This window comes from Cellulomonas sp. P4_D11 (assembly GCF_056401915.1).
The window spans coordinates 1-208,111 of record NZ_JBFUIK010000003.1; the positions used below are offsets into that span (position 1 = coordinate 1).

General features: G+C 72.8%; 191 protein-coding genes, 3 tRNA genes, 3 pseudogenes and 2 riboswitches. Of the genes and pseudogenes, 110 read left to right on the top strand and 87 right to left on the bottom strand.

Translation table 11 applies throughout. The features are described 5' to 3' along the window. The 5 genes and pseudogenes from AC1DT4_RS02580 to AC1DT4_RS02600 all read left to right on the top strand — a co-directional run. Window positions 1-905 (top strand): annotated as a pseudogene (locus AC1DT4_RS02580) (hypothetical protein); the annotation flags it as partial. 102 nt (window positions 906-1,007) lie between these two features. Continuing rightward, entirely contained in the window at window positions 1,008-2,003 is a 996-nt protein-coding gene (gene trxB / locus AC1DT4_RS02585) for a thioredoxin-disulfide reductase (protein WP_477088204.1), read from the top strand. After that, window positions 2,000-2,332: a thioredoxin gene (gene trxA, locus AC1DT4_RS02590; RefSeq protein WP_477088205.1), complete on the top strand. Its 333-nt coding sequence runs from the start codon at window positions 2,000-2,002 to the stop codon at window positions 2,330-2,332. Before trxB ends, trxA begins: the two co-directional genes overlap by 4 nt. 96 nt (window positions 2,333-2,428) lie before the next feature. Next, window positions 2,429-3,775 (top strand): aminotransferase-like domain-containing protein, encoded by a 1,347-nt coding sequence (locus tag AC1DT4_RS02595; protein WP_477088206.1) that lies wholly within the window; start codon window positions 2,429-2,431, stop codon window positions 3,773-3,775. A gap of 45 nt (window positions 3,776-3,820) precedes the next feature. Beyond that, on the top strand, window positions 3,821-4,771 hold the full coding sequence (locus AC1DT4_RS02600) for a D-alanine--D-alanine ligase family protein (protein ID WP_477088207.1): 951 nt from the start codon (window positions 3,821-3,823) through the stop codon (window positions 4,769-4,771). A gap of 262 nt (window positions 4,772-5,033) precedes the next feature. Here the strand turns inward: AC1DT4_RS02600 and AC1DT4_RS02605 are convergent, their stop codons facing one another. The 8 genes from AC1DT4_RS02605 to rpmH form a co-directional block, all read right to left on the bottom strand. Beyond that, window positions 5,034-6,194 carry a ParB/RepB/Spo0J family partition protein gene (locus AC1DT4_RS02605; RefSeq protein ID WP_477088208.1) on the bottom strand — a complete coding sequence of 387 codons (1,161 nt, stop codon included), beginning with the start codon at window positions 6,192-6,194 and terminating at the stop codon, window positions 5,034-5,036. Beyond that, complete coding sequence (locus tag AC1DT4_RS02610) at window positions 6,191-7,261, bottom strand: ParA family protein (RefSeq protein ID WP_477088209.1); 1,071 nt, start codon at window positions 7,259-7,261, stop codon at window positions 6,191-6,193. The genes AC1DT4_RS02605 and AC1DT4_RS02610 overlap by 4 nt, the downstream gene beginning before the upstream one ends. An 862-nt stretch (window positions 7,262-8,123) precedes the next feature. Then, window positions 8,124-8,801, bottom strand: coding sequence for a 16S rRNA (guanine(527)-N(7))-methyltransferase RsmG (gene rsmG, locus AC1DT4_RS02615; RefSeq protein WP_477088210.1), 678 nt, complete (start codon window positions 8,799-8,801; stop codon window positions 8,124-8,126). A gap of 2,203 nt (window positions 8,802-11,004) precedes the next feature. Next, entirely contained in the window at window positions 11,005-11,517 is a 513-nt protein-coding gene (locus AC1DT4_RS02620) for a Jag family protein (RefSeq protein WP_477088211.1), read from the bottom strand. A 33-nt stretch (window positions 11,518-11,550) separates the two neighbouring features. After that, window positions 11,551-12,612 carry a membrane protein insertase YidC gene (gene yidC, locus AC1DT4_RS02625; RefSeq protein ID WP_477088212.1) on the bottom strand — a complete coding sequence of 354 codons (1,062 nt, stop codon included), beginning with the start codon at window positions 12,610-12,612 and terminating at the stop codon, window positions 11,551-11,553. A 21-nt stretch (window positions 12,613-12,633) separates the two neighbouring features. Continuing rightward, entirely contained in the window at window positions 12,634-12,930 is a 297-nt protein-coding gene (gene yidD / locus AC1DT4_RS02630) for a membrane protein insertion efficiency factor YidD (protein ID WP_477088213.1), read from the bottom strand. A gap of 7 nt (window positions 12,931-12,937) precedes the next feature. Beyond that, on the bottom strand, window positions 12,938-13,303 hold the full coding sequence (rnpA, locus tag AC1DT4_RS02635) for a ribonuclease P protein component (protein WP_477088214.1): 366 nt from the start codon (window positions 13,301-13,303) through the stop codon (window positions 12,938-12,940). Between the two features lie 11 nt (window positions 13,304-13,314). After that, on the bottom strand, window positions 13,315-13,452 hold the full coding sequence (gene rpmH / locus AC1DT4_RS02640; RefSeq protein ID WP_043601468.1) for a 50S ribosomal protein L34: 138 nt from the start codon (window positions 13,450-13,452) through the stop codon (window positions 13,315-13,317). A 543-nt stretch (window positions 13,453-13,995) separates the two neighbouring features. On the opposite strand from rpmH, the gene dnaA reads away from it, so the two are divergent. The 12 genes and pseudogenes from dnaA to AC1DT4_RS02700 all read left to right on the top strand — a co-directional run bounded on the left by dnaA (window position 13,996) and on the right by AC1DT4_RS02700 (window position 27,218). Further along, window positions 13,996-15,531 carry a chromosomal replication initiator protein DnaA gene (dnaA, locus tag AC1DT4_RS02645; protein WP_477088215.1) on the top strand — a complete coding sequence of 512 codons (1,536 nt, stop codon included), beginning with the start codon at window positions 13,996-13,998 and terminating at the stop codon, window positions 15,529-15,531. Window positions 15,532-16,269: 738 nt separating this feature from the next. Then, window positions 16,270-17,400, top strand: a complete 1,131-nt coding sequence (gene dnaN / locus AC1DT4_RS02650) for a DNA polymerase III subunit beta (RefSeq protein ID WP_477088216.1) — start codon at window positions 16,270-16,272, stop codon at window positions 17,398-17,400. A 130-nt stretch (window positions 17,401-17,530) separates the two neighbouring features. Continuing rightward, window positions 17,531-18,463: pseudogene (gene gnd / locus AC1DT4_RS02655) on the top strand (phosphogluconate dehydrogenase (NAD(+)-dependent, decarboxylating)); the annotation flags it as partial. Between the two features lie 10 nt (window positions 18,464-18,473). Further along, window positions 18,474-19,664, top strand: a complete 1,191-nt coding sequence (gene recF / locus AC1DT4_RS02660; protein ID WP_477088217.1) for a DNA replication/repair protein RecF — start codon at window positions 18,474-18,476, stop codon at window positions 19,662-19,664. Continuing rightward, a complete protein-coding gene (locus AC1DT4_RS02665) occupies window positions 19,654-20,232 on the top strand; it encodes a DciA family protein (protein ID WP_477088218.1) in 579 nt (192 codons plus the stop codon). Before recF ends, AC1DT4_RS02665 begins: the two co-directional genes overlap by 11 nt. A gap of 193 nt (window positions 20,233-20,425) precedes the next feature. Beyond that, window positions 20,426-22,474 carry a DNA topoisomerase (ATP-hydrolyzing) subunit B gene (gene gyrB, locus AC1DT4_RS02670; protein ID WP_477088219.1) on the top strand — a complete coding sequence of 683 codons (2,049 nt, stop codon included), beginning with the start codon at window positions 20,426-20,428 and terminating at the stop codon, window positions 22,472-22,474. 49 nt (window positions 22,475-22,523) lie between these two features. Continuing rightward, window positions 22,524-25,139 carry a DNA gyrase subunit A gene (gene gyrA / locus AC1DT4_RS02675; RefSeq protein WP_477088220.1) on the top strand — a complete coding sequence of 872 codons (2,616 nt, stop codon included), beginning with the start codon at window positions 22,524-22,526 and terminating at the stop codon, window positions 25,137-25,139. Beyond that, the gene (locus AC1DT4_RS02680) at window positions 25,136-26,137 is read left to right on the top strand and encodes a DUF3566 domain-containing protein (protein ID WP_477088221.1); all 1,002 of its coding nucleotides are present in this window, start codon (window positions 25,136-25,138) and stop codon (window positions 26,135-26,137) included. The genes gyrA and AC1DT4_RS02680 overlap by 4 nt, the downstream gene beginning before the upstream one ends. Before the next feature lie 84 nt (window positions 26,138-26,221). Next, window positions 26,222-26,295: transfer RNA gene (locus AC1DT4_RS02685), tRNA-Ile, on the top strand. Between the two features lie 22 nt (window positions 26,296-26,317). Beyond that, window positions 26,318-26,437 (top strand): DLW-39 family protein, encoded by a 120-nt coding sequence (locus tag AC1DT4_RS02690; RefSeq protein WP_456825014.1) that lies wholly within the window; start codon window positions 26,318-26,320, stop codon window positions 26,435-26,437. Between the two features lie 19 nt (window positions 26,438-26,456). Next, window positions 26,457-26,529, top strand: a tRNA-Ala gene (locus AC1DT4_RS02695). Between the two features lie 68 nt (window positions 26,530-26,597). After that, window positions 26,598-27,218, top strand: coding sequence for a GyrI-like domain-containing protein (locus AC1DT4_RS02700; RefSeq protein ID WP_477088222.1), 621 nt, complete (start codon window positions 26,598-26,600; stop codon window positions 27,216-27,218). Here the strand turns inward: AC1DT4_RS02700 and AC1DT4_RS02705 are convergent. Continuing rightward, window positions 27,215-27,877 carry a GNAT family N-acetyltransferase gene (locus AC1DT4_RS02705; protein ID WP_477088223.1) on the bottom strand — a complete coding sequence of 221 codons (663 nt, stop codon included), beginning with the start codon at window positions 27,875-27,877 and terminating at the stop codon, window positions 27,215-27,217. The two genes, AC1DT4_RS02700 and AC1DT4_RS02705, sit on opposite strands and share 4 nt — an antisense overlap. Window positions 27,878-27,961: 84 nt before the next feature. Here AC1DT4_RS02705 and AC1DT4_RS02710 point away from each other — a divergent pair, with 84 nt between their 5' ends. Genes AC1DT4_RS02710 through hisF form a run of 5 tightly spaced genes read left to right on the top strand, consistent with a single transcriptional unit; the run spans window position 27,962 to window position 31,998 of the window. Next, window positions 27,962-28,888 carry an ABC transporter ATP-binding protein gene (locus tag AC1DT4_RS02710; RefSeq protein ID WP_477088224.1) on the top strand — a complete coding sequence of 309 codons (927 nt, stop codon included), beginning with the start codon at window positions 27,962-27,964 and terminating at the stop codon, window positions 28,886-28,888. Further along, complete coding sequence (locus AC1DT4_RS02715) at window positions 28,885-29,718, top strand: ABC transporter permease (RefSeq protein ID WP_477088225.1); 834 nt, start codon at window positions 28,885-28,887, stop codon at window positions 29,716-29,718. Before AC1DT4_RS02710 ends, AC1DT4_RS02715 begins: the two co-directional genes overlap by 4 nt. Then, window positions 29,715-30,533, top strand: a complete 819-nt coding sequence (locus tag AC1DT4_RS02720) for an ABC transporter permease (RefSeq protein WP_477088226.1) — start codon at window positions 29,715-29,717, stop codon at window positions 30,531-30,533. The genes AC1DT4_RS02715 and AC1DT4_RS02720 overlap by 4 nt, the downstream gene beginning before the upstream one ends. A gap of 42 nt (window positions 30,534-30,575) precedes the next feature. Then, the gene (hisH, locus tag AC1DT4_RS02725) at window positions 30,576-31,211 is read left to right on the top strand and encodes an imidazole glycerol phosphate synthase subunit HisH (protein ID WP_477088227.1); all 636 of its coding nucleotides are present in this window, start codon (window positions 30,576-30,578) and stop codon (window positions 31,209-31,211) included. Next, a complete protein-coding gene (gene hisF, locus AC1DT4_RS02730) occupies window positions 31,201-31,998 on the top strand; it encodes an imidazole glycerol phosphate synthase subunit HisF (RefSeq protein ID WP_477088228.1) in 798 nt (265 codons plus the stop codon). The genes hisH and hisF overlap by 11 nt, the downstream gene beginning before the upstream one ends. A gap of 94 nt (window positions 31,999-32,092) precedes the next feature. Here the strand turns inward: hisF and AC1DT4_RS02735 are convergent, their stop codons facing one another. Beyond that, window positions 32,093-35,251, bottom strand: coding sequence for a glycoside hydrolase family 9 protein (locus tag AC1DT4_RS02735; protein ID WP_477088229.1), 3,159 nt, complete (start codon window positions 35,249-35,251; stop codon window positions 32,093-32,095). A gap of 194 nt (window positions 35,252-35,445) precedes the next feature. After that, a complete protein-coding gene (locus AC1DT4_RS02740; RefSeq protein ID WP_477088230.1) occupies window positions 35,446-36,393 on the bottom strand; it encodes a hypothetical protein in 948 nt (315 codons plus the stop codon). Between the two features lie 151 nt (window positions 36,394-36,544). Here AC1DT4_RS02740 and AC1DT4_RS02745 point away from each other — a divergent pair, with 151 nt between their 5' ends. Both AC1DT4_RS02745 and AC1DT4_RS02750 read left to right on the top strand, forming a co-directional pair. Then, window positions 36,545-37,084 carry a peptidylprolyl isomerase gene (locus AC1DT4_RS02745; protein WP_477088231.1) on the top strand — a complete coding sequence of 180 codons (540 nt, stop codon included), beginning with the start codon at window positions 36,545-36,547 and terminating at the stop codon, window positions 37,082-37,084. Between the two features lie 82 nt (window positions 37,085-37,166). After that, window positions 37,167-37,961, top strand: coding sequence for a rhomboid family intramembrane serine protease (locus tag AC1DT4_RS02750; protein ID WP_477088232.1), 795 nt, complete (start codon window positions 37,167-37,169; stop codon window positions 37,959-37,961). A 242-nt stretch (window positions 37,962-38,203) separates the two neighbouring features. On the opposite strand, the gene AC1DT4_RS02755 is transcribed toward AC1DT4_RS02750, so the two are convergent. Further along, on the bottom strand, window positions 38,204-38,452 hold the full coding sequence (locus tag AC1DT4_RS02755) for a cell division protein CrgA (protein ID WP_477088233.1): 249 nt from the start codon (window positions 38,450-38,452) through the stop codon (window positions 38,204-38,206). Between the two features lie 189 nt (window positions 38,453-38,641). Here AC1DT4_RS02755 and AC1DT4_RS02760 point away from each other — a divergent pair, with 189 nt between their 5' ends. Genes AC1DT4_RS02760 through AC1DT4_RS02775 form a run of 4 tightly spaced genes read left to right on the top strand, consistent with a single transcriptional unit; the run spans window position 38,642 to window position 41,063 of the window. Next, entirely contained in the window at window positions 38,642-39,472 is an 831-nt protein-coding gene (locus tag AC1DT4_RS02760; RefSeq protein ID WP_477088234.1) for a DUF881 domain-containing protein, read from the top strand. Then, entirely contained in the window at window positions 39,469-40,248 is a 780-nt protein-coding gene (locus AC1DT4_RS02765; protein WP_477088235.1) for a class E sortase, read from the top strand. Before AC1DT4_RS02760 ends, AC1DT4_RS02765 begins: the two co-directional genes overlap by 4 nt. A gap of 31 nt (window positions 40,249-40,279) precedes the next feature. Continuing rightward, window positions 40,280-40,438: a hypothetical protein gene (locus AC1DT4_RS02770; protein WP_477088236.1), complete on the top strand. Its 159-nt coding sequence runs from the start codon at window positions 40,280-40,282 to the stop codon at window positions 40,436-40,438. A gap of 1 nt (window position 40,439) precedes the next feature. Further along, window positions 40,440-41,063: an aminodeoxychorismate/anthranilate synthase component II gene (locus tag AC1DT4_RS02775; RefSeq protein ID WP_477088237.1), complete on the top strand. Its 624-nt coding sequence runs from the start codon at window positions 40,440-40,442 to the stop codon at window positions 41,061-41,063. 53 nt (window positions 41,064-41,116) lie between these two features. Here AC1DT4_RS02775 and pknB read toward each other — a convergent pair whose 3' ends face one another. The 7 genes from pknB to AC1DT4_RS02810 are packed head-to-tail and all read right to left on the bottom strand — an operon-like array spanning window position 41,117 to window position 49,814. Continuing rightward, window positions 41,117-43,111 carry a Stk1 family PASTA domain-containing Ser/Thr kinase gene (gene pknB / locus AC1DT4_RS02780; protein WP_477088238.1) on the bottom strand — a complete coding sequence of 665 codons (1,995 nt, stop codon included), beginning with the start codon at window positions 43,109-43,111 and terminating at the stop codon, window positions 41,117-41,119. Continuing rightward, window positions 43,111-44,361, bottom strand: a complete 1,251-nt coding sequence (locus AC1DT4_RS02785) for a serine/threonine-protein kinase (RefSeq protein ID WP_477088239.1) — start codon at window positions 44,359-44,361, stop codon at window positions 43,111-43,113. Before AC1DT4_RS02785 ends, pknB begins: the two co-directional genes overlap by 1 nt. Continuing rightward, window positions 44,358-45,809, bottom strand: a complete 1,452-nt coding sequence (locus AC1DT4_RS02790; protein ID WP_477088240.1) for a peptidoglycan D,D-transpeptidase FtsI family protein — start codon at window positions 45,807-45,809, stop codon at window positions 44,358-44,360. Before AC1DT4_RS02790 ends, AC1DT4_RS02785 begins: the two co-directional genes overlap by 4 nt. Continuing rightward, complete coding sequence (locus AC1DT4_RS02795) at window positions 45,806-47,245, bottom strand: FtsW/RodA/SpoVE family cell cycle protein (RefSeq protein ID WP_477088241.1); 1,440 nt, start codon at window positions 47,243-47,245, stop codon at window positions 45,806-45,808. Before AC1DT4_RS02795 ends, AC1DT4_RS02790 begins: the two co-directional genes overlap by 4 nt. Before the next feature lie 10 nt (window positions 47,246-47,255). Continuing rightward, window positions 47,256-48,572 (bottom strand): Stp1/IreP family PP2C-type Ser/Thr phosphatase, encoded by a 1,317-nt coding sequence (locus AC1DT4_RS02800; RefSeq protein WP_477088242.1) that lies wholly within the window; start codon window positions 48,570-48,572, stop codon window positions 47,256-47,258. A 3-nt stretch (window positions 48,573-48,575) separates the two neighbouring features. Beyond that, window positions 48,576-49,094, bottom strand: coding sequence for an FHA domain-containing protein FhaB/FipA (locus tag AC1DT4_RS02805; protein WP_477088243.1), 519 nt, complete (start codon window positions 49,092-49,094; stop codon window positions 48,576-48,578). 9 nt (window positions 49,095-49,103) lie between these two features. Continuing rightward, the gene (locus tag AC1DT4_RS02810; protein WP_477049531.1) at window positions 49,104-49,814 is read right to left on the bottom strand and encodes an FhaA domain-containing protein; all 711 of its coding nucleotides are present in this window, start codon (window positions 49,812-49,814) and stop codon (window positions 49,104-49,106) included. A gap of 182 nt (window positions 49,815-49,996) precedes the next feature. On the opposite strand from AC1DT4_RS02810, the gene AC1DT4_RS02815 reads away from it, so the two are divergent. The 3 genes from AC1DT4_RS02815 (at window position 49,997) to AC1DT4_RS02825 (ending at window position 51,352) form a co-directional block, all read left to right on the top strand. After that, window positions 49,997-50,079: transfer RNA gene (locus tag AC1DT4_RS02815), tRNA-Leu, on the top strand. A 108-nt stretch (window positions 50,080-50,187) separates the two neighbouring features. Next, complete coding sequence (locus tag AC1DT4_RS02820; protein WP_477088244.1) at window positions 50,188-50,802, top strand: NUDIX hydrolase; 615 nt, start codon at window positions 50,188-50,190, stop codon at window positions 50,800-50,802. Next, a complete protein-coding gene (locus tag AC1DT4_RS02825; RefSeq protein WP_477088245.1) occupies window positions 50,786-51,352 on the top strand; it encodes a uridine kinase family protein in 567 nt (188 codons plus the stop codon). Before AC1DT4_RS02820 ends, AC1DT4_RS02825 begins: the two co-directional genes overlap by 17 nt. A 94-nt stretch (window positions 51,353-51,446) precedes the next feature. Here AC1DT4_RS02825 and AC1DT4_RS02830 read toward each other — a convergent pair whose 3' ends face one another. The 5 genes from AC1DT4_RS02830 to AC1DT4_RS02850 form a co-directional block, all read right to left on the bottom strand. After that, window positions 51,447-52,157: a response regulator transcription factor gene (locus tag AC1DT4_RS02830; protein ID WP_477088246.1), complete on the bottom strand. Its 711-nt coding sequence runs from the start codon at window positions 52,155-52,157 to the stop codon at window positions 51,447-51,449. 91 nt (window positions 52,158-52,248) lie between these two features. Further along, on the bottom strand, window positions 52,249-53,346 hold the full coding sequence (locus AC1DT4_RS02835; protein WP_477088247.1) for a vanadium-dependent haloperoxidase: 1,098 nt from the start codon (window positions 53,344-53,346) through the stop codon (window positions 52,249-52,251). 245 nt (window positions 53,347-53,591) lie between these two features. Beyond that, a complete protein-coding gene (locus AC1DT4_RS02840; RefSeq protein WP_477088248.1) occupies window positions 53,592-54,308 on the bottom strand; it encodes a hypothetical protein in 717 nt (238 codons plus the stop codon). A 93-nt stretch (window positions 54,309-54,401) separates the two neighbouring features. Next, entirely contained in the window at window positions 54,402-55,214 is an 813-nt protein-coding gene (locus AC1DT4_RS02845) for a hypothetical protein (RefSeq protein ID WP_477088249.1), read from the bottom strand. Between the two features lies 1 nt (window position 55,215). Continuing rightward, window positions 55,216-55,740 carry an RNA polymerase sigma factor gene (locus AC1DT4_RS02850; RefSeq protein WP_477088250.1) on the bottom strand — a complete coding sequence of 175 codons (525 nt, stop codon included), beginning with the start codon at window positions 55,738-55,740 and terminating at the stop codon, window positions 55,216-55,218. A 271-nt stretch (window positions 55,741-56,011) separates the two neighbouring features. Here AC1DT4_RS02850 and AC1DT4_RS02855 point away from each other — a divergent pair, with 271 nt between their 5' ends. From AC1DT4_RS02855 to AC1DT4_RS02875, 5 genes are read left to right on the top strand one after another with little or no spacing between them, the layout of a single operon-like run. Next, window positions 56,012-56,587 (top strand): hypothetical protein, encoded by a 576-nt coding sequence (locus tag AC1DT4_RS02855; RefSeq protein WP_477088251.1) that lies wholly within the window; start codon window positions 56,012-56,014, stop codon window positions 56,585-56,587. A 49-nt stretch (window positions 56,588-56,636) separates the two neighbouring features. After that, window positions 56,637-56,951, top strand: a complete 315-nt coding sequence (locus AC1DT4_RS02860) for a hypothetical protein (RefSeq protein WP_477088252.1) — start codon at window positions 56,637-56,639, stop codon at window positions 56,949-56,951. Window positions 56,952-56,953: 2 nt separating this feature from the next. After that, window positions 56,954-57,625, top strand: coding sequence for a Type 1 glutamine amidotransferase-like domain-containing protein (locus AC1DT4_RS02865; RefSeq protein WP_477088253.1), 672 nt, complete (start codon window positions 56,954-56,956; stop codon window positions 57,623-57,625). After that, a complete protein-coding gene (locus AC1DT4_RS02870) occupies window positions 57,622-59,229 on the top strand; it encodes an FAD-dependent oxidoreductase (RefSeq protein WP_477088254.1) in 1,608 nt (535 codons plus the stop codon). Before AC1DT4_RS02865 ends, AC1DT4_RS02870 begins: the two co-directional genes overlap by 4 nt. A gap of 53 nt (window positions 59,230-59,282) precedes the next feature. Beyond that, window positions 59,283-59,843 carry a hypothetical protein gene (locus AC1DT4_RS02875; protein ID WP_477088255.1) on the top strand — a complete coding sequence of 187 codons (561 nt, stop codon included), beginning with the start codon at window positions 59,283-59,285 and terminating at the stop codon, window positions 59,841-59,843. A gap of 4 nt (window positions 59,844-59,847) precedes the next feature. On the opposite strand, the gene AC1DT4_RS02880 is transcribed toward AC1DT4_RS02875, so the two are convergent. From AC1DT4_RS02880 to AC1DT4_RS02890, 3 genes are read right to left on the bottom strand one after another with little or no spacing between them, the layout of a single operon-like run. Continuing rightward, window positions 59,848-60,282, bottom strand: a complete 435-nt coding sequence (locus AC1DT4_RS02880; protein WP_477088256.1) for a contact-dependent growth inhibition system immunity protein — start codon at window positions 60,280-60,282, stop codon at window positions 59,848-59,850. 13 nt (window positions 60,283-60,295) lie between these two features. After that, the gene (locus tag AC1DT4_RS02885) at window positions 60,296-61,537 is read right to left on the bottom strand and encodes a putative T7SS-secreted protein (protein WP_477088257.1); all 1,242 of its coding nucleotides are present in this window, start codon (window positions 61,535-61,537) and stop codon (window positions 60,296-60,298) included. Further along, window positions 61,537-61,857: a hypothetical protein gene (locus AC1DT4_RS02890; RefSeq protein WP_477088258.1), complete on the bottom strand. Its 321-nt coding sequence runs from the start codon at window positions 61,855-61,857 to the stop codon at window positions 61,537-61,539. The genes AC1DT4_RS02885 and AC1DT4_RS02890 overlap by 1 nt, the downstream gene beginning before the upstream one ends. Window positions 61,858-61,949: 92 nt before the next feature. Between AC1DT4_RS02890 and AC1DT4_RS02895 the strand changes: the two genes are divergently transcribed. Continuing rightward, window positions 61,950-63,071: an FAD-dependent monooxygenase gene (locus AC1DT4_RS02895; RefSeq protein WP_477088259.1), complete on the top strand. Its 1,122-nt coding sequence runs from the start codon at window positions 61,950-61,952 to the stop codon at window positions 63,069-63,071. Between the two features lie 156 nt (window positions 63,072-63,227). After that, a complete protein-coding gene (locus AC1DT4_RS02900) occupies window positions 63,228-64,256 on the top strand; it encodes an excalibur calcium-binding domain-containing protein (RefSeq protein ID WP_477088260.1) in 1,029 nt (342 codons plus the stop codon). 3 nt (window positions 64,257-64,259) lie between these two features. Here AC1DT4_RS02900 and AC1DT4_RS02905 read toward each other — a convergent pair whose 3' ends face one another. Next, the gene (locus tag AC1DT4_RS02905) at window positions 64,260-65,711 is read right to left on the bottom strand and encodes a helix-turn-helix domain-containing protein (RefSeq protein ID WP_477088261.1); all 1,452 of its coding nucleotides are present in this window, start codon (window positions 65,709-65,711) and stop codon (window positions 64,260-64,262) included. A gap of 151 nt (window positions 65,712-65,862) precedes the next feature. Between AC1DT4_RS02905 and aceA the strand changes: the two genes are divergently transcribed. From aceA to AC1DT4_RS02920, 3 genes are read left to right on the top strand one after another with little or no spacing between them, the layout of a single operon-like run. After that, window positions 65,863-67,161 (top strand): isocitrate lyase, encoded by a 1,299-nt coding sequence (gene aceA / locus AC1DT4_RS02910; RefSeq protein WP_477088262.1) that lies wholly within the window; start codon window positions 65,863-65,865, stop codon window positions 67,159-67,161. Window positions 67,162-67,178: 17 nt separating this feature from the next. After that, window positions 67,179-68,822: a malate synthase A gene (gene aceB, locus AC1DT4_RS02915; protein WP_477088263.1), complete on the top strand. Its 1,644-nt coding sequence runs from the start codon at window positions 67,179-67,181 to the stop codon at window positions 68,820-68,822. Window positions 68,823-68,880: 58 nt separating this feature from the next. Next, a complete protein-coding gene (locus tag AC1DT4_RS02920) occupies window positions 68,881-69,657 on the top strand; it encodes an SDR family oxidoreductase (RefSeq protein WP_477088264.1) in 777 nt (258 codons plus the stop codon). Between the two features lie 41 nt (window positions 69,658-69,698). Here the strand turns inward: AC1DT4_RS02920 and AC1DT4_RS02925 are convergent, their stop codons facing one another. Beyond that, a complete protein-coding gene (locus AC1DT4_RS02925) occupies window positions 69,699-70,544 on the bottom strand; it encodes a DUF2510 domain-containing protein (RefSeq protein WP_477088265.1) in 846 nt (281 codons plus the stop codon). Between the two features lie 71 nt (window positions 70,545-70,615). Beyond that, window positions 70,616-71,383 (bottom strand): VOC family protein, encoded by a 768-nt coding sequence (locus tag AC1DT4_RS02930; RefSeq protein WP_477088266.1) that lies wholly within the window; start codon window positions 71,381-71,383, stop codon window positions 70,616-70,618. Between the two features lie 342 nt (window positions 71,384-71,725). On the opposite strand from AC1DT4_RS02930, the gene map reads away from it, so the two are divergent. Both map and AC1DT4_RS02940 read left to right on the top strand, forming a co-directional pair. Continuing rightward, window positions 71,726-72,490 carry a type I methionyl aminopeptidase gene (map, locus tag AC1DT4_RS02935; RefSeq protein WP_477088267.1) on the top strand — a complete coding sequence of 255 codons (765 nt, stop codon included), beginning with the start codon at window positions 71,726-71,728 and terminating at the stop codon, window positions 72,488-72,490. Window positions 72,491-72,693: 203 nt separating this feature from the next. Further along, window positions 72,694-74,211, top strand: a complete 1,518-nt coding sequence (locus tag AC1DT4_RS02940) for a CoA-acylating methylmalonate-semialdehyde dehydrogenase (RefSeq protein WP_477088268.1) — start codon at window positions 72,694-72,696, stop codon at window positions 74,209-74,211. 60 nt (window positions 74,212-74,271) lie between these two features. On the opposite strand, the gene AC1DT4_RS02945 is transcribed toward AC1DT4_RS02940, so the two are convergent. The 4 genes from AC1DT4_RS02945 to AC1DT4_RS02960 all read right to left on the bottom strand — a co-directional run bounded on the left by AC1DT4_RS02945 (window position 74,272) and on the right by AC1DT4_RS02960 (window position 77,984). Continuing rightward, entirely contained in the window at window positions 74,272-75,090 is an 819-nt protein-coding gene (locus AC1DT4_RS02945; RefSeq protein WP_477088269.1) for an ABC transporter permease, read from the bottom strand. After that, window positions 75,087-76,094 (bottom strand): ABC transporter ATP-binding protein, encoded by a 1,008-nt coding sequence (locus AC1DT4_RS02950; protein WP_477088270.1) that lies wholly within the window; start codon window positions 76,092-76,094, stop codon window positions 75,087-75,089. The genes AC1DT4_RS02945 and AC1DT4_RS02950 overlap by 4 nt, the downstream gene beginning before the upstream one ends. Window positions 76,095-76,266: 172 nt before the next feature. Next, window positions 76,267-76,929 (bottom strand): PadR family transcriptional regulator, encoded by a 663-nt coding sequence (locus tag AC1DT4_RS02955; RefSeq protein ID WP_477088271.1) that lies wholly within the window; start codon window positions 76,927-76,929, stop codon window positions 76,267-76,269. 128 nt (window positions 76,930-77,057) lie between these two features. Continuing rightward, window positions 77,058-77,984 (bottom strand): NADP-dependent oxidoreductase, encoded by a 927-nt coding sequence (locus tag AC1DT4_RS02960; RefSeq protein ID WP_477088272.1) that lies wholly within the window; start codon window positions 77,982-77,984, stop codon window positions 77,058-77,060. 146 nt (window positions 77,985-78,130) lie between these two features. On the opposite strand from AC1DT4_RS02960, the gene AC1DT4_RS02965 reads away from it, so the two are divergent. The 3 genes from AC1DT4_RS02965 to AC1DT4_RS02975 are packed head-to-tail and all read left to right on the top strand — an operon-like array spanning window position 78,131 to window position 81,595. Continuing rightward, on the top strand, window positions 78,131-80,581 hold the full coding sequence (locus AC1DT4_RS02965) for an esterase-like activity of phytase family protein (RefSeq protein ID WP_477088273.1): 2,451 nt from the start codon (window positions 78,131-78,133) through the stop codon (window positions 80,579-80,581). Between the two features lie 53 nt (window positions 80,582-80,634). After that, window positions 80,635-81,105, top strand: a complete 471-nt coding sequence (locus AC1DT4_RS02970; RefSeq protein WP_477088387.1) for a low molecular weight protein-tyrosine-phosphatase — start codon at window positions 80,635-80,637, stop codon at window positions 81,103-81,105. A gap of 7 nt (window positions 81,106-81,112) precedes the next feature. Beyond that, on the top strand, window positions 81,113-81,595 hold the full coding sequence (locus tag AC1DT4_RS02975; RefSeq protein WP_477088274.1) for a glutathione peroxidase: 483 nt from the start codon (window positions 81,113-81,115) through the stop codon (window positions 81,593-81,595). Here AC1DT4_RS02975 and AC1DT4_RS02980 read toward each other — a convergent pair. After that, window positions 81,592-82,587 (bottom strand): magnesium and cobalt transport protein CorA, encoded by a 996-nt coding sequence (locus AC1DT4_RS02980; RefSeq protein ID WP_477088275.1) that lies wholly within the window; start codon window positions 82,585-82,587, stop codon window positions 81,592-81,594. The genes AC1DT4_RS02975 and AC1DT4_RS02980 overlap by 4 nt on opposite strands. A gap of 102 nt (window positions 82,588-82,689) precedes the next feature. Between AC1DT4_RS02980 and AC1DT4_RS02985 the strand changes: the two genes are divergently transcribed. From AC1DT4_RS02985 to AC1DT4_RS03020, 8 genes are read left to right on the top strand one after another with little or no spacing between them, the layout of a single operon-like run. Then, window positions 82,690-82,863: a YegP family protein gene (locus AC1DT4_RS02985; RefSeq protein ID WP_477088276.1), complete on the top strand. Its 174-nt coding sequence runs from the start codon at window positions 82,690-82,692 to the stop codon at window positions 82,861-82,863. 57 nt (window positions 82,864-82,920) lie between these two features. Then, complete coding sequence (locus tag AC1DT4_RS02990; protein ID WP_477088277.1) at window positions 82,921-84,102, top strand: aminotransferase class I/II-fold pyridoxal phosphate-dependent enzyme; 1,182 nt, start codon at window positions 82,921-82,923, stop codon at window positions 84,100-84,102. Between the two features lie 9 nt (window positions 84,103-84,111). Further along, entirely contained in the window at window positions 84,112-85,233 is a 1,122-nt protein-coding gene (gene moeB / locus AC1DT4_RS02995; RefSeq protein WP_477088278.1) for a molybdopterin-synthase adenylyltransferase MoeB, read from the top strand. Then, window positions 85,215-86,438: a molybdopterin molybdotransferase MoeA gene (locus tag AC1DT4_RS03000; RefSeq protein WP_477088279.1), complete on the top strand. Its 1,224-nt coding sequence runs from the start codon at window positions 85,215-85,217 to the stop codon at window positions 86,436-86,438. Before moeB ends, AC1DT4_RS03000 begins: the two co-directional genes overlap by 19 nt. Then, window positions 86,435-86,911: a cyclic pyranopterin monophosphate synthase MoaC gene (gene moaC, locus AC1DT4_RS03005; protein ID WP_477088280.1), complete on the top strand. Its 477-nt coding sequence runs from the start codon at window positions 86,435-86,437 to the stop codon at window positions 86,909-86,911. The genes AC1DT4_RS03000 and moaC overlap by 4 nt, the downstream gene beginning before the upstream one ends. After that, window positions 86,908-87,585 (top strand): NTP transferase domain-containing protein, encoded by a 678-nt coding sequence (locus tag AC1DT4_RS03010; protein WP_477088281.1) that lies wholly within the window; start codon window positions 86,908-86,910, stop codon window positions 87,583-87,585. Before moaC ends, AC1DT4_RS03010 begins: the two co-directional genes overlap by 4 nt. Further along, on the top strand, window positions 87,582-87,842 hold the full coding sequence (locus tag AC1DT4_RS03015) for a DUF6457 domain-containing protein (protein WP_477088282.1): 261 nt from the start codon (window positions 87,582-87,584) through the stop codon (window positions 87,840-87,842). The genes AC1DT4_RS03010 and AC1DT4_RS03015 overlap by 4 nt, the downstream gene beginning before the upstream one ends. Next, window positions 87,839-88,075, top strand: coding sequence for a MoaD/ThiS family protein (locus AC1DT4_RS03020; RefSeq protein ID WP_477088283.1), 237 nt, complete (start codon window positions 87,839-87,841; stop codon window positions 88,073-88,075). The genes AC1DT4_RS03015 and AC1DT4_RS03020 overlap by 4 nt, the downstream gene beginning before the upstream one ends. 45 nt (window positions 88,076-88,120) lie before the next feature. On the opposite strand, the gene moaA is transcribed toward AC1DT4_RS03020, so the two are convergent. The 3 genes from moaA to AC1DT4_RS03035 are packed head-to-tail and all read right to left on the bottom strand — an operon-like array spanning window position 88,121 to window position 90,122. Then, a complete protein-coding gene (gene moaA, locus AC1DT4_RS03025; RefSeq protein WP_477088284.1) occupies window positions 88,121-89,215 on the bottom strand; it encodes a GTP 3',8-cyclase MoaA in 1,095 nt (364 codons plus the stop codon). Beyond that, the gene (locus AC1DT4_RS03030) at window positions 89,212-89,625 is read right to left on the bottom strand and encodes a molybdenum cofactor biosynthesis protein MoaE (RefSeq protein ID WP_477088285.1); all 414 of its coding nucleotides are present in this window, start codon (window positions 89,623-89,625) and stop codon (window positions 89,212-89,214) included. Before AC1DT4_RS03030 ends, moaA begins: the two co-directional genes overlap by 4 nt. Beyond that, a complete protein-coding gene (locus tag AC1DT4_RS03035) occupies window positions 89,625-90,122 on the bottom strand; it encodes a MogA/MoaB family molybdenum cofactor biosynthesis protein (RefSeq protein ID WP_477088286.1) in 498 nt (165 codons plus the stop codon). The genes AC1DT4_RS03030 and AC1DT4_RS03035 overlap by 1 nt, the downstream gene beginning before the upstream one ends. Window positions 90,123-90,216: 94 nt before the next feature. After that, window positions 90,217-90,311: riboswitch (glycine riboswitch) on the top strand. A gap of 241 nt (window positions 90,312-90,552) precedes the next feature. Between AC1DT4_RS03035 and gcvP the strand changes: the two genes are divergently transcribed. From gcvP to AC1DT4_RS03060, 5 genes are all read left to right on the top strand, one after another. Further along, window positions 90,553-93,474 carry an aminomethyl-transferring glycine dehydrogenase gene (gene gcvP, locus AC1DT4_RS03040; protein WP_477088388.1) on the top strand — a complete coding sequence of 974 codons (2,922 nt, stop codon included), beginning with the start codon at window positions 90,553-90,555 and terminating at the stop codon, window positions 93,472-93,474. Next, complete coding sequence (gcvT, locus tag AC1DT4_RS03045) at window positions 93,471-94,628, top strand: glycine cleavage system aminomethyltransferase GcvT (protein WP_477088287.1); 1,158 nt, start codon at window positions 93,471-93,473, stop codon at window positions 94,626-94,628. The genes gcvP and gcvT overlap by 4 nt, the downstream gene beginning before the upstream one ends. Before the next feature lie 35 nt (window positions 94,629-94,663). Then, window positions 94,664-95,038, top strand: coding sequence for a glycine cleavage system protein GcvH (gene gcvH, locus AC1DT4_RS03050; protein WP_477088288.1), 375 nt, complete (start codon window positions 94,664-94,666; stop codon window positions 95,036-95,038). A gap of 302 nt (window positions 95,039-95,340) precedes the next feature. Beyond that, window positions 95,341-95,574: a LuxR C-terminal-related transcriptional regulator gene (locus tag AC1DT4_RS03055; protein ID WP_477088289.1), complete on the top strand. Its 234-nt coding sequence runs from the start codon at window positions 95,341-95,343 to the stop codon at window positions 95,572-95,574. Between the two features lie 90 nt (window positions 95,575-95,664). Next, window positions 95,665-96,099 carry a (deoxy)nucleoside triphosphate pyrophosphohydrolase gene (locus AC1DT4_RS03060; protein ID WP_477088290.1) on the top strand — a complete coding sequence of 145 codons (435 nt, stop codon included), beginning with the start codon at window positions 95,665-95,667 and terminating at the stop codon, window positions 96,097-96,099. Between the two features lie 319 nt (window positions 96,100-96,418). On the opposite strand, the gene AC1DT4_RS03065 is transcribed toward AC1DT4_RS03060, so the two are convergent. From AC1DT4_RS03065 to AC1DT4_RS03090, 6 genes are all read right to left on the bottom strand, one after another. After that, complete coding sequence (locus AC1DT4_RS03065) at window positions 96,419-97,582, bottom strand: MalY/PatB family protein (RefSeq protein WP_477088291.1); 1,164 nt, start codon at window positions 97,580-97,582, stop codon at window positions 96,419-96,421. 66 nt (window positions 97,583-97,648) lie between these two features. Continuing rightward, a complete protein-coding gene (gene metE, locus AC1DT4_RS03070) occupies window positions 97,649-99,976 on the bottom strand; it encodes a 5-methyltetrahydropteroyltriglutamate--homocysteine S-methyltransferase (protein ID WP_477088292.1) in 2,328 nt (775 codons plus the stop codon). A gap of 7 nt (window positions 99,977-99,983) precedes the next feature. Further along, window positions 99,984-101,021, bottom strand: coding sequence for a methylenetetrahydrofolate reductase (locus AC1DT4_RS03075; protein WP_477088389.1), 1,038 nt, complete (start codon window positions 101,019-101,021; stop codon window positions 99,984-99,986). 76 nt (window positions 101,022-101,097) lie between these two features. Beyond that, window positions 101,098-101,194, bottom strand: a riboswitch (SAM riboswitch). Between the two features lie 167 nt (window positions 101,195-101,361). Beyond that, complete coding sequence (locus AC1DT4_RS03080) at window positions 101,362-101,577, bottom strand: hypothetical protein (RefSeq protein WP_477088293.1); 216 nt, start codon at window positions 101,575-101,577, stop codon at window positions 101,362-101,364. A gap of 72 nt (window positions 101,578-101,649) precedes the next feature. After that, window positions 101,650-102,240 carry a DNA-3-methyladenine glycosylase I gene (locus tag AC1DT4_RS03085; RefSeq protein WP_477088294.1) on the bottom strand — a complete coding sequence of 197 codons (591 nt, stop codon included), beginning with the start codon at window positions 102,238-102,240 and terminating at the stop codon, window positions 101,650-101,652. Window positions 102,241-102,309: 69 nt separating this feature from the next. Beyond that, window positions 102,310-103,491: a TetR/AcrR family transcriptional regulator gene (locus AC1DT4_RS03090; protein ID WP_477088295.1), complete on the bottom strand. Its 1,182-nt coding sequence runs from the start codon at window positions 103,489-103,491 to the stop codon at window positions 102,310-102,312. Window positions 103,492-103,572: 81 nt separating this feature from the next. Between AC1DT4_RS03090 and AC1DT4_RS03095 the strand changes: the two genes are divergently transcribed. From AC1DT4_RS03095 to AC1DT4_RS03105, 3 genes are all read left to right on the top strand, one after another. Next, window positions 103,573-104,496 (top strand): ATP-binding cassette domain-containing protein, encoded by a 924-nt coding sequence (locus AC1DT4_RS03095; RefSeq protein WP_477088296.1) that lies wholly within the window; start codon window positions 103,573-103,575, stop codon window positions 104,494-104,496. Then, window positions 104,496-105,293 (top strand): ABC transporter permease, encoded by a 798-nt coding sequence (locus AC1DT4_RS03100; RefSeq protein ID WP_477088297.1) that lies wholly within the window; start codon window positions 104,496-104,498, stop codon window positions 105,291-105,293. The genes AC1DT4_RS03095 and AC1DT4_RS03100 overlap by 1 nt, the downstream gene beginning before the upstream one ends. A gap of 65 nt (window positions 105,294-105,358) precedes the next feature. Next, the gene (locus AC1DT4_RS03105; RefSeq protein WP_477088298.1) at window positions 105,359-106,213 is read left to right on the top strand and encodes a hypothetical protein; all 855 of its coding nucleotides are present in this window, start codon (window positions 105,359-105,361) and stop codon (window positions 106,211-106,213) included. Here AC1DT4_RS03105 and hrpA read toward each other — a convergent pair. Then, a complete protein-coding gene (gene hrpA / locus AC1DT4_RS03110) occupies window positions 106,207-110,367 on the bottom strand; it encodes an ATP-dependent RNA helicase HrpA (RefSeq protein ID WP_477088299.1) in 4,161 nt (1,386 codons plus the stop codon). The genes AC1DT4_RS03105 and hrpA overlap by 7 nt on opposite strands. 128 nt (window positions 110,368-110,495) lie before the next feature. Between hrpA and AC1DT4_RS03115 the strand changes: the two genes are divergently transcribed. Continuing rightward, window positions 110,496-110,987 (top strand): aminoacyl-tRNA deacylase, encoded by a 492-nt coding sequence (locus AC1DT4_RS03115; RefSeq protein ID WP_477088300.1) that lies wholly within the window; start codon window positions 110,496-110,498, stop codon window positions 110,985-110,987. Window positions 110,988-110,990: 3 nt separating this feature from the next. Here the strand turns inward: AC1DT4_RS03115 and AC1DT4_RS03120 are convergent, their stop codons facing one another. Continuing rightward, window positions 110,991-111,383 (bottom strand): PPOX class F420-dependent oxidoreductase, encoded by a 393-nt coding sequence (locus AC1DT4_RS03120; RefSeq protein WP_477088301.1) that lies wholly within the window; start codon window positions 111,381-111,383, stop codon window positions 110,991-110,993. A gap of 157 nt (window positions 111,384-111,540) precedes the next feature. On the opposite strand from AC1DT4_RS03120, the gene AC1DT4_RS03125 reads away from it, so the two are divergent. The 3 genes from AC1DT4_RS03125 to AC1DT4_RS03135 are packed head-to-tail and all read left to right on the top strand — an operon-like array spanning window position 111,541 to window position 116,148. Beyond that, the gene (locus AC1DT4_RS03125; RefSeq protein ID WP_477088302.1) at window positions 111,541-111,873 is read left to right on the top strand and encodes an STAS domain-containing protein; all 333 of its coding nucleotides are present in this window, start codon (window positions 111,541-111,543) and stop codon (window positions 111,871-111,873) included. 55 nt (window positions 111,874-111,928) lie between these two features. After that, window positions 111,929-113,092, top strand: coding sequence for an exonuclease SbcCD subunit D (locus tag AC1DT4_RS03130; protein WP_477088303.1), 1,164 nt, complete (start codon window positions 111,929-111,931; stop codon window positions 113,090-113,092). Then, window positions 113,092-116,148 (top strand): AAA family ATPase, encoded by a 3,057-nt coding sequence (locus AC1DT4_RS03135; RefSeq protein WP_477088304.1) that lies wholly within the window; start codon window positions 113,092-113,094, stop codon window positions 116,146-116,148. Before AC1DT4_RS03130 ends, AC1DT4_RS03135 begins: the two co-directional genes overlap by 1 nt. A 17-nt stretch (window positions 116,149-116,165) precedes the next feature. Here AC1DT4_RS03135 and AC1DT4_RS03140 read toward each other — a convergent pair whose 3' ends face one another. Both AC1DT4_RS03140 and AC1DT4_RS03145 read right to left on the bottom strand, forming a co-directional pair. Then, complete coding sequence (locus tag AC1DT4_RS03140; protein WP_477088305.1) at window positions 116,166-116,582, bottom strand: hypothetical protein; 417 nt, start codon at window positions 116,580-116,582, stop codon at window positions 116,166-116,168. Window positions 116,583-116,717: 135 nt separating this feature from the next. Further along, window positions 116,718-118,121: a multidrug effflux MFS transporter gene (locus tag AC1DT4_RS03145; RefSeq protein ID WP_477088306.1), complete on the bottom strand. Its 1,404-nt coding sequence runs from the start codon at window positions 118,119-118,121 to the stop codon at window positions 116,718-116,720. A 122-nt stretch (window positions 118,122-118,243) separates the two neighbouring features. Here AC1DT4_RS03145 and AC1DT4_RS03150 point away from each other — a divergent pair, with 122 nt between their 5' ends. From AC1DT4_RS03150 to AC1DT4_RS03160, 3 genes are read left to right on the top strand one after another with little or no spacing between them, the layout of a single operon-like run. Beyond that, window positions 118,244-119,533 (top strand): GmrSD restriction endonuclease domain-containing protein, encoded by a 1,290-nt coding sequence (locus tag AC1DT4_RS03150; protein WP_477088307.1) that lies wholly within the window; start codon window positions 118,244-118,246, stop codon window positions 119,531-119,533. Between the two features lie 37 nt (window positions 119,534-119,570). Next, on the top strand, window positions 119,571-120,275 hold the full coding sequence (locus tag AC1DT4_RS03155; protein WP_477088308.1) for an LmeA family phospholipid-binding protein: 705 nt from the start codon (window positions 119,571-119,573) through the stop codon (window positions 120,273-120,275). Window positions 120,276-120,329: 54 nt separating this feature from the next. Beyond that, on the top strand, window positions 120,330-121,055 hold the full coding sequence (locus AC1DT4_RS03160; protein ID WP_477088309.1) for a M50 family metallopeptidase: 726 nt from the start codon (window positions 120,330-120,332) through the stop codon (window positions 121,053-121,055). On the opposite strand, the gene AC1DT4_RS03165 is transcribed toward AC1DT4_RS03160, so the two are convergent. After that, window positions 121,052-121,606 (bottom strand): GNAT family N-acetyltransferase, encoded by a 555-nt coding sequence (locus AC1DT4_RS03165; protein WP_477088310.1) that lies wholly within the window; start codon window positions 121,604-121,606, stop codon window positions 121,052-121,054. The two genes, AC1DT4_RS03160 and AC1DT4_RS03165, sit on opposite strands and share 4 nt — an antisense overlap. A 68-nt stretch (window positions 121,607-121,674) precedes the next feature. Here AC1DT4_RS03165 and AC1DT4_RS03170 point away from each other — a divergent pair, with 68 nt between their 5' ends. Next, the gene (locus AC1DT4_RS03170; protein ID WP_477088311.1) at window positions 121,675-123,192 is read left to right on the top strand and encodes an N-acyl-D-amino-acid deacylase family protein; all 1,518 of its coding nucleotides are present in this window, start codon (window positions 121,675-121,677) and stop codon (window positions 123,190-123,192) included. Window positions 123,193-123,234: 42 nt separating this feature from the next. Next, the gene (locus AC1DT4_RS03175; RefSeq protein WP_477088312.1) at window positions 123,235-123,624 is read left to right on the top strand and encodes a RidA family protein; all 390 of its coding nucleotides are present in this window, start codon (window positions 123,235-123,237) and stop codon (window positions 123,622-123,624) included. Between the two features lie 9 nt (window positions 123,625-123,633). Here AC1DT4_RS03175 and AC1DT4_RS03180 read toward each other — a convergent pair whose 3' ends face one another. Further along, entirely contained in the window at window positions 123,634-124,845 is a 1,212-nt protein-coding gene (locus tag AC1DT4_RS03180) for an alanine racemase (RefSeq protein ID WP_477088313.1), read from the bottom strand. Further along, a complete protein-coding gene (locus tag AC1DT4_RS03185; protein ID WP_477088314.1) occupies window positions 124,842-125,528 on the bottom strand; it encodes an HNH endonuclease family protein in 687 nt (228 codons plus the stop codon). Before AC1DT4_RS03185 ends, AC1DT4_RS03180 begins: the two co-directional genes overlap by 4 nt. A 111-nt stretch (window positions 125,529-125,639) precedes the next feature. Here AC1DT4_RS03185 and AC1DT4_RS03190 point away from each other — a divergent pair, with 111 nt between their 5' ends. The 4 genes from AC1DT4_RS03190 to AC1DT4_RS03205 are packed head-to-tail and all read left to right on the top strand — an operon-like array spanning window position 125,640 to window position 128,841. Further along, window positions 125,640-126,062, top strand: coding sequence for a MerR family transcriptional regulator (locus tag AC1DT4_RS03190; RefSeq protein ID WP_477088315.1), 423 nt, complete (start codon window positions 125,640-125,642; stop codon window positions 126,060-126,062). A gap of 36 nt (window positions 126,063-126,098) precedes the next feature. Beyond that, window positions 126,099-126,536, top strand: coding sequence for a ribosomal maturation YjgA family protein (locus AC1DT4_RS03195; protein ID WP_477088316.1), 438 nt, complete (start codon window positions 126,099-126,101; stop codon window positions 126,534-126,536). Between the two features lie 30 nt (window positions 126,537-126,566). Further along, window positions 126,567-127,304 (top strand): MIP/aquaporin family protein, encoded by a 738-nt coding sequence (locus AC1DT4_RS03200; RefSeq protein WP_477088317.1) that lies wholly within the window; start codon window positions 126,567-126,569, stop codon window positions 127,302-127,304. Between the two features lie 28 nt (window positions 127,305-127,332). After that, window positions 127,333-128,841, top strand: a complete 1,509-nt coding sequence (locus tag AC1DT4_RS03205; protein WP_477088318.1) for an amino acid permease — start codon at window positions 127,333-127,335, stop codon at window positions 128,839-128,841. On the opposite strand, the gene AC1DT4_RS03210 is transcribed toward AC1DT4_RS03205, so the two are convergent. Further along, a complete protein-coding gene (locus AC1DT4_RS03210; protein ID WP_477088319.1) occupies window positions 128,804-129,244 on the bottom strand; it encodes a nitroreductase family deazaflavin-dependent oxidoreductase in 441 nt (146 codons plus the stop codon). The two genes, AC1DT4_RS03205 and AC1DT4_RS03210, sit on opposite strands and share 38 nt — an antisense overlap. A 122-nt stretch (window positions 129,245-129,366) precedes the next feature. On the opposite strand from AC1DT4_RS03210, the gene AC1DT4_RS03215 reads away from it, so the two are divergent. Then, window positions 129,367-129,993, top strand: a complete 627-nt coding sequence (locus AC1DT4_RS03215) for a hypothetical protein (protein ID WP_477088320.1) — start codon at window positions 129,367-129,369, stop codon at window positions 129,991-129,993. Between the two features lie 42 nt (window positions 129,994-130,035). On the opposite strand, the gene AC1DT4_RS03220 is transcribed toward AC1DT4_RS03215, so the two are convergent. Together AC1DT4_RS03220 and AC1DT4_RS03225 are read right to left on the bottom strand one after the other, a co-directional pair. Further along, window positions 130,036-130,218, bottom strand: coding sequence for an antitoxin (locus AC1DT4_RS03220; protein ID WP_477088321.1), 183 nt, complete (start codon window positions 130,216-130,218; stop codon window positions 130,036-130,038). Window positions 130,219-130,243: 25 nt separating this feature from the next. Next, window positions 130,244-131,623, bottom strand: a complete 1,380-nt coding sequence (locus AC1DT4_RS03225) for an MFS transporter (protein ID WP_477088390.1) — start codon at window positions 131,621-131,623, stop codon at window positions 130,244-130,246. 167 nt (window positions 131,624-131,790) lie between these two features. Between AC1DT4_RS03225 and AC1DT4_RS03230 the strand changes: the two genes are divergently transcribed. Then, window positions 131,791-133,065, top strand: coding sequence for an alpha/beta fold hydrolase (locus AC1DT4_RS03230; RefSeq protein ID WP_477088322.1), 1,275 nt, complete (start codon window positions 131,791-131,793; stop codon window positions 133,063-133,065). Here AC1DT4_RS03230 and AC1DT4_RS03235 read toward each other — a convergent pair. From AC1DT4_RS03235 to AC1DT4_RS03255, 5 genes are all read right to left on the bottom strand, one after another. Next, the gene (locus AC1DT4_RS03235; RefSeq protein ID WP_477088323.1) at window positions 133,062-133,499 is read right to left on the bottom strand and encodes a hypothetical protein; all 438 of its coding nucleotides are present in this window, start codon (window positions 133,497-133,499) and stop codon (window positions 133,062-133,064) included. The genes AC1DT4_RS03230 and AC1DT4_RS03235 overlap by 4 nt on opposite strands. Beyond that, window positions 133,492-133,647: a hypothetical protein gene (locus tag AC1DT4_RS03240; RefSeq protein WP_477088324.1), complete on the bottom strand. Its 156-nt coding sequence runs from the start codon at window positions 133,645-133,647 to the stop codon at window positions 133,492-133,494. The genes AC1DT4_RS03235 and AC1DT4_RS03240 overlap by 8 nt, the downstream gene beginning before the upstream one ends. A gap of 119 nt (window positions 133,648-133,766) precedes the next feature. Next, window positions 133,767-134,798, bottom strand: coding sequence for an LLM class flavin-dependent oxidoreductase (locus AC1DT4_RS03245; protein WP_477088325.1), 1,032 nt, complete (start codon window positions 134,796-134,798; stop codon window positions 133,767-133,769). 54 nt (window positions 134,799-134,852) lie between these two features. Then, window positions 134,853-136,148 (bottom strand): glycosyltransferase, encoded by a 1,296-nt coding sequence (locus tag AC1DT4_RS03250; protein ID WP_477088326.1) that lies wholly within the window; start codon window positions 136,146-136,148, stop codon window positions 134,853-134,855. A gap of 21 nt (window positions 136,149-136,169) precedes the next feature. Then, window positions 136,170-138,389: a glycoside hydrolase domain-containing protein gene (locus tag AC1DT4_RS03255; RefSeq protein WP_477088327.1), complete on the bottom strand. Its 2,220-nt coding sequence runs from the start codon at window positions 138,387-138,389 to the stop codon at window positions 136,170-136,172. Window positions 138,390-138,629: 240 nt separating this feature from the next. Here AC1DT4_RS03255 and AC1DT4_RS03260 point away from each other — a divergent pair, with 240 nt between their 5' ends. From AC1DT4_RS03260 to AC1DT4_RS03270, 3 genes are all read left to right on the top strand, one after another. After that, a complete protein-coding gene (locus AC1DT4_RS03260; protein WP_477088328.1) occupies window positions 138,630-140,102 on the top strand; it encodes an MFS transporter in 1,473 nt (490 codons plus the stop codon). A gap of 90 nt (window positions 140,103-140,192) precedes the next feature. Beyond that, window positions 140,193-140,516: a hypothetical protein gene (locus AC1DT4_RS03265; RefSeq protein ID WP_477088329.1), complete on the top strand. Its 324-nt coding sequence runs from the start codon at window positions 140,193-140,195 to the stop codon at window positions 140,514-140,516. A 47-nt stretch (window positions 140,517-140,563) separates the two neighbouring features. Then, the gene (locus AC1DT4_RS03270; RefSeq protein WP_477088330.1) at window positions 140,564-140,941 is read left to right on the top strand and encodes an SseB family protein; all 378 of its coding nucleotides are present in this window, start codon (window positions 140,564-140,566) and stop codon (window positions 140,939-140,941) included. Here AC1DT4_RS03270 and AC1DT4_RS03275 read toward each other — a convergent pair whose 3' ends face one another. The 3 genes from AC1DT4_RS03275 to AC1DT4_RS03285 all read right to left on the bottom strand — a co-directional run bounded on the left by AC1DT4_RS03275 (window position 140,942) and on the right by AC1DT4_RS03285 (window position 143,408). Continuing rightward, the gene (locus AC1DT4_RS03275) at window positions 140,942-141,733 is read right to left on the bottom strand and encodes a zinc ribbon domain-containing protein (protein ID WP_477088331.1); all 792 of its coding nucleotides are present in this window, start codon (window positions 141,731-141,733) and stop codon (window positions 140,942-140,944) included. A gap of 167 nt (window positions 141,734-141,900) precedes the next feature. Then, a complete protein-coding gene (locus tag AC1DT4_RS03280) occupies window positions 141,901-142,587 on the bottom strand; it encodes a GNAT family N-acetyltransferase (protein WP_477088332.1) in 687 nt (228 codons plus the stop codon). Continuing rightward, window positions 142,584-143,408: an LLM class flavin-dependent oxidoreductase gene (locus tag AC1DT4_RS03285; protein ID WP_477088333.1), complete on the bottom strand. Its 825-nt coding sequence runs from the start codon at window positions 143,406-143,408 to the stop codon at window positions 142,584-142,586. Before AC1DT4_RS03285 ends, AC1DT4_RS03280 begins: the two co-directional genes overlap by 4 nt. 134 nt (window positions 143,409-143,542) lie before the next feature. Between AC1DT4_RS03285 and AC1DT4_RS03290 the strand changes: the two genes are divergently transcribed. Continuing rightward, window positions 143,543-144,355 carry an RDD family protein gene (locus AC1DT4_RS03290; protein ID WP_477088334.1) on the top strand — a complete coding sequence of 271 codons (813 nt, stop codon included), beginning with the start codon at window positions 143,543-143,545 and terminating at the stop codon, window positions 144,353-144,355. Window positions 144,356-144,387: 32 nt separating this feature from the next. Here AC1DT4_RS03290 and AC1DT4_RS03295 read toward each other — a convergent pair whose 3' ends face one another. Then, entirely contained in the window at window positions 144,388-145,326 is a 939-nt protein-coding gene (locus AC1DT4_RS03295) for an NAD-dependent epimerase/dehydratase family protein (protein WP_477088335.1), read from the bottom strand. Between the two features lie 140 nt (window positions 145,327-145,466). Here AC1DT4_RS03295 and AC1DT4_RS03300 point away from each other — a divergent pair, with 140 nt between their 5' ends. Both AC1DT4_RS03300 and AC1DT4_RS03305 read left to right on the top strand, forming a co-directional pair. Then, window positions 145,467-146,219: a TetR/AcrR family transcriptional regulator gene (locus AC1DT4_RS03300; RefSeq protein WP_477088336.1), complete on the top strand. Its 753-nt coding sequence runs from the start codon at window positions 145,467-145,469 to the stop codon at window positions 146,217-146,219. Window positions 146,220-146,335: 116 nt separating this feature from the next. Further along, window positions 146,336-146,986: an RDD family protein gene (locus tag AC1DT4_RS03305; protein WP_477088337.1), complete on the top strand. Its 651-nt coding sequence runs from the start codon at window positions 146,336-146,338 to the stop codon at window positions 146,984-146,986. Here the strand turns inward: AC1DT4_RS03305 and AC1DT4_RS03310 are convergent. After that, a complete protein-coding gene (locus tag AC1DT4_RS03310; protein WP_477088338.1) occupies window positions 146,979-147,926 on the bottom strand; it encodes a glycoside hydrolase family 113 in 948 nt (315 codons plus the stop codon). The two genes, AC1DT4_RS03305 and AC1DT4_RS03310, sit on opposite strands and share 8 nt — an antisense overlap. An 83-nt stretch (window positions 147,927-148,009) precedes the next feature. Between AC1DT4_RS03310 and AC1DT4_RS03315 the strand changes: the two genes are divergently transcribed. Next, complete coding sequence (locus tag AC1DT4_RS03315; protein ID WP_477088339.1) at window positions 148,010-148,876, top strand: DUF2510 domain-containing protein; 867 nt, start codon at window positions 148,010-148,012, stop codon at window positions 148,874-148,876. Between the two features lie 3 nt (window positions 148,877-148,879). Here AC1DT4_RS03315 and AC1DT4_RS03320 read toward each other — a convergent pair whose 3' ends face one another. The 10 genes from AC1DT4_RS03320 to AC1DT4_RS03365 all read right to left on the bottom strand — a co-directional run bounded on the left by AC1DT4_RS03320 (window position 148,880) and on the right by AC1DT4_RS03365 (window position 158,674). Continuing rightward, complete coding sequence (locus tag AC1DT4_RS03320) at window positions 148,880-149,659, bottom strand: SDR family NAD(P)-dependent oxidoreductase (protein WP_477088340.1); 780 nt, start codon at window positions 149,657-149,659, stop codon at window positions 148,880-148,882. Window positions 149,660-149,813: 154 nt separating this feature from the next. Beyond that, window positions 149,814-150,230 carry a VOC family protein gene (locus AC1DT4_RS03325; RefSeq protein WP_477088341.1) on the bottom strand — a complete coding sequence of 139 codons (417 nt, stop codon included), beginning with the start codon at window positions 150,228-150,230 and terminating at the stop codon, window positions 149,814-149,816. A 37-nt stretch (window positions 150,231-150,267) separates the two neighbouring features. Next, the gene (locus AC1DT4_RS03330; protein ID WP_477088342.1) at window positions 150,268-151,035 is read right to left on the bottom strand and encodes a uracil-DNA glycosylase; all 768 of its coding nucleotides are present in this window, start codon (window positions 151,033-151,035) and stop codon (window positions 150,268-150,270) included. Between the two features lie 93 nt (window positions 151,036-151,128). Further along, on the bottom strand, window positions 151,129-151,578 hold the full coding sequence (locus AC1DT4_RS03335; RefSeq protein WP_477088343.1) for a TIGR00725 family protein: 450 nt from the start codon (window positions 151,576-151,578) through the stop codon (window positions 151,129-151,131). A 102-nt stretch (window positions 151,579-151,680) separates the two neighbouring features. Next, a complete protein-coding gene (locus tag AC1DT4_RS03340; protein ID WP_477088344.1) occupies window positions 151,681-152,298 on the bottom strand; it encodes an L-threonylcarbamoyladenylate synthase in 618 nt (205 codons plus the stop codon). A gap of 18 nt (window positions 152,299-152,316) precedes the next feature. Then, a complete protein-coding gene (locus AC1DT4_RS03345; RefSeq protein WP_477088345.1) occupies window positions 152,317-152,673 on the bottom strand; it encodes a nucleotide pyrophosphohydrolase in 357 nt (118 codons plus the stop codon). Next, window positions 152,670-154,727, bottom strand: coding sequence for an elongation factor G (locus AC1DT4_RS03350; protein WP_477088346.1), 2,058 nt, complete (start codon window positions 154,725-154,727; stop codon window positions 152,670-152,672). Before AC1DT4_RS03350 ends, AC1DT4_RS03345 begins: the two co-directional genes overlap by 4 nt. Window positions 154,728-154,832: 105 nt before the next feature. Beyond that, the gene (locus AC1DT4_RS03355; protein ID WP_477088347.1) at window positions 154,833-155,804 is read right to left on the bottom strand and encodes an FKBP-type peptidyl-prolyl cis-trans isomerase; all 972 of its coding nucleotides are present in this window, start codon (window positions 155,802-155,804) and stop codon (window positions 154,833-154,835) included. Window positions 155,805-155,917: 113 nt separating this feature from the next. After that, on the bottom strand, window positions 155,918-157,600 hold the full coding sequence (locus AC1DT4_RS03360) for an alpha-amylase family protein (RefSeq protein ID WP_477088348.1): 1,683 nt from the start codon (window positions 157,598-157,600) through the stop codon (window positions 155,918-155,920). A 51-nt stretch (window positions 157,601-157,651) separates the two neighbouring features. After that, a complete protein-coding gene (locus AC1DT4_RS03365; RefSeq protein ID WP_477088349.1) occupies window positions 157,652-158,674 on the bottom strand; it encodes a TIGR03885 family FMN-dependent LLM class oxidoreductase in 1,023 nt (340 codons plus the stop codon). Window positions 158,675-158,995: 321 nt separating this feature from the next. On the opposite strand from AC1DT4_RS03365, the gene AC1DT4_RS03370 reads away from it, so the two are divergent. The 4 genes from AC1DT4_RS03370 to AC1DT4_RS03385 are packed head-to-tail and all read left to right on the top strand — an operon-like array spanning window position 158,996 to window position 168,414. After that, a complete protein-coding gene (locus AC1DT4_RS03370) occupies window positions 158,996-159,334 on the top strand; it encodes a hypothetical protein (RefSeq protein WP_477088350.1) in 339 nt (112 codons plus the stop codon). Then, window positions 159,331-162,114, top strand: coding sequence for a VWA domain-containing protein (locus tag AC1DT4_RS03375; RefSeq protein ID WP_477088351.1), 2,784 nt, complete (start codon window positions 159,331-159,333; stop codon window positions 162,112-162,114). The genes AC1DT4_RS03370 and AC1DT4_RS03375 overlap by 4 nt, the downstream gene beginning before the upstream one ends. Window positions 162,115-162,146: 32 nt before the next feature. Then, complete coding sequence (locus AC1DT4_RS03380; RefSeq protein WP_477088352.1) at window positions 162,147-165,470, top strand: tubulin-like doman-containing protein; 3,324 nt, start codon at window positions 162,147-162,149, stop codon at window positions 165,468-165,470. 1 nt (window position 165,471) lies between these two features. Further along, window positions 165,472-168,414, top strand: coding sequence for a hypothetical protein (locus AC1DT4_RS03385; RefSeq protein ID WP_477088353.1), 2,943 nt, complete (start codon window positions 165,472-165,474; stop codon window positions 168,412-168,414). A gap of 13 nt (window positions 168,415-168,427) precedes the next feature. Here AC1DT4_RS03385 and AC1DT4_RS03390 read toward each other — a convergent pair whose 3' ends face one another. The 4 genes from AC1DT4_RS03390 to AC1DT4_RS03405 all read right to left on the bottom strand — a co-directional run bounded on the left by AC1DT4_RS03390 (window position 168,428) and on the right by AC1DT4_RS03405 (window position 175,970). Next, window positions 168,428-171,913 carry a TM0106 family RecB-like putative nuclease gene (locus AC1DT4_RS03390; protein WP_477088354.1) on the bottom strand — a complete coding sequence of 1,162 codons (3,486 nt, stop codon included), beginning with the start codon at window positions 171,911-171,913 and terminating at the stop codon, window positions 168,428-168,430. 137 nt (window positions 171,914-172,050) lie between these two features. Further along, the gene (locus AC1DT4_RS03395) at window positions 172,051-174,795 is read right to left on the bottom strand and encodes a helicase-related protein (RefSeq protein WP_477088355.1); all 2,745 of its coding nucleotides are present in this window, start codon (window positions 174,793-174,795) and stop codon (window positions 172,051-172,053) included. An 83-nt stretch (window positions 174,796-174,878) separates the two neighbouring features. Continuing rightward, on the bottom strand, window positions 174,879-175,517 hold the full coding sequence (locus tag AC1DT4_RS03400; protein WP_477088356.1) for a Pr6Pr family membrane protein: 639 nt from the start codon (window positions 175,515-175,517) through the stop codon (window positions 174,879-174,881). A 72-nt stretch (window positions 175,518-175,589) separates the two neighbouring features. After that, window positions 175,590-175,970, bottom strand: coding sequence for a winged helix-turn-helix transcriptional regulator (locus AC1DT4_RS03405; protein WP_477088357.1), 381 nt, complete (start codon window positions 175,968-175,970; stop codon window positions 175,590-175,592). A gap of 106 nt (window positions 175,971-176,076) precedes the next feature. Between AC1DT4_RS03405 and AC1DT4_RS03410 the strand changes: the two genes are divergently transcribed. Next, window positions 176,077-176,928: an SDR family oxidoreductase gene (locus tag AC1DT4_RS03410; protein ID WP_477088358.1), complete on the top strand. Its 852-nt coding sequence runs from the start codon at window positions 176,077-176,079 to the stop codon at window positions 176,926-176,928. Window positions 176,929-177,020: 92 nt separating this feature from the next. Continuing rightward, complete coding sequence (locus tag AC1DT4_RS03415) at window positions 177,021-178,667, top strand: ABC-F family ATP-binding cassette domain-containing protein (RefSeq protein WP_477088359.1); 1,647 nt, start codon at window positions 177,021-177,023, stop codon at window positions 178,665-178,667. Here the strand turns inward: AC1DT4_RS03415 and AC1DT4_RS03420 are convergent. Further along, the gene (locus tag AC1DT4_RS03420; protein ID WP_477088360.1) at window positions 178,654-179,193 is read right to left on the bottom strand and encodes a GNAT family N-acetyltransferase; all 540 of its coding nucleotides are present in this window, start codon (window positions 179,191-179,193) and stop codon (window positions 178,654-178,656) included. The two genes, AC1DT4_RS03415 and AC1DT4_RS03420, sit on opposite strands and share 14 nt — an antisense overlap. A gap of 86 nt (window positions 179,194-179,279) precedes the next feature. On the opposite strand from AC1DT4_RS03420, the gene AC1DT4_RS03425 reads away from it, so the two are divergent. From AC1DT4_RS03425 to AC1DT4_RS03435, 3 genes are read left to right on the top strand one after another with little or no spacing between them, the layout of a single operon-like run. Further along, entirely contained in the window at window positions 179,280-180,392 is a 1,113-nt protein-coding gene (locus AC1DT4_RS03425; protein ID WP_477088361.1) for a Gfo/Idh/MocA family protein, read from the top strand. A 38-nt stretch (window positions 180,393-180,430) separates the two neighbouring features. Further along, window positions 180,431-181,417 carry a TIGR03557 family F420-dependent LLM class oxidoreductase gene (locus AC1DT4_RS03430; RefSeq protein WP_477088362.1) on the top strand — a complete coding sequence of 329 codons (987 nt, stop codon included), beginning with the start codon at window positions 180,431-180,433 and terminating at the stop codon, window positions 181,415-181,417. A gap of 11 nt (window positions 181,418-181,428) precedes the next feature. Continuing rightward, entirely contained in the window at window positions 181,429-181,794 is a 366-nt protein-coding gene (locus AC1DT4_RS03435) for a hypothetical protein (RefSeq protein WP_477088363.1), read from the top strand. Window positions 181,795-181,824: 30 nt separating this feature from the next. Here AC1DT4_RS03435 and AC1DT4_RS03440 read toward each other — a convergent pair whose 3' ends face one another. Continuing rightward, entirely contained in the window at window positions 181,825-182,232 is a 408-nt protein-coding gene (locus AC1DT4_RS03440; protein WP_477088364.1) for an ATP-binding protein, read from the bottom strand. A 147-nt stretch (window positions 182,233-182,379) separates the two neighbouring features. Between AC1DT4_RS03440 and AC1DT4_RS03445 the strand changes: the two genes are divergently transcribed. The 6 genes from AC1DT4_RS03445 to AC1DT4_RS03470 all read left to right on the top strand — a co-directional run bounded on the left by AC1DT4_RS03445 (window position 182,380) and on the right by AC1DT4_RS03470 (window position 189,398). Further along, window positions 182,380-183,495, top strand: coding sequence for a VIT1/CCC1 transporter family protein (locus AC1DT4_RS03445; RefSeq protein ID WP_477088365.1), 1,116 nt, complete (start codon window positions 182,380-182,382; stop codon window positions 183,493-183,495). An 89-nt stretch (window positions 183,496-183,584) separates the two neighbouring features. Beyond that, window positions 183,585-184,406, top strand: a complete 822-nt coding sequence (locus AC1DT4_RS03450) for an ABC transporter ATP-binding protein (RefSeq protein ID WP_477088366.1) — start codon at window positions 183,585-183,587, stop codon at window positions 184,404-184,406. Window positions 184,407-184,440: 34 nt separating this feature from the next. Beyond that, window positions 184,441-185,424: an ABC transporter substrate-binding protein gene (locus AC1DT4_RS03455; protein WP_477088367.1), complete on the top strand. Its 984-nt coding sequence runs from the start codon at window positions 184,441-184,443 to the stop codon at window positions 185,422-185,424. A gap of 79 nt (window positions 185,425-185,503) precedes the next feature. Next, window positions 185,504-187,627, top strand: a complete 2,124-nt coding sequence (locus AC1DT4_RS03460) for an iron ABC transporter permease (protein WP_477088368.1) — start codon at window positions 185,504-185,506, stop codon at window positions 187,625-187,627. A gap of 86 nt (window positions 187,628-187,713) precedes the next feature. After that, window positions 187,714-188,616 carry a siderophore-interacting protein gene (locus AC1DT4_RS03465; RefSeq protein WP_477088391.1) on the top strand — a complete coding sequence of 301 codons (903 nt, stop codon included), beginning with the start codon at window positions 187,714-187,716 and terminating at the stop codon, window positions 188,614-188,616. A 170-nt stretch (window positions 188,617-188,786) separates the two neighbouring features. Next, window positions 188,787-189,398, top strand: a complete 612-nt coding sequence (locus tag AC1DT4_RS03470; protein WP_477088369.1) for a hypothetical protein — start codon at window positions 188,787-188,789, stop codon at window positions 189,396-189,398. On the opposite strand, the gene AC1DT4_RS03475 is transcribed toward AC1DT4_RS03470, so the two are convergent. Together AC1DT4_RS03475 and AC1DT4_RS03480 are read right to left on the bottom strand one after the other, a co-directional pair. Next, window positions 189,385-190,560 carry a VOC family protein gene (locus tag AC1DT4_RS03475; RefSeq protein WP_477088370.1) on the bottom strand — a complete coding sequence of 392 codons (1,176 nt, stop codon included), beginning with the start codon at window positions 190,558-190,560 and terminating at the stop codon, window positions 189,385-189,387. The genes AC1DT4_RS03470 and AC1DT4_RS03475 overlap by 14 nt on opposite strands. A gap of 40 nt (window positions 190,561-190,600) precedes the next feature. Continuing rightward, a complete protein-coding gene (locus tag AC1DT4_RS03480; RefSeq protein WP_477088371.1) occupies window positions 190,601-191,923 on the bottom strand; it encodes an FAD-binding oxidoreductase in 1,323 nt (440 codons plus the stop codon). 129 nt (window positions 191,924-192,052) lie between these two features. Between AC1DT4_RS03480 and AC1DT4_RS03485 the strand changes: the two genes are divergently transcribed. Next, window positions 192,053-193,393 (top strand): GH1 family beta-glucosidase, encoded by a 1,341-nt coding sequence (locus AC1DT4_RS03485; protein WP_477088372.1) that lies wholly within the window; start codon window positions 192,053-192,055, stop codon window positions 193,391-193,393. Then, window positions 193,390-194,646 (top strand): MFS transporter, encoded by a 1,257-nt coding sequence (locus tag AC1DT4_RS03490; RefSeq protein WP_477088373.1) that lies wholly within the window; start codon window positions 193,390-193,392, stop codon window positions 194,644-194,646. The genes AC1DT4_RS03485 and AC1DT4_RS03490 overlap by 4 nt, the downstream gene beginning before the upstream one ends. Here AC1DT4_RS03490 and AC1DT4_RS03495 read toward each other — a convergent pair whose 3' ends face one another. Next, complete coding sequence (locus tag AC1DT4_RS03495; RefSeq protein WP_477088374.1) at window positions 194,647-196,143, bottom strand: MFS transporter; 1,497 nt, start codon at window positions 196,141-196,143, stop codon at window positions 194,647-194,649. 112 nt (window positions 196,144-196,255) lie between these two features. On the opposite strand from AC1DT4_RS03495, the gene AC1DT4_RS03500 reads away from it, so the two are divergent. The 5 genes from AC1DT4_RS03500 (at window position 196,256) to AC1DT4_RS03520 (ending at window position 199,516) form a co-directional block, all read left to right on the top strand. Continuing rightward, entirely contained in the window at window positions 196,256-196,828 is a 573-nt protein-coding gene (locus AC1DT4_RS03500) for a TetR/AcrR family transcriptional regulator (protein WP_477088375.1), read from the top strand. A gap of 1 nt (window position 196,829) precedes the next feature. Then, on the top strand, window positions 196,830-197,753 hold the full coding sequence (locus AC1DT4_RS03505; protein WP_477088376.1) for a pseudouridine synthase: 924 nt from the start codon (window positions 196,830-196,832) through the stop codon (window positions 197,751-197,753). 95 nt (window positions 197,754-197,848) lie between these two features. After that, on the top strand, window positions 197,849-198,160 hold the full coding sequence (locus tag AC1DT4_RS03510) for a YtxH domain-containing protein (protein ID WP_477088377.1): 312 nt from the start codon (window positions 197,849-197,851) through the stop codon (window positions 198,158-198,160). Next, window positions 198,157-198,648 carry a DUF427 domain-containing protein gene (locus AC1DT4_RS03515; RefSeq protein WP_477088378.1) on the top strand — a complete coding sequence of 164 codons (492 nt, stop codon included), beginning with the start codon at window positions 198,157-198,159 and terminating at the stop codon, window positions 198,646-198,648. The genes AC1DT4_RS03510 and AC1DT4_RS03515 overlap by 4 nt, the downstream gene beginning before the upstream one ends. Before the next feature lie 40 nt (window positions 198,649-198,688). After that, window positions 198,689-199,516: an ArsR/SmtB family transcription factor gene (locus tag AC1DT4_RS03520; protein WP_477088379.1), complete on the top strand. Its 828-nt coding sequence runs from the start codon at window positions 198,689-198,691 to the stop codon at window positions 199,514-199,516. A gap of 75 nt (window positions 199,517-199,591) precedes the next feature. On the opposite strand, the gene AC1DT4_RS03525 is transcribed toward AC1DT4_RS03520, so the two are convergent. Then, the gene (locus AC1DT4_RS03525) at window positions 199,592-200,092 is read right to left on the bottom strand and encodes a gluconokinase (protein ID WP_477088380.1); all 501 of its coding nucleotides are present in this window, start codon (window positions 200,090-200,092) and stop codon (window positions 199,592-199,594) included. 177 nt (window positions 200,093-200,269) lie between these two features. On the opposite strand from AC1DT4_RS03525, the gene AC1DT4_RS03530 reads away from it, so the two are divergent. Continuing rightward, window positions 200,270-201,553, top strand: coding sequence for an MFS transporter (locus tag AC1DT4_RS03530; protein WP_477088381.1), 1,284 nt, complete (start codon window positions 200,270-200,272; stop codon window positions 201,551-201,553). Here AC1DT4_RS03530 and AC1DT4_RS03535 read toward each other — a convergent pair. The 3 genes from AC1DT4_RS03535 to AC1DT4_RS03545 all read right to left on the bottom strand — a co-directional run bounded on the left by AC1DT4_RS03535 (window position 201,550) and on the right by AC1DT4_RS03545 (window position 205,607). After that, the gene (locus AC1DT4_RS03535; protein ID WP_477088382.1) at window positions 201,550-203,307 is read right to left on the bottom strand and encodes a pyruvate dehydrogenase; all 1,758 of its coding nucleotides are present in this window, start codon (window positions 203,305-203,307) and stop codon (window positions 201,550-201,552) included. The genes AC1DT4_RS03530 and AC1DT4_RS03535 overlap by 4 nt on opposite strands. 63 nt (window positions 203,308-203,370) lie before the next feature. Then, the gene (locus AC1DT4_RS03540; RefSeq protein WP_477088383.1) at window positions 203,371-204,297 is read right to left on the bottom strand and encodes a phosphotransferase family protein; all 927 of its coding nucleotides are present in this window, start codon (window positions 204,295-204,297) and stop codon (window positions 203,371-203,373) included. Continuing rightward, window positions 204,294-205,607 carry an MFS transporter gene (locus tag AC1DT4_RS03545; RefSeq protein ID WP_477088384.1) on the bottom strand — a complete coding sequence of 438 codons (1,314 nt, stop codon included), beginning with the start codon at window positions 205,605-205,607 and terminating at the stop codon, window positions 204,294-204,296. Before AC1DT4_RS03545 ends, AC1DT4_RS03540 begins: the two co-directional genes overlap by 4 nt. A gap of 57 nt (window positions 205,608-205,664) precedes the next feature. On the opposite strand from AC1DT4_RS03545, the gene AC1DT4_RS03550 reads away from it, so the two are divergent. The 3 genes and pseudogenes from AC1DT4_RS03550 to AC1DT4_RS03560 form a co-directional block, all read left to right on the top strand. Then, window positions 205,665-205,961, top strand: coding sequence for a GNAT family N-acetyltransferase (locus AC1DT4_RS03550; protein WP_477088385.1), 297 nt, complete (start codon window positions 205,665-205,667; stop codon window positions 205,959-205,961). Window positions 205,962-206,240: 279 nt separating this feature from the next. Next, window positions 206,241-207,722, top strand: a complete 1,482-nt coding sequence (locus tag AC1DT4_RS03555; protein WP_477088386.1) for a glycosyltransferase family 2 protein — start codon at window positions 206,241-206,243, stop codon at window positions 207,720-207,722. After that, window positions 207,715-208,111 (top strand): annotated as a pseudogene (locus tag AC1DT4_RS03560) (glycoside hydrolase family 26 protein); the annotation flags it as partial. The gene AC1DT4_RS03555 and the pseudogene AC1DT4_RS03560, both read left to right, overlap by 8 nt.

Here is a 208,111-nt window from a genome sequence, read left to right on the forward strand (position 1 = left end):
CCGCAGCAGCTGCCGCCGCGCCGCCGACCCCCGAGGCGCCGCCGCCCGCCCCTGAGCCGCCGGTGCTGCCCACAGTGATCCGCCGGCCCGTCTCCCAGTCGACCGGGTCGAACACGCCGCCCTCGGTGCCTCCGGCCACACCCCCGCAGGCCGGCCCGCCGCCGTCCACGCCGCCACCGGTCCCGCCGGCGCGGTCGCCCGAGCCGTCCGCCTTCGACTTCGGCGACGTCATCGGCGCCGAAGAGGCCTCGACCCGGCCGACCCGGCTCCGCTTCGACCCGACCGCGCTGGTCCTGATCATCGTCGTGATCGCCGTCATCGTCGGGGTCGTCCTCGCGTTCAAGGCGCTCTTCTCCTCCCTCGACCCGTCCGGTACCCCGAGCGACGAGTCGTCGCCGAGCGCCTCGGCCCCGGCAGCCTCGGCCCCGCCTGCCGACGCTGCGGCCCCCCCGGCGGAGCCCGCGGCCCCGGTCGGCGGCGCCCCGGTCATCGCGTCGGCGACGACGATCGACCCGTCCGACGACGACGGGGAGCACCAGGAGGACGTCGCCAAGGCGTTCGACAGCGACCCGTCGACGTTCTGGTACACCCAGACCTACAAGCGGGACGACTTCGCGGGCTTCAAGCCGGCCGTCGGGTACGCGATCACCCTGACCGCCAAGACCACGGTCACCACGGTCACGCTGCACTCGAACAGCACGGGCGGCAACGTCGAGATCCGTGCGACCGACGCGGCGAACCCGACCACGGGACCCGTGCTGGCGTCAGGCCCGTTCGGTCCGGACTCCGTCTTCACGCTGAACCCGGCCACCGAGACGCAGTCCTTGGTCCTGTGGATCACCCAGCTCCCGACGATGCCCGACGGCTCGTTCCGGCTCGAGCTGACGGAGATCGCCCTCTCCTGAGGCGTCACCGGGCGGGTTCTGGAACAGATCCCGCCTAGGATCGGTTGATCCCGTCAGCCCAGCCGGAACGTCTCCGGCACGCCGAACCGCAAGGAAGTCCCCGTGACCGAGCAGTCCACCACCATCCGCGATCTCGTCATCGTCGGCTCGGGCCCGGCCGGCTACACCGCCGCGATCTACGCGGCCCGCGCGGGCCTGGCGCCGCTCGTCATCGCGGGTTCCGTCACCGCCGGCGGCGCCCTGATGAACACCACCGAGGTGGAGAACTTCCCCGGCTTCCCCGACGGCGTCCAGGGCCCCGAGCTCATGGAGGGCCTCCAGAAGCAGGCGGAGAAGTTCGGTGCCGAGGTCCTGTGGGACGACGCCTCGTCCCTCGACCTGACCGGTGAGATCAAGACCATCGAGACCCTCGGCGGCGAGACCTTCCAGGCGCGCGCCGTCATCCTGGCCACCGGCTCCGCCTACCGCGAGCTGGGTCTCGACGACGAGAAGCGCATGTCGGGCCGCGGCGTCTCGTGGTGCGCCACCTGCGACGGGTTCTTCTTCCGCGACCAGGAGATCATCGTGGTGGGCGGCGGCGACTCGGCCGTCGAGGAGGCCACGTTCCTCACCCGGTTCGGCAAGCGCGTCACCCTGGTGCACCGCCGGGACCACCTGCGCGCGTCGAAGATCATGGCCGACCGCGCCCTGAACGACCCGAAGATCGAGTTCGCGTGGAACACCGAGGTCGTCGCCATCCACGGCGAGAACAAGGTCACCGGCGTGACCCTGCGTGACACGGTGACCGGCGAGACGCGCGAGCACCCGGCGACCGGTGTGTTCGTCGCCATCGGTCACGTGCCGCGCTCCGAGCTGGTGCGCGGGCAGGTCGACCTGGACGACGACGGCTACGTGCAGGTCGTCGGCCGCTCCACCGCGACCAACCTCACCGGCGTGTTCGCGTGCGGCGACCTGGTCGACCACACCTACCGCCAGGCCATCACGGCCGCCGGCTCCGGCTGCGCCGCCGCGCTCGACGCCCAGCACTTCCTGGCGTCGCTCGGCGACCTCGTGGCGCCGGTCCCCCCCATCGAGTCGTACGTACAGGAGATCCGATGAGCGCCACCGCCCCCGTCACCGACGCCACCTTCCAGGCCGAGGTGCTCGATTCGACGATCCCTGTGATCGTCGACTTCTGGGCGCCCTGGTGCGGTCCGTGCCGGATGGTGGCGCCCGTGCTGGAGGAGCTCGCGGCCCAGTACGACGGGCGCGTGAAGATCGTCAAGCTCAACTCGGACGAGAACCCGCAGGTCACGGGCGACTACGGCATCGTGTCCATCCCGACGCTCAACTTCTACGCGGGCGGTGAGCTGGTGAAGTCGGTGATCGGCGCGCGCCCCAAGTCGATGATCGCCGAGGACATCGAGAGCGTCCTCGCCAGCGTCTGACCCCTCGCTCGAGAGCCCCCCGCCGCGCGGCAGGGGGCTCTCGTGTCGCTGGGACGGTGCACGGACCATCGACGGTCGCGTGCGAAACTCGGGTGCATGACTGAGCACCCGGTTCCCGACGGCGAGACGTCGGGCCCCCCCACGTCCTCCGCCGCCGGCACCGGAACGCGCCTCGACCGCTGGCTCGGTGCCTACGCCGAGCGCACGCACGGCATGCGGTCCAGCGAGATCCGCGCGCTGTTCGCCGTCGCCAACCGTCCCGAGGTCGTGTCGCTCGCCGGGGGCATGCCGTTCCTCGAGGGCCTCCCGCTGGACATCCTCGGCGACCTCGCCCAGCGCGTCGTGGCCACCCGCGGTCTGCAGGCGCTCCAGTACGGGTCCGGCCAGGGCGACGAGACCCTGCGCGAGCAGATCCTCGACGTCATGGCGCTCGAGGGCATCGACGCGCACCCGGACGACGTCGTGGTCACCACCGGCTCGCAGCAGGCCCTCGACCTGGTCACGCGCATCTTCATCGACCCGGGCGACGTCGTCGTGGCGGAGGCACCGTCCTACGTCGGAGCGCTCGGCGTCTTCCGGGCGTACCAGGCCGACGTGGTCCACGTGCCCATCGACGCCGACGGCCTCATCCCGGCGGCACTCGAGTCGACGCTCGCCTCGCTCGCCCGCGAGGGTCGCCGGGTCAAGTTCCTGTACACCGTGCCCAACTTCCACAACCCGGCCGGCGTCTCGCTGTCCGTGTCGCGACGACCCGAGGTGCTGGCGATCGCGCAGCGCTACGGCGTGCTCGTGCTCGAGGACAACCCCTACGGCCTGCTCGGGTTCTCCGGCGAGCCCAAGGCGGCGATGCGGTCGCTCGACGACGACGGCGTCCTCTACCTCGGCTCGTTCTCCAAGACCTTCGCCCCCGGCTACCGCGTCGGCTGGGTGGTCGCCCCCCACGCCGTGCGCGAGAAGCTGGTCCTGGCCAGCGAGTCCGCGATCCTCTGCCCGTCCAACGCCTCACAGATCGCGATCTCGACGTACCTGGCCACCTGCGACTGGCAGGGGCAGATCAAGTCGTACCGCGAGCAGTACCGCGAACGGCGGGACGCCATGATCGCCGCCCTCGCCGAGCACCTCCCCGACGCGTCCTGGAACGTTCCCGACGGCGGGTTCTACACCTGGGTACGGCTCCCCGAGGGGCTCGACGCCAAGGACATGCTGCCGCGCGCCGTCACCGCCCGCGTCGCCTACGTCCCCGGCACCGCGTTCTACTTCGACGGCTCCGGCGCCGACCACATGCGCCTGTCCTTCTGCTACCCGACGCCCGACCGCATCCGCGAGGGCGTCCGCCGCCTCGCGGGCGTCGTCGCCGGTGAGCGCGAGCTCGTCGAGCTGTTCGGCACCACCGGGTCCGTCGGGCAGCGCGACGTCCAGTCGCCGGCACCCGACGTAGCCTGACCTGCACCTTCGCTTCTCGTACCCCGCCATCGGAGTCGTCCTGCCGTGACCACCGCATCGTCGCCCCGCGTCGTCGTCCTCGCCGGGGGCCTGTCGCACGAGCGCGACGTGTCGCTGCGTTCCGGTCGCCGGGTGGCCGACGCCTTGCGCTCCGTCGGCGTCGACGTCTCCGTGCACGACGTGGACGCCGACCTGGTCCCCGCGCTCGTGCAGCTGCAGCCCGACGTCGTCTGGCCGCTGCTGCACGGGACGAGCGGCGAGGACGGCTCCGTGCGCGACGTCGTGCAGATGCTCGGCCTCCGACTCCTGGGCACCGGACCCCGCGAGAGCCGCATCGCCTGGAGCAAGCCGATCGCCAAGACCGTCGCCGCACGCGCCGGGCTGGCCACGCCCGACTTCGTGACGCTCCCGCAGTCGCTGTTCCGTGAGCTGGGAGCCCGGCAGGTGCTCGACGCGATCGTCGGTCGGCTCGGGCTCCCCGTCGTCGTCAAGCCGTCCCGCGGAGGGTCCGCGCTCGGCGTGACCCTGGTGACCAGCGCCGAGGCCCTCCCGCAGGCGATGGTCGACTGCTTCGCCTACAGCGACACCGCCCTCGTCGAGCGGGCCGTGATCGGCACCGAGGTGGCGGTGAGCGTGGTCGACACCGGCAGCGGCCCCGTCGCGCTCCCCGCCGTCGAGATCGTCACCGAGGGTCCGTACGACTTCGACGCCCGCTACAACCCCGGGCGCACCGAGTACTTCGCGCCCGCCCGGCTCTCACCGACCCTCGCCTCGTCGGTCGCCGACGTCGCCGTGGCGGCCCACCGAGCACTCGGACTCGACGGCCTCTCCCGCACCGATCTGATCGTCGACGACGCCGGCATCGTCTGGTTCCTCGAGGTCAACGTCGCGCCGGGCATGACGGAGACGTCTCTGCTGCCCCAGGCCGCCGAGGCAGCCGGCCTGTCTCTCGGCCAGCTGTACCGGGCTCTGGTTGAGGCGGCATTGGCCCGCTGACCTGCGGCTTCGCCCGCCAGTGACTGGCGGCGGACGCCATGAGTCCCGGCCGCTTCGGTCGCAGAGTCCCGGATCTGTACATGCCTGCCGACGCCACATGTACGAATTGTGATCGGCCGGGTCACCGACCGCTCCTCGTAGGCTCCGTGTGCGGCGACCTGCTCATCGAACCCCGCTGGACGACGAACTGAGCCGGCAGGGGCGACCCTGCGGCGCCCGACGGCCGGCCCGCGCGGACTCACAAGGGACCCTGCCGCAGGGGTCAGCCCTTGAGCAGGCCCGGGTCCTCCGGTGCAAGGCTGGCGAGGATCCGGTTGAGGTCCTGGACGGACGCGAACTCGACGGTCAGGCGCCCGCGCGACTTGCCCAGACTCACCTTGACCCGGGTGTCGAACCGATCCGACAGCCGTGCCGCGAGGTGATCGAGAGCCTCGTTCTTCACTCCCGCCCGCGGCGCTGCCCGCCGGGCGGCCGGCTCCGCGTCTCCCCCGAGCGAGACGATCTCCTCGACGGCCCGCACCGACAGCCCTTCGGCGACGATCCGCTGGGCGAGCCGCTCGATCGCCGCTCCGTCGTTGAGCCCGAGCAGCGCCCGGGCATGGCCGGCGGAGAGGACGCCCGCGGCGACCCGGCGCTGGACCAGCGGCGGCAGCTTGAGCAGGCGCAGCGTGTTGGAGATCTGCGGGCGAGACCGCTGGATCCGGGTGGCGAGCTGCTCGTGGGTGCAGCCGAAGTCGTCGAGCAGCTGCTGGTAGGCCGCGGCCTCCTCGAGCGGGTTGAGCTCCGATCGGTGCAGGTTCTCCAGCAGCGCGTCGCGCAGCAGGTCCGCGTCCTCGGTGTCCCGGATGATGGCCGGGATCGTCGCCAGGCCTGCCGCCTGGGTCGCGCGCCACCGGCGCTCGCCCATGATCAGCTCGTACCCGTCGCCGGCGTCCCGCACGACGATCGGCTGGAGGACGCCGACCTCGCGGATCGACCCGACCAGCTCGTCGAGTGCGTCCTCGTCGAACACCGTGCGCGGCTGCTTGGGGTTCGGCCGGATCTGGCCGACCGGGAGCTCGGCGAAGCGCGCACCGGGCACGGGCACGAGCCCGTCGCCGTCGCTGTCGGGCGATTCCGTGACGCTGCCCGTGTCGGAGTCCACGTCGGCCGATCCGGTGGCCAGCTCGGGCTCCACACCATCGACGGCCGGTGCGTCCGCCGTCGCGTCGACCACGGGCGCTTCCACGTCCACGGGCCGCTGCTCGGTCAGGACTGCGGTGGCAGCCCCGCTCTCGGCTGTGGCGGGCTCGGCGTTCTCGCGCTTCGGGTCCGGGAAGAACACGTCGACCGGTCGCTCCGCCCCCGTGGGGCGCTGGCCGTCGAGACCGGTCGGGATGAGGGCTCCGAGGCCCCGGCCCAGACCGCGTCGCTTCTCGCTCACTGTTCCTCCTGAAGCACGGCCGTGGCCGCCTGGTGTTCGTGGGTGGTCTGCTGGGCATCGCGGCCGGGCCGCTGCCCGTTCGTGCGGGTCGACTCGTCGTGCACGTCCGCGTCGCCGCTCGCGCCTCTCTCGGCAACCTCGCGCGCGGCCTCGAGGTAGGCGAGCGCGCCGGACGAGCCGGCGTCGTAGGTCATCACGGTCTGTCCGTAGCTCGGGGCCTCCGAGATGCGCACGGACCGGGGGACGGTCGTCCGCAGCGTCCGCTCCGGGAAATGGGTCCTGACCTCGTTGGCCACCTGCTGCGCGAGGTTCGTGCGCGCGTCGTACATGGTCAGCAGGATGGTCGAGACGTGGAGGCGCGGGTTCAGGTGCGCCTGGATCAGCTGGATCGTCTTCAGCAGCTGGCTCAGCCCCTCGAGCGCGTAGTACTCGCACTGGATGGGGATGAGCACCTCGCGCGCGACGACGAAGGCGTTGACCGTCAGCAGGCCGAGGCTGGGCGGGCAGTCGACGAACACGTAGTCGATCCGCTCCTGACCGTTCGCCAGCCGCCACTCGAGGTAGGTGTCGAGCGCGTTCCGCAGCCGGGTCTCGCGGGCGACCATCGAGACCAGCTCGATCTCCGCACCGGACAGGTCGATCGTCGCCGGCAGGCACCACAGGTTCGGCACGTCCGGGCTCTCCTGCACGGCCTCCGCGATCGGCGCGCCGTCCACCAGCACCTCGTAGATCGACGGCGTACCCGCTCGGTGCTCGACGCCGAGTGCGGTGGACGCGTTCCCCTGCGGGTCGTTGTCCAGCACCAGGACGTTCAGACCGGACTGCGCCAGGGCCGCGGCGAGGTTGACGGTCGTCGTTGTCTTGCCGACGCCACCCTTCTGGTTCGCGACCGTGATGACTCGCGTCTGCGGAGGCCGTGGGAACCGACGCCCGCGGAGCTCGATCCGCCGGCGGGCGTCCTGCTTGAGCTCCGCCATCAACGGGGTGTCGTCGGACACCGCGGGCAGGCTCTCGACGAGCGCCGCGCGGCGACTCTCTTCCGGGTCCAGCTCGTGGCGCGGCGTCATGGGCGCGATGGTGTCACGGTCGAGCCCGTCTTCGCCGCGAACCTCGCCGTCGTGAACACGCGCGTTACCTGCCGGTTCGTGAGCAGGAGGGTCGACGCTCTCGACCCTCGCCGTTGCATCCTCGGTGGGTGTCCCAAGTGACGATCCGGCGACGACCACTTCTGTGGCCGTGCCATCGTCGTGGGCGCCTCCCTCACCATCACGTGGGCCATCGGCGCTGGCGGTGGGTGCGCGCTCGCCGGAGCGGGGAGGGTCCACGACTACGGTGTCGTCTTCTGGCCCTGACACTCGGTCATCCCATGATCCGTCGTGGTCGTCCGAAGCCGTCGCGATCGCTGAGGGGCGCTGCTCACTGTTCGTTTCACGTGAAACAACGCTCCCGGCCTCCACGCTCATGACGGACGACGAGACCTCGCCGCTGCCTCCGAGGTCGGACTGTGCAGCCTGAGGAACTCCAGTTGAGGTCACGGGGGCTTCGACGCTCGCAGCGTCATACGGTCGCCGGCCCTCCGCGGGCACGGCGGGCGCAAGCGGCAGATCCGGGGTGTCGGTCGTCGACTCGTGCGGAGGCTGGAACACGCGCGGGCCGCCCGGGTAGCCGGCACCGGCGGTGTCGAGAGGTGAAGCCCCTGCCTCGTGCTCATCCCTCGTCACAGGGGCTGGTGGGGCTGACACTGCCCCGGGCCCGTCCGCCGTCACAGGGTCCGCGGTCGCGGGACCAACGATCCCAGGCGCCCACGCCTGCGTGGGCTGTCCACCCTCCGCCAGAGCGCTCGGGGATGCGCTCGGGTCATTCGCCGTCGCGCCTCCGTCGGCCGCGACGTTCTCGTCGCCGACCAGCTCGTCGTGCCGACGCTTCTTCCTACCGAACACCAGGAACAGCCTCTCGAACGACTCGGACAACTCTCGTCACTTCGACCCCCTCGATCGTGGGTGCCTCCACCACGGACGCCGGGCCACCACCGAGCTTCCGGCCCACATGCTTGGCCGCCTCGATCTCCTCTTCCGCCCGGCCACCCTTGAGCGCGACCAGCGATCCCCCGCGACGCAACAACGGGAGCGCCCAGCGATACAGCTTCTCCAGCGACGCCACCGCCCGAACCGTCACGGCGTCAGCGGTGAGCTGCCCGTGCTCATCCTGCGCACGCCCGCGGCGGACGACGACGTTCCCGAGTCCGAGCTCTCCCGCCACCTCGCTGAGCCAGTCGGTTCGCCGCTCCATCGGCTCCAGGAGCACGACCTCTACATCGGGGAGCATCGACGCGACGACGATCCCCGGCAGGCCGGCCCCGCTGCCGAGGTCGATGATCCGCCCGGAGGTCGGCAGGAACGGCACCACCGCCGCCGAGTTCAGAAGGTGTCGCTCCCAGAGCCTTGAGAACTCCCGAGGTCCGACCAGCCCGCGCAGTTCACCCTCCCGCACCAGCAGATCGTGGAAGCCGAGCACCCGGGGCCACGCGTCGCCGAAGAATGGTTCCAACCGTGCGTCGCCGTCCAGAGGGTCGGCTCCGTCGACGTCCGTCGACCGAGCTTCCGTCACCGTCTGGTCCCCTTGGTTTCACGTGAAACGAGCTGCTGCACGGCTTGCCGCGTCGCTCGGCGAGCCCGACTCGGACGCCCGAGGCGCCCGGCGCCGACCTACCGTACCGTGCCCGACCACCCCAGTTCCCGCCCGCCACGGAGAACTGTGCACTTCGACGCACGTCACCTGGGGGCACGCGTTGAAAGGGCCGTGGGGCCTCGCATCGGCGAGCACATACACCGCAATGCACCGCCGTCGCCCCATCTCCCGCAGCGCACCCCAAGGGCCCCGAGTCGGCAGGCACGTGCGCCACGCGCACCGCCACAGGTTGGAGCTGTCACCGGCCCTCAAGGGACCGAACCGGAAGCCACGTGCACCACGACACCGCCGCGGCGCCCAGCTCCCTCCGGGCACTGAGGGACGCGAACCAAAGCCACGCGCACCCAGCACCGCGTTTGGCCTGCGGCTCTCTCCGGTCGCGAAGGAACCGAACCTGTGGCCCGCGGGCAACGACGCACCGCCGTAGGCCCAGCTCCCGCAGGCACCACTGCCGGACTGCGGCGCCGAAGCGCGGAAGAACGGAGCCTCTCCGTACATGGTCGACACGTCCTTCTGCGGCCGCTCAACACCGCAGCCGCCAACATCGGGCTGCCACGAGCGCGGTCGTGGTCGCGTTATGGCTCCCACTGAGGCCGCTTCATGTTTCACGTGAAACGCCGCCCACGCGTCGACGCGCCCGACACCCCCCGTCGCGGCCAATGCGCACCGAAGCGCGCCCACGATGCGGCAGGTCTTGTGCATCTTCTTCAGCGCACCACGTTTCTTGCGCGCTTCACCCGTAGCCCTGAGTCGACGGTGCCGTGAGGGGGCCAGCCCTGGAAGGTGAGGTTGTCCATGGCGGCGCCTCTGGAAGACCCGCCACACGTCCCATGGCGACCTGCCGGGTTGCCGAGTCCTGTGCCACTGCAAACCAGCGGCACCTCGCGCGAGGCGAGACCGTTCGAGGTCGACCTCCCTACCGCTTTGTGCGAGGACAGGACGCCTCCATTCGTGTGCCGGCTTCATTCGTGTTCCGACTTCGCTAGCCGACGCAGTTTCACGTGAAACAGCGAAGATGCCTCACACGGACCGGCCGACCACGGCCCTGTCGACCCCGAGGGGGGCCAGCCACGTCGAAACAGCCCGCAGCAACGGCTCGCCTGGAGCGAACCGCTCCGGCACCGTATACGCGGCGCCCCCAGACCAGATCAACTTGCTGACCGACCACCGGACTCGTGTACGGGCCCGACGTATTGCGGGCAGACGCGCGGGCCCAAACTTCTAGGGAAGCGGCTCGTTTCACGTGAAACGCGAGCCGCCACTGGCCGGCTCGGGCACCGGGCGCACCGGACCGCACAGCGATCACAGGCTCCCCTCGTGGCGCAGCATCTGACCGGAAGTAGGCGGGGTCGGCCGTCGAGTCCAGTCTCTGGGGCCCTTGACCCCGAGCGAGTCCGGGGCCCGGAATGGTCCACCGAATGCAGCACAGACGGAACGGTCGTCTGCGCCCCGCGTTGCTGAATTGCCGGCGCCCCTCGAGGTGTGGTGACCGCGGCGCGCTCGCTTCCCTGGGGTGGGTGCGAACCTCATCTCGCGACCGCCTATTGCAACCGCCAACGCGAGATCGGCCCGCGAGCACTCGTCGGTAGAGACCGAGTGCCTTCGAGCGCCACGCGCGGTGGTCGCCTTCCGCAGCAGCGCCTCACTGCCCGGCAAGTTTCACGTGAAACAGACGAGCCGATCTCGCGTACGCCAGCCGCCTGCTCGCAGGGCGACCCCGGTATGGCCGTGACTGTGCCGCACCCCGGCAATGCCGCGAGCTCGACATTCATGCCGCAGTTCGGGGCTGCGTCGGTCACGATGCCCACCGCGGGCCACGGCATACTTAGGGCGCACGACGAACCGACCTACGCCGCCGAGGCGGGGCGCGCTCCCGCCGCACAAGCTCTGGCGAGCAAAGCACAGACCGAGCTGCGGGCCCAGGGCCCACAGGGCATGAGCGGCTTCGGCTACGTGGCGACGACCTGGCGCCCCGACTCGACGCGATCACTGTTTCACGTGGAACATGCATCGCTCGCGCGTCATGGAGCGTCCACGGGGACGGGTGGCGGGACGACGAAGGGGCGGGCTCTCAGAGCCCACCCCTTCGACAGTCCGCGTTGAGCGGGTCGGTTTCAGACCATCACGCCGGACGGATCACCACGTGGCGGTTGGGCTCGACGCCGTCCGAGTCGCTCGTCATGCCGGCGCTCGCCACGGCGTCGTGGACGACCTTGCGCTCGAACGGGTTCATCGCGTCCAGGGCCACGGCAACCCCGGACTCCCGCACACGGGCGATCGCCTCGTTCGCGACGGCCACGAGCTCGGCACGACGACCGGCCCGGTAGCCGGCCACATCGAGCATCAGACGGCTGCGCTCGCCGGTCTTGGCCTGAACCGCGAGACGGGTCAGCTCCTGGAGCGCGTCGAGCACCTCGCCGTCGGGCCCGGCGAGACGGGTGAGGGAGCGGTCAGCGGGGTCCTCGGAGACGATCTCGACGGCGGCGCGACCGTGGTCGATGTCGATGTCGATGTCGCCGTCGAGGTCGGCGATGTCCAGCAGCTCCTCGAGGTAGTCGGCGGCGATCTCGCCCTCTTCCTCGAGGCGCTTGGTGCTGACCGTCTCGACGGGGGCGTCAGGCTGGGTCGAAGTCATGGAGTCTCTCCCGATCAACGTCGCGCGGGTGCGCTACTTCTTTGGCTTGGTGGGGGCGGCAGGCGCCGAGGAGCTGGGCCCGTCGGGTTCGCCGTCGCTCGGCGGGACAGGCCTGTCGGTGACGTCGTCGGTGACGACACGCGGCGGCTTGTTGCGGTCCTTGCGCTTCGGCTGCTGCCGCTGGCCGCGCGGCTTCTCCTCGATGAGGACGGTCGACGTCGGCGTGTCCTCGATGAGCGTGCCGTGCGACGCGGCCTTGCGAGCCTTGCGCTCCTTCATGGCGAGCTCGGCCTGCGAGCCCGGTGCCGGCATGCGCCGGATCGTGTAGAACTGCTGGCCCATCGACCAGAGGTTGGTGGTGGTCCAGTAGATGAGGACACCGATGGGGAAGTTCACGCCGGAGAAGGCGAAGATCAGCGGCAGGACGTAGAGGAGCACCTTCTGCTGCTGCGCCATGGGGCCCTGCAGCGCGGCGGGCGGCATGTTCTTCATGGTCAGCTGACGCTGCGTGAGGAATGTCGTCGCCGACATCGCGACGATCAGGACGGCGCTGACCACCCGGATGTGCCAGTTGTCGCCGGCCTGCATGAACGTGCCGGACAGCGGGGCGCCGAAGATCGTGGCCGCCTCGGCCTGAGCCGCGAGCTCGGGGGACATCGGGCCGATGGGCGGGTAGGCGCCGGACGCGACCTGCGGGAGCTCGATGAGCACGCGGAACAGCGCGAAGAAGATGGGGGACTGCAGCAGGATGGGGAGGCACGACGCGAACGGGTTGGTGCCGTTCTCCCGGTACAGCGCCATCGTCTCGCGCTGCAGGGCCTCGCGGGACGCGGGGTCCGTCTTGCCCTTGTACTTCTTCTGGATCGCCTGCATCTGCGGCGCGATGAGCTGCATGCCGCGCGACGCCTTGATCTGGCGGAAGAAGAGAGGGATCAGCGCGATCCGGATGACGATCACCAGGCCCACGATGGACAGAGCCCAGGCAGCGCCGCCGGCGGGGTCGAGCCCGATCGCGGAGAAGAGCGCGTGGAACTGGACCATGATCCAGGCCACGACGACCATGATCGGTTTCAGCAGACCGTCGAACCACGACATGTGGCAGAACTCCTCGTTGGGTCAGTGCGTGGCAGCAGCCACGTGGGAATGACGGTGAGCGGACCGTGCTGGTGGAACGTCGTCCACGCCACCCAGGTTCCACGGGTTGCAGCGGAGCAGCCGCCAGATCGCCAGCCGGGTCCCGCGGATCGCGCCGTGGCGCTGCACCGCGAGCACGGCGTACTGCGAGCAGGACGGGTAGAACTTGCAGGTGGGAGGCGTCATCGGGGAGATGAAACGCTGATACCCGCGGATCAGGAGAACGAGCAGCTGTGCCGGAGCACGCACCACCGCGCGGACGACCGTATGAAGAGTCATGGGATGACTACGCCTCGGTCCGTCGACGAGCCCGACGGGTCGCGGTCTTCAGAGCGGCGTCGAGATCTATGCCGAGCTGGGCGAACGGCCGGTCGGCCGACGCGGGCAGCGCCCGGATGACGATGCCGGCATCAGCGGGCAGGTCCGACAGCCGTGCCCGGACGAGCTCACGCAAGCGACGCTTCACGAGGTTGCGCGTGACAGCGGTTCCCACAGCCTTGGACACGACAAGACCGACCACCGGCCCGGTGGGCGAGTGATCGGTCCGTGTCGTCAGATGCACCACGAGGGTGTCCCGTCCGCCGCGCGCACCTCGGCGCACCGCCTGCTCGAAGTCGGCAGCGCGGCGCATGCGGTGCGCGGCGGACAGCACCGACGGTGGTGTCAGGCCGAGAGCTCCGCGCGGCCCTTGCGGCGACGGGCCGCCAGGATCGCGCGGCCGGCACGCGTGCGCATGCGCAGGCGGAAGCCGTGGGTCTTGGCCCGGCGCCGGTTGTTCGGCTGGAAGGTGCGCTTGGTCACGAGAGTCTCCAACTACATCGGGTGGGTCTCGCATGTGCCGCGCGACCAGGTTCAGGCTGCCGAGATGAAAGCTCCGGGACACACAGGCAGTCACACATGCATGCGTGCGGCGTCAGGGCGCGCCAGGAGGAGCCATCGATAAGGCTGCAATACCGTACTTCCCGCCGTAGTGGCCGGTCAAATGCGCGCGACTCGCCGGATCGATCCTCCCACAGTCGGCCCGAGCAGCGCGTTGCGGGCCCGGGGAGACGCGTCGCACACAGGGCGGACGTCACCCGGTCGAGCACTGCCCGCCGCACGGGGTGGCCACTACCATCGATCATCGCCGCCCGGGGGTGGCGGCCTGTGGACCACGACGTGGTGGACAGGACCGGGTCGCGGCGAGATCCACGACGACAGCTGCGCTCCAGACGCCGTCCTGACCAGTTCGAGGAGCCTCTGACTTCGGCTGGATCATCTGCTCACAGGTGTGGACAACTGTGTGGACAACCCGGGGTCGTGCCAGACTCGACCACCCACGCGAACGAACAGCCGAGGTAGCACGTGTCACAGGACGAAGAGCTCTCCAGGGTCTGGGGGCACGTGGTGTCGACCCTCGAGCAGAGTCCGGACATCACTCCGCGCCAGATCGCCTTCGTGCGGCTGGCGCGTCCGCTGGGTCTCCTCGACGGCACGCTCCTGCTCGCCGTCGGCAACGACCTCACCAAGGACTATCTCGAGTCGCGCGTGCGCGGCGAGGTCACGGTGGCCCTCAGCGCGGCCCTCGGACGCGAGGCCCGCTTCGCCATCACCGTGGACCCCGACCTCGCCGAGGACGCGCCGCCCGCGCTCCGCGTCGTCGGGACCGAGCAGCGGCACGAGCCCTACAGCCCGTCCCGGGACGAGCGCGAGGCCGACGAGGCCGACGCGCGTCGGGAGGCTCGCCCCGACCTGTCGCTCGTCGCCGACGACGAGGCGTCCGACCACGAGCCCCGGAACACCCGCCGGTACGGAGGTCGTGACGACGACAGACCCCCGCCGGCCAACCGCCGCCAGCCGGCCGAGCCCGCCCGGCTGAACCCCAAGTACCTCTTCGAGACGTTCGTCATCGGCAGCTCGAACCGCTTCGCGCACGCGGCAGCCGTCGCCGTCGCCGAGGCACCGGCGAAGGCCTACAACCCGTTGTTCATCTACGGCGACTCGGGGCTGGGCAAGACGCACCTGCTCCACGCCATCGGGCACTACGCGCAGAACCTCTACCCCAGCGTGCGCGTCCGCTACGTGAACTCCGAGGAGTTCACCAACGACTTCATCAACTCCATCAGCGAGGGCAAGGCGGGCGCGTTCCAGCGTCGGTACCGCGAGGTTGACGTCCTGCTCATCGACGACATCCAGTTCCTGCAGGGCAAGGAACAGACGATGGAGGAGTTCTTCCACACGTTCAACACGCTGCACAACGCGAACAAGCAGGTCGTGATCACCTCCGACCTGCCGCCCAAGCAGCTGAACGGCTTCGAGGACCGGATGCGGTCGCGCTTCGAGTGGGGTCTGATCACCGACGTCCAGCCGCCCGACCTCGAGACGCGCATCGCGATCCTGCGCAAGAAGGCCGGCAGCGAGCGGCTGCAGGCGCCGCCGGACGTGCTCGAGTACATCGCCTCCAAGATCTCCACGAACATCCGGGAGCTCGAGGGTGCGCTGATCCGCGTGACGGCGTTCGCCAACCTCAACCGCCAACAGGTGGACCTGTCGCTCGCCGAGATCGTCCTCAAGGACCTCATCACGGACGACCAGACCACCGAGATCACGGCGACGCAGGTCATCGGCCAGACCGCCGCGTACTTCGGCCTGAGCATCGACGACCTCTGCGGGTCCAGCCGCTCCCGGGTCCTGGTGACGGCGCGACAGATCGCCATGTACCTGTGTCGGGAGCTCACCGACCTGTCGCTGCCGAAGATCGGCCAGGCGTTCGGCGGCCGGGACCACACGACCGTGATGCACGCCAACCGCAAGATCCGTGAGCTCATGGCCGAGCGTCGCTCTATCTACAACCAGGTCACCGAGCTGACCAACAGGATCAAGCAGCAGAATCGCGGCTGAGACGCGCGCGAGCGCGTCCGGTTCGGACCGTTCTGACCGACCACTTCCCCATAGTTATCCACAGGCATCCACAGGGACCTGGGGATGCTTGTGACGGGATTCACCCGTTCGGCGCAACTGGGTCCGTCGAGCCACGGGACAACGCTCTGACCTGCACGGATGTCTCAACTTGGACATTTCCGGTCAATGTGCACGTTCACAAACAGGCATTCCGGGTGTCCAGCCATGAGACAACTCTCACCGTCGAAACGATCCGACGGGCTTGACCCCAACCTTCACCCTCCGGATGAGACATGCATGGGACGAATCTCCACACCTGTGGGTACACCTGTGGACGACGGTGGATGACCCCAGGGTGTCGTGTGGACGGAGACACCTCTGCCGGTGGACGTGGAACGGTCGGATCACAGCTCTCCACGACCGTCCACGGGGTGTCCGATCTGGCCCACAAGCGGCGTGCACAGCCATAAGCGGGGCTGACCTGCGCGGACGTCGACGATCCACACAGTGCACAGCACCGATGACGATGACGACACTTCTCTGTCTGATGGATCCACACACCGCCAGAGGGCCGAGCGGCTCCCGGGACGAACGACGAACGACACCGGTGTCGTTGTCATCCTCATGCCCGTACCGAGCGTCGGACCTCTCGCGTAGTGTTCGCCTGACGCCTTCCGACCGGACCTCCTCACAACCTGTGACGGCACGCCGGCAGGCCCGCACGACGAGAGGTGAGGCATGAGGTTCCGGGTCGACCGTGACGTTCTCGCGGACGCAGTCACATGGACGGCACGCAGCCTGCCCACACGGCCGCCGGTCCCCGTCCTGGCGGGTGTGCGCCTCGAGGCCGACACCACCGGCACGGTGCAGCTCTCGAGCTTCGACTACGAGGTCTCGGCGCGGTCGCAGATCCCTGCGGACGTGAGCGAGGCCGGCTCGGTGCTCGTCTCGGGCCGTCTGCTGGCCGAGATCTCCCGCTCGTTGCCGGACAAGCCGGTCGATGTGGTGCTCGAGGGCACCAAGGTCGTCGTGACCTGCGGCGCGAGCCGGTTCACGCTCCTGACGATGCCGGTCGAGGACTACCCGAACCTCCCGGTGATGCCGCCGACCACGGGCACGGTCGACGGCGACGAGCTGACCCACGCGGTCGCCCAGGTGTCCGTCGCCGCGAGCCGGGACGACACGTTGCCGCTGCTCACGGGCGTGCGCGTCGAGATCGAGGGCGAGAAGGTCACGCTGCTGGCCACCGACCGCTACCGGCTCGCGCTGCGCGAGCTCACGTGGAAGCCGTCGTCGCCGGACATCTCGACCGTCGCACTGGTCCGGGCTCGCACGCTCTCGGACGCCGCGAAGTCGCTCGGCAGCGCCGGCTCGGTGACGGTCGCGCTGTCGACCGGCTCGGGCGTGGACATGATCGGCTTCGAGGCCGCCGGCCGTCAGACCACCAGCCTCCTCGTGGACGGCGACTACCCCGCGGTCCGCCGGCTGTTCCCCGACGAGACACCCATCCACGCCGTCGTCGGCACGCACGCTCTCGCGGACGCGGCCAAGCGCGTGGCGCTCGTCGCCGAGCGGAACACCCCGATCCGCCTGTCGTTCAGCGAGGGCCAGGTCGTCCTCGATGCCGGTCAGGGCGACGACGCCCAGGCCTCCGAGGCGCTCGAGGCCACGCTGGTCGGCGACGACATCTCGGTGGCGTTCAACCCGCAGTTCCTGCTGGACGGTCTGGGTGCACTGAGCACCACGTTCGTGCGGCTGTCGTTCACGCACCCCAACAAGCCGGTCGAGTTCACCGGCCAGGAGACGCTCGACGGCGAGGACAACCCCGAGTACCGCTACCTGCTGGTGCCCATCCGCTTCGCCAGCTGACACGTCGGGCCGGCCGACAGTCGAACCGGCTCACCGTCGAACCAGCGCACAGTTGATCGGCGCACCGCCGCTCCCTGCGGCAGAGTGAGCCGCGACAGCCGAAAGCAGCACGGGGAACCGAAAGAGGCGCGGAATGCACGTCGGTCTGGTGGGTCTGGGCAAGATGGGCGCGAACATGCGGCAGCGCATCCGCGCCGCCGGTATCGACGTCACGGGGTACGACCGCAACCCGGACGTCACGGACGTGCCGTCGCTCGAGGCGCTGGTCGAGGCGCTCCCCGCGGGTGAGCGCATCGTCTGGGTGATGGTGCCGTCGGGCGAGATCACCGACGCGGTCGTGAACGACCTCGCCGGCCTCCTGACCGCAGGCGACATCGTCATCGACGGCGGGAACTCCTACTACCAGGACGACCTGCCGCACGCGGAGCTGCTGGCGGCGAAGGGCATCGGGTTCATCGACGCGGGCGTCTCGGGTGGCGTCTGGGGCCTCGCCAACGGCTACGGGCTCATGGTCGGCGGCGACCCGGAGCTCGTCGCGAAGGCGATGCCGGTGTTCGACGCCCTCCGGCCGGAGGGTCCCCGCGAGGAGGGCTTCGTCCACGCCGGCACGGTCGGGGCGGGCCACTTCTCGAAGATGGTGCACAACGGGATCGAGTACGGCCTCATGCAGGCGTACGCCGAGGGTTACGAGCTCCTCGCTGCGAAAGACCTGGTCACGGACGTGCACGGCACCATGCGCGCGTGGCAGCGTGGCACGGTCGTGCGCTCGTGGCTGCTCGAGCTGCTGGTCAAGGCGCTCGAGCAGGACCCCGGCCTGGGCGAGATCGACGACTGGGTCGAGGACTCGGGCGAGGGTCGGTGGACCGTCGACGAGGCGATCGACCTGGCGGTGCCGGCGCCGGTCATCTCGGCGTCCCTGTTCGCCCGGTTCGCCTCCCGCCAGGAGGAGTCGCCCGCCATGAAGGCGGTCGCGGCCCTGCGGCAGCAGTTCGGCGGTCACGCCGTGAAGCCCGCCGGGACCACGGGGCCCGTCACGGGTACGCCCCCAGCACGGTCGGTCTAGCCGGGACCCGATGTACGTCGCGCACCTCTCCCTCACCGACTTCCGCTCGTACGCGCAGGTCGAGCTCCCGCTGGAGCCCGGCATCACCGCGCTCGTCGGACCCAACGGGCAGGGCAAGACCAACCTCGTCGAGGCGCTCGGCTACATCGCGACCCTCGGCAGCCACCGGGTGCCGACCGATGCCGCGCTGGTGCGTGCGGGTACGACCAGGGCCGTGGTGCGGGCCAAGGTCGTGCGCGAGCTCGAGCCGGGCCACCCGCGTGCGTCGCTCGTCGAGATCGAGGTGACGCCCGGCAAGGCGAACCGTGCCCGGGTGAACGGGGGGTCGCCGACGAGGGCGCGGGACGTGCTCGGGATCCTGCGCACCGTGCTGTTCGCGCCCGAGGACCTGTCCCTGGTCAAGGGCGATCCCGACGGCCGCCGCCGCTTCCTCGACGACCTGCTGGTCCAGCTCACCCCGCGGGTGTCGAGCGTGATCGCCGACTACGAGCGCGTCCTGAGGCAGCGCTCGGCGCTGCTCAAGTCAGCGGGCGCGGCCCGTCGGGGTGGGGGTGCCGACCTGCGGACGCTGGACGTCTGGGACGCCAAGCTCGCGCAGACGGGCGCGCAGATCATCGTCGCGAGGCGGAGCCTGGTCCGGTCGCTGGCCCCGCACATCGAGCGGGCGTATGCGCAGGTCAGTGCGGGTCAGGGCGACGCGATCATCACCTACAAGGCGTCGCTCGACGCCGTCCTCGAGACCGACGACGACGCGGCGACGGCCGACCTCGTCGAGGCGCAGCTGCTCGAGGCGATGGGACGGTTGCGCACCAAGGAGATCGAGCGCGGGGTCAGCCTCCTCGGTCCGCACCGGGACGACCTGGTGCTGACGCTCGGCGGGCTGCCGGCCAAGGGCTACGCGAGCCACGGGGAGTCCTGGTCGTTCGCGCTCGCCCTGCGGCTCGCGTCGTACGAGCTGCTGACCAACGGCGACGAGATCGACGGGTGGGCCGGCGGCGACTGGGGACCGGACGGCGAGCCGGTGCTGATCCTCGACGACGTGTTCGCGGAGCTCGATGCGCGCCGCCGCGACCGCCTGGCCGAGCTGGTCGCCCCGGCGCGGCAGGTGCTCATCACGGCGGCGGTGGCCGACGACGTCCCGGCGCCCCTCGCCGGCGCCCGGGTCGACGTGATGGGCGGGGAGGTCGCCCGTGTCCTCTGACGACGGCGACGGCCTGTTCGTCGCGCCGAAGAACAAGCCGGTGGACGGCACTCCGCTGCGCGAGCTCGTCGACCTCACGCCCCCGCGCCAGGTCGCGCTCGGCGCGCTCGGCCGCGCGAAGGCCGCGGCCGCCCAGCGGGGCTACCGACCCGGCGACCCGGCGCGGCGCCGACCGCTCGTCCCGGTGGCGGTCGGCACGGCGGGTCCGGGTGCCCGTGACCCGCAGCTGATCGGCTCGACGGTGAGCGGACTGCTCGACCAGCTGGGCGGGACCTCGGACCAGGTGGCCGGCGTGCTCAAGCACCGGTGGTCGGAGCTCGTCGGACCCCAGGTCGCCGAGCACTGCGAGTACGTGTCGTTCGAGGGCGGTGCGCTCACGCTCCGCGCGCACTCGACGTCGTGGGCGACGCAGCTGAAGTTCCTGGCGCCCGCGATGCTCGGCCGCTTCGCCGCGGACCTGGGTGACGGCATCGTCCTGGAGATCACCGTGCTGAACCCCGGCGGGCCGCGGTTCAAGACCGGCCCGAAGCGGGTGGCCGGCCGGGGCGAGCGCGACACGTTCCGCTGATCGTCCGCCGAGCGACGAGTCCCGCACGGACACCTGTGGGAAAAGAGGGTCCAGGCCCGTCCACCAGGTAGACTGTGAAGGTCATTCCTGGCGCATCTGTGCCTGGAACTCCAGCGTCATGGAGTGATCCGACCCGGTGAAGTTCGGTCGGCGCCCTCCGTCGCGTGTGAGAGCTTGAGGAGCACCACCGCCCGTGGCCGAGCAGAGCACCCCCCCGTCCAGCACGACGAAGACCACCAAGGACGGCAACGGCGGGTACGACGCCAGCGCGATCACGGTGCTCGAGGGGCTCGAGGCGGTCCGCAAGCGCCCCGGCATGTACATCGGCTCCACGGGCGAGCGCGGTCTGCACCACCTGGTGTACGAAGTCGTCGACAACTCGGTCGACGAGGCCCTCGCGGGCTACTGCGACCACATCGAGGTGACCCTGCTGCCCGACGGCGGCGTGCGCGTCGTCGACAACGGCCGCGGCATCCCCGTCGCCATCCACCCGACCGAGGGTCGTCCGACCGTCGAGGTCGTCATGACGATCCTGCACGCGGGCGGCAAGTTCGGCGGCGCGGGCTACGCGGTCTCGGGCGGTCTGCACGGCGTCGGCATCTCGGTCGTGAACGCGCTCTCCACGCGCGTCGAGACGGTGGTCAAGCGCGACGGGTTCACGTGGCAGCAGGACTTCTCCGACGGCGGCAAGCCGCTGGGCGAGCTGCAGAAGGGCGCGCCGACCGACGAGAGCGGCACCTCCCAGACGTTCTGGGCGGACCCGGCCATCTTCGAGACCACCGACTACGACTTCGAGACGCTGCGCGCGCGCTTCCAGCAGTACGCGTTCCTCAACAAGGGCCTGCAGATCTCGCTCACCGACGAGCGGCCGGCGCACCTGGGCACGGGCGACGAGGTCGCCGGCGAGGACGAGCAGGCGGAGGGCGACCCCGCGCCGTTCCGGACCGTCACCTACAAGTACGACGGCGGCCTCGTCGACTACGTCAAGCACCTCAACAGCGCGAAGAAGGTGGAGGTCGTCCACCCGGAGATCATCGACTTCGAGTCGGAGGACACCGAGCGCCGGATCGCCGTCGAGATCGCCCTGCAGTGGACCAACGCGTACTCCGAGTCGGTCCACACCTACGCGAACACCATCTCGACCACCGAGGGTGGCACGCACGAGGAGGGCTTCCGTGCGGCGATGACCTCGCTGATCAACCGGTACGCGCGCGACAAGGGCATCCTCAAGGAGAAGGACGAGAACCTCACGGGCGACGACATCCGCGAGGGGCTCACCGCCGTCATCTCGATCAAGCTGGGCGAGCCGCAGTTCGAGGGTCAGACCAAGACCAAGCTGGGCAACACCGAGGCCAAGACGTTCGTGCAGCGGGTGGTCAACGACCAGCTCGGGGACTGGCTGGAGTCGCACCCGACCGAGGCGCGCGACGTGATCCGCAAGTCGATCCAGGCCGCGGCCGCGCGCATGGCTGCCCGCAAGGCCCGCGAGGCGACGCGGCGCAAGGGGCTGCTCGAGTCGGGCGGCATGCCGGGCAAGCTGCGCGACTGCCAGTCGAACCGGGCGGAGGAGTGCGAGGTCTTCATCGTCGAGGGCGACTCGGCCGGCGGTTCCGCGGTCCGCGGTCGCAACCCGCGCACGCAGGCGATCCTGCCGATCCGCGGGAAGATCCTCAACGTCGAGCGCGCGCGGCTCGACCGGGCGCTGGGCAACCAGGAGGTCCAGGCGCTGATCACGGCCTTCGGCACCGGCATCGGCGAGGACTTCGACCTGTCCAAGCTGAGGTACCACAAGATCGTGATCATGGCCGACGCCGACGTCGACGGTCAGCACATCCGGACCCTGCTGCTCACCCTCCTGTTCCGCTACATGCCGAACCTCATCACGCACGGCCACGTGTACCTCGCGCAGCCGCCGCTGTACCGGATCAAGTGGTCGAACGCCGAGCACGACTACGTCTACACGGACCGCGAGCGGGACGCCGTCATCGCCGACGGGCAGGCCAACGGCAAGCGGCTGCCCAAGGAGAACTCGGTCCAGCGCTACAAGGGCCTGGGCGAGATGGACTACCAGGAGCTCTGGGAGACCACGATGTCGCCCGAGCACCGCACCCTGCTGCAGGTCACGCTCGACGAGGCCGCGGCCGCGGACGAGATCTTCTCGGTCCTCATGGGTGAGGACGTCGAGTCCCGTCGCTCGTTCATCCAGCGCAACGCGAAGGACGTGCGGTTCCTCGACATCTGATCAGGAGACCGCACGGGCCACCAGCACGCACCGAACGTAAGGAAACACGTTGAGCGAGACCACCGGCAACGAGATCGAGCACGGCCGCATCGACCAGGTCGACCTGCAGCTCGAGATGCAGCGCTCGTACCTCGACTACGCCATGTCCGTCATCGTCGGCCGCGCCCTCCCGGACGTCCGCGACGGCCTGAAGCCGGTGCACCGCCGGGTGCTCTACGCGATGTACGACGGCGGCTACCGCCCGGACCGCCAGTTCTCGAAGTGCTCGCGCGTCGTCGGCGACGTCATGGGCAAGTACCACCCGCACGGCGACACGGCGATCTACGACGCCCTCGTCCGGCTGGTGCAGGACTGGTCGCTGCGCTACCCGCTGGTGGCCGGCCAGGGGAACTTCGGCTCTCCGGGCGACGACCCCGCCGCCGCCCCGCGGTACACCGAGTGCAAGATGGCGCCGCTGTCCATGGAGATGGTCCGGGACATCGACAAGGACACCGTCGACTTCCAGGACAACTACGACGGCCGCACCCAGGAGCCCACGGTCCTGCCGTCGCGCTTCCCGAACCTGCTGGTCAACGGCTCGGCCGGCATCGCCGTCGGCATGGCCACCAACATCCCGCCGCACAACCTGCGCGAGGTGGCCGAGGGTGTCCAGTGGCACCTCGACCACCCCGACGCGACGCGCGAGGAGCTGCTCGCGGCCCTGCTCGTCCGGATCAAGGGCCCCGACTTCCCCACCGGCGCGACGATCCTGGGCCACAAGGGCATCGAGGAGGCGTACCGGACGGGCCGCGGCTCGATCACCATGCGCGCGATCGTGCAGGTCGAGGAGATCCAGGGCCGCATCTGCCTCGTGGTCACCGAGCTGCCGTACCAGGTGAACCCCGACACGCTGGCGAAGAAGATCGCGGACCTGGTCAAGGACAACAAGGTCACCGGCATCGCGGACATCCGCGACGAGACCAGCGGCCGCGCGGGCCAGCGCCTGGTGATCGTGCTCAAGCGCGACGCCGTCGCCAAGGTCGTGCTCAACAACCTCTACAAGCACACGCAGCTGCAGGACACGTTCGGCGCGAACATGCTCGCGCTCGTCGACGACGTCCCCCGCACGCTGAGCATCGACGCCTTCGTGCGCCACTGGGTCACCCACCAGCTCGAGGTCGTCGTCCGGCGCACCGCGTTCAAGCTGCGCGAGGCCGAGGCGGACATCCACATCTACCGCGGGTACCTCAAGGCGCTCGACGCTCTCGACGAGGTCATCGCACTCATCCGCCGGTCCCCCGACGCGGACGACGCACGCGCAGGCCTGATGGCGATGCTCGACATCGACGAGCTCCAGGCCAACGCGATCCTCAACCTGCAGCTGCGCCGGCTGGCCGCGCTGCAGCGCCAGGAGATCCTCGAGCGCTACGCCAAGCTCGAGGCGGAGATCCGCGAGTACCAGGCGATCCTCGACTCCGAGCAGCGCCAGCGCGACATCGTCTCCGACGAGCTGGGCGAGATCGTCGCCAAGTACGGCGACGAGCGCCGCACGACGATCCTGCCGTTCGACGGCGAGGTCAGCGTCGAGGACCTCATCGCCGAGGAGGAGATGGTCGTCACCATCACCCGCGGCGGGTACGCCAAGCGCACCCGGTCCGACAACTACCGCGCCCAGCGCCGCGGCGGCAAGGGAGTGCGCGGCGCGCAGCTGCGCGAGGACGACCTGGTCGACCACTTCTTCGTCACCACGACGCACCACTGGCTGCTGTTCTTCACCAACCTCGGCCGGGTCTACCGCGCCAAGGCGTACGAGCTGCCCGAGGGCGGTCGTGACGCCAAGGGGCAGCACGTGGCCAACCTGCTCGCGTTCCAGCCGGGCGAGAAGATCGCGCAGGTGCTCGACATCCGCGACTACACCAAGGCCGAGTACCTGGTCCTGGCCACGCAGCGCGGCCTGGTGAAGAAGACCCGCCTCATCGACTACGACTCCAACCGCTCGGGCGGCGTCATCGCGATCAACCTGCGCGAGGACGAGGACGGGCTCCCCGACGAGCTGGTCTCCGCGCGGCTCGTCGACTCCGACCAGGACCTCATCCTCGTGTCGCGCAAGGGCCAGTCGGTGCGGTTCACCGCATCCGACGAGTCGCTGCGGCCGATGGGCCGGGCCACCTCCGGCGTCACGGGCATGAAGTTCCGCGACGACGACGAGCTGCTGGCCATGGACGTCGTGCGCGAGGACGCGTTCCTGTTCACGGTGACCGAGGGCGGCATCGCGAAGCGCACGGCGCTGACGGTGGAGAACTACCGGCAGCAGGGCCGCGGCGGTCTGGGCATCAAGGTGGCCAACCTGCCCGAGGCGAACGGCGACCTGGTGGGTGCGCTCGTGGTCGACCCCGACGACGAGGTCCTGGTCATCATGGAGCGCGGCAAGATCGTGCGTTCGGCCACGTCGGAGGTCAACGCGACGGGTCGCACGACGCAGGGAGTCATCTTCGCCAAGCCCGACAACGGGGACAGGATCATCGCGGTCGCACGCAACACTGAGCGACACCTGGCGGACGAGGCAGGTACCGTGGGCGCTGAGAATGGCCCGGTTTCCGACGGAACGGACGCCACGGACGCACCCGACGACGTCGGGACGCCCGCCGACGAGGCCGTGACCGACGAGTCAGCGGAGGACGCATGACCGATTCCACGCCCCCCTCGATCCCGCCACGCAAACGCCCGACGACGCCGACGACCGCAGGTCGCACGACGACGTCGGCGCCACGCACGGGATCGTCCTCGGCGTGGAACGAGCCGGCCGCCGACGACGCCGCGACGCACGTGCCCAGCCTCAACGGCAGCAACGGGACCACGGCGTTCACCGTGCCGGCCACCGTGATGCCTCCGACGGTCGCCCCGACCCGCACGTCGACGCGGACCGAGGCACCGGAGCGTCCGACCGCGTCGTCGACGTCGTCGACACCCTCGTCGTCGCGCTCGAGCAGCAACGGACACGCCGAGGCGGCGGCCACCACCTCGATATCTCCACAGGATCGTGACACCGCCGCCGCGGTGGTCGGCGACGAGCACGACCCGCCGTCCCCGATGATGGTGGCGGTGGACACCGCCACGGTCTGGCTCAAGAAGGCCGGCGTCGCCACGTCCGCCGCGTTCGCTGCGGCAACTCGACCCCGTCCCAAGGAACCGACCATGACGACCACCCCGGCTCAAGCCCCGGCGGCCAACCCGAGCGCCCCCCGGACGGCCACGTCGACCGAGAACCTCACGGGCGCGCGTCCGACCACGGGACGCATCCCGACGATCGGCCAGCACGGTGCACCTCGCCGGGTCCGCCTCGCGATCTCGCGCGTGGACCCCTGGTCCGTCATGAAGCTGTCGTTCCTGCTGTCGGTCGCGATCGGCATCATGATCGTGGTCGCCGCCGCGGTGATCTGGTTCACGCTCAACGGCCTGCAGGTGTTCACGAAGGCCGACAACCTGGTCACCCAGATCACCGGCACGGAGAGCGGGATCGACATCCTGCAGTACGTCGAGTTCTCCCGGATCATCTCCGGTGCGACGCTGATCGCCGTCATCGACGTCTTCCTGATCACGGCCCTCGCGACCATCGGCGCGTTCCTCTACAACATCGTGGCGGCGCTCGTCGGCGGCGTGCACGTGACCATGACGGACGAGTGACGACGGCCACTCGGTAGCCGGTTTGGGCGCCGCCCCTGGCCTGGGGTAGTCTCGTCCGGCGCCACTGCGGCGCATGCAGTGCACGGGCCTATAGCTCAGACGGTTAGAGCGCTTCCCTGATAAGGAAGAGGTCACAGGTTCAAGTCCTGTTAGGCCCACTCCCGACCCGTGGGGGAACCGATGAAGAAGCTCCTGCTCCTGGTGGCGCTTGCCGCCCTCGGATTCGTCGTGTGGCAGAAGTACGCACAGGATCGCGACGAGCGAGACCTGTGGGCAGAGGTCACCGACACCTTCGAGTGAGGCCCACGCCCTCGCTCACGGGGCCATGGCGCAATTGGTAGCGCACCTGCTTTGCAAGCAGGGGGTTAGGGGTTCGAGTCCCCTTGGCTCCACCCTGACACGTACGGCGGCGATGCCCGCCGACCGCGCGGCATCCTCCTGCTCCGAGCGGAGGTGACCCGTGCCGACGAAGATCCGCTTCACCGCGTCCCTCGACGCCTACGCCGCACCGAGGGGCACCTTCCGGGTCGTCGACGTGCCCGACCTGCGGTACCTGATGATCGATGGCCACGGCGACCCCAACGACTCGGCGGCGTTCTCCGAGGCGGTCGGTACGCTCTACCCCCTCGCGTACACGCTGAAGTTCGCGAGCAAGCGCGAGCTCGGTCGCGACTACGTGGTCCCGCCCCTCGAGGGGCTGTGGTGGGCCGACGACCTGGACGCCTTCACGGCCGCGCGGGACAAGACCCGGTGGGACTGGACACTGATGCTCCTGGTGCCCGACTGGATCGACGGGGCCGGGTACGCCGGGGCTGTGGAGCGGACCAGGGCGTCGAAGCGCCCGGCCCGGCTCGACGAGGTGCGCCTGGAGACCCTGTCCGAGGGGCGGTGCGTGCAGACGCTGCACGTCGGCTCGTTCGACGACGAGGGTCCGGTGCTCGCGCAGCTGCACGACGAGTTCCTCCCCGCGTACGGGCTGCGACCGACCGGTCGGCACCACGAGATCTACCTCAGCGACGCGCGCCGCGTGGTGCCCGAGAAGCGCCGCACGATCCTGCGGCAGCCGGTCGTCGCGGCTTAGGCGCCCAGGCCGAGCTGCTCCCGCGCGGCCTCGACGCCGACCAGGGTCACGTCCAGGCGCAGCTCGTCCGGCCGCGCGTCCCAGGCGGCCCGGTCGAGCACGTAGCGGTTGCTCCGCGCCGGCCGGCCCTCCCGGGTGAGGACGTCGACGCCGTTGGGCACGTACCCGAGGCGCCGCGTGACACCGTTCGACGCGCTGTTGTCCTCGAACGCGGACGTCGTCGCACGCAGGCCGTCGAAGCCCTCGAACAGCAGGTGCAGGACCATGAGGCGCATCCGACGGCCGATGCCCTGGCCGTGGTGGCGCAGGCCGAGCCACGACCCCGTCTCGGCCTCGCGGGTGACGAGGAAGTCCTTCGACATGAGCGCCTGCGTCCCGACGACCTCGCCCCCGCGCACGACCGCGAGCTCGAGGGTCCAGGCCTCCGGTGAGGCGGAACCGCGCCGGCCCCACTGGTACGCCAGCACGCTGCGCGCCACCTCGGTGGGCGTTCCGCGCGTCCACGGGACTGTGAACGGCATCGCGTCGGGAGCGTGCACCCCGTCGCCGGCGAGTCGCGCGAGGGCCAGCAGGTGCTCGTCGTCGAGGAACCGCAGCTCCAGGTCGCCGCTGCGGACGCGCAGCCCGGCCAGCGGCCACAGCTCGGTGAGGTCGGTCATCGCTGCAGGCTGCCGTCGCGGGAGTCCCCGGTCAACATCAATGATCTCCACGCGTGTCGGCGCCGTCGTCTAGGTTGGTCCGCTGTGACCGCACCCGTCATCGCCGCCCACGGCCTCACCAAGCGCTTCGGCGACTTCACCGCCGTCGACGGCATCGACTTCGAGGTGCCTCCCGGCGAGTCGTTCGGGCTGCTCGGTCCCAACGGCGCAGGCAAGTCGACCACGATGCGGATGATCGGCGCGGTCTCCTCGCGGTCGGCCGGTGATCTGCGGGTCCTCGGCCTCGACCCGGACACGCACGGGCCCGAGATCCGGTCGCTGCTCGGCGTGGTGCCGCAGGAGGACAACCTCGACACCGAGCTGCGCGTGCGGGACAACCTCATCGTGTACGGCCGGTACTTCGGCATCCCCCGCTCGGTGTGCGCGTCGCGCGCGGACGAGCTGCTGGGGTTCGCGCAGCTCGAGGAGAAGCGCAACGCGAAGGTCGACGACCTGTCGGGCGGCATGAAGCGCCGGCTCACCATCGCCCGCGCGCTCATCAACGAGCCGCGCATCCTCATGCTCGACGAGCCGACCACCGGCCTCGACCCCCAGGCGCGCCACGTGCTGTGGGATCGGCTGTTCCGGCTCAAGGAACGCGGCACCACCCTGGTGCTCACCACGCACTACATGGACGAGGCCGAGCAGCTGTGCGACCGCCTCGTGGTCGTCGACAAAGGCCGGATCATGGCCGAGGGCAGCCCGTCCAGCCTGATCCGGCAGTACTCGACGCGCGAGGTGGTGGAGCTGCGGTTCGGGTCGGACCGGAACGCCGAGGCCGCCACGCGCATGGCCGGGCTGGTCGAGCGGATCGAGGTGCTGCCGGACCGGGTGCTCCTGTACGCCGACGACGGAGAGGCGGTGCTCGAGCGCGTCGTGGACCTCGGGCTGCACCCCACGACGTCGCTGGTCCGCCGGTCCAGCCTGGAGGACGTCTTCCTGCGGCTCACGGGGCGGAGCCTGATCGAATGACGACCACAGTCTCCGAGGCCGCCGTCGCGGCCGCCGTCCGGCCCCGGCGGTTCGGCGCGTGGTACATCGCCGAGCACCAGCTGCGCGGGATGAAGGCGTACGGCTGGACGATCGTCGTCGGCTCCGTCGGCAACCCGCTGCTGTACCTGCTCGGCATCGGCCTGGGCCTGGCGACCTTCCTCGACCAGTCGGTCGCGTCCGGCGCCGACGGCCCGGTCAGCTACGTGTGGTTCGTCGCGCCCGCGCTCCTGGCGACCGCCGGGGTGACGGTGGCGACCGACGAGTTCACGTTCGTCATCATGGCCGGGTTCAAGTGGCGCCGGATCTTCTGGGGCATGAACGCGTCCCCCATCGCACCGCCGCAGATCATGGCCGGGCTCGTCCTGTCCGTGGTGCTCCGCATGCTCTTCACGACGACGATCTACTACCTGCTGATCGTCGCGTTCGGGGCGGTCGGAGATCCCCTGAGGGGCGCCCTGATGCCGCTGGTCGGGGTCCTGGCCGGCCTCGCGTTCGGGCTGCCGCTGATGGCGTTCTCCGCGAGCCTCACCGAGGACAAGGGTCAGTTCGCGCTGGTGCAGCGGTTCGTCTTCACGCCGCTGTTCCTGTTCTCGGGCACGTTCTACCCGCTGGCCACGCTGCCGGTGTGGCTGCACTGGGTCGGGTGGATCTCCCCGCTGTGGCACGCGAGCGAGATCGGCCGGGCGCTGTCCTACGGGTCGCCTCCGGGGGCATGGCCGGTCGGCTGGCACCTCGCCGTGCTGCTGGTCATGGCCGCCGTCGGGTGGGTGCTGGCGCGCCGCGTCTTCGTGAGGAGGCTCCGCGGATGACCGCCACCACGACCGCCCCGACCAGCGGCACCGCGATCAGCGCCCTGTACGCACGCAACGCGCGCTCGGTCGTCGCGCGGGGCCTGCGGGCGACCAAGAGCTCGAGCGGGGTCGTCGTCCTCTCGGGCTTCTTCGAGCCGGTGTTCTTCCTGTTCGCCATGGGTGTCGGGCTCGGGTCGTACATCGGCGACGTGGAGCTGCCCTCCGGCGGCTCGGTGTCGTACGCGGCCTTCATCGCGCCCGCGCTGCTCGCGGTGTCGGCCATGAACGGCGCGGTCTACGACTCCACGTGGAACGTGTTCTTCAAGATGCACTTCGGCAAGCTCTACGACGCGATGCTGGCCACGTCGTTGGGCCCGCTCGACGTCGCGTTCGGCGAGATCACCTACGCGCTGCTGCGCGGTGGTGTCTACGCCATCGGGTTCCTCACGGTCATGCAGGTCATGGGGCTCAACCTGGCGTGGTCCGCCGCACTGGCCGTCCCCGCGGTGCTGCTCGTGGCGTTCGGTTTCGCCAGCGTCGGCATGGCCGTGACCAGCTACATGAAGACCTTCCAGCAGATGGACTGGATCAACTTCGTGATGCTCCCGATGTTCCTGTTCTCGGCCACCTTCTACCCGATCACCGTGTACCCGGGCTGGCTGCAGGGGGTCATCAAGGCGCTGCCCCTGTGGCACGCGGTCGAGCTGGTCCGCGGCCTGACGCTCGGGGTCCTGGACGGTTCGATGCTGGTGCACGTCGCGTACTTCGTCGTGATGATCGTGCTCGGCCTGGCGTTCACGACCGTGCGGCTGCGGGCACTGTTCCTCGACTGACGTCCGACATATGAGACACCTGTCCCGTGTACGATTGGGCAAGTGATCGGGATCATCGACTACCGCACCGGTAATTCGCAGAGCATTTCTTATGCGCTCGAGCACCTGGGTGTCCCGCACGCGCTGGTGGCCAAGCCGAGCGAGTGCGACGAGGTCGACAAGTACATCCTGCCCGGGGTGGGCGCCGCCGGCGTGACCATGGAGTCGCTGGCCCAGGAGGGCTGGATCGATCACCTCGACGAGAAGGTCCGGGGCGATGGCCAGGGGTTTCTCGGGGTCTGCGTCGGGCTGCAGGTGCTGTTCGAGCACTCCGCGGAGGGCGATGTCGAGTGTCTCGGCTGGCTGCCGGGCAGCGTCCACGAGTTCGACCGCTCCGAGGTCCGCGTGCCGCACATGGGCTGGAACAATGTCGAGGTCCGCGGCGACCACCCGTTCTCGCGGTCATTCACGCCGGGCGGGTTCTACTATTTCGTGAATTCCTTCTACGCCCGGCCGGCGGACGATTCCGCGCTGGTGGGCGTCACCACCTACGGCCAGGAATTCGCCGCCGCGGTCGCGCACAAGAACATCATGGCGACGCAGTTCCACACCGAGAAGAGCGCGCGCGCCGGCCTCCAGGTGCTCAAGTCGTTCTGCGACCTCGACGTCAACGACCTGAAGGATCTCGATGCTCGCTAACCGGCTGATCGCCTGCTTCGACGTCAAGGACGGCCGCGTCACCAAGGCCCAGCAGTTCCAGGACAACATCGACGTGGGGGACCCGGCCGAGCTGGCCGACCGGCTCTACCACGAGGACGTCGACGAGATCGTCATCTACGACATCATGGCCAGCGCCCAGAAGCGTCAGATCGACCTGGCCATGGTGCGCAAGGCCGCCCACCGGACGTTCGTGCCGCTGACGGTCGGCGGCGGCATCCGGTCGCTCGAGGACATGCACGAGGTGCTGCGCGCGGGCGCCGAGAAGATCAGCATCGACTCGATGGCCGTGCGCAAGCCGGAGATCATCACGCAGGGGTCGGTCGAGTTCGGCCGGCAGTGCATCGTGCTGAGCATGCAGGTCAAGCGCGTCGACGTCACGGCCGCCATCCCCAGCGGGTACGAGATCGCGATCGACGGTGCGCGGACGTTCACGGGCATGGACGCGGTCGAGTGGGCGAAGCGCGGGCAGGAGCTGGGCGCCGGCGAGATCGTGGTCAACAGCATCGATCGCGACGGCACGGGCGCGGGGTACGACCTCGACATCACCGGCATGATCACGCAGGCCGTGTCGTTGCCCGTCATCGCGTCCGGCGGGGCCGGGCTGGTCAGCCACGTGAGCGACGCGTTCGCCATCGGGGCCACCGGCGCCATCGTCAGCTCGATGCTCTACTCGCCGCGCGTGGAGCACACGCTGTCGGTCGGCGAGATGAAGGCGCAGCTCGTCGAGCTGGGCGAGCGCGTCCGCCCGGTGCACAGCGCGGACTGACCGGCGTCGCCGATCGGACCTCCCGTGAGGCCGCGCGCATCGACAGGCACGACGAAGGGCGCCGCACCGGGTCGGTGCGACGCCCTCGCCGCGGTCAGGAGACCGTGCAGGCCACGCCGTTCACCGTGAACGACGTCGGCGCGGTGTTGGTCCCGGTGTGCGACCCGTTGAACCCGATGTCCGTGCTGGCCCCCGGGGCCAGGGTGGCGTTCCAGCCGAGGCCGGCGGCGGTGACGGCGCTGCCCGTCTGGGCCCACGTCGCGCTCCAGCCCTGGGTCAGCTGCTGGCCCGAGGGGAACGCGAACGCGAGGGTCCAGGTGAGCGGGGCCGTCGAGGTGTTGGTGAGCTTCAGGCTGCCGGTGAAGCCCACGTTCCAGCTGGAGGCGGAGTACGTCACCGCGCAGCTGCCGGTGGTCGTCGACGGCAGCGTGGTGAAGGTCGTCGACGCGCTCGCGGCCGAGACGTTGCCGGCCCCGTCCCTCGCCCGCACCGCGTAGGTGTACGCGGTCCCGGCCGTGAGTCCGGTCAGAGCGAACGTCGAGCCGGTCGCCGTGCCGACCACGGTGCTCGTGGCGCCGCTGACCCGAAGCACGTCGTAGCCGGTCAGGCCGCTGCCGCCCGCGTCGGTGGACGCCGCCCAGGTCAGCGAGGCGCCGGTCTGCGTGACGGCCGACGCCGAGGGCGGGCCGGGCACCGTCGGCGCCGTGGTGTCCGAGGCGGCGGTGGTGGTGAACGCGACGGACGTGGACAGCGACGAGACGTTGCCGGCCGTGTCCTTGGCGCGGACGGCGTAGGTGTACGCCGTGCCGGCCGTCAGCCCGGTGAGCGCGACCGTCGTCCCGGTGGCCGAGCCGACCACCGTGGACGTGGTGCCGCTGATCCGGAGCACGTCGTAACCGGCCAGCGCGTAGGTGCCCGCCGTCGCGGCCGTCCACGTGAGGGTGGCACCCGTGGCCGTGATCGCCGACGCGACGGGGGTGCCCGGCCTGCCGGGGGCGACCACGTCGACGGGCGGGGTCGACGTGGTGAACGTCCCGGTGGCGGAGGCGGCCGACTGGTTCCCTGCGGCGTCCTTCGCGCGCACGGCGTACGCGTAACCGGTGCTCGGGGTGAGCCCCGACAGCACGGTCGACGCGGTGGTCGTGGAGGCGACGAGCGTCGAGGTGGTGCCCTGCACCCGGTAGACGTCGTAGCCCGCAACGCCGCTGCCCGCGTCTGTGGACGCCGCCCAGCTGAGCGACGCGCCCGTCGCCGTGATGCCGGAGGCCGTCGGCGTGCCGGGCACGGTCGGCGCGGTCGTGTCGGTGACGGTGCCCGTGGGCTCGGTGCCCCAGATGAGCGTGCCGCCGTCGTAGAGCGTGATCGCCTTCGTCTTGGCCAGGGCCGTCGTGGTGAGGCCGGCGACGGAGGGGTCGTTGGCCGCGTTCCACGTGGAACCACCCGTCACCCGGAACTGGATCTCGCGCCGGTGCTGGGACTGCCCGCCCGGGTAGATGTTCTGGCCGACGCAGGTGATCTGCGCGTAGTAGAGCGACCCGCCCGCACTCACGGGCTTGGTGGTCTGCGGTCCGCACTCGCTGTAGTTGGCCGAGACCGTGAGGTTCGCGGCCGAGTCGCCGGCGTCGAGCGTGAACCAGTACCGCAGGGTGCCGTTCCGGAGCGACCGGGCCGGGAACGCCGACTGGTTGCGGATCATGGCCTTGACCTCGGTGAACGTCCCGCCGGGGGGCTGGTTGAGCATCGCCTCGACGAAGATCTCGTCGCCGTCGGGCTGCTCGGCCACCGGGAAGGTGGCCAGCGCGGTGCCGCCGTACTCCTGCGTGAGCCGGGCGAGCGCGCTGGAGAAGCCGGCGTTGTAGTCGGTGGCCACCTCGTTGGAGGTGTAGTCCGACCGGCTGTCGGTGTAGGCGTCGTTGGCCGACGACGGACCGCCGACGAGGGCGCCGTACAGGACGTGCCTCGTCGCCACGGGCGAGGTGATCGAGTCGAGCCACGAGCCGTGCGCCGTGCGGTGGTGCGGGCTCTGCGGCGGGTTGGCCCCGAAGCCGACGACGAAGCTGGCCTTGCGGGGGTTGTCGCCCAGCGCGTAGTTGATCTGCCGGACGCCGAAGTCGTGGTACCGCGCCTTGCGCGTGGCGTCGGTCAGCCAGTCGGAGTAGACGAGCGCGACGAACGAGGTGTTCGCCGCGTAGCGCAGCGAGCCCCACGAGTCGAGCACGGCCTGGCCGCCCGGCGAGTACGGCACCCGCTGGCCGTTGACGCCGACGGTCCAGTAGTCGAGCCACCGGTTGGCGTCGTCGACGTACTGCTGCTTGCCCGTCTCCATGGCGAGCAGGGCGTACATCGCGTACGTCTTGTCGTCCCACGCGACGGTCCACTTGTACGAGTGCGTCGTCGTCTGGTTCTCCACGCTCAGCTTCGAGTACTCCGCCTCCGCCTTGGCCAGGTAGGTGGCGTCGCCGGTCGCCTTGTAGAGCCAGTAGGCGCCCCAGACCAGCTCGTCCTGATAGCCGGACCACGACTTGTAGTACGCCGACGCGGCGGTGACGCAGTCGGAGTACGCGCCGCGGTAGGTGTCCGCGAAGGCGTACAGCTGCTTCGCGTGCGTGAGCAGCTTCGCGGAGTACGTCGGGTCGTCGGACCTGAACACGATGGCCGACGACGCCAGCGCGGCCGCGGTCTCACCCGCCACGTCGGACCCGGGGCACGACGCGCTGACCTTGTACGACGGCCGAGCCATCGTCATGACCTCGGCGGGGCCCCACCACTTGTGGTCGGCCTCGCCGTCGCCCACCTGGACGTAGAGCTCGTTGGGGGCGGTGTGCGCCTTGACGAAGTAGTCGTCCACCCAGCGCAGGTTGCCCTTCAGCTCGTCCAGCTGGCCCGCTCGGGTGTAGCCCTGCGGGGATGCGATGGCACCCCAGGCGAGCATCGTCGCGCTGAAGGCCATGGGCAGGCCGAACTTCACGTGGTCGCCGGCGTCGTACCACCCGCCCGTGAGGTCCTTGCCCACGTCGGCGCCGTCGGTGAGCGCGGAGTCGCCGCGCCACGAGACGGGGTTGTCGGCCGTCAGGTCCCCAGACCTCTGGGCCTCGTAGAAGAACATCGACTTCTGCAGGGCCTCGGCGTAGTCGTAGGTCGGGTCGGCGGCCGTGGCGGCGCCCGCCAGGGGCGCGACGAGCAGACCGGCGGCCAGGGTGAGCACGGTGCTGCACGCGATCGCGACGCGACCGCTGGTTCGGGGGCGCTGCATGGGGTCCTCTTCCACGGCACTGGGGACGACGGGGTCGGCGCGGACCGCCGGACGTCGCCTCGCTGCGGCCCGGCACGACGCGCCTGGCGCATCGTGCAGAGCCCGTCTGCCGAGGGTCAACGGCCAAAACGTTTCGGACAGCACGCGACCCCCGGTCCGTGGGGATCCGGGGGTCGCGGTGCGCTGCGCTCGACTCAGATGGAGGGGGTGTCGCCCTCGGTCGGGGTCGTCGTCTCGGTCGTCGTCTCCGCCGTCGTCTCGGTCGGCTTGGTGGTGCGGCGCGTGGTCGCCTTCTTCGCGGCCTCGGTCGCCTCGCTCACCTTGTCCTTGGCTGCCTCGGTGGCGCCGGCGACCTTCTCGGTGAGGTCGTCCTTCGCCTCCGAGACCTTCTCCGTGAGCGACTCCGTGGCCGCCGAGACCTTCTCGGCCGCCTTGCGGGTGGCGTCCCGGCCCTTGGCGACGGCGCTGCCGGCCGCCTCGCCGACGGCGTCCGCGGCGTCGGCGACCCGGGCGTGCGTCGTGCCGGCGTCCGTCGGCTCCCACGGCTCCGCCCACGGGTCCACGCTCGAGCGCGACCGGGTCCAGGCCGCTGCGGCGGCACCCAGACCGATGAGGGCGGCCAGCAGCCAGAACACCTTGGCGCCGGTGTGCTTCTTCTTGCCCGAGGCCTCGGCGGCCGCCGCGGCGAGGGACTTGGCGGAGCCCTTCCCCTTGACCGCTGCGGCGTCGGCTGCCTTCTCGGCGGCCGCTCCGGCCTTGGCCGCCGCCTCGTTCATCGCCGCGACCAGCCTGGGCAGGAACTCGTCGACGATCTTGTCGTGCGCGGTGTCGATGGCCGGCGAGACCTTGTCCGCGGCCGTCTCCACCTTGGGAGCGGCGGCCTTCACGCTCTCCTTGTACATGTGCTCCACCCGCGGCAGCAGCCAGTCGATGAACGCCTCGACCTTCGGGGTGGTCCAGTCCTTCGCGGTCGACGCGGCGTCGCCCGCCTTGGACGCGGCATCCTTCAGCGACTCGGCCGCGGTGCCGGCACTTTCCTTCGCGCTCTTGGCGGCGTCTGCCAGCGTGGCACCCAGGTCGGCCGCCTGGTCCTTCAGCTTCTCCGTATCCACGTCGATCTTGGGGCTCTTGGTGAACGGCATCTCGGCTCCCGGCTCATTCGGCTGCTCTGACCTCCCACTCTGCCACCGCGGGGGCGGCAGCGCAGGATGGTCTTGGGTCGAGACACTGGCTGTGGCCTGCGCAACCGCCGGATCACGGGTGTCGACCAGGGCCGCGTGCGAGACTTCTCGCATGTTTGCGACCCTGCACACGACCGCCGGAGACATCCGGATCGAGCTCTACCCCAACCACGCGCCTCGCACGGTGCAGAACTTCGCGGGACTGGCCACGGGGACCACCCCCTGGACCGACCCGACGACGGGCGAGGAGCGGACCGACCCGCTGTACGCCGGCGTCGTGTTCCACCGCGTGATCTCCGGGTTCATGATCCAGGGCGGTGACCCCCTGGGCACCGGCCGCGGCGGCCCCGGCTACACGTTCGACGACGAGATCCACCCGGAGCTCTCGTTCAACGAGCCCTACCTGCTCGCCATGGCGAACGCCGGCAAGCGCCTCGACCCCGCCACCGGCAAGGTGGGCGGCACCAACGGCTCGCAGTTCTTCATCTCGGTGGCCCCCACCGAGTGGCTCAACGGCAAGCACACGATCTTCGGCAAGGTCGCCGACGACGAGAGCCGTGCCGTGGTCGACGCCATCGAGTCCACGCGGGTCCGCCCCGGTGACCGTCCGGTCGAGGACATCGTCATCAACTCGATCACCATCGAGGACTGAGACCGCCATCAGCGGGTACTCCGAACCCGGAGCGTCGGGCGCGCCGGTCGCGCCGCCGGTCTGCCCTCGCCACCCCGACCGGGTGTCGTACGTGCGGTGCCAGCGGTGCGGCCGGCCCACCTGCCCCGAGTGCCAGCGGCAGGCCGCGGTCGGCATCCACTGCGTCGACTGCGTCGCCGAGGCCGCGCGCGCCCTGCCCACCACCCGGACCGCCCTCGGCGGCGTGCGTCACGCCGGGCGCCCGGTCGTCACGATCACGCTCATCGGGCTCTGCGTCGTCAGCTTCGTCCTGCAGCTGGTCATGCCGTCGTGGACGGCGCGGTGGCTGTTCTCGCCCGTGCTCGGGTACTACGAGCCGTGGCGGTTCGTGACCGCGGCGTTCCTGCACTCGCCCGGGCAGTACCTGCACATCGTGTTCAACATGGTGGCCCTGTGGTTCGTCGGGCCCACGCTCGAGACGACGCTCGGCCGCGCCCGCTACATCACCCTCTACCTCATGTCCGCCGTCGGCGGGTCCGTCGGGTCCGTCCTGCTCGCGAGCGCGACCCACAGCTGGTCGACCGCCAGCGTCGGGGCGTCCGGGGCGGTCTTCGGCCTGTTCGGCGCGATCCTGGTGATCAGCAAGCGCCTCGGCGGCGACGTCCGCGGCATCCTCGTTCTCATCGGCATCAACCTGGCCCTCGGCTTCGTCATGGCCAACATCGCGTGGCAGGCGCACGTGGGAGGCCTGGTCACCGGCGGCCTGCTCGCCTGGGCGTACGCGTACGCCCCGGTCCCCCGTCGACGGTTCGTCGCGGTCGCCGCCCCCGTCGCGCTGGGCGCCGTCCTGCTCGGCGCCACGCTGTTCGCCTACGCGTCGGTGGGCGCCTTCTCTTGAGCCCTGTCTCAGGGGCGCGCACAGGAGGTTTCGGCACCCCGGCGGCCGTCCCCACACTTGCCCACACCTGTGGAACTACACCGGTGTAGTTATCCACAGACTTGTGCACCGATGGGGACAACGACCGCGTTCGCGCAGGTCAGACGCGATGGCTGTGGACGGACCGCTGGGCGTCCGGGTGGGGACGACGAAGGCGCCGCCCGCAGCTGCGGACGGCGCCCTCGGTCACGGCGGTGGGCGGGTCAGCGCCAGCGGGTCGTCATGCCGAAGCCGGCGATGATGAGGACGAACCCGATGAGCAGGTTCCACTGGTCGATTCCCGGGATCGGGTACTGCGACCGCGTGAGGTAGGTGACGACGATCCACACGAGTCCGAGGATCATCAGGCCGAGCATCACGGGCAGGAACCAGGGCGCGTTGACCTTGGGGCCCGTCGACTTGGCGGGCGGCGGCGTGTACGTCGCCTTCTTGCGCGACTTCGACTCAGGCACGTCCGGTGCTCCTGTCCTGCGGCTGTGCGGCCCGGGGGCCAGGTGGGACCACGCGGGTGACGTCGTGGTCGGAGGGCGGTCGATCGTGGTGCGCCGGGCCCGCATCGTCACGGACGCGTCGCATCGTGACCTAGCGTAGTGCCCGCCCGTACCCGCGCCGTCGCAGGGCATCCCACCCGAGGAGCGTTCGTGACCGACCACCCGCACCGCGCCCGCCGCGTCATCGCGCGCGGCACGCTGTCGGTCGCACTCGTCCTGGCGCTGTCGGGTGCCCTCTTCGCGGCGAACGCCAAGTTCGCACGGGCCTCCGGCGAGCGGCACCCGCAGGACCTGCGGGAGCTGGCGCAGGTCGAGACGGAGCGGGTCACGCGGCTGTCCACCGAGGTCGACGGGCTGCGCGCGGACGTCGACGTGCTGACAGCGGACGAGAACGCGGCGGCGGGGACCGTCGTGGGTACGCCCAGCGAGGGGTACCTCGTCGAGGGCGGGCTCGTGCCGGTCACCGGGCCGGGCCTGACGGTGGAGCTCGACGACGCCCCGGCGGACTCGCCGCGGCGCGAGGACGTCAGCCCCGACGTGCTCGTCGTGCACCAGCAGGATCTCCAGGCCGTGATGAACGCCCTGTGGGCCGGCGGCGCGGAAGCGATGGAGCTCATGGACCAGCGGGTGATCTCCACCAGCGCGGTCCGCTGCGTCGGCAACGTCCTGCGGCTGCACGGTCGGCTGTACTCGCCGCCGTACGTCGTGCGGGCCATCGGGAACCCCGCCGACCTGCGCAAGGCCCTCAACGCCTCGCCGGCGGTCCAGTCGTACCTGCGCGACGCCGCCGACGTCGGCCTCGGCTGGTCGGTCACCGACGCGCAGCAGCCCTTCGAGCTGCCCGCCTACTCGGGCAGCACCGAGCTCACCGCGGCCACCGTCCCCGACGGCGTCGAGATCCTGCCCGGGCTGGAGGCCGCCGAGGACGAGGCGCGGGCCAGCAGGACCGAGGCCCCCCAGAACCCCGGGAGCACGCGGTGAGCGGCGAGACGACCACCGAGGCGACCCCGACGCGCGCCGCCACCGGCCGGGTCCGTCACGTGACCTACGGGATCATCGGCGTGATCGGCGAGCTCCTGATCACGCTCGGCGTCCTGCTGTTCGCGTTCCTCGTCTGGCAGCTGTGGTGGACCGACGTCGTCGGCAACCGCGCCCAGGCCGAGATCGTCCGCGAGCTGCCGTTCGAGCCCGTGCCCACGCCGACCGTCGGGGCCCCCGCGGGGCCGGTCATCGCGCCGCCGCGCCGCGACGAGCCGCCCGTCATGGCCGAGCCGCCGCATGCGACCACCTTTGCGACGATCCAGGTGCCGCGCTGGGACGGTGAGCCGGAGCGCCCGATCAGCCAGGGCACCGACCGTGCCACCGTGCTCGACGTGCTCGGCATCGGCCACTACGAGGGCACCGCGATGCCGGGGGGCGTCGGCAACTTCGCCATCGCCGGTCACCGGACCACCTTCGCCAAGCCGTTCAACCGGATCGCGGAGCTGCAGGTGGGCGACCCGCTCGTCATCCGGACGACCGACAACATCTGGTACGTCTACCGCGTGACCTCGACGGAGATCGTCAACCCGTCCGACGTCGGCGTCATCGCGCCCGTCCCCAACGACCCCGGCGCGGTCCCGACCGAGCGGATGATCACCCTGACCACCTGTCACCCGATGTTCTCGGCGCGGGAGCGGTACATCGTCCACGGCGTGCTGGACTACTGGGCGCCGGTGGCGGACGGGATTCCGACCGAGCTGGTCGGTGGCGCATGATGGGCACCCTCGAACTCGACGGAGGACGCTGATGTACGGATGGCTGTGGCGGCACACGCCCGGACCCGTCGCCGTGCGCGTCCTGCTCCTGGCGATCCTCGCGTTCGCCGTGCTGGCGGTCTGCTTCGCCTGGGTCTTCCCGGCGGTCTCGCCGTACATGCCCTTCAACCAGACGACGGTGGGTGAGTGACATGACGCGCATCCTGGTGATCGACAACTACGACTCGTTCGTCTACACGATCGTCGGCTACCTCAACCAGCTGGGCGCCGAGACGGTCGTCGTCCGCAACGACGCCGTGCCCCCGGTCGAGCAGCGCACCGGCTTCGACGGTGTGCTCGTCTCGCCCGGCCCGGGGACGCCCGCCGACGCCGGCCAGAGCATGCAGGTCATCCGCGACTGCGCCGCCGCCGGCCTGCCGATGCTCGGGGTGTGCCTCGGCCACCAGGCGCTCGGCGAGGTGTTCGGCGGGACCGTGACGCATGCGCCCGAGCTCATGCACGGCAAGACCAGCCAGGTGGAGCACAAGGGCGAGGGCGTGCTGGCCGGGCTCCCCGACCCGTTCACGGCGACGCGCTACCACTCGTTGGCCGTGGTGAACGGGACGATCTCCGACGAGCTCGAGGTCACCGCGACCGCTCACGGCATCATCATGGGCCTGCAGCACGTGTCGCTCCCGCTGCACGGCGTGCAGTTCCACCCGGAGTCGGTGCTCACCGAGGGCGGCCACCGCCTGCTGGCCAACTGGCTCGAGATCTGCGGTGACGACCAGGCCGTGGCCCGGTCCGAGGGGCTGCACCCGCTCGTCCGCCTCTGACCCACGTACGACGAAGGGGCCGCCCGCCGGGACGGCCCCTTCGTCGTGCCTACCTACGGAGTCTTGCCCGGGTTCGGGTTCCCGCTCGGACCCTTCGACACGTGGATGTCGATCTGCTGGTCCAGCGGGACCTCGTCACCCGCGGTCGGGTCGGTGCGGAGCACCTCGTCGACGGGCTTGTCCGACTGGTCGTCGATCCTGTTGAAGTTCTTCAGGCCCAGGCCCTGCAGCTCCGCGACGACCTGGTCGTAGGTCTTGCCGACGAGGTCGTTCGGGATGGTCGCCGTGGTCGGGGCGATGGCGATCTGCAGGTTGACGGTCCGGCCCTGCTTGACCAGCGTGCCGGGGGCGACGTCCTGCTGGACCACCGTGTCCGGCGTCTGCGTGGACTCCACCGACGACGTGTTGGCCTGGAGCTTGTTGTCGTTGAGGATCTGCTTGGCCTCGGCCGTGGTCTTGCCCGTGACGTCGGGCATCGCGACGTTGCCGGTGGAGACGAAGAGCGTCACCTCGGCGCCGGCCGCGACCGACTGCCCCGCGGGCGGGTCGGTCTTGGTCACCTGGCCCTGCGGGAAGGCCGGGTTGTCGTCGTCCTGCCGGTTGGCGGCGACCTTGAGCCCGGCCGCCGTGAGCGTGTCGACGGCCTCCTGCTCGGTCTTCCCCGCGACGTCAGGCACGGCGAGGCTCGAGGGCCCGGTCGAGACGTAGACCGTGACCTTCGACTCGGGCTCGACCTGCGTCCCGGCGGCCGGGTCGGTCTTGGTGACCGACTCCGCCGGGATGGTGTCGGACGGCTCCTCGGCCCGGACGAAGAGGAGGTCGGCGTCGGTGATCGCCTTCTCGGCCTCCGCCGCGGTCATGCCGGCCGTCGCCGGGACGGCGATCGTGTCCGGGGCGGCGTTCTTGTTCGCGTTGGCGACGAGCAGCGCGACGATGCCCGCGACGGCGAGCACGGCGATCGCGATGAGCAGCGGCAGCAGCCACGGCCGGCGGCGACCCTCGTCCTCCTCGTCGAAGGGAGGGTTCGTGGCGGCGACTGCCGCGCCGGTCGACGCCCACGGCGGGCTGGCCGGCGGCATGGCCTGCGTGGTGGCGACCGGCGGCGCCATGAGCTGCGTGGCCTCGGTGGCCGGCGTGGCGACCAGCGCGGCCGCGGCGAGGGCCCCGACGGCGGGCGCCCCGACGGCACCGCCGCGGACGGCGGCCTCGAGGTCGGAGCGGAACTCGGCGGCGCTGGAGTAGCGGGCGTCCCGCTCCTTGGCGAGCGCCTTGAGCGTGATGCGGTCGAGGGTGTCCGGCACGTCGGAGGCGAAGGTGCTGGGCACCGGCGCGGCCTCGCGCACGTGCTGGTAGGCCACGGCGACGGGCGAGTCGCCCGTGAACGGCGGCCGGCCGGTGAGCAGCTCGAACAGCAGGCAGCCGGTCGAGTACAGGTCGGAGCGGGCGTCGACGGTCTCGCCGCGCGCCTGCTCGGGCGACAGGTACTGCGCCGTGCCGATGACGGCCTGCGTCTGGGTCATGGTCGCGGCGGAGTCGGCCATGGCGCGGGCGATGCCGAAGTCCATGACCTTGACCGCGCCCGTCGGCGTCAGCATGACGTTCGCCGGCTTGATGTCGCGGTGCACGATGCCCGCGTGGTGGGAGTACTCGAGCGCGGACAGGACGCCGGCGGTGATCTCGACGGCCTCCTCGATGGGCACGGCGTGCCCGTCGCGAAGGATGTCGCGGACCGTGTGACCCTCGACGTACTCCATGACGATGAACGGGACGTGCGCGACGACGCCGTTGGGCTCCGTGAACACGTCCTCGCCGGTGTCGTAGACCGACACGATCGCGGGGTGGTTCAGGGCCGCGGCCGACTGGGCCTCGCGGCGGAACCGGTTCTGGAAGCTCGGGTCCCGAGCGAGGTCAGAGCGCAGGATCTTGATGGCCACCGTGCGACCGAGCCGGGTGTCGTGGCCGATGTGCACCTCGGCCATGCCACCACGGCCGATGAGCTCGCCGACCTCGTACCGTCCGGCGAGGATGCGGGATCCGTCGTCCACCACTAGGCGTCCTTTGCTTCCGTCGATGCCGAGCCCGCGGCGAGCGCTGCGGACCCGTTCTCGGTGATCATCCCATCCAGGGTGTCGCCACGAGGGTAATGGGCGGCCGTGGCCGACAGCCGGGTCTGGCCGCCCGGAGGCCCGTCCGCCTTGGTGAGCTGCGCCGCGAGGGCGGCGCCGAGCAGGCCGACGAGCAGGAGCAGGAGCGCGAGCAGGGGCCACGAGAGCCGGCCGGTGCGGCCCAGCCGGACCCCGGTGGTCGTCGAGGCACGGCGGGTCGCCGCCCGGCCCGTCGGCTGCTCGTCGGCGCGCCGGGTACGTCGCGGCGGGTAGGACGGCGGCGGTACCGCGGGGGCGTTGGCCACGGCCGCGGTGGCGAACGTGTCCGGTGTCCGGGCCTGCGTCGACACCAGCACGGGCACGCCCGACGGCGGGGTGCGCGGCACCAGCTTGTCCAGCAGCTGGGCCAGCTCCTCGCCCGAGGCGGGCCGAGCGCTCGGCTCCTTGGACAGCAGCCGGACGACGAGCGCGGCGAGCTCCTTGTCCACGCTCGCGGGCAGCGGCGGCACGGGGTTGTTGACGTGCGCGACCGCGATGTCGACGGCGGTCGGACCGGTGAAGGGCCGGTGCCCGACGAGCGCCTCGTAGGCGATGATCCCGAGCGAGTAGAGGTCGGACAGCGGCGTGGCGGGCTTGCCGACGGCTTGCTCCGGCGACAGGTACTGCGCCGTGCCCATGACCATGCCGGTGGCGGTCATGGTCACCTGGTTGCGGGCGAGCGAGACGCCGAAGTCGGTGATCTTCACGCGCCCCCCGCGGCCGAGCAGGATGTTGCCGGGCTTGACGTCGCGGTGCACGACACCGGCGAGGTGCGCAGCGTGCAGCGCCCGCGCGGTCTGCGCGAGGATCGGCAGCAGCCGGCGGGTGGGCAGCACGGGCTCGCGCTCGAGCAGGTCGGACAGCGGCTCGCCGACGACGAGCTCCATGACGAGGAAGCCGGAACCCTCCTGCTCGCCGTAGTCGAACAGCTGCGCGATGTTGGGGTGAGACAGCGACGCCGAGTTGCGCGCCTCCGTGCGGAAGCGCTCGAGGAAGCCGCGGTCGCCCGCGAACTCCGAGCGCAGCACCTTGACGGCGACCGGCCGGGCGAGGGCGTCGTCGTACCCCTCCCACACCTCGCCCATGCCGCCGACGGCGATCTGCCGGACCAGCCGGTAGCGCTCGCCGAGCAGGACGCCGGGTGCCGTCTTCATGAGCCGAGCACCGCCTCGATGACGGCCTTGGCGATGGGCGCCGCGACCCGACCGCCCGTGGCCTCGTTGCCGGCGTTGCCGCCGTGCTCGACCAGCACGGCGACCGCCACGCGAGGGGCGTCGGCGGGCGCGAACGCGGTGAACCAGGCGTGCGGCGCCTGGCCGTCGGCGGTCTGCGCGGTGCCCGTCTTGCCGGCCACCAGGACACCCGGGATCTGCGCCGCGGTGCCCGAGCCGCTCTGCACGACGCCGACCATCATGTCCGTCAACGAGGTCGCCGTTCCGGGCGACATGGCCGTCGAGTACAGCGTCGGCGGGGTCTCGGAGACCTTGCGCAGGTCGGCCGAGCGGACCGTCTGCACGACGTACGGCGTCATCAGGCGGCCGCCGTTCGCGATCGCCGACGCGACCATCGCCATCTGCATCGGCGTGGCCTGCACGTCGCGCTGCCCGATCGCGGACTGGGCGGTGATCGGGGCGTTCATGTCGTCGGGGAACACGCTCTCGACGACCTTCATCGGGATGGTGAGCCCGGGGTCGTTGAACCCGAACCGCTCGGCCTGCGCCTGCAGCGCGTCGGCGCCGACGTCCATGCCGAGCTGGGCGAACGCGGTGTTGCAGGAGACGCGCAGCGCGTCGGCCAGCGTGATCGGGTCGCTGCCGCAGCCGCCGCCGCCGAAGTTGCCGATGGTCGCGGTGGTCTGCGGGAGCGCCAGCTGGGTGGGGGCCGGCAGGGTGCTCGCCGGCGTGTACTGCCCGCTCTCGAGCGCCGCCGCGGCCGTGACCAGCTTGAACGTCGACCCCGGGGGGTACCGCTCGAGGGTCGCGTTGCTGCGCAGCGGGTTGCCGGGGGCCGACGCCAGCAGGTTGTAGGCGGCGCCGGCGGCCTTCGTGTCGTGCGAGGCCAGCAGGTTGGGGTCGAAGCCGGGCGTCGAGACGAGCGCGAGGATCCGACCCGTCGACGGCTCGAGCGCGACGACCGCGCCCTGCTGCCCCGCCAGCCCGTCGAGCGCCGCCTGCTGCGCGGCCGGGTTGATCGTCGTCTCCACGGCGGCACCCTCGGGCTGACGGCCCGTCAGCAGGTCGCGGATGCGCGAGAAGAACAGCTGGTCGCCGCGACCGGTGAGCTGGTCGTTGGCGGCGTTCTCCAGCTGGGTGCGGCCGTTGACCACCGAGTAGAAGCCGGTCATCGCGGAGTAGAGCTCGCCGTTGGTGTACGACCGCTGGTAGCCGTAGGAGTCCTCGACCTTGGTCGACTGCGCGATCGCCTCGCCGGCCACGACGATCGGCCCGCGCGCGTTGCCGAACTCCCGGTACAGCGTGCGCACGTTGCGGCTGTCGTTGTTCAGCTTGTCCGCCTGGAAGTACTGGATCCAGGTGGCGCCGGCCATGAGCCCGACGAACATGACGAGGACGACGGTGGCGAGGCGGCGCAGGGGTGTGTTCACCGGAGGCCCCCGATGACTTCGGTCGGCTGGTCGTCGTCCCCGCCGCCACCCACGACCACGGGCGTGCCCGCGATGGGGGTGAGCACCGGCTTCATCGACGGCGCCGGGCGCCGGGCCTCGTCGGAGATGCGCAGCAGCAGCGCCACGATGACCCAGTTGGCCACCAGCGACGAGCCGCCGTAGGCCAGGAACGGGGTGGTCAGGCCGGTCAGCGGGATGAGGCGCGTGACGCCGCCGACGACGACGAACGTCTGCAGGGCGACGATGAACGCGAGGCCGCCCGCGAGCAGCTTGCCGAACCCGTCGCGGACGCCGATCGCCGTGCGCATGCCGCGCTCCGCGAGGATGGCGTAGAAGAGCAGGATGGCCAGCAGGCCGGTCAGCCCCAGCTCCTCGCCGAGGGACGCGACGATGAAGTCGGACTCCGCGAACGGCACGAGGTCCGGCCGGCCCTGACCCCAGCCCGTGCCGAACAGCCCGCCGCTGGCCATGCCGAACAGCCCGCGCACCAGCTGCCCGGACCCGCCCGGGCTCTGGTCGAACACGGCCGGCTCGAACGCGTGCAGCCAGGCGTCGAAGCGGGCTCCGACGTGGGAGAACGCCGTCGCCGCCAGGCCCGCGCCGACGAGGAACAGGAGCAGGCCGATGACCACCCAGCTCAGGCGTTCGGTGGCGAGGTACAGCATCGCGACGAACAGCCCGAAGAACAGCAGCGACGTGCCGAGGTCCCGCTCCAGCACCAGGACCGCGACCGACGCGCCCCAGACGATGAGGATCGGCCCGAGGTCCCGCGGTCGGGGCAGCTGGAGGCCGAGGAACTTGGGGCCGGCGAGCGCGAGGGTGTCGCGGTGCGTGACCAGGTACCCGGCGAAGAAGATGGCGAACGCGATCTTGGCGAACTCCGCCGGCTGGAAGCCCACGCCGCCCACCCGCACCCAGATCCGCGCACCGTTGATGAGCACGCCGAGGCCCGGGACCAGCGGCAGGGCGACCAGCACGAGACCGGCGACCATCGCCGTGTACGTGTAGCGCCGCAGCGTCCGGTGGTCGCGCAGGAGCACGATCACCAGGGCGGCGAGGACCACGGAGATCGCCGTCCACACCAGCTGGCGCTGCGCGAACGTGTCGTCCCGCCCGCGCGCCGTGTAGGCGAAGTCGATCCGGTAGATCATCGCCAGGCCGATGCCGTTCAGCGCGACCGTGATCGGCAGGATCACCGGGTCGGCGAACGGCGCGCGCCAGCGCAGGACGAGGTGCACGCCGATCGCGAGGGCGGCGAGGCCGGCCCCGTAGCCGATGACGTCGGGCGGGACCTCGTCCGAGGTGCCGATGCCGGCCAGGGCGTACGACGAGATCCCGATGGCCAGCGCGAGCAGCAGCAGGCCGAGCTCGACACCCCGGCCGGCCCGCACCCGGTGCGGCTGGACGGTAGCCATCACGCGCGGCTCACGGTGCGGCCGTCCCGGAGGGGGACGGGTCGGGCGTCGCGGTCGGTGACGCCGACCGGGCGGCGGTGTCCTCGTCGAGCATGCCGACCAGGTTGCGGGCGTCGTCGAGGGAGTCGGCGTGGATCGTCTGCTGCACGCGCTCCCGCAGGTAGCCGGACGCGAGGTCCTCCACGTCCGTGCCCGTGCGCTCGACCACCGACGACAGCGGGATGGTGCCGATCGTCTGCGGCAGCCCGCGGAAGATGACGACCTCGCCGTCGTCGACACCGACGTAGTACTGCGTCTGCGTCCACGAGTACGCGATGAGCGCCCCGCCGACGACCACGACCGCGACGACCGCCCACGCGACGATCGCCCGCCACCGCCGCCTGGTCGGCGGCTGCTCGTCGTCCTCGTCGTCGGAGCGGACGACCGCCACGTCGGTCCCCGCCGCACCGTCGTCTTCCGCCGGCTCCTTCGCCGTGCGCGTGAGGCTCGCGGCACGGGCTGCCGGGCCGTCCGCCGCGGACGTCGGGTCGTTGCGCGTCAGGGCCGCGGCGCCGACGACCGTGGCGGACGTCGTCGGGCCCGCGCCGTCCGCGACGTCGTCGAGCTCGATGACGTCGGCCAGGACCACGGTGATGTTGTCGCCGCCGCCCGCCCGCAGCGCGAGCTGGATCAGGCGGTCCGCGCAGGCGTCGACGTCGTCGATGCTCGCCATGGTCTCTTCGATGGTGTCCGCGCTGACGAAGCCGGACAGGCCGTCGGAGCACAGCAGCCACCGGTCCCCGGGCCGCGCTTCGCGCACGGACAGGTCGGGCGTGACCTCCGGGTCGAAGTCGCCGAGCACGCGCATGACGACCGAGCGTTGCGGGTGGTGCTCTGCCTCCTCCGGCGTGATCCGGCCGATGTCCACCAGGTGCTGGACGAACGTGTGGTCGGTGGTGACCTGCGTGAGGATGCCGTCGCGCATGAGGTAACCGCGCGAGTCGCCCAGGTGCACCATCGCGAGCTTGTTGCCGGCGCGCAGGATGGCCAGGACGGTGGTGCCCATGCCCGTGAGCTCGGGGTCGGCGTCGCTGCGGGCGATGATCTCGTCGCGGGCGTCGGCGAGCGCGGTCTCCAGCTGGTCCAGGGCGTCGTCGGGACCGTGCGACTCGCCGTCGAGGGGTGCGAACGACGCGACCGCCACCGACGAGGCGACGTCGCCTCCCGCGTGCCCGCCCATGCCGTCCGCGACCATGAGCAGGTGCGGCCCGGCGTACGCCGAGTCCTGGTTGTTGGAGCGCACGAGTCCGACGTCGGACCGCGCCGCATATCTGAGTGCGACGGTCACCGGTTACCTCTGCAGCTCGAGGATGCTCTGGCCCACTCGGACGGGTGTACCCGTCGGGACGGGGGTCGGAGCCTCGACGCGCTGGTCCGCCACGAATGTCCCGTTCGTCGATCCGAGGTCCTCGACGAACCACTGGCCACCCTGCGGGAAGATCCGCGCGTGCCGCGACGACGAGTAGTCGTCGTCCAGGACGAGCGTGCAGCTGGGCGCCCGGCCGATGAGCACCGCCGACGACGCCAGCGGGACGATCGTGCCGCGCAGCGGACCCTCGGTGACCACGAGCCGGGTCGGGCCGCTGCCGCTGCGGGCGGAGCGGGGGGTCCGGGCCGGGGGCGCCTCGGGTGCCTCGGGGGTCGCCGCCACGGTCGCGGCCGCCGCGGCCACCGGGGCCTTGCGGCGCCGCCGGTCCGTGATGCGCGTCCCGTACAGGTCCCGCCGGAGCACGCCGATGGCGAAGAGCACGAGCACCCACAGCAGCGCCAGGTAACCCAGCCGCAGCAGGGTGATCGTCAGCTCACTCATGTGCCGGCGTCACTCGTCCAGGTCCGGCTCGCCGCCTGTCCAGAACAGGATCCGGGTGCGCCCGATGGTCAGCGTGTTGCCGTCCAGGAGCGTGGCCGCGGGGACCTGGTGGCCTTCGACGAAGAGTCCGTTGGTCGAGCCCATGTCGGTCGCGACGACGCCGTCGGGCGTCACGCGGATCTCGAGGTGCCGGCGCGAGACGCCGGGGTCGTCGACGATGATGTCCGCCTCCGACCCGCGCCCGATCACCGTCACCGGCCCGGTGAGGATGTAGCGCTGGCCGTCGATGTCCACCAGCGGGTGCCGAGCGCTGGGCGCCGAGCTGGCCGACGCGGGCGCCACGGCACCGCGCACCGTCGCGCTGTGCACCCGGAACCGGGCCGCCTCCAGCTCGCTGTCCTCGCTGAACGACACGGTCACCGGCCCGACGAACGCGTACCGCTGGCTCGCCGCGTAGTCGGTGACGTTGTTGGCGAACTCGTCCGCCAACGCCTCCGCACCCCAGGACTCCACCTGGTCGTAGTCGGCAGTGGCGAGCTCGATCGTGAACTCGTTGGGCACCACGGTCCGGTCCCGGCCCACGACGGCCGCCCGGTCGTCCACCTCGCGCCGGAGCGCGCTCGAGAGGTCGAGCGGCTTGAGCTCGCTCTTGAAGGCCTTGGCGATGGCGTTGTTGACGACGCGCTCGACGCCGTTCTCGAACCTGTCGAGGATCCCCACAGCCACCTCCCTGTCCCTCTCGCGCGTCCACCTGCACGTCCTGTGCCGACGATCCGCCCTGATCGTATCTGGGACCCACCGGAACGGGCCCGGATGCCGGGTGATGTGCGCGCGGCGTCGTCGGCCGGTGTCCACAGGGACGTTCGGGAGGCCCTCACGATCGTGCTAATGTTCTGCGGCGCGCGCGAGTGGCGGAACGGCAGACGCGCTGGCTTCAGGTGCCAGTGTCCGAAAGGGCGTGGGGGTTCAAATCCCCCCTCGCGCACAGAAGAAGGTCCCGGTCAGAGCGATCTGACCGGGACCTTCGTCGTTGGTGGGGCCGTCCGCAAGGATGGCGCGATGCCCCAGCTCCCGACCGCCGACGGAGGTCCCTGTGACGGAACAGCATGCGCGAGCGGGGTCCGAGGTGCGCCCGTGGACGTTGGTCCGTGAGGAGAGGTTCACGGGACCGTCCGGCTACCTGCACCTCGCGACGAGGACGTACCGACTGCCCGATGGGCGTGACAGCGACTGGGACATCACCGTCGGAGGCCGCACGGTCGCCGTCCTGGCGCTGACGACCGAGGGCCGTGTCCTCCTGGTGCGGCAGTTCCGACCGGGGCCGGGTCGGATCCTGGACGAGATGCCTGGCGGTGTGGTGGACGACGGGGAGGACGTGGCCGCCGCAGCTCTTCGGGAGCTGCGGGAGGAGACGGGGTATTCCGGTGAGATCGAGGTGCTCGGCAGCACGTACCTGTCGGCCTCGGCGACCACGATCCGCCACGTGGCGGTGGCGCGACACTGCGTCCAGGTCGGGCAGCCGGCCCCTGTCGGCGACGAGTTCTGCGAGCCGCACCTGGTGAGCCTCGCCCAGTTCCGTTCGCAGCTTCGCGAGGGGGCCCTGACCGACACGGACCTCGGGTACCAGGCGCTCGACCTGGTGGGTCTCCTGCGTGCGTCCGGGCCGGGACACGGAACCGATGATGACGCTCGTGACCCCCGCGGCTGAGCGCTCGCGGCGTCGGCCACCGGTTCTCGCTCTCGGTGGTGGTGCGGGGGCGGGGAAGACGACGCTGGCCTCGGCGTTGGTGGAGCGCGTCGAGGGCGCGCGCGTCGTGCACCTGGACTCCTGCTACCAGACGGACCCTTCCGTCGTACCCAGCCTGCCCGGGTTCGACGGCGGCCGTGTCGTCGACCGGAGCGCGCCTGAGGCGATCGACCGTGAGCGGGTCGTGGCGACCCTGGGAGAGCACCTTCGTGCCGCTCCGTCGCTGGTGGTCGTCGAAGGGATGTTCGCCCTCGTCCTGCCTTACCTGGACGAGTGGGTCCGGTGGCGGGTCTACCTCGATCTGCCTCCGGACGTGCGGCTCGCACGCAAGGCGCTGCGGTCGCTGGACGAGGGGCGTGACCTGTCGGCCGTCCTGCGCGGATACCTCGAGCGTGGTCGTGACGCGCACCACCGACTCGTCGGGCCGTCGAGGGACGACGCCGACCTGGTGATCGATGCGACCCTGGACGTCGAGGCGCAGGTCGCGCAGCTCCTGGTCCTCGTGCGCTGACGCGACAGCCCGCCTCCGGCCAAGGGCTCTGCCGGTTCGTGACCTGCGGAAGTGCGGAGGTTCGGCTCCCGCTCCGCCCCACGTGGCCACGCGATCAGCGTCCGCATCGAGCGATCCGCTCGCGCCGTTCCTGTCGGGCGGTCCCACCCTCGAGCGCGACCACCGCCGCGAGGCGGTTCGTGACCCCGAGCTTGCGGAAGGCGTGCTCGAGGTGCTTGCGGACGGTGCTCGGCGCGACGCAGAGCGTCGCGGCGACCTCGGTGTTGGACGCGCCGGCCGCGACCTCCATCAGCACCCGGCGCTCCTGCATCGTCAGCGACGCCGCCAACCGGGTGGTCGTCTGCTGGCGAAGGTGTCGCTGGAAGACGGGGAGAAGCAGGTTCAGCATCGCCACGTCCCGCTCTGCGAAAGGCCGCCGACGCCGCTCCAGGCACACGTGGGCCACCGCGTCGGGACCGCTGCAGAAGCCCACGGTGAGGCCGTCGACGTGGCAGGGCAGAATCGCCTGGCCGGCTTGTGCCTGCGGCGGCGATCGGGACCACTGGATCGTGCCGAGGTAGAGAGGAGCGCCTTCTTCCGGCAGGTCGTCGGCGACGTACTCGTAGTGCCTGGTCCGAACCTCGAGGCCTCCGATGGCCGGTCCGGCGTCGAGCGCCACGCAGGCACCCAGCGCGTCGCACGGAATGAGGGTCGCGAGGTTCTCGAGGAACTCCCGGCTCAGCACCTGACGGCCGTGGACGGGTTCCTCCGCGATGAGCGCGCGCAGGGACTGCTGCTCCCGCTCGTCCAGCACCAGGTCTGGCATGGGGACCCTCCACTCCAGGTCCCCAGCGTAGGGACCGAAGACGGACGTGCCCACCCCATGGGTCTACGGGTGCGCCGAGCCGGACGGAGTGTCAGTGGATCGCGTGCATCACCCGTTTGGCCGTGACGTGACCCAGGAAGTACCCGTCTTCCATGGCATCCCGGAAGTGCAGGCCGCCCCAGATCCGGGCGTGGAAGGCATCGTGCTCGAGGGCGGTGAGCGTGGTGTAGGTGCGCTCCAGGCCACCGGCCCTCAGGACCAGCGTCGTGTGGTCGCCGAGCGTCCTCCGCACCACCTCAGCGAACGGTGAGGTCGCCGCAGCGTGACCGCTGGTGTAGTCGGAGTAGGCGGGGTTGGCGACGAGCGGGACCCAGCCGTCCTGGGGGTTGGTCGCCGGGTTGCCGTCGGTCTCCGCCAACGCGATCGCCTGGAACGGCCGCCAGAAGCCGACGTCGAACTTGAGTCGCCAGGTCTGGATGAAGGAGTTGGCGGCGGCGGCATCGATCCGCGCGAACATCCTGGTCGTCGGGAGCAGTCCCATCGGCTCACGGTCCAGCAGGTCGCACAGAGCCACGCGGTACATCAGGACCGGGTTGGCGGCGAAGAACTGCGCGATCGCGGTCTGCTCCGCCGAGCGCTCGGTCAGCGGCGAGTCGACCGCTCCGACTCTGCGCACCTCGTTGTAGTCCGCGGCGTACGCAGCGCTGGTCAACGGGTCGTGGCCGTCGAGCGCCACGGGTGCGACGTCGACGACCGGATCGACGAAGCCGAGCCACGGGAGGGCCATGGCGCCGCCGGGTGCCGGCTGCCAGATCCCCGGAGCGGGTGTCTTGCTGTACACCACCGACGCGTCGTTGCGTCCGTCGTCCACGCGGGAGGCGATCATCCGGTCGGCAGCGGCCGCGCCGATGCTGACGCCGATGTCCTGCTTCTTGCCGTCGGGGACCATCGCCAGGCTGGCAGCCAGGTCGGCGTCGAGGTTGGCTGCGGACGCTGGGAAGTACTCGGACAGCACGTCGTGGGAGGCCGTCGCGACCGCGGCGGCGGCCGCGTGCGTGCCGTAGCGCTGCCCTTTTCTGGCGGCCTCGTGGACCGCGAGCGAGGTGAACGCCAGGTGGAGCCCGCCGGCCGGCGGGGCGCTGCCACCCTCCGTGTAGATGGTGCGGGCCGCGGTCCGCTGCCAGGCCACGGCGACCGATGAGGCGAGCGGGGCGGAAGGCGGAGACGCCCCGGCCGGGCCGGCGAGGGGTGCGACAAGAAGGGGTGTGAGCAGGACGGCGGCGGTAGCCGCGACTGCTCCGCGACGTGTTGGCATGGGTGTGACCACCTTTCGCGCGACGACTTCACTTCGCAGTCTCGGGGCGTCGCGCCCGCCGGGCTATTCGCGTTTCGGCGAATCTTCTCGGGGATCCGACCGACCTGGTTCGCGCGGTCTCAGAGGTCGTCGGTGGCGACGAACGTCGCGGTGGTGACCATCTGCGCGAGCTCGTCGCGCTCGTGCGGGCTGGCGCCCGCCAGGGCCCAGGCGTCGAAGACGAGGCGTTGTCCGTCGACGTCGACGACCCAGAGCATGTCGACCTGTCCGGCGGCCTGCTGCCACCGGCCGGGCCAGCTGGAGAACTTCCCACCCGGGCAGGCGTCGACGTCGATGCCGTCGGGCACGACCAGCTCGACGTAGAACGCGTCGTACCCGCCGATCGTGACGGGCACCGGGTCGGTGCCCGCGCGCAGGGGCTGTGCGGCCAGGGCCTCGGCGAGGTCGGCTGCGGTCGGTCCGACGGTGAGGGCGTGCCGGTCGGCGTCGCACGGGTGGGAGTAGACGCTGTCGATCTGCCAGATCCGGAGCATCCGGCCGTCGTCCTCGGCGTCGGCGCCGATCGTGACGCCCTGCGCGTCGTTGGTGGCGGCGTAGCCCACGGGTACCGAGACCACCGGGAGCATCTCGGGCCACGCGTTGGTGTCCATCACGGGGAACACGTAGCGGCCCGGCGGCAGCGGGGCATCGCCGTCGCCCGACGGCAGGACCACGACGGTGGTCGGTGCCGACGAGGGCGCGCTGGGCGGCGCCGCGTCGACCGTGCAGCCGGCGAGCCCGGCCGCGAGCAGTGCCGCAGTGCCTGCGGCGAGGACGGAGGTGCGGTGGGTCGACATCATCGTCTCCTTGCACGGACGTGAGCAGCGGCCGACGGATGCGACCGCAGGGCATGACGAAGGCGCAGGTGGCGCCCGAGGGTGTGTCCGACCTCAGAGGTCGTCGGTGGCGACGAACGTGGTGGTGGTGACCATCTGTGCGAGCTCGTCGCGCTCGTGCGGGCTGGCGCCCGGCAGGGCCCAGGCGTCGAAGACGAGGCGCTGCCCGTCCACATCGACGATCCAGAGCATGTCGACCTGCCCCGCGCCCTGCTGCCACCGGCCGGGCCAGCTGAAGAACTTCCCGCCGGGGCAGGCGTCGACGTCCATGTCGTCCGGCACGGACAGCTCGACGTAGAACCCGGGGTACCCACCGATCGTGACCGGGACCGGCTCGGTGCCCTCGCGCAGGGGTTGCGCGGCCAGGGCCTGGGCGAGGTCGGCGGCCGTGGGTCCGACGGCCAGCGCGTGCTGGTCCGTGCTGCACGGGTGGGAGTAGACGCTGTCGATCTGCCAGATGCGCAGCATCCTGCCGTCCTCCTCGGCGTCGGCGCCGATCGTGACGCCCTGGCCGTCGTCGGTCGCGGCGTAGCCCTCGGCAACCGACACCACCGGGAGCAGCTCCGGCCATCCGTTGGTGTCCATCACCGGGAACACGTAGCTGCCCGGTTCCAGCGGCGACACCTCGTCGCCCGACGGCAGAACCACCACGATCGGGCTCGGGTGCGCCGGCGGGGTCGACGTGGGCAGGAGCTGTCCGACGACGACCGCGACGACGGCGAGGGCGGCCACGCTCCCGACGGCGGCGGTGACCACCCGGGCGCGGCGGCGCCTGCGCACCCGGCCGACGATCTGGTCGGTGCGATCGACGAGCGGGTTCGGAGGGACGACGTCGCGCTCGTCGCTCAGCAGCTCCTCGAGGTTCATGTCACTCCTCCTCTCCGACGGGCGTGAGGCTCATGGCGAGCTTGGCGTTGGCGTCGTGCAGGTGACGCTTCACCGCGCCGGGCGAGACGCCGAGGTCCTCGGCGATCTGCGGCACGGTGAGGTCGGCGTAGAAGCGCAGGACCACGCACGAGCGCTGTCTTGGCGGCAGCGCGGCGAGCGCGGAGTCGAGGTCCAGGTGGTCCGGGCTCGCCTGGTCGGGCCCGACCGCCGAGTCCTGACCACCCAGGAGGTGCCGCACGGCCGCCCAGCGCCGGCGTCGGCGGTACCCGTCGAGATAGAGGTTCAGGACGGTCCGGCGGACGTACGCCTCGAGGTGCTCCATCGCCACGAAGTCGCCGGGACCGCTGCCCTGCGGGCGACGGGTCGTCGTGAAGACTCGGACCAGCGCGTCCTGGACGAGGTCCTCCGCCTCGCGCCGGTCCCCGCACAACAGCGTCGCGTAGCGCACGAGCGCACCGCCCCGGTCGCGCACCAGGTCCGTGAGGACCGGCTCCCATCGGTTCATGCCCGGCCCCCTTTCGGTGAGTGAGGCCGTCACAGAGGTAGACGAACCGCCGCCGGGAAACGTTGAGCGGCCCGCCGGAGCTGGTGGTCCCGGTCTACTCCTGTCCGGGCCCCACGACGACGGTCTCCGGCACCTCTCACCCGGAAAGACGGACAAACCCGCAGGTGCTGGGGCCTTTCCAGCGGTATCCGCTCGTCGATACCGTCGGCCCACGCCCTTCCGGGACCCCCGGCATCGCGTTCGTCGGATGTGCCGCCGAGAGGGACGTGCCGTGACCGCACCGCAGAAGGTCGCCCGCCGGGTCGCAGGAACGCTGGGCGTGCTCGTGGCCGTCCTGCTCGTCTCGTCGTGCGACGGCGGAGGGATCAACCTGCCGACGCCGACCGTCACGCTCCCGACACCGACGATCACGCTGCCGCCGCTCCCGACGCCGACCGTCACGCTGCCGGTCCGTCCGACCCCGACCGAGGAGCCGGTGCCCACGGAGGAGCCCGTGCCGACCGAGGGGCCGGTGCCGACGGAGGAGCCCGCGCCCACGGCGGAGCCCGTGCCCACGGAGGAGCCCGCGCCGACCGAGGAGCCGGCGCCCGAGCCGGCCCCGACGGAGACGGCAGTCGCTCCGGAGCCCGCACCGACGACGCCGGCGCCGGAGCCGACGCCCACGCCCACGCCGACCCCGACGCCCACCGAGGAAGCCACCCCGTCCCCGTCGCCGTCGGCGGACGACGTGGTCGAGGCCGAGGCGGGCGGGACGCCGGCCTGGGTCTGGTGGCTGATCGGCCTCGTGGTCGTCGCCGCCGGGGTCGGGATCCCGCTGATCGTCCGGGCCCGCCGACGGGCCGCCTGACGAGCCCTCGATACCCTGGTCGCATCGACGCCGAGAGCTGAGGTATCCGATGGCCAACGTCGCCCTGCGGTGCACCGACCACGCCTGCTCCGCGTACGGCAGGGTCCAGGCCGGCAAGACCTGCGCCGTGTGCGGCAAGGCGACAACGTGGACTGTGCTGCGCGTCCCGCCACCGGGTGCGCCCGGGGTGATCGGCCCGATCTACTCGACGCCGATGCCGCCCAAGCCCGGACCTCGGACGGCGGCGGTCGGGCGCGCGACGCGGACCTGCACGAACGAGGGCTGCCCGCGCTACCACGTGGCCCAGGACGACCCCTTCTGCGGTGCGTGCGGGACCGCGACCGTCGAGGCAGAGACGCGATAGGCGTGAAGCTTCTTCTCACGTCCGCGGGCGTCACCAACCCGAGCATCCGCGACGCGCTGGTCGAGCTGCTGGGCAAGCCGATCGCCGACGCCACGGCTCTGTGCATCCCCACCGCGCAGTACGGCCACCCCTGGGTGGGCCCCGGCGTCAAGGTGTGGGAGTTCATCAGCGGGAAGTCCGCGAACCCCATGGTCGACCTCGGCTGGAAGTCCGTCGGCGTGCTGGAGCTGACGGCGCTGCCCAGCATCGACGCCGAGCGCTGGGTGCCGCTGGTCCGGGAGACCGACGTGCTGCTGGCGGCGGGCGGCGACGCCCTCTACCTGGGCCACTGGATGCGGGAGTCCGGGTTCCTCGACCTGCTGCCGTCGCTGGACGAGACGGTCTGGGTGGGGATGAGCGCCGGCAGCATGGTGCTGACCCCGAGGATCGGCGAGGACTTCGTCGGGTGGAGGTCGCCGACCGGCGACGACCGCACTCTCGGCCTCGTCGACTTCTCGATCTGTCCGCACCTGGCCAAGGACGGCATGCCGGGCAACCCGGTGGCCGCGGCCGAACGGTGGGCCGCGCGCCTCGACGGTCCGGCGTACGCGATGGACGACCAGACGGCGATCACCGTGGTCGACGGTGCCGTCGAGGTCGTCTCGGAAGGGCACTGGAGGCACTTCCCCTCGTGATCAGCGCCGCCGAGCTGTCCGCCGTCCCCTTGTTCGCGGAGCTGACGCCCGACCAGCTCGACTTCCTCGCCCGGACCGTCGAGGACATCTCGCTGCTGCCCGGCGAGTACGCGGTGCACGAGGGTGACGAGCGCGCGCTGTTCGTCGTGGTCGAGGGCCGGGTCGACCTCACCAAGGAGGTGAACGGCGTCGAGCGCGTGATCGGCCCGCGCGGCCCGGGCGAGCTGTACGGCGAGGTGCCCGTGATGCTGAGCATGGCGATGCCGGCGAGCTGCGTGGCGGTCGAGCCGTCGCGAATCATCAAGGTCGACGTCGGCACGTTCTTCACGCTGGCCGGCATGGCGCCGCAGGTGGTCGCCACCGTGGGCGCGCTGGCGAAGGGCCGCATGGAGGGCCTCAAGGAGATCGCCGCGGAGAAGCCCACCCCGGACATGGTCGTGATCGGGCCGCCGGTGGACCCCGTGGTGCACGACATCCGGACGTTCCTGCACCGGAACCGGATCTCGTTCGACACGGCGAACGCGGCCGGCGGGACGTCCCCGGTGGTCGAGCTGGCGGACGGTCGGCGGCTGGTCGACCCGACCATGCGGGAGATCGCGCTCGCGGGCGGCCTGCCCGTGGTCCCGGCTCACGACGAGTACGACGTGGTGATCGTCGGCGCGGGGCCTACCGGCCTCACGGCGGCCGTGAACGGCGCGGCGGAGGGGCTGCGCACGCTCGTCGTCGAGAAGTTCGCCCCCGGTGGTCAGGCGGGCACCTCGACGCGGATCGAGAACTACACGGGGTTCCCCTTCGGGGTATCCGGCGACGAGCTCGCGAGCAAGGCGCTGCGGCAGGCCAAGCGGCTCGGCGCGGAGATCGTGGTGACCAGGGCGATCGAGGCCCTCGACCCCGCCGCCCGCACGCTCACGCTCGACGACGGCGCGCGGATCGGGGCGCAGGTCGTGCTGCTGGCGTCGGGGGTCGAGTGGCGGCACGTCGAGCTCGAGGCGATCGACCGCTTCGTCGGCAAGGGCGTGTACTACGGGGCCGCCCGCAGCGACTCGGGTCTCGCGCACGGCCAGGACGTGCTCATCATCGGCGCCGGCAACTCCGCGGGGCAGGCCGCGCTGTTCTTCTCGCGGTACGCGCGCAGCGTGACTCTGGTGGTTCGCGGGCCGTTGCTCGCTGCGAGCATGTCGCAGTACCTGATCGAGCAGATCTCGTCGAACCGGCGCATCACGGTGGAGACGCGGTCCGAGGTGGTCGCGCTGCACGGGCAGGAGTCGCTCGAGCGCATCGAGGTCGCCGACCGGCGCACCGGGACCGTCGTCGAACGTCCGGGCGAGGTGCTGTTCATCATGATCGGCGCCGACGCCGTCACGTCCTGGTTGCCCGACGAGGTCGCGCGCGACGAGAACGGCTACGTGCTCACGGGCCCCGCCGCGCGGGTGTCCGGCGCATGGGCGCACGAGCGGGAGCCCTTCGCGCTGGAGACCACGGTCCCGGGTGTGTTCGCCGCCGGGGACGTGCGGTCCGGGTCCGTCAAGCGCGTGGCGGCCGGGGTGGGTGAGGGCGGCATGGCGATCGCGTTCGCGCACCAGTTCCTGGCGCTCGGTACCTGAGGTCGCGGCCTGCCTCCCCCCGCGTGTCAGTGGTCGGAGGCACGCTTGCTCGCATGATCACTCTCTCGTGCTCGTGCGGCTCCGCCGGAACCACCCGTCGCCACCCCATGCGGGGTCTGTCCGCCGACGAGCGGGCCGCGCTGATCAGGGACGCGTTCTCCGTGAGCGGCGGGTTCCTGGCGCTCGAGGTCGACGCCTCCTGGCATCCCGGCTCGGTCGAGCCCACGGAGGCGTGCGTCGTGCTCGCGGACCTCGACTCGCTGGACGCCTCGGCGGGTCTCGACGCCGAGGGTGCGATAGCGATCCGCAAGCTCCTCGAGATCGGTCACGTGCGTGGTCAGCGGCTGCCCACGCCGGTGGAGGTCGGGTCGGTGCGCTTCCGGGTCGCGCCCGCCGACGAGTTCGGTCCTGCCATGTCCTACGTGGTGACCGAGGGCACCGACACGATCCTCGAGGCGACGGTGCCGGTCCCGCACGCCGACCTGCTGCCGTCGCTGGTCGCGGTCCTGGCCGAGCAGGGGCTCGACGGACTGGCGCGGCTCGACGTGCGCGCCGCGCGGCTCGGGCTGGCCGCTGCCCTCGTGAGCGACGCGCGGCACACGGCCGTCGCCTGACGCGTCACCAGGCGCGTGCCCGAGCCACCGCCTTCTCGAACTCGTCGTCGTCGAACACGGGGTAGTCGGGATCCTCGGGGTCGAGCTGGGCGAGCCCCTCCTGGAGCGCTGCGAGCTGCTCGGGGTGGGCGGACCAGTGGGACTCGGGGACGCGCAGGACGGCGAGCAGCAGGTCGCCGGGGAAGAAGTCGCCCTCGAGCAGCGGCCGGTAGCGCAGCATCCCGACGGCGACCGGCACCAGCGTCTCGCGGGCAACGTCCTGGGCGATGAGCACGCGAAGATCGTCGATGCCGAGCTCGGTGAGCGGCACCGTGCGCAGGGCGTGCACGCGGCGGACCAGGCTGCTCGCGTCCTGCGGCGCGGGCCCCCACGCGGGCGGGTCGACCTGGTCGAGGGTGCTGGCGCCGAGGGCGACGATCTCCGGGGGTACCTCGGTCATCGGAGGTCCTCTCTCACTGGCGGGGCACGAAGTTGCGGGAGTAGTCCAGCAGACGGCTGGCCTCGGAGAGCTCCGACTGGGCGTCGGCCTTGGCGCCCTCCGACAGGCGCGTGTCGCCCAGCATGCGCTTCAGCTGCTCGATGCGGTTCACCAGCCCGCGCTGGGCGTCGCGGACCTCACCGACGTGGTCCCAGGGCTGACCGCCGGACTTCGTCGCGACGACCTCGCCGTCGAGCTCGCGCCGCGCGGCGTCCAGGTCGCGATCGGTCAGATGCTCCTTGAGCCGGTCGGTCTTGGTGCCCGACTGCCCCTGCGAACCGGGCGACGGCTCCTCGGCCCGGGACTGCAGCGGCTCGACGCGGTCCTCGTTGGCGGCGTGGTTGGCCAGCGACAGTGCTCCCGCGCCCGCCGCCGTCGCGCCGGCCGCGATCCCCGCCGCGGACACGATGTTCAAGGGCACGCCAGCGATGGCGCCGACACCGGTCGCGTCGAGCGCGAGCCCGCCGCCCTCGCCGACCCCGCTGATGCCCATGAGCAGGAGGCCGCCGAGCATCATCGCGGTGTCGCCCGGGTGGTGGATCATCGCGTTGCCGTACGACGCCAGGCCGTTGACCACCCCGATGCCGATGTCCTCGACGCCGTGCAGCACCCACTCGCCGGCGTCGCCGAGCGCCGAGCCGACCTTGTCCCAGAACCCGGGCTCCTCGGGCGCCCGGTCGCGCGCGGTGGACACCGTCCGCTCCGCGCTGTCACCCGCGTCCCGCAGCTGGTCACGCGCGCGGTCGAGCAGCTCGCGCGCGGCCGTTCGGGTGGCGTCGCCGGGGTCGTGGAACGGCGGGACCGGGGTCGGCGTGCCGCCGGACTGGGCGACGCGGTTGTAGTCGTCGACGCGGGCGTTGTAGTCGTGGGTCGCGGTCGACGTCTGGTGGTCGCCCTGCGCGTACTGCCGGATGGCGTCCGCGGCCTGGTCCTGCGCCCACGACAGCGTGGAGGCGTACCGGTCGACGGCGTCCGCGGCCTCGTGGAACGAGTCGCCGCCCTCGAGCCACTTCTTCGGCTGCGCCTGGTAGGCGTCGTGGAACCGGTCGGCGGCCTCGCCGCTCCAGCCGTCGCCCGTGCTGATCCGCCGGAGGCCCTCGCCTGCCTCGATGAGCGAGTCGCCGTAGGCACGCAGCTTCCAGACGAGGTCCGCGAGGTCCGCCACGGATCCGGGGACGAGCGCGACGGGGTCGGTGGTCTGGCCCAGGTCAGCCATCAGGCGCCCGGGTCCGTGCCGGTGGGGCTGCCGATGACGCCGCCGAAGCTCGCCGCCTCGGCCTCGTCCGTGCCGCTGTACGCGCGCACGGTGTCGACGAGCTGGCCGACGACCGCGGCGACGTCCTTCTCGAGGTTCTCGACGCCGATGTTCCAGCGCCGGCAGAACTCCCCGAGCCGGTCCGCCAGCCCGTCGTGCCCGACCGAGGACCCCGACGGCTGCAGGTCCGCAACCTTCGTCGTCGCCATCTGGTCCATCGTGTCGAGGATCGCCTGCGTCGCGTTGCTCAGCGCGGTCAGATCGACCGAGAATCCGCTCACCCGTCCCCCTTGCCGCGGACTGCCTGGTTCGTCCGGCACGCTACCGGGTCGGCGCCTGTCGCACGCGGCGGACGTTCCGCCATCCTGGGTCCGTGCGCGTCACCGTCGTCGGAGCCGGGATCGGCGGCCTCGCCGTGGCCGTGGGCCTCCACCGCCGGGGCCACGAGGTGACCGTCCTCGAGCGCAGCGCGGACCCCTCGGCCGTGGGTGCCGGCATCTCGCTGTTCGGCAACGGGCTCACCGCTCTCGGCGTGCTGGGGCTCGCCGACGAGGTGCGGGCGCTCTCGGCGCCGCACGACCCCGACCTGCTCACGGGCCAACGCCAGCCCTCGGGCCGCTGGCTCGTCCGCGTCCCGCCCGGGGCCGTCGACGATCTCGCGGTGATCCATCGCCAGGACCTGCAGCGCGTGCTGCTGGACGCCCTTCCCGACGGCGTCGTGCACACGGGCGTCGAGGTCACGGGCGTCGAGCACGCCCGGGGGACCGTGGTCGACGCCACCGGTGGACGCACCGGGGCCGACCTCGTCGTCGGGGCCGACGGTCTGCGCAGCGTGGTCCGCGGCACGTTCGCGCGCGGCGCGCAGCCTCGGTACGCCGGCTACACCGCGTGGCGCGGCGTCACCACGGGACCGGTCGACGTGCTCGGCGGCGCGGGCGAGACGTGGGGTCGCGGCGAGCGGTTCGGGTACGTGCCGCTGACGGGCGGGCGCGTGTACTGGTTCGCGGTGGCCAGCCTCCCGGCCGGGACCCGGTTCGCCGACGAGCACGCCGAGGTCCGACGCCGGTTCGGCTCCTGGCACGCGCCGATCCTGGCGCTCGTCGACGGCACCGACCCGGCGGCCGTCCTGCGGCACGACATCCACGACCTCGACCGCCGCCTGCCGTCATTCGTCCAGGGTCGGGTCGCCCTGCTCGGCGACGCCGCGCACGCGATGACGCCCGACGTCGGGCAAGGTGGCGGGCAGGCGCTCGAGGACGCGGCGACGCTCGCGGTGCTGGCCGACGGCGACCTGCGCGCCGCCCTCGCCCGGTACGACGCCCTGCGACGCCCACGCACCCAGTCGATGGCGCGCCGCGCTCGGAGCGTCGGCCGCGTGGCGCAGCTGCGCTGGGGTCCCGCGGCGGCGGCCCGTGACCTGCTGCTCCGGGCCGTTCCCGGCGGCGCGTCCGCACGCGCGGCGACCGCCATGCAGCGCTGGGAGCCGCCGCAGTAGAGGACACGATCGGTGCGCCCGTGTGCCGAGAAAGGATGCCGGCCAGTGTCTCCCGGCATCGCCGATGCCGGGAATCTGGCGGGATGCGGGACCCCGGACGAGGGAACCGTCGCGCCGACGGTCGGCTGCACCCCGCGACAAGCCGATGCCTCAGGCATGCGCTCTCACCGTCTGTTGTCCGTCACGCTGCTCAGCCTCGCGGTCGGGGCATCCCTCGCAGGCTGCGGCGGCGACGCCGACCCCGCCGCTGCGACCGCGACCGTCGTGGGCGTCGTCGACGGGCACACGGTAACGGTGGAGCAGGACGGGGAGCCGGCCACGGTCACGCTGCTCGGACTCGACTCGCCCGCCCCGGACGAGTGCCTCGGGGCCGAGTCCGCCGCTGCCCTGGCAGAGCTTCTCCCGGTCGGGACCGAGGTGCGGCTCGAGAGCACCGAGAACGACGTCGCGGCGGTGTACGCGGACGACCTGCTGGTCAACGCGGAGCTCGCGCGGCGAGGGCTGGGCCACGTCGTCGCCGACACGACCGTCAGCCCGCAGGTCGCCAAGGCCGAGGACGAGGCGATCGCCGCGGCCGCCGGGCTGTTCGGCACCGACGCCGAGTGCACGGTGCCGGCGCAGGTGGCCGCGCTCGAGCAGGCGGCCGCGGAGGCCGCGGAGTCCGCCACGGCGCTCGCGGCCGGCGTGGGGATCGACGAGGTCGACCGCCACGCGACGGCAGTCGCCGCAGTGTCGGCGACGGGCGCGGCGCTGGCGGCCCTGCTCGACGGGGACGAGGTGGCGCGGTACCCGAGGTCGATGGTCGCCGACCTGCGTGGCCGGACGGTCGCGGTCAACGAGCGGCTCGTGGGCGTGACCGCGTCCGTCCAGCAGGTGCACGCGTCCGAGGAGCAGCGGGTCGAGTCCGAGCGGGTCGCCGCCGAGGCTGCCGCTGCCGCCGCCGTCCAAGCGGCGGCCGACGAGGCGGCACGGCAGGCCCAGGCGGCAGCGGACGCGGAGGCCGCCCGCGTGGCTGCGGAAGCTGCCGCGGCTGCCGCCAAGGCCCCGGCCGCATCGTCCGGAGGGTCCGTCTACTACAAGAACTGCGACGCCGTCCGGGCCGCTGGTGCGGATCCGATCTACGCCGGTCAGCCCGGGTACAGCAGCAAGCTCGACCGCGACGGCGACGGCGTCGCCTGCGAGTAGCGCTCAGGCCTGCGGGGCGTGCCGGTCCAGGAACCGGTAGACCTCGGTCGTGTCCACGCCGGGGAACACCCCCACGGGGAGGGCGGCGAGCATGGAGGCGTGCGGGCGGGCGCTCGGCCACGACTTGTCGGACCAGCGCTCGGCCAGGTCGGTCGGAGGCTGACGGCAGCACATCGGGTCCGGGCACCTGGACGCGGCGCGCTCGGTGGTCTCGCGGCCGCGGAACCAGCGCACGTGCGCGAACGGCACCCCGACGGACACGGAGAACGCCCCCTGCGACGACGGCTGCACGCGGGACGTGCACCAGTACGTGCCCGACGACGTGTCGGTGTACTGGTAGTACGGCGTGAACCGGTCGGGCAGCGTGAACACCACGCGGGCGGTCCACTGCCGGCAGACGGGCTGGCCCTCGATGGCGCCCAGCGCGTCCGCGGGGAACTTCACGCCGTCGTTCTCGTAGGCCTTGTGCAGCGTGCCGCCCTCGTGGACCTTCATGAAGTGCACGGGGATGCCGAGGTGGCGCGTCGCCAGGTTGGTGAACCGGTGCGCGGCGGTCTCGTAGGGCACGGCGAAGGCGTCGCGAAGGTCCTCCACCGACAGCCGGCGCTCGGCCTTCGCCTCCTGCAGGAACGGGACGGCGCCGTCCTCGGGGAGCATCAGCGCCGCGGCGAGGTAGTTCGCCTCGACGCGCTGGCGCAGGAAGTCGCCGTAGTCCTTGGGCTCGGCGTGGCCCAGGACGTGGCTGGCGATGGCCTGCAGCAACGGTGAGCGGGCGTCGCTGGTGCCGGGGTTGCCCTGCGGCAGGTAGATGCGGCCGTTGGCCAGGTCGGTGACCGACCGGGTGGAGTGCGGCAGGTCCGGCACGTAGTGCAGCGCGAAGCCGAGGTGCGCGGCGATGTCGGCCGTGGCCCGCTGGGACAGGGGGCCGCCGGGGTGGTCGATCGCGGCGAGCAGGCGGCGGGCGTGGTCCTCGAGCTCGGGGAAGTAGTTGTCCTGCGCGCGCATCCGGATCCGCAGCTCGGCGTTGGCCCGCCGGGCCTCCTCGGGCGTCGCCGCGTTCTCGGTGAGCAGGCGCTGGATCTCGGCCTGCAGGCGGACCAGCGCCTCGAGGGCGTCGGCGGGCAGCGACCGACCGACCTTGACCGGCGAGACACCGAGCGACGCGAACAACGGCCCGCGCTGCGCCCGCTCGAGCTCGACCTCGAGGGCGGCCCGCCGCGTCGGCGGCTCGGTGCGCAGCAGCTCGGACAGCGGGACGTCCAGTGCCTCCGCCACCTGCGCCAGCAGCGAGAGCTTGGGCTCGCGGTGACCGTTCTCCAGCATCGAGACCTGAGAGGGCGCGCGGCCGATGGCCGTGCCGAGGTCGTCGAGCGTCATGTTCCGGCCCGTGCGCAGGTGCCGGATCCGTCGTCCCAGCACCAGCGTGTCGAGGCCGCCGTTGGCCGTCGTCGTCATGCCATCCACCCTCGCCCGCCGCCCACGCTTCTGTCCAGGAGAAGGAACGCCGATCTTCTGCGCACCTTGCGAGGGAAGAACCGCCGAACCCCGAGGAAAGTCGAGGTCAGGCCGAAGGGCCGAGAAGAACGCCCCAATGACGGAGGACACCATGAGCACCACCAGGCACGGCGACCAGACGCAGACCGCGGCCGAGCTCGCGGCGAGCTGGGACCTCGACCCGCGCTGGGCCGGCATCCGCCGCTCCCACACGGCCGAGGATGTCGTCGCCCTCCGCGGTTCCGTCCGCGAGGAGAGCACGCTCGCCCGCAGGGGGGCCGAGCGCCTCTGGGAGCTGCTGCACTCCCGCACGCTCCTGCCGGCGCTGGGGGCGCTGACCGGCAACCAGGCCGTGCAGCAGGTGCGGGCCGGGCTCGAGGCCATCTACCTGTCCGGCTGGCAGGTGGCGGCTGACGCCAACCTGTCCGGCCAGACCTACCCGGACCAGTCGCTGTACCCGGCCAACTCGGTGCCGTCGGTCGTGCGCCGGATCAACAATGCGCTGCTGCGCGCCGACCAGATCGAGTTCGCGGAGACCGGCCGGCGCACGCGCGAGTGGCTCGCGCCGATCGTCGCCGACGCGGAGGCCGGCTTCGGCGGCCCGCTCAACGCCTACGAGCTCATGCACTCGATGATCTCCGCCGGTGCGGCGGGCGTGCACTGGGAGGACCAGCTCGCGGCCGAGAAGAAGTGCGGCCACCTGGGCGGCAAGGTGCTGGTGCCGACGTCGCAACACGTGCGGACGCTGTCCGCGGCGCGGCTCGCGGCCGACGTCGCCGGTGTGCCGACGGTCGTCGTCGCGCGCACCGACGCCCTCGGCGCGGACCTGCTGACCTCCGACGTCGACCCGCGCGACGAGCCGTTCCTCACCGGGGAGCGCACGGCCGAGGGCTACTACCGCGTGCGGCCGGGCCTCGACCCGGTCGTGGCTCGGGCCGAGGCATACGCCCCGCACTCCGACCTGATCTGGGTGGAGACGTCGACGCCCGACGCCGGGCTGGCCATCGAGTTCGCCGAGCGGATCCACGACCGGTTCCCGGGCAAGCTCCTGGCGTACAACTGCTCGCCGTCGTTCCACTGGCGCTCGCAGCTGGACGACCTGCAGATCGCCCGGTTCCAGCGCGAGCTGGCCGGCCACGGGTACGTGTTCCAGTTCATCACCCTGGCCGGGTTCCACGCCCTGAACCACTCGATGTTCTCGCTGGCCTGCGGCTACGCCGAGCGCGGCATGAGCGCGTACGTCGAGCTGCAGGAGGCCGAGATCGCCTCCGAGACCGACGGCTACACCGCCACGCGCCACCAGCGCGAGGTGGGCACCGGCTACTTCGACCGCGTCGCCACCGCGATCTCGCCCGAGAGCGCCACCCTCGCGCTCGCCGGCTCGACGGAAACCGCCCAGTTCACCCACTGACCTTCAGGAGCACGGCCATGACCATCACGATCCCCCCGCCCCTCGTCCGACCTCACCTGGAGCAGAGCGGCCCGACCGTCGCCGGGTCCGACCAGATCCTCACCTCCGAGGTGATCGACTTCCTCACCGACCTGCACGTCCGGTTCTCGGGCCGGCGCCACGACCTGCTGCTGGGCCGCCAGCACCGCCGGACCCGCTTCTCCAACGGCGCCGACCCCGACTTCCTGCCGCTGACGGCGGGCATCCGGGCCGACCCGGGCTGGCGCGTCGCGGGTCCCGGGCCGGGCCTCGAGGACCGGCGCGTCGAGATCACCGGCCCCACCGACCGCAAGATGACGGTCAACGCGCTGAACAGCGGCGCGAAGGTGTGGCTGGCGGACATGGAGGACGCGACCAGCCCGACGTGGGCGAACGTCATCGGCGGGCAGCACTCGCTGTTCGACGCCATCCGCGGCCAGGTCGACTTCACGTCGCCCGAGGGCAAGGAGTACCGGGTCGGCGACGAGACCCCGACGATCGTGTTCCGTCCGCGCGGCTGGCACCTGACCGAGAAGCACCTCGAGTTCACGGACCGTGCCGGCCAGGTCTGCGCGGCGTCGGCGAGCCTGGTCGACGCCGGGCTGTACCTGTTCCACAACGCGCAGGCCCTCATCGACTCCGGCCGCGGCCCGTACCTCTACCTGCCCAAGCTCGAGGGGCACCTGGAGGCGCGGCTGTGGGACGAGGTCTTCCGGTTCACCGAGACCTACCTGGGCCTGCGCTACGGCACGATCCGCGCGACGGTCCTCATCGAGACCATCACGGCCGCCTTCGAGATGGAGGAGATCCTCTACGAGCTGCGCGACCACTGCGCGGGGCTCAACGCCGGCCGCTGGGACTACATCTTCAGCGTCATCAAGAACTTCCGCGCTCGCGGGCCGCGGTTCGTCCTGCCCGACCGGGGCAGCGTGACCATGACGGTCCCGTTCATGAAGGCGTACACCGAGCTGCTCGTCGCCACCTGCCACAAGCGGGGCGCGCAGGCCATCGGCGGCATGAGCGCGTTCATCCCCGACCGCCGCGACCCGGAGGTGACCGCCGCGGCACTCGCCCAGGTGACCGCAGACAAGCAGCGGGAGGCCGGGCAGGGGTACGACGGCACGTGGGTCGCCCACCCCGACCTCGTCCCGGTCGCGCGCGCCGTGTTCGACGAGGTGCTGGGCGACCGCATCGACCAGCGGCACCGGCTCCGGTCGGAGGTGAACGTCACGGCGGCGGACCTGCTCGACATCCCGTCGGCGGGCGGCGGCGAGCCCGGGGCCGTCACCGACGCGGGGCTGCGCGGCAACGTCTCGGTGGGCGTCCGGTACCTCGAGGCGTGGCTGCGGGGCATCGGCGCGGTGGCCATCGACCACCTCATGGAGGACGCGGCGACCGCGGAGATCTCGCGCTCGCAGGTCTGGCAGTGGGTGCACCAGGAGGTCGTCACGGCCGAGGGCACGCGGATCGACGCCCCGCGCGTCGAGCACGTGCTCAAGGAGGTGCTGTCGGAGCTGCCCCGGACGGCCGGAGATCGCTACGACGACGCGGCCGACCTGTTCCGGCAGGTCGCGCTGGCCGAGGACTTCCCGACGTTCCTCACGGTGCCGGCGTACACGCAGTTCCTCGTCGCGCACGAGTGACCGAGGCGACCCCGGGTCCGCGCGACCCGGGGTCGCGTCGTGCGCCAGGATGGCGGGCATGGCCGACGACGAACGCCCGGTGCTGGTGACCGGCGGGACCGGGACCCTGGGCCGCGCGCTGGTCCACACGCTGCTCGACGCGGGCCGCCCCGTGCGGGTGCTCAGCAGGCGGGAGCGCACGCCCGCCGTCCCGCGGGCAGTCGAGTGGGTGGTCGGCGACCTGCTCACCGGCGTCGGCGTCCGTGCGGCGGTCGACCGCGTCGGCGCCGTGGTGCACTGCGCCAGCGCGCCGCGCAGGCCCGACGACGACCTCGACGCCGCGGTCCAGCTGCTCCTGGCCGCCCGGGCCGCCGCCGTCCCGCACCTGGTCTACATCTCGATCGTCGGCGTCGACCGGGTGCCGTTCGCGTACTACAAGGCCAAGCACCGGGTCGAGGAGATCGTCGAGGACGGCGGCGTGCCGTGGACGATCCTGCGGGCGACGCAGTTCCACGACTTCGTCGCGACCCTGCTCGACCACCTCTCGCGCGGGCCGGTCGCCGTGGCGCCGGCCGGGATGAGCGACCAGCCGGTCGACGTCCGCGAGGTCGCCGCCCGGCTGGTCTCGCTCGTCGACGCAGGCCCGTCGGGACGGGTCCACGACCTGGGCGGCCCGCAGGTGCTGACCACGACCGAGCTCATGCGCACGTACCTCGCCGCGACCGGCCGCCGCCGCCCCGTGTGGACCGTCCCGGTGCCCGGGCTGGGCGGGTTCCGCACCGGCGACCACCTGACCCCGCAGCACGCGACGGGTCGTCTGACGTTCACGGAGTGGGTCGAGGCCCGGTCGCGCTGACCGGCAGCGCCGGCGGAGGCGCCCGGCCGCTCGGCTGACGGTCAGCCGACCTGCCAGGTCCAGCCGCCCTGGTCGTCCGTGACGTTGACCGTGACCGGCGAGGTCGCGCCGGCCGCGTCGGTGGCGACGCACATGAACATCGCGCCGGCGTCGGTGGGGATCTCGGACGGGCACTCGACCGTGACCGTGACCCCGGCCTGCGCGGCGATGCCGGCGACGATCTCGGTCTCGATCGCGGTGCTCTGCGCCGAGCCGGGGTCCGCGGGTGCGGCCGGTGCGGCCGGGGCGCTGGGGACGACGGGCGCGGACCGAGGGGGCGCGACGGTGGCGGCGTCGAGCGTGTCGCGGACGTAGTTGAACGCGAGCAGCGAGCTGGTCACCAGGCCGATGCACGAGAGCACGAGTGCCCAGCGCGCCATCGCCCGGCCCTTGGGCGCCCACCCGGCGTCCGCGAGACCGCGGGCGCGCTTGAGGCCGATGATCGACAGGACGATGCCGGCGACCGCGGCGATGGGCACGCCCAGCATGCCGAGGATGGACACGACGAGGGCGACACGCGCCGGGGTGTTCTTCCCGGAGGCCAGGTCGCCCGACGGGTTGGCGAGGTAGTGGTTATCGATCGGCTGCACCCACCCGGTCGTTGCCGCCGGCGCCGTGTAGCCGTACTGCGACGGGGCGGCGGTAGCCGTGTAGCCGTACTGCGACGCGGGGGGAGCGGTGTAGCCGTACTGCGGAGCGGGAGGCGTGGCTGCGGGGGCCGGGGCCGGGGCCGGGACGGGCTGCACGTGCGTGGTCCAGCCGGTGCCGTCGTACCAGCGCTGCATGGCGGCGTCGCTCGGGTCGGCGTACCAGCCCGCTGGAGGGTTCCCGGTGGTGGGCGTGGTCACGTGCGCTCCCAGTCGTTCGTCACATTCAGGTGCGAGCGACATCGGCACTCCGGAGGCGGTTCTTGACGGCGCTAGCTCTCGAACAGGCAGAACGGGTGGCCCGACGGGTCGAGCATCACGCGGACGTCGTCCTGCGGCTGGAACCCGGCGAGCGTCGCCCCGGCGGCCAGGGCGTGCTCGACGCCGCGGGGCATGTCGTCCACCCAGATGTCGAGGTGCTCCATCATCTGCTGGTGGGTCGTCGTCGCGGGCCACACCGGGGGCTCGTAGAGCGGGTCGGAGCTGAATGCGACGCCGGTGCCGCCCGACGGCGGACGCAGCAGCACCCAGCCGGGCTCCTCCCCCATGACCCGCCACCCGAGGAGACGCCGGTAGAAGTCGGCGAGCGCGTTGGCGTCGCGGGCCTCGAGGACGGTCGTCGAGAGGGAGAACTGAAGGCCGGCGTGCCGCGTGATCGGCTCGCGCACGGCCGGCCCGCCGAAGATCGTGAGCGGCGACGGGTGGCGCGGCTCGTACAACCCGAGCTGAGCGCCGCTGGGCAGCGGGATGCGGGTGACGACGCCCCAGTCCTCGGTGTGCGGGTGGCCGAGCGGGCGCACGCCCTTCGCCGCGAGCTCCGCCAGCGTGTGGTCGAGGTCGTCGCACATGAGGTGGAGCGTCGCGCCGTCGGCACTGTCGCCCGGGTGCACGCCCAGCTCGGTCGGAGGCAGGGCGAAGATCAGCCAGCCGTCGCCCGAGGTCGCGTCCTCGACGGACGACCAGCCGAGCACGTCTCGCAGGAACGCCCGGTCGGCGGCCGGGTCGGAGCTGGCCAGCAGCACGTGCAGCGCGGCGATCATCGGTCCAGCGTCGTCATGGACGCCGCCGTTCGCCACCGGAGAACTCCTCGGAAATCCCTTGGCGGTCCGCGCGGACCGGACGTACGGTCGTCGGACACGGGAAGGAGGTGGTCCAGGACATGTTCTATTCCAGGACGCGTGAGGTGACTGTCCGCTAGTCGCCCGATCAGTACTCGGACGGATTGCACAGACGATCCGCCCGCAGGCCCACCCGGACCGGCGAGCGAATCCATGGCAGTCACCGCAGCCCGTGGGAGCCGCGACCTCGTCCTTCGCGGCAGGGCCTCCTCGGAGGCCTGGCCCACGGGCTGTTGCCTGCCCGCTTCGTGGCAGGGTGGAGCCGTGGCCCTCAAGAACCCCGCTCAGATCAACCAGATGCGTCCCGCCGGCAAGTTCGTCGCCGGCGTGCTGTCCTCCTTGCGTGACGTCGCCCGCGAGGGGATGAGCCTGAAGCAGCTGGACACCCACGCGCACCAGATGATCGACGCGGCCGGCGCGCACTCCGTCTACCTGGGCTATCACCCCTCCTTCGGCGCGATGCCGTACCCCGGCGTGCTGTGCACGTCCGTCAACGACGCCGCGCTGCACGGGCTCCCGTCCGACTACGTCCTGGCCGACGGCGACGTGCTGAGCATCGACTTCGCCGCGCAGCTGCAGGGGTGGGTGGCCGACTCCGCGCTGACGTTCCAGATCGGCACGCAGGACCCCGCGGTGACCGCGCTGATCCAGACGACCGAGCGGGCGCTGGACGCCGGCATCAAGGCGGCCCGGGCCGGCGGACGGATGGGAGACATCTCGTCGGCGATCGGCACCATCGGCCGCGCCGGCGGGTACGGGATCAACGCCGACTTCGGCGGGCACGGCGTCGGCCGGACCATGCACGAGGACCCGCACGTGCCCAACCTCGGCCGGGCCGGCACGGGCCTCAAGCTCAAGCCGGGCCTGGTCATCGCGATCGAGCCGTGGTTCATGGCCGGCGGCGACGAGTACACGATCGACCCCGACGGCTGGACCATCCGCACCGGCGACGGCTCCCTGGCCGCCCACGTCGAGCACACGGTCGCGATCACCCCCGACGGCCCCCTGGTCCTCACGGCCCGCGACTGACCCCTCGCGCAACGTCCGCACTCGATGGGGCTCAGACCCGCACGAGTGCGGACGCACGTCAGCCCCATCCCGACAACGTCCGCACTCGATGAGGCTCAGGCCCGCACGAGTGCGGACGTTGCGGCTCTGTCGAGTTCTTGACGACGGACTTAGATTGGCGAGGTCCGGCAACGCCGTCGGATCCGGCACGAAAGAGGGCTCTGATGTCCGCGCTCGTCGATACCGTCCCGCTCATCGGCCACGTCGTGGGGGGCCAGCTGACCACGCCCGACGGGGCCAGGACCCAGGACGTGCTCAACCCGGCGACAGGCGAGGTCACCGGCCGGCTGCTGCTGGCCGAGCAGGCCGACGTCGACGCCGTCGTCGCCGGAGCCGTGACCGCGGCCGAGACCTGGTCGCAGGAGCCCATCGGCAAGCGCGCCGGCGTGCTGTTCGCGTTCCGGGAGCAGCTGGTCGCCCACACCGACGAGCTCGCCGCCCTCATCACTGCCGAGCACGGCAAGGTCATCGCCGACTCCCTCGGCGAGGTCGGCCGCGGGCTCGAGGTGGTCGAGTTCGCGTGCGGGATCCCGTCGCTGCTCAAGGGCGAGTACACGGACCAGGCGGCGACGGGCGTCGACGTCTTCTCGTTCCGCGAGCCCCTCGGCGTCGTCGCCGGCATCACCCCGTTCAACTTCCCCGCCATGGTGCCGCTCTGGATGGCGCCGATGGCCATCGCGACCGGCAACGCGTTCGTCCTCAAGCCGTCGGAGCGGGACCCCTCGTCGTCGCTGCTGCTGGCCCGCCTGTGGAAGGCGGCCGGGCTGCCGGACGGCGTGTTCTCGGTGCTGCAGGGCGACAAGGTCGCGGTGGACGGCCTGCTCACGCACCCGGACATCGCCGCCGTGTCGTTCGTCGGCTCGACGCGCGTCGCCCAGCACGTCCACGCGACCGCGACCGCGCACGGCAAGCGTGTCCAGGCCCTCGGCGGCGCTAAGAACCACGCGGTGGTGCTGGCCGACGCCGACCTCGACCTCGCAGCGACGCACCTGACGGGCGCGGCGTTCGGGGCCGCGGGCGAGCGGTGCATGGCGATCTCGGTCGCGGTGGTGGTCGACGAGGTGGCCGACGCCCTGCTCGACCGGCTGACCGCGGCGGCGCAGAAGGTCCGCGTCGCACCGGGCATCGACCCGGACTCCGACATGGGACCGGTCATCACCAAGGCGTCGCAGCTGCGGATCGAGGAGATCGTCACCGACGCGGTCGACAACGGCGCGTCGGCGCTGGTCGACGGCCGCGGGCACGTGGTCGAGGGGCACGAGGGCGGGTTCTTCGTCGGCCCCACCGTCCTCGACGGCGTCACCACGGACATGCGCGCCTACGTCGAGGAGATCTTCGGGCCCGTGCTCGTCGTGCTCCGCGTGGCCGACCTGGCCGAGGCGATCGCCGTGGTCAACGCCAACCCGTACGGCAACGGGACGGCGCTGTTCACGTCGTCCGGCGACGCCGCGCGCACGTTCCAGCGGGCCGTCAAGGTCGGCATGATCGGCATCAACGTGCCCATCCCGGTGCCGGTCGGCTGGCACTCGTTCGGCGGCTGGAAGGACTCGCTGTTCGGCGAGAGCCACATCTACGGCCCGGAGGCGGTGCGGTTCTACACGCGCGCGAAGGTGGTCACCAGCCGCTGGCCCAGCAGCCCGGCGACGGCCAAGTTCCACTTCGGCCGCACCACCTCCCACTGACCACGGCAACGTCCGAGCGGGTGGGGGTCAGAGCCCCCACCTGCTCGGACGTTGCGGGTTCTACAGGGAGCGCTGGTACGTGCGCATGGCGCGGACCGACCACCACGCGACCACGGCCGCCAGCGCCAGCAGCAGGGCGCCGCGCGTGGCCACCACCGACCAGTCGACCGCGTCCGACATCGCCGTGCGGGCGATCTCCGTGGCCCACGTCAGCGGGTTGTAGCGGGCCGCGGTCTGCACCCACTCGGGGAGCAGGGCGGCGGGAATGAGCGCGGTCGAGACGAAGGTCGCCGGCAGCACGATGATCGTCGAGATGCCGATGAGCGCCGTCTGGTCGCGGGCCAGGAGCGCGACGGCCGTCGACAGCGAGCAGAACGCGGCGGCGAGGAGCAGCGACGCCCCGATGGCGAGGGCCATGCCGCCGACGCCGCCCGCGTACCGCGCGCCCGCGAGCGCGCCGATGCCGAAGACGCAGACGCCCTGGACCACGCAGATGAGCAGCTGCTGCACCAGCTGGCCGGCCACCAGCGACGACCGCGAGACCGGCGAGGTGAGCATCCGGTCCATGACGCCGCTGTTGATGTCGTCGATGAACCCGGTGCCCGCCCAGGCGCCGGAGTACAGGACGGTCATCATGAGGATGCCCGGGACCAGGAACGTCATGTAGTCGTCGGACCCGAAGCCCGGCACCGTGCCGACCGCCGAGAACACGTTCCCGAACAGGACCAGCCAGATGACCGGCTGGATGATGGCGACCCCGAGGCCCCACGGCTGCCGGAGGGAGTCGACGGTCCAGCGGCGCGTGACCTCGGCGGTCTGCGTGACCCAGGACGCGCGGGTCGGGGCGGTGACCGGGCGGGTCAGGGTGAGTGTGCTCATCGGGCGACCTCCTTGGAGGCGACGTCGGCCGAGGTCCACGAGCGGCCGGCGTGCCGCAGGTAGACGTCGTCGAGGGTGGGACGGGAGACGGCGACGGCGCCGTGCCGCACGCCGGCCGCCTGGAGGGCGGCGATGACGGTGCCGACGACGGCCGGGCCGTCCGAGGTCCGGGCGACGAGCCGGCCGGTGGGGCCCTCGACGTGCACGACGGCGTCGCGCAGCGCGGAGACGGACGCGGCGACCGAGCGGACGACCCCGGGGTCGGGCTCGACGAGGTCGACCGTGAGGGTGTCCCCCTCGAGGGTGGCCTTGAGCGTCTCCGGTGACCCCGCCGCGACGACGCGTCCGCGGTCGACGATGGTGAGTCCGTCGGCGAGGCGGTCCGCCTCCTCCAGGTAGTGCGTGGTGAGCACGACGGTCAGCGCGTCCTCGCCCGCGAGCCGGCGGATCTCCTCCCACATCGCGGCGCGCGCTTCGGGGTCCAGGCCGGTGGTCGGCTCGTCGAGGAAGAGCACCTGCGGCGTGCCGACGAGGCCGAGCGCCACGTCGAGCTTGCGCCGCGTGCCGCCGGAGAGCTTGCCGGCGCCGCGGTCGGCGGCCTCCGCGAGCCCGAACCGGTCCACCAGCGCGGCGGCCCGGTCGGTGGAGGCGGCCCGCGACAGCCCGCGCAGCCGCGCGGCCATCACGAGGTTCTCGCGCGGGCTGAGCAGCGGGTCGGCGCCGGTGCCCTGGGACACGTAGCCGATGCTCCGTCGGACGGCGTCGGCGTCGCGGACGACGTCGTGACCCGCGACGCGCGCGGTGCCCGACGTGGCGCGAGCCAGCGTGGTGAGCACCTTCGTCGTCGTGGACTTGCCGGCCCCGTTGGGGCCGAGCAGCCCGTGGACCGTGCCGCCCGGGATGCTGAGCGTGAGGCCGTCGAGGGCCCGGACGTCCGGTCGGCCGCGGCCGCCGGGGTAGGTCTTCACGAGGTCGAGCGCGTCGACCACGGGTGATGTCGGCATGGTGCCGCCTTCTCGGTCGTGCCGTCCGTTCCTTCAGGTTTGGACGGCGGATGGTCCGACCGAGCTGCCACCTATGCTGATTCGTGCGGCGGATCGCACAGGTGCCCTCACGGGTCCCGGTCGGTTCGTGGTGGTCGGCCCGGGTGTTCCAGCACCCGGGCCGACCTTCTTCCTACGGAGGGCTCAGATACGGCGCGAGCGCCTCCGCGAGCTCGTCGGGGTCGAGCCGGCCCCGCGCTGCGGTCCGCTCGTGCAGGTCGCGCCAGAGGGCGACCCCCTCGAACGACCCGTCCGCGATGCTCTCGGTGAGGGTGGCGACGAAGGCGCGCTCGGCCCGGACGATCGCGAGCTCGTAGTCGCTCTCGAGCGAGAAGATCGCCGGCAGCCCCATGGCCCGCGCGTCGGCCAGCGAGGCCTCGATCCCCGCCACCTGCCGGTCGAGCGACGCGAGGCGCAGCCGGAGCAGCCGGACGACGTCGTCGGGACCCAGCAGCGGCAGGAACGACAGCGCGGCCTCGAACTGCGGGAACTCCTTGACGGGCGTGCGGACGAGGTCGGTCAGCCAGTCGATCGCCTCAGTCGCGCCCGCGTCGGTGATCCGGTAGATCGTGCGCGTCGGACGGTTGCCGTCCCGCTCGGTGGACGATGCCTCGATCAGCCCGTGCTTCACCAGCGAGTCGACCACCGAGTAGAGCGACCCGAAGTTGAGCCGCACCGACTCGTCCTTGCGCCGCTCGCGCAGGGTCATCGACATCTCGTACGGGTGCATCGGGCGTTCCCAGAGGAGCGCCAGCACGGCGAGGGCCAGCGGGTTGTTGCGGCTGCGCGCTGCCATGGCTCCTCCTCGTGGGTCCTACTCCGAATGTTCGAACCAGAATATATCTCGACTATTACGCGTTTGCCAAGCACGACGGCCCGCGTCCTTCACGAGGACGCGGGCCGTTCTGCGGTGTGGGGTGACTGTCAGGCGACGCGGACGACGACCTTGCCCCGGACGTGACCGGTCTGGCTGGCCTCGTGCGCGGCCGCGGCGTCGGCCAGCTCGAACACCTCGGCGACGTCGACCGAGACCGTGCCGGCCTCGATCAGGCCGGTGAGGGCGTCGAGGTCCTCGGTGCTCGGTCGCACCCAGACGTAGAGCCCGCCCAGCTCGTCGCGCGCGGCGGCGTCGACGATCGACGCGACGGTGCCGCCGTCGACCAGGAGCGCCTTCGACGTCTCGACCAGGTCGTCGCCGCCGAAGTCGAGCACGACGTCCACGCCCTCGGGTGCGAGCGCGCGGACCCGCTCGACCAGCCCGTCGCCGTAGGTCACCGGCTCGGCGCCCAGCCCGCGGAGGTGCTCGTGGTTGCGCTCGGAGGCGGTGCCGATGACGCGGGCGCCGAGCGACCGCGCGATCTGCACGGCGAACGCCCCGACGCCGCCGGCCGCGGCGTGCACCAGCACGGTCTGCCCGCCGGACACGCCCGCCCGGCGGATCGCCTGGTACGCGGTGAGGCCGGCCAGCGGGACCGCGGCCGCCTCCTCGAAGGAGAGGTTCGCCGGCTTGCGCGCGAGGGTGCGGACCGGCGCCGCGACGTACTCGGCGAACGTGCCGCCCTGCACCCAGTCGCGCCGGACGTAGCCGTAGACCTCGTCGCCGACGCTCAGCTCCGGGGTGTCCAGGCCGACGCGCTCGACCACGCCGGCGACGTCCCACCCGGGCACGGCGGGGAACGCCACGTCCATGATCGGGTCGAGGTAGCCGGCGCGGACCTTCCAGTCGACCGGGTTGACCGATGCCGCGCGGACGCGCACGAGGACGCTGTCCGGACCGACCTTGGGGGTCGGCAGGTCGGTGAGCTCGAGGACGTCGGGGCCGCCGTAGCGGGAGTAGCTGATGGCTCGCATGTCTCGCACAACCGGGCGCGGCCGACGCGTGTTTCGTGATCTCGGTCCCAATCGTCACCGTGCGGCTGCCCGGCGTTCACCCGGCTGCCCGAAACCGGACATCAGTCCTGGACACCCTCGAAGCACACCGATCGAAGGGGACCTCGATGCCGCACGTCCGCCCGTCCCGTCGCGCCGTCGCGACGCTGACCTGCACCGCCGTGCTCTGCGCCGGCCTCGGGGTGAGCGCCGCGGCCGCCGGGCCGAGGCCGAAGCCGGCACCCGTGTGGACGTCGCCGTCGGCCAACGAGACCTTCCACCGGCTCGCCACCTACCCCGTGTACCTCAACCGCCCGGCGGGCGCGGCGGCGGCGGACCCCACGGTCGCGGAGATCTCCGCGGTCAGCGAGGACGGCAGGACGTTCATCCACACCGACGCGCTCGCGGGGCGCATCGGCTTCGTCGACATCACCGACCCGAGCAGACCGCAGGGCCTCGGCACGCTCGACCTGGAGGCCGACCTCGGGGTCGGCGCGCACGCCGAGCCGACGTCGGTCGCCGTGGTCGGCGGGTACGTGCTCGTCGTCGTCGACACCTCGGAGAGCTTCACGGCGCCCAGCGGCGTGCTCGCGGTCGTCGACCTGGCCACGCATGCGCTGGTCCGCACGCTCGACCTGGGCGGGCAGCCCGACTCCATCGCCCTCACGCCCGATCGTGCCCACGCCGCGATCGCCATCGAGAACCAGCGCGACGAGGAGGCGACGCCCGCGGGCGCCACGAAGGGCGACCTGCCGCAGCTCCCGGGCGGATTCCTGCAGCTCGTGGACCTGCCGGGCGCCGACCCGTCGGCCTGGAGCACCCGCGCGGTGCCGTTCACAGCAGCCGACGGGACCGCGCTGCCCGCGTTCGTGGCCGCGGGCCTCGACACGCCCCAGGACCCCGAGCCGGAGTACGTGGCCGTCGACCCGACCGGGCGCACCGTCGCGGTGACCCTGCAGGAGAACAACGGCGTCGCGCTGGTCGACGTGGCGACCGGCGACATCGGGCACGTCTTCAGCACGGGCAGCGCGGCGGTCACGGGGATCGACAGCGCCCAGGACGGGGTCATCAACCAGACGGGGTCCATCCCTCTGACGCCGCGGGAGCCTGATGCCGTCGCGTGGCTCGACGCCACGCACCTGGCGACCGCCAACGAGGGCGACTGGAAGGGCGGCACCCGCGGCTGGACGGTCTTCGACACCACGGGCGCGGTCGTGTGGGACGCGGGCGCGGAGCTCGAGCGGCTGGCCGTCCGCACCGGCCTGCACGCCGAGTCGCGAGCCGGCAAGAAGGGCGTCGAGATCGAGGGCCTCGCGGTCGCGACGCTCGGCGGCCGGCCGTACGCGTTCGTCGGCTCCGAGCGGTCGAACTTCGTCGCGGTCTACGACGTCGACGACGCTGCGCACCCGCGGTTCGTCCAGGTGCTCGCGACCACCAACGGCCCCGAGGGCATCCTCCCCGTGCCGTCCCGCGACCTGCTGCTGGTCTCCTCCGAGACCGACGACGCGTCGGTGCTGGTCCGCTCGTCGGTCAGTGTCTTCGGCCGCGGCAAGGCGTACGCGAAGCAGGCGGGCACGCCGCAGTTCCCTAACGTGGTCTCCGCCGACGACGCGGCGGGCAACCCGATCGGCTGGGGCGCGCTCGGCGCGCTGAGCGCCGACCCGACCGACAGGACGCACCTGTGGACCGCGACCGACGCGGCCTACAGCACCGCCCACCTGCTCCGGCTCGACGTGTCGCGCACCCCGGCCGTCATCGACCGCGACGTCGCCGTGACGCAGGGGGGCACGGCGACGTCGCTGGACATCGAGGGGGTCTCAGCGCGTCGTCAGGGCGGGTTCTGGCTCGGCTCCGAGGGAGCCACCGGGGCGGCGAACGCCCTGGTCCGCACGGACGCGAACGGGGCGGTGCAGCAGACGGTGCCGCTGCCCCCCGACGTCGCGGCCGGTCTCACCAAGTGGGGCATCGAGGGCGTCGCGGTGGCCGAGGACCGCCTGGGTGAGCACGTCTGGGTCGCCCTGCAGCGCGGCCTCACCACTGACCCGGGCGGTCTGGCGGGCGCCGCACGGATCGGCCGGTACGACGTGACGACCGGGGCGTGGTCGTGGTTCAGCTACCCGCTGGGCACGACGACGACGGCAGGAGACTGGATCGGGCTGTCCGAGATCACCGTGGTGGACCGCGACACCCTTGCGGTGATCGAGCGCGACAAGCTCAACGGACCGGACGCGAAGGTCAAGGCCGTGTACGCGGTGCAGGTCCCGGCTACGGACCCGGCGCCGGGCACCGTCGGGGCGCTGACCAAGACGCTCGTCCGCGACGTCGTCCCGGACCTGCGGGCGACCGACGGGTGGACGCAGGAGAAGCTCGAGGGCCTGACGATCGGCGGCGACGGGCAGGTCTACGCCGTGACCGACAACGACGGTCTGAAGGACGCCACCGGCGAGACGGTGCTGCTGCGGCTCGGGGACGCGTCGACGGTGTTCAAGGCACAGCTCGGGAACGGCAACGGTCACGGGGGCGGCAAGCCCGACCCGAAGCCGGGCCCGTGCCGACCGGGAACGGCGGGCGCGTTCTGACAGGTGCCGCCGGCGCAGGCGATCATGGCGGGGTGTCGAACCCCTGTTCCGTCATGGTCGTCTGCACCGGCAACATCTGCCGCTCCCCGATGGCCGAGATCGTGCTGCGCGAGCGGTTCGCCGACGCGGGCCTGGCCGACCGGGTGGTGGTCGACTCGACGGGCACCAGCGACGAGGAGCACGGCAACCCGGTCGACCGCCGCGCCCGCGCCGTCCTGCAGCGGCACGGGTACCCGACCGGCGACGGCCACCGGGCGAGGCAGGTCCAGGCGGGTGACCGGCGGGATCTCGTCCTGGCGATGACGAACGCGCACGCGAGGGCCCTGCGCAGGCTCGGCGTGGAGGCCGTCCTGTTCCGTTCCTTCGACCCGGACGCCGTCGGCGACCTCGACGTCGCCGACCCTTGGTACGGGGGCACGCAGGATTTCGAGGACTGCCTGGCGCAGATCGAGGCGGCCGCCGACGGCATCGTGGAGCACGTGCGCAACACCTGTGGGAATGCGCAGGTCGCCCAGGACGGTTGACCGAGGCATGTCCCTCAACGAGATCCCGCTCACCACCCTGCACGGCGCCGCCACGACGTTCGGCGAGTACGCGGACAAGGTGAAGCTCGTGGTCAACGTCGCGTCGCGGTGCGGCCTGGCGCCGCAGTACGAGAAGCTCGAGGAGCTGCAGAAGACCTACGGCGACCGCGGGTTCACCGTCCTCGGCTTCCCGAGCAACCAGTTCCTCCAGGAGCTGGGCTCCGAGGAGGCCATCGCCGAGTACTGCTCGACCACCTGGGGCGTGACGTTCCCGATGTTCGAGAAGGTCAAGGTCAACGGCCGCCACCAGCACCCGCTCTACGCGGAGCTGACCAAGGCGCCGGACGCCGACGGCAAGGCCGGCCGGATCACGTGGAACTTCGAGAAGTTCGTCGTGACGCCGGACGGCTCGGTCCACCGCTTCCGCCCGAAGACCGAGCCGGACGCCGCGGAGATCGTCGAGCTCATCGAGGCGTCGCTGCCCGGCTAGAGCCAGCGGTTGCGCCGGAACGCGCGGTAGAGCCCGACGCAGACGACGCCGATGCCGGCGAGGACCACCCAGAACCCGAACCGGGTGTGCAGGGCGGGGATGTTGTCGAAGTTCATGCCGTAGAGCCCGGTGATCGCCGTGGGCACCAGGGCGATCGCGGCCCACGCCGAGATCTTGCGCATGTCGGAGTTCTGCTGGACCGTCACCCGGTTCTGCTCGACGGTCACCTGCGCGAGGTCGGCCTGCATGACGCCGGTGAGCAGGGCGTCGGCGGCCTCGATGAGCTCGGCGGCCCGCAGCGCGTGGTCCTGCACGTCGCGGAAGTACGGCCGCGAGTAGGCCGGGATGCACGGGACCTCGTCCTCGGCCAGGCGCGTGAGCGGCTGGACCAGCGGGACGACGGCGCGGCGGAACTGCTGCACCTCGCGCTTGAGCTTGTAGATGCGCTCGGCGTGGTCGCTGCTCGGGTCGTCGCCGAACACCTGGTCCTCGATCTCGTCGAGGTCCTCGTCGATCGCCGCCGTGACGTCGAGGTACTGGTCGACGGCCTTGTCCAGGATCCCGTGCAGCACCGCCGGCGGCCCGTGCTGCAGCATCTCCGGGTCGGCCTCGAGCGACGTGCGCACCAGCGCCGGGATCGTCGTGTCCCCGTGCCGCACCACGATGACGAACCGGTCGCCCAGGAAGATCGCCAGCTCGCTGACCTCGACCACCTCGACGTGGTCCACGTAGTGCACGGGCTTGACGACGGCGAACGTGACACCGCCGTACCGCTCCAGCTTGGGCCGTTGGTGGGCGCGGATGGCGTCCTCGATGGCGAGCTCGGGCAGCTCGAACCCCTCGGCAAGCAGGTCGAACTCGTCAGCCGTGGGTTCGACCAGGCCGATCCAGACGAAGCCGTCCTCCTTCTCTGCCTCCCGCAGGGCCGTCCGCAGGTCGTCGATCCGGTGGCGCCGGCGTCCGGCGGAGTAGAGCGCGCAGTCCACGATCACGAGTCGAAGGCTAGACCGGGCGGCCCGGTGCGCTGCGCGACAGACTGGCAGCACCGTCGACGCACGCCGACGGCACCCGCGGAACGACCCTCGGAGGCTGGCGTGAAGTTCGAGATCTACAAGGACAAGGCGGGCGAGTTCCGGTTCCGGATCGTCGCCACCAACGGCAACGTCCTCGCGAGCAGCGAGGGCTACTCGGCGAAGGCGTCCGCCCAGGGTGCCATCGACCGCATCAAGTCGGACGCGGCAGGAGCCGCGGTCGTCGACAACGGCTGAGACCCGCGGACGTACGGACCCGGCACCGCTACCGGATCCGTACGTCACGATGGCTCCATGAAGGTCGCCGCGAGAGCCCACGTCCCGCCGTTCGCCGTGATGGAGATCCTCGCCGCGGCCAACGCTCGCAAGGCGGCCGGCGAGAACGTGCTCAACCTTTGCGCGGGCGAACCGTCCACGGGGGCGTCCGAGGTCGTCCGGCAGCGGGCGATCGACCTGCTCACCGCCGGGGACCTCGGCTACACGGAGTCCCTCGGCGCGCCGGCGATGCGGGCGGCGATCGCCCAGCACTACCGCGACTGGTACGCGGTCGACGTCGATCCTCGTCGCATCGCCGTGACCACCGGGTCGTCGGGCGGCTTCCTGCTCGCGTTCCTCGCCGCGTTCGACGCCGGTGACCGCGTGGCGCTCGCGGTCCCCGGCTACCCGGCGTACGCCAACATCCTCGCCGCGCTCGGCTGCGACGTCGTCGTGATCCCGTGCGGTCCGGAGACCCGGTACCAGCCGACGGTCGCCCAGCTCGACGCGCTCGACGCCCCGATCGAGGGACTCGTGATCGCCAGCCCGGCCAACCCGACGGGCACCATGATCGACGCCGCCGAGCTGGCCGCGATCGCCGGCTGGTGCGGGGACCACGGCGTCCGGCTGGTCAGCGACGAGATCTACCACGGCATCACGTACGGCTCGGAGGAGACCGCGACGGCCGCCCACTACCTCGACCGCGGCGCCGTCGTCGTCAACTCGTTCTCCAAGTACTGGGCGATGACGGGCTGGCGACTGGGGTGGCTGGTCCTGCCCGAGGACCTGGTCTCCGCGGTCGACGCGTTGGCCGGCAACGTCGCCCTGTGCCCGCCCGCGCTCGCGCAGCACGCCGGCGTCGCGGCGTTCAGCCCCGCCGGGTACGCGGCCGCGCGGGAGAACGTCGAGCGCTACGCGCAGGCCCGCGCGCACCTGCTCGAGCGCCTGCCCGAGCTCGGCTGGTCGCGCATCGCCCCGGCCGACGGCGCGTTCTACCTGTACGCCGACATCTCGGCGAGCGGCCTGGACGCGATCACCTGGTGCGCCCGGCTGCTCGACGAGGCCAGCGTCGCCTTGACGCCCGGCACCGACTTCGACCCCGTCGACGGGCACCGGTGGGTGCGGCTCTCGTTCGCGTCGTCGGTCGAGGTCGTGCGCGAGGCGGTGGACCGGATCGTCGCGTGGCAAGGGACGGCCTTCGGGTCACCCGCCGCGACGTAGGTTGGACCCGTGCGCCTTCCCCCGCTGGTCCCGCCGGGACCGCCGCTGACCCCCGCCCAGGTGGCGCGCGGGTCGCGGCACCTGCTGCTCGCGGAGATCGGGGTCGACGGCCAGCGGCGCCTGCGGAACGCGCGGGTGCTCGTCGTCGGCGCGGGCGGGCTGGGCGCCCCGGTGCTGCAGTACCTCGCTGCGGCGGGCGTCGGGACGATCGGGGTCGTCGACGACGACGTGGTCGACCTCAGCAACCTGCAGCGGCAGGTGATCCACCGGACCGCCGCCGTCGGCCGGCCGAAGGTCGACAGCGCACGCGACGCGATCGAGGCGCTCGACCCCGACATCGACGTGGTGGTCCATCCCACGCGGCTGACCAGCGCGAACGTCGACGAGATCCTGTGCGGCTACGACGTCGTCGTCGACGGCACGGACAACTTCCCCACCCGCTACCTGGTCAACGACGCGTGCGCGCGCCTCGGCCTGCCGGAGGTGTGGGGCTCGGTGCTGCGGTTCGACGCGCAGACCACCGTGTTCTGGGACCGCCACGGGCCGCAGCTGCGCGACCTGTTCCCCCAGCCGCCGCGTGCCGACGAGGTCCCGTCCTGCGCCGAGGCCGGCGTGCTCGGCGCGCTGTGCGGTCAGGTCGGCTCGGTCATGGCGACCGAGGTGGTCAAGCTGGTCACCGGCACGGGCGAGACGCTGCTCGGCCGCGTGCTCGTCGTCGACGCCCTGCGCGGCCGGTGGACCGACGTCCCGCTGGTCGCCCGTCACCGTCCCGCCGCCCAGACCGTCCCCGACGAACCCGAGGTCCCCCGCATGTCCGACGTCCCCGTCATCACCGCCCCCGAGCTGATCCGGCGCCTCGCCGCGCGCGACGCCGGGACCGACGAGTTCCTGCTCATCGACGTGCGCGAGCCGTCCGAGTACGCGGAGGCGTCGATCCCCGGCGCCGTGCTGGTGCCGCTCGGGTCCGTGTTCGACGGATCCGCGCTGGCCGACCTGCCGCACGACGTCGAGATCGTGGTGCAGTGCCAGGTCGGCGGCCGCTCGCTCACCGCCGCCCGGATCCTGCAGAACGCGGGCTTCGAGGCGTCGAACCTCGAGGGCGGCATCCTCGCGTGGATGGCCGTGCGCTGACGGTGCGCAGCCTCGACGACCACCGCGCCGCCGCCCTGGCGCTCGCGGAGCCGCTCCTCGCGGTCGAGGTGCCCCTCGACGACGCCGACGGTCTGGTGCTCGCGGACGACCTGCGCACCGAGGAGCCCCTGCCCCGCTGGGACAACTCGGCCATGGACGGCTACGCGGTGCGCCACGCGGACGTCGACGAGCTGCCGGTGAGCCTGCGGGTGGTTGCGGACCTGCCGGCGGGGTCTGCCGAGGAGCCCGTCGTCGCTGCCGGGACCGCGGCGCGGATCATGACCGGGGCGCCCGTCCCGGCGGGCGCGGACACCATCGTCCCGGTCGAGCTGACCGACGCCGGGACGGTCACGGTGCTGGTCCGGGGCGCGCCGGCGGCGGGCGTGCACCTGCGCCGCGCGGGCGAGGACGCGCGGCCGGGCGACGTGGTCGTGGCCCGCGGCACCCTGCTCGGCCAGGCGGCGATCGCGGCCGTCGCCTCGCTGGGCCACCCGACGGTGCGGGTGCACCGCCGCCCCCGGGTCGCCGTCGTGTCGACCGGCGACGAGCTGGTCCCGCCGGGCAACCCGCTGCACCGCGGCCAGCTCCCCGACTCCAACTCCTGGCTGCTCGCCGCCGCGGTCCGCGAGGCCGGCGGCGCGGCGGTCCGCCTCGGCCCGGTGCCGGACGACGTCCGGACCCTGCGCACGCTCCTGCAGAGCCTCGACGAGGACGAGTCGATCGACGCCGTCGTCACCTCCGGCGGTGTGAGCGTCGGGGCGTACGACGTGGTGAAGGCGGCGCTCGCCGACGAGCCGGGCGTCGAGTTCGTCGCCGTCGCGGTCCAGCCCGGCAAGCCGCAGGGCCTCGGCCGGCTGCCCGGCGGCACGCCGATCTTCACGCTGCCCGGCAACCCGGTGAGCTCGTTCGCGTCGTTCGAGGTGTTCGTGCGGCCGGCGCTGCTCCGGATGCGCGGCCTCGCCGACGTCGAGCGACCGGCCGCCCTCGCCGTCGCCGACGAGGGCTGGACCACGCCGCCCGGCCGCGCGCAGCTCATGCCCGTGCGCTGGGTGGCCCCCGACCGCGTGGCTCCCGCGACCGCCGGCGGGTCCGGGTCGCACCTCGTAGCCCGGCTCGTCCTGGCCGAGGGGCTCGCGGTCGTCCCCGCCGAGATCGACGCCGTCGCCGCCGGCGACCGCGTCCGCGTCCTGAAGGTGAGCCCATGACCGAGCAGTTCACGCACCTGGACGCGGCCGGCCACGCTCGCATGGTCGACGTCACGGCCAAGCAGCCGACGGTCCGGTCGGCCACCGCGACCGGGCGCGTCGTGTGCGGGCCGGACGTCGTCGCGGCGCTGCGGGACGGGGCAGTGCCCAAGGGCGACGTCCTCGCCGTCGCGCGCATCGCCGGCATCGCGGCCGCCAAGCGGACCCCCGAGCTGCTGCCCCTCGCCCACGTCATCGGCGTGCACGGCGTCGTGGTCGACCTCGAGATCACCGACGACGGCGTCTCGGTCACGGCCACGGTCCGCACCGCCGACCGCACCGGCGTGGAGATGGAGGCGCTCACCGCGGTCTCGGTCGCCGCGCTCGCGGTCGTCGACATGGTCAAGGGACTCGACAAGTCCGTGCGCATCACCGACGTGCAGCTCGAGGCGAAGTCGGGCGGGCGCTCGGGCGACTGGCGGCGCGAGGCGTGACCTCGGGGACCGACGGCGTTCCGTCCGACGAGGGAGCGGCGTCGAGGGAGCGGGGACGACACCGCGACCCCGGGCGCGCCGACGACAGCCGGCCGACCGTCCGGTTCGACGCCGTCGTCCTGGCCGGCGGCCGGGGCCGGCGCCTGGGCGGTCCGAGCAAGCCCGAGGTCGTCGTCGGCGGTCGCGCCCTCCTCGACCATGCGCTCGCGGCGGTCGCGGCGGCGGACAGGGTGGTCGTGGTCGGGCCCTCGGGCCTCGCGCGCCCCGGCATCCCCACGGTGCTCGAGGACCCGCCCGACGGCGGCCCAGTGGCGGGCCTGGCCGCGGGGCTCGCGTACCTCGCCCCCGACGGCCTCGTCGCGGTGCTGGCCTGCGACGTCCCACGCGCCGGCTCGGCGCTCCCGGCGCTGCTCGCCGCGGCCCACGGCGCCGACGGCGCCCGGCTGATCAGCGCCGACGGCCGCCCCCAGCACCTCGTCGCCGTCTACCGCGCGGACGCGCTGGCCCGCGCGCTCGCCGCGCTCGCGGAGACGCACGGTGCGGCGATGCGCCGACTCGTGGCCGACCTGCGGCTGGTCGACGTCCCCGACACCTCCGACGCCGCCGCGGACGCGGACACCTGGGCGGACGTCGCGCGCCTCGACGCGGAGCTCGGTGACAGGATCGGACCATGACCGACGACCCCCGCCGCGCTCCGGGCGCAGACCTGCCGGAGTGGATCGACCAGATCACCACCGCGCTCGGCGTCGAGCGCGAGCTCGTCGACATCGACCGCCTGCTCGAGGTGGCGTCCGACGTCGCGCACCAGGTCGCGCGCCCGGCCGTCCCGGTGACGATGTTCGTCGCGGGCTTGGCCGCGGCGAGCTCCAACCCGTCGGACGTCCTCGCCTGGATCGAGGCGCGCGCGCAGGCGTGGACCGCCGGCTCGTGATCACCGTCCGTTACTTCGCCGCCGCCGCGGAGGCCGCCGGCGTCGACACCGAGCGGCTCGACGCCGGGACGGCCGCGCAGGTCAGGGCCGCGATGGTCGCCGCGCACGGCTCCGCGCTGGACCGCGTCCTGGGCCGCTCCGCGCTCCTGGCGGACGGCACCCGCGTCGACGGCGACGACCCGATCCCCGCCGGCGCCACCCTGGACGTCCTCCCGCCGTTCGCCGGCGGCTAGAGGACGAAATACCTCCAGGCCTGTTCGCGACGGCTCGGGCTGCGGTCAGCCGCCGATGGCGCTCATCGGGCGGTCGGGCTGCAGGAAGCTGGGGTCGTCGATGTCGTGCCCGGCCTTCTTGCCCGCGAGGCACCGCCGGTAGGCGTCGGCCAGCGCGGCGTCGACGTCCGACGACGTGGGAGCCGGCCGCGCGGGAGCGGAGGCCCCGATGCGCGTCGCCTGCCCGGGACCGACGCCGATGACCGAGGCGTCCGCGGTCGGCGTCTCGCCCCGCAGCAGGTCGCGGACGTTGGTCTCCGTCTGCGAGAACAGGCAGGCCCGCAGCTGCCCGTCGGCGGTGAGCCGCAGCCGGTCGCACGCGCCGCAGAAGGGCGCGGTGACCGACGCGATGACCCCGACGGTCGCGGGTCCGCCGTCGACGTACCAGAGCTCTGCCGGCGCGGCACCGCGCCCGGGAACCTCCGTCAGCGCGAACTCGGCGGTGAGCCGCTCCAGGATCTCCGCCTGCGTCACCATCTCGGCCCGGTCCCAGGTGTGCCCGGCGTCGAGCGGCATCTGCTCGATGAACCGCATCTGGTAGCCGCGGTCGACGGCGAACCTGGTCAGAGCGACCACCTCGTCGTCGTTCACGCCGCGCATGGCCACGGCGTTGATCTTCACCGGATGCAGGCCGGCGGCGTCAGCGGCGGCGACCCCCGCCAGCGTCTCGACCAGCTTGTCGCGCCGCGTGAGCTGCTGGAACTTCGCGCGGTCGAGGGTGTCGAGGCTGATGTTCACGCGGGACAGCCCCGCGTCCCTGAGCTCGGAGGCCAGCCCGGGCAGCCGGAGGGCGTTCGTCGTGAGGGACACCTCGGGGCTGCCGGACGGACCGGTGAGGGCCGTGAGCCGGCGGACGACGTCGACGATGTCCACGCGCAGCAGCGGTTCGCCTCCGGTCAGCCGGATCTCCTCGATGCCGAGCTCCACACCCACGCGGGCGACGTGCACGATCTCGTCGGTGCTCAGCATGGTCGACCGCGCGAGCCACGGGACGCCGTCGGCCGGCATGCAGTACGTGCAGCGCAGCGAGCAGCGGTCGGTCAGCGAGATCCGCAGGTCGCGGTGCACGCGCCCGAACCGGTCGACCAGCTGCTCGCTCACAGCCCCACCCACACGTGTGACCCGTCGTCGAGGATCTCGCGCTTCCACACCGGCAGCTCGGCCTTGACCGTCTCGACGAGGGAGCGGCACACGTCGAAGGCCTCGGCCCGGTGCGCCGTGGCGACGGCGGCGACGATCGCGGCCTCGCCGACCGCGAGGTGCCCGATCCGGTGACTGACGGCGACCCCGAGCACGCCGTCGGACTCCGCGGCCGCTGCCGCGAGGCGTTCGAGCACGGCGGCCGCCGACGGGTGCGCGGTGTACTCCAGGGCCACGACCCGACCTTCGACCGAAGGGTCGTTGTCCCGCACCAGCCCGACGAACGTCGCGACGGCCCCGGCGGCCGGCTCGCTCACGTGTTCCACGTGAAACTGCAGGTCCAGGGGCTGGTCGACCACGCGTGCGATCATCAGTGGTCCCCTCCGGTCAGCTGGTCCAGCAGATGGTCCACCAGCGGCAGCAGGACGTCGAGCCCCTCGCCCACCCCGCCCGGAGAGCCGGGGAGGTTGACGACGAGGGCGCCCGCGTCGGTCACGCCGGCGATGCCGCGCGACAGCACGGCCGTGGGCACGTTCCGCGCACCGTCGCGGCGCAGCAGCTCGGGGATCCCGGGCAGCTCGCGGTCGATCACGGTGCGCGTGCCCTCGGGCGTCCGGTCGCGCGGCCCGACGCCGGTCCCGCCGGACGTGACGACGAACCGGGCACCGGAGTCGAGAGCCGTCCGCAGCGCCGTCTCGACCGAGTGCTCGCCGTCGGGCACCACCGCCAGGTCGACCTTCGCGTACCCCGCGGCGAGCAACCGCGAGACCGCGGCCGGACCGGAGGTGTCGGGTCGCGTGCCCGCGGCGGACCGGTCGGACACCACGATGACCGCGGCGGTCACTCCGGTGGCGTCGCTCGGCTGCATCGGGCCAATCTACGCACGCAGGTCCACCGGCCGAGCGGCGGGCCGCGACCTGGACAGCGCCGGGTACTCTGGGCCCACAACTTCACACGCTGCTCGAACCGCGGCGGGAGAGCTCCCGCAGAACGTGCGGGGCGCCGAAGGAGCAACCCTCCCCGGGAATCTCTCAGGCCCCTGTACCGCCACGGCGAGGCAACTCTGGAAAGCGGACCGACTCCTCAGGACGAGGTCCCACCGACGGTGCAAGCCGGCGCGCCCCGACAGGCGGACCGGCAAAACTCTCAGGTCTGCACGTGCTCGCGCACGGGTGCAGGTGACAGAGCGGGGAGCCCACCCACCGTCCCGGCATGTCCGGACGACCCCTGCGGAGCAGCTCGTGACCGATCTCAGCTCGTTGGCCACCGCCGTCGTGAACGGCGTCCCCGCGGTCCACCTGGACCCCTCCCACGACTCGGTGGCGTTCACCAGCGTCGAGCACACGCCGGCCGCCGAGGTCTTCGCCGACCGCCACATCGGCCCCCGCGGCGGCGAGACCGCCCACATGCTCTCGGTCGTCGGCTACGCCACGCTCGACGACCTGATCGACGCTGCCGTCCCCGCGAGCATCCGCACCGACCGCCCGCTCGACCTGCCCGCCGCGCGGTCAGAGGAGGACGTGCTCGCCGCGCTGCGCACCATCGCCGGCAAGAACCGTGTGATGACCCAGATGATCGGCCAGGGCTACTCCGACACCATCACGCCGGCCGTGATCCGCCGCAACGTGCTCGAGTCGCCGGCCTGGTACACCGCGTACACGCCGTACCAGCCGGAGATCGCCCAGGGCCGGCTCGAGGCCCTGCTCAACTTCCAGACGATGGTGACCGACCTGACCGGCCTGGACCTGGCCAACGCCTCGCTCCTCGACGAGGCCACCGCGGTCGCCGAGGCCGTCGCTCTCATGTGGCGCGCGGCCCGCGGCAAGGCCGGCACGGTCGTCCTCGACGCCGACCTGTTCGGCCAGTCGCTCGCCGTCACGCTCGGCCGCGCCGAGGCCATCGGCCTGCCGGTCGTCGTCGCCGACCTCACCGACGGGCTGCCCGAGATCGAGGGCGACCTCATCGGCGTCGTCCTGCAGCAGGTCGGCGCATCCGGCCGCGTGCGCGACCTCGGGCCGGTGATCGCGCAGACCAAGGAGCGCGGCGGCCTCGTCACCGTGGCGGCGGACCTGCTCGCGCTGACGCTGCTCACCTCGCCCGGGGAGCTCGGCGCGGACGTGTCGGTCGGCTCGGCCCAGCGCTTCGGCGTCCCGCTGTTCGGCGGCGGACCCCACGCCGCGTTCATGGCGGTCCGCAACGGCCTCGAGCGGATGCTGCCCGGCCGCCTCGTCGGCGTCTCCATCGACGCCGACGGTGCCCGTGCCTACCGGCTCGCGCTGCAGACCCGCGAGCAGCACATCCGCCGCGAGAAGGCGACGAGCAACATCTGCACGGCGCAGGCCCTGCTGGCGATCGTCGCGTCGATGTACGCGGTCTACCACGGGCCGGACGGGCTCACGGCGATCGCCGAGCGCGTGCACGCGCGCGCAGCCGGTCTGGCCGAGCTGCTGGCCGGCGTCGGCGTGACCGTCGAGCACGACGTCGTCTTCGACACCGTCCGCACGGTCGTCGTCGGCAAGGCCCGCGAGGTCGTCGCCCAGGCCGCCGAGGCCGGCGTCAACCTCTGGGCGCCCGACGCCGACCACGTGCAGATCGCGTGCGACGAGCGCACCACCGACGACCACCTGCTGCGCATCGTGCTCGCGTTCGCCGCGGCGGGTACGACGACCCTCGAGGCGGAGGACGGGACGTTCGCGTTCGGGTTCCTCACCACCGACGGCTCCGACGCGCTCCCCGCCGGGCTCCGCCGGACCAGCGCGTTCCTGCAGCACCCCGTCTTCCACCTGCACCGCTCCGAGACGGCGATGCTGCGCTACCTGCGCCGCCTCTCGGACAAGGACCTGGCGCTGGACCGGACGATGATCCCGCTGGGCTCGTGCACCATGAAGCTCAACGCGACGGTGGAGATGGAACCCATCTCCTGGCCGGAGTTCGCGACCATTCACCCGTACGCCCCGACCGACCAGACCGACGGCTACGCCGAGCTGGTCACCGAGCTGCAGGACTGGCTGGCGGAGATCACGGGCTACGCCGCCGTCTCGGTGCAGCCGAACGCGGGCAGCCAGGGCGAGCTGGCCGGCCTGCTCGCCATCCACGGGTACCACGCGTCCCGCGGCGACCAGCGCGACGTCTGCCTGATCCCCGCCTCGGCGCACGGCACCAACGCGGCGTCCGCCGCGCTCGCGGGCATGCGCGTCGTGGTCGTCGCGACCGCGTCGGACGGGTCGATCGACCTCGACGACCTGCGCGCCAAGCTCGGGCAGCACGGCCCCCAGGTCGCCGCGATCATGATCACGTACCCGTCGACGCACGGCGTCTACGAGGAGGGCGTGCGCACGGTCTGCGACCTGGTCCACGAGGCCGGCGGCCAGGTCTACATCGACGGCGCGAACCTCAACGCACTGGTCGGCCTGGCGCGCCCGGGCGAGCTCGGCGGCGACGTGAGCCACCTCAACCTGCACAAGACGTTCTGCATCCCGCACGGCGGCGGCGGACCCGGCGTCGGCCCGGTCGCGGTCGCCGCGCACCTCGTGCCCTTCCTGCCGGGCGACCCGACGCCGACGGCGACCCGCGGCAGCACGCCGCCGGTCAGCGCCGCCCCGTGGGGCTCCGCGGGCATCCTCCCGATCTCGTGGGCCTACGTCGCCCTGATGGGTCCCGACGGCCTGAAGACGGCCACCGAGACCGCGGTGCTCGCGGCGAACTACCTGGCCACGCGCCTGTCCGGCCACTTCCCCGTGCTCTACACCGGCCCGAACGGCCTGGTCGCGCACGAGTGCATCCTCGACCTGCGGGACATCACCAAGGACACCGGGGTCACCGCCGAGGACGTCGCCAAGCGGCTCATGGACTACGGCTTCCACGCGCCGACCCTGTCCTTCCCGGTGGCGGGCACGCTGATGGTGGAGCCGACCGAGAGCGAGGACCTGGCCGAGCTGGACCGGTTCGTCGACGCCCTCGTCGCCATCCGCGGCGAGATCGACGCCGTCGAGTCCGGCCGGTGGGCCGTCGCCGACTCCCCGCTGCGGCACGCGCCGCACACGGCGGCCTCGGTGTCGGCCGACGCCTGGGACCACGCCTACCCCCGCGAGCTCGCCGCGTTCCCCGTGGCCGCGCTGCGCGAGGGCAAGTACTGGCCGCCGGTCCGCCGGATCGACGGGGCGCACGGCGACCGGAACCTGGTCTGCTCCTGCCCGCCCATCGAGGCTTACGCCGAGTGAAGGACGACGACACCGTGGACACATTGAGCCCGCTCAACGACGAGCACATCGCCCTCGGCGCCGCCCTCACCAGCTTCGCCGGCTGGCAGATGCCGCTGCGCTACACCTCCGACATCGCGGAGCACACCGCGGTCCGGACGGCCGCGGGTCTGTTCGACCTGTCCCACATGGGCGAGATCGCGGTCAGCGGTCCGGACGCCGGCGCCTTCCTCGACTACGCCCTCGTCGGCAACCTCTCGGCCCTGCGCGTGCTCGGCGCGCGGTACACGATGATCTGCGCGGAGGACGGCGGGGTCGTCGACGACCTCATCGTCTACCGCGACACCGAGGACACGTTCATGGTCGTCGCCAACGCGTCGAACCACGCGACGGTGCTCGCGGCGTTCGCCGAGCGGACCGAGGGGTTCGACGTGCTCGTCGAGGACCGCTCCCCGCAGACCGCGCTGATCGCCGTGCAGGGCCCCCGCGCCCTGGAGATCCTGCGCGCGACCGAGGGGCTGGCCGAGGCCGGCCACGACGCCGGGACGCTGAAGTACTACGCGGCGATCCCGATGACGTTCGAGGGCGCGCCGGTCTTCGTCGCCCGCACCGGCTACACGGGCGAGGACGGCTTCGAGTTCTTCCTCGACGCGGCCCTCGCGCCGGCCCTCTGGCGCGCGTTCCTCGCCGCGGGCGAGCCGTTCGGTCTCGTCCCGGCGGGTCTCTCCGCCCGGGACAGCCTCCGCCTCGAAGCCGGCATGCCGCTGTACGGCAACGAGCTGGACCGCACGACCACCCCGCACGACGCCGGCCTCGGTCGCGTGGTCAAGCTGGACAAGGTCGACGACGAGGGCGCGCCGCTCCCGTTCGTGGGCCGCGACGCCCTGGTAGGCCGCGCCGACTCCGAGCCGGCGCGCGTGCTCGTCGGGCTCGAGGGGCTCGGACGCAGGGCCGCGCGGCACGGGTACCCGGTCATGAGCACGACGTCCCCAGACGCCGTGCAGGTCGGTACCGTCACCTCCGGAGCACCGTCTCCGACACTCGGGCACCCCGTGGCCATGGCGTACGTGACCCCCGAGCTCAGTGCTCCGGGCACCGAGCTGGCGGTTGACGTGCGCGGACGCTTCGAACCCGTCCGGGTGGTCGCTCTTCCCTTCTACCGCCGACCCCGGTAGACCAAGCCCTAGAGAAGTATCGACAGGAGCCTCACATGTCCGCGGAGCTGCCCACCCACCTGCACTACACGGTCGAGCACGAATGGCTGGATGACGGCGCCCCCGCGACCGTCGGCATCACCGGGACCGCGGCTGACGCGCTCGGCGACATCGTCTACCTCGAGCTCCCCGCCGTCGGCGAGGAGATCATCGCCGGCGCGGTCGTCGGCGAGATCGAGTCGACCAAGTCGGTCTCCGAGCTCTACTCCCCGGTCTCCGGCACGGTCGTCGCGATCAACCAGGCCGCCGTCGACGACCCGTCGGTGGTCAACTCGGACCCGTTCGGAGAAGGCTGGCTCCTCAAGGTCGACGTGTCGTCGACCGGTCCACTGCTCACGGCGGAGGAGTACGCGGCGCAGAACGCAGGGTGAACCACCATCGGTGAACCTCGGCGGTAACGCATCCGTTACTCATTCGTACGCTTCGTCCTCCATGCTGGTCAGCCGTCCGGGTGAAAACCCGTCGGTGCTCACACGATCGGCGTATCAGCAGACGCGGGCGGCGTTCATTGTGGGTGGCAAGCGCGAATCGGCGCATGGCGGGGGGGAACCCGCGCATGACGAGATTGCTGGAAGTGGCGTCATGGCTCACCACCAGCCCTCTCTCATCCGGTACGCAGCCCAGAGCGTGACGACCCGGACCCCCCGGGTCACGCAGCACACCGGAGGACAACATGAGCATGTTGGAGACGAGCAGGACCGTCGGGCTCACGAACGACGCACTGACGCGCCGCGAGCGGGTCGTGCTGGCGGAGCTCGCCGAGGATGTCACTCTCGAGGAGATCGCCACGCGGCTCTTCGTCACGCGCAACACCGTGAAGTCACAGGTGCGCAGCGTGTATCGCAAGATCGGCGTCTCGACGCGGTCCGAGGCCGTCGCCTGGGCCGTCGCGCACGGCATCCGCTGACGTGGTCCGACGGCTCAAGACACCGGGCCGTCCCACGAGCGCCACGCTCGCGCAACGCGAGCTGTGCAGTGTCGATGGCACACTCACCGCATGACCTCACCCGTGCTCGTCGTGGCCGCCGCGATCGTGGACGACCTGGACGACCCGCGTGAGCTGTTGGCCGCTCGCCGGGCTGTGCCGGCACGACTGGCCGGCCGCTGGGAGTTCCCCGGCGGCAAGGTGGACGGGGACGAGTCCGCCGAGGACGCGCTGCACCGGGAGATCCGCGAGGAGCTCGGTGTGCGGATCGGTCTCGGCGACGAGCTCGTCGGTCCCGACGACGGCATGTGGCGTCTGTCGGACCAGTACGTGATGCGGATCTGGCTGGCCGAGATCGTCGACGGGACGGCCGAGCCCCTGGTCGAGCACGACGAGCTGCGGTGGTTGCCCGGGCACCAGTGGCACGACGTCCCGTGGCTCGACGCCGACGTCCGCATCGTCGACCGGCTGGCCGAGCAGTACGTCCGCCTCATCCCGCGCGGCTGAGCCGCCGACGGCGTGGTCTGCCCGCTCCCTCAGGAAGCCGGCGACGACGCCGTCACCTCACCAGCGGTGGTTCGCGTTCTTCATGCAGCACTGACCCGTGCCGCGGCAGTAGCTGCACTCCCCCGACCACCGCTTGCGGCCGGCCCCGTCGCACCGCTCGCACACCTGCACAGCAGAGCTGCACTCGTCGCACTTCGTCACGTGTGTCTCCACTACATCGTCGTAGAACGCGAGCCTTCGGGTGCTCGCTCCTAGAGGATCGGCACGTGCGTGGGGTGGACATGAGTCCCGGGGCCGGACGGATGGTCACGAATCGATCTCAGTCGGCCAGGGCGCTCGCCATCCGGTCGACGGCGTCGGTCAGCGTCGCCGTCGACGCCGCGAGGTTGAGCCGCACGAACCCGGCGCCCTCGTCGCCGAACGTCGGGCCGGGGTTGACCGCGACCCGGCCACGGTCCAGGACGCGTCGGGCGGGGTCCTCGCCCGCGCGCACCGCCGGCACGGTGCGGAGGTCGATCCACGCGAGGTACGTCGCCTCCGGCGGTGACCAGACGGCGGCCGGCAGGCGGTCGGCGAGCAGCCCGGCGAGCAGCCGCTGGTTCTCGCCGAGCCCGTCCAGCACCTCGTCGAGCCAGGCGCCGCACTCGCGGTAGGCGACGGTCTCCGCCAGCACGGCCAGGTGCATCACGCCGTCGCCGACCACCCACGGCAGGCGGGCGAGGTCCGCGACCGCGTCGGGGCCGGGCACCATCACCGCGGCGCGCAGCCCGGCCAGGTTGAACGCCTTCGAGGCGGAGTGCAGCGCGAGGGCGTCGGGGATCTGCGTCGTCGTGGGCACGAACGCCGGGCGGGTGCCGTCGGCGCGCGTCGGGACCAGCGGGGCGTGGATCTCGTCGGCCACCACGCGGACCCCGTGCCGCGCGGCGAGCTCGCCGACCGCTCGGAGCTCCGCGGCGGTGTGCAGCGTGCCGGTCGGGTTGTGCGGGTGGCACAGGAGGTAGGCGGGCCGGGGCCCGTGCGCACGCGCGATCGCGAAGGCGCGGTCGAGCACCTCGAGGTCGAGCCGCCCGTCCGGGCCGAGCGGAGCCGGGACGACGTCGCGACCGGCGTGCGCGACGAACGCGCGGAACGGCGGGTAGACCGGGGGATTGATGACGACGGCGTCGCCGGGGTCGGTCACCAGCCGGAGCGCCTCGACGACGCCCACCATGACGTCGGACGCCAGCCGCGAGCAGGCGACGTCGACCTCCCAGCCCCAGCGCTGCGCGGCGGCCTCGGCGAGCGCCTCCGCGAGGGCGCGGCCGTGCGGGTAGCCCGTGTCGCCGGTCCGCATCGCGTCGTGCACCGCCCGGACCACCGGCTCCGGCTGGGGGACGTCCATCTCCGCGACGAAGAGCGGGAGCACGTCGGGCGGGTGCGCCCGCCACTTCTCGCTCGTCCGGCGCCGGAGCTGGTCGAGGGGGACGGTGTCGAAGATCGTCACCCGTCCGACCCTAGGACGCACGACGGCCCCGGACACCGCGAAGGGTGCCCGGGGCCGTGAGAGGGATCAAAGCGTCGCGCGGACCGCCCGGGTCGCCGCGAGGATGTGCTCCAGCGACGGGGCGACCTCCTCGTAGCGGCGGGTCTTCAGGCCGCAGTCGGGGTTGACCCAGAGCTGGTCCACCGCGATGGCCTTGACCGCCTCGGTGAGCAGCTCCTCGACCTCCGCCTCGCTGGGCACGCGCGGCGAGTGGATGTCGTAGACGCCCGGGCCGATGCCGCGCGGGTACCCGGCGGCCGAGATGTCGCCGAGGATCTCCATCTTGGAGCGGGCCGCCTCGATCGACGTCACGTCGGCGTCCAGGCCGTCGATGGCGCCGATGATCTCGCCGAACTCCGAGTAGCACAGGTGCGTGTGGATCTGCGTGTCGGGGCGGACACCCGCCGTCGACAGGCGGAACGAGCGGACCGACCAGTCGAGGTACGCGGGGTGGTCCTCGACCCGCAGGGGAAGCAGCTCACGCAGGGCGGGCTCGTCCACCTGGATGACGGCGATGCCGGCGGCCTCGAGGTCGGCGATCTCGTCGCGCAGGGCCAGGCCGACCTGGTTGGCGGTGTCGCCCAGCGGCTGGTCGTCGCGGACGAACGACCACGCGAGGATGGTCACCGGGCCCGTGAGCATGCCCTTGACCGGCTTCTCGGTCAGCGACTGCGTGTACGACGACCACTCGACCGTGATCGGCTTCGGCCGCGAGACGTCGCCCCACAGGATCGACGGGCGCGTGCAGCGCGAGCCGTACGACTGGACCCAGCCGTTCTGCGTCACGGCGAACCCGTCGAGGTTCTCCGCGAAGTACTGGACCATGTCGTTGCGCTCGGGCTCGCCGTGCACCAGCACGTCGAAGCCGATCTTCTCCTGCAGCTCGACGACGCGACGGATCTCCGCCTTCATCTCCTCGTCGTACTGCTCCTCGGTCAGCTCGCCCTTGCCGAACGCGGCGCGGGCCGTGCGGATCTCGGTGGTCTGCGGGAACGAGCCGATGGACGTCGTCGGCAGCGGCGGCAGGTTGAGCCGGGCCGCCTGGGCGACCTTGCGCTCGTCGAACGAGCCGCGGCTGAAGGCGGACTCGTCGAGCGCCGCCACGCGGTCGCGCACGGCCGGGTTGACCACGCCGGGCGCCGTGCGGCGCGAGCTGACCGCGTCGGACGCGGCGAGCAGCTGCTCGTGGATGGCCTCGCGACCCTCGGTCAGGCCCTCGGCGAGCGTGACGACCTCGACGACCTTCTCGTCGGCGAACGCGAGCCAGGTCTTCAGCGTCGCGTCGAGGTTCGGCTCGTCCTCGAGCGTGTGCGGGACGTGGAACAGCGACGTCGAGGTGCCGACGGTCACCGCGGCGGCGCCGAGGCCCTCGAGCTGCTCGAGGACGGCCAGCTTGGCGTCGAGGTCGGCGCGCCAGATGTTGTGGCCGTCGATCACGCCGGCGACCAGCGTCTTGGTCTCGAGGCCGGGGACCTTCTCCGTCGGCGCGTGGCCGCGGACCAGGTCGATGCCGATGGCCTCGACGTCGGTGGCGGCGAGCACCGGGAACGCCGCGCCGAGGTCGCCGTAGGGCGCCGCGACGAGGATCGCCGGGCGCTGCGGGCGGGTCAGGTCGGTGGCCAGCGCGCGGTACGCCTCGATGACGGACGCGAGCAGCTGCTCGGCCGGGACGGCGACCGAGTCGGAGACCAGGGCCGGCTCCTCCAGCTGGACCCAGGTGGCGCCGGCGGCGGCGAGGGCCTCCAGCAGCTCCGCGTAGACGGGCAGCAGGTCGGCCAGGCGGTCGATCGGCGCGAAGCCCTCGGGTGCGTCCTCGGTCGCCTTGGCCAGGGCGAGGTACGTGACGGGGCCGACGAGGACCGGCCGCGTGAGCACGCCGTCCGCCAGCGCCTCCGTGAACTCCCGGACCGGGCGGTCGCTGGCGAACCGGAACGTGGTCTCCGGGCCGATCTCGGGGACCAGGTAGTGGTAGTTGGTGTCGAACCACTTGGTCATCTCGAGCGGCAGGTCGTCGCCGCGACCGCGGGCCACGGTCGAGTAGCCGGCGAGGTCGAGCGCGCCGTCGGCGCCGACCACGTCCGCGAAACGGGCCGGCACGGCGCCGACCACGGCGGTGGCGTCGAGCACGTGGTCGTAGAACGAGAACGCGCTCGGGATGGCCGGCACGTCGGTGGCCAGGCCCAGCTCGGCCAGGCGGGTGCGCGTGCGGCGGCGCAGGTCCGCGGCGGTCGCCTCGACCTCGTCGGCGGTGGTGCGACCGGCCCAGAAGGCCTCGAGGGCCTTCTTGAGCTCGCGGCGGGGGCCGATGCGGGGGTAGCCGAGCACGGAGCTGGCGGGGAAGGTCGGGTTGCTCATGTGGTTCTCAGTCCCTCGGGGGTCGGGCGGGTGCCGTGTCCTGCGGCCATCCGGCCAGGTCGGGAGCTGTCCGAGCTCCGCCGTCGAGGTGTGCACCCTCGAGCAGGTCAAGTGCGGCATGGTGCTGGTTGAACGTGTACAGGTGGACGCCGGGTGCTCCGCCGTCCAGGACGCCGTTGACGAGGTCGACGCTGGCGCGGATCCCCCGGCGGTGGCGGTCGAGCTCGTCGTCGGCGGAGCCGAGCAGGTCCAGGAGATTCTGCGGCACGGGGACGCCGGTCAGCTCCTGCACCCGCAGCAGGCGGGCCGGGTCGGTGGTCGGGATGATGCCCGGGATGATCGGGATGGTGACGCCGGCCTCGCGGGCCTCCGCCACGATACCCAGGTAGTCGTCGGCGTCGAAGAAGACCTGCGTGATAGCGAAGTCAGCGCCGGCCTGCTGCTTGGCCAGCAGCGACGCCACGTCCTGCGCGCGCGTGCCGCCCGTGGCGTGGTTGCCGCGCGGGAACGCCGCGACCGCGACCGACAGCGGCCGGACCCGGGCGCGGACCGCCTGCGACGGGCTGTCGGCGCAGCGCTGGGCCTCGATGTCGCGCAGCAGCTCGACCAGCTCGCCGGCCGTCTGCAGGCCGTCGGGGTGCGCCTCCCAGTCGCCGCGGTCCGACGGCGGGTCTCCGCGCAGCGCCAGGAACGAGCGGAGCCCCTCGTCGAGGAACTCCCCGACGATCTCCGTGATCTCCGCGCGCGACGTCCCGACGCAGGTCAGGTGGGCGATCGGGTTGAGGGTCGTCTCGCGCAGCAGCCGGCGGACCAGCGCGCGCGTGGTGACCCGGGTCTTGCCTGACGCGCCATACGTCACCGAGACGAAGTCCGGGTGCACCGACTCGAGCTCCCGGATGGTCGACCACAGCCGCGGCGCGGCGTCCGGGTTGCGCGGGGGGAAGAGCTCGAACGAGATGGTCGGACGGTCGTTCGCCGTATGCGCGCGCGGCTCGGGCGCGACGTGCAGGCCGGGCGTGCGGGGTTCCACGGCGGCGGCGCTCACGGCGAGCCCGTGGCGGTGGTGGCGGTCGTCGACACCGGGCTGGTGCGGTGACACGCGGTCTGCGGGGACATGGCTCACTCCATCGTCCCTGGCGGAAGCACCCACACCCTCGGCGGGGAGGGGGGTTGCTGCGGCGTCGTCGAGCCAGGTCTCTCGGCCGCTCTGGATGGTAGGCGCGATGGTAGACCGCCGATCACATGCTGGGCAACCATGCTCGGTCCGTGAGACGTGAGCGTCCGTCGAGCGTCCCCGGTCTCAGGTCGCCGACGCGCCCGCGGGCGGGCGCGGCCGGGGCGGCGCAATGTCGCGCCCGCTCACCGGCGGGCGCGCACGTCTCCCGTCAGTGCGGGCGGCGCGGGGCGAGCGTGCTCGTCTGCAGACGGCCGCGCTGCGACGGCACGTCGAACCACGAGCTGGGGGAGCCGGCGGGGACGGACAGCAGCCCGTCCTGGACCGCCGCGAGGATCCCGGCGTCGGGGACGACGTTGTCCGTCAGAGCCTCGGCCGCCGCGCGCACGGCGTCGCGCCGGCTGTCGTGGTCGGGCATCTCCGTCATGTGCGGCACTGTAGTCCGCGTCACAGTCGGTTCCGAGACCCCCACGGCAGCGTCACCCGGCAGGAGTAGTGCTCACTCCGGCGGGTGATCGCGAGCGGCCGACGGACAGGTGGCCAGGTGGTCGTCGACGACCCCGCACGCCTGCATCGCGGCGTAGGCCGTCACCGGTCCGACGAAGCGGAATCCCAGCGACTTGAGCTCCTTGGCGAGCGCGCGCGACTCGTCGGTCTGCGCCGGGACGTCCGCCCAGGTCACAGGCCGGACGTGCGCGGTCCGGTCGGGCGCGTGCGACCACAGGACTGCGTCGAGCGTGCCGCCGGCGGCGTGCAGCTCGCGCAGCGCGCGGCCGTTGGCGATCGTCGCCTCGATCTTCGCGCGGTTGCGCACGATGCCCACGTCCGCCATCAGCCGCGCGACGTCGTCGTCCCCGAACTCGGCGACCACCTCCGGGTCGAACCCGGCGAACGCCGCCCGGAACGCGGGCCGTTTGCGCAGCACGGTGATCCAGGCGAGGCCGGACTGGAAGCCCTCGAGCGCGAACCGCTCGAACAAGGCGTGCTCGCCGTGCACGGGCACGCCCCACTCCTCGTCGTGGTACTGCTCGTAGAGGGGGTTGCCGTCACCGAAGCAACGGCCGGTGCGCGGGACGTCGGTCGAGGTCATGCGTCGCAGTCTGCCCGGCGCCGCCCACACCTCTCTGCGCCGTGTGGACGGCCGGGGGCTGTGGGCGGCTCAGGTGGCGGGGTCGGCGAGCGCGATCAGCCGGTCGATGCCGTCGAGGATGAGCACCGTCCCGAAGTCGAGCTCGGGCCCGTCGGTCCGTTCGGACCGGTCGTCCGGCCCGAACGAGAAGGCGCCCGCGGCGGAGGCGCGCAGCAGCGCCGGGTGGGTGGACGGCGACGCGAGGACGCCGATGAGGTCGCCCAGGTCCGGGGCCTCCTCGGCGTCGCTCGCCGACCCGACCGCGGTGGTGCGCGCGCTGCCGGTCAGCTCCTCGGTGACCCGCAGCTGGTCTAGCGCGTGCGTGGCCAGCAGCCCGATCGCCCCGACCTTCTGCCGCTCCGACAGCGGGGTGTCCTCCAGGGCCGCGAGCATCCCCTCCATCCAGGCGAGGCGCCCCGGCCCGACGGCGTGCAGCACGGTCGTCGTCCGGGCGAGCCACGGGTGCGCCCGCAGGATCGGCTGCTGGATGGCGAGGATCAGCTCGAGCCGCTCGCGCCAGCCGCCGACCTCGGGGCCGAGCACGGGCGGCCGGCCCGCGGCCCGGTCGGACATGAGGCTGAGCACCTCGTCCTTGGACGACACGTAGCGGTACAGCGACATGGTGGTGAAGCCGAGCGACTCGGCCAGCCGCGCCATCGAGACGGCGTCCAGCCCCTCGGCGTCGGCCAGCGCGATGCCCGCGTCGGCGATCTGCTCGAGCGTGAGGCTCGGGCGCGGACCCGGCCGCCCCTCGGTCGGCCTGCGCCACAGGATGGCGATGCCGGGCGGCAGCTCGACCGGCACGCTCTCCGAGCCCGCCACCCGCACGGCCTGCCGACGCGCCTTCTCCGCCGCCCTCGCGGCCTGCTGCTGGGCGAGGGCGGCGGCGCGCTGCGCCTTCTCGGCCTCCCGGAGCTGCCGCGCGGCCTCCTTGACGGCCTGCTGCGCCTCGCGCTCGCGTTCGGCGCGCCGACGCTCCGCCTCCTGCTCGACCCGCTGGCGGTCCCGGTCGAGACGCTCGGCCTCCTTGCGGCTGCGCTCGGCCTCCTTCTGCGCCGCACGCTCCGCGTCGCGGTCGGCCCGCTCGAGCTCACGCCGCAGACGGTCGGCCTCCTTGGCCTCCGCACGCTCGGCCTTCTCGCGGTCGCGGCGCAACGCCTCGGCCTCCCGTCGGGCCGCCTCGGCCTCACGCATCTCGTCGTCGTTGCCCACGACACCTCCTTGACGGTCGATCCTACAAGTGTGTATGAAGTACACACACAGTTTACGCCATACACAGAAAGCGAGATCGCGATGACTGCTCCTGTTGTCGTCGCCCGGGGGCTGCGCAAGGCCTACGGCGACCTGACCGTCCTCGACGGCGTCGACCTCGACGTCGCCCGGGGCGAGGTGCTGGCCCTGCTCGGCCCCAACGGCGCCGGCAAGACCACGACCGTGCGCATCCTGTCCACGCTGCTGCGGCCCGACGGCGGCACGGCGCACGTCGCCGGCAAGGACGTCGTCAAGCAGCCGGCCGAGGTGCGGGCGGCGATCAGCCTCACCGGGCAGTTCGCGGCGGTCGACGACCTGCTGACGGGCGTCGAGAACCTGCACCTCATGGCCAAGCTCGCCCACCTGGGCCGCGCGGAGGTGCGCACGCGCAGCGCGGAGCTGCTCGAGCTCTTCGACCTGACCGACGCGGGCAAGCGCGTGGTCAAGACCTACTCCGGCGGCATGCGGCGGCGGCTCGACCTCGCGGTCGGCCTGCTGGCCCGGCCGCAGGTCGTGTTCCTCGACGAGCCGACGACGGGCCTCGACCCCCGGAGCCGCAACGACCTGTGGGACGTCATCCGCGACGTCGTCGCCGAGGGCACCACCGTGCTGCTGACGACCCAGTACCTCGAGGAGGCCGACCAGCTGGCCGACCGCGTCGCGGTCATCGACCACGGGCGCGTCATCGCGGACGGCACGGCGCGCGAGCTCAAGCGGGCCGTCGGCTCGGCGCACGTCGAGCTCCGGCTCAAGGACGGGTCCGAGGAGCGCATCCTCACCGACGGCTCCGTGCCCGACGTCCGCCGGATCCTCGCCGGCATCGAGGACCGCGGCGTCGCCGTCGACACCTGGGAGGTCCGCTCCCCCACGCTCGACGACGTCTTCCTCACCCTGACGGGCCGGCCCACCGAGCCCGAGTCCACGGCACCTGTCGCGCCACCCCTCGTCGCCTCCCGGGAGTACTGATGACCACGCTCACCGCACCCACGACCGCCCCCGAGGTCCCGTCCCTCGGGTGGACCTGGCACGACACGTCCGCGCTCATCGGCAGGTGCCTGCGCCGGTCCCTGCGCCAGATGGACACCGTGCTCATGGCGGTGATCCTGCCCCTGGCCCTGCTGCTCATGTTCGTCTACGTGTTCGGCGGCGCCATCGAGACGGGTGGCTCCTACGTCGACTGGGTGGTGCCCGGGATCATCTTGCTCACCGCCGGGTACGGCTCCGCCAACACCGCCGTCGAGGTGGCCAGCGACATGACCGGCGGCATCATCGACCGCTTCCGGTCCCTGCCCATCCGGCCCACCGGGGTGCTCACGGGTCACGTGGTCGCCAGCATGGCGCGCAACGCCGTCTCGACCGCGCTCGTGATCGGCGTGGCCTTCCTCATCGGCTTCGACGCGGCGGCGTCGCCCCTCGACTGGGCGGCGGCCATCGGCCTCATCGCGCTCTTCGTGCTGGCGCTCACCTGGGTCGCGGTCGCGATCGGGGTGGTCGCGTCCGGTCCGGAGGCGGCGAGCGGGTTCACCTTCGCGATCCTGTTCCTGCCCTACGTGTCGAGCGCGTTCGTCCCGCCGGAGTCGATGCCGTCCGTGCTCGAGACGATCGCGACGTACAACCCGATCACGCCCGTGACCGACACGCTGCGCGCCCTGCTGCTCGGCCTGCCCGTCGGCGACGCGTGGGTGGCGGCCGTGGTGTGGTGCGTCGGGATCTTCGTCGTCGCGCGCGTGGCGGCGGCGGTGCTGTTCCGTCGCAAGGCGTGAGTCGTCGCGAGGCCGCGCGGGTTCCCGCCGCGCGGCCTCCGGCGTGCCTGCGGTAGACCAGTGGCATGACGAGCCCGTTCCCGCCCACCGGTGCCTCCGAGCCGTCCGAGGAGCAGCCGGCGAACGGGCGTCAAGGGTGGGTGATCGCGCTGGTCGTCCTCCTGGTCGTCGCCGTCGGCGTGATCGTGTACCTGCTGCTGAACCGCGACGACGACGCCCCGGCGCCGGTGTCGTCGTCAAGCACGTCGTCCTCGCCGTCCTCGTCGTCCTCGCCGTCGCCGGAACCCTCGCAGGAGACGTCGACGGCTGCCGCGGGCTGCGCCCCGAACAGCGCGACCGCCCCGGCGGGCGCCGACGTGGTCACGGTCATCGACGTCGACGGCGACGGGCGGCCGGACCAGGCGTGGCTCAGCGCGGGCGCGGACCGCGAGCTCGGCATCACCACGGCCTCGGGCGCGACCTTCTCGACGACGATCGACTCCGCCTCGCCGGTCCCCGCCTCTGCCATCGTCAACCGCGTGCAGCGTGACCAGATCCCGATCGCGCTCGTCGACCTCGGGCGCGAGGCCCTGGTCTACTCGCTGGCGGGCTGCGCCGTGACCCCCGTGGCGAACGCGCAGGGCGCGCCGTACACCTTCGACCGCGGCTTCTCCGGCGGCGGGACCGGGGTCGGGTGCTCGACGGACGCCGGGGCGCTCCGCCTCGCGGGCCTGAACGCCGTGGCCGACGACGCGGGCACCTACACCGTGACCAGGACGTTCGTGGACCTCGACGCCGACGGCCGGCACGCGACCAACGCGGCTCCCGAGCAGGTGGCCATCGGCGCCGCCGCCGACGAACCCGTGGTGACCACCGCGCAGGAGGTCAGCTGCGGCGACCTGGTGGCCGGGACCGACGCCGGACCCGTCGAGCCTCAGTAGGCGGCGAGCGCCTTCTTGATCCGGGTGGTCGACACCGGGACGGGCGTGCCGATCTGCTGGGCGAACAGGCTGACGCGCAGCTCCTCGAGCATCCAGCGCAGCTCCCGGAGCTCCGCGTCGCGGGGGTGCTTGGCGACGGCGTCGTCGTAGAGGGCCTCGACGTCCTGCACCTGCCACGCCAGGTCGGCGTCGCGCTGCGGGTTCTCCGCGGCCTTGACCAACCGGTGGCGGGCTGCCCGCAGGTAGCGCGCGAGGTGGGGCAGCCGGGCGGCGCCGACCTCGCTGACGAAGCCGTCGTGCACGAGGCGGGCGGCCTGCGCGCGCAGGTCCTGCGCGGTGGCCAGCAGGGCGAGGCTGGACCGGTCGCGGATCTCGGCGTCGAGCTCGCGCCAGGCGGTCAGCACCGCCACGAGGTCCGTGACGACGCCGAACACGGTGTCCTCCAGCCGGTTCCGGACCGTGGCGCGCAGCGCCGCGTAGGCGTCGGCCGAGCGGATCGTGTCTGCCGGGGCGGTGAGCAGCGCCTCGATCGCGGCCAGCTGCACGTCGGTGACCAGGGCGTCCGTGCTCGGGTACGGGCTCGCGGCGAGCGTGAGCGCCTGCGTGCCGGTCCAGCGCGTCGTGATCCGGCCGGGCGTGAGACCGACGTCGAGCAGCAGCAACCGGCGCAGTCCGCGGCGGGCTGCCTCCGGCCGCGCGGACTCGTCGGCCAGGGCCCGGACGGCGACGGACGCCTTCTCCTCGACCAGCGACGGGTACGCGCGGACCGTGCCGACCGCGACGACCTCGGGCAGCTCGGGCAGGTCGGCCGGCCACGTGGTGAGGCCGGTGCGCACGACGTCGACGCTCGGTGCCGGCGGGAGGGGCGGGTCAGCCGGCGCCGCGTCCGCCGGCGTGGCGGTCCGAGGTGCGGTGCCTCCCGCGCGGGCCTCCTCCATCGCCGCCCCGACCGCCGTGCGCACCGCGTCGTCGACCGCCTTCTGCGTGCGGTCGGCCAGCCGGCGCTGCAGGACGAGCAGGTCCTTGCCCTCGTCGACCACTCCCCCGCGATCGCCCACCACGCGGAACGTCATCCGCAGGTGCGGCGGCAGGCGCTCGTCGTCGAACGCGTCGTCGGGCACGTCGACGTCCCGCAGCTCGCGGACGGCCCGCCGGAACACGTCCCGGAACGACGGCGCGGCGTCCCCCGCCCGGACCGTGTCCTCCCAGTCGGCCGTGTGCTGCGCGATCCAGGCCTCGACGCCGCGCGCCACGTCGGGCGCGGGGACCAGCTGGACGCGCACCGGCTTGGGCAGCGAGCGGATGGTGGCGGTGATGAGCTCCTCGCGCAGGCCGGGGACCATCCAGCCGAAGCCGTCGGGCGTGAGCCGGGCGAGCGTCGACAGCGGGATGTGGACGGTCACGCCGTCGGCTTCCGTCCCGGGCTCGAACTGGTAGGTCAGCGGCAGGCGGAGGTCGCCCTGCGGCCAGCGCGACGGGAACGCGCCCTCGTCGATCGCGCCGGCCTCGCCCACCAGCAGCTCGCGCGTGAACGTCAGCAGGTCGGGGTTCTCGCGGCGCGCGGTCTTCCACCACTGGTCGAAGTGGCGGCTCGAGACGACGTCGTCCGGGACCCGCTCGTCGTAGAACGCGAACAGGGTGTCGTCGTCGACCACGAGGTCCCGACGCCGCGCGCGTGCCTCCAGCCCCTCGGCCTCGGCCAGCAGGCGCCGGTTCTCGTGGAAGAACGCGTGGTGGGTGGTCCACTCGCCCTGCACCAGCGCGTGCCGGACGAACAGCTCGCGCGCGTGCTCCGGGTCCACCGTGGCGTAGAGGACCCGGCGCTGGTTGACGATGGGGACGCCGTAGAGCAGCACCTTCTCGAACGCCGTCGCGGCGCCCTGGCGGGTGGACCAGGCAGGCTCCGAGTAGGTGCGCTTGACCAGGTGGGAGCCCACCTCCTCCGCCCACTCGGGCTGGATGCGCGCGACGTCGCGGCCCCACAGGCGGCTGGTCTCCACCAGCTCGGCCGCCATGACCCAGGCCGGGGGCTTCCGGGCGAGGCCCGACCCCGGGAAGATCGCGAACCGCGCACCGCGGGCACCGAGGTACTCGTTGCGGCCGCGGCGGTCGGGCCGGCCCGGGGTCTTGCCCCGCGTCGAGACCTCGGTCGCCTCCTGCATGCCGATCTGCGAGAGGAGCCCGGCCAGGATCGCGACGTGGATCCGGTCGCCGTCCCACTCGAGCTGCAGACCGTCCGTCTCCTGAGCGGCGCGCGGCGCGTTCACGACGATGCCGAGCGGCCTGGCCAGCTCGCGCAGCTGCGTGACCACGTCCTGCCACTCCCGGATGCGCAGGTAGTTGAGGTGCTCGGCCCGGCACATCCGGCGGAACGCCGACCCCGACAGGTCCCGCTGCTGGTCCCGCAGGTAGTGCCAGAGGTTGAGGTAGGTGAGCAGGTCGGACGTGGGATCGGCGAACCGGGAGTGCGCCAGGTCGGCCTTCTCGCGCTCGTCGACCGGCCGCTCGCGCGGGTCCTGGATCGAGAGCGCAGCCGCGATGATCATGACCTCGCGCGCCACGGAACGGCGGCCACCCTCGACGATCATCCGCGCGAGCCGCGGGTCCATCGGCAGCTGCGCGAGGGCGCGGCCGGTCTCGGTCAGCCGCCCGTCCCCCAGCGCCCCGAGCTCCGTGAGCAGCTGGACGCCGTCCCGGACGGCCCTCGTGTCCGGCGGGTCGACGAACGGGAAGTCGCCGATGTCTTCCGGGGTCGTCGCGACGCCCACCGCGATCATCTGCAGGATCACCGACGCGAGCGATGTACGAAGGATCTCGGGCTCGGTGTACAACGGCCGCGCGTCGAAGTCGTCCTGCGAGTACAGCCGGATCGCGATGCCGTCCGCGACGCGCCCGCACCGGCCCGAGCGCTGGTTGGCGGACGCCTGCGAGATCGGCTCGATGGGCAGCCGCTGGACCTTGGTGGCCTTGGAGTACCGGGAGATCCGGGCCGTGCCGGGGTCGATGACGTACCGGATGCCCGGCACGGTGAGCGACGTCTCGGCGACGTTGGTGGACAGGACGACGCGCCGGTTCTGGTGGCGCTCGAACACCCGGTGCTGCTCGGCGGCGGACAGGCGGCTGTAGAGGGGGAGCAGCTCGACGGCCCCGGGGGTGCGGGGGTCGGAGACGCGCGGGCCCAGCGAGCCGCGCAGGGCGTCCTCGGCGTCGCGGATCTCCCGCTCGCCCGAGAGGAACACCAGGATGTCTCCGGGGCCCTCGGCGCAGAGCTCGTCGACCGCCTCGCAGATGGCCGTCATGGGGTCGCGGTCCTCGGTGCCCCGCTTCTTCGTCGGCGCGGCACCCTCCTCGACGTCCGGCGACAGTGGGCGGTACCGGATCTCCACCGGGTAGGTGCGGCCGGTCACCTCGACCACCGGGGCCGGTGTGCCGTCCGCGGAGGCGAAGTGCCGTGCGAACCGGTCCGAGTCGATGGTGGCCGACGTGATGACGACCTTGAGGTCCGGCCGCTGGGGAAGCAGCCGCGTGAGGTACCCGAGGATGAAGTCGATGTTGAGCGACCGCTCGTGGGCCTCGTCGATGATCAGGGTGTCGTAGGCCCACAGCATCGGGTCGCGCTGGATCTGCGCCAGCAGGATGCCGTCGGTCATCACCTTGACCAGGGTCGACTCGCTCGACTCGTCGGTGAACCGCACCTGATAGCCGACGATCCCGCCCAGGGGCTGTTCGCCCACCAGCTCCTCGTTGATCCGCTCCGCGACGCTGCGCGCGGCGATCCGTCGGGGCTGCGTGTGGCCGATCTGCCCGGCGCGGCCCCGGCCCAGCTCGAGCGCGATCTTCGGGATCTGGGTCGTCTTGCCGGAGCCGGTCTCCCCGGCCACGACGACGACCTGGTGGTCGCGCAGGGCGTCGGAGATCTCGACGCGACGGGCGCTGACCGGCAGCTGCTCGGGGTAGACGATCGGCGGGAGCTCGACGGCGCGGCGGGTCTCGGCGGCGTGCGTGCGGCGGGCCGCCGTCCGGGCTGCGTCGTCGCGCGCGCGTCCGGCGGTGCCGGGCTGGCGCCCGCGGCCGCGTCCCCGGCGCGACGCCTTGCGGGGTCGCCCGTCTCCGGACCCGGACGGGTCGGCGGGGGCGGGGGACGGCGTGCTCACGAGGGCCCAGTCTCCCAGGTCGTCGCCGGGAACCGCTCCTTCATTCGTCGTGGGCGAACACCCGTCGATGTCCGCGTCCAGCATGTCGCAGGCGGGCCGGGCCGACGAGCCGGTCCTACAGTGACCGCATGAGCGACGCAGCCGCACCGAGCGAGGGGGAGCGGCGCGCGATCGCCGGCCTCGAGGCCTCGGGGATCGAGTTCGAGGTGACCCGGCACGGACCGGTGCAGTCGCTGGCGGAGGCCGCCGAGGCCCGCGGGATCGACCCGGCCGGCATCGTGAAGACGATCGTGGTGCGCCGCGGCGACGACGACTTCCTGTTCGTCCTGGTGCCCGGGGACCGGACCATCTCGTGGCCCAAGCTGCGCGCGCTGCTCGGGGTCGCCCGCCTGTCGATGCCGGACGCGGACACCGCCAAGGACGTCACGGGCTACGTGCGCGGCACGATCACGCCGTTCGGCTCGCTGGTCGACTGGCCCGTGGTCGCCGACTCGCGGGTCCCGACGCGCACGGTCTCGATCGGGGCCGGCGCCCACGGGGTCGCCGCCAACGTGGACGGCGGCGAGCTGGTGCGCGCGCTGGGCGCGACCGTCTCGGACGTCACCGACCCCGAGGGCTGAGCCCTACTTCACGACGAACGTCGTCGGCCGGACCGTGAGGATGACGCGCTTGTCCGCGTCCTTGATCTCGTAGTCCTCGCCGTACCGCTCCTGCAGCGACTTGTAGAAGCTGGCGACCTCGTCGTCGGGCACCGTCGACTCGACCACGCCGCGCACCTCGAGCGACCGGTAGCCGTCCTCCGGGTCGTGGATCGACGGGGCGATGCGGGGCTCGACCTGGAGGTTCTTGAACTTCTGCCGGGTCGACGTGTGCGTGAACCGCAGCACCTCGCCGTCCCAGACGAACCACATGACGCTGCTGTGCGGGGACCCGTCCGGCGCGACCGTCGCCAGGTGCCCGAAGAGCGGGCGTTCGAGCAGGTCGGCGTGGCTGGCGGGGAGCTCGGTGGAGGCCATGAGCCGAGGCTAGCTCGGTCCGCGGGGCGAGTCCTGGGGAACCCATCGAGGGCCGGGTCCGTTCCACATCTCGGATGGCGCACGCCGCTCCGGCGGGTAGCGTCATCCCGCCGGAACGGAGCTCCGGCGAGGACCTGGGGGCGAGAACTGAGGAGCGATGGACCTGATCGAGCACTCGGCCGCGGCCGGGACCATCCGGGTCGATGCCCAGGAGGACCGCACCGTGATCGTCCTGGTCGGTGAGATCGACGCGGCGCTGCGCGACGAGGCGAGCGCCTGCATGGGGCTGGCCCTGGTCACCGGCAACCCCGTGGTCGTCGACTCCACGCACGCGACCTTCATCGACTCGTCGGGCATCGCGTTCGTCCTGCAGCTCCACCTCGCGGCGTCCGAGGCGCACATCCCCGTGACCCTGCGGGACCCCCACCGGGTGCTGCGGGACGTCCTCGACATGGTGGGCCTGTCCGGGGAGCTGCCCGCGACCCCCTGACCGACACCCCGGCCCGGTCGGCCGGTGTGTCGGTGGGCTGGTTTACGTTCGCCGCATGCGGTTGTTGCACACGTCGGACTGGCACCTGGGCCGGACGCTGCACGGGGTCGATCTGCTCGACCACCAGGCGGCGTACCTGGAGCACCTGGTCGACGTCGTGCGCGCGGAGCAGGTCGACGCCGTGGTCGTCGCGGGGGACGTGTACGACCGCGCGATCCCGCCCGTGGAGGCCGTGACGCTGCTGTCCGAGACGCTCGCGCGGCTGGCCGAGCACACGACCGTCGTCGTGACGTCGGGGAACCACGACTCGGCGACCAGGCTGGGGTTCGGGTCGGCCGTGATGCGGGAACGGGTCCGGCTGCGCACCCGGGTCGCCGGTCTGGTGGAGCCGGTGGTGCTTGCCGACGACGACGGCGAGGTGCTGGTGTACGGCATCCCGTACCTCGACCCCGACTTCGCCCGTGTCGAGCTGGCCGACGGCCCCGACCCGCTGGCGCGATCGCACGAGGCGGTCGCCGTCGCCGCGATGCGCAGGGTCTGGGCCGACGTCGAGGCGCGCGCCGGGTCCGCCCGGCCCCGCACCGTCGTCGCCGCGCACGCGTTCGTCATCGGGGGCGCGCCCACCGAGTCCGAGCGCGACATCCGGGTCGGCGGCGTGGACCAGGTGCCGGCCGGGGTGTTCGCGGGCGCCGACTACGTGGCGCTCGGGCACCTGCACGGGCCGCAGGGCCTCACGGGTCCGGAGGGCACCACCCTGCGGTACAGCGGCTCGCCGCTCGCGTACTCGTTCTCGGAGCAGCACCACGCGAAGTCGACGGTGCTGGTGGACCTGTCCGGCGGCCAGGTGCGCACGTCTCTGGTGGCCGCCCCCGTCCCGCGTCGCCTGGCCGACGTGACGGGAACGATGGAGGAGCTGCTCGGGGCCGCGGGGGAGAACCACACGGACTCCTGGGCGCGCGTGACCGTCACGGACGCGCACCGTCCCGAGGACCTGTACCGGCGCGTGAAGCAACGGTTCCCGCACGCTCTCGTGATCCAGCACCGCGCGGCGGAGCCGGCGCGCGGACCACGGCACTCTGTCATCACCGCGGCGCACGACCCGCTCGACGTGACGGCCGACTTCCTCGCGCACGTCACCGGGCACCGGCCGACGCCGGCCGAGGCCGACGTGCTGCGGCGGGCCTACGAGGACGTCGCGGCGATCGAGCGGAGCGCCTGATGCACCTGCGCTCCCTCACGGTCCAGGCGATCGGACCGTTCGCCGGCCGGCACACCGTCGACTTCGACGCGCTCGGCCAGGCCGGGCTGTTCCTGCTCGAGGGTCCGACGGGGTCCGGCAAGTCGACGCTCATCGACGCCCTGGTCTTCGCGCTCTACGGCAAGGTCGCCTCCAGCGAGGCGTCGGAGGACCGGCTGCGCTCGGCGTACGCGGCGGACGACGTGGAGAGCATCGTCGACCTGGTCTTCGAGGTGCCCTCCGGCGTGTACCGGGTGCGGCGCACGCCGGCGTACCAGCGTGCCAAGCGGCGCGGGGCAGGCACCACCACGGCGAACGCGACGGTGAAGGCCTGGCGGCTGCCGGCCGGCGTCGAGCTCGACCCGAGCACGCTCGACGCCGTCGGGGTGCCGCTGGGCAACCGGCTGGACGAGGTCGGCGCGGAGATCCAGAAGGCCGTCGGTCTGGACCGCACCCAGTTCGTGCAGACGATCGTGCTGCCGCAGGGCGAGTTCGCGCACTTCCTGCGCGCGAAGCCCGAAGAGCGTCGCGGCCTGCTGCAGAAGATCTTCGGCACCGAGGTGTACGAGCGGCTGCAGCAGCGGCTCGCGGAGCTGCGGCGGGAGGGCGACCGTGCGTGCGAGGCGACCCGGACCGCACTCGCGTCCGGGACGTCGCAGCTGGTCGGCGCCGCGCGACTGCCGGCCGAGGAGGCCGCGGAGCTCCGGTCGGCGATCGACGCGGCCGTCCTGCGTCACGACGACCTGGTGGCCCACGTGCGGTCCGCGGTGCTCGCGAGGACCGAGGTGCTCGACACGCTGGCGGCGACGGCGCGCTCCGCGGCGGGCGCGACGGACGCCGTGCGGCAGGCGGCGCGCGCGCACCTCGACGACGTGACGGCGACCGATGCCCTGCTGCGCCGCCGGGACAGCCTGCGCGCGGAGCGGTCGGCGCTGGACGAGTCCGCGGACCTGAACGCCGAGGCGATCCTCCGGCTCACCGCCGCGCGGGCGGCGCAGGCGGTCCGTCCCCTGCTGCTCGGCGCCGAGCGCGCCCGCACGGCCCTCGACGCCGCCCGCAAGACCGTCACCGCCGCGCTCGACGGGGCACCGCCCGACATCGCGGCGCCACCCCGTGGCACCGACCTGCGGACGCACGTGCAGGCCGAGGGTCGGTCGGCGGTCGAGCTGTCGGCGGCGCTGGGCCGGCTGGTCGACATCGAGGCCGGTCTGGAGTCCCGCCGCCGGGCCGTGCGCGCCGCGCGGCACGCCATCGACGACCTGGTCGCCGCGATCGCGGCTGACGACCAGTGGCTCGCCGCCCGACCGTCCGCACGGGCCGCCCTGCTCGGCGAGCTCGAGGCGGCACGCGCGATCGCCGGCACCCGGGGGCACCGCGAGGCAGCGCTCGCGGCGGCGGCCGCGCTCGTGAGCGCCCACACCGAGCTGGCCACCACCGAGCGCTCGCTCGCGGAGGTCACCGCGGCACGGACCGCCGCCGGTGCCACCGCGACGCGGGCGCTGGAGGTCGAGCGGGACCTCCGTGCCGCGCGGATCGCCGGCCTGGCCGGAGAGCTCGCTGCCCGGCTCGACGACGGAGACGCGTGCCCGGTCTGCGGTTCGGTCGAGCACCCCGACAAGGCGGTCCTCGGCGCGGACCACGTGTCGGCCGAGCAGGTCGAGCGGGCGGAGGACGAGCGGGGTCGCGCCGAGGACCTGCTGCAGGAGGCCGCCGAGAGGTGCATCGTGCTGGGCGAGCGGGTCGACGCGCTGCGCGCCCGGGTCGGCGCGGTCACCGCCGACGACGCCGTCGCGTTGACGGAGGCCGCGCGGAACGCCCTGGCCGAGGCCCGGACCGCCGACGTGGACCTCAGCCGGTTGGCCCCGGCCCTCGACGGCTTCGACGCCCAGACGCGCGAGCGCGAGGCGGAGCGCGGGGCGGCCGTCGCCCGTCTGGCGGGGGACCGTGCGGCGCTCGAGGTCACGCTGCTCGACCTCGGCGCGGCCGAGGCGGAGGTCGTCACCGGCCGCGCCGACCACCCGACGGTCGCGGCCCGCCACTCGGCGCTGCTCGAGCGCGCGGCGGCGTCGGTCGCGGTGCTGGACGCCCTCGTCGAGCAGGACGCCGCCCAGGAGGAGGCGAGCCGGCGCGAGGACGAGCTGGCGGCGGGGCTGCACGAGCACGGCTTCGCGTCCGAGTCGGAGGCGAACGAGGCGGCGGTCGAGGCTGCCGCCCTTGCCGAGCTCGACCGGATCGTGACCACGTACGCGGCCCGGCTCGACCGCGCGACCGCGGGGTTGGCCGAGCCGGCCATCGCGGCGCTGGACGACGAGCTGGTGGTGGACGTGGTGGGCGCGCGGGCCGACGAGGCAGCAGCACGGGCCGCCGCGGAACGGGCTGGGGGCGAGGCGCGGGTCGCCGAGGAGCGCTCGGCGGCGTCCGGTGCCGCGGCCGCCGAGGTCGTCGGCGCGGCAACCGCACTCGCCGACGCGCTGGACGCCGCCGGGCCCGTCTCGCGCCTCGCCGACCTGACCGGCGGTGGTGGCGGCGACAACCCGCACCACCTCTCGCTGGCCACGTTCGTCCTCATGCGGCGCTTCGAGGACGTCGTCGCGGCCGCCAACGACCGCCTCCTCGTCATGTCCGACGGCCGGTACGAACTGGTGCGCAGCGACGAGAAGGAGGACGTGCGCGCGCGGAACACCGGCCTGGCCATGCGCGTGGTCGACCACCAGACCGGGCACCCGCGCGACCCGCGCACCCTGTCCGGCGGCGAGACGTTCTACGTGTCTCTGTGCCTGGCGCTCGGCATGGCCGACGTCGTCACGGCCGAGGCGGGCGGCATCGACCTCGGCACCCTGTTCGTCGACGAGGGCTTCGGCTCGCTCGACCCGCACACGCTCGACCAGGTGCTCGCCGAGCTCGGCCGCCTGCGTGCGGGCGGCCGGGTGGTCGGGGTCGTCTCGCACGTCGAGGCGCTCAAGCAGTCGATCGCCGACCGCATCGAGGTCCGCCCCACCTCCGAGGGCCCGAGCATCCTCACCGTCCGCGCGGGCTGACCGCTAGAGCGAGCGCGTCACCAGGCCCAGCCGCGTGAGGCGAGCTCGACCTCTTCCCGGAAGCGTTCCGACGGGTCACCCTTGGCGACGACCTGGACCTCGACACCGGCCAGGTGGCACGCCTCCGCCAGCAGCTGGTCGTACGCGAGCTGCGAGGCGATGATCCGCTCGGCCCGCGCGAACGTGTGCGGGTCCAGCTCGAGCGAGCGGACGTGGTCGGCGACGATGCCCAGCCGCTCCTGCACGCGCAGCGTCATGAACGGGTCGTACTCCGGCTTGCGATCCCGACGGAGGCGGGCGGCGAGGTGCTCCAGGTGGCCGGCCACGGCCGTACGCCATCGCGGCGGCTCGTCGGGCGAAGGGAACAGCTGCCAGATCGCCCCGAAGACGAGCGCCGGAATGAAGAAGACAGCGGCCAGAGCGAGCCAGGTCATCGGGCGTCCTTCATCGCATGCGTACCGCCCAGGCTAAGTCGCGACTGTGACGCACGCCACAACAATCCGGGGATGCGAGGTTGCGATGTGATGACGGCGCGCTCGAGCTCGCTCGCGCGCGGCCGCCGCGGCGGCTCAGCCGGGGCAGGGCACCGCATCGTGCTCGTCCTCAGGTGAGCGGCCGGTCCCCGACCGGCCCTCAGCCAGGACCACCGTGCGCACGCGCTCGCGGACCGCCGACTCGCGCTCGACGCCCGCGCCGACGAACGGCACGCCCACCGTGGCGGGGAGGTCGGGATCCGCCTCGGCGGCGGCCACGACCGACTCGGCCTCGGCGACCGGGCCGCGCGCCCAGGAGCGGCGCACTCCGAGCAGGAGCACCGACGCCACGACGATGACGCCCGCCATCACGCCGGCCATGGTCACGGCGGTCGGCGTGCCCCCGATGCTGGTGAGCGGGGCGATGAACGCGCCGAGCCCGAACTGCAGGGCGCCGAGCAGCGCGGCGGCAGAGCCGGCGCGGTGCGGGTTGGCGGCCAGCGCGATGGCGGGCGCGGACGGCAGCACGAACCCGGCGGTGCCGAGCGTGAGCACGAGCAGGACCGTGACCGGCCAGAAGGGCGCGCCGAGGAGCGTCGTCGCGAAGAGCGACAGGCTGAGCACCAGGCCGACGGCGACCGCGCCGGACAGGACCTGCTCGGGGCTGAACCGGCCGACGAGTGCCCCGTTGACCTGCGAACCGACGGTGATCGCGACGGCGCCGGCGGCGAAGACCCAGCCGAACTGCTGGGGCGACAGGCCGTAGCCGTCCTGGAACACGAACGTCGACGACGCGACGTAGGTGAACATCGCGGACAGGTAGAACGCCGACATCAGGGCGAGGCCGAGGAACGGCAGGTCAGTGAGCAGGTCGCGGTAGGTGCGCAGGGCCGCGCCTGTGCCGCCGGTCCGCCGCAGCTGAACGGGCAGCGACTCGCGCAACGTGAACGCGGCGACGACGAGCAGGATCGCGCCGGCCGCGGCGAGGAAGACGAAGATCAGCCGCCAGGAGCCCAGGAGCAGCAGCTGTGCGCCGATGGTCGGCGCGAGGATCGGGGCGACCCCGACCACGAGCATCAGGCGCGCCATGACCTTGGAGACGGCGAGGCCCTCGTAGCGGTCGCGGACGATGGCCAGCGACAGCACCATCCCGGCGGCCGCGGTGAAGCCCTGCACGAACCGCAGCGCGGTGAACGCGGTGATGTTGTCCACGAGGGTGAGCCCGACGGACGCGAGCACGTAGACGCTGAGGGCGCCGAGCAGGGGCCGGCGCCGGCCGAAGGCGTCGGAGATCGAGCCGAACAGCAGCTGGCCCAGCGCGAGGCCTGCGAGCGACGCGGCGATGGTGAGCTGGACGGCCGCGGCCGGAGCGTGGAGGTCCTCGGCGATCTGCGGGAACGCCGCCAGGTAGGTGTCGAACGTCAGGGGGCCGATGGCGGTGAGCGCCGACAGCAGGAGGACGAAGCCGACGCTCACACGCGTCGCGGGGATCCGGGCCATGACAGCCCCAAGGTTGCGGAGCGCAAGCATCTTCCCGGGGTGTCCAGCACGTGGGACGGATCACGTGCCGATCGTGACCAACGTCCGTCACGGACGGTCGTCGGGGTGCCGATACTCAGGGGGTGACGGGACCGACGGGCGACGCGTGGTGGGACGACGACCCCGTCGCCGACCCTCGCGACGCGCCGTCGCCGACGCCGTCGCGCGCCCCGTGGGGCCGCGCCCGGATCTCCGGCGTCGTCGGTCTGGCCGTCGTCTCTCTGCTCGGGCTGACCTCCGGCTGGTCCGGCGCCGTCATGTTCGCGAGCGTCTACGTCGGCATCACCGCGCTGTACGCCCTGGTGCGCCGCCGCTCGTGGCTCGGCAGCCCGATGGCCCGCGGCGCCTCGGCCGCGCTGCTCGCGGGCTCGATCGTCGCGCTGGTGGTCACCGCGTCCGTGGCCGCACCGCCCGCACGGGACACCGCCGTCCCGCCGCTGGCTCCGGCCACGCAGAGCCCGACCTCGACCTCGACCGCCGCCCCGGGCGCGACGCCGAGCCCGACGGACGAGTCCGCGGCACCGCCCGAGCCCGAGCCGACGCAGGACCTCACCCCGACCGCCCAGCCGGAGACGGCTCTGGCCACCGCGATGCTGCTGCCCGTGAAGGGCCGGGCTCCGAAGACGGGCTACGACCGCGACCTGTACGGCCAGGCGTGGAAGGACGTCGACCGCAACGGCTGCGACACCCGCAACGACATCCTGCGCCGGGACCTGGTACCCCAGGTGATCAAGGACGGGACCAACGGCTGCGTGGTGGCCTCGGGGACGCTCCAGGACCCGTACTCGGGGGAGCCCATCGCGTTCGTGCGCGGCGAGGGCACGTCGTCGGCCGTGCAGATCGACCACGTCGTCGCGCTCTCCGACTCGTGGCAGAAGGGTGCCCAGCAGTGGGACGTCGGGAAGCGCGAGGCGTTCGCCAACGACCCGCTGAACCTGCTGGCGGTGGACGGTCCGCTGAACCAGCAGAAGGGTGACGGGGACACGGCGACCTGGCTGCCCCCGAACACGGCGTACCGGTGCGCGTACGTGGCGCGGCAGGTGGGCGTGAAGTACACGTACGGGCTCTGGGTGACGCAGGCGGAGCAGGACGCGATGGTCCGGGTGCTCTCGACCTGCCCGGCGGAGCCCTTGCCCGTCGGCTCGGCGGTGCCCCCGCTCGCGGTCGTCGAGGAGGCGCCGGCCGCCGTCGCGCCCGCGCCGGTGGTCGAGGCACCCGTCGTCGTGGCGCCACCCGCCGCGGTCACGGGCCCGTTCGCGAACTGCACCGAGGCGTGGGCCGCCGGCGCGGCGCCGGTGCACGTCGGCGACCCCGGGTACGCCCCGAAGCTGGACCGCGACAACGACGGGATCGGGTGCGAGAAGCGACCCTGATCGGCACGGGGGGTCGCCGACCCCTAGCGTGAAGCCCGTGAGCGGACGCGGTGTGGTCGTCGGGGTGGTTGCGGTCGTGGTGGTCGTCGGTGGCGCGTTCGTCGCGGACCGGGTGACGGAGTCGGTGGCCGAGCAGCGGGTGGTCGCTGCCATCGAGCAGAACCTGGACGGCGTCGTCGGCGAGCCGACGGTCGAGCTCGGCGGGTTCCCCTTCCTCAACCAGCTGCTGGCGGGGTCGATCGACGACGTCACCGGGCAGGTCGACGGGGTCACGCTGGAGGGCATCAAGGCCACGGACGTCACCATCGACGCGCAGGACGTGAGCACGTCGGAGCCGTACACGGTGGGCTCCGCGACGATCGAGGCGACGCTGCCCACGGCGTCCATCGAGCAGATCGTCAAGGACCGGTCCCAGCTCGACATCGCCGTCGCGGTCGACGGGAACGCCCTCACCGCGTCGGGCAAGGTGCTCGGCCTGACGCTGGCTGCGAACCTGGTGCCTCGGGTCGAGGACGGGAAGCTGCTGGTGAACGTCGAGAACGTGCAGATCGCCGGCCTGACCGTCTCGGTCGAGGACCTGCCGAGCGCCATCGGGAAGCGGCTGACCGACGTGGAGATCCCGGTCAGCGGGTTGCCCGAGGGCCTGGTGCTGTCGGAGGCGACCGTGGTGAGCACCGGGGTGCGGATCACCGCGACCGGCACGGACGTCGTGCTGCCCACCGAGGTGCCCCCGGCTGGGTAAGGTCCGTGCTGCCCGCCCGCCCGGTCGGACGACGACGGACGAAGGACCCCGCCCGTGGACTGGCTCGGCGACGCCTGGCACGACATCACGACGCCCCAGCCGGTGCCCTCGAGCACCGCCGTGCTGCTCACCGCCGCGGGGGTGCTGCTGATCCTCGTCGTGCCGGTCGCGTGGCACGTGGCGCGGCACGGGCTGACGATCGTGCACGAGGCCGCGCACGCGGGGGTCGCGGTGCTGGTCGGCCGACGCCTCTCCGGGATCCGGGTGCACTCCGACACCTCGGGGCTCACGGTCTCGGTGGGCAGGCCGCGGGGGCCGGGCATGGTCGCGACGGCGGCCGCGGGCTACCTCGGGCCGGCGGTGCTGGGCGTGGGCGCGGCGTGGCTGCTGTCTCGCGGGTACGCCGTCGCGCTGCTGTGGATCCTGCTGCTCGTGCTCGTGCTGGTCCTGGTGCAGATCCGCAACTGGTACGGCCTGTGGTCGGTGCTGGTGACCGGCGCGCTGCTGGTCGTCGTCACGGTGTGGGGGTCGCCGACCGTGCAGGGCGTCGCCGCCTATGCGATGACGTGGTTCCTGCTGCTCGGCGCGCCGCGGGCGGTCCTCGAGATGCAGTCGGAGCGTCGCCGGGCGCGTCGGCGGGGCGTGCCCGACACCTCCGACGCCGGCCTGCTCGGCCGCCTGACGCACCTGCCCGGCGGCCTCTGGGTCGCGATCCTGCTGGTCACGTGCCTGGCGGCGCTCGCGCTCGGCACGATCTGGCTGGTCGGGCTGCAGCTCTAGCCGGTCGGGAACGCGTACCGCATGATCGGTCGCTCCGGCGACCGGCGGGCGACCTCGACGAAGCCGGCGGCCGCGAACGTCGTCGCGTAGCCCATGCTCGTCGAGCTGGGGGACACCGACCCGTCCAGCGGATAGGCCTCGACGGCCGGCGCCCCCGCCCGCCGCGCGAGGTCCACCGCGCCGTCGACGAGCGCGGCCATGACGCCCGCGCGGCGCCGGCCCTTGCGCACGTAGAAGCAGCTGATCGACCACACGGGCACGTCATCGACGCGCCGCAGCCGCCACGGGGCGTCGAGCGCCGGGACGTCGTCGCGCGGCGTGACCTGGCACCAGCCGACGGCGAGGCCGTCGATGAGCGCGAGCAGCCCCGGCGGCGGGCCGTGGTCGACGACGGCGTGCAGGTCGGCGCGGTTCTGCGCCGCGGGGCGCTGCCGGTACGACGGCCCGACCCGGTACGCCATGCACCAGCAGCGGCCCGCCGGTCCGCCCTGGTCGAGGAGCTCCTCGAGTGCCGGCCAGAGGTCGGGCGTGAGGGGGACGACGTCGATCACGCCGTCCACGCTGCTCCGGGCGTGTTTCGTCGTCAATCCCGCGCCACCGCAGGCGGCATGATCGAGCCGTGATCCTGGTGCGGGGTGGCCTGCTGGCCGAGGGCGAGCTGGTCCGGGCCGACCTGCGGGTGGACGGCGACCGCATCACCGAGATCGGCCCCGACCTGCCGGTCGACGGTGCCGACGTGCTCGACGCCGACGGCCTCGTGGTGCTGCCGGGGTTCGTCGACGCCCACGCGCACGGCGACGCGGTGGTGCTCGAGCCGGACGTCCAGGCGGCGCTGACGCACCAGGGCGTGACGACGGTGGTGCTCGGTCAGGACGGCGTCTCGTTCGCACCGTCGCCTCCTGGGTCGGGTGCCACCGAGTACGCGTCGCGGTACTTCGCGGCCATCAACGGCGCGCACCCCGGGTTCGGCGGCGGGTCCGTGGCCCAGCTGCTCGACACCTACGACCGCACGACGACGGTCCACACCGCCTACCTGGTCCCGCACGGGACGATCCGGTACGCGGTGATGGGCGTCGCCGACCGGCCCGCCCGGCCGGACGAGGTCGCGGCCATGGTCAGCCTGCTCGAGCAGGGTCTCGACGACGGTGCCCGGGGGATGTCGACCGGGCTCGAGTACGCGCCGGCGTCGTCGGCGGACCGGGCCGAGCTGGTCGCCTTGTGCCACGCCCTCGCGCGCCGGGGCCGCCCGCACGTCTCGCACATGCGCGGCTACGAGGACATGGCCCACGCCGCGCTCGCGGAGCTGCTCGACCTGGCCCGGACGACCGGCGTCGGCACGCACGTCTCGCACTACCACGGGCCCGCCGTGCGGCTCGGTCCGCTGGTCGACGACGCCCTGGACGAGGGGCTCGACCTCACGTTCGACGCGTACCCGTACCTGCGCGGTGCGTCGATCCTCGCGCTCGTGGCCCTGCCGGACTGGCTGCCGCTGGCGGACGCCGACCGGACCCTGGCGCTGCTGCGCGACCCGGCCGTCGTCGAGCGCCTGCCCGCCCGCGACGACATCTGGCCCCGCGTGACCCTGGCGTTCGCCCCCGGCGCGCCGTGGGCCGAGGGGCTGTCGCTGCTCGAGGTCGCCGCGCGGCTCGGCCTGACACCGGCCGACGCCGCCCTGCACCTGCTGGTCACGACGAACCTGCAGGTCGGGTGCGTGTTCGCGCAGCCGCCGACCAACACCGACGAGTCGATGCGCGCCCTGCTCCGGCACCGGGCGCACTGCGCCGGGTCGGACGGCATCTACCGCGGCGGCCACCCGCACCCCCGCGGCTGGGGCACGTTCGCGCGGTTGCTGGGCCGGCACGTGCGCGAGCTGGGCGACTGGGACTGGCCCACCGCGGCGCGGCACCTGTCGACCACGGCCGCCGGACGGTTCGGCCTGGCGGACCGCGGGCGCCTGGTCGTCGGGCACCGGGCGGACCTCGCGGTCGTCGACCCGTCGACGGTGGCCGACCTCGCCACGTACGACGAGCCGCGGCGCCTCGCGACGGGCGTGCGGGCGGTGCTCGTCGACGGCGTCCCCGCGCTGCGCGACGGCCGCCTCACCGGCGCGCTGCCCGGCCGGCCGATCCGGGGGTGAGGAAGACTGTCCCCGTAGCGCTCACCACCGAGAGGCAGTGCGATGACCCGCGAGAAAATCAGCACCCCCGACGCACCGCAGCCCGCGGGCAACTACTCCCAGGGGATCCGGCTGGGCAACCTCGTGTGGACCGCGGGCTTCGGGCCGCAGCACCCGGTGACCGGCGAGATCCCCGAGTCGGTGGCGGACCAGACCCGGCAGGTGCTGCGCAACGTCGAGGCGACGCTGGCCGCGGCCGGTCTCGACCTGGGCGACGTGGTGAAGACGACCGTCCACCTGGCCGACCTCGCGGACTTCGCGGAGTTCAACGAGGCCTACGGCGAGTTCTTCCCGTACCCGAAGCCGGCGCGCACCACGGTGGGGTCCCAGCTGGCGGGGATCAAGGTCGAGATCGACGTGGTCGCGGGGCGCCTCACCTCCGACGACGACTGATCGGAACGGTCAGAACGCTGTGGTGACGACGTCGACCACCCGGCGGTCGGCGTCGAGGACCGGGATCACACGCCACTTGTCGAAGGCCGTGCACGGGTGCGAGATGCCGAGCTCGAGCAGGTCGCCGACGCACAGGTCGGTGCCGGACCCCTCGAGGTAGGCGTGCTGGTCGTTGGTGCGCGTGACGGTCCAGCCGTCGATGGCGACGGGCGGCTCGCCGGCGCGGTGCCGCCGGAGCGCGACCGGGAGCCCGGAGTCGTACGGCACGTCGCGCTTGCCGGCGCCGACGATCGCGAGGCCGTCCTCGGGGGTCGACGAGACCTGCGCCCAGATCCGCAGCGCGGGGTGCAGGTCCCCGACGATCCGCGTGAACGGCGTCGACGCGACGTAGGTGCCGTGGTCGTGGGTCACGTAGGAGCCGGAGCGCAGGATCGTCGTGCTGGGGATGCCGGCCACCTGCGAACCGCCGAGGACGTCGGCCACGGCGTCGAAGTAGGCCGATCCGCCGGCCGACAGGACCACGTGCTCCCGCAGCAGCCCCGCGCCGACCAGCATCTCCGCGACGGCGAGGACCTCGCCCAGGAACTCCCGGGCGGCGGCGAGGTCGGGCAGCCCGCCCTCGTACGCGCTGACGCCCGCGAGCTCGATGCCGGGGGTCCGGGCGACGCGCTGTGCGACCACCAGCGCCTGGTCGCCGGTGCGGACCCCGGTGCGTCCGGCGGCGTGCCCGACCTCGAGCAGCACCCGGACCCGCCCGCCGTCGAGCGCGGCCGCGGCGATGTCGACCGCCTCGACCGAGTCGACGCAGAACAGGATCTCGGCGTCGGTGGTCGACGCGATCCAGCGCAGCACGGTCGGGTCCAGGACCTCGTTGGCGACGAGCAGCCGCCTCACGCCGAACGAGTGCGCGGCGAGCAGCTGGTTCCCGGTCGCCACGGTGATGCCCCAGGCGCCCGCGTCCAGCTGGGCGGCGAAGAGCTCGGGCGACATCGTCGTCTTGCCGTGCGGCGCGAACGCCAGGCCGTGCGCCGCGGTGAACGCGGCGAGCTCCGCGATGTTGTGCGCGAGGGCGTCGGCGTCGAGGGTCAGCGCGGGCCACGTCAGCGACCCGTCGAGCAGCGTGTGACCGGCCGCGACGAACTCGGACCGGGTCACGGGCGTCGGGGCCCAGACGCCCTTGGTGGTCGGGCCGAGGAGCAGGGGAGGCAGGCGCAGCGTCATGGTGGCTTCACCGTACCGACGACGCAGCGGCCCAGCTCCCGGTCCAGGGCGTCGCGCTCGGCGGCCGTGACCCAGAGGCCGTAGGCCGCCTTCACGCGGACCTGCCGCAGCGCGTAGACGCACCGGTACCCGCGGTTCGGCGGCAGCCACGTGGCGGCGTCGCCGGCGCCCTTCTCCTGGTTGGCCGGCCCGTCGACGGCGAGCAGGTTGGCCGGGTCGTTGGCGAAGGCCTCGCGCTCGGCCGGCGTCCACGCCTGCGCCCCGGTCTGCCAGGCGTCCGCGAGCGCGACGACGTGGTCGATCTGCACGTCCGCCGAGCCGGGCCCGCGGGCGAAGGCGATGGGCACGCCCGTGTACGGATCCTCGAGCGTGCCGCTCAGCACCACGCAGGCGTCGACGACCGTGCCGACGAGGTCGCGGCGCAGCACGTCGTTGCGGGTGTCGCAGCCGTTGCGGTCGACGTCCGCCCAGGCCTGCCCGAACCGCTCGCGCGTGTAGCCCGTGCTGGGCGCCCGGCCGCGGACGGCGAGCCCGGCGAGGGCCGTGCGACCGGTMGCGAGGTCGTCGGCCGTCACCGCGTACCGCGCCGCGACCCGCGCCTGCGACCACGCGGGTGCGCCGGCGCCCACCGCGACGCAGACAACGAGCGCGAGGAGCCACGGCAGGAGTCGCCGGCTGTCCATCGGCCCAGGGTGGCCGGGGGCCCACCGCGCGGTCGGCCGCCCTGGGGACGGCGGGGGCTGTGGGCGGCTCGGCTTGACTTCGAGCGCACTCGAAGAGCGACCATCGACGCCATGAGCGTCGTGACGGAAGCGGAGAGGGCGAGCGTCTCTCTGAGCATCGCGGAGGCGGCGGAGGCCACGGGTCTGACCACCCACACCCTGCGCTACTACGAGCGCGACGGGCTGCTGCTCGACGTGGTCGACCGGGCGTCGTCGGGCCACCGGCGGTACTCCGAGGAGGACCTCGGCTGGATCCGGATGGTCACGCGGCTGCGGGGCACCGGCATGCCCATCCGGGAGGTGCGGCAGTACGCCGACCTGGTGCGGGCCGGCGCCGGCAACGAGGACGAGCGGCTCGCGCTGCTGCGGGCGCACCGCGACCGCGTGCGGCTCCAGCTGGTCGAGGTGGCTGCCCACCTCGATGCGATCGGGCTCAAGATCGACCTGTACGAGCGGACGACCGACAACGAGCGCACGATCGCCACACCGGCCTGACACGACCTCCGCACCTCGGCACGTACGGTCGCTGTCGTGCCCGAGAACCGCGACCCGCGTGACGTCCTCGCAGCGAACCCTTCCCGTGAGGAGCCGCCCGGCCGTCGGCCGCGCACTCGGCTGGTCGCCGGTCTCGCGGCCGGCGGGCTCGTCGTGCTCGGGCTGGCGGTGAGCCGGATCCAGCACCCGCTCGCCGACCCCGCCGGGGACGCGGTCTACGCCGCGTTCGTCTACGCGCTGGTGGTGGTCGTCGCGCCGCGGGCGAGGCCCGTCCCGGCGGCGGCGACCGCGTTCGCCCTGTGCGTGCTGGTCGAGCTCGCGCAGCTGACCGGGCTGCCGGCACGGATCGTCGACGCGGTCCCGGCGGCCCGGTACGTGCTGGGCACCACGTTCGCGGCCGTCGACCTGCTCGCCTACGCGGCGGGCGTCGCGGCCGCCGCCCTCGTGCGGCGGGTGGCCGCTGTGCCACGCTGACGGGGACAGGACCCGACGAGCGGGGGGCCGATGGACCCGTCCTACACGCTGGCCGTGCGGCTGGCCTGCGAGTTCATCGGCACGGCGATCCTCATCATCCTGGGCAACGGCACGGTCGCGAACGTGCACCTCAAGGGCTCGAAGGGGTACCGCGGCGGCTGGTCGCTGATCGCTATGGGCTACGGGTTCGGCGTGATGATCCCGGCGATCATGTTCGGCGGGATCAGTGGCAACCTGATCAACCCCGCGTTCACGCTGGGTCTCGCCACCTGGGGGCTGTTCCCGTGGTCCGAGGTCGCGCCGTACATCGTCGCGCAGATGCTCGGCGCGATCGCCGGCCAGTGCGCCATCGTCGTGACCCACAAGCCGTACTACGACCAGACCACGGACCCCGAGGACATCCTGGCGACGTTCTCCACGATCAACGCCGCCCACTCGCGCCTCAACGGTTTCCTCAGCGAGCTGCTGGGGTCGGTGATCCTGTTCTCGTGCGCGCTCGCGATCGTGCACTCGCCCCTGACGGCGAACGAGCCGGCGGTCGCGCACCTCGCCCTCGGCTTCTTGGTGTGGGGTCTGGTGGCCGGGCTCGGCGGCCCGACCGGGCCGGCGCTGAACCCCGCGCGTGACCTGGGCCCGCGCCTCGTGCACGCGGTGCTGCCGCTGAAGAACAAGGGCTCGTCGCAGTGGGACTACGCGTGGGTGCCGGTTGCGGCCCCGATCCTGGGCGGGATCATCGGAGTCGGCGGCTGGTACCTGCTGCTGGGCTGACGGCGCACGTGACCATGGGGGTGGGCACATGGCAGGGAGCACGAGCATCTTCCGGCGCAAGTCGGTCGAGGACTCGCTCGAGGAGTCGCTCGACCCGGACCGCGCCCTGCGGCGGACCCTGACCACCTGGGACCTCATCGTCCTCGGGGTGGCCGTCGCGGTCGGCGCGGGCATCTTCTCGGTGGGCGCCACCGCCGCGGCGAACTACGCCGGGCCGGCCGTCATCGTCTCGTTCCTCATCGCCTCGGTCGTGTGCGGGCTGGCCATCATGTGCTACGCCGAGTTCGCCTCGACACTGCCGGTCGCCGGGTCCGCCTACACGTTCTCCTACGCCTCGATGGGGGAGCTTGTCGCCTGGATCATCGGGTGGGACCTGATCCTCGAGATGCTGCTGGGCTCGGCGGTCATCGCGAAGTTCTGGGGCGTGTACCTCTCGGACGCGTTCGGCCTGTTCGGCATCGACGTGCCGACGACCCTGACGCTGCGACCGGTCGACGTCGAGTGGGGACCCGTGGTGATCGTCGGGATCTTCACGGCGCTGCTCGCCCTCGGCACCAAGCTCAGCACGCGCGTGAACAGCGTGTTCACCGTCATCAAGGTCGCAATCACGCTCTTCGTCATCGTCGTCGGGTTCTTCTACGTGAACACCGCGAACTACACGCCGTTCGTGCCGCCGTCGCAGCCGGCACCCGGGCGGACGTCGCTGGAGCAGCCGGTCTTCGCGTTCCTGTTCGGGCTCGAGCCCACGGCGTACGGCGTGATCGGCATCCTGTCGGGGGCCGCCCTGGTGTTCTTCGCGTTCATCGGCTTCGACGTCGTCGCCACCACCGCCGAGGAGACCAAGGAGCCGCAGCGCACGGTGCCTCGCGGCATCCTCGGCGGCCTCGCGATCGTCACGGTGCTCTACGTCCTGGTGACCGTCGTGGTGACGGGGATGGTCTCGTACACGGACCTCGCGGCGGCGGACACCCCGTCGCTGACCACGGCGTTCGTGCTGGTGGGGGCCGACTGGGCGGGCCGCGTGATCTCGGTCGGCATCCTCGTCGGCCTCACGTCCGTGCTCATGGTGCTGCTGCTCGGCCTCACGCGCATCGTCTTCGCCATGAGCCGCGACGGCCTGCTGCCCCGCGGCGCATCGCGGACCTCGCACCGGTACGGCACGCCGGTCCGGCTGCAGATCGGGGTGGGCGTCGTCGTCGCCGTGATCGCCGGGCTGTCCGAGGTGGAGCTGCTCGAGGAGATGATCAACATCGGGACGCTGTCGGCGTTCGTGCTGGTCAGCTTTGGCATCCCGATCCTGCGGCGCACGCGGCCGGACCTGCCGCGCGGGTTCCGGGTGCCGTGGTCACCGGCGCTTCCGATCATCGCCGGCGTCGCCTGCCTGTGGCTGATGGTCAACCTCACCACGCTGACCTGGCTGCGGTTCCTCGCCTGGCTGGCCGTCGGGATCGTCGTCTACTTCGCGTACTCGTACCGCCACTCGCTGGCGGCGCAGCGCTCTAGCCCGCCACCGGCTCCAGCACGAACACCGGGATGAGCCGGTCCGTCTTGGTCTGGTAGCCCGCGTAGGCCGGCCAGACCTCGGTCGCGCGCGCCCACCACTCGTCGCGCTCGGCGCCGCTGGTCTGGCGCGCGACGTAGTCCTTCTTCACCGCGCCGTCCTGCAGCTCGACGTGCGGGTGCTCGACGAGGTTGCGGTACCAGGCCGGGTTCTCGGGGGTGCCGCCCTTGGACGCGACGACGGCGTACCGGCCCTCGTGCTCGACGCGCATGAGCGCCGTCTTGCGGAGCCTCCCGCTCGTCGCGCCCACGGACGTCAGCACGATGACGGGCTTGCCCTGCAGCGTGTTCGCCTTCTGGCCGTCGGAGGCCTCGTAGGCCTCCGCCTGCTTGCGGGCCCACGCGGACGTGCTCGGGAGGTACTCACCGGTGAGGGGCATACCGACCCGAACGGCTCGGCCGGGCACGCGCATTCCCGCGGACCTCAAGTGGCGGGCACGGCCGACCGATGACGGGAGTCACAGAGAGCGCGCTCAGCGCTCGCACAGGACGGAGTCCAGCCTTGAAGTTCAACCCGCCGCCGAACTGGCCGACGCCCCCCGAGGGGTTCAAGCCCGAGCCCGGCTGGACGCCCGACCCGTCGCTCCCCGCCCCGCCGCCCGGCTGGCAGCTCTGGGTTGACGACGACGTCGCCCTCGCGGGCGAGACCACCGAGGGGACGCGCCACTACAAGCAGGCGATCACGTCGTTCTGGGTCGGCGTCGGCTTCTTCCTGGCCGGCGCGATCTCCACGATCGTCACGTCGAACTCGACGACGGGCGTGTACTGGTACGGCGGCATGATCGTCGGCATCATCGCGCTCGTCCGCTCGTTCAACGCGTACCGGTCGGCCCGCAAGGACGGCGCCCCGGCGCTCACGGGCGTCGCCAAGACCGTGGCGATCGTGGGCCTGGTGCTCGTGGTGGGGTCGGGCGCCACCGCCGCGGCCTCGTTCTTCGGCCAGGAGAGCCTGTCCGCGACGGCCGGGTCGTGCTGGCACATCGACGACGACCAGAACGCGCTGCTCGTCTCGTGCGACGACACGCACGAGTACAAGGCCGTCTCCGAGGTCTCGAACCTGGACGAGTGCCCGGACGTCTACCTCGAGGGTGACGACGCCGGCAGCTACCTCTGCCTCGAAGAGGACTGACCACGCGCGATGCCCCCGGTCGGCTGACCGGGGGCATCGTCGTCACTTCTTCTGGTCGTCGAGGTAGCCCTTGGCCTTGTCGACGACGCTGTCGACGATCCCGTCCTGGCTGTCGCTGGTCTTCGCCTTGACGGCCTCGGCCGCCTTGTCGAGCACGTCCTTGGCCTGCTCCTCGTGCCCGTCGACGGCGGCCTTCGCCTGGTTGACCAGATCCTCGATGCCCATGGTCGTGCCCTTCGCTCGGTGAGCCTCAGTCTCCGCCGGGGTCGGTCGGCCCGCTCGTCGGGACGTGCTCCACCGTCGTCCGCGGCATGACCGCCGACGCCGCGACGATGCCCAGCGCGACGACCGCGACGGCGGTGAACGCCACGGTCACGGCGTCGCCGAACTGCGCGGGGTCCTGAGCGGGGTCGTCGCCGCTGAACAGGGTGTTGACCAGGGCACCGAGGGCCGCGACGCCGACGGCGCTGCCCATCGACCGGGCGAACAGGTTGGCGCCCGTCACGACGGCGCGGTCGCCCCAGCCGACGCTCGACTGCGCGGCGATCAGGCCGGGCGACGCGACCAGGCCGAGGCCGGCGCCGGCCACGAAGCACGACAGCCCGACCGCGAGCACCGACGGGTGCATCGACGCGACCACGAGCCCCGCGGTGCCGAGCACCACGATGCTCGACCCGATGAGCATGGTGGTGCGGAACCCGAACCGCAGGTACAGCCGCCCCGACTGCGACGCGGAGATCGGCCAGCCGATGGTCAGGGCCGCCAGGGTCAGCCCCGACGTCAGCGGTGAGACGCCGAGCAGGGCCTCGAGGAACGACGGCACGTACGAGGTGAGCCCGATGAGGACGACGCCGACGCCCACGGACACCAGCGCCGTGGCCACCAGGAGCCGGCGCGAGAAGACCCAGAGCGGCAGCACCGGCTCCTCGGCCCGCTGCTCCACCAGCACGAACGCGACCAGGAGCAGGGTGCCGACGACGAACGCGCCGATGCTCTGCACCGACAGCCACTCCCATGCGTGCCCGCCCTCGAGCAGCGCCAGGATCAGCAGGCTCATGCCCGTGGTGAGCAGGGCGCCACCGGCCCAGTCGATGCGGTGCCGGGTGCGCTCGACGGTCTCGTGGAAGTAGCGGACCAGCAGCCAGGCCGCGGCCAGGCACAGGGGGATGTTGACGAAGAAGATCCAGTTCCAGCTGAGGAACTCGGAGAACACGCCGCCGAGCGTCGGGCCGACCACCGACGAGATGCCCCACACGCTCGCGATGTAGCCCTGCGCCTTGGCGCGCTCGGCGACCGTGTAGATGTCGCCCGCGATCGTGATGGCCATGGGCTGCACCGCACCGGCGCCCAGCCCCTGCACCGCGCGGAACGCGATGAGCGCCGGCATGCTCCACGCGAACCCGCAGAGCACCGAGCCGAGCAGGAACAGCCCGATGCCGAGCAGGATCACCGGCTTGCGGCCGACGGTGTCCGCCAGCTTGGAGTAGATCGGGACGCTGACGGCCTGCGTGAGCAGGTAGACCGAGAACAGCCACGGGAAGCTGGTGAAGCCGCCGAGGTCGGCCACGATCGTCGGGACGGCCGTGGCCAGGATCGTCGCGTCGATGGCGACCAGGCCGGTGGTCACCATGATCGCGACGAGGATCGGCCCGCGCTCGGTGCGGAAGCCGACGCCGGTGCCCTCGGCGGTGCGTGCGGTGGTCAGGATGCCTCCCTGGTGGTGTGCCACCAGGATGCGTCGTCAGCGCCCGAACCGCAGCCAGTCGTGGCTTCGGGCCGAGTCCTAGGCTGGCGCCCATGGCCTACGCGATGACCGGCTTCACCGTCCGCGACCACCGGGTGCGGGTGCCGGTCGACTGGTCCGCGCCGGAGCGGTTCGGGTCGATCGACGTGTTCGCGCGCGAGCTGGTGGACCCCGAGAAGGCGTCGGACGACCTGCCGTTGCTCCTGTTCCTGCAGGGCGGCCCGGGCGGCCAGGGGCCGAGGCCGATGGGCGGCGGGTGGATCGCGGCGGCCCTGAAGAAGTACCGCGTGATCCTGCTGGACCAGCGCGGGACCGGGCGGTCGTCGCCGGTGGACGGGCGCGTGATCGGCGGGTTCCCCGACGCGGCGCGGGCGGCCGACTACCTGGCGTGCTTCCGCGGCGACGCCATCGTGGCCGACGCTGAGCACCTCCGCACGACCGTCTTCGGCGGGCGTCGGTGGGCCACGCTCGGGCAGTCCTACGGCGGCTTCCTCACGCTCACCTACCTGTCGCGCCACCCCGACGCGCTGACCCGCTGCTTCGTGACAGGCGGGCTCCCGCCGGCGGCCGCGACCGCCGAGGACGTCTACTCGGCGACCTACCGCCGCCAGGCCGCGCGCAACCGCGAGCTCGCCCGCCTCTACCCGTCCGACGTCGAGCTGCTGGGCTCCGTCGCCGACGACCTCGGGTCGACCGTCCTGCCCACCGGCGAGCCGTTCACGGTCGAGCGCCTGCAGCAGCTGGGGCAGTCGTTCGGCATGAGCACGGGTCTCGACGAGGTGCACTGGATGCTGGACACCGCGCGCACCCCGGCCGGTGACCTGTCCGACGCCTTCCTTGCGTCGGTCGTGCGGTCGACCGGCTTCGAGAGCGGTCCTCTGTACGCCGTGCTGCAGGAGGTCATCTACCACCAGGGCTCCCGCGAACCGGGCTGGGCCGCTCAGGCCGAGCACGACCGCTGGCCGTCGTTCGCCGCCGACGCGCGCCCGCTGCAGCTGACCGGCGAGGTCATCTTCCCGTGGATGTACTACCAGCACCGCGCGCTGCGCCCGTTCCGCGCCGTCGCCGAGGAGCTGGCCGCCCGCACGGAGTGGCCGCTGCTCTACGACCTCGACCGCCTCGCCGCCAACGAGGTGCCCGTCGCCGCCGTCCAGTACTACGACGACCCGTACGTCGACCTCGACCTCGCCCTGGCGACCTCCGTCGGCAACCTGGACGTCTGGATCACCAACGAGCACCTGCACGACGGGCTCCGGGTGGCCGGCGACACGATCCTGCCGCGACTGTTCGACATCGCCGCGGGGAAGGCGCGAGTGACGGGGCGCTAGTCCGGGGGGCGCGGCTCGTGGCCGGCGCGGCCGTGGGTGCGGTTCTCCTCCTTGAGCCGGGCCTCGTACACGTGCCGACGACCGCCCATGAGCTCGTCGCGGACGCGCCGCTCGGCGGCCTCGAACACCCGGTAGTAGTCCGCGTCGTACTCCTCGACCACCTGGAACGTCCACCGCCCCTGCAGCACGTTGCGGCCGACGAGCTCGGCGCGGAGCTCGTCGGCCAGCCCCGGATGGCCCGCCTCGGCCAGCTGGTCGAGGGCCTCCGCCAGCTCGTTGTCGGCGCGGCCGGTCAGCCGGTGGAAGGCATAGAGCATCCCGCGCGCGTGCTCGACCACCTCGAACGCCGCGGTGAGCGCGCCGACCGCGTCGACGACCGACTCTGGCGTGCCCTCGGGTGGGCGGTGGGCGTCGTCGCGATCGTCGTCAGTCATGGCTCGATAGTCGTCGCGGAGCGGGCTGCCCGCGCGCCGAGCAGGTCGCGCCGTCGGTGATGTCCGCCGAGGCGCAGAGCAGCGACGTGAAGTCCTTCGACGACTCGAACGCGGCGAGCTCGTTCCCGAGGATGTGGACGGGCTCCATCCGGCCGGTCGCCGCTGTGCCGTTGCGGTGCGAGGGCTGTGCTTCAGGCGTGGGCTCGGCGGTCTGCGTGAAGACTTCGTCTCGCTATGCGCGACGAAGTCTTCACGCAGTGCCGCTGATCAGGCTCGCGCCGGGGTCCAGCCGAGTCGGGGGGCGATGCTCGTCGCGACGTTCTCCAGGATGCGGCGGCTCATCGCGTGGGTTGCGTTCGCGGGCAGCACGATGTCGAGGCCCGTGGCCTCCTGGAGGGCGACGTCGGCCCGCAGGCTCACGACGACCTCGTCGGCGCTCCCGTGGTGCGTCGGGCTGAACACGCCGAACCCGGTGCCGGCGGGCGGGCGGCCCGTCGCGTCGAACCGGCCGGCGTACCAGGCGATGTACTCGGCGAAGAGCTCGTCGTCCTCGGGCGTGACGCTCGGCAGCACGATGCGGCCGGCGACGGCGCGCGGGGTCCGACCGGGGACGTCGAACGCCTCCTTGTACGCGCGGATCTGGTCGCGCTGCGTCTCCTCGAACGAGCGGCCGTCGTCCTCGCTGTTGAGCGTCGAGACGAGGAGGTCCATGCCCTGCTCGGCGGTGCGGACGGCGGTCGACCTCGAGCCCGGGCCGTACCAGACCCGGTCGGCGAGGCCGGGGCTGTGCGGCCGGACGATGAGCTCGGTGCCGGGCGGCGCGATCGGGAAGCCGCCCTCGGGTGCCACCGCCACGGGCTCTCCGGCGAGGGCCGCGCGGAGGCGGGCGATCCGGTGCTGGGACTCGTCGTCGAACGACCGCTCGCTCGCGCCGTAGACGCCGTCGAGGAGCGAGGCCGACGGCTTGATCCCACCGGCGACGCCGAGCTCGAGCCGGCCGCCCGAGAGCAGGTCGACGGTCGCGGCGTCCTCGGCGACCGCGATCGGGTCGGCGTAACGCATCGGCAGGACCGCGGTACCGAAGCGGATCCGCGTGGTCGCCTGGCCGATCGCGGCGAAGAGCGGGAACGGCGACGACAGGAACTTCTCGAGGTGCCTGACGCGGACCCAACCGACGTCGTACCCGAGCTCCTCGGCGAACCGGAACAGGTCGATCGCGTCACGCAGCGACTGGCCGGCGTCCGCCGGGTCGTCGTAGGGCACGAACGTGAGGAAGCTGAGCTCGAGGCGGGGGGTCACGCGCGCATCGTACGAGCGCACCCGACCCGGCGTCGGCACGCTCTCGCCGTCGTCTCAGTAGACGGAGGCGGGGACCCGCGGGAGCTGCACCTGGGCGACGCGGTCGAGGATCGCGTCGAGCACGGCGCCGCGGTCGAACTGCAGGGCGTGCAGGCGGGCGCGGGTCTCCCAGCCGGCGCGCTCGTCGGTGGTCATCGCGAGGACGCGGTCGAGCGCCGCCGCGATCGCCGACGGGGACTCGACGGGGACGATCAGCGCGGCGTCGCCGACCGCCTCGCCGATGCCGCCGGTGTCCGTGGTGATGACCGGACCGCCGCCGGCGAGCATCTTCTCGGCCAGCGCGATGCCGAACGTCTCGACGAACTCGGGGCGCGGCTTGCTCGGCAGGACGTAGGCCGCCGAGGAGGCCATGAGGTGCGCCTTCTCGTCGTCGTCGACGTCGTCGAAGAACACGATGCGATCGGCGGCGCTCGACTGGCGCGCCATCTCCTGCAGCCGGATCGCGTCGGGGCCGTTGCCGGCGATGACCAGCTTCAGGGCGTCGGCGGCGTGGCTCCGGGCGAAGCCCGCGATGAGGTCGTCGACACCCTTCGCGTGCGCGAGCCGGGACAGGAAGAGGACGTAGCCGTCGTGCACCAGGCCGCGCTCGTCGAGGACGCGGGCCGTCTCCCGGATGTCGAGGTCGAGGTACGACGCGACGTCGATGGCCGGGTAGGAGACGGTGACGCGCTCGCGGCACTGCGCGGCGAACGTGGTGCCGTGCTTGGCGTCGATGGCGGCGGCCTCGGCGATGATCAGCTGGCGCGTGTAGTCGCTGACCGCGAGGCAGACGTCGTGCTCGAGGTAGCTGGACAGGACGTGCGCGGCGGCGCCGAACTCGTCCTTCTCGACGCAGGCGCGCACGACGTTGGTGACGTCGGACCCGACCGCCTCGGCGACCGTGGTGACGTTGACCGGGAGGCCCGTGCGGCGCGCGACGTGCACGGCGTCGGCGACGGCCAGCGAGTGCGGGCTCAGGTACAGCGACATCGCGACCGTCGGGACCCCGTCGGTGAAGAGCTCGACCAGGCGGCCCACGATGCCGGCGAGCCAGCGGCCGTCGGGGACCTTGTAGTCGCCGACGGGCTCGGGGCGCTCGACCGTGATCCCCGGCGAGTAGGGCAGCACGCCGTCGAGGGGCTTGAGCGGCAGGCCCGTCTGCTGCAGCCGGTCGATGGGCCACGTGACGATGCGGACGTCGTCGAAACCCCTCTGCAGAGCGGCCTCGGCGAGGTTGCGGGCCTCGCCCGAGTGCCCGCAGATGACCGGGTCGGCTCGGACGACGATGACGAGACGGCGGTTCGTGGTCACGGCTGCTCCTTGTCGGCTCGCTCAGCGCCGCAGCGCGGTGGTCGGGGGCGTGGTGCTGACGGAGGGCGGCCGGACGGTGGTGCCCCAGTCGCTCGGCTCCGGGCCCAGCGTCAGGTGGAGGCGTCCCCCGCGGTGGAGCTCCGTGCCTGTCAGCCAGGTGCGGTCGAGACGCTCGCCGTCGAGGTGCACGGACTGTACGTACTGGATCGGTCCGCCAGGTGTCGGCTCGGTGAACCCTGAGGTCTCGATGGTGAGGTTGCGGTCGCCGACGTCGATGCTCGACTCCCGCCACGCCGGCGCGCTGATGAGGAACAGGTTCTGGCCGGCGACCGGGAAGAGCCCGAGCGACGCCCACACGAACCACGACGAGAGCCCGCCGGAGTCGTCGTTGCCCGGCATGCCGCCACGCCCGACGCCGAACTGGTTCTGCACGATCGCCTGCACGACCTCCGCGGTCCGGTCCGGCCGGCCGGCGTAGTGGTACGACCACGGCGCCTCCATGTCGGGCTCGTTGTTCAGGCCCTCGAAGCGGTTGAGCGCGTACCCGGCGGCCATCTCCTCGATGCCCGGCCGGTGCCCCGGCTGCACGACGGGCGGCGCCCCGAACCCGAAGAACTGGTCGAGCTGGGCGACGAAGGCGTCGTCGCCACCCGAGAGCTTGATCCGCGCCGCCATGTCGTGCAGCAGCCGGAACGAGTAGTTCCAGCGGCCACCCTCGTAGTACGTGGAGTCCTCGAGCAGGCCGGTGGACTCGTCGAACGCGTTGATCCAGCGCGCGGCGAGCGGCGTGAACTGCTCGACGAGCGCCGCGTCGCCGACGTGGGCCGCGATCTGCGACGTGCACCAGTACCCGAACGCGAGGTCGAGCGTGTGGCTGATCGGGTGCACCTTGCCGCGCAGCAGGAAGTCCTCGCCGTAGGTCCGACGAAGGTCGTTGTGCATGTGCACGAGCGCCCAGTCCCAGTCGAGACCGGGCAGGCCCAGCTGGCAGAGGTCGGACAGGAAGGTGTGCGCGAGTGCCGACGCCTGCCGGCTGAACTGGTCTGCGCCGCGCGCCATCCGGTAGCCGATCGGGAGGTTGCCCTCCTCCTCGGAGATGTACAGGAGCGCGTTGGCCAGCTCGACGGCCTTGTCCGGCACGAGCGTGGTGAGGAGCGGGAGCTGCGTCCGGTAGATGTCCCACATCGTCGCGAGGTCGAACGCGAACGGGCCGTCCGCCGGCCAGAACGGCGACTCGTCGGGGGCCAGGCAGGGCTTGATGAGCGAGTGGTAGAGCGCGGTCGAGAAGACCGTCTGCTTGTCGCGCGACGGGGTGTCGACGCGGATCTTGCTGAGCCCCGACTGCCAGGCCTCCGCGGTGGCCGCGCGCCTCGTCGCAAAGCTGGACGGCCCCGGACCGCACTCGCGCTCGAGGTTCTCCCGCGCCTGGTCGACGCCCCGCAGCGAGAACCCGAACCGCAGCTCCACCACCTGCCCGGGCTCCGACGGCCCGGCCCACATGAGCCCGAACGGCCGCAGCGTCGTCGGGCGGATCCGGTCGAAGTCCAAGCGCGTGCCGCCCGGCATCAGCCGGCGGTCGTACCAGAGCATCTGCCGCCAGCGCGGGTCGTCGCACTCGACGTGGATGGCCAGCGGGGCACCCTCGACCACGATCTCGCCCTGCGCGACTCCCGGGCTGATCGAGTGCAGGTGCGCCCGGAGCGGCACCGTCCGGCCGTGCGGGATGGTCAGGCCGCCGAGCGAGAAGTCGATGACCAGCCGCGCGTCGCGGTGCGCGGGGAACGTGTACCGGTGGACGGCGGACTTGGGGCCGACCGTGATCTCGGCTCGGATGCCACTCTCGAGGGTCGCGGCGTAGTAGCCGGGCTCGGCGTCCTCGTCGACGATGTCCCACAGCTGCCCCAGGTCGTCCAGCGGCTGCAGCATCGGCGTGACGCGGAAGTAGTTGTAGTACTTGCGGATGGCGCCCGTGCCGGACTGCTGGAAGTGCGTGAACCCGCTGGCCACCTGCCGGTCGTGCATCTCCGTCGGGAGGCCCTCGGTGCCGAGGTCGTAGCGGCCATACCCGGTCGGGTACGCCCCGCTGTACGCGCACGCGCTGACCATGCCGAGCGGGTAGGTGGCGCCCGGGTGCGTGTTCCCGACCTGCGGCTTCGGCCACCACCAGGTCGTCGCGAGGCCCTCCTGCGCGGGCAGGCTCGTGGCCTCCGTGCCGATGAAGGGGTCGACGCGTTCGAACATCGGTCCGCTCCTCGCGCTCGTCCGTCGGGGACCACAGGTCGCGTGCGGGCGACGACTGCGTCCATGCCTCGTTGGGGGGACGGTACGGGGGGAGTGTTGCGGGTGGGTTTCGTGGCGACAGAAGGTGTGGGCCATCTCTCCGCAGCCAACGATCGAGCCGTTGCGAGACCACCGTCACCGGTGGAGTGTGGGTGCTGGCGCGCGCCCGGCCGCGTCGTCCATCCGACGAAGGACGATCAGATGACGGACGCGACGACCGCCCGGCAGTACCAACCGCCGACCGTCCCGCGTAGCGCGTGGAACGCGCTCGTCGTGCTCATGGCCGGCATGTTCATGGCCCTGCTGGACACGACGATCGTCAACGTCGCGCTGCCGACCATCCGCCTCAGCCTCGATGCGTCCGAGGCGACGCTCAGCTGGATCATCAGCGGCTACGCGCTGGCGTTCGGCATCGCCCTGATCCCGGCGGGACGGGTCGGGGACCGGATCGGGCACAAGTGGGTCTTCTTCACCGGCCTGCTGCTGTTCACGGTCGCCAGCCTGTTCTGCGGGCTCGCGCAGACGAGCCTTCAGCTGATCATCGCGCGCGTCATCCAGGGCCTGGCCGGCGGCATGTTCGTGCCGGGAGTCACGGCGATGATCCAGCTGTTGTTCCCGGGGCCGGTGCGCGGCAAGGCGTTCGCGATCATGGGGTCGGTCATCGGGGTCTCGACGGCGTTGGGGCCGATCCTCGGCGGGTTGATCATCGAGGCGTTCGGCGACGAGAACGGCTGGCGGCTCGTTTTCTGGGTCAACATCCCGATCGGGATCATCGCGTTGATCGCGGCCGCGAAGATCCTGCCGGCCGGCCACGAGGGGCAGGCCAAGGAGGGCTACGACTTCGTCGGGCTCATCCTTCTGACGGCGGGGCTGGTGGCTCTGCTCGTGCCTCTGATCGAGGGCCAGGACAAGGGGTGGCCGCCCTGGACGTTCATCACGCTGGTGGCCGGGGTCCTGCTGATCGTCGCGTTCGCGCTCTGGGAGCTGCGGATCGTCGACGAGAACCCGATGGTGCCGCCGCACCTGTTCTCGCACCCGCAGTTCACGGGCGGGACGATCCTCGCGCTCGTCTACTTCGCGGCGTTCACCAGCATCTTCTTCACCATCTCGCTGCTCTGGCAGGCGGGGCTCGGGCACACCGCGCTCGAGTCCGGCGTGGTCGGGGTGCCGTTCGCCATCGGCAGCATCATCGGGGCGTCGCAGAGCAACCGGCTGTCGCAGCGGCTGGGCCGGACCGTGCTCATCGTCGGCACCGCGATGGTCTGCATCGGGTTGGTATGGGTGTGGCTGGTGCTCCGGATCGAGCCAGCGCAGGACCTGGCCAACTGGGACCTGCTGGCACCGCTGCTGATCGCGGGCATCGGCAGCGGGCTGTTCATCGCGCCGAACGTGCAGTTCATCGTGGCCACCGTGGACCGGTCTGAGGCCGGCTCGGCCAGCGGCGTGATCAGCGTGATGCAGCGCGTGGGATCGGCCATCGGCATCGCGGTCATCGGCAGCGTGCTCTTCGGCACCCTGCACATCACCAGCCCCGCCGGGGCCCCGCAGGCGTTCGTCGACAGCGCCGCGCACGCCATGGCGGTCAGCGCGGCACTGTCGATCGTCGCCTTCGCGCTCGTGTTCGTGCTGCCGAGGAAGGTGAACGCGCACGGCGGTCCGCCGCCCACGGAGTGAGGCGAGATCGTCATCCCCTCGTCGGACGGCCTTCACGTGCGCGCCACGTCGGCCGCGTGAGATGGGGCCGACGACGAGAGAGGACCCACCATGGCCGCCACGCTCGCCACGACGCCCCGGCTCTACGACGCCGCCGACGACCGCCAGCCCGAGGTCGGCTCGACGGTCTGGGGGGTCGCGCACCCGATCGGTGAGGTCCCCGACGGCCCGGACTCCCGCTGGGTCCTCGTCATGGGCGAGGTCATGGGGGTGCGGCTGGACACCCCCGGCTGGCCCAACGGGCAGGTCTGGTCGAGCGAGGAGCTGTGCCGCGCGCACGCCTGGTCGCGGCACGTGGTCGGTCGGCGGACCGGGTTCGAGGTGCGGCGACTGGAGGTCGTCACGCCGACGCTGTTCCGGCTGGCGACGGACTGATCCGCCGGTAGCGTGAGCCTCGCCCGCACCGACGAGGGAGCACGCACATGAAGGACTTCGACCAGGCGTTGCGCACGGCTGCTCCCGGCACGATCGACGGCGCCAAGCTGCTGACGCGGTTCGAGTACGAGCAGCTGGCCGTGCCGAGCGGCGGGCCGGTCGGGGAGCACTTCGAGGGGTTCATCCCGGCCATCGTGCAGCGCGACGGCGTGCACCACCTGGTGGCGTTCTCGTCGGTGCAGCGCTTCAAGGACGAGGGCAAGATCGGCGGCGACGCGGTCGCCATGCCGGTCCGCGAGGTGCTGCTGCGGATGCCCGCGGACGTGGGCATCGTGATCAACCCGGGCAGCTCGCAGGGGTTCGAGCTGGGGCCGGACGTCGTCGCGACTCTGCGCGACGAGCTCGCCCGGCCCCACGAGGAGTGATCAGGCCGGGATCTTCACGCTGGTGAGGAACGCGGCGGCCTGAGTCAGGTCGTCGAAGTCGTTGCCGGCCAGGTCGACCAGCAGCTCGTTGCTCCACAGGGCGAGGCGCCCGATGGTGAACTGCTCCTTGGCGACGTCCGGGAGCGTCAGCCCGTAGACCCGCTTCGCGATCTCGCGCTTGCCGCCGCGCGCGGCGCCGTACGTCCAGATGGGCAGGTACGTGTCCGGGGACATCGCGCAAAGCACCCGAGTGAGGGCGGGCTCCTTGAAGCCGGTCATCCCGAGTCCGCCCTGGCCGAGGATCAGGCGGGTCAGCCGGTCGGGCAGCGGCACGGTCTCGGGCCCGTAGAGCAGGTACCGGATCGTGTTGCGGGTGCGGGACGACGCCTCGTGCTCGCCCATCGACGCCCACGCCCGGTTGAACGACGCGGTGGTCGCGTTGGTCGCGCCGGGGGTGTCGTTGACGAACGCCTTGAGGTCGCTGGGCTCGCAGCTCGTGATCTCGTCGCGGCTGAACACGTGCTGGTAGTGCGACCAGTCCGGGCCGGGGTCGCTGGGTGGGGCCTCGGCCGCCAGCTTCTCCACGCGCTCGAGGCGGGACGGGTCGACCGCCGTGCGGTCGGGGAACCGGGCCTGCAGGTCGGCCGACGACGACGGCAGCGGGGCCGAGGTCTTCGCCTCCCCGCGGGTCCACTGGTGGTCACAGGCCGTGCAGCGGACGGTGCGGCGATCGTCCGCCAACCGTTCGACGAGTTCGAGCTCTCCGGATCGACAGACCGGGCATGTCAGCATGAGTGCTCCTTCGCCTCTAGGGAGAGTGTGACGCACTGGAGGCGGCCGTAGGTCCGGGGGTTGAGACGGACGCGGGACCAGGTGCGCCTCTCAGCCCGGTCAGCGGGCCCGTGACCTGCGACGACGGGCGCGCGATGGCCTCCCGACGGCCCGCGCAGAGGATTCCGTCACGCCCGCAGGTGCAGCCACCAGGTGATGCCTGTGCCGATCATGGCCAGGCCGCACCTCTCGTAGAGAGCTCGCCCCGCCGGGGTCGAGTTCAGGACGGCGTGCTCGGCGCCGGCCGAGGCCGCTGCGCCGCACACCGCCTGCATCAGTCCGGTGCCCAGGCCGCGACGCTGGAACGTCTCCCACACGGCGACGTCGAAGACCCCCGCCAGGTTGCCGACGAGGTGCGACCAGGCCCGGCCCGCCAGCCGACCGTCGTCGTACGCCGCCGCGTACCAGGCGCGGGCCGGCCGGAGCCGCGCCATCGCGAGCTCCTGCGCGTACGCGGCGTGCTCGCCGCCGTAGTCGGTGGTCGTCTCCTGGAGCTCGACGCGTGGGTCCGCCGGGAGCCCGAGGCCGATCGGGCCGGCCATCCACCACGGCGACCAGCCCTTCTCGAAGCCTGCGGCGGCGAGCGGGGCCGGGTCGACGTCCAGCCCGAGCCAGGCGCCGATGATCGACGGGTTGCGCGACCGGGCACGCTCGAGCCCGCGTGCCAGGGCCGTCGGGTCAATGACCTGGGGGAACAGGAGGTCACCGTTCGCCCAGGTCAGTCCGCCGTCCTCCCAGGCATCGGTCCCGAGCGCCTGCGCGTGCAGCTGGAACCAGCTGGTCTGGACGCGCTCGCAGTCGGCGACCGTGGTCACGCCGGGATCGGTCCGCGTCGGATGCGCTCCAGCAGGCCGTCCGGGGTGACGGTGTCGAAGTCCCAGTTCGAGTCGATCCACCACGTGACTCCGGCGGCCTCGAGAGCCTCGATCTTCTCGCGCGCGGCGGCGCCGTCCGTGGGCAGGACGCCCTCGGCGACGAGCTCGAACGGCTCGCCGCCGCGCTGCTCGGTGACCCAGTCGCTGACCTTCCGCATCTCGTCGGGCTTCAGGGGGTCGAACCCGTCCTCGCGCCGGGTCGCGATGACCCCGTCGCGGCCGGCCGCCCGGCGCATCGAGCGCGGCGCGAACCACGCCCCGATCACCCAGACCGGGATGGTGCCGCGGACCGGGCGCGGCTGGAACGCGAGGTCCGTGACGCGGTGGAACGTGCCCTCGTAGGTGACCGGCTCCCCGGTCCACGCGAGGTCGAGGATCGCGAGGCTGTCGTCGAGCAGGGCCGCCCGCTCCTTGACCGCGACGTGCTCACCGGACACCCGGCTGTACGCGCCGTCGTCGATCGCGCCGAGCCCGACCGGGAGCACCAGCCGGCCGCCCGAGAGGTGGTCGACCGTCAGCGCCTGCCGGGCTACCTCCCACGGCTTGCGGCGGGGGAGCGAGAAGACCATGGCGCCGAGCGTGATGCGGCTGGTCCGGACCGCGGCCGCACCGAGGATGGTCCACGGGTCGAACGTGTCCATGGGGCCGACGCTGATGCCGTCCCAGGCGAAGAACCCGTCCCAGCCCGCGTCCTCGGCGGCGACGGCCATCTCGATCGACTGGGTTGCTGACCCGCACGAGGCGGTGACACCGAACTTCATGACGCACGACGCTACGCCCGACCTCCGACAGCCCGCCGGGATCACCGCCCCGACCTCAAGCGCGGCCTCGCATCTGCCGATCCCGTCATCAGCGCCGTCGTCGCGCCACCCCACCGATCGCGAAGGAGCTCGCCGTGAGCAGCAGCGCGTTCCCGCAGCTCCCGATCGCGTGGCTGCCGGAGCCTCGCGACCACGACGAGGACCTGCCCGACGGCCCCGTGGCCACGCCCCCGTACGGCGCGCTGACGCTGCCGACACCCTCGGACGACCCGGCCATCGACGCGTCCGTGGCCGACGACGAGATCGCGGCCGACGCCGAGACGGCCGACGCCGAGACGGCCGACGCCGAGACGGCCGACGCCRAGACGGCCGACGCCGAGACGGCCGACGCCGAGAGCGCGGGAGGCGAGGTGCCGACGAGCGACGGCGACGTTGCGCCCGACGCGCCGCCGACGGACGGGCAGACGCCTGTGCCGGCGCCCGCGGAGCCGACGCCGGTAGACGTGGACGAGATCCCTCTCCTGCCGTTCGCGAAGGTCGTGGAGACCTACGTCGGCTGGGGCACCCGCGCCTGCGCGCTCGCCATCGACCTCCTGGTCCTCGTCCTGCCGTTCGCGGCCGGCGTGCTCGTGGACTCGGCGTTGATGGCGTACAACGTGCCGATGATCCAGGGGCAGATGACGGTGATCCCGTTCGTGCTCGCCGCGATCGTGTGGAACCGCGGGGTCTGGCAGGGCCGGACCGGGCAGTCGCTGGGCAAGAAGGCGATGGGCATCCGGCTCGCCGACGAGTCGACGGACCTGCCGGTCGGCATCAGGACCGCCCTGCTCCGCGAGCTGGCGCACCTCGTCGACACTCTGTCGCTCGTCGGCTGGCTGAGGCCGCTGTGGAACGGCAAGCGGCGGACGTTCGCCGACCAGATCGTCGGCACCGTCGTCCTCGGCTGACCGGCCACACACGCGCGCCTCAGACCCGCGTCTCACACCCGTGCGAGCTCCCGGCGGCGTGCGGCGAGGGTCTCGGCGACGGCCACGTCCCACGGCGTCGCGACGAGACCGAGGACGCGCGACGACGCCGCCGTGTCCATGACGTAGGGCCGCGCGAAGTGGTCGCCGACGGCGGTGACCTCCCGCAGCATCGGGGACACGACGCCCATCGCGCGCACGACGAGCGCGGGCACGGGGCGGATCCGCGCCGCCGGCGCTCCGGCCGCGGTCGCGATCCGCACCCCCAGCTCGCGGAACGTCAGCGGTTCGGCCGTCGGGACGTGCCAGCCGTGACCCCAGGCGGCGGGCGTGCTGCCGGCGGCGACCAGCGCGCGCGCGAAGTCCGGCAGGTAGGTCCAGCTGTGCGCTTGGTCGACCGCGACCACCGGCCGCGCGACCTTGCCCGCGACCAGCGGGTCGACGAAACGCGGCCCGGCGTGCGCCTGGGCGTCGGCCAGTGGGCCGAGGTAGTCCGCGGCCCGCACCTCCGTGACCCGCAGCTCGCCCGCGCGGTGCCGACGCTCGGCCTCGCGCCACATCTGCGCGCGGACGGCGCCCTTGGTGTCGGTGGCGGCGAGCGGCGAGTCCTCCGTCATCACCTCGCCGTGGGTGGCGTAGCCGTAGAGGTTGCCGGCGGTGACCAGCACCGCGCCGGTCCGGGCGGCGGCGTCCAGCAGGGCGGTCCACATCGGCGGCCAGTCGGTGGCCCAGCGGTCGTAGGTGGGGTTGGCGCAGTTGTAGAGCACGTCCGCCCCGGCGACGGCCGCGACGAGCGCGGTGGTGTCGGTCGCGTCGAGGGTGGCGTGGGTGATCCGGTCGGACGACGAGCCCCCCGAGCGGCTGAGGACCAGGACATCGGCGCCCTGGTCGGCAAGGTGCCGGGCGAGGGTGGTGCCGACTGCGCCCTTGCCCAGGATCACGTGGCGGCTCATGGTGGGTCTCCTTCGTCTGAACGAGAGCAGTGCTCTCTGTTGTGAGCGATGCTCGCAGACTTTCGACGACGAAACAAGAGCACTGCTCGCACACGTGATCGGTGCTCGCACTTTGACCGACGAGAAGGCACACTGTCGCCGTGACCGAGTCGACGAACCGCGTGCCCGCCTCCGCACGGGAGCGGGCCCGTGCCGAGGTGATGGCCGAGCTGCTCGCCGCCGCCCGCGCGCGGCTGGAGAGCGAGGGATCCGCCGACCTCAGCCTGCGCGCGGTCGCCCGCGACCTCGGGATGGCGTCGTCGGCGGTCTACCGCTACGTCGACTCGCGCGACGCGCTGCTCACGCTGCTGATCATCGAGGCCTACGACTCGGTGGGCGCGACCGCGGAGGCCGCGGCCGCCGCCGCCCGCGAGCGTGGGGCCGATCCGGCGCGGACCTGGCTGGAGGTCGCCCGCGCGGTCCGCGGGTGGGCTCTCGAGCAGCGGTACTCGTTCGAGCTGATCTACGGCACGCCCGTGCGCGGATACCGGGCGCCCGACGACACCGTCCGGTCCGCGCTGCGGATGTGGGGCGTCATCGTCGGGCTGCTCATGGAGGCGTACGGGAGCGGCGCCCTCGCGCCCGCAGGGCCGACGTTCGACCCGGCGCACCGCCTCGCGCCCGAGGTCTACGCGTTCGCCGGGTGGGACGACCCCGCTGAGGTGCCGCCCGAGCTCGCCCGGGCCGCGGCCCGGTCGGCCACCCTGTTCACCTCGCTGATCGGGGCGATCTCGGTCGAGCTGTTCGGCCACCTGCACCGCGTCGCCGACGACTTCGGCCTGCTCTTCGACGTCACGATCGCCACTGCCGCAGCCGGCGTCGGCCTGCACGTGGACCTCGGGTCCGGCGACTGAGACCAGGTCCGACCGGGTGACGCGCGCGGGTGCGGTCGGCCGCGGCTCAACACGCCCACGCTCCCTTTCGATGAGGTGCCGACACGCAGGCCTGACATCGAGACCGCAGGAGATCCGTGAGCACCCCGAACCCGTACCAGCCCCCGACCGGTGCGTGGACCACGACGGCGCCCGGCCCGTACGGCCAGCCTCCGGCCGATGCCTACGGCGCTCCCGCGTACGCCGCGCCCGCTTACGGCGCGTACGCCGCGCCCGCCTTCGGCGCCCCTCCCTACGAGCAGCCGTTCGGCGGCGGCTACGGGTTCCCGCCTGGCGGCTACCTGTTCGCGCCGACGTATGCGTCGTGGATCCAGCGGGTCGGTGCCTACATGATCGACTCGCTCGCGCTCATGCCCTACATCATCGGCCTGCTCGTGATGTCGGCGGCGACCGTGCCCGGGACGGACTCCTTCGGCAACACGGTCGGCCAGCCGTCGTCGGCCGGCCTCGGGTCGATGGCCCTGGGCGGGCTGGTGTCGTTCGTCCTGTGGGCGTGGAACCGGTGGTTCCTGGCGGGGCGGACCGGGCAGTCGTTGGGCAAGAAGGCCGTGGGCCTCACCATGCAGAGGGAGGCGGACGGTCAGCCGCTCGGCGTCTGGATGGCGTTCGTCCGCGACCTCGCGCACTACGTCGACGGGTTCTTCTACCTCGGGTACCTGTGGCCGATCTGGGACCCCAAGCGCCAGACGTTCTCGGACAAGCTCACGAAGACGGTCGTCGTCAGCTGACGCCTGTGCGGAGTGCCGTCGCGTAGGCGCTCCGCACGACGCTCTCGGCCGGCTTGCCGAACACGCAGTAGTCGCCGTTCGTCGCGGCGGCGGACTCGTCGTACAGCCGGGCCGGCCAGTCCCAGAGCATGAAGCCGCGGACCCAGTCGCGGCGCGCGCACGCCGCGAACGCGGCCTCGTACCAGTCGACCTGCGCCTGCGGTGACGCGGCGCCCTCGAGCGCCCAGTCGTTGGGCAGCGCGGGGGAGCCGACGCGGCTCGGGCAGCCGGCCTCCATGAAGAAGAACGGCTTGCCGTGCGCGGCGACCACCGGCTCGATGCGGTCCAGCTGGTTCTCCCAGTCGTCGACCGGGTAGTAGCCCGACGACGAGATGACGTCGAGCGCGTCCCACCAGCCGACGTGGTCCTCCTGGTACTTGTCGCAGTTGTACGTGACCAGGCCGTCGTAGACCGCACGGACCTCGGCGACGAGCGCGCGCCACTCGACCTCGCGGTGGTCCGACTGCACCAGCTCGCAGCCGATGCACAGCATCTCGACGCCCTCGTCGGCGGCGATCCGGGCGTGGTGCACGATGAACTCGGTGTAGGCCGCGAACCACTGCGCCCACGTCGGCTCCGGCGGCACGTCGACGTCGAAGAAGCTGATGTGCGCCCGCCAGGTCCCGTTGCGCACGTTGACCACGGGCTTGAGGCACACGCGCAGACCGCGGGCCCTCGCGGCGCGGATCGCCCACCTGACCTCGTCGTCGGTGACGGTCGGCTCGTCCCGGAAGTGGATCTGCGTGGACTGCGGCGTGTCCTGCAGGGCGCCGAACGCGATCGCGGTCCAGGTCACCCCGAGGCGCTCGACCATGAGGTCCATCGACCGTTCCGCCTCCGGGCCGCCCCACGTCCCGCGCACGCCCGTCCAGCCCCACGTCATCCCTGCCACGTAGTCCATCCCGGCAGCGTACGGCTTTCTTCGGTGAACTAACAAAGGTCCCGACGATCAAGTTCGAACCGCTATCTGCCGAACGGTGTGGGGTGACCGAAGCAACCACACACCCGCCGGGGTGGTACGACGACCGCGTGACGCCGGGCGTGGTGCGGTGGTTCGACGGCGCCGGCTGGACGGAGACGACGAGGCCGCTGGCGCCCCCCGCCACGGTGCCGCAGCCCGTCACGGCCTACGGGCAGCCGGTCGGGTTCGGGGCGCCGTCGTCGGGCCATCCGTCGTTCGGCGGCTCGGGCGCCACGGGCATCGGGGGAGCAGCGGGCTTCGCGGGATCAGCGGGTTTTGCGGGATCAGCGGGCTTCGCCGGGTCCACGGGCTTCACCGGCTCGACGGGGTACGCGGTCGACCAGGCGGCGATCCGGGCGACCCGCCGCCACCTGTTCACCTCGCTGGCCGTCGGCACGGCTGCGCTAGTGGTCGGCGGGGCCCTGGCCCTGTTCCGCGCCCGCGCGATCGAGCTGGGGCTGACCGACAACAGCGGGCACTACGTGACGACCGGCGGTCTGATCACGGCGGCGGCGGCCTACGTGCGGTCGGTCCGGGCGTACCGGGTCATGGTCGGCCAGGGCGGCGCGCCGTGGTCGACGGGCGGCAAGGTCGTCACGTTCGTCGTCGCCGGGCTGTCCGTCGTGCTCGCGGTCGTCGGCATCGTGCAGGTGAACCGCGCCGGGAGCCTGCCGCCGATGGGCCCGGCCGTCGCCGGGTCGTGCTGGACGGGCACGGACAGCATGGTCCGGCAGGTCCGCTGCACCGATCCGCACCAGTACGTCGGCACGCAGGTGGTGCTCGACGCCGCCGGGACGCAGTGCCCGGCCCCGACGACGTCGGTGCTGAACCTCAACGACGGCACGGGCTTCTACCTGTGCCTCGCGCCGGACGCGGGCGCCGGCACCTGACGGTCAGACGCTGCGCGGGCTCATCAGCCGGTCGCTGACCGCCAGGGTCACGCGGCGCGGGAACAGCCGGGCGGCGGCCGCGGCGAGCCCGTTGGACCGCCCGGAGACGACGCTGGCGGGGGTCCGGCGACGGTCGAGCGCGCGCATCGCCAGGCCGACGACGTCCGCCGACTCCTGCATCCGGCCGACCTGCGCCTCCGAGCCGGCGATGTCGAAGAACTCCGTCCGGGTGGCCCCCGGCGAGAGCGCGAGGACGCGCAGCCCCGTCGGGCGCAGCTCGGCGTGCAACGCCTCGGTGAACGACAGGACGAACGCCTTGGTCGCGCCGTAGACGGCGAGGTGGGGGCACGGCTGGTAGGCCGCGGTGCTCGCGATGTTCACAAGCGCCCCGCGGCCGCTCCTCAGGTCCGGCAGGAACGTCCGCGTGAGGTCGACCAGGGCCGCGACGTTGAGCTGCACCATGTCGAGGACCAGCGCGGGGTCCGTGTCGACGAGGTCGCCGAAGTGCCCGAAGCCGGCGTTGTTCACCAGGGTGTCGATGTGGACGCCGTCGAGCTCCGCGCGCAGCGTGGCGGCCGCGCCGGGCACCGTGAGGTCGGCGGGGACCACCCTGACCTGCACGCCGTGCTGCGCGCGGATCGTGCCGGCCAGCGTCTCGAGACGGTCCGCACGGCGCGCGACCAGGACGAGGTCGGCGCCCCGGGCGGCCAGCGCGCGGGCGAACTCCGCGCCGAGCCCGGAGCTGGCGCCGGTGATCAGGGCCGTGGTGCCGTGGTGGTCCATGCGCGTGCTCCGTCCGGTGGATGTTCGGCCAAGGTAGGCGCTGCCGCGCACCTACGACCACGGGAACCGGGCGGAGCTGCTGGACCGGGCGCGCCGCTGGACGAGCTGGGGGCGCTCGCGGCCGACGGCGTGTGGCGGGCCCCGCGCGCCTGAGTCAGGCGGTGTGCAACCACGGCGTGTAGGTGATCCCGACCAGCAGCCCCTCGGGGCTCTGCAGGCGGGCGGTGGTCTGGCCCCACGGCTCCTCGGTGGCGTCCTTGAGCAGCCGGTGGCCCTTGGCCCGCAGCTCGGCGACCCCCGCGGCGACCGCCTCGACGGAGGGCACGTCGAGCTCGAGCCACGCCTGCGGCGTCGGGACGTCCGCCGGCCAGTCGGGGGAGCCGAACGTCGACTCCGCCGCCTGGGTCAGGGGCCAGAGGGCGAACGCCTTCACGCCGTCCAGGTGGTCGTTGGTGAGGTAGCCGGGGACCGGCTCCTCGAGCGGGATGCCGAGGCCGTCGCCCCAGAACCGGCGGGCCGCGTCGACGTCCCGCGTGATGGGGCCGAAGCCCGCGACGAACGAGATCTCCACAGCGGGACCGTCCTCTCCGGAAGCCGATCCGTCGACGCTAGCGGCCACCCCTGACACCGCGCGCCACGTCTCGCGCCCGCAGCAGCACCGCGTCGAGCATTGCCGGGGTCAGGCGCCCCGTGAAGGTGTTCTGCTGGCTGACGTGGAAGCAGCCGAGCAGCGTGAGCCCGGCGCCATCGGGCCCCACGAGGACCAGCTCGACGCCGTGCCCGAACTTCGGCCGCGGCCGCGGGACGTCCCAGCCCTGCTCGGCGAGCGAGGTGAGCAGCGCCTGCCAGCCGAACGCGCCGAGGACCACGACCACGCCCGGCCGCACCAGCTGCAGCTCCCGGCCGAGGTACGGGCCGCACGTCCGGCGCTCGTCCGGGGTCGGGTCGTTGGCGGGCGGTGCGCAGCGCACCGGGGCGGTGACGCGGATGTCGGTGAGGGTCAGGCCGTCGTCGCGGGACACGGACACCGGCTGGTTGGCGAAGCCCGTGCGGTGCATCGCGGCGAACAGGAAGTCGCCCGAGCGGTCGCCGGTGAACATGCGGCCCGTGCGGTTGGCGCCGTGGGCGGCGGGCGCGAGGCCGACGACGAGCACCGCGGCGTGCGGGTCGCCGAAGCCCGGCACGGGCCGCGCCCAGTACGTCTCGTCGCGGAACGCCGCCCGCTTCTCGACGCCGACCAGCTCCCGCCACGCGACCAGCCGCGGGCATGCGCGGCACGTCGGGACGACGGCGTCGAGCGCGGCGAGGTCGTCCACGGCAGCCGCGGCGCGGACCACATCGGCCGCGCTGGTCGGCACACCGGCCGCGCGCGTCATCGGCCACCGCGCACGAGACCGTGGGTTCGGCACGAGAACGTGGGTGCGAACCTACGCTCTCGTGCGCAACCCGCGCTCTCGCGACGCCCGTCCTCAACCACGGGAGGCGCCCAGGGTCTCGACGGTGCTCAGCGCCTCGTCGACGGTGGCGACGGCCGTCAACCCCGGGTCGCCCGGCAGCGGCCACCCGCGCAGCGCCACCACAGGCACGCCGGTCCGGACGGCGAGCGCGACCTCGCTCAGCGTGCCCCAGGACCCGCCGACGCTGACGACGACGTCGCTCGACCGCACGAGCAGCGCGTTGCGCAGCTCCCCGAGACCCGTCGGGATCGCGACCGTGACGTAGGGGTTCGCCTCGTCCCGCGATGAGCCGGGCAGGAGGCCGACCACGGTGCCACCGACGCCCGCGGCCCCGCGCGCGACCGCCTCCATCACCCCGCCGTGCCCCCCGCAGAGCACGACGTGCCCGCGCTCCCCGAGACCGCGCCCGAGGGCCTCCGCGTCGGCGAGCTCGTCGGCAGACGCCTGGGACGGTCCGACCACCCCTACGTACACCGCCACCCCCAACGAGAACGTCACTTCACCGCGAGAACGTCACTTCACACTGCCGTTCTCGCGGCGAAGTGACGTTCTCGAGCATCACGGTCAGAACCGGTCCGGGTCGCCCGCGCCCACGCGGACCACCTCCGGCGTGCCGTCCGTCCAGTCGACGACCGTCGTCGGCTCGGTCCCGCAGTCGCCGGCGTCGACCACGGCGTCGAGCTCCAGGTCGAGCTCCTCCTTGATCTGCCAGCCCTCCACCATCGGCCACTCGTGCCCCGGCATCAGCAGGGTGCTGGACAGGAGCGGCTCGCCCAGCTCGCGCAGGATCGCCTGGGCGACGGGGTGGTTCGGGATGCGCACGCCGACCGACCGCTTCTTCGCGTGCGCGAGCCGCTTGGGCACCTCGGGCGTCGCCAGCAGGATGAACGTGTACGGGCCGGGCGTGGCGGCCTTGATCGCGCGGAAGGCGCTGTTGTCCAGGTGCACCAGCTGGCCGAGCTGCGCGAAGTCGGAGCAGACGAGCGTGAAGTGGTGCCGGTCGTCGAGGTGTCGGATCCTGCGGATGCGGTCGGCGCCGTCGTGGTTGTCGATCCGGGAGCCCAGCGCGTAGCAGGAGTCCGTGGGGTAGGCGATGACGGCGTCCTTGCGGAGCAGCTCCACCACCTGCGCGATCGACCGCGGCTGGGGGTTCTCGGGGTGGACGTCGAAGTACCGGGCCATGGTGACGAGGCTAGGCGCCTACGGCTTGTCGGGCGCGACGCCGCGGACCTCGTCGGCCGCGAACCGGCGGTGGGAGTCCGCCAGCTTGGCCCGCGCGGCCTCGCCCAGGTCGACGCCGAGCACGTCGGCGAGACACACGAGGTAGACCAGGACGTCGGCCATCTCCTCCGCGACGCGGGCCTGGCGTGACGGGTCCGAGAACCGCGCGACCGCCTCGTGCGCGGGGACCCACTGGAACAGCTCCGCCAGCTCGCCGACCTCCCCGACCAGCGCGAGGATCACCGACTTGGGGTCGTGGAACTGCTGCCAGTCGCGCTCGGTGCTGAACTCCCGGACCAGGCGCGTGAGCTCGGCGAGCTCGCGCTCGTCGGTCACGCGGGGACCAGGTGGTCGGGGCAGATCTCGAACCGGTCGGGCTCGATGGACAGCTCGGCCCGGCCGCCGGTGAGCGAGCGCAGGTCCAGCACGTACCGGGCGAGCTCGGCCTCGGGCACCGACGCCTCGATGAGCACGAGACCGTCGTCGAGCGACGTGGTCGCGTTGATGTGCCCGCGGCGCGCGGACAGGTCGCTCATCACGTCGCCCTGCGCGGACACCGGCACCGTCACCGAGACGTGGCAGATCGGCTCGAGCACGATCGTGCCGACGGCGTGCAGCGCCTCGCGCACGCCGTTGCCGGCCGCGGTGCGGAACGCCATGTCGGAGGAGTCGACGGAGTGCGACTTGCCGTCGTAGACCTCGACGCGCAGGTCGACCACCGGGTACCCGTGCGGCCCGCCGCCGGCCATCGCCTCGACGACCCCCTTGTGCACCGCCTGCACGTAGGTGCGGGGGATGGCGCCGCCGACGATGGCGTCGACGAACTCGAACCCCGACCCGTGCGGCAGCGGCGAGACCCGCAGCTGCACCACGGCGAACTGCCCGTGCCCGCCGGACTGCTTCTTGACCTTGCCCTCCGCCTCGACCTGGCGGCGGATCGTCTCGCGGTAGCCGACCGGCACCGGCGACGTGCTCACGTGCACGCCGAACACGCGCGCCAGCCTCTCGAGCGCCACGGCGAGGTGGGTGTCGCCGAGCCCGCGCAGGACGGTGCTGTCGCCCGACCGGTCGACGCGCAGGGTGGGGTCCTCGGCGGTCAGGCGCGCCAGGGCGGCGGACAGGCGGTCGTCGTCGGACTGCGTCACCGGCTCAAGGGCGAGCGCGTACACGGTGTCCCGGGCGCGCGGGGGCCGGGCGGTCATCGACGCGGCCGGCCCGGTCCGCTCCGCCAGCAGGGTTCCCGACGGGGTCCCGGTGAGCTTGGCGACGGCGCCGATCTGCCCCGCGGGGACGGCGTCGACGGGCAGGTGCTCCTTGCCGCGCAGCCGGAACAGCCCGGGGATCCGCTCCTCCGTGCGCGTCGCGGTGTTGACCAGCCGGTCGCCGTTGCGGACCGTGCCCGAGAGCACCTTGAACATGGTCACCTGGCCGACGAACGGGTCCGCCAGCGTCCGGAAGGCGTACAGGAGCGTCGGACCCGCCGGATCGGCGGCCACCTCGACCTCGGTCTTCCCGGCCTGCACGCGCGCGGTCCGGTCCGCGGGTGACGGTCCGAGCTCGCACAGCAGGTCCGCGAGCCGGTCGACGCCCACGCCCGTCACTCCGGACGCGACCAGGACCGGGAACGCCTCCCCGTCGCGGACCTCGTGCGCGAGGGTGCTCTCCAGCTCCGTCGCGGACAGCTCGTCGCCCGACAGGTAGCGCTCGAGCTGCTCGTCGTCGTGGGCGACGATCTCCTCGGTGACCTCGTCGTGCAGCCGGTGCTCCTCGTCGGCGAGCCCGGCCGGGAGCGCCTCGGTGTGGTGGTGGCCCTCGCGGTCGTAGGCGAGGCCCTCCTCGGACAGGACGTCGGCGACGCCCGTGAACGCCGTCTCCTCGCCGAGCGGCAGCTCCAGCGGGACGAGGCCGTCGCCGAACGCCGCCCGCAGGTCCGCCAGCACGTGCCGGAAGTCGGCCCGCGCCTTGTCCTCCTTGGTCACGACGACCATCCGCGGCACCCCGGCCTCCGCCGCGAGCCGCCACACCGCGTGCGTGCCCGCCTGGACGCCGTCGACCGCGCTCACCACGATCAGCGCGAGGTCCGCGGCGGCCAGCGCGGCATCGACCGAGCCCGCGAAGTCCGCCGATCCGGGCGCGTCCAGCAGGGTCACGTCATAGGCGTTGCCGTCCGGTGCGGTCCACGGAAAGGGCGCGACGCCGAGGCCCAGGGAGATGCCGCGAGCGATCTCCTCCGGCTCGTGGTCGGTCACGGTCGACCCGTCCTCCACGCGGCCCGCACGCGTGAGCACGCCGGCGCGGTGCAGCAGCGCCTCGGCGAGCGTGGTCTTGCCCGACCCGGCCGCGCCCAGCAGCGCCACCGTGCGGATCCTCGGCGTCGCTGCCTGGTCCATCGTGCACACTCCCGGGCTCCGGGGTCGTCTGGCTCTCCCCGCCACCCTAGGACGCCACGAGCCCGGGACGCGAGGCGTCCCGGGCTCGTCGGTGGAGCGGTGGTGCTAGGAGGCGGCCAGGATGTCGACGACGAACACCAGCGTGGAGTTCGGCGGGATCGAGTCGCCGCTGCCCTGGGCGCCGTAGCCGAGCTCCGGCGGGATGATCAGCAGCACCTGGCTGCCGACAGTCTGGCCCGTGAGGCCCTGCGTCCAGCCCGGGATGACGCCGCTGAGCGCGAACGTGGCGGGCTCGCCGCGGTCCCAGGACGAGTCGAACTGCGTGCCGTCCCAGAGCCAGCCCGTGTAGTGCACGGTCAGCGTCTGGTCCGCGGTCACCGGAGCGCCGGCGCCCTTGATGAGGGGCTGGACCACGAGCGTGGTGGGTGCCGGGTCGCTGATCGGCGTCAGCGACGGCTTCCCGTCGGCGTCGAGCGTGACCGTCGGCAGGCCGGCGGGGGGCGTCACGGCCTCGCCCTCGGCGCGCTTCGGGACCGGCGGGGTGTCCTTGGCGGCGACGACCTCGCCGACGACGACGTTGGTGACCGGGGCCGCGGTGGCGGACGCGTCGGCGCTGCCCGGCACGGCGAACAGGATGCGGACGCCGACCTTCTGGCCGACGAGAGCGTCGTGCAGGGCGGGCAGCAGCGTGTCGTCGGCGACGAGCGACTCGGGGGTGCTCGAGTACGTGTCGCCCAGCGCGCTGCCGTCGGCGCCGGAGATCGCCGTCGTCTGGATCGACAGCGTCTGGCCCTCGGTGATCTCGGCACCCGTGCCCTCGTCGACCACGCGGACGGTCAGGCCGCTCACGGTGAACGGCGTCGACGGGAGCGTGATGGTCGGCTTGGTGCCGGCGTCGCCCTCCACCTTCACCTTGGCGAGCGCGGCCACGTCGGCGGGGTTCTCGGTCGACGAGGACGTCGCGGACGGCGACGGGTCGGCACCGGAGTCACCGGAGCAGGCGGCCAGCGACAGGCCGAGGGTCAGGGCGAGAGCTGCAGCGGCGAGGCCGCGGCGGGCGGTGGTCGTGCGACGCACGAGGGTCCTCCGTCGTTTCGGGTCCCGCCCGGGGAGGCGGCGGACCTCGGCACGGTACGCGAGATTCCTGGGAGCGCGCTGAGCGAGCCGGTGGGTGAGCGGGCCGAATCGCTTCAGATCAGGCGGCGGTCGCCGTCGCGGACGACGCGCAGCCAGCGGTAGCCGTAGCCCTCGAGGTCGACCTCCGTCCGACCGCGGGCGTCGATCGTGCACGAGCCGTCCTGCAGCAGGTCGACCAGCCGGACGGTGTCGTCGCAGTCGGCGAACCGCAGCGGCACGGTGACCGCGTCGGGAGCCAGGTTGTGCACGGCGATCGTCGACCCGTCGCCCCACGTGCTCCGGTGCGCGAGGACGCCGGGGTGGGGCTGCGCGAGGATCTCGGCCCGCGGGGTCCAGCCCAGCTCGGGGCTCTCCCGGTAGCGGCGGACCAGCAGCTGCACGAAGTTGAGCAGCGAGTCCGGGTCCCGGCGCTGGTCGGCGACGTTGACGTGCTCCGGCGAGTACCCGCCCTCGGTCACCGGCCCGGAGAGCTTGCCCTTCGACGCCTGCGAGAACCCGCCGTTCTTCCCGGGCGTCCACTGCATCGGCGTGCGCACGGCCATCCGGCCCTCGGCGGCCAGGTTCTCGCCCATGCCGATCTCCTCGCCGTAGAAGAGCACCGGCGTGCCGGGGAGCGAGAACAGCAGCGAGTAGACCATCCGGATGCGGCGCGGGTCGCCGTCCAGCATCGTCGGCAGGCGCCTGCGCAGACCGCGGCCGTACAGCTGCATGTCGGGGTCCGGCCCGAGGGCGTCGAACACCTCCTGGCGCTCCTCGTCCGACAGCTTGTCCAGCGTGAGCTCGTCGTGGTTGCGCACGAACGTGGCCCACTGGGCGTCGTGCGGGATGTCGGGCCGCCGCTCGAGGGCGTCGGCGATCGGGCGCGCGTCACGCCGGGAGAGCGCCAGGTACAGGCTCTGCATCCCGATGAAGTCGAACTGGAGCGTCAGCTCGTCGCTGTCGGCCGCCCCGCCGCCGAAGTACCGCCGTTGCTCCTCGTACGGCAGGTTCACCTCGCCCATGAGGATCGTGTCGCCGGCCCGTCGGCTCAGGAACGAGCGGAGCTCCTTGAGGAAGTCGTGCTTGTCGACGATGTCGTCGCCGGCCGTGTTCGCCGCGTCGGCCAGCATGAACGGGACGGCGTCGACCCGGAACCCGCTCAGCCCCAGCTCCGCCCAGTACCCGATGACCTTGGCGATGGCATCCCTGACCTGCGGGTTCGCCGAGTTGAGGTCGGGTTGCTGGTGGTAGAACGTGTGACGGTACCACTCACCCGTGGCGTCGTCCTTGGTCCAGATGCCCGTCTCCTTGTCCGGGAAGACGACCTTGTCCTTGGTCGACGGCGGCTTGTCGGAGCGCCACACGTAGAAGTCGCGGTACGGGTTGTCGACGCTCTTGCGGGCCTCCTGGAACCACGGGTGCTTCCACGACGTGTGGTTGACGACGAGGTCGGCGATCACCCGGATCCCACGGTCGCGCGCGGTCCGCACCACCTCGACCAGGTCGCCCACGTCGCCCAGACGCGGGTCCACCCCGAGGAAGTCGGAGATGTCGTAGCCGTCGTCGTAGTCCTGCGTCGGGTAGAACGGCATGAGCCAGATGCAGGTCACGCCCAGGTCCGCCAGGTGGTCGATCCGCTGCACCAGGCCCGGCAGGTCGCCCACGCCGTCGTCGTTCCAGTCCATGAACGTCTCGACGTCCAGGCAGTAGATGACGGCGTTCTTCCACCACAGGTCGCCGGTGTCGTGAATCCTCATGGGGTCCGTTCCTACCGGTTGCCGGTGGTGGCCGCCCGTCGAGACGCCCGCTCAGCCGTGCAGCTGGGGCAGCAGGTGCTCGGCCGCCATGTCGACGAACGCGTCCAGCGTCGCGCTGCGGGGGGTCCGCGTCGGCGCGGCGTCGTCGTGCTTCTCGTCGTCGGGCATCGCGTCCGTGGCGACCTGGTGCAGGTAGAGCGCGTCGAACCCGATCGCGGCCAGCTCGCTCAGACGGTCGGCCAGGCGCGACGGGTCGTGGTCGACCAGGACGCTGCGCCGGACGGTCTCGTCGTCGACGTGCTCGCCGATCGAGTCGAAGGCCTCGGGCGTGTCCAGGTCCCACGCGACCGGGGGCCCGAACACCTGGCCACGCCACTGCTCGCGGGCCACAGCCATCGCCGTCTGCTCGTCGGGCGCCCAGGACACGTGCACCTGCAACGCGATCTCGCCGCGGCCGCCGGCATCCCGGTACTCCTGCACCACCTGCCGGAGGACGCCGGGGCTCTGGTTCACCGTGACCAGCCCGTCGGCCCAGTCCGCGTGCGCCCGTGCCGTCGCGGGGGTCACCGCCGGCCCGATGAGGAGCGGGCTCTCGTCGGGAAGCGTCCAGAGCTTCGCGCGGTCCACCGTCACCAGGCCGTCGTGGGTGACCTCCTCGCCGTCGAGCAGCGCCCGGATGACCTCGACGCACTCCCGGAGCCGGGCGTCGCGCGTGGCCTTCGGCGGCCACCCGGTCCCGGTGATGTGCTCGTTGACGTTCTCTCCGGACCCGAGCGCGACCCAGAACCGGCCCGGGAACATCGCGCCCAGCGACGCCACCGCCTGGGCGATGATCGCCGGGTGGTAGCGCTGGCCCGGCGCGTTGACCACGCCGAACGGCAGCTGCGTCGTAGCCATCGCAGCGCCGAGCCACGTCCAGGCAAACCCCGAGTGGCCCTGCCGGACCGACCACGGCGCCCAGTGGTCCGAGCACATCGCGGCGTCGAAGCCGGCCTGCTCCGCGCGCTGCGTGGCCGCCAGGAGCGCGGCCGGGTGGACCTGCTCGTGCGAGTTGTGGAAGCCCACGATCGTCATGGGGATCGGTTCTACCGGCTCCGTCCGGCACGTGCGCGGCGAGCGGGCGGCCGACCTGCGTCGCCGCGGGCGAGCCACGACACGGACGAGTGAACGCCGACCGGGTGAAAAGGCCTCGTGGCCCGCGTGGGGGCTTGTGGGGTGGATGAGTGCATTGTCTGTCGCTGGCGGTCGTGACAATCTGCAGATGAGCCGCAGATCGGGAGCGGTGCGGGGGGAAGCGCAGGACGTAGGGCCAGGACCACTGTCGGTGCGGGTTCCTAGAGTTCAACGATTGCCCCGTCGAACCCGATGCGGCTGACGACAGCGACGGGAGAGCGCGTGGTCGACACCGCGGTCCGGCACGACGCCGTGCGCGCCCCGGCCTGGCCGGCGTTCGCGGCCGTGGCCGTCGCGGTGGTGTCCGTGGCCCTCGCGGTCGTGGGCGTCCTCGTCCTGGACCCGCCGTCCGTGCCCGTCCTCGTCGCGGGCTACGTGCTCGGTGCCGTCGTGACCACCGTGGTGGCCAGCGTGTACCGCGCGATTCGGAGCCGGCGCCGGCCGGACCCGCGGTTCCGGCCGCAGCCGTGGCTGGACCGGCTGGCGACGTCGGCGCTCGTGCTCGGGGTCGCCGCGGGGCTCGTGAACGCCTTCCTGCTCGCGACGGAGCTGGCCAAGTGAGCCGGGTCCGCCGCGCCCTGGCGGCGCTCGCCGCGATCGGTGTCGTTGCCTCCGCGGGGCTGGTCCTCGCCCCGCCGGCGACCGCCGCGTCCGACCTCAGCGACGCCGGGGCCTCCGCGTTCGCGGACGTCGCGAGCTGTGCGGCGAACGCCGACCACCTGCTCGCGGCGATCGTCGTGGACGCTTCCGGGTCGTTGCGCCAGACCGACCCCGACGACGAGCGCGTGGGGGCCATCGCCACCGCCCTCGACTCGCTCGCCTCGCTGCACGCCGGCAGCAACGGGTCGCTCGACGTGCAGGCGAGCCTGGCGACGTTCGGCGCGCAGTACGAGGAGCTCGTCGGGTGGGGGACGGTCGACGGGTCACAGCTCGCCGCCCTCGAGAGCTCGGCGACCAACGACCTGCCCGGCCGCGACAAGGAGAACCTCACGGACTACCGCGCAGCCCTGAGCGGCGCGCAGTCCTCCCTCGACGTGCAGGCAGCCTCGCTCGACGGCACCAGCTGCAAGGTCCTCCTGTGGTTCACGGACGGTCGGCTCGACGTGGACGGCACCGGCGGCAACGAGCCCGCCACCGACGCGGCGCGGACCGAGCTGTGCACGCCGCAGGGCCAGATCGACGGCGTTCGCGGCGACCGGATCGCGATCATCGCGCTCGCGCTCTTCACCGAGGGGTCGGTGACCCAGCAGGACCAGGACCGGTTGCGGGCGATCGCCGAGGGCACCGGGGGCCCCGAGACGTGCGGGACGGTCCCGATCCCGGCGACCTCGGCCGGCGGGGCGTTCCTGCGTGCCGACGACGCCGGCGCGATGCGCCGCCTGTTCGCGCAGGCCGCGGCGCTCATCGGGGGCGGCACGTCGTGGAAGTCCGTCGACTGCCCGTCCGCGGACTGCGCGAACGGCACGCTCACCATCCCGGCGGACCGGGGAATCGGACGCTTCCGCGTGGTGCTCGAGCGCGACCCGGGAGCGGCCCTCCCGACGCTGCTGGCGCCCGACGGGGAGACCGTGCCCCTCGACGGCTCGGTCACCGACGTCGACGGCGCCCAGCTGCTGGTCAGCGACCGCGACGGGCTGATGACGATCGACGTGACGTTCCCGCCGGGCGGCTCCGAGGGCGGGGAGTGGACCCTGCAGATGGGCGACACGGCGACCCTCGTCGACCTCTACTACTTCTGGGGCGTCGACCTCGCGATCACCGGGCCCGAGCGCGGCCTCACGATCGGCGAGACCAGCACCGTCACGGTGACCCCGCAGCACAAGGACGGCAGCCCGGTGGCGCCCGCCGAGCTCTCCGGTTCGCTGGACCTCGCGGTGACTGTGGCCGGAGTCGACCGCAGCGGCGACGTCGAGGACAACGGGGACGGCACGTACTCGCTCGACGTGGCGATCCCCGCCGACGGGGCCGCGCCGTCCATGGCGGTCGAGGCGACCGCGCGCGGGATGAGCCGTCCGAGCGAGATTCCCCTCGGTCCTGTCACCTCCCACGAGGACCTGCCGACCGCCCTCCCGACGTCCTACCCGACGGTCGCGCCGACCCGCCTGCTCCTGCCCAACCTCGTCGGCGACGGCACGACCAGCGCGACGCTCACGTTCACCGGGTCCAAGGACGGCGCCACACGCGCCTGCCTCGGGGACGCCACCTTCACGGCACCGGAGCCCGCGGGCGAGATCACCCTGACGCCGGACGCCCCGTGCGTGGACATCCCCGCGAACGGCACCGCCGAGGTGACCGTCGAGGTGTCGGCCGAGCACCCGGCCGACGGGCGCGTCGACGGCTCGTTGCCCATCACCCTCACCGCGGCCAACGGCGGGGACGACGTCACGCTCGCCCTGCCGGTCGGGCTGTCGATGACGCGGCCGGTCGACGCGGCGAAGCAGTGGGGGTACGCCGCCCTCTTCCTGCTGGGCGCCCTGCTCATCGCGTGGCTGACCGCCGAGGCGTCGAGGCGCGTCGCGGACCGCTACCGCCTGACCACCGACGCGCGCGTCGCCTCCGTGCCCGTGCTGGTCAGCGCCGCCGGCGTGCGGCGCGCGACCGACGAGAGCGCCGAGCTGCTGGACCCGGCCTTCGACTTCGAGCCGCTGCGGGTGGGCAAGACGGGCCGTCTCGGGAGGTTCGACGCGGCCGGCCTCGAGTTCCGCCGCCGCTTCCCGTGGTTCCCGCTGCGTCAGGGCACCGGCGTGGTGCGCGCGGCCGGGGACTCGATCGTCGTCACGACCGCCGGGAACGAGCTCACGCGCCCGGACGGCCGGGCCGCCGCGGTGGACCTGCCGGGCACCGTCGGGTTCGTCCTCGCCGCCGAGCCGCCGCTTCCCGAGGCGACCGAGATCCGCGGCCGGTTGGTCATGGTCGTCGACTCGCGCGACGGGGTCGCGGCGGTCTTGCCGGACCGGCTCGACGAGGTCCGTGACGCTCCGTGGGACCGGATCGTCGACGCGATCCTCGGCGCCGTCGCGATCCGCGCCGCGGGCATGACCACCGGCCCGACGCGAGGGCCCGCGGCGACGGCTCCGGTACCCCCGGCGGCCGACGCGCGGCCCGCAGCGTGGGCTGATGACGACGCTCCGTCGGTGGCATCGGGTCCGGTCTCGGCTGCCGACTGGGCCGACGACCTCGGTCCGAGCACACCCTCGGCTCCCGCGCCGACCGGCAAGGGCGCCCGGGGCCGACGCTCGCGCGAGCGCCCCGCCACGTCCAGCCCGCCTGCCACACCCTCTCCCGCCGCCGACGACGCCGCCGACGACGCACCTCCGAGCTCGGTCAACTTCTGGGACTAGCAGCTCCGCCCTACTCACCCGAAGGACATCTCATGCTTCGTCCGTTCCTCCTCGTCGGTGTCGGCGGGTCCGGCGGCAAGACCCTGCGCGTCGTCCGCGAGGACCTCGAGCGCCGGCTCCAGCAGGCCGGCTGGTCCGGCGGCCTGCCGCGCGCCTGGCAGTTCCTGCACATCGACGTGCCGACGGTCGCGGACGGCAACGACCCGGACCTGCCCGCGCAGCTGCCCGACCGCGACTACCAGGGACTCGTGGCCAGCGGCGTGGACTACCGGACAATCGACGCCGCGATGACGAGCACAGCCAGCGCGCACCTGGCCGACGCCCTCGGCGGCTGGCGGCCCGACCCCAACCGCGTGAACATCCCCGCGAGCAAGGGCGCCGGTCAGTACCGCGCGCTCGGCCGGGTCATCACCGTGGCCGGCCTCGACCGGCTGCGCGAGGCGCTCCAGGGTGCCCGCCGCCAGCTCACGGGTGCCGAGGTGATCGGTGAGCTGCAGCAGGTCACGACCGCCCTCGGCGGGGTCCCGTCGCCGGTCGTCCACGAGCCGACCGTGGTCGTCGTCTCCTCGATCGCCGGCGGCAGCGGGTCCGGCGCCGTGATCGACGTCTGCGACGCGGTCCGCGCGCTCGGGGACAAGTGGGCCAGCGAGATCGTCGGGATCCTCTACGCGCCCGACGTCTTCGACTACCTGCCCGAGGAGGCCCGGCGCGGTGTGCGGCCGAACTCGCTGGCGGCGCTGGCCGAGATCCTGAGCGGCTTCTGGAACGAGGACGGGGCCACGGAGGGCACGACCGAGCTCTTCGCCCGGTACGGCGTCCAGCTGGGGACGGCGAAGCGCCTGGGCCCGCGGTACCCGTTCCTGGTCGGCGCCCGCAACGAGCACGTGACCTACCGGACCCAGAACGACATCTACCGCGCGCTCGGGCGCTCGCTCGGCGCGTGGGTGGTCAGCGAGCGGCTGCAGGACTCGCTCTCGACGTACACGCAGGGCAACTGGGCGCCGACCGCGCAGTCGGTCCCCGACAAGCTCGGCCTGCACACGCAGGGCACGGAGACGCCCTTCGCGGCCCTCGGGTCGTCTCGCGTCGGGCTCGGGCGCGACCGGTTCCGGGACTATGCGAGCGAGCACCTCGCGCGCACCGTCGTCGAGCGGTTCACGCGCCGGCACGAGGAGCTGCGGCAGCGCGGCGACGACCGGACCGAGAAGCAGCTGGTCCGGGACACGGCCGACGACGTGTTCGGCGGGTTCCTGGCGGCCTCGGGCCTCGACGAGCGCGGCAAGGACCGGAACCAGATCGTCGACGCCCTGCGCCCGCAGAGCCTGCGCGACGACCTCAAGGGCGTCTTCGTCGAGATCCAGACCAAGACGAAGGAAGCCATCCCGGACAAGGGAGCCCGCGCGGAGGACGTGCGCCGGAACATCCGCAACCTGGTCAAGGACCGGCAGTCGCACTTCCAGACGGCGCAGCTGGCGGCCCGCACCGACGCCGCCCGCAGCTGGGTCGACACCATCCAGCGCGACCTGACGGCTCTCGCTGCCCGCTACATCGCGTCCAGCGGCGCGCCGGTCACCGTCGAGCTCCTCCGCCGCCTGTCCACCGAGGTCGGCCAGGTCCGCGACGAGCTCCGCAGCGAGGCCAGCGCGAGCCGCCGGTGGGCGGCGGACGTGGACCAGCAGATCCGCGGCGCGCTCGACGACGCCGACACGGCCGTCATCCTGCGCACCACCGACCGGCTCGCCGAGGCGGTCAAGCGCGCCGTCCAGACGTTCGCCGAGGAGCAGGAGGCCGAGATCCGCGACCTCGCGGTCGAGCTGATCCAGGACCTGGTCGACAACGTCCTCGAGCCGCTCGTCCAGGCGGTCGAGCACGGCCTGGAGTCGCTGGCCGAGGCGGGCAGCATCCGGGGCGACGGACGCCCGTCGGTCATCGCGCTGTGGCCCGAGGGCGACGTCATCCCGATCCGCCTGCGGCCCGCGCCGAACGAGTTCCTGCTGGAGAAGCCGGACGACTACCCGGGCATCCTGGCATCGCTCGTGTCGCGCACGCTCGGCATGGAGCAGCCGCGCGAGGCGCGTAAGGCGGCCGACATCCAGGTGCTCCTCGGGACCGACGAAGTCGAGGGTCGGGTGCAGCACCTCGTGGTGCGGACCGCCGACTGGGTCCCGCGCAACCACCTCCTGCACCGGACGGTGACGGCGGCGCCGAGCCGGGCGTCGTTCGCCGTGCACGCCTCGGCCGACGACCTGCTCGACCGGGCGCGCGGCTGGCTGCACCGCGACGGGACCGCGGTGGGCCGGTACATGGACGAGGGCCTGCGTGACTACCTCGACCCGGCCTCCGTCGGCCCCGCCGACCTGGCCGCCCGGCTGCAGCGCTTCGAGGGCCAGCTGATCGCGGCGCTCAACGCCGGCTCGCCGCTGGTGAGCATCAACCCGTCGGTCCTCGTGCAGGTGCACGGCAAGAACGAGGTCTCCTACACGACCCTCTTCAGCGAGGTGCCGCTTCCGGAGAAGTCGCCCGCGCGTGAGCGGTTCCGGACGCTCCTGGAGTCGCGCAGCCAGTGGAACGAGGTGGTGGAGAAGTCGTTCAGCGACGGCAACGGCGCCTTCATCGACATCTTCACCGTCAACCGCGAGCCGTACGAGCCCGTCGTCTTCGACAGCCTCATGCGCCCGATCGCGAGCGAGTGGGGTGCGCGCAGCGCCTCGGCGGACCAGCGTGCGGAGTTCTGGCGCTGGCGTCGGTCCCGCCCGCTCTCCGAGGCGCTGCCCTTCTCGCCGGCCGTCCTCCGGTCGCTGGTGCGCGGGTGGTTCGTCGCCGGCTGCCTCGGCCACCTGGACGTCGGCGACGCCGGGGCGCGGGTCTTCGTGCCGGCCGAGCTGGGCAAGGGCGGTCGGATGGCGGCGTTCCCGTGGCCGACGCTGACAAGCGTGAAGCCGGCCGGCCCGGACCTGCTGCCCGCGCTGCTGGAATCGGTCAGCCTCGCCATGCTCGACGTCAACACCAGTGAGTCCCTCGAGCCGATGAAGCCGTACGAGCGCCTTCGCGCCCTCGGCAGCAGCGGCGAGGACGTGCCGGACGAGCTCTCCGCGTGGATCCTCGACGGGCGGAATGCGAACGGCGAGAGCGGCCCCGCCGCCGACTGGGAGCTGCGGCGCAAGCGGGTCGAGCAGCGGATCGACGCGCTCAGCGCCAAGTTCGACGAGCACTTCTCGCGCGTGGAGGACGGCAACGACCTCCTGGGCTTCCCGGGGTCCTACGAGCTGCGCGGCGAGATCCGCGCGTCGCTCGGGGACCTGCGCCGGAGCGTCGGCGCCCTCCAGCCCGTGGCCGAGGGCGGGGGCTTCTTCTGACATGCGCACCCTGACCGTGTTCGTCGTGGGCGGCGGGGCACGTGACACCGCGATCCACGCGCTCGCCGAGTCGTGGACCCGCGCAGGCATCCTGGAACCGTCGCTCTGGGTGACGCCGGACGACGTGACCGCCCACACGGCGGGTCCGCCGTCCGTGCAGGCCCGGTTCGTCGACTCGGGCGGCGTGCACATGGTCGACCTGTTCGAGCACATCGGGCGGTTCCGGCTCGAGCTGGTGCGCGTCGTCGTCGGGCACCTGCTGCTGCACGACGCCGGGACCGACCTGACGCTCGCGGACACGGGCTGCGCGGTCGCCGACGCGATCGAGTCGACCCTCCCGCGCCGGACCGACCTCCACGAGGCCGGCTGCCGGCTGCACCGGTCGGTCGTCGTGCTCCCGGTCAGCGGCGCGTTCGGGGCTAGCCCGGCGATCTTCCAGCCGCAGTGGGACGTCAACGTCGTCATCTCGCCGGAGGACCGTCCCGACCTCGACCGGGCGAGCGTCTTCGTGCGCTTCCCGGGCAACCTCGACGGTCACGCCGCGGCCGCTCTCGCGGCGGTCGGCGGGATCCTGCGGGGGGTCCCGGACGGGGTGCTCGACGCCCTGACCACCGACTCGAGCACGCGCGAGGCCGATGCCGTCGTCGCGCGCATCTCGATCCGCACGGTCGTCGGCGAGGACATGCTCGACCGCCTCGTCGCCGAGGCACTCGACACGGACCGGCTCGACCCGACCGGGCCGGCTCCCGTGCTGGCCTGGGCTCGACCGGCGGCGCGCCCGGACATGATCGCCGCGCAGGCCGCGACCGCGATCCTCGAGTCGCCGGAGTGGGCGCCGACGGAGGAGCGGATCCCGAGCGGTCCGCCGGACCGGTACCGCGGATTCTGGTCGGCCCTGCGCACGGCCGCGGCGTTCAACGTCCGCACGGTCGGCGCGGTCGGGAGCTGGGTGACCGGCCGCGTCCGCGGACGCGTCGAGACGCGGGCGACCGAGGCGATCACGGGCGCGGAGAACGGCGTCCTCGTCACGCTCGGTCCCAAGCCGGTCGACGACCTCGCGAACGCGTCGGGCCGGCTGCTCGAGCGCGAGCGCGCCCGGATCGATGCCACCACCCGGTTCGAGGCCACCCGCACGATCGCCCCCGTGCCCGCCACGTGGGCGCGGCCGCGGTCGCTGGTGCTCGCGCTGGTCGACGGCGGCGACCTGGACGACTTCCCGGAGCCCCGGCAGGCCGGTCGCCGCGAGCTGCTCCCGCCCGGGGCCGCCGTCGTGCCACCCGGGGCGGAGTGGATCGGCCTCGGCGACGCCGTCGTGGTCGCCGACGACCCGACTGCCATGCGTGCGTACCGGACCGAGCTCGGCGCCAAGCTGACCAAGGCCAAAGCGGCCGCGGAGAAGGCGGCGACCGAGCTGGCCGCCGCGCAGACCGCCCGCGCGGAGTCCGAGAAGGCGCGCGAGGAGGCTCGGGTCGCCGCCGCGGCGGCCGCGAAGGTTGCCAAGGCGAAGTCCCGCGCCAAGCCGCCGACGCAGGACCCGGCTCCGGAACCCGCCCCGAAGGAGGCGTTGCCGGCCCTACGACCCGACGACGCCACGCTCGCGGGGCTCGCGAGCAAGCGGGACCGGCGCCGCGCCGTCGTCGCCGCGCTCACGGAGGAGTCCGAGCGGTACGGCGCGTGGTACGCGGAGATGTCCGGCGCGGTGCTCTGGAAGGTGGGCGACGACGTCGCCCACCGACGGTTCGACCTGCAGAACCGGCTCGACAAGCTCGCCGCCCGCAAGCCCAGCACCCCGCCCGCCGAGGCGCTCACGGCCGCGAAGCAGGCCGTCACCCGCTGGTGGCTGTGGACCGTGCCGATCTGGCTCGTCGCCACCGCAGCCCTCGTGTACCTGCGGTACGGGTCGTGGCCCGACGCCGTCGCCGCCTACGACCTCTCGATGTCCTCGATGCTCTACGGCTGCGGCATCCTGCTCCTGGCCGCGGTCGTCCTGCTCGCGGCGGCGAACCACCGGTTCTACAAGGCCGTCCTGACGTACGAGTCGGCGGTCGAGCGGGAGCTGACCCGGATCCACCGCGACCACGCCGAGCTGCTGTACGCCGGCACCGAGCTCGCGAGGCTGGACCTCCTCGACACGCTGCTGCGCGACTGGGTCCGCATCCTCGGCGAGGCGATCCACCGCCCGTGGGCCTCGCCGGAGCGCCGCTTCGACGACCTGCCCGAGGACGTCGTGGCCGCCCTCCCGGCGGCGATGGGCGTCGCTCGGCAGGCGACCGGGGAGGACGCGATCCCGATGACGACCCTCGTCTCGGCCTACCGCGTGCTCTACCCGGTGCGCTGGGCGTCGCGGAACTTCGACGTGGCGTACGAGGCGTTCGAGGCGGCGGAGCCGACCGGGCCGAACGAGGGGTACCGCGCCGCGGACCTCGATGCGCTCGACGGCCCGGTCAGCCCGCGCAAGCGACTGCGGGAGTTCTGGTCGTCGGGCGCCGCCCGCGCGGTCCTCACGGAACGCGCGCACCACGACCTGCACCGCGCGGTCCGGGAGGGCGAGCTCGAGCTGCCGACGCGGGTGGTCGGGCGGATCGGCAAGTACGCCGACGGCGAGACCGGGCCCGAGCCGGAGTTCTTCCACGCCACCGCGACGGAGAGCACCACGTTCTCGACGGATGCCTTCAGCGCGTCCGGGCGGCAGGCTCGACGCCACTACGTCGAACGGTCGGTCGCGTGGATGCCGACGTCCGCCCGCGGGGAGATCCGGGAGGACAGCGGGGTGCAGTGGCACGACTGCGCCGGCCCCACGGCGGTCCGGGTGGACGTGTCGCGGCGGACGGCCGCGCACGACCTGTCGATGTTCTCGGCCGAGCCCGTCGCGACCGAGGCCGAGCTGGAGACCCCGGACCGGGTGGCCGTCGAGACCGACCTCGAGGACATCGCCTGGCACTGACCGGGCTGCGGGTTCAGGTCGCTGTCGGCGAGCCGCACAGCCCGATGAACGCGCCCAGCTCCGCCAGCTGCTCCGGCCTCGTCGGCAGATAGTCCGTCAGGCGGCGGGAGCGCACCAGCACGGCACACCACTGCGCGCGCGACACGGCGACGTTCAGCCGGTTCCGGTTGAGCAGGAACTCCATGCCGCGCGGCACCTCGTCGGCCGAGGACGCGCAGGTGGTGACCACCACGACGGCGGCCTCCTGGCCCTGGAACTTGTCGACGGTGCCCACCCGGACGCCCGTGACGCCGGCGGTCTCGAGCGCGCGCAGGACCGTCCACACCTGGGCGTTGTAGGGGGCGACGACGAGGATGTCGGCCCCGGCCAGCGGCCGGTCGGTGCCGGTGTGCGGGTCGGCCCAGCGCCGGCCGAGGAGGTCGCGGACCAGGTCGACGACGACGGCGGCCTCCTCCGGGGACGACACGGCGTTGCCCTCGTGGTCGACCACGACGGCGCGGAGGCCCGGCGCGACGCCGTCGAGGGACCGGCCGGCGGTGTGCGGGACGGCGGTCAGGCGGTCGTCGTAGGAGAGCCGCGACACGGACGCGCACAGCTCGGGGTGCATCCGCCAGGTCCGGTCGAGGAAGTAGCCGAGCTCGTCGGGGAGGGTGTCGTGGCCGTCGGCGAGCCAGCCGAGGGCGGAGCGGTCGACGGGCGCCGGGTGGCGGCCCTGGGTCACCTGCGGGAGCTGCTGCGGGTCGCCGAGCAGGACCAGGTTCCGCGCGGCCGTCGAGACGGCGACGGTGTCGGCCAGGGAGAACTGCCCGGCCTCGTCCACGACGAGCAGGTCGAAGCCCCCCTCGGGGATGCGGTCGCGAGTCGTGAAGTCCCACTTGGTCCCGCCGATGACGAAGCCGCCAGGCTGCCGCTCGTGGAACGCGATCGCCTGCTTGCCTCCGGGGAGGGACTGCCAGACCGCGTCATCGGGGTGCTCGTCCTGGGCCTTCTTGCCGATGTGCTCGGCGGCCAGGCCGGCGGCGTTGACCGCCCGCAGCATGTTCTCCACGACGGCGTGCGACTGCGCGACCACCCCGACCTTCCAGCCCTGCGCGGCGAGCGCGGCGACGACGTGGCCGCCCGTGTAGGTCTTTCCGGTGCCGGGCGGACCCTGCACGGCGAGGTAGGAGCCGTCGAGGTCGAGGACCGCGTCGATGATCGCCTCGGTGACGCCCGTCTCCTCGTCGGGGCGGGAGAGGGGCAGGCCGCTGCGCGTGCGCGGCGGGACCCGGCGGAGCAGGTCGACCACGGGCAGCGCCGGGAGCGCGGGGAGGCCGGCCGCGACGCCGCCGGCCAGGTCGCGGATCGCCTCGACGATGCTCTTCACGCCGGGGCCCGGGGAGGGCGCGAGCGCCATCGGCAGGTCCGGCGACGGGACCGCGCCCGTCGCCAGGCGCTCGCTGACCAGCAGCACGTCCCGCGTGCCGGACGCGGAGTCGGCGGCGCCCCGCGTGGAGACCTCGAGGATCTCGACGCTCGCGGTCCACCCGCGATGACCGGTGCTGGACGTCTGGGCGTAGGCGGGCGGCGGGTCGTAGAGCGCGCAGGCGGTACCGCCGGCGCGCAGGTCGCTGCCGGGCTCGAGCTGCCCCGTGAGCCGGAGCAGCCGGGCGTACGTCCGCTTGCCGGCGCCGATGTTCCAGTCCGCGACGACCTCCGGCGTGCCCTCGACCAGCAGCGTGCCGCGAGGGTCCATCCACTCGGCCGGGTCGGCCTGCAGGCGGTCGAAGTGGGCCCACCAGAACGGCTTCGCCTCGCGCGCGTGGTACCCGACGGCCGCGGCCAGCATCTCGACCGCCTGCCGGTCGGCCACGGCCGGCAGCGTCTCCGCGCGGTCGAGCAGCTCGGCGACGAGCGGGTCCTCCTCCTTCGGCCCGGCCGGAGCGGGGGGCTCACCGCCGGACGGCTCGCCCCCGGCCTGGGCGAGCAACCAGTCGCGGAGCCGCAGGGTGGAGACGCAGTCGTACCGGTTGTAGTCGGCGATCTGGTCGAGGCGCTCCTGCCAGGCGGCGAGGTTCCCGGCGTCGCGCAGGGTGCACGCCTCGGCGTACTCGGTGATCGAGTCCGTCGCGGTGGTCACCGCCCCCTCGCGGTGCTCGGCGCCCATGTACAGCGGCTCGAGCTTCTTCAGCGAGTACGAGTCGCTGCCCACGCGCAGGCCGCGTCGGACGGTCGCGTACAGGTCGACCAGGACGCCGTCGCGCAGCAGCTGGTCGACGGCGTCCTCGCCGGCGCCGTGCCGGCCGGCCAGCCGCAGCAGGGCCGTCCGCTCGTACGGGGCGTAGTGGTAGACGTGCATGCCGGGGTGCGCGGCGCGGCGGTCGGCGACGTACGTCAGGAACTCGACGAACGCCTGCTTCTCCTGCGCGCGGTCGTGGGCCCAGAACGGTCGGAACGCCCCCGACGCCTCGACCACGCCGAACAGGTACTCGAGGCCCCAGTCGGCGGGCCGATCGGCCGGCACGGTGTCGTCCGTCCAGAGCGGGTCGCCCTCGAAGTCGAAGAAGATGTCGCCCGGGTCGGGCGCGGGCAGGGCGTGCACGGCGCCCTCGTCGACGAGCTCGAACACCAGCGGCTCGTCCGCGGTCTCCTGCCGGACCTGGAGCGCCGCCTGCCGGCGCAGGGTGGCGAGCGTGGCCCCGCCGATGCCCGTGATGTCACCCGCGCTCGCGGCCAGCTGGTCGATGGTGCCGATGCCGGCCGCGGCCAGCCGCGCGCGCTGCGTGGACCGCAGGCCGGCGACCAGGAGCACGTCCCGGTGGGTCGCGATCTCCGCGGCGCACACGTCGCACCGGCCGCACGCGCGGTACCGGGCATCGCCCCAGCCCACCGGCGACCCGGCGGCCCGGTGCTCGTCGAGGACGTCCTCGAGGCGGGCGCGACGCTCGCGGTACAGGGGGAGGAGGTCCGCGAGCCGATGGCTGGACAGCGACCGGTCGCCCAGGACCAGGTGCACCTCGGGCGTCGTCGGGATCCCCGCCGCGACGAGCTGGTCCGCGTAGGCCGCGAGCTGCAGCAGCGCGGTGACCTTCACGCTCCGCGCGAGCTTGGTGTCCAGCACGGACCAGCCGTCCGGCTCCCGCACCACGAAGTCGGCCCAGCCCGTGAACCGGCCGTCGAAGAACCCGGCCTGGTAGACGACGTCCGTGTCCGACGAGCCGAGCGCCGCGAGCGTCGCCGCGTGCACCTGCTGCAACGCCTCCCGCTCGGCGAGCTCGCCGTACCGCGGCCGGGCGATCGTGACGACGCGGTGCTGCTCCCGGTACGCCTGCAGGACCCGGTTCTCGTGCGCGGTGCCCAGGGCGGAGACCCGCTCGAGCATGGCGTCGGCGGCGATCGTCGCGGGCTCCGCGAGCCCGAGCCGGCCGTCGAGGTGGCGCAGCACGGCGAACTCGCAGGCGGCGGCGTTGGCCAGGTCGCTCGGCGAGAGCACCAGGCCGCCGTCGTCGAGAAGGAACATGCCGCGAGAGTAGATCCCGCGGCGGACACGTCGACCTCACCGGGCCGACGCCCGCGCAGTGAGCTCGGTCCGGGTGGTCGACGGGGTGGCCGGCATCCTCACGACCGTCTTCCGCTGGTGCGCGGCGGGCGTCTGACCTAGGCGCCGACGAACCAGGCGGCGATGGAGGCACCGGACGTGCTGACGTCGAAGGTGCGCGCCTCGGTGGCGACCTCGACGAGGTCGTCCAGGTGTCCCTCGCCGGTGCCCTCGGCCGGGTCCTCGAGGGTCCCGCGGGCGTAGACGACGACCGCGGCCGGCAGCCGGTCGGCCTGTGTCGGCCGCAGGATCGGGCTCATCCGCTGGACGCACTGGCGCGCCGACCGGCTGGCGGCGAGCACGACGACCACGTCGACGGTCGGCAGGTCGAGGCCCTCGTCGAGGAGCTTCGGAGCGGTCAGGGCCTTGAGGCTGCCGTCCCGGAACGAGCGCAGGCTCGATCGCCGGGTCTCGAGGCCGTGGTGCACGACGTCGGTGGCGACACCGGCGGTCCGGAGCCGGGTGGCGGCGGACTCGGCGTCGTCCTTGGTGTGCGTGAACACGACGCTGTGCGTGGACCGGGCGACGGTCGGCGCGAGGCGGGCGAGGGCGTCGAGCTTGGCCGACGACGTGGCGAGCAGGTCCCGACGCGTGCTCACCGCGCGCAGGTACGCGCTGGCGTCGGTGGCGGCGGTGCTGTTCGCCTGCCAGCCGCCCTGCAGTGCCAGGACGTCGTCGAGGAACGTGGCCGGCCGGCACCCGTGCGCCAGGGTGAGCCGTGCCGAGAGCTCGTCGATCTGCGCCGACAGCGCGTCGTGCTCGGCCTGCTCGGCCGGGCCCAGGTCGACGGGCACGAACGCCACCCGGAAGCGCGCGAGCACCCCCTCCTTGCGGCCTCGGCGCAGGTCGCAGCCGTCGAGCACGGTGCCGAAGTAGGGCCGCAGGATCTCGTCGGCCCCCGCGTCCAGGCGCTCGATCGACGACGTCAGGCCCAGCCGCGCCCCGAACCCGGCACGCAGCGTCTCCGCCGGCCGCGCGGACCCGTACTTGTGGACCTCGTCGGCGATCAGCAGGCCCGAGCGATCCTCGAGCAGGTCGTGCCCGAACGCGGCGCTGACCAGCGAGACCAGCACGTCGCACTCGTCGAACGTGTGCGCCCACCCGTCCCCGCGCCGCCCGAGCGACAGGCCCGGCAGCTGGATCTCGAGCGTGCTGAACCACTGCTCCATCAGGTCCGTCGTCGGCACGAGCACGAGGACCTTCTCGCCGCGGGTAAGCGCGTCCCACGCCGCGAGCACGCCGACGACCCCGCGGCCCTCCGCGCTGACCGCCTCGACGATCCCGCGCCGGTCCGTGGCCAGCCACGCGTCGAGCACGTCCTTCTGCCACCGGCGCAGCTGCGGGCCCACGTAGCGGACCTCGCCGCCGGGCGCGAGCGGCTCGCGGTCCACGGGGGACGCCGCCGGGGCGGGGGCGGGGGTGGCGACGACCGGCGGGACGATCTCGGCGGCGTGCGTGCTGGTCGCGACGACGGCCGCAGCGGGGGCCGCGTCGACGATGACGCGGGAGGGCGTCGTCCGGACCACGGTGGCGGGCGGGACGGCCGCGCGGGGGCGCGTCTCGATGGTGGCAGCCGGGCGCGTCTCGACAACGGACTGGGCCGTCGGCGCGATGGTCGCCTCGGCCGTGGCGCGAACCGCGAGAGGGATCGACGGGGCGACCTCGACCGGAGCGAGGTCCGAGACGTTCGGGACGACGATCGCGGCTTCGTCGTTCGGCAGCGGTGTCGTCAGCGTCGGGGTGTTCGGTGCGACGTCCGGCGGTGTCGGGCGGTCGCTCGACGGCGGCACGACGAGCCGCGTCGCCGGATCGATGACGACTCTCGGCGCGGGGGCGACCGGAGCCGGCTCAGCTGCGGGCTGCGCGAGTCGCGGAGCGGCCGCAGGTGCAGCGGCCGGCGGCGCGTGCCGGACAGTCGGGGACGCCGTCGCAGGAGCGGCAGCGGGTGCAGCCGCGACTGCCCGAGCCGCGACCGGAGCGACGGCGGGTGTCGCAGCGGCGGGGCGAGCCGCGTTGGCTGCGACCGTGACAGTGACCTCGGCGCCGCGTTCGCCAGTGGCGGTGACAGTTCCGGCAGGTGCACTCGGCACGCGGGCGGCGATGACCGGCGCGGACGCCGGGGAGACCGGGACGGGTGCGTCGTCGGGCACCCACACGGGCGGGGCTGTCACCACGGACGTGGCGCCGTTCGGCACCCACGTCGGCGGAGTCGCGACGCGCGCCGCGGATGGGGGGACCGGTGACACGGGCGCGGCGGGCGCTGCGGCCCGGGGGATGACCGGAATGCGCACGGGAAGGCCCGGTGACGCCGCTGCCGGCGCGTTGACCGGTGCTGCGGACTGAGCGACGGGCACCGCGACCTGCTGAGCGACCTGAGCGACCTGCTGAGCGATCGGCACCGGGACGGGGGTCGGAGCCGACGCCGGGCGCTCCTGGAGCCGCACGGACGGTCGGCGCCCGAAGGCGGCGGCGGGCAGGATGCCGCCGGGCGTGCTCGGCAGCTCGGGGGCGCGTGCCGGAGCCCGCTCGCCGAACGATGCGGCCGGCGCGAGCACGGGCATCATGGGCCGGTGCGGGGCGGGGATCTCGAGGAGGGTCGCGGGGTGCCCGGCGCCCAGGGCCCGCCAGCGCGGCGGGGTGTCGCCGTCGTGGCGGAGCCGCGGGTCGCGCTGCAGGAGCTGCTCGACCTCGGCCGGTCCGAACCCGTGGTGCCCGGAACGGGCGAGAGCCTCGACGAGCTCGCCGACCGTCTGCTGCGGTCGCGCGCCGAGGGCGGCGTACAGCACCTCGCTCGGCGTGGGCACGGCAGCCCTCCTGGTCTCGACCGGCACGGACGTGGACGCGCAGCCGCGCCCACCACTGTTGTCGGCATCGGCACCGCCGGAGTTCAGTCGCGGGCGCGAACTCGTCCGGCGCTCCCCACGAGCGCGTGCGCGGGCAGCACCCGGTCGAGACCGACGATCAGCAGCCCGAGGACCCAGAACCCTGCGCCGTAGAGCAGCACGTTCAGCGCGAGCCCGCCCCACCCGAGCGCGGCGCGGTCGATGAAGCCGTACGGGTACTCCAGGTCGGGCCAGAGCAGCCCGCGAACGGTGACCAGCGCGACGTACGCCAGCAGGTACCCCAGCCAGTAAAGGGTGAACCGGGGCCGCATCCGTCGGTGGGCGTCGAACAGGAGGAAGTCGAGGAGGGCCGCGACCGGGTCGATCTGGTGCTCGATCTGCCCGGAGGTGAGCCCGACGGCCACGTGGGGCGCGTCGGCTGCCTCGGGCGTCAGCACGACGGCCGCGACGAGCCCGGTGATCAGCAGGAAGAGCGTCACGCCGCCCTTGAACCAGCCCGGCGGCTGGGTGGTCCGGCGCAGCGACGCGATGCCGCCCCAGATCATCACGACCGCCAGCAGGAGCCCCGCCTGGTTGGTGAAGTAGAGCAACCCGTCGAGCTGCCCGTGCAGCCAGATCTCCTGGGTCCCGATGAGCGCGAGGGTGGCGACGGCGAACCGGAACAGCGCGACGACGACGTCCATGACGGGCCCCCTGACCGGCCGTGGTGCTGACTCCTCCACCGTGGCACGGGCTCGCGGGCCCGGCCACACGCGTCAGGCGGGGGCGGGCGCCACGATCTCGTCGGCGTTGTCGACGATCCACTCCATGAGCGGAAGCAGCCGGGCGACCAGCTCGGAGCCCCGCGGCGTCAGGGAGTAGTCGACGCGTGGGGGGATGCTCGGCGTGACCTCGCGGTGCACGATGCCGTCGGCCTCGAGCGTCCGCAGGGTCTGGGCGAGCATCTTCTCGCTGATGCCTTCGACGATCCGGCGCAGCTCGCCCCAGCGCATCGTCCGCTCGGACAGCGTGACGAGGAGCAGGACGCCCCACTTGCTGGTCACGTGGTCGAGGACGATCCGCGACGGGCACCCCGCGGGCAGGACTCCGTCAGTCATCAGGCGCTCCAGGGCGCTGACCTCGTTGCTCACTGTCACGTGCGTACCTTACGCCGAAGTGGGTACCCACGGACGGGAAGGTACTGGAGGGAGGCCTCGTTGCGGCGTACGACAAGCACGCGAACGTCTTCGAGAGGAACCACCCATGTCCGTCGTCGTCACCGGTGCCACCGGCCACCTCGGCCGCCTCGTCGTCCAGAACCTGCTCGCCGGCGGGCTGCCCGCCGACCAGGTCGTCGCGACCGGCCGCCGCACCGAGAACCTCGCGGACCTGGGCGTCCGCACGGCCGCCGCCGACTACGGCGACCCGGACGCGCTCGAGGCGGCCTTCGCGGGCGCCGAGACCGTCGTCCTGGTCTCCGGGAGCGAGCCCGGGCAGCGGGTGGCCCAGCACGCCAACGTCGTCGACGCCGCGACGGCCGCCGGCGTCCGTCGCCTCGTCTACACGAGCGCGCCCCACGCGGACACGACGGCCCTCGTCCTCGCGCCCGACCACAAGGCCACCGAGGAGCTGGTGAAGGCGTCCGGGCTGGCGTGGACCATCCTGCGCAACAACTGGTACACGGAGAACTACGTCGGTGCGCTCGAACAGGCGCGGACCACGGGCGTCCTGCTCTCGAGCACCGGCGACGGCCGCGTGGCCAGCGCGTCGCGCGACGACTACGCGGCGGGCGCGGCGGCCGTCGTGCTCGGCGAGGGTCATGAGGGCCAGGTCTACGAGCTGAGCGGCGACGTCGCCTGGACGTTCGACGAGCTCGCGGACGCCCTGTCGACCGTCCTCGGCGTGCCCGTGATCAACAAGCAGGTCTCGTTCGACGAGCACCGGGCGATCCTGGTCGACGCGGGTCTCGACGAGGGGACCGCCGGCTTCGTCGCGACCCTCGACGCCGACATCCGCCGTGGCGACCTCGCGGACGCGACCGCCGACCTGCGCACGCTCATCGGCCGCCCGACCACCCCGCTGGTCGACGGGCTGCGCGCGGCGCTCGGGCAGTAGCCCGCAATCACGAGGCGGTCGTGCGGCCAGGCCACGTACCTTCTCTGGGTCCGCCGGTGATCGGCGGTGCTCAGCCGAAGGAGAATGACCGCATGACCGCCACCGTGCAGGCCAAGGGAGTCGGGGCCGGCTTCGGCGATCGCGAGCTGTTCTCCGGGGTCGACCTCGTCGTCGCGCCCGGCGACGTGATCGGGCTGGTCGGCCCCAACGGCGCCGGGAAGTCGACGCTGCTGCGGATCCTCGGTGGCCTGCGCCAGCCCGACAGCGGCAGCGTCGCGGTCTCGCCGGCGCACGCGCAGCTGGGGTTCCTCGCGCAGGAGATCGAGCGCGCCGACGGCGAGTCGGTGCGCGAGCACCTCGGGCGCCGCACGGGCGTCGCGCCGGCGCAGGTGGCCATGGACGCGGCCGCGGAGGCGCTGGGCGCCGGCGAGGACGGCGCCGACGACGCCTTCTCCGAGGCGCTCGAGCGCTGGCTCGCGCTCGGCGGCGCCGACCTCGAGGCCAGGCTCGGCACGGTGGCCGACGACCTCGGGCTGACGGTCGACCTGGACCACCCGATGACCGCGCTGTCGGGGGGCCAGGCCGCACGCGTCGGCCTCGCGGCGCTGCTGCTCTCGCGCTACGACCTCTACCTGCTCGACGAGCCGACCAACGACCTCGACGCGGCGGGCCTGGACCGGCTCGAGGAGTTCGTCGACCGGTCGGAGGCCGCGATCGTCGTCGTGAGCCACGACCGCGAGTTCCTCAGCCGTACGGTCACCGCGGTGGTCGAGATCGACCGCAGCCTGCAGCGGGTCTCCACCTACGGCGGCAGCTACGACTCGTACCTGGAGGAGCGCTCGATCGCCCGGCGTCGGGCCCGCGAGGCCTACGAGGGGTACGCGTCGCGGCTCGACGCCCTCAACGCCCGCGCCCGCATGCAGCGAGCGTGGATGGAGAAGGGCGTGCGCAACGCCCGGCGCAAGGCGACCGACAACGACAAGCACGTCAAGCACCACCGCGGCGAGACGTCGGAGAAGCAGGCGGCCAAGGCACGGCAGACCGACAAGATGATCGCGCGGCTCGACGTCGTCGACGAGCCCCGCAAGGAGTGGCAGCTCCAGATGTCGATCGCCGCCGCGGGCCGCTCGGGCGCCGTGGTCGCGGTCGCCCGGCACGCGGTCGTGACGCGCGGCGGCTTCACGCTCGGCCCGGTCGACCTGCAGCTCGACTGGAAGGACCGCGTCGCGGTCACCGGCCCCAACGGGTCGGGGAAGTCGACGCTGCTGGCGCTCCTGCTCGGCCGGCTGCTGCCGACCTCGGGCGCGGTCGACCTGGGCTCCGGCGTGCTCGTCGGCGAGGTCGACCAGGCCCGGCAAGCGTTCGAGGGCGACGAGCCGCTGGTCGACGCCTTCGCGCGCGAGGTCCCCGACTGGCCCACCGCCGACGTCCGCACCCTGCTGGCCAAGTTCGGGCTCGGCGGGCACCACATCCATCGCCCGGCGGCGTCCCAGTCGCCCGGCGAGAGGACGCGCGCCGCGCTCGCGCTCCTGCAGGCCAGGGGAGTCAACCTGCTGGTCCTCGACGAGCCCACCAACCACCTCGACCTGCCCGCGATCGAGCAGCTGGAGTCCGCGCTCGACTCGTTCGACGGCACGATCCTCCTGGTCACGCACGACCGCCGGATGCTGGAGACGGTGCGGCTGACGCGTCGGTGGCACGTCGAGGACGGTCAGGTCACCGAGGTCACGCCGGACTGAGGCGCTCGTCGCGCAGCAGCGAGAACAGCAGCTGGTCGTGCCACGCGCCTCCCCGCCACTGCGCGCGGCGGACGGTGCCCTCGAGCTGGAAGCCGATGCGGCGCAGGCAGGTGATCTCGGCGGTGTTCTGCGGGTCGGTCGTCGCCTGCAGACGCTCCACGCGGGTGTGCGCGAACAGGTCGTCGACGAGCTGGCGCTGCGCCTCCGTGCCGATGCCGCGGGAGCGCGACTCGGCGAAGAGCCCGACGGCGATCTCCCAGCACAGCGAGGTGTCCCGGCGCCCCCACCGGCGCTCGAGCCACTCGACGCGCCCGACCAGCTCGCCGTCCGCGACGACCGACAGCATGTTCGCGTCGCCGCCCAGCAAGCCGCGTGCCGCGAACGCCGCCCGGAGCCCGGCCGAGCTGGTGAACCCGAACCACTGGAACTCGCTCGCGCCGGCGGCCGACCCGAATGCGGCGTCGAAGCGGTCGAGGTCGGGGGCCTCGACGGGCCGGAGGGCGACTGCGGTGGGCGTCTCGTTCATGCGCGCCATCAGACCAGATCTCGTGGACGGGCCCGAAGTCGGGTTGACTGCGGGGAGCACGGCTCCGCGACCTCGAAGGACGGCACATGGCTCAGCAGGCACCCATCCGGTTCGGCGTGGTCGGCAGCGGGTGGCGGGCGGAGTTCTTCGTCCGGATGGCCCGCCTGATGCCGGACCGCTTCCAGGTCACCGGCGTGGTCACGCGGTCGGCGGAGCGCGGCGCGGAGGTCGAGCGGGCATGGGGCGTGCCGACCGTGCGGACGATCGAGGAGCTGGTCACGGGTGCCGTCCCCGGCGGCGGCACCGACCGGCCGGAGTTCGTCGTCGTCTCCGTGCCGTGGCCCGTCACGCCCGAGGCGACCGTCGAGCTGGTGTCGCTCGGGATCCCGGTGCTCGCCGAGACGCCGCCCGCGCCGGATGTCGAGGGGCTGCGCGAGCTGTGGGCCGAGGCGGGGTCGTCGGGGCTCGTGCAGGTGGCGGAGCACAGCCCCGCGATGCCCTCGCACGCGGCGCGGATCGCCGCGGTGGAGAGCGGGCTGATCGGGAGGCCGACGAGCGTACAGATCAGCTCCACGCATCTGTACCACGCGGTCGGCCTCATCCGCCGGCTGCTTGACGCGGGCCGCGGCGAGGTCGCCGTCAAGGCCTCGGTTTTCACCGCGCCCCTCCTCGCCCCCCTCGCCCGCGACGGCTGGACCGGGGCCACCGAGCCGGTCGACGCCTGGAACATCCTCGCGACGCTCGACTTCGGCGACGGTCGCAGCGCGCTGTACGACTTCACCGACAACCAGTGGCACAACCCGCTGCGCACCAACCGGATCGTCATCCGTGGTTCGCACGGCGAGATCGTCGACGACACCGTCACGCGCTGGGTCGACGAGCGCACCGTCCTCAGCTCGCCGATCGTGCGGCGCGTCGCCGGGCTCGAGCAGAACCTCGACGGCTTCGACCTCGAGCACCTGAGCCTGGACGGCCGCGTGCTCTACCGGAACCCGTTCCAGGGTGCCCGGCTGGCCGACGACGACATCGCGGTGGCCTCGCTGCTCGACGCGACCGGCGCGTGGGTGCGCGGCGACGGACCGGCGCCGTACCCGCTGGCGGACGGCTGCCAGGACCACCTGCTGGGCCTGGCGATCGAGGAGGCCGGCCGCACGGGTGTCGAGGTCCGCACCGAGCGGGAGGCCTGGGCGGACGCCTAGCGGATGCGGGGTCGCGCGACGGGTGCGACCGTCGATCGGTGACGCGTTTCGGCTACACCCTCATGACCGAGCAGTCCGGACCGAAGGACCTGGTCCGCTACTCCGTCGCCGCTGAGCGCCTCGGGTTCGACTTCGAGGTGTCCAGCGACCACTACTTCCCCTGGCTCGACGAGCAGGGTCATGCCCCGTACGCGTGGACCCTCCTGGGCGCGGTCGCCCAGGCGACCGAGCGCGTCGAGCTCATGACCTACGTGACCTGCCCCACCGTCCGGTACCACCCAGCCGTCGTCGCGCAGAAGGCCGCGACGCTCGGGGTGCTCTCCGACGGTCGGTTCCAGCTCAACGTCGGCGCGGGGGAGAACCTCAACGAGCACGTGGTCGGCGAACGCTGGCCGGCCGTCGGCGAGCGGCACGACATGCTCGAGGAGGCCGTCGAGATCATCCGCGCGCTGCTCACCGGCGACCGCGTGAACTACGCCGGCGACTTCTTCCAGGTCGACTCCGCGAAGGTCTGGGACCTGCCCGGCGAGCCGATCCAGCTCGGCGCGGCAGTCTCGGGACCGGACTCGATCGCGCGGTTCGCCACCCTGGTCGACCACCTCGTCGCCGTCGAGCCCGACTCCGACGCCGTCCGCGCGTGGGACGACGCCCGCGGGCATGCCCTGCCCGAGTCGCGGAAGATCGGCCAGATCCCGATCAGCTGGGACCCGGACCGCGAGGTCGCCGTCGCCAGGGCGCACCAGCAGTTCCGCTGGTTCGCCGGCGGCTGGAAGGTCAACGCCGACCTGCCGACCACCGAGGCGTTCGACGCCGCCAGCCAGTTCGTGCGTCCCGACGACGTCGCCGAGCAGATCCCGTGCGGCCCGGACCTGGACGCCGTGGTCGAGGCGGTGTCCGCGTACTGGAAGGCCGGGTTCACCGACATCGCGCTCGTGCAGATCGGCGACGAGGGGCAGGACGAGTTCCTCTCGACGGCGGCCGGGCCGCTGCTCGAGAAGCTCCGCGCCGCCGCACCCACCGACTGAGAGGAATCGACATGGCTGTGACCGCATTCGGCGACCTCCCCCTGGCCGACCGCGACCGCGAGTGGGACGGTGACGCCGCCGAGAAGAGGGTCCGCGCCTGGGCCAAGGCCGAGGACGAGCCCAATGAGAAGTACCGCGACGCGCACGTCTGGTACGACGCCGACGCCAAGGAGAACTTCACCGCGTACAAGCTGCTCATCGCCGACGTCATCGACGGCCGGCTCAAAGCCGTCCCCCGCGGGGTCTTCGCGGCCGCCGCGGTGATGCAGGGCTCCCGCGGCGGCGTCGACGTCCCGGACAAGGACCGCGATCGCATCAGGAGCCACCTGGCGAAGTACTACAAGAAGCTCGACGAGACCGCGCCCTGGGAGGGCTGAGCGGCGCGGGCCGACCGCGAGGTGGGAGGACTAGTCGCGGAAGCGGTCGAGCTCGCGGACGTCGTCGTGCCGGAGCTCGAACCAGACGGCCTTCGCGGCCTCGCCCTGCTCCTCGGACGTCCCCCAGGCCGACGACAGCCGGTCGACGAACATGACGCCCCGCCCGCCGGGCGCGGTGGGCGGGGGGTCGCGGACCACGGGCACCTCGCGGACGCCGTCGGTGACCTCGACCCGCGTGCGCTCGTCGTCCACGTGGACCCGCAGCGTGACGGGCGGATCGGCGTGCGCGACGGCGTTGGTGACCAGCTCGCTGACCAGCAGGACCAGCAGCTCCAGACGTCCGTCGTCGACGCCGGCCTCGGTCAGCCGCTCCCGCGCCCAGTGCCGGGCGGGCGCGATCGCGGAGAGCGCGGGCACCACGGCCGTCTCGGCGTACATCGGGAGCCTCCCGGAGAGTGGAACGGGAACGAAGGCCGCGCTGGGCTTCCGTCGGTTCCCGCCACGGTTCTGCACAACTGATGATTCGGCAACCTGAACACCGCCCTCGAGGCCGGTTCTCGCCGGCGCGGCTGCGACCATGGAGCAGTGCCGACGACTTCCACCGCCCCCAGCGAGGGCGTTCCTGCACGTCAGGGCGCTTCCCGGTCCCAGGTCCGCCGCTGGCGGAAGTATCTGGCCGACGAGCGCGCCGAGGCTGCCGTCTACCGCGACATCGCGTCGCGCCGCACGGGCGAGGAGCGCGAGATCCTGCTCGCCCTGGCCGACGCCGAGGGCCGCCACGAGCAGCACTGGCTCGACCTGCTGGGCGACGACGTCGGCAGGCCGCTGCGTGGCGACTTCCGCACCCGGACCCTGGGGTTCCTGGCCCGACGGTTCGGCTCGGTCTTCGTCCTGGCGCTCGCGCAGCGGGCCGAGGCGCGCTCGGGGTACGACGACGACGAGGACGCCACGCCGACGATGGCGGCCGACGAGACCATCCACGAGGAGGTCGTGCGCGGCCTGGCGACCCGCGGCCGCAACCGGATCTCGGGCACGTTCCGGGCCGCCGTGTTCGGCGCCAACGACGGACTGGTGAGCAACCTCGCGCTCGTCCTGGGCATCGGCGCGAGCGGGGCGTCCACGGCGGCCGTGCTGCTCACGGGCCTGGCCGGCCTGCTCGCCGGAGCCCTGTCGATGGGCGCGGGCGAGTACGTGTCGGTGCGCTCGCAGCGCGAGCTGCTGGAGGCGTCGCGACCCGGTCAGGCCGCTCGCGCCGCGCTGCCGCACCTCGACGTGGACGCCAACGAGCTCGCGCTGGTCTATCGCGCCCGCGGCATGGAGCCGGAGGAGGCACAGGCACGTGCGGACGAGGTGCTGGGGTCACTGGACCAGGCCGACGCGCTGGCGGAGCAGACGGAGGTCGAGGTGGTCGACGAGCACGAGGCGGTCGGCTCCGCGGTCGGCGCCTCGGCGGCGAGCTTCTGCTTCTTCGCGTCCGGCGCGGCCATCCCGGTGCTCCCGTACCTGCTCGGCGCCGAGGGGCTGACGGCCGTGGTGTGGGCGTCGGTGCTGGTCGGGCTCGCGCTGCTGGCCACCGGCGCGACGGTCGGCGTGCTCTCGGGGGCGTCGCCGGCCAAGCGCGCGCTGCGGCAGCTCGCCATCGGCTACGGCGCCGCGGCCGCCACGTACCTGCTCGGCCTCGCGTTCGGCGGGGTGGTGTAGCCACCCGACGACGCAGGACCGGAGATGTGAGATTCACCATGTGAGCAAAGGTTTGCCAACCCTTACTTAGTTGAGGCTAACCTGCACACGTGACCAACCCCGACGCCCTGCGCGGCGACGACCTGACCCTGGCGTACCACGGGACCGTCGTCGTGACGTCGGCCGGCCTGCGCCTGCAGCCCGGCCAGGTCACCGCGCTCATCGGCCCCAACGGGTCGGGCAAGTCCACGCTGCTGCGGGCCCTCGCGCGGCTGCACGCCCCGCAGAGCGGGACGGTCAGCCTGCCGGACGTCCCCGACGCGCACGCGCTGTCCGCCAAGGACTTCGCGCGGCGCGTGACGCTGCTGTCCCAGTCGCGGCCGACGCCGTCGGGCGTCAGCGTCCGGGACGTCGTCGGCTACGGCCGGCACCCCTACCGCGGTCGCTGGCGGCAGAACGACGCCGACGGACCGCGTGCCGTCGCCTGGGCCATGGAGGTCACGGGCGTCGGGCCGATGGCCGACCGGGGCGTCGACGAGCTGTCCGGCGGCGAGCTCCAGCGGGTCTGGCTGGCCACGTGCCTCGCGCAGGACACCCGCGTGCTCCTGCTCGACGAGCCGACCACGTACCTCGACCTCCGCTACCAGGTCGAGATCCTCGACCTGGTCCGGGACCTGGCCGACGACCACGGCGTCGCCGTCGGCGTCGTCCTGCACGACCTCGACCAGGCAGCCGCCGTCGCGGACCACGTGGTGCTGCTGCGCCGCGGCGAGGTCGTCGGCTCCGGCCGGCCGCACGAGGTGCTCACCGCCGACGCCCTCACCGCGACGTACGGGATCCGCATCGAGGTTGCACGCGACGAGCACACCGGCCGCGTGCACACCCGGCCCGTCGGCAAGCACACGCACCGCTCGCACCTGACCACCGTCTAGCACGCCCTGTTCACCGACCCTTGAGGACACTCCTGTGCGCACGCTGACCTTCCCCGCCCTGCTCGCGGGCGCAGCCCTGCTGCTCGCCGCCTGCGGCACCACCGAGGAGGCCGCGGGCGCCGCGCCCTCCGAGTCGGCCTCCGCGGCCGGCGGCCCGATCTCGATCACCGACGACCGCGGCACCGTCGAGATCGACGCGCCCGCCACCACGGTCGTCTCGCTCGAGTGGGGCCTCACGGAGAACCTGCTCACGCTCGGCGTCACGCCGGTGGGCGCGGCCGACGTGAAGGGCTACAACACGTGGGACACCGTCGTGCCGCTGGACCCCTCGACGCCCGACGTCGGCTTCCGCGGCGAGCCGTCGCTGGACGCGATCGCCGCGCTCGACCCCGACCTGGTGGTCACCACGACGGACCTGCCCGCCGAGGTCATCGAGCAGATCGAGGCCGAGTACCCGGTCATCGCGCTGCGGGGCTCGGACGCGTCCGACCCGATCGGCAAGATGCGCAGCACGCTGGAGATCCTGGGCGAGGCGACGGGGACGTCCGACAAGGCGGAGGCGGCGCTCGCCGACTTCGACGCCAAGGTCGACGAAGCGAAGGCCGCTCTCGACGACGCCGGCAAGGCCGGTGCGGCCTTCACGTTCGCCGACGGCTGGGTGGCCGACGGCGCCGTCTCCATCCGGATGTACACGCCCGGCTCCTACCTCGGCGGCGTCGCGGAGCTCATCGGCCTGACCAACGCCTGGACGGGCGAGGGCGACCCCGACTACGGCCTCGCGCAGACGGACGTCGAGGGCCTGACGAGCCTCGGCGACCTCGACTTCCTGTACGTGGGCAACGACACCGACGGGGGCGACGCCTTCAAGGACGGGCTGACCGGCAACGCGATCTGGGAGCAGCTGCCGTTCGTCGTCGCGGGCAGCACGACCCGCCTGCCCGACGGGATCTGGATGTTCGGCGGCCCGCAGTCGGGAGCCGCGTTCATCGACGCCGCCGTCGACGCGATCACGGCCTGACACCCGCCGGTCCCGCCTCGACCCCGTCGAACCCGTCTCGAACCCCGGGAGCCCCGCACGCATGAGCGTGGATGCACCGATGAGTGCCGGATCCGTCGCCCCTGAGGCCACGGATCCTGCACTCGTACCTGCACGCACGACGGACCGCTCCGACCCGCGGCGATCGCGGCCCGGGTGGATCGTCGCGGTGTTCGTCGCCACGATCGTGGTGGTCGTGCTCCTCGCGGCCGTCGACCTCACGCTCGGCACGTCGCGCGTCGGGCTCGCGGACCTGCTGGGCCTCCTGACGGGCGCGAGCGACGACGAGACCCTCGCGGTGCTGGTCGCGTCGCGCGCGCCGCGGGTGCTCGCCGGGCTGCTGGTCGGCGTCGCGCTCGGCATGTCCGGCAGTGCCCTGCAGTCGGTGGCGCGCAACCCGCTCGCCTCGCCCGACACCCTGGCGGTCAATGCCGGGGCGTACTTCACGGTGGTCCTCGCCGCCGTCACGGGGTTCGCGCTGCCGTTCGCCGCGAGCGGGGCCCTGGCGTTCGTGGGCGGGCTCGCGGCCGCGGCACTGGTGCTGGCCATCGCGCGCGGGGGCGCCGAGGGGCCGACGCGGCTGGTGCTCGCGGGGTCCGCGACCATGCTCGCGCTCTCGTCGGTGACGATCCTGATGATGATCCTGTTCGCGCAGGAGACGCAGGGGATGTTCGCGTGGGGCGAGGGCTCGATCGTCCAGTCCGGCACCGCGAAGGTGGTGCAGGCGACGCCGGTGGTGCTGCTGGCCGGGATCGCGCTCGTGGTGTGGGCGCGGCGGCTCGACGTGCTCGCGCTCGGCGACGACACCGCGTCCGTGCTCGGCCTCGACGTGCGCCGCACGCGCGTGGTCACGGTCCTGCTCGCCGTGCTGCTCGCCGCGCTCGCGGTGACGGTGGCCGGGCCCATCGGGTTCGTCGGGCTCAGCGCGCCGGTGATCGCCAGGCTGGTCGCCGGCCGCGTGCCGGGCATGGCGCACCACCGGCTGCTGCTGCCGTTCGCGGCGCTGACCGGCTGCGTCGTGGTGCTCGCCGCGGACGTGCTGCTGCGGCTCGCGGTGCCGGGCGTCGCCGGCGTGGCCATCCCGACCGGGGTCGTCACCACGCTGTTCGGCGCGGCGATCATGGTGTGGCTCGCGCGCCGCCTGCGCGACTCCGGCCCGGCGCGCAGCACCGCGGCGGTCGGCGCGCACCCCGCGTCCCGTAGGCGCGCCGCGCTCGTCGTCGGCACCCTCGTCGTCGCCGTGGTCGCCGCGCTCGTCGCGGGCTTCCTCCTGGGTGACCGCCTGCTGCTCCTGGGCGACGTCGCCCACTGGTTCGCGGGGGTCAGCGGGCGGCAGGTGAGCTTCGTGCTCGACCAGCGCACCCCGCGCGTGCTGGCCGCGCTGCTGGCCGGTGCGGCTCTCGGGCTCGCGGGAACCACCGTCCAGGCCGTCGCCCGCAACCCGCTCGCGGATCCCGGCCTGCTTGGCATCACGGGCGGCGCCGGCGTCGGCGCGGTGCTCGCGATCGTTCTCTTCCCGGGCACGACCATCTGGGTCGTCTCCGCCGCCGCGTGCCTGGGCGCGCTGGCGACGTTCGCACTGGTCTACGGGCTGGCCAACCGCAAGGGGCTCAGCTCGGACCGGCTGGTGCTGGTCGGCATCGGCGTCTCGGCCGTCGCGACCTCGCTGATCACCCTCGTCGTCGTGCTGACCAGCCCCTACAACACGACCATGGCGCTCACCTGGCTCTCGGGCTCGACCTACGGGCGGACGGCCGCGCAGGTGTGGCCGGTCGCGATCGCGCTGGTGGTCCTCACGCCGCTGGTGCTGCGCTGGCGCCGCGACCTCGACGTGCTCGCGGTCGACGACGACGTGGCGCGCGTGCTCGGCGTGCAGCTCGAGCGGACCCGGCTGGGCGTTCTCGTGGTGACCGCGCTGCTCACGGCCGTGGCGGTGTCCGCGATCGGCGTCGTCGGCTTCGTCGGGCTGATGGCGCCGCACCTGGCCCGGTCGCTGGTCGGCTCGGCGCACGCCCGCGTGATCCCCGTCGCCGCGCTGCTGGGTGCGCTGCTGGTCAGCGTCGCGGACACGCTCGGCCGCACGGTCATCGCACCCGCGCAGATCCCGGCGGGACTGCTCACGGCCATGATCGGCGCCCCGTACTTCATCTCCCTGCTCTGGCGGACCCGAAGGAGCTCAGTGTGACGAACGCCCCGGTGAGGACAGCCTCACCTTCCCCTACCCTGGACCCCGTGCCCGTCTCCGTCGAAGCCCCCGCGCTGCCCTTCCGCATGTTCGCGGTGCAGGTCGCCGCGGTGCAGACGATGTGCCCCAGCGTCCTGCGCGTGACGTTCACGGGCGACGACCTGGACCGCTTCGCGGACAACGGCTTCGACCAGCGCATCAAGTTCTTCCTGCCGCTCGAGCACGCGTCCTACGACGAGCTCCTCTCCCTGAAGCAGAGCGACGACTGGTACGGCCGCTGGCGCGCGATGCCCGACGACCGCCGCCACCCGATCCGCACGTACACGGCCCGAGGGGTCCGCCAGGAGGTTCGCGAGGTCGACGTCGACATCGTCCTGCACGGCGACCTCGGGCCGGCGTCCCGCTGGGCCCTGTCCGCGGCCCCGGGCGACGACCTCGTGATCCTCGGCCCCAACGCCGAGGCCGCCGGCCCGCACGGCGGCGTCGACTTCGTGCCCCCGGCCCACACGGACCGCCTCCTCATCGCCGGCGACGAGACCGCCCTGCCGGCCATCGCGGGGATCCTCGAGCGCCTGCCCGAGGACGCGCGCGGCGAGGCCCTCATCGAGATGCCGCTCTCCGGCGACCGGCTGCCGCTGACGGCCCCGCCCGGCGTGACGGTGCGCTGGTACGGCCGCGACGGCCGCGCCCACGGCGAGCTGCTGATCCCCGCCGTCCAGGCCGCGTGCGCCCGCCTGCTGCCCGGCCAGGCGCCCGCGCCGGACGTCGAGCTCGAGGACGTGGACATCGACGAGGGCCTGCTGTGGGAGGTGCCGGTCGACGAGTCCGGGGCGCCCCTGCGTGCCGACGCCGCGCTCTACGCCTGGCTCGCCGGCGAGGCGGCCGTCATCAAGACCCTGCGCCGCCACCTGGTGGCCGAGTGCGGCGTGGACCGCAAGGCCGTGGCGTTCATGGGGTACTGGCGGGCGGGCCGCTCCGAGGCGAGCTGACCGTGCTGGTCGGGTGCCCCCTCTCTTGCCGCGGGCGCCCGACCGACGGACACTGAGCGGGTCCCTTCTGGTCGGAGGTGCTCGACGTGCGCGACGACTCCACGTTCCCTGACGTTCTTCCGGTGCTTGCCGTAGGGCACCATCGGGACCCCCGCGACGGGGGCTGTCTCATGGAGTGGGTGAGCCTGCTCGCCGGAGAGCGCTGGAGCGACCACCCCGCGTGCACCCACCCCCTGCTGGCCCACCTCGCCCGGGCGGTGAACGACCGCGTGAGCGACGCGTCCCGTGGCGCGCTCATGGACCTGCTGCCGATGCTCACCGGCGCCCGGAGCGACGACCCGTCGTGGTCGCTGGAGATCGCCGCGGTCACCGTGCGGCACGCCCTCCGGCGGGCGGGCGCGCAGGACGGGCGCGAGCTCGCCGTCGCCCTGCTGACGCTCGACCGCCTGCTCGGGCCGACGGACGGGCGCGCACCGGCCGACATGCGAGCGTCGACCACCGACGCGCTCGCGACCGTCCCGGCGGCGGCCGCGTGGGCCCGGGAGTTCACGAGCGCGATGGGCGCTCCGCGGCACGTCCGCGGCCTGACGCGCGGGATCGTCGACGCCTCGATCGCGACCGTCTCCGCGGCCTCCGACGCCGACGACGCCCTCGTCGCGATGCTCACCGACGCCGTCCTCACGTGCCGGGACCTCGCGCACGCCGATCATTCTCGCGGGGCGACGCCGGAGACGGTCCGGTCGAGCGCGCGCACCGCCGAGCGGGAGCTCACGCCCCGCTGACGATCACCAGCTCGTTGCCCTCGGGGTCGGCGACCCGCCAGCGACCGTCGGACTCGTCGAGGAGCCGGCCACCGGCTGCGACGGTCGCGGCGAGGCGCGTCCGCGCGAGGTCCGACGGGACGGCGAGCTCGACGTGGGTGCGGTTGCGCTGCCGGAGACGCTCCGTCTCCGACGTGTCGATCTCCTGGAGCATGAGCACCGGGTTCAGGCGCCGCGGATCGTCGATGTCGATGACCCAGGCGCGCCGGTCGAGGGTGTACCCGAGCGCGGCCACCCAGAACGCGCGGACCGCGTCGATGTCGGCGGCGTCGAGGACGAGCTGTGCGCAGCGCGGCAGCCCGGGGTCCGCCGTCGCCCCGAGCTCGCGGGCAGCGGTCTGGAGCTCCTCGGCGAGGTCGGCGAAGTCGAGCTCGAGGCCGTGGGCGTCCTCCTCCCACAGGTCCTTGCCGGTGTCGAGGATCACGAGGCCGGGACGCAGGTCGACCAGCAGGGGGAAGCCCGCGTGGTCGGCCAGCGCCGCGGCTGCGGCGGCCAGGTCGCGCTGCTGCGTCGGCGAGGTGGTGCGGTAGCACGCGATCGCGCTGAACACGGCCTGCCAGTCGGCCGTCCCCGCCCTCTCGCTGAGCGCGTCGCCCGGCACCAGGTCGACCTCGTTGCCGTCGGGATCGACGTGACGGACCCCGAACGGTCCCGACGCCTCACCGAGGCCCGCCTGCTCGACCTCCGCGGCGGGCCGCACCACGTCGACGTGAAAGCGGTTGCGTAGCGGCCGTGACTCGGTCGACGGCCGGATCCGCAGCGCGGGGTCGCGCCGCAACGGATCTTCCAGACCTCCGTCCGCCCCAGGCGGCGGGTAGTCCAGCGCGCGCTGCCAGAACGGGATGACCTCGGACGGGTCGGGGGACTCGAGCACGATGCTGAGGTGCTGCAGCGCCGCGGGATCCGCGGCGAGCCCGAGATCCCGGGCGGCCGCCGACACACCCTCGGCGTGCTCGTCCGAGTCGACGCGCACCCGCACGCCCGCCGCGCGCAGGTCGACCACGATCTCGGCCGACAGCTCCACGACGCGACCGGCCAGCGCGGCTCCCGCGGTCAGCGACGGCGCGTCGAACCAGGCTGTCGTCACGCCGTCGATCACTCGCCAGTCCGTCGTGTTCGGCACGGTCGAGTCCCCCTCTGTCGGATAGCGGTCAGGTCCCGGCTCAGGCCGGCGGGATGTTCTGGTTGAGCCGGAAGACGTTGTCGGGATCCCAGGCCGACTTGACCTGCTGGAGGCGCGCGAAGGTGGCGGCGCCGTAGGCCCGGTGCACGCCCGCGGCGCCCTCGACCCCGAGCGCGTTGACGTACACGCCGACGCTCCACGGCTCGATCGTCGCGGCGAGGCGCCGGCAGGTCGCGGCGTGTCGCTCGTCGTCGGCGGGGTCCTCCCACTTGGCGCCGACGTCGTACTCGAACCGCGTGTCGCGGTGCGCGAAGGCCGTCGCCCCCGGGTCGACGTCGGCGATGGCGCCGCCGTAGGCGACGAGGCTCGCCGCGCCCACGTCCGCCTCGGCGTGGGCCAGGAACGCCTCGAGCGCCGCGTCGGGCAGGTCCCGGACGTAGTGGCTCTTCGCGTAGCGCCGGAAGCCGTACGACGAGCCGACGTCGGACTGCCGCTGCAGGTCGAGGTAGCTGATCGGCGCGACGCGCCGGGCGAGGGCATCGCCGAGGCCGTCGAGCCGGGCGACCGTCGAGGCTGCGTCATCGGGCGGGCCGACCCAGACGAACCCGAGCGTGAGCGGGCTCCCGGCGCGCACCTCCGCGAAGAGCGTCGCGCGCCTCGGCGCGTCGTCGGACCACGCCAGCCACGCCCGGAGCGCGTCGAGGCCGACCGCCGGGTCGAGGTCCACCTCGGCGACGAGGGCCTGGGTGCCGACGTCGTGCAGCGTGAGGTCGAACCGCGTGACGACGCCGAAGTTGCCGCCCCCGCCGCGCAGGGCCCAGAAAAGGTCGGGGTGCTCGTCGGCCGTCGCGCGGACCAGCTCGCCGTCCGCGGTGACCACCTCGTACCCGAGCGCGTTGTCGCAGGTCAGGCCCACCTGTCGGCCGAGCCAGCCGACACCCCCACCGAGCGCCAGCCCGCCGATGCCGGTGTGCGACACGATCCCCGCCGTCGTCGCCAGCCCGAACGGCTGCGTGGCGGCGTCGAGCGCCCCCAGCAGCGCCCCGCCCTGCACCTGCGTCGTGCGGGACTCCGGGTCGACGAGGACGCCCCGCATCCGCGAGAGGTCGATCATGAGGCCGCCGTCGGGTACCGCCCACCCCGCCGCGCTGTGCCCGCCGCCCCGCACGCCGAGCGGCAGACCGAGCTCGCGCGCCACGCGGACCGCAGCGCGCACGTCGTCGGTACCCGCGCACCGGACGACGTACGCGGGCCGACGGTCGACGGCGCCGTTCCAGACGGCGCGCGCGACGTCGTAGTCGGACGAACCAGGGACGAGGACCTCGCCCTCGAACGTGGCGGGCAGTGCTCCGGCCGCGGGCATGTCACGACTCTGGCGGCTCCCGGGCTGGTCTGCCAAGGGGAAACCGGCCCGAAAGTCGCACGCGGAGGCACCGCCCGTGGTTGGGTGCACGCACACGATCAGCGCCGATTGCGTCGAGGAGTCACCGGCATGACGACCAGCAGCCCGAGCCTTCCCGCGGGCTTCCTCTTCGGTGCCAGCACCGCGTCGTACCAGATCGAGGGGGCCGCGACCGAGGACGGCAAGGGCCCCAGCATCTGGGACACCTTCACCGCCGAGCCGGGCCGGGTCGTCGACGGCTCCAGCGGGGCCGTGACGTGCGACCACTACCACCGGTGGCAGGAGGACGTGGCGCTGATGCGGCGGCTGGGCCTCGACGGGTACCGGTTCTCGATCGCGTGGCCGCGCATCCAGCCGACCGGCAGCGGTCCGGTGAACCGGGCCGGCCTGGACTTCTACGACCGGCTCGTCGACGGCCTGCTCGACGCCGGGATCAGCCCCATGGCCACGCTGTACCACTGGGACCTGCCGCAGGCGCTGGAGGACGACGGCGGCTGGCTGAACCGCGACACCGCGCTCCGGTTCGGCGAGTACGCCGCGATCGTGGGCGACCTCCTGGCGGACCGCGTGACCCACTGGTGCCCGGTCAACGAGCCGAACGTGGTCACCCTCAACGGCTACGGCGACGGGTCCCTCGCTCCGGGGAAGGCGCTCGTGTACGGCGCGCTCCCCGTGGCCCACCACCTCCTGCTGGGGCACGGGCTGGCCGTCCGGGCACTGCGCGCGTCCGGCGCGGGCCAGATCGGGACCGCGACCAACCACCTCCCGGCGTGGCCGCTCTCGCAGAGCGAGGCCGACCTCGCCGCGGCCGCCCAGCTCGACGTGCTCTGGAACAGGCTGTTCGCCGACCCGGTGCTGCTCGGCCGGTACCCGGAGGGCCTCGGGGAGCTCATGCCCGGCCCGGTCGCCGAGGACCTGGCGACCATCTCCCAGCCGCTCGACTTCTACGGGCTGAACTACTACAACCCGCAGGGGGTCCGGGCGGCCGCGGAGGGCGCACCGCTCCCGTTCGAGGTGGACACCGTGCCGGGCTACCCGACGACGGACTTCGGCTGGCCGGTGGTGCCGGCGGCCTTCACCGACCTGCTGGTGGAGATGACGCAGCGGTACCCGGCGATCCCGCCGATCATCATCACCGAGAACGGCTGCTCCTCCGGGACGGGGCCGGACGAGCACGGGGTCGTCGACGACCAGCCGCGGATCGACTACCTCGACTCGCACCTGACGGCCGTCGCCGACGCGGTCGCGCGCGGCGTCGACGTCCGCGGCTACTACTGCTGGTCGCTGCTGGACAACTTCGAGTGGGCCGACGGCTTCACGCAGCGGTTCGGGCTGGTCCACGTCGACTACGACACCCTGGTCCGGACGCCGAAGCGCTCCTTCGACTGGTTCGCCGACGTGATCCGCGCCCACCACGGGGCGGCGTCGTGAGCGTCCCGACCCAGCCGGTGGACCGCGCGCTCGCGGAGCCGACCGCGCGCACGTCCCGGCTGTGGGTCACCTGGCTGGTCCTGGCCAGCATCGGCCTGTGGTCCGGCTTCTTCGGGCCCATCCAGGTGCTGCTCGCGCAGCAGGCCGAGGCCGTCTCGCCCGACAGCAAGGAGGCGGTCCTCGCCCTCGTCACCGGCGTCGGCGCGGCGGTGTCGATGGTGCTGAACCCGGTGTGGGGCGCGTTCTCCGACCGCACGGTGTTCCGGCTGGGCAGGCGCCTCCCGTGGATCGTCGGCGGCGCCGGTGTCGGCACGATCGCGATGCTGCTGCTCGCCCGCGCCGACAGCGTGGCGACGATGGTGCTCGCCTGGGCGCTGGCCCAGGCCGGGCTCAACGCGATGCTCGCCGCGATCACGGCCGTCGTCCCGGACCAGGTGCCCGAGCGTGAGCGCGGCGTCGTCGGCGGTGTCCTCGCGATCGCCCAGACGGTGGGCGTGATCGCGGGGTCGGGCGTCGCCGCGGCGACGGGCAGCATCGCCGCGGGGTACCTCACGCTGGCCGCCGTGCTCGTCGTGACGACGTTGCCGTACGCCCTCGACTCGCGCGACATCCCCCTGCCCCGCGAGCTTCGGCCGCCCCTGGACTGGCGCGCGTTCCTGCGCGGCTTCTGGGTCTCGCCGCGCCGGCACCCCGACTACGGCTGGGCCTGGATCACGCGGTTCCTCATGAACCTCGGCAACGCCCTCCTGGTGCTGTACCTGCTGTACTACCTCACCGACGCCGTCGGCCTGCCCGACCGCGAGGCCGAGAACGCCGTCTTCACGCTCACCGCCGTGTACGGGGTCTGCACGGTGGTCACCGCGTACCTCGGCGGCCTCTGGTCGGACCGCCTCGGCCGGCGCAAGGTGTTCGTCATCTGGTCGGGCCTGATCACGGCCGCCGCGCTGCAGCTGTTCGCGCTGGTCCCGACGATGCCGGCGGCCTATGTCGCCGCGGTCGTGCTGGGCATCGGGTTCGGCGCCTACACGGCCGTCGACTTCGCCCTGATCACCCAGGTGCTGCCCGAGGCGAGCGCGCGCGCCAAGGACCTCGGCGTCATCAACATCGCGAACACGCTGCCGCAGGTGCTGGCCCCGGCCATCGCGGCCGGGGTCATCGGCGTCGGCCTCGGCTACCGGGGGCTCTACACGCTGGCGGCCGTCGTGAGCGTGCTCGGCTCGATCCTCGTGGTGCGGATCCGCGGCGTCGCCTGATCAGGAGCGTGTGCGCCTCGGCAGGGCGAGCGCCGCCACGAGCGCGATCGCGGCGAGCGCGGTGGCGGCCCAGAACAGGGCCGACGACCCGGCCGCCACCGCCGCCCGGGCGGCCGCCCCCACGGTGGCCGGCAGCGCCGCGAGGGACTCGGGCGTGAGCGACGCGGCGTCGACGCTGCTGGGCATCGCGTCGGCCACCGTGCCGGAGAACAGCGCGCCCAGCGCGCCCGCGCCGACGGCGGCACCGATCATCCGCATGAAGCCCGCCGCACCCGTGGCCGCCCCGACCTCGCCGCGCGGCACGGAGTTCTGCACCAGCACCATGGGCGTCTGGAACAGCAGGCCGATGCCGAACCCGGCCAGCACCATGTAGGCCGCCGTGAGCGGGCCGGACGTGTCCACGGTCATGGTCGCCAGCAGGGCGGTGGCGACCACCAGCAGCGACGTGCCCAGCACCATCGTCGGGCGGAACCGCGCGGGACTCGTCGTGAAGCGGCCCGTCAGCACCCCGACCACGATCGCGGGCAGCAGCAGCGGGAGGAGCAGCAGTCCGCTGTTGCTCGCCGAGTGGCCCTGCACCAGCTGCAGGAACACGGGCAGGTAGTTCATGGCGCTCGTCATGACGGCGCCCATGCCCAGGGCCAGCACGACGAACGAGAGCACGACCGGGCGGGCGCGGAACAGGTCGAGCGGGAGGACCGGGAGGGCCGCCCGGCTCTCGATCACGACCAGCGCGCCGACGGCCACGGCGGCGACGAGGAGGACGCCGAGCACCTGCCACGACCCCCAGCCGTACCGGTGGCCGCCCCAGGTCGCCGCGAGGACCAGCCCGGAGCTCGCGAACGCCACGGCGACCGGACCGGCGACGTCGACCCGGCCGCCGCGGGGGCGGGCGGGAAGCCGGACGAAGGCCAGGACGCCCGCGATCGAGGCCAGCACGAGCGGCACGTTCAGCAGGAAGATCCAGCGCCAGCCGAGGTGCTCCGTGATGACGCCGCCGACCCACGGCCCGACGATCATCGACACGGGCGCGATCGCGCCGAGGATGCCTTGGTAGCGGGCGCGGCGGTCGGGCGGCGCGACGTCCGCGACGACCGCGAGCAGGCTGGTGAACGTCATGCCTGCCCCGAGGCCCTGGAGTGTCCGCGCGCCGATGAGGACTCCCATGCTCGGCGCCAGGCCCGTGAGGACCGAACCGACGCCGAACGCGACGAGCGCCACGAGGAGGAGCGGGCGCCGGCCGAACATGTCGCCCAGCCGGCCGGCGACGACCGTGCCGATCGCCATGGCGAGCAGGTACGACGTGGTGATCCAGGCCAGGCTGTCGAAGCCGCCGAGGTCACCCGCGATCGTCGGCAGCGCGGTCGCGGCGACCAGGGCGTCGAGCTGGAGGGGGACGAGCGCCAGCACCAGGCTGACCATGATGAGGGCGAGCCGGCGGGGGCTCAGGGGGCTCGGACCGCTGTCCGGGGGCCGTGGCATCGTGTCGGTGGTCATCGTTCGCTCACTTACTTGTCGACCGGCTAGGAACGAGGTCGAGAGTAGTCCTGGTTGCTTGCCGGTCGTCAAGTAGGCTTGCTGAGAGCTGTCACAGAAAGGAGCGGTGCCGATGCCCCGCGACGGGAGCGCGACCCGGGAGCAGATCGTGGCGGTGGCCATGCGCCGGTTCGTCGAGCACGGCTACGACAAGACGTCGCTGCGCGAGATCGCCGACGAGGTCGGCGTCACCAAGGCGGCGCTGTACTACCACTTCCGCACCAAGGAGGACATCGTCGGCAGTGCGATGTCCGGGTACTCCGAGCGCTTCGAGGAGCTGGCGTCGTGGGCCCGGACGGAGCCGCCCGGCCGCCCGCGCGACGAGCAGCTGGTCGACCGGCTGCTCACCCTCGTGCAGTCCGACGGCGGGATCATCCTGCGGTTCGGGCAGACCAACCCCGCGGTCGTCGAGCGCAGCGAGTTCGGCGGGATGCAGCTCGGCGTGCTGCGCACCCTCGTGTCGGCCATCGCGGGCGACGACCCCACGCCCGAGGCGTCGCTGCGCGCCACGCTGCTGTTCGCGGCGCTGATGCTCGGCGCCGTCGGAGGGGAGTCGCCGCTGCCGATCGGCGGTGACCAGGCCGCCCGGACCGCCGCCGCGCGCGCGGTCGCCCTCGACCTCCTGGCTCCGATCACGGCCGCGTAGCGTGCCCCCCCGATCGCCCCTGCCGGCGCGGCACGGTCTGAGCGCCGCGTGGCTGCGCACCCCGGACCGCGACCGCGCCCGCGCCGACGAGTGGTCGACGATGGGCGACTGGCTGCGGGACCGGCTGCCGTCGCACGTCGACGTCGGGGGCATGCTGGAGGAGGGGCGGTTCGTCGGCGAGGACGGCCGGGCCGTGCGCGCCGACGACCCCTACGGCCCGCACCGGTTCGTGTGGTTCCACCGCGACCTGCGGGAGGAGCCCGAGGTCACGGCGCCGATCCACGTGGTGCACCGCGACGAGCGCCTCGTCGTCGTCGACAAGCCCGCGTTCCTCTCCTCGATCCCGCGCGGGCGGCACGTGCGCCAGAGCGTCGTCGTGCGGCTGCGCGCCGAGCTCGGTCTCCCGGACCTGTCCCCGCTGCACCGGCTCGACCGGGTCACGTCGGGCCTGCTGATGCTCGCGACGGAGCCCAGGTGGCGCGGCGCCTACCAGTCGCTGTTCGAGCACCGGGCGGTGGACAAGACGTACTGGGCGCTCGCGCCGCTGCGCGACGACCTGACGTTCCCGCTGACCGTCCGCAACCACCTCCACAAGGAGCGCGGGTCGTGGCAGGCCGAGGTGGTCCCGGGAGCCCCGGTCAACGCAGAGACGCGCATCGAGCTCGAGTCGGCGGCGGACGGTCGCGGGGTGTACCGGCTGACACCCCGCACCGGCCGCACCCACCAGCTCCGCGTCCACCTCGACGGGCTGGGCATCCCGATCGTCGACGACCCGCTCTACCCCGAGGTGCTGGACGTCGAGGTCGACGACTTCAGCCGCCCGCTGCAGCTGCTCGCCGGGGAGCTCGCGTTCACCGACCCCGTCGACGGCACCCCGCGTCGGTTCCGCAGCGTCCGGCGCCTCCCGCTGACCGCCGGGGACTGAGGAACGCCGCCGCCCCTCAGATCGGCCGTCTGCCGCGCGGTGACGCGGATCCCTGCCTACGCTCGGACTTTCGGACGAGCGACGGAGGACTACGCATGAAGAGGGTCGTGTTTCTCGCCGGCGTCGGCACCGCGTATCTGTTCGGGACGCAGTCCGGCCGCCGGCAGCTGGCGAAGTTCAAGGGGTGGGCCACCGACGTGTGGCAGGACCCCCGCGTGCAGGAGTACGTCCAGGAGTACGAGGGCAAGGCGACCGAGTTCGCCAAGCAGCAGGGCGCCGCGCTGTGGGAGAAGGCCGTCGACACCGCGACGGGTGCCATGTCCGGGTCCACGACGAAGTACGACAAGGACGAGGTCGTCGTCGAGCCCCTCATGGACGCGGACGACGCCAACCCCGGGCGGCCGTGATCCCGACGCCGCTGCCGGCGGCGCCGGGTCAGGAGTCGGTCTGGGACTACCCCCGGCCGCCGCGCGTCGAGCCCACCGCCGAGCTGGTCGTGGTGACCCTCGACGGGCGGCCCGTCGCCTCGACCACCGACGCCGTCCGCGTGCTGGAGACCAGCCACCCGCCGGTCTACTACCTGCCGTTCGACGCGTTCGAGCCCGGCGTGCTCGAGGCCGCGGTCGGGTCGTCGGTCTGCGAGTACAAGGGCGTCGCCGGCTACGTGTCGGTGCGGGTCGACGGCCGCCTGCTGTCCCGCGTCGGCTGGACCTACCCGGCTCCGCTGCCGGGCTACGAGGTCCTCGCCGACCGCGTCGCGCTCTACGCCGACGACCTCGACTGCACCGTCGACGGCGAGCGCGTCCAGCCGCAGGCCGGCGGGTTCTACGGCGGCTGGATCACGTCGCGCGTCGTCGGCCCCTTCAAGGGATCCCCGGGCTCCCGCGGCTGGTGACCGTTGACATGTGACTAAATAGTCACCTATCGTTTTCGGTATGGACGAGGACCTGGTGTTCAAGGCACTTGCGGACACCACCCGTCGGCACCTGCTCGACCAGCTCTACGCGCGTGACGGCCGCACGCTCACGGAGCTCGAGGAGGGCCTCGACATGACCCGGTTCGGGGTCATGAAGCACCTCAAGGTGCTCGAGGAGGCGGGCCTCGTCCTCACCCGACGATCGGGCCGGGAGAAGCTCCACTTCCTCAACGCCGTCCCGATCCAGCAGATCCACGAGCGGTGGATCGACAAGTACGACGTGCGCGGCGCCGAGCGCCTGCACGCGTTGACCGACCTCAAATCAGCCCTGGAGTCCACCATGAGCACCACCGACACGGCCACCACGACCGTCCTCGTCAACCGCATCTGGATCAAGGCCGACACCGCGACGGTGTGGCGCGCGATCACCTCGCCCGAGTGGAACGACCGCTACGGGTACAAGTGCGCCAGCACCTACGACCTGACCCCCGGCGGCGCGTTCAGCACCGAGCCGTCCGCGGCGATGATCGAGTTCGGCGGCGCGTCCGCCGGGCAGCCGATCGTCGACGGGGAGGTCGTCGAGGTGGTGCCCGGCAGCAAGCTCGTCCAGACGTGGCGCACCCTCTGGGACGCCGAGGCGAGCACCGAGGGCTTCACGCGGCTCACCTACGAGCTGGAGGAGCGCGGCGAGGGCATCACGCAGCTGACCGTGGTCCACGACGTCACCGGTGCCCCGCGGACCGCGTCGCTGGTCGCCGGCGACCTGCCGCAGTTCGGCGGCGGCTGGCCGCAGATCCTGTCCGACCTCAAGACGGTCCTCGAGACGGGCGCGTCGCTCGAGGCCTGACGACGACGGCGCCGGGCCGGTCGCCCACGCGACCGGCCCGCCGCCGCGCCAGCCACGCCCGCTCCGCCGGGCGCGTCAGGCGTCCAGCAGGCGGAGTGCCTCGTCGGCGACCTGGTCCGGAGTCCCGTGGACCGGCACGTTCACGCCGTCCTCGTCGGGACCCAGGGGCTCGAGGGTGGCCAGCTGGCTCGCGAGGAGCGTGGCCGGCATGAAGTGGCCCTGGCGGACCGCGAGCCGCCTGGCCAGCTCGTCGGCGGGGACGACCAGGTGCACGAAGCGGACGCGCCCCTCGGCGGTGCGCAGGACGTCGCGATAGGAGCGGCGCAGCGCGGAGCACGTGACCACCGTGGAGCCGCCCGCGGCCGTCATCGCGTCACGGATCGCGAGCAGCCACGGGGCGCGGTCCGCGTCGGTCAGCGCCCGGCCCGCGTGCATGGCCGCCACGTTGGCCGCCGGGTGGAGGTCGTCCCCCTCGATCATCGGCCGGCCGAGCCGCTGCGCGAGGATCGCCGCCGTGGTCGACTTCCCGGTCCCGGAGACGCCCATGACGACGAGGTGCTCGATCGCGCTGCTCACGGCCCCAGCGTGGCACGGCGACCGACCCCGCCGACGACGCCGCCCAGCCCGAGAACGTCACGTCGCCGCGAGAACGGCAGCTCACGGTGACGTTCTCGCGGCGAGGTGACGTTCTCGCGGGCGGCGGACGGTGAACGGGGCTGCGGGGTGCGTCGCTCGGGCAACTAAACTCGCCCGATGCCCTCGTTCGTCGTCGACACGACACCCCTGCGCGCCAGCCCGGCGTTCCGGCGGCTGTGGTGGGGGCTGTCGATCTCGAACCTCGGGGCGCAGCTGACCGTGGTCGCGGTGGGGCTGCAGGTCTACGCCCTCACGCAGTCGACGGCCTCCGTCGGCATCCTCGGGCTCTGCGCGCTCGTGCCGCTCGTGTTCTTCGGCCTGTACGGCGGCGCCATCTCCGACCACTACGACCGTCGGATGGTCGCGCTCATCGCCTCGTTCGTGGCCTGGGGCGCAACGATCGGGCTGGCCGTCCAGGCGTGGTCGGGGAACACGCAGGTCTGGGTCCTGTTCGCGCTGGTCGCCGTGCAGTCAGGCGCGTTCGCGGTCAACGCGCCCGCGCGGTCGGCGATCATCCCGCGGTTGCTCGACCCCACGCTGCTGCCCGCGGCGAACGCCCTGCAGACGCTCGGGTTCAGCGTCGCGTTCACGGTCGGGCCGCTGCTGGGCGCCGCGCTGGTGGCCGCGTTCGACTACGGCGTCGCGTACACGCTCGACGCGCTGCTGTTCACCGCCGCCCTCGCCGCGGTGTTCCGCCTGCCGGCCCAGCCGCCCGAGCACTCCGAGACGCGCCGCGAGCGCGCCGGGCTCGCGTCGGTGGTCGACGGCTTCCGGTACCTGGGCACGCAGCGGAACGTGCGGATGACGTTCGCGGTGGACCTGGTCGCCATGATCACGTCCTCGCCGCGCGTGCTGTTCCCGGCGGTCGGGCTGGTCTACCTGGGCGGGGGCGCGACGACGACCGGGGTGATGGCTGCGTCGGCCGCGGTCGGCGTGGGCCTGGCCGGACTGTTCTCGGGCGGCCTGACCCGGATCCGCTGGCAGGGCCGGATCATCGCCGTGGCCATCACGATCTGGGGCCTGGCCATCGCCGGGTTCGGCCTGGTCCTCGTCCTCGCCGGGCAGTCCCACCCCGACCAGGTCCTCTGGCTGGCGCTCGCGATCGCCGTCCTCATGCTCGTGGTCGCCGGGGCCAGTGACGCGATCAGCTCGGTGTTCCGCCAGACGATCCTGCAGACCGCCACGCCGGACGACATGCGCGGCCGCCTGCAGGGCGTGTTCATCGTCGTCGTCGCGGGCGGCCCGCGGCTGGGTGAGGCGCTGCTGGGCGGGGCGGCGGCGAAGATCGGTGAGGGCTGGGCCGCGGTCATCGGCGGCTGCCTCTGCGTGGTGCTGCTGTGGGTCCTGGTCCGCACGCAGCGCTCGTTCTGGGACTACGACGCGCGGCACCCCGTCCCCTAGGGGCGGGGCACGTTCCGCAGGTTCGAGCGCGCCATCGCCATGACCTCGCCCAGCCCGCCGCCGAGCACCTCCTTGCTCATCGCGGCGGTGAACCCCGAGACCTGCGCGCGCGTGATCTTCGGCGGCAGCGACAGCGCGCGAGGGTCGGTGACCAGGTCCACCAGCGCGGGACCGTCGTGCGAGAAGGCCTCGCGCAGGGCGGCGCGGATCGCCGTGGGCTTCTCGACCCGCACCGACGGGATGCCGACCGCCGACGCGATCGCGGCGTAGTCGACCGGCGGGGTGTCGGTGGCGTACGAGGGTAGGCCGTCGACGAGCATCTCGAGCCGGACCATGCCGAGCGTCGCGTTGTCGAAGACGACGATCTTGACCGGCAGGTCCAGCACCTTCACCGTGATGAGCTCGCCCAGGAGCATCGACAGCCCGCCGTCGCCGGCCATCGCGACGACGTGCCGCCCGCCGCCGGAGAGGGCCGCGCCGATCGCGTGCGGCACCGCGTTGGCCATGGACCCGTGGAGGAACGAGCCGATGACCCGACGCCGGCCGTTGGGCGTGATGTAGCGGGCCGCCCAGACGTTGCACATGCCGGTGTCGACGGTGAACACGGCGTCGTCGGGCGCCTCCTCGTCGAGCAGCACGGCCGCGTACTCGGGGTGGATCGGCTCGGTGTGCTCGACGTCCTTGGTGTACGCGCCGACCACGCCGCTCATCGCGCGCTCGTGCTTCTTGCGCATCTGGTCGAGGAACCGGTGGCTCTTCTTGGGCGTCACCAGCGCGAGGAGCGCCTTCGCGGTCTCGCCGACGTCCCCGAGCACCACGAGGTCGTTGCGGGTCCGCCGCCCGAGCCGGGTGGGCTCGATGTCGACCTGCGCGGTGCGGACGCCGGACGGCAGGAACTGGTCGTACGGGAAGTCCGTGCCGAGCAGGAGCAGCAGGTCGGCACCCTCCATCGCGGACTGGCACGCGCCGTACCCGAGCAGCCCGGACATGCCGACGTCGAACGGGTTGTCGACCTGGATGTGCTCCTTGCCGCGCAGGCTGTGCCCGACCGGCGCGTTCAGCACCCGGGCGAGCGCCAGGACCTCGGCCCGGGCGTGCCGGACCCCGGCCCCGGCGAAGATCGTCACCTTCCCCGCGGCGTCGATCGCCTCGGCGAGCGCCCGCACCGCGCCCTCGTCGGGAACCACCCGGGGTGCCGGCGGGGGAGTGAGCACGTCGACGCCGGCGTCGGGGGCCTCGAGGTCCGCGACGTCGCCCGGCAGCGTGAGCACCGCGACGCCCGGCCCCCCGTAGGCGTGGTGGATGGCCGACCGGATGACGCGGGGCGCCTGCGCGGCCGTCGAGATCATCTCGGAGAACACCGAGCACTCGAGGAACAGCCGGTCGGGGTGCGTCTCCTGGAAGTACTGCGTCTCGATCTGGGCGCTCGGGATGTGCGAGGCGATCGCGAGGACCGGGACGCGCGAGCGGTTGGCGTCGTAGAGCCCGTTGATGAGGTGGAGGTTGCCCGGTCCGCAGGACCCGGCGCAGACCGCAAGCCGACCGGTCAGCTCGGCCTCGGCCGCCGCCGCGAAGGCCCCGGCCTCCTCGTGCCGGACGTGCACCCACGCGATGTCGACGCCGTCCTCGCGCGCCCGGCGCACGGCGTCCACGACGGGGTTGAGGCTGTCGCCCACGATCCCGTAGATGTGCCGGGCGCCGGCGGAGACCAGCTGGGCGACGAGCAGGTCGGCGATCGAACGGCGTCGTGCCACGGGGGACCTCCGGGTGTGCTGGGCGGTCCGCCCATCGTCGACCCCGGCCGCCCGGGTCGCACCTCAGGCCAGCGCAGCCAGCGCCGCGTGCAGGTTCGCCGTGACCGTCGCGCGGTGACCGTCCACCCAGTCGCCCTCGAACCTGCGCGGCGTGATCTCGATCGCCATCACGAGGCAGTGCCGCATGCGGTACAGCTCGAGGCGCGTGCGAGCGGACGGGCTGGTGACGTCCAGCCCGGCGCCGTACCCCTCGAGGAGCGCGGGCGGCGGGGGGTCGCGGCGCATCTGGTGCAGGCCGACCAGCTCGAGCAGGGGATCGCCCCAGAGCGCGCGCTCCGGGTCGATGACCCCGACCAGCTCCCCGGTCTCGGGCACGACGAACAGGTTCCCCGCCCAGAGGTCCGTGTGCACGAGCGCGGGTCGGTCGACGGCGTCCAGCAGGTCGGCGTGCCGGGCCACGGCCGCGCGGACCGCTTCCGCGGGCAGGTCGACCGACCACCGCGCGGCGTCGGCGAGCAGGTCCTCGACTATCCGCTCGAACGCGCCCCGCCAGCTGGGTGCCGGCGCCGACGGGTAGCCGAAGGCCTCGCCGGTCAGCCCGTGCAGCGTCGCCATGACGGCGCCCAGGTCACGCATGGTCCGCGGGTCGTCGTCGGCCAGGCCCGAGTCGACCATCGGCACGCCCGGGAGGTGGCTGACCACCAGCACGTCGCTGGGCAGCAGGGTGCGCGAGAAGTCGGTGAGCAGCACCCGCGGCATCAGCAGCTCCGGGACCGCCGACGCGAGGCCGTAGACCATCGCCTCCGCGCGCAGCAGGTCGCGCTCGTAGGTCAGCAGCTGGTCGGTGCCCACCGGCGCGGTCTTCACGACGACCCGCGAGCCGTCGGTCATCGTCACGCGGTAGGTCGTCGCGAACTGGCCGCCCGTCAGCAGGTCGGCGGAGGCGAGGGAACCGAGCGGACGGACCAGCCGGCGGAGGGTGTCGATCACGGCTCGAGTTTTCCGACGGAGCGAGCCGGTTCGACGGCTTCCGCGACCTCGCACGCCGCGACGGCCGCACCGCCGGTCGCCGACGGCGAGCCGGCCTCGACGGAGTCGTGGACGTGCTCGCCGGCGTCCCCCCGCAGCGTGCGGAACGCCGCGAGCGTCGCCACCACCGCGAACCCGGCGGCGATCACGACGACGAGGAACCCGGCGTGGGATCCGTTCGCGTCGATCTGCGCACCCGCGATCGAGGACCCGACCGACACCCCGACGCCCAGGGACGTGCCCACCCAGGTGAGCCCCTCGGTCAGCCGCTCGCGCGGGACGAGGTCCTGCACCAGGCCGTTGCCGTTGATGAGCGTGGGCGCGATGGCGAACCCGGCGACGAACATCACCGCGGCGAGCGCGACGAGCGAGTGGACGAGGAAGAAGAAGCACACGCCGATCGCCAGAGCGACGACGCCGGTGGCGAACCGCAGGTGCAGTGGCCGCTTCCACTGCCTGGTCCCGTAGAGCAGCCCGGAGATGAGCGACCCGAGCGCGAAGATCGCCAGGATGATCCCGGCGGAGCCCTTCGACCCCGACTCGTCGGCGAACGCGACGGTGGACACGTCGGTGGCGCCGAAGATCGAGCCCATCGCCACGAACACGATCGCCAGCACGATCATCCCGGGCCGCGCGAGCACCGAGCCGCGCGGGCGGGGGCTGCCGGCCGGGGCGGGCGGGGGCTCGGTACGGCGCAAGGAGAGGAACCAGTAGCCGCCGACGATCATGGCGACGAGCGGGACGACGAGCCCGGCGGTCGGCGCGACCCCGGTGGCCAGCAGCGTCGCGAGCACGGGCCCGACGATGAACACCAGCTCGTCCAGCGCCGACTCCAGCGAGTAGGCCGTGTGCATGCGGTGCGGGTCGTCACCCAGCACGCGGGCCCACCGCGCCCGGACCAGCGACCCGAACGAGCCGATGGCGGCGCCCGTGACGACCGCCGCGAGGTAGAGCCACGCCTCGTGGGCCCGCGTCGACGCGGCGACGATCAGTCCGACCAGGCCCACGGCGGCGATCGCGACCGCGGGCTGCATGATCCGCGACTGCCCGTGGCGGTCGACGAGGCGGGCCAGCTGCGGGGAGCACAGCGCCTGCGCGACGACGTAGACCGCGGACACCCGGCCGGCCAGCCCGTAGGAGCCGTAGAGCGAGGAGACCATGAGCACGATGCCGATGCCGACCATCGACATGGGCAGCCGCGCGAGCACGCCGGCGCCGGAGAAGGCGAGGGCCCCGGGACGCGTCAGCACGTCGCGGTAGGGCTGGAGCATGTGGCCAGTGTGTCATCAGGTCTACCGCCGCGGCCCGGCGTGCCCCACCATCGAGGCATGACGGACGTGCAGGTCAGCGACGCACCCGACAAGCACCGCTTCGAGGCGCGCAGCCCCGACGGCGAGCTGCTGGGGTTCTCGGTCTACGACACGATCGGCCCGACAGTGGTCTTCACGCACACCGAGGTGGACCCGAAGTTCGAGGGCCAGGGGATCGCGTCGACGCTGGTCCAGGGTGCGCTGGACGCCGTCCGGGCGAGCGGCCGGGACGTCGTCGCGTTCTGCCCGTACGTCAAGGCGTGGATCGCCCGGCACCCCGATTATCAAGATCTGGTGCGGCCCGTCCAGCGCTGACGCAGCCTGTTCAGGAAGCCGTTACATCCGTTACATCCGTTTACACAGAGTTTTCCTGAGCCCCTAGGTGATGTCGCCCCCGGCGTGCACAGTGGCCGTACCGCTCCAGAAGAGGGCGGAACTCGCAGCCGTCGCGCCGGGTCGAACCTGACCCCGCGACCTTCCGACGAGCAGGTAGACCCGGTCCACCGCGACCGACGCCCCTGCCGTCCTCGCTGCATCGTCAACGGCGTCGGTCAGCTGTCCCGTGCCCGCACACGGCCACTTTGGGGTACCGACATGTTCGTCTTCGTCCTACAGCTCCGGGAGATGTTCGCCGGACAGTCCGAGATCTACCTCTTCGCCTTCTTCTCGACGCTCGTCTGGGCCCTATGGATCGTCAAGGTCGTGCTGTCCCGCCGCTACCGGCCCGTCACGGCCCCCTACGAGGTCACGACGAGCGTCGTCATCCCCGTCGTCGACGAACCGCTGGACCTGTTCCGCTCGGTGCTCGCGCGGATCGTCGCGCAGCGCCCCGACGAGGTCATCGTCGTCATCAACGGCGCCGTGAACACCGCGCTCGAGGAGGTCAGCGACGAGTTCGCGCCCCTGGTCCGGTGGGTGCACACGCCCATCCCGGGGAAGCGGAACGCGGTGATGATCGGCACCCAGATGTCGACGGGCGAGATCACCGTGCTGGTCGACTCGGACACGGTCTGGACCGACGGCACCCTGCCGGAGCTGGTCAAGCCGTTCGCCGACGCGTCCGTCGGGGGAGTGACCACGCGCCAACGGATCCTCGAACCCGAGCGGTCGTGGATCACGCGGTGGGCCGACTGGCTGGAGAACACCCGCGCGCTCTACTCGATGCCTGCGCAGTCCGCGCTGGGCCAGGTCGGCTGCCTGCCGGGCCGCACCATCGCGTTCCGACGCCGGATCCTCATGCAGGTCATGGACAAGTTCATGAACGAGAAGTTCCTGGGCGTGTTCCTCGAGGTCTCCGACGACCGGACGCTCACCAACCTCACGCTCAAGGCGGGCTACCGGACCGTCTACCAGTACTCGAGCCTCTGCTACACGGACGCCCCGCTGCAGGTGAAGAAGCTGTTCAAGCAGCAGCTGCGCTGGGCGCGGGGCAGCCAGTACAACACCCTGCGGATGCTGCCCTGGATGCTCGGCCACGCCCCCGTGCTGGCGGTCTTCTTCCTCGCCGACATCCTGCTGCCGTTCCTGCTGCTCGGGACCATCCTCGGCTGGGTCTACCGGTCGGTCTCCCACACGGGCACCAACCTGTACGAGGCGATCCTCGAGACCTACACGGGCCTGAACGGCTGGGTCTGGGTGGTCGCGCTGATGATCGTGTCCTCCGTGCTGTCGATGTCCATCCGGCAGATCCGGCACCTGCACGAGAAGCCGTCCGACTTCTTCCGGCTGCCGATCTTCATCATCGTCTCGACGTTCTTCCTCATGCCGATCCGGATCCTCGGCTTCGTGCGCATGGCGCACGCCAGCGGCTGGGGCACCCGCGCCGGCGCGTACGGCGGAGGCCCGGAGAACGAGGACCTCATGGCCGAGCTCGAGTCCGCCGGCGACGGCGCGCCCGTCGACCTCGTGGACCGGGTCGACGGCGGCCACGCCCTCCAGACCGAGGTCCGCCGACGCCGCACGGCCGAGGCCACCACCACCCCGACCCCCGCCCGCCGACGACTGAACCCGCTCGCCGCGGTGCCGTACGGCATCGCGCTCGCCCTACTGGCTCTGGAGGCGCTCGCCTATGTCTGAGCACACCAAGAACCGCATCCTGCACGCCTCGCCCCGCGCCCGCCTGGCCGCCTTCGCCGTGGCCCTGGCGCTGCTGCTGGTGTCGGCCGTGGTCTGGCTGTCACCGTCCACCGCGCAACCGACCGCCGAACCCAAGAGCGCGGAGCAGATCGCGCTCGAGAAGGAGAACGCCGAGCTCAAGTCCGCCCTGGCCGCCCGCACGGACGAGGTCGACGACCTGACCAGCTCGCAGCAGAAGGCGGCCGCCGAGCGCGCCGCCGGAGCCGCCAGCGGGGAGGCCAAGGCCGCCGCCGAGAAGCAGGCCGCCGCCGCGAGCGGGCAGCAGAAGGCGGCCGCCGAGCGCGCCGCCGCCGCGGAGTCCGGCCGGCTGAACGCCGCCGCCGCGCGGT

Coding starts and splice junctions, on each gene's coding strand:
- trxA (WP_477088205.1), top strand. CDS start 2,000: ATGAGCGCCACCGCCCCCGTCACCGACGCCACCTTCCAGGCCGAGGTG.
- AC1DT4_RS02595 (WP_477088206.1), top strand. CDS start 2,429: ATGACTGAGCACCCGGTTCCCGACGGCGAGACGTCGGGCCCCCCCACG.
- AC1DT4_RS02610 (WP_477088209.1), bottom strand. CDS start 7,261: ATGACGCCGCGCCACGAGCTGGACCCGGAAGAGAGTCGCCGCGCGGCG.
- AC1DT4_RS02620 (WP_477088211.1), bottom strand. CDS start 11,517: ATGACTTCGACCCAGCCTGACGCCCCCGTCGAGACGGTCAGCACCAAG.
- yidC (WP_477088212.1), bottom strand. CDS start 12,612: ATGTCGTGGTTCGACGGTCTGCTGAAACCGATCATGGTCGTCGTGGCC.
- yidD (WP_477088213.1), bottom strand. CDS start 12,930: ATGACTCTTCATACGGTCGTCCGCGCGGTGGTGCGTGCTCCGGCACAG.
- dnaN (WP_477088216.1), top strand. CDS start 16,270: ATGAGGTTCCGGGTCGACCGTGACGTTCTCGCGGACGCAGTCACATGG.
- recF (WP_477088217.1), top strand. CDS start 18,474: ATGTACGTCGCGCACCTCTCCCTCACCGACTTCCGCTCGTACGCGCAG.
- AC1DT4_RS02680 (WP_477088221.1), top strand. CDS start 25,136: ATGACCGATTCCACGCCCCCCTCGATCCCGCCACGCAAACGCCCGACG.
- AC1DT4_RS02690 (WP_456825014.1), top strand. CDS start 26,318: ATGAAGAAGCTCCTGCTCCTGGTGGCGCTTGCCGCCCTCGGATTCGTC.
- AC1DT4_RS02705 (WP_477088223.1), bottom strand. CDS start 27,877: ATGACCGACCTCACCGAGCTGTGGCCGCTGGCCGGGCTGCGCGTCCGC.
- AC1DT4_RS02715 (WP_477088225.1), top strand. CDS start 28,885: ATGACGACCACAGTCTCCGAGGCCGCCGTCGCGGCCGCCGTCCGGCCC.
- AC1DT4_RS02720 (WP_477088226.1), top strand. CDS start 29,715: ATGACCGCCACCACGACCGCCCCGACCAGCGGCACCGCGATCAGCGCC.
- hisF (WP_477088228.1), top strand. CDS start 31,201: ATGCTCGCTAACCGGCTGATCGCCTGCTTCGACGTCAAGGACGGCCGC.
- AC1DT4_RS02735 (WP_477088229.1), bottom strand. CDS start 35,251: ATGCAGCGCCCCCGAACCAGCGGTCGCGTCGCGATCGCGTGCAGCACC.
- AC1DT4_RS02740 (WP_477088230.1), bottom strand. CDS start 36,393: ATGCCGTTCACCAAGAGCCCCAAGATCGACGTGGATACGGAGAAGCTG.
- AC1DT4_RS02745 (WP_477088231.1), top strand. CDS start 36,545: ATGTTTGCGACCCTGCACACGACCGCCGGAGACATCCGGATCGAGCTC.
- AC1DT4_RS02770 (WP_477088236.1), top strand. CDS start 40,280: ATGTACGGATGGCTGTGGCGGCACACGCCCGGACCCGTCGCCGTGCGC.
- AC1DT4_RS02775 (WP_477088237.1), top strand. CDS start 40,440: ATGACGCGCATCCTGGTGATCGACAACTACGACTCGTTCGTCTACACG.
- AC1DT4_RS02785 (WP_477088239.1), bottom strand. CDS start 44,361: ATGAAGACGGCACCCGGCGTCCTGCTCGGCGAGCGCTACCGGCTGGTC.
- AC1DT4_RS02795 (WP_477088241.1), bottom strand. CDS start 47,245: ATGGCTACCGTCCAGCCGCACCGGGTGCGGGCCGGCCGGGGTGTCGAG.
- AC1DT4_RS02805 (WP_477088243.1), bottom strand. CDS start 49,094: ATGAGTGAGCTGACGATCACCCTGCTGCGGCTGGGTTACCTGGCGCTG.
- AC1DT4_RS02830 (WP_477088246.1), bottom strand. CDS start 52,157: ATGCCAGACCTGGTGCTGGACGAGCGGGAGCAGCAGTCCCTGCGCGCG.
- AC1DT4_RS02840 (WP_477088248.1), bottom strand. CDS start 54,308: ATGTCGACCCACCGCACCTCCGTCCTCGCCGCAGGCACTGCGGCACTG.
- AC1DT4_RS02845 (WP_477088249.1), bottom strand. CDS start 55,214: ATGAACCTCGAGGAGCTGCTGAGCGACGAGCGCGACGTCGTCCCTCCG.
- AC1DT4_RS02850 (WP_477088250.1), bottom strand. CDS start 55,740: ATGAACCGATGGGAGCCGGTCCTCACGGACCTGGTGCGCGACCGGGGC.
- AC1DT4_RS02860 (WP_477088252.1), top strand. CDS start 56,637: ATGGCCAACGTCGCCCTGCGGTGCACCGACCACGCCTGCTCCGCGTAC.
- AC1DT4_RS02875 (WP_477088255.1), top strand. CDS start 59,283: ATGATCACTCTCTCGTGCTCGTGCGGCTCCGCCGGAACCACCCGTCGC.
- AC1DT4_RS02880 (WP_477088256.1), bottom strand. CDS start 60,282: ATGACCGAGGTACCCCCGGAGATCGTCGCCCTCGGCGCCAGCACCCTC.
- AC1DT4_RS02885 (WP_477088257.1), bottom strand. CDS start 61,537: ATGGCTGACCTGGGCCAGACCACCGACCCCGTCGCGCTCGTCCCCGGA.
- AC1DT4_RS02900 (WP_477088260.1), top strand. CDS start 63,228: ATGCGCTCTCACCGTCTGTTGTCCGTCACGCTGCTCAGCCTCGCGGTC.
- AC1DT4_RS02905 (WP_477088261.1), bottom strand. CDS start 65,711: ATGACGACGACGGCCAACGGCGGCCTCGACACGCTGGTGCTGGGACGA.
- aceA (WP_477088262.1), top strand. CDS start 65,863: ATGAGCACCACCAGGCACGGCGACCAGACGCAGACCGCGGCCGAGCTC.
- aceB (WP_477088263.1), top strand. CDS start 67,179: ATGACCATCACGATCCCCCCGCCCCTCGTCCGACCTCACCTGGAGCAG.
- AC1DT4_RS02920 (WP_477088264.1), top strand. CDS start 68,881: ATGGCCGACGACGAACGCCCGGTGCTGGTGACCGGCGGGACCGGGACC.
- AC1DT4_RS02930 (WP_477088266.1), bottom strand. CDS start 71,383: ATGATCGCCGCGCTGCACGTGCTGCTGGCCAGCTCCGACCCGGCCGCC.
- AC1DT4_RS02940 (WP_477088268.1), top strand. CDS start 72,694: ATGTCCGCGCTCGTCGATACCGTCCCGCTCATCGGCCACGTCGTGGGG.
- AC1DT4_RS02945 (WP_477088269.1), bottom strand. CDS start 75,090: ATGAGCACACTCACCCTGACCCGCCCGGTCACCGCCCCGACCCGCGCG.
- AC1DT4_RS02950 (WP_477088270.1), bottom strand. CDS start 76,094: ATGCCGACATCACCCGTGGTCGACGCGCTCGACCTCGTGAAGACCTAC.
- AC1DT4_RS02955 (WP_477088271.1), bottom strand. CDS start 76,929: ATGGCAGCGCGCAGCCGCAACAACCCGCTGGCCCTCGCCGTGCTGGCG.
- AC1DT4_RS02960 (WP_477088272.1), bottom strand. CDS start 77,984: ATGCGAGCCATCAGCTACTCCCGCTACGGCGGCCCCGACGTCCTCGAG.
- AC1DT4_RS02965 (WP_477088273.1), top strand. CDS start 78,131: ATGCCGCACGTCCGCCCGTCCCGTCGCGCCGTCGCGACGCTGACCTGC.
- AC1DT4_RS02970 (WP_477088387.1), top strand. CDS start 80,635: ATGGTCGTCTGCACCGGCAACATCTGCCGCTCCCCGATGGCCGAGATC.
- AC1DT4_RS02975 (WP_477088274.1), top strand. CDS start 81,113: ATGTCCCTCAACGAGATCCCGCTCACCACCCTGCACGGCGCCGCCACG.
- AC1DT4_RS02990 (WP_477088277.1), top strand. CDS start 82,921: ATGAAGGTCGCCGCGAGAGCCCACGTCCCGCCGTTCGCCGTGATGGAG.
- moaC (WP_477088280.1), top strand. CDS start 86,435: ATGACCGAGCAGTTCACGCACCTGGACGCGGCCGGCCACGCTCGCATG.
- AC1DT4_RS03015 (WP_477088282.1), top strand. CDS start 87,582: ATGACCGACGACCCCCGCCGCGCTCCGGGCGCAGACCTGCCGGAGTGG.
- AC1DT4_RS03030 (WP_477088285.1), bottom strand. CDS start 89,625: ATGATCGCACGCGTGGTCGACCAGCCCCTGGACCTGCAGTTTCACGTG.
- AC1DT4_RS03035 (WP_477088286.1), bottom strand. CDS start 90,122: ATGCAGCCGAGCGACGCCACCGGAGTGACCGCCGCGGTCATCGTGGTG.
- gcvH (WP_477088288.1), top strand. CDS start 94,664: ATGTCCGCGGAGCTGCCCACCCACCTGCACTACACGGTCGAGCACGAA.
- AC1DT4_RS03055 (WP_477088289.1), top strand. CDS start 95,341: ATGAGCATGTTGGAGACGAGCAGGACCGTCGGGCTCACGAACGACGCA.
- AC1DT4_RS03060 (WP_477088290.1), top strand. CDS start 95,665: ATGACCTCACCCGTGCTCGTCGTGGCCGCCGCGATCGTGGACGACCTG.
- metE (WP_477088292.1), bottom strand. CDS start 99,976: ATGAGCAACCCGACCTTCCCCGCCAGCTCCGTGCTCGGCTACCCCCGC.
- AC1DT4_RS03080 (WP_477088293.1), bottom strand. CDS start 101,577: ATGACGGAGATGCCCGACCACGACAGCCGGCGCGACGCCGTGCGCGCG.
- AC1DT4_RS03085 (WP_477088294.1), bottom strand. CDS start 102,240: ATGACCTCGACCGACGTCCCGCGCACCGGCCGTTGCTTCGGTGACGGC.
- AC1DT4_RS03095 (WP_477088296.1), top strand. CDS start 103,573: ATGACTGCTCCTGTTGTCGTCGCCCGGGGGCTGCGCAAGGCCTACGGC.
- AC1DT4_RS03100 (WP_477088297.1), top strand. CDS start 104,496: ATGACCACGCTCACCGCACCCACGACCGCCCCCGAGGTCCCGTCCCTC.
- AC1DT4_RS03105 (WP_477088298.1), top strand. CDS start 105,359: ATGACGAGCCCGTTCCCGCCCACCGGTGCCTCCGAGCCGTCCGAGGAG.
- AC1DT4_RS03115 (WP_477088300.1), top strand. CDS start 110,496: ATGAGCGACGCAGCCGCACCGAGCGAGGGGGAGCGGCGCGCGATCGCC.
- AC1DT4_RS03120 (WP_477088301.1), bottom strand. CDS start 111,383: ATGGCCTCCACCGAGCTCCCCGCCAGCCACGCCGACCTGCTCGAACGC.
- AC1DT4_RS03125 (WP_477088302.1), top strand. CDS start 111,541: ATGGACCTGATCGAGCACTCGGCCGCGGCCGGGACCATCCGGGTCGAT.
- AC1DT4_RS03130 (WP_477088303.1), top strand. CDS start 111,929: ATGCGGTTGTTGCACACGTCGGACTGGCACCTGGGCCGGACGCTGCAC.
- AC1DT4_RS03135 (WP_477088304.1), top strand. CDS start 113,092: ATGCACCTGCGCTCCCTCACGGTCCAGGCGATCGGACCGTTCGCCGGC.
- AC1DT4_RS03140 (WP_477088305.1), bottom strand. CDS start 116,582: ATGACCTGGCTCGCTCTGGCCGCTGTCTTCTTCATTCCGGCGCTCGTC.
- AC1DT4_RS03145 (WP_477088306.1), bottom strand. CDS start 118,121: ATGGCCCGGATCCCCGCGACGCGTGTGAGCGTCGGCTTCGTCCTCCTG.
- AC1DT4_RS03175 (WP_477088312.1), top strand. CDS start 123,235: ATGACCCGCGAGAAAATCAGCACCCCCGACGCACCGCAGCCCGCGGGC.
- AC1DT4_RS03180 (WP_477088313.1), bottom strand. CDS start 124,845: ATGACGCTGCGCCTGCCTCCCCTGCTCCTCGGCCCGACCACCAAGGGC.
- AC1DT4_RS03190 (WP_477088315.1), top strand. CDS start 125,640: ATGAGCGTCGTGACGGAAGCGGAGAGGGCGAGCGTCTCTCTGAGCATC.
- AC1DT4_RS03200 (WP_477088317.1), top strand. CDS start 126,567: ATGGACCCGTCCTACACGCTGGCCGTGCGGCTGGCCTGCGAGTTCATC.
- AC1DT4_RS03205 (WP_477088318.1), top strand. CDS start 127,333: ATGGCAGGGAGCACGAGCATCTTCCGGCGCAAGTCGGTCGAGGACTCG.
- AC1DT4_RS03210 (WP_477088319.1), bottom strand. CDS start 129,244: ATGCCCCTCACCGGTGAGTACCTCCCGAGCACGTCCGCGTGGGCCCGC.
- AC1DT4_RS03220 (WP_477088321.1), bottom strand. CDS start 130,218: ATGGGCATCGAGGATCTGGTCAACCAGGCGAAGGCCGCCGTCGACGGG.
- AC1DT4_RS03225 (WP_477088390.1), bottom strand. CDS start 131,623: ATGGTGACCACCGGCCTGGTCGCCATCGACGCGACGATCCTGGCCACG.
- AC1DT4_RS03230 (WP_477088322.1), top strand. CDS start 131,791: ATGGCCTACGCGATGACCGGCTTCACCGTCCGCGACCACCGGGTGCGG.
- AC1DT4_RS03235 (WP_477088323.1), bottom strand. CDS start 133,499: ATGACTGACGACGATCGCGACGACGCCCACCGCCCACCCGAGGGCACG.
- AC1DT4_RS03240 (WP_477088324.1), bottom strand. CDS start 133,647: ATGGAGCCCGTCCACATCCTCGGGAACGAGCTCGCCGCGTTCGAGTCG.
- AC1DT4_RS03255 (WP_477088327.1), bottom strand. CDS start 138,389: ATGTTCGAACGCGTCGACCCCTTCATCGGCACGGAGGCCACGAGCCTG.
- AC1DT4_RS03260 (WP_477088328.1), top strand. CDS start 138,630: ATGACGGACGCGACGACCGCCCGGCAGTACCAACCGCCGACCGTCCCG.
- AC1DT4_RS03265 (WP_477088329.1), top strand. CDS start 140,193: ATGGCCGCCACGCTCGCCACGACGCCCCGGCTCTACGACGCCGCCGAC.
- AC1DT4_RS03270 (WP_477088330.1), top strand. CDS start 140,564: ATGAAGGACTTCGACCAGGCGTTGCGCACGGCTGCTCCCGGCACGATC.
- AC1DT4_RS03275 (WP_477088331.1), bottom strand. CDS start 141,733: ATGCTGACATGCCCGGTCTGTCGATCCGGAGAGCTCGAACTCGTCGAA.
- AC1DT4_RS03285 (WP_477088333.1), bottom strand. CDS start 143,408: ATGAAGTTCGGTGTCACCGCCTCGTGCGGGTCAGCAACCCAGTCGATC.
- AC1DT4_RS03295 (WP_477088335.1), bottom strand. CDS start 145,326: ATGAGCCGCCACGTGATCCTGGGCAAGGGCGCAGTCGGCACCACCCTC.
- AC1DT4_RS03310 (WP_477088338.1), bottom strand. CDS start 147,926: ATGGACTACGTGGCAGGGATGACGTGGGGCTGGACGGGCGTGCGCGGG.
- AC1DT4_RS03320 (WP_477088340.1), bottom strand. CDS start 149,659: ATGGACCACCACGGCACCACGGCCCTGATCACCGGCGCCAGCTCCGGG.
- AC1DT4_RS03330 (WP_477088342.1), bottom strand. CDS start 151,035: ATGACGCGCGCGGCCGGTGTGCCGACCAGCGCGGCCGATGTGGTCCGC.
- AC1DT4_RS03340 (WP_477088344.1), bottom strand. CDS start 152,298: ATGGCCCGGTACTTCGACGTCCACCCCGAGAACCCCCAGCCGCGGTCG.
- AC1DT4_RS03350 (WP_477088346.1), bottom strand. CDS start 154,727: ATGGACCAGGCAGCGACGCCGAGGATCCGCACGGTGGCGCTGCTGGGC.
- AC1DT4_RS03360 (WP_477088348.1), bottom strand. CDS start 157,600: ATGAGGATTCACGACACCGGCGACCTGTGGTGGAAGAACGCCGTCATC.
- AC1DT4_RS03365 (WP_477088349.1), bottom strand. CDS start 158,674: ATGACGATCGTGGGCTTCCACAACTCGCACGAGCAGGTCCACCCGGCC.
- AC1DT4_RS03380 (WP_477088352.1), top strand. CDS start 162,147: ATGCTTCGTCCGTTCCTCCTCGTCGGTGTCGGCGGGTCCGGCGGCAAG.
- AC1DT4_RS03385 (WP_477088353.1), top strand. CDS start 165,472: ATGCGCACCCTGACCGTGTTCGTCGTGGGCGGCGGGGCACGTGACACC.
- AC1DT4_RS03390 (WP_477088354.1), bottom strand. CDS start 171,913: ATGTTCCTTCTCGACGACGGCGGCCTGGTGCTCTCGCCGAGCGACCTG.
- AC1DT4_RS03400 (WP_477088356.1), bottom strand. CDS start 175,517: ATGGACGTCGTCGTCGCGCTGTTCCGGTTCGCCGTCGCCACCCTCGCG.
- AC1DT4_RS03410 (WP_477088358.1), top strand. CDS start 176,077: ATGTCCGTCGTCGTCACCGGTGCCACCGGCCACCTCGGCCGCCTCGTC.
- AC1DT4_RS03415 (WP_477088359.1), top strand. CDS start 177,021: ATGACCGCCACCGTGCAGGCCAAGGGAGTCGGGGCCGGCTTCGGCGAT.
- AC1DT4_RS03420 (WP_477088360.1), bottom strand. CDS start 179,193: ATGAACGAGACGCCCACCGCAGTCGCCCTCCGGCCCGTCGAGGCCCCC.
- AC1DT4_RS03425 (WP_477088361.1), top strand. CDS start 179,280: ATGGCTCAGCAGGCACCCATCCGGTTCGGCGTGGTCGGCAGCGGGTGG.
- AC1DT4_RS03435 (WP_477088363.1), top strand. CDS start 181,429: ATGGCTGTGACCGCATTCGGCGACCTCCCCCTGGCCGACCGCGACCGC.
- AC1DT4_RS03440 (WP_477088364.1), bottom strand. CDS start 182,232: ATGTACGCCGAGACGGCCGTGGTGCCCGCGCTCTCCGCGATCGCGCCC.
- AC1DT4_RS03460 (WP_477088368.1), top strand. CDS start 185,504: ATGAGTGCCGGATCCGTCGCCCCTGAGGCCACGGATCCTGCACTCGTA.
- AC1DT4_RS03465 (WP_477088391.1), top strand. CDS start 187,714: ATGTTCGCGGTGCAGGTCGCCGCGGTGCAGACGATGTGCCCCAGCGTC.
- AC1DT4_RS03470 (WP_477088369.1), top strand. CDS start 188,787: ATGGAGTGGGTGAGCCTGCTCGCCGGAGAGCGCTGGAGCGACCACCCC.
- AC1DT4_RS03480 (WP_477088371.1), bottom strand. CDS start 191,923: ATGCCCGCGGCCGGAGCACTGCCCGCCACGTTCGAGGGCGAGGTCCTC.
- AC1DT4_RS03485 (WP_477088372.1), top strand. CDS start 192,053: ATGACGACCAGCAGCCCGAGCCTTCCCGCGGGCTTCCTCTTCGGTGCC.
- AC1DT4_RS03495 (WP_477088374.1), bottom strand. CDS start 196,143: ATGACCACCGACACGATGCCACGGCCCCCGGACAGCGGTCCGAGCCCC.
- AC1DT4_RS03500 (WP_477088375.1), top strand. CDS start 196,256: ATGCCCCGCGACGGGAGCGCGACCCGGGAGCAGATCGTGGCGGTGGCC.
- AC1DT4_RS03510 (WP_477088377.1), top strand. CDS start 197,849: ATGAAGAGGGTCGTGTTTCTCGCCGGCGTCGGCACCGCGTATCTGTTC.
- AC1DT4_RS03520 (WP_477088379.1), top strand. CDS start 198,689: ATGGACGAGGACCTGGTGTTCAAGGCACTTGCGGACACCACCCGTCGG.
- AC1DT4_RS03530 (WP_477088381.1), top strand. CDS start 200,270: ATGCCCTCGTTCGTCGTCGACACGACACCCCTGCGCGCCAGCCCGGCG.
- AC1DT4_RS03545 (WP_477088384.1), bottom strand. CDS start 205,607: ATGCTCCAGCCCTACCGCGACGTGCTGACGCGTCCCGGGGCCCTCGCC.
- AC1DT4_RS03550 (WP_477088385.1), top strand. CDS start 205,665: ATGACGGACGTGCAGGTCAGCGACGCACCCGACAAGCACCGCTTCGAG.
- AC1DT4_RS03555 (WP_477088386.1), top strand. CDS start 206,241: ATGTTCGTCTTCGTCCTACAGCTCCGGGAGATGTTCGCCGGACAGTCC.